This is a genomic window from Novosphingobium sp., assembly GCF_965228995.1.
GTDB lineage: Bacteria > Pseudomonadota > Alphaproteobacteria > Sphingomonadales > Sphingomonadaceae > Novosphingobium.
The window spans coordinates 171,264-399,514 of record NZ_OZ245852.1 but is presented as its reverse complement, the minus strand read 5'-3'; the positions used below and the strand labels follow the sequence as shown (position 1 = coordinate 399,514).

Below are 228,251 nucleotides of genomic sequence, written 5' to 3'. Positions count from 1 at the left end.
CCCGTCCCCGTGGTCGTCCAATGGGGCCTGTCATGGCGCAACATGGTAAAGATGTGCTTAAGTTGCGCCGCACCGCCAAGCGCATTCGTTCGATTGTGGTGTTACCTCACAGCGATGGCTGCCGCTTTTTCCAGCAGCCGCTCCGCCATGTCGCGGTGGAGCAGTTCGGCCATCTTCCCGTTCACCTTGAGCGCGCCCTTGCCGGCATTGGCGGGGTCGGCAAACGCGGTGACGATGGCCTGCGCTTCGGCCACTTCCGCCTCGCCGGGTGCGAACACCCGATTGGCCGTCTCGATCTGCGAGGGATGGATCAGCGTCTTGCCGTCAAAGCCGAGGTCGCGGGCCTGCGTGCATTCGGCCTCGAGCCGCGCGGGATCGTCGATGGCATTGCACACCCCGTCGAGCAGCACGAGGCCATAGGCCCGCGCCGCCATCAGCGCCTGGACCATGACCGGCACGAACCCGGCGCGGCCCGGCAGCTGCGCCATGCCGGTTTCCTTGGCAAGATCGTTGAGCCCGAGGACGAAGCCGGCCAGCCGCGAGATGCGGGCCGAGGCGGCGATCCGCTCCAGCGCCAGCACGGCATGCGGTGTCTCGATCATCACCCACAGCTTGACGGCGGGATCATAGCCCGCACCGTCCATGGCCAGCGAAAGCGCCACGACATCGGCGGCATCGTCCACTTTGGGGGCGAGGATTGCGTGCATCGGAACCTCTGCAAGCGCGGCCAGATCGGCCTTGCCCCAGGGCGAACCGAGCGGATTGATCCGCGCTATCATCAGGCGGTGCCCGAAACCGCCTGCCTGCAGTTCCTCGGTCAACGCGGTGCGCGCCTCGTCCTTCATGTCCGGCGCGACGGCATCCTCGAGATCGAGCGCAACCGCATCGCAGGGCAGCGCGCGCGCCTTGTCGACTGCGCGGCGATTGCTGGCGGGCATGTAGAGCAGCGAGCGCAGCGGCTGCGCTTGGGTCACGGCATCAGGCACACACTTCTCCGAAAAGGCATGGGGCGCTCGGCCTTTCGCCCTTTCTCCAAGCTGCAGCGCGGTGCAAGCAATTGTTACAGGATGTAGCGCACCTTGATGGCGGTCTTGAGTTGCGCCGCGCCGACCTGGAACGAGGCCGCGCCGAAACGGGGCGGGCCGAACTGCAGCGGCGCATCGCGCGAAAAGCCGAAGCCTTCGCGGGGCAGCATCATCATCTTGTCCATGCGGCCGTTGCCGTTCTCATCATGGAACAACGCAATCGCGTAGCGGCCCTGCGGCACATCCCTGAACTGCACGGTCTCGCCATTCAGCGCCGGCACGGTGAGGTGCCGCGCGTTCGGGTCCTTCTGGCAATCGGGGAAGGTCTTGGGATTGGCGGTCATGCAGGCCATGACCTGGCCGCGGTTCGAACGCAGACCTTCGATCTGGACGAGGATCGAACTGGGCAGCCCCGCGCCTGCCAGCACTGGCCCTTGCGGATGCGACTGGATCTGCGGCAGCGGTACTGCCGCGATGATCAGCGGGGCGGCGACAACGCTCACGCCCAGTGGCAGGCCCCAATGCTTCATCGCCCGCTTCATGGTGCAGAAAGTCCTTTGTCCGTTCCGCATACATGATCCCAAAAACGAAAGTAGAGGCCGAAATTGCATCGGTAGAGCTCGTGATGGCGGTGATGATGGCTCGCTGTTATCACCCATTGCCCTACAGTTGAGTGAACAAGGGCCTTTGGAAACATTTCCCAGCCCATATGATTGGTGACGCCCATCACGGTCATCACCAGCAGCACAGCGCCGAGCACGGCGGCGTGGATCGGCACCACGAACACCAGCGCGGGGATGAACAAGCCCACGATCGCGGCCTCGACGGGGTGAAAGTTCATCGCGGCCCACGCCGTCGGTGGACGGCTGGCGTGGTGCACCGCATGCACCGCACGAAACACCTGCGGGCGGTGCATCCAGCGATGCGTCCAGTAGAACCAGGTGTCATGCAGCGCGAGGTAGACTAATAGTGAAACCGGCAGCCACCACAGCGGGTAGGCGTTCACATCGGTATAGACCCGCGTCCAGCCATAGTGCTGCCACCCCCAGGCGATAATCCCGGCGGGCACGCCATAGATCGCGGCGGAGGCGAGGCTCCACGTGATCTCGCTGCGCATCTGGCGGGCGAGACCTTCATAGTGGCCGGGGCGAACCAGCTTGGTCAGCCAGGCGAACAGGCCGCTCACCGCCAGATAACGCACGGCGACGATCACCGTCATGACCAGCGCGGAAAGCCACAGCTCGGTCATGTGCCGTCGGGATGGTAAAACAGAGTCACCCTATCCCTATGCCAAGCCCGCGCGGCCGTGGACAGCCCGCATTCGGGGCAGTCCACAAGCCGGTGCGGGCTCAGTGCGGCCATCAGACGGCCCGGCGGACCTTGTTGCGGTGCTGGCCGACACCGGGCGCGCCGCCGCCACCACGCGGGCGGAAGCTGCGCGGCTTTTCGCCCTGCGGCGCATCACCGCGTTCGGCACGGGCCGGGTTGCCCACGGGGCCGCGCTCGCCGCCGCGATCATCGACCTTGCGCGGATTGGCATCGCGGGGACGTCCATCGACCCCCTGCGCGCGGCCACCGGGCGAACGGTCGTCGCGCCGATTCGGGTTGGCACTCCGGCCTTCTCCACCACGTCCCTGGCCGCCACGGCCCTGACCGCCGCCACGGTTGCCGCCGCGCCCACGCGCATCGCGGTCATCGCGGCGCGCATCGCGCTCGGCTTCTTCGGGCTTGCGGCTGACAGCGGGCAGGCGCGCGGCTTCGGCGAGGAAGCCTTCGGGCAGCGGCAGCGGCATGAGCTTGATGCCCGTCAGCTTCTCGATGTCCTTGAGGTAGGGCTTCTCGTCCGGCGCGCAGAAGCTGATCGCCTCGCCGTCTGCACCTGCACGCGCGGTGCGGCCGATGCGGTGGACGTATTGTTCAGCCACGTTCGGCAGCTCGAAGTTGAACACGTGGCTCACCCCGGTCACGTCAATCCCGCGCGCGGCGATATCGGTGGCAACGAGGATCGGGCACGAACCCTGGCGGAACGCATCCAGCGCGGCGGTGCGCTGCGCCTGGCTCTTGTTGCCGTGGATCGCGCGGGCGCTGATCGAGGCGGCGGAGAGATGGCGCACAACGCGGTCCGCGCCGTGCTTGGTGCGAGTGAACACCAGCGCGCGGTCGAGCTTGCCATCGGCCAGCAGCGCGCGAATGCGCAAGGTGAGCAGCGCCTGCTTCTCGGCCTGGTTGACGAAGGTGACGAACTGCTCGACGCGCTCGGCCGTGCTCGCTTGCGGGGTCACTTCCACGCGCACCGGATTGTTGATGAACTGCTTGCCCAGATCCGCGATCGCCTTGGGCATCGTGGCGGAGAAGAACAGGCTCTGGCGTTCCTTCGGCAGCAGGTTCGCGACGCGGCGCAGAGCGTGGATGAAGCCAAGGTCCATCATCTGGTCGGCCTCGTCGAGCACGAAGATCTCGACCCGGCTAAGCGTCAGCGCGCGCTGGTCGATCAGGTCGAGGAGGCGGCCCGGGGTGGCCACCAGAATGTCGCAGCCCGGCACGAGGCGGCGGGCCTGCTTGCCCACCGGCACGCCGCCGAACACGCAATCGACCGTGAGGCGCAGGTTCTTGGCATAAGCCGCGATGTTCTCGGCAATCTGTGCGGCCAGTTCGCGCGTGGGCGAAAGCACCAGCATGCGGCACGAGGCGGGCTTGCGCGGCTTCACATCTGCAGCAAGGCGGTGGAGCGAAGGCAGCGCAAAAGCGGCGGTCTTGCCGGTGCCGGTCTGCGCGATGCCGAGGAGGTCGCGGCCTTCGAGCAGCGCGGGGATGGACTGGCGCTGGATCGGCGTCGGGTCGGTGTAACCCTTGGTTTCAAGCGCGTGGAGAATCGGCTCGGCAAGGCCGAGATCGCGGAAGTAAGACATGTGGAATCCAATCGTTGGGTGGCGCACGGCACAATGCGGCGCGCAGGCAAAGGGTCGACCATGCGACCCATGCGTGAAGGGGAAGCCAAGCGAAGCAGCTGTTAAGCCGGGGCGGGTCTCACCCTGAAACGGCGGACCTCACGCTTGCCCGGGCCTGCGGCGGAAAGTCCGCTCGCCAGTCCTGCTGGAGGCGCGCCTAGGCGCAATTGCGCGGGAAAGCAAGGAAATTGCGCGGGGAGCGTGCGGGCTTCCCAAGCGCAGGCCAGTGGTTCTATCACACCGCCATGCACAACCGCCTTGCCTCCGCGCTGCTCGCCGCCTCGCTCCTGCTTCCCGCCAGCGCTCAAGCAGCGCCCACACTGACCGCACCGGAAAAGCGCATGGTCGCGGCCGTGGCGGCAAACGAAGCGCGCGATCTCGCGCTGCTCGAAAAGCTCGTCAACCAGAACTCCGGCTCGCACAATCTGGCCGGGGTCAAGGCCGTTGCCGAGATGCTGCGGCCCGAGTTCGAGGCGCTCGGCTTCACGGTGAAGTGGCTGCCGATGGAGCAGACCGGGCGGGCGGGGCATCTGGTCGCGATGCACACTGGCAAGCCGGGGGCCAAGCGCCTCCTGTTGATCGGCCACCTCGATACGGTTTTCGAAGCGGATTCGCCGTTCCAGACCTTTACGCGCAAAGGTCAGTTCGCCAGCGGTCCCGGCGTGGCGGACAACAAGGGCGGCGTGGTCGCCATGCTCGCCGCGCTGCGGGCGATGGCGGCGGGGGGTACGCTGAAGAACGCCAACGTGGTCGCCTTTCTGACGGGCGACGAGGAAGACGCGGGCGATCCGCAGTCGGCCGCACGCGCCGACCTCATCGCGGAAGGCAAGAAGGCGGACGTCGCGCTCGATTTCGAAGGCCTTGCGCGCGACGTGGGACCGGATGGCAAGCTCGTCGACATGGGCTCGATTGCCCGCCGTTCAGCCTATAGCTGGACCATCGAAGTCACCGCAAAGTCCGGCCATTCCAGCGGCGTGTTCGGCACTGATGGCGATGGCGCGATCTATGCCCTCGCGCGCATGCTCGCGGCGATCCGCGCCGAAGTGCCCGAACCCAATCTCACGCTCAATGTCGGATTGATCGCGGGCGGGGCCGAAGCTGCGCTTGCTGCCGATCAGGCCCACGTCAGCGCCACCGGCAAGACGAACATCATCCCCGCCAAGGCCATCGCGCGCGGCGATCTGCGCACGCTCTCGCCCGAGCAAAACACCCGCGCGCAAGCCAGGATGGCCGAAATCGTCGCGCGCGCCTTCCCGGGCGCTACGGCCAGGATCACGTTCGAAGATGGCTACCCGCCGATGGCACCGACCGACGCCAACCGCGCGCTGCTGGCGAGGCTCAACGAGGTGAACGCCGCGCTCGCCCTGCCCGCGATGGCGCCGCTCGATCCGCTCAAGCGCGGTGCCGGCGATATCAGCTTTGTCGCCGCCGATGTTCCCGGCCTTGTCGGCCTTGGCCCCGCGAGCAAGGGGGATCACACGCCGGCCGAGACGGTCGATCTCGCCAGCCTCAACCTTCAGGCCAAACGCGCCGCGCTCCTCATGAGCCGTCTGGCGGCAGACAAGCGATGACGGGCCATCCCGCCAGCCCCTGCACGGGCACTTGCACGCTCGATCCGCTTAGCGCGCTGTGCCGTGGCTGTGCGCGCACCATCGAGGAAATCATGGCCTGGCCCAACGCCAGCGCCGCGCAAAAGCACGCCATCCTCGGCGCCGTCGGCCAGCGCCTTCAAAGTGTCAGCGTCAGGTCGAAATAGCCGTAGACGCTGTTGCCGCTCTTGGGCGCATTGGGTGCATCGCGCAGGAACCCCTGCTTGAACAGCACCGCGCCGCCGGTTTCCGCCTGCAGAAAATCCGGCACCAGCCAGTGCCGCAGCCGCGCTTCCGCCTGATGCCCGGCAAACCGGCCCGAAGCGCCTTTCGCATCGCGCACCCCGGTCGTCGCAAAAGCATCGCGCGGGTTCTCCAGCCATTGCGCGCGGTAGGCGACCATCACGTCGGTGCGCTTGTCCGGCGCCGCTTCCAGCCTCAGCCCCGGTGAGATGATGTTGGCCCGCTGCAAGGCGCCATAAAGCGCGGTCGGCCCGAAATCGAAGCGCCGCGCCCCGTAGAGCGTATCGAACCGGCCATAGTGCCCGGCCCGGCCGCTATCGCCGCTGGCCGCATCGAACATTGCGGCAAAGTGCGGCTTCCATTTGGCTTTCAGACTGTAACCCGCTTCGGCATGGACGAACCACGCCGAGACATCGAGGTCGGTCAGGTCCGCTGCGCTGGTCGTGCGCCGCACGGTGCCGAACTGGTAGGCACCTTCGATATCATGGTCCCACTTGCCCGCCGCCGGCCGCGCAAACAGCCGCGCGCCGGTCGTCCACAGGCGGCGGTTGCGGGTCAGCCGGTTGTCGCCGTCCTGCTCGGCCAGTCGGAAGCCGTAACCCTCAAGCGTGCCGCCCAGAATGCCGGGCAGCGAAGCATAAGCGCCGAAGAACTGGACGCGCGTGGTCTCGAGATCGAACTTGACCTTGTTGTCCTGCAGGCTGGCCAAGTCGTCGGGCCGGCGGATCTGCGGCATAGTCCAGAATGCCTGCAGCCGCGTGCCGCCATGCGTCGTCCATTCAAGGTTCGCGCCGGTAAAGCCGTTGGTGGTCTGGCGAAAGCGGTTGCGCGCCACGAGCCGGCGCGAACCGATATCCATAGTCTGGCGGCCCAGCGTCAACAGACCGTGCCCACCCTTCGCCCCTTTTTTCCAGTCGCCCAGCTCGACCTTGGCATAGGCCTGCACCAGCTCCAGGGTGTTGACCTCAGAGGTCGTGATGCTCGAAGTCGGCGCCTCGCCATAGGCGCGCGCATCCCACAACTCGCCGCCGAAGCGCACGGGCCCTGCATCGTATTCGATCGCCAGTGTCGTGCGCAGCGAGACCATCGAATCGGCGGTGGCCGGACTGGGGCGGAACTGCCCGTCGATCCCCTCGACCCGCGCACGTATGGTGGCGCTGATCGAAAGATCATCGGGCACACCCAGCGCTTCGGCGAGGGGGCCGGGCTTGGCCACGGCAGGGGCGGCGATGGCCAGCGCCGCAAGGGCGGCCAGCGCAGGGAGTGCTCTTCGGGTCAAAGTCGCTTCCACAAGTCTGGTGCGCACCGCCTCCCGCTGCCGGGTCAGCTTGTTGGTGCTATGCATTGATGAATACAGCAATCGCAGTGCCCGTCCAGTCCTGTATTGCCCAGTCGCTTGTTGCCCAGTCGCTTGTTGCACTACCGTCACAAGCGGACTAGTGCGGCCGCAGTCACTTGGGGAGTAGCCGCTGCGCGTCTTGCGCGCAGTCCCCTGCCAGATTGTTCTGGCGCGTCAACATGCTTGGCCGAGAGGCCGTGGCGCAGGCGGCAGGCACGGAGCGCATGCGCTCCACCTGTCGGGCGAGACCAATGGCACCTGATTTCCCTGTCCGGCCGGGCGGGGGATATCCGGTGCCGTTGTCTCGATCGCTCGCCCGGCCCTGGAAATCGCCCATGCTCGAAACCCTGTTTACCTCCAGCGCGATCGTCGCGCTCGCCGAGATCGGCGACAAGACGCAGCTCCTCGCCATCGTGCTCGCCGCGCGGTTCAAGCGGCCCGTGCCGATTGTGCTGGGCATCCTCGTCGCCACGCTTGGCAACCATTTCCTCGCCGCGCTGGCCGGTTCGATGGCGGCCGGATGGTTCGATGGCCCGGCCTTTCGCTACGCCGTCGGCGTGGGCTTCCTCGCAATGGCCGCGTGGACGCTGGTGCCCGACAAGTTCGAGGAAGACGATGCCCCCGCGGTCTCGCGCGGCGGTGCCTTCCTCACCACACTCGTCGCATTCTTTTTCGTCGAGATGGGCGACAAGACGCAGGTCGCCACAATCGCGCTTGGCGCGCGTTTCCACGATGCGCTCGCGGTTACGGCTGGCACCACGCTCGGCATGATGCTGGCCAATGTGCCCGCGGTGCTCCTTGGCGGCGAACTGGTGAAGCGCGTTCCGCTCGGCGTGGTGCGCACGATCGCAGCGCTCTTCTTCGCGGTGCTCGGCGTGTTGCTGCTGCTGGCGACGGCGGGGTTGCTTTAGGCCTCTTCGCCCCAGCCGGCGCATTGCGGATCGCCAACTACTACCAGCCGCCGCAGCGCCGCGCGCGCCAGCCGCTCGGTCTCGGCCTTGCGGCGTGCGGCGGCGAGCGGGAGGCTGGGAGCAGGGCGCAGGATCTCCGCGTCATAGCCGTCCGCCACGATCACCCCGCACAAGTCCGGCCTGAATGCCGGGGTTTCGAGGCACGCCCGGTCGAGATGCGGGGCGAGGCCCCAATAGAACCTGTCGCAATATTCGAGGTAATCCGGCCACTTCGCGTCACCCAGCAGATCGGCGCGCGCCACCTTGATTTCCACGATAACGATCCGGCCCTTGCCGTCGATCCCCATGAGGTCGGCGCGGCGGCCCGAGCGGAGCGGCATTTCCGGCAGGCACCAGATCCCGTTTCGCGCAAACAGGCGGCCTATCCCCCGCGCAACGGCTTGCGCTTCCCGTTCGGTGGGCGTGGGCAGAGGAGCGGGAAGGGCCGAATCGCGCATCGCCCGAGTTTAAGAACAAAAATGGAACAACGCTAGTGGTCAGGTGCAGAACTTAGCGCTCGATTCCCAGCGGCTGGATCAGCGCCAGCAGTGCGGCCCGCGCCGTGTGGAATTCGCGCCACAACGCCAGCGCCGCCGCTCCCGCAGGCGCACCGCTGCCGTGCAGCGTCAGCAAGGCGGCAAGTCCGGGCTCGAGAATGGCGGCGAGATCGTCCACGCCCTGCTCGGCAAGCCGCAGCCGCCAGCCCCCGGTATCGCGCATGATCGCGGGGAAATTGCGTATCTCCGGCGCGCGATATTCGGGCGCGATCCCGGCCAGTTCCGCGATCGCCGCCGCCGCTTCGTGCACCGCCGCCCACTTCATCGCCATCTCGCTCGCACCCGAGCGGCTGCTCGCACGATTCGCGGGGGAAGAGGGCGGACGAAGGGCCATGTCACCCAGAATAAGCTGCAGCCCGCTACCAAATCGCTAAGCTACATAATCCACTGGAATGCCGCGCACAGCGCTGCTAGGCGGTTCACCCACGCACTCGTAGCTCAGCTGGATAGAGCGCTGCCCTCCGAAGGCAGAGGCCACAGGTTCGAATCCTGTCGGGTGCACCAGTTTTCAATGACTTAAGCGAGGTCGGTTCTCGTTTCCTGTAAAAATCCTGCAAATGGGGGTGTCGTTTTCGCCTGCGTTGCCGGACCTGTTGGCTTGCCCTGAAGACAAAAAAGGATGCTTTCAGGGAAAGTTGCGACCCCGGGGGGGTACCTTCGAAAGAGGCGTGGCAAAGCCAGTCCTTGGGCGCATTCACGACACACCCCATTTTTTCCGACCCGATGGCCTCGGGCCTCAGTGCTACAGATCGAAGGCTGCTGTGGGCCGTCGAAAAATGGTGGAGTAATCCTTCTCGTTCTGGGTCGCCTGTTTGCTCGACCAACCGGCCATTGAGGGATGATCTCGGGCTTTCAAAATCGCCTGCCGCAGGACTTCAGACGCCAAATCAATGTTGTGTGGGTTTCCGCACATGAGCAATATTCTCACGGCAACATAGTGGTAATCGACCGCTTTATCCGGAATATGCGATTGCAGGATCGCGATGAACCGGTCCAGCCAAATCCCCCCTTCCGAAACCGCAGCAAAAACTACGGTGGACACGCGAATTTCGGTCTCAACCGGCGGAGGGGCCATTTTGGGCAACTCGATCTTACGAATGTGATCGTCAATCAAGCTCCGGTGGCGTCTCGAAAGGTTTATCATCTTTTCAAGATCGCGCGGGTATTGATAGGCGAGGGCAATGGAGCGAGCACTCAATTTGGATTTGTGAATGTCAGAGCGGACCATTTGCCAGTATTTTGGCAATTGCGATTTACCGGTTCTCAAAACTCCGTCTTTTTCCATTCGGCGAAGTTTCTTGAGTGAGATGCCGTAAATATGATTCAAGTCGTAAATATCCATGAAATCCTCGGATTTGCTTGAAGCGGTGCCGTCCGGCTCTCCCAACGCGCGCGCACGTTTCATCTAAAGCTTCTAAAAGCATGATGAAGCATGGTTGGTTTGAGGCCATCAGGGCCGCTCATGTTGATTGGAACCGCTTCGGGGCATGTCGCTGCACACAATGGCGGCAGAAAAAATTCTTCAGCGATATTGGCTAAGCGGCGAAACGAGATAGGAGGGTAAGGCCAAAGGCCATTTGGGCTGGCTTGCAGGAGTTCACCCCCGCACCCCGCCCCCCGACCGGCCTCAGGCTTCCGCCCGATATATGGGAAGGCCAGCCATGTAGGCCTCAAGGTCGCCGAAACGGATCAATGTGCGCCGCCCGGCCTTGACTGCCGTCAGGTCACCCCTTCGCAGCGCCTCATAGATTGACGAGCGGCTCAGGCCTGACGCCTCTACCGCGTCGGGAATGCTCAAAGAGATCGGCGTTCGGGATTTACTGTTCTCGTGCTGCATCTGGCTGTCCTCACAAGGTCAAAGGCGGAAGCGCCCGGACGTTGCGAGATGAGCAGCTATGCCTGTCAAAAAAACGCGTCAAAATCCGCGTGTGCCTAGTTTTTTGCCTAATTCGGGCGCGACTTTTTCGGACGTCCCTGTGTCAAATGTCCTGAAGCAGCACGGCGGGCGTGCTCGTTGCCAACTCCTTCAAATCCGCGAATTTGGCGAATGATTTTTGCTGCCTTGTCTCGCTCGATGCCCATTTCTGCGAGCTCTTTCATCTTCGCTATGATCTCTTCATCGGTGGGTAGTGGCGCTTGAGCGGCAATCTCCTTGTAACTCGCCACCACAGATACGGATTCGGACGATTTTGCCGGGGTAAGCATCATCTCAATGCCGCGTCGTTCAAACCTCACGCCGAATGCTTGCCATCGATATTGGCCCGGACCGGAAAAATTGTCGCATACCTCCGTGGCGAAATCGCCCGTCGTCCAATCTTGCTCAAGTGCGGCTTCACCTTCCGCCCACCAAAATCCTTTGGGCAGTTCGACGCGCTTCTCCTCTACAATTTCCTTGCGACTGCGCGCCGTTCGCTGCTCCTTGATAACAATCTCAGCCAAAGTTCGAATTTGTCCGGCGTGGGCGCGCCTAGCAATCGATAAGTCGGCTTCGACGGAACCGTTGCGTTCGCAGACTAGCCGATATGCTTCGTACGCTGGCAGCCAATCCGAATCAGCCGGGGGGTTGTTTTGATCGTCGGACATACCGCCCTACTAGCGGTCCCAAGAGATGGTGGGGAGGTGCGTGGGACTCGCGCTCCTCCGCATGGAAGCCTAAAGTCGGCCTAGAATGTCCGCAACGCCGTCTTGGCCTGAGCGACTGCATTTTTTTCGCATGCCTCAATGCGGCCATGGCCTCACGTCCGAGACGCATTTTTTGGGCTCTCCCACCCCTAGTCAGCATTTCCTACCAGATCAGCGACCATCGATCTATTCGTCGAAGCCAGGCAGTTCTAACTGCTCGCCGAACCCAGAAAACTGGGTTGGCATCTTGTCTCCGAGTAGAGTGTCAGCGAGTTGTATCGGCCCACCAAACGCGCCGATTATGTCATTCGAATAGATCGTCCGCTCAGTAGCGACAATGCGATCGAAGGATTCTTCGTTCAGTTCGCGCTCGATGAATGCACGAAGCCCTGGACCTGGCCGGAAGTGCCAGAGCAATATACGCCGCGCTGCTCGCAAAAGATTACCGTCAATCGAGGGATTGGGCAGCAAGTTGACATCGATGGTGCGCTCGGCCAGCCGTTCGAGGTAACCGGGCAACGCATGCACCTTTCTCTTGCGCACCTCGTAGCAAATCGCGTCGCAGTCAAAAAAGGTAGTATTGACGAGATCTGCTAGCTTGGTCGTTTCCACTAACCCCACTGCCGAAGCCCAGGTATTTGGTAGAGACCAAAAATCTACCTTCCAATGCGGATGGATGGAGGCGAAGCCGCCGAAGCGGTTTGGTGTTGCACCCAACTCGGCAGCCAGCGCGGCAACGCGCGTTGGCTCTGCGTCGATCACCAGATCAATGTCGGATCGAAAGCCTACTTTTCCTTTGCGCGCGATATCGCGCACCAAACCGCCAATAATAGCCACGGGGCCCAGCGGCTCGAATTTGGTTGCCAGGATATCGCGCAGACGCTGGATCGGCAGCGCATCTTCCCGCCACAAATAGTCGTCTATGCGTCGCTTAAGCTTCGGCAGTGTTTCCGCCGGTGTCACCTTATTGCATGCCTTTGAGCTCTTCCCAGAGCTTGATTGCGAACGTATCCGTCATGCCCGAAAGCATGTCGGTCAACAGGCGTAGTTCGCGGTAGCGCACAGACGCCGCAATCCCACCTGCACTCGCAGCGCGTGATGCGTCCTCAAGATAATTCTGGCTGATCAACGCAAAGACATACTTGCTCTTCGCGCCGGAACGCCGGGCCAAGATGTCGTCAAAATCTTCTGGTGCGCGGTCGTGAATCGCATCCCAAAAGGCGGTCATAAGTCCTTCGATTGCCTCTGCGCCGCGAGCCTCCATTCGCAAAACGCCGGGGTTGCTAAAGGCATGCTGCTGGGCGAGCGATTTGAGTTTCTCGCACAAGGTGCTGTCATCCATCAGCGGCGTTCGGTGTGAGAACGATGAGATGGCCTCTCTGGCGGCGACGAAGCCGTCGCTCGCATGGTCAATCAGGGCTTCGATAAAGTAGGCGCGCAGATATCCGATCTTGATATCGCGTGCGAGCTCCGGGCGCCGTCCGGCGGCTTCGACCTCTCTGAATTTGGTCTGCGCCTTTGCGACTGCCACATGCGTGGATGTGGTCACATCGGCGAGCAGGCTCGCAAGCACATCGTCTGGCGAGATGACGCCCTTTTTCATGGCGTCATCAACGTCGAGCACAGAATAGGCGATGTCGTCGCAGGCTTCCATAATCCAAGTGAGCGTGTGGCGTTGCCCTTCTGCAAGCCCGGTTTCAATCCGCAGCTCATTTACGAGAGCACGTTCTGCTTCGAAGTATCCGCATTTCTTAGCTATCGGGTTCTGCTTGTCACGATTCCCCGCGCAGACTGGATATTTGATCGCTGCCGCCAGTGTCGCTGATGTAAGATCGAGCCCTAGATGAGCGATGTTTGTCTGCAGCTTGGTGACAAGCCTAAGTGTTTGAGGATTGCCGTCGAACTTAATGAATTCGGCGTGCAGATCATCGGGTATAGCGACAGGCAATTCGGGCCCGCCATTGTGGTGATTTGTGAAAATCCAGCTCTTGCGAAGTTCAAACCAGCGGCCGATTGCTGTCTCGCCTTGGTGTCCAAAGGGCGGATTGCCCAGATCGTGCGCTAGGCCGATTGCGGAGAGCATTGGCTGAATGACCTGATGAAGGTCAGCCCCCAAAAACAATTCTGGCTTTGACGAATGGACGCGAGTGCCGATTGAGCGCGCTAGATTAGCAACTTCGTGCGAGTGAGTAAGCCGGGTGCGTACGCCGTCATTGGCGTCCATCGGCCAAACTTGGGTCTTGTCAGACAGGCGCCGTACGGGTGTTGAGAACAACAGACGGTCATAATCCTGCTGGAAACGCGACCGGACTGGGTCAGGTGTCCTGCCTGTCGGGGTGTGGCTAAGCTCCCCAACTCTTCGATCAGACCAAATCGTTGCCATTCGAATCCACCCTCATCGTCATTTCCGAGACCGGATAGGCCGATTGGCGTGCGCTTCCAAGGCCCTGTCGACTGCTCGACCTGAGCACTCAACCGCAAGAACATAAATAGAACATATAACTGCTGGGATTCGCAGACGTCAAGTCCGCGTTGTCGGTCGAGGAGCTAAAGGCAGGCGTAGCTTCGCCGGTTATCACGCGGCACCTCCAAAAGGGGTGTGTGGTAAAACCCGCTTCAGACAGGAAACAAATGCCGCTGAAGCCCTTCAGCCTCGGGCGCAGTCAGACGGGTGACGACCTGCGGGGGATGAAAGCCCGGACGAAGTTCCCTTAACGCCTCCATCGAAGCTGGGGTGCCGATTTCCACATCTCGCAGGACGAGACCATATGCTTTAGCTGAACCGTGCAGATAACGGTTGAAGTCGGCCCGAGCTAGTCCAGTTCGCGAACCACAAGCATCCCACACAGCTTCGTGATCCCCCTCGATGATGTCAGCAATCCAGGCGATGCCTCGCACCTCGCCGACTGGTTTGGTGACATATATCCAAAGGCGGCTCCCAAGCTTCATCGGTGGGATCTTCCGTCGGATCTCGACCGTTTTAGCACCATTAAAGATGGCATCAGCAAAGCGAGGACGAATGGAAATTAAAACGTCGTCAACCGATATCACGAAGCCATCCTTGTGTGAGAATTTGCGTTATCTTCTCACTGGGAAGCGAGACTGCGGAGATGAGGTTTGCTTTTCCAGCGGCGCCTATCGACTTTAGATAGCGTAGCGGGACTGGCGTAGGTAGTGTGAGAAGGTTGTCGAAACTCGTGATCAGGACGTCGTCCGTGGCAGAAAAGGCGTCGACGTCGTCGACCACAAGTCTACGCTGGCTCTCGGTGGAGATTTCGGCCTTTGGTTGTAAAGTACGATCAACGATACGCCCAACTGCCACGACTGCGCCACGACCACCTGTCCGCCTAGACTCATAAAACAGGATTGGCCCATCTACCGGCATAAGCGTTACGTTGCGTGGGGCACTGACATAGCCGCGACGTGCAAGAAACGCTGCGTCCTTCGCCTCCATAAAGGCAAAGGTGTGCTGAGGCGCCGTCCCCAGCAGTTCGTCGGCATAGGTTTTGGCAATCGGAACGATTGCACCGCTAATGCCCGGCCACGTTACGATCGCAGGAGAAAGTAGATCAGTAAGCTGCGAAGCAGGGTATCCATGCACTTGCCCCCCTGGCGAGATCAGCGAGATTTCCGTATCGTCGAGCGGCGTCGTTGGCATTTTGGCTGGGAGAACAAACCCCGTCCTTCGTCGCGTCTCAGCGGCGCAATCGGCCCAATTAGCGATGGTTAGTGGCCGCCCAAGGGCGATCTTCTGGTAGACTGCGCCTGAACGCGCCCGGATGTACCCTCGGGATTGCGCTACGCTGTTAACGCTTGATTGGCCCGGAATGTGGATCAACTCGATTGCAGTTGGATGTGTGATAGCCGCATCGCGCGTCAGCCTGTCGATCAGGAAATCCGCAAACAACCCAGCGTCAGTCTGATCCTCGCGGGCATGCACCAGCATCCGCGCGACAGGCTGCATACCTTGCGGCACAAGAAGGATGCCAACCGCTACCAAGCGATTCCCAGCCCGGATCGCCCGAGCCAAACGCATGGTGCCAAAGGCGGCCGAGTTGCAGAATTCGTGTGGTAGGTCGGCTGGCGCCGACACGAGAGTCAAGTAGGTCTTGAGCTCGGCATCACTCGCTTCGCCAAAAGAGAAACCTTCCCCGGCTCGCACGGTAGACGCCACAGGGATCGTTTCATCAGGAAGAAGCGACGCAATTTCGTCCAATGAGATCACATCGATCCCGATGTGATCGAGCAGAATTCCGCTTGCGGCGAGCAATGTTCCATCGCGTGTGATGAAGGCAGAAGCACGAGATAATGCGGCATGTGCAACATGCGCTGCATCGCTTAACGACTGGGTGGTGCCCGCTGCGGCCAGGCCCGGATCGACGAACACTATCTGATGAATCCGTGCGGCTAGAGCATTGAATCTCTCACGGTCAACCGACGGCAGACGCGGCAAACGCAGTGCCATTTGTAGTATGGGGTCATTCGAGCGGTCATTTGAAGTCCGTTTGAGTTCGAGTGCAAACTCATCGGAAACGGTAAGGCGAATCTGGTGGGACAGCGCGGCACCAAATAGAGCCCGTGCTTTTTCCGACTGACGCCTATCTCTGACAAGGTCGAAGTAGACGTTGAGGTCAAACGCATAGAGCGGGTCTTCACCTGCACTGCGACGCTTAATGCCGAGATCGAAATCAGTGGTTCGTTGCCTATCCGCAAATGCAAAGAGATTGTCGGATTCCAGTTCGCGGATATGGACGAGAATGGAGCGGTTCCTAGTCGCCCCTCCTTTGCGGCTCATCACTTCAACGAAACCATTCCGCCGATAAAAGGCGAGAGACCCCGCAAGCGTTTCAGCAATTTCTGCCTTCAAGCTCAAAAAGCCGTGGTTCTCAAGTCTTGCAACGAGCGTGCGAATGAGCGTTGAGGCGACGCCCTGTCGGCGCCAGTCGGGGGAGGTCGCGATCTGCTGAACTTTGGCATGCGGGAATACCCCGCTGTAGTGGATATATCCCGCTAGGCAGCCATCGGCTGACAGAGCAATCAAACGTCCCCGGTCGATTGCTTCTCGAATTGAATTCTCGGGCCAAAAGCCCAGCGACTCTTTTTCGGAATCTGCCAGTGCGACAATCGCCGGCAGCAGCCGGAATAGGTTATCGCGCTCGACGATCGTCGATAGGACCGTTCGCCCACTAGTCACCTGCCGCCATTCCCTCCCATCTGATTCTCAAGGCTCGACTGCGGATAGAGCCCGCCGATACCAATGATTTTCGGTAGTAGCCCAACATACGAAGCCAGGTCCTTGCCACAATTCGCTTTCAGGATCGACCGAGCAGCTTTCCCGCACGGCGGCTGCAGTGCCGCTTCAAAGCTCAATGACCCCCACTCAGCACGGACCAACACAAAGATAGGTCGGATTCTGCATTTGGGGCTAAACAGTGCGACCAATCCCGGCGTCGCGGTTGCCGCAACTGTGTGAGGCCAGTTTGGCGAGCATCGACTGTTGGGGAATATGGCCTAGCTCAGAGCGCAAGTTCGCTGAGCGCCTTCACCGCTGCGTCGCTTGCAAGGTGCCCGTAATGGCGCTCGATCATTTCGGCGCTGGTGCCCGAGATTTGCGCGATGGTCAGCAAGGGCAGTCCGGCGCTCACGAGATCGGTGATTGTGCTATGGCGCAACGTGTAGGCCGTTGCATCGCCCGGAAGCCCCGCAGCGGCGACGGCAGCGGCAATTGGTTTTTTCCAGCTATCCTTGTTCCATGCATTGCCGTTGGCGCGCATGAACAGCGCCGCGCCCGGCAACTTGTTTTTCGCCTGCTCGGCAAACAGCGCCGCCGCGTCGGAAGGCAACTTAATGCGCCGGGGCTTCCCGGTCTTGTCCTTGCCGATGGTCAATTCAGAGGTGCGCTTGTCGAAATCGCCAGCGGTTAGCGCTGCCAAAGCGCCTGGGCGCAGCGGTAACAGGCAAAGCGCGCGAACGAATGGCGCAGCTTCAGCGTCAATCTTCTCGAGGAGCTTCCGCCGCTCACTGCGATCAAGGTACAGGGTGCGCCGCCCGTCTGCATTCGGCGTGGCTTTCAAGGCTTCCTGCCAAGCTGCCTCAGAGTTGGGAGCACCGGGCGCTAGCACTTTCGCAAGTGCCGCCCGGAAGACAGCAATATCCCGGTTCACTGTCGAAGCGGCGCGCTTCCGAAGGACCGGCTCGCCATTCTTACGGCGGCTCACCAGTGCGGGTTGTGCCTCAAGGCGCTCGCGCCATTCCTTCAAATGGCGACGGTGCAGCTTGTTTAGCTTCACATTGGCAATCGGATCGGAATCCACATAGCGCCGAAACCGATGCTCAGCCTCAGGTCGGCTCTTGGCGTATGCCTTGCAGGCGTCGGCAACGGTTTCCGGCTGAGCCTCATTGTGCCCGCCGGACTCCACCAAGCGCGCGAACTTCTCAGCCTCCTCTTTGGCGGCTGCAAACTTAGCGTTCCCCGCCAGCAATGGAAATGCGCCGAACGCCGTTCTGCGATAGCGCCGCGTGTCTGGATCGTAGGCCCGCGCGTGCCAAGTTCCCTCACCGGCTTTTGCTGAAGGGGCAAAGCCCACAAAGCACCCGGGCTTAATCCGCTGCCAATGCGGCTCACCCTTCGGCAAGCACCTCAGAGCTTCCCGGATATTCACGCGGCTAAGGTCCATACGATGCCCCTAATCTCGGCCCTGAAATTCTCCTATAAAAATCCTGTAAAACATAACCGGACAGAATGGAACGATCATGCACGCAAATCCGCCATTTTTCTCAGCCCTGGACGCCGTGGGATGGTCATTCCCTGCACTCCGAAGGCAGAGGCCACAGGTTCGAATCCTGTCGGGTGCACCAATCATTGCAAATCAGATCAATCGCCAGGCTTTTGAACCTGCGTCGCTAACATGCGCCAAATCCGAGCTGCTGATCATAAGCCGATCTGGCCCGGCGAATCCGCGATGCTCCGGCTGTTGCCCGGCTTTCAACCCCATATGTTCAGGAACATTCCAGCAGCGATTGCCCCAAAGCAAAGGCTGATGACGATGAGCTCGGCGCCGAGCGTGAAGATTTCTCCGGCGATGCCGGGAACCACAGCGTTTCGGCGTCTGGATGCGGGGCTGTGATCCGGGAGGGGTGTTCGGGCGCGCTCCAGGACTTCGCTCGCAAGCGCGGCTGCCGCCTCAATGCGGGCCCTGGCTATCCGCTGCGGAAGTCCAGAGACCATGTCCAACGTTGTCTCGCTCCCCGCGAGAGGATCAAACTGGTCGGTGAAATGAGAGACCATGCTGCATGTCCCAACCTGTTCCCGGAACACTTGCTTATCGGACCACCGGCTCTCTGCAATTAAAATGTCAGCCTGTCATGAAAACGTCATTCAAATATGGATCGGAGTGATTCGCTTGGAGCCGCCTCCGCAGTGCGGTGCGCGAGGGTGACTTGACAGCATCGGGCCATTCGCGATCATGCCGGGGTGTCGGGTGTTTCCGGAGACCGCGCAGATGAACGCATCATGTGGGGTTGTCTTCGTCGGACGAAGCAACCGCGCGAAGCAGTCTGACACGTTTCCGAGGCTTTCGAGGGCCCTGGCCTTGCGGGGCTACCCGGTTCGCTGGTTCGAATCCGGCCGGACGGCTGCGGTCTACCGGATGAATGCGCGCATGACCCGGGTTGCACCTGCCATCGCCGCGTCGACCGGGCGCAGGCATCGCTTGCACCGCCGCATCATCCGCATCCTTTTCAAGACGCTCATCGCCTTGGGCGAGAAGGAGCGCTGGGACTTTCTGCGGGCGGCCATTGTCTCGCCACCGGTCGCGGCGGCCCGGGAGCTTGAGCGCTTCATTGATGGGTTGCCCATGGAACGCGTGCATATCATCGCGCAGTCCGCCGGAGCGATCTCGGCCACCAAGATCGCATCGAACCCGAAGATCAGCACGATCTGCTGCTTTGGCTACCCCTTCAAGCATCCCGACAATCCTGCCGAGAGCTATCGCACCCGGCATCTCCCGGCGGTCACGAAGCCTCTCCTCATCATCCAGGGCACGGCGGATGAATATGGGCCTGCCTCGCCAGACCTGCGCTCGGTGCTGCCGCCCCACGCCCGGCTGATCGCGATCGATTGCGATCACGATTATGCGAACCTGAGCGATGCCATGGTCGAACAGGTGCTTGCGGCGCTGCGCGATCTTATCGAGGTGCCGTAAAGACGCCGATGCGGCAGATCGGGCTCTCAGTCCGCGATGCCGAGCGCCGCCTTCACGCTGGAGAGGGCCTGCCGGTTCAACGTGGCTGCACGTTCTTCGCTGTCCGCTTCGGTGTAGCAGCGCAGTTCCGGCGCATTGCCTGATCGGCGCAGGTGGATGATCTCGCCGTTTGCAAAGGTCGTCCGGATGCCGTCGGTCGCATCGATCGTGCGGGCCTCGCCGGCGCAGGCGCCGAACAGCTTCGTCTGCAATGCCAGTTGCTCCTCGGCCGAGCCTGCCTGCAGCATGCCGAACAACTGCTCGCCCAGTTCCAGCGGAAACGCCTTGATCCGGTCGCTGAAGGTGACGCGCTGCGGCAGACTGGCGAGCTGCGCGGAAACGGTGCCGGCCCCGGCGGTGAGCACGAGCAGGATCGGCAGCACCGCGTCGCGCGTTGGCAGCGCCGTGGTCTTGCTGCCGCCCGCGCCGGTGATGTCCGAGCCGAGCAGGAAGCCCCCGTTCGCTTCATAGCCGCACACCACATCGCCCGGCGTGCCTTGCTCCTCGGTCATTGCGGCGATCACGTAAGGCGAACCGATCCGGGTGCGCCGGCAGCGCGGGAAAAGCCCCGAAAGCTCGAGCGCCGTGTTGCTGCTGACCGGCGTCACGACTGCTGCGGCGCCGACGCGCGCGGCCGAAAGGATGCCCAGCACATCGCCGCGCATCCACGTGCCAGTTTCGTCGGCGAGCAGGGGACGATCCGAATCGCCGTCGGTGGAGATGATCGCATCGAGCGTGCCCTCGCTCGCCCAGTCCCGCGCGAGGACCACGTCCTCGTCGCGGATGGCCTCGGTATCGACGGGAATGAAAGTCTCGGAACGCCCGAGCAGCACCGCTTCCGCGCCGAGCTCGCGCACGATCTGCGCCAGAACATCGCGGCCCACTGCCGAGTGCTGATAGACCCCGATGCGCTTGCCGCTGAGCGCGCCAGCGCCGAAATGATCGATGTAGCGCCGGACATAGACCGTCTCGACATCGGTGACCGCGGGCAGTTCCTCGGCCTCGGTCAGCGCTCCATCCTGCGTAAATGCGCCGCCCGGCAGATCGACGAGCTGGGCGGACATGCCCGCCTCATCTTCCTTGAGCACTTCGCCGTTCGGCCGATAGAACTTGATGCCGTTACGGTCTGCCGGGATGTGGCTGCCGGTCACCATCAGGCTCGGCACTTTTTCGGCAAACCCGTAGAGCGCGAGCGCCGGGGTGGGCACATAGCCGCAGAAGACCGGTATGCCGCCCGAATCGCGAACCGCCCGCGCGCAGGCCGCAAGGATCCGCGGCGTGCTCGGGCGCAGGTCTCCGGCCAGCGCGACTCGGCCGCCGGCCTGGAACTCGCCCAGCTCGGCAAGGTAAGACAGGAAGCCGCGCGTGTAGCCGTAGCAGACCCGGTCGGTCATCGCCAAAACGGTGCCGCGCGCGCCGCTGGTGCCGAAGGCGACGCCGCTTTCGGCCATGAGGTCGCGTACAGTGATCTGCGCCATGCGGTTGTTCCGATCCATCTCGTTGCGGCAAGTCGGCGCAGGTGCCACCAGGCAGCCTGATCGCCCGCGCTGCCCATGACCAAGGCTCTTCGCCCGATACGCGATGCGGTTCAAGACCGAAGTCGGCAATTCGTCGCAGCCCTTATGCGGCCCGCCCCGACGGGCGTCAGAGCGCCTTGCCCATCCGGATGATCGGAACTTTCACGCCCTCGCGCGAGGTCGCCTCGATGGCTTCGATCTCTCCATAGCCGCAGGCCTTGTAGAGCGGCAGTCCGGCCAGCGTCGCCATCAGCTCCGCCCGTCTGAACCCGGCCCCGTGCGCGGCTTCCTCGCAGAGCGCCATGATCCGCTTGCCGATGCCGCGCCGGGCATGGCCGGGATCGACGTACATCGCGCGGATCTTGGCGGCATCCTTCGCGGGATCGAGCGGCAGCGGCTCGCGCGCGACAATGCTGTCGTCCCCGCCGAACAGGGTAGCGCGCCAGCTCCATCCCCCGCAGCCGACCAGCGCGCCGGAATCCAGGATCATGAAATAGGTCCGGTCCTTCACCAGTTGGGTATCAAGCCCCATGATCTGGTGGCTTGCCGTGACCTGCTCGGGGCTGAGGAAGCTCTGCTGCAGTTCCTCGATCGCCCGCGTCATCAGCGCGCGCAGGCGCGGGAGGTCGTCTTCGGTGGCAAGGGCGTGGGCGAACGCGGTCAAATCAGTACCCGGCAACGCTGCCCACCGGCCTGCGCGGGTCGATCGCGCCGTAGAGCCGGTCGCGGTCGCCCGAAAGCTTGCCTTGCGCCGGCTTGCCCAGCGCCGGCCCGCCGACGAGGATCGTCGCGACCTGATTCCAGTAGTCCATCGGCTCCAGTTTGTGCCCCTTGGCCTCCAGTGCGGCGCGGGTTTCGGCGCTGAGCGCATTGGGTTCCATGAAGATGACGTCGGGCAGCCACTGCGCATGGATGCGCGAGGCATCGGTCGCCTCGGTCACGGTCATGCCGTGGTCGATCACATTGAGCATGACCTGCAGCACGCCCGTCGGAATATGGCTCCCGCCGGGGGTGCCGATGACCATGACGAGCTTGCCGTCCTTGGTGACAATGGTCGGCGTCATCGAAGAGAGCGGCCGCTTGCCCGGGGCGATGGCATTGTTGCTACCCTCGACAAGGCCATACATGTTGGGCACGCCGGGCTTCGACGAGAAGTCGTCCATTTCGTCGTTGAGAAGGATGCCGGTGCCTTCCGCCGTCACTCGCGCGCCGAACCAGTCGTTGAGCGTGTAGGTTAGCGAGACGGCGTTACCCGCGGCATCGACAATCGAGAAATGCGTGGTGTTCGAGCCCTCGTGCAATTGCCCGGGAACGCCGAGCGAAACGGACGGGGTGGCCTTGTCCGGGTTGATCCCGGCGCGCAGCTGCGCGGCATATTCCGGCGAGATCAGCCTGGCGACATCGGCCTTCACGAAGCCGGGATCGCCGAGGTTCACGTTGCGATCGTGGAACGCGCGGCGTAGCGCTTCGGTGAGGTAGTGGATGTTCTGCGCCGAATGCCAGCCAAGCTCGCCCATCGGATAGGCCGAGAGGATATTCAGCGTCTCGCACACCACGACCCCGCCGGAGCTTGGCGGCGGGGCGGAGATCACGTGATAGCCGCGGTAATCGCATTCGAGCGGAGCGCGTTCGATGGCGTGGTAGGCAGCGAAATCGGCTCTGCTCAGGATGCCGCCGTGGGCCTTGCTCGAGGCCGCAATCTTCTCCGCGATCTCACCCTTGTAGAAAGCATCCGCGCCCTTGTCGGCAATCAGCTGGAGCATGCGGCCAAGGTCTGCCTGCACCAGCTTGTGGCCCTTTTCGAAAGGCTTGCCGCTATCGAGGAAGATCGCTGCGCTGGCCGGATCCTTCGCGAAATCCTCCGTGCCCTCGGCAAGGAAGGTGGCATCGCCCTGATCCATGACGAAGCCATCGCGGGCGAGGCTGATGGCCGTGGCCATGAGGCGCGCGCGGGGCAGGGTGCCGAATTTCTCGCGGGCTAGTTCAAGCCCTGCGACCGTTCCGGGTACGCCGACGGCCTTGTGGCCGCGCGTCGAAAGCAGCGGGATCACTTTGCCCGCCTTGTCGAGATACATCGTCGGCGTGGCGGCGCCGGGCGCGGTTTCGCGGAAGTCGATGAAGCTCTGGCGGCCATCGGCGAAGCGCACCGTCATGAAGCCGCCGCCGCCGATATTGCCGGCCTCGGGGAACGTGACGGCCAGCGCATAGGCCACCGCGATGGCCGCATCGACTGCGTTGCCGCCGTCCTTCAGCACCTCGACCCCGGCATCGCTCGCCAGCCGGTGCGCGGAAACGACCATGCCGTGCTCTGCGCCCACCGGCACCTGCGATGCCGCATTCGCGCTGGTGATCGCGATCAGGGAAAGCGCCGCGAGGGCGGCGATTGCAGTGTTACGCAGGGCCATTGTCAGTATCCTCTCGTGCGCACCTCTGCCCCCGCGCTAATCAAAAGAAAAGGGGCGGGGAAGCCGAAACTTCCCCGCCCCGATGTGTTTGGCCTGCCCGTCTGGACCAGACCCGAACTTAGTACTTGATGCGGACCTTGGCGTACCAGAAGCCGCCGTTGAAGCCGAAAGGTCCGCCGTTACGGGCATAGACCTGGCCGTCAGCCGAACCGCCGGTGACCGGGTAGATCGTCAGCGAGGCGTTGGTCAGCTTGTCCGGGAAGGTGTTGAACAGGTTGTTCGCACCCACGCTCAGCGCCAGTTCACTCGACATGTTGTAGGTCACGTCGAGGTCTGCGGTCGCCTTCGCACCGAACACCTGGCCAAAGCCGTAGTCGGTCGCGTTGATCCAGGAGCCGTAGTAGTTGCCGCGTGCGGTAAAGGCGATCTTGCCCTGCGAATAGCCCACCGTGAGGTGGCCGACATCGTGCGGGGCGAGGTTGCCGATATTGCCGATCTGCGCCGCGCTGATCACGTTCGCGTTGGCCGACAGGACCTTGTTGTTGTTGTGGTTGTAGGCGAGCGACACGTTGAGATCACCAGCATAGAGCTTGGTGAAGTACGTGGCGACGACGTCGACACCCTGCGTGCGGGTGGTGAGGCCGTTGGTGAAGTAGCTCACCTGGCCGCCCACGCCCACTGCGCCGAGCACGGGGAACTTGTCGATGTCAGCCTGGGTGATCGAACCATCCGGGTGAGTTGCATCGACAACCGGGAACGGCTGCGAGATGAAGATGCGGTTGCGCACCTTGATGTTGTAGTAGTCGACCGTCAGCGACAGACCCGACATCGGCTGGGCGGTGAGGCCGACGCCGAAGTTGGTCGACTTCTCAGGCGTGAGCGGCTTGGCGCCGAACACCTGCGAGATTGCGCTGCCGACCGGGAAGGTGCCGGTCTGGATCGAAACGCCCTGGTTGAAGTTCGTCGTCAGCGTCGAGTTGTTCTGCTGACCCGGCGAAGGCGCGTGGAAGCCCGTGCCCACGGTGGCGCGCAGTGCGTAACCGGGGATGAACTCGTAGCGCGTGTTGATCTTGCCGACCGTCGCCGAACCGAACGTGTTGTAGTGCTCGTAGCGACCGGCGATGCCGACAGTCCAGTTGCTGGTGATGTCGGTTTCCGCACCGCCATAGACCGCAATGTTCTTCTGGCTCCACTTGCCGGCCTGCTGCGGGCTCACGCCGCCGTAGCCCGAAGCGCCGCCCTGGGCGTAGGCCTGGAAGTCCGACGCGGTGAGCTGGTAGGTTTCGTTACGATACTCGAAGCCGCCCGACAGCACGACCGGCTTGGCGAAGCCGACTTCGAGCGGATAGGTCAGGTCGAGGTTGAAGTCGGTTTCCTTCTGCGCCTGGCGGCCGAAATCGAAGCTGGTCTGCGTCGCGACGTTGTACGGCGCGACAGCGAACCCGGGGGTCGGCGTGAAGGCGGTGTTCAGCGAGTTGGACATCGAAAGATCGAGCGTGTTGCGGCTGGTCGAGGCCGAGACGTCGTAATCGAGCTTGCCGAAGCTGCCCTTGATGCCGGCGGTGCCCCACAGTTCGTTCACAACGCCCACGAACAGCGGCGTGAAGCCGGCCGGGTAGAGGTTGTGGAAATAGGGATCCTGCGTGGTCGAGCAACCGAGCGCGTCCGGACCCGGGGTCGGGTTGTAGTTGAGGAACGTGCGGCCACACTGCACCTGGTCACCAGCGGCCGGGTTGTAGCTGGCAGGCGACTTCAGCGTCGAGCCGGTCTTGTCGAGCACGGCTGCGGTCGAGGCGCGGTAGTTGAAGCTCTGCTCGGCCTTGCTGTGCGCGGCGTTGCCCACGAAATAGAACTTCGCGGTGTCGGAAAGCTCAAGCTCCGAGTTCACGAGGATCTTCCAGCCGCGGCTGGGCGAGTTGCCCCAAACCTGCGCGGGCAGCGGGTAGAACGGCAGCAGGCCGACATCCCCGGGGTGCTGCGCGGCAAACGCCAGCGCCGTCGGGCGGGTCTTGCCGCGGCTGGTGCGGCCGTCGTCGTTGTATTCGCCCGAGATGTTGATGAACGCGCGATCGCCGAGCTTGAGGCCGGCATTGGCCGCGATCTGATAGCTCTTGCCGTCGCCGTTCTGGTAGTACTGGCCGTAGCGGCCCTGCACTTCGAGGCCTTCCTTGTTGTCGCGGATGACATAGTTCATCACGCCGGCGATCGCGTCCGAACCGTACTGAGCGGTTGCGCCATCGCGCAGGACCTGCAGGTTCTTGAGGGCGATTGCGGGAATCGAACCGATGTCGGCGCCCTGGGCGCCGTAGCTGAGGCCGGTGTCACCACCCGAATAGACCTGCACCAGCGCCGAACGGTTGAGGCGCTTGCCGTTGATCATGACCAGCGTTTCGTCGGCCGAGAGGCCGCGCAGCGAGGGCGAGTGAACGAAGGTCGAGGCGTCCGAGATCGAGTTCGACTGCACGCTGAACGAAGGCACCACGTTGCGCACGACGTCGAGCAGGTTCGACGACGCCTGGGTCGCGATTTCCTTGGAGCCGATAATGTCGATCGGCGAAGCCGAGCTCGTCACGGTGCGGTCGGTACGGCGCGTGCCGATGACGACGATGCTTTGTGCAGCTGCGGCATCATCGGTCGCGGCAGCAGTGTCCTGCGCGAAAGCGGTCTGCGGAGCAGCCACGCCGGCAAAGGCGGCCGCCGAAGCCAGCAGCGCGCCGCGCAGGGCGAGATTGGAAAGGTTTCGCACGATAGGGTACCCCCTGAATTGAGCAGCCGGACAAATTTGCCCCCCGGCCTGCCTTAGGTTGAAGCGGGCCGTGGATATTCTTTCGATTGAAAGTGTAAACTGGTTTGCAGGGCAATCCGCATGCCGCACGTGCGAAACCGCGCATTGTGTGACATTTTTGCTATTGTCGGTGCGGCACGGCCACAGACGTTTTTGCTAGGATTTTCATCACTCTCGCAGCGCTTCCTGCGAGATGCGGATGAGCGGGCCGAAGACGTAGCCCAGGATCGTCTGGCGCCCTGATCGGATCGCCACTTCGCCCGTCATTCCGGGGATCACCGGCATGCCCGCCCCGAAACTGGCCCGTCCGGCATCGAGCCGCACGCGGTAGTAGAGCCCGCCGCGCGGGTCCTGGATCGCATCGGGCGAGACATCGACCACTTTGGCCTCAAGTGAGCCGTAGACGGTGGAATCATAGGCCGAGATCTTGATCCGTGCGGGCAGGCCCGGCCAGATATTGCCGCGGTCCTTGGGCGCGATGCGCGCCTCGATGATGACTTGGGCAGCTGCCGGCACGATCTCCGCCACTGGTTCGCCGCCGCGGATCACCCCGCCCGCCGTGCGCACATTGAGCCGATTGATCACGCCATCGACCGGCGCGCGGATTTCCTCGCGCGCGACGCGGTCCTGCACCGCGCCGAACTGCTCGTCCGCCTTGGCAAGCTCCAATCGCAGCCCAGCCGCCTGCGCGCGGGTCTGCTCCATGTCACTCGCCCAGATTTCGCCGCGCCGTGCGGCGGATTCGCCAAGGCCTGCAGACGATTGCGGGATCTGGTTCGCCACATCGGCAATGCGCGTGCGCAGCGAAAGCAGCGCCGCGCGCTTGTCGAGCACATCGCGCTCGGAAACCGCATCCTCGGCATAGGCGCGCTCAAGCTTGGCCATCTGCTCCATCGCCAGCCGCTCCTCGCTGCGCAGATTGGCAAGCCGCGCCTGGAGCGAGCCAACCTCGGCGGATTTCGCGCGCGCCTGCTCGTTGATCACGCCCACCTGGCTCATGCGCTGCGCCCGGCGGCTGGCGAACAGGCCTGCCTCGCTCGCAGCGATTTCGGGTGCTTGCGCGGCGAGCTCGGGCGGCGGCACGAAGCTGCCCGCGCCCGAAATCTCGGCATCGAGCCGGGCCAGCATGATCCGCTTGGCGACGAGATCGGTCCGCGCGCTTTCGATGGCAGCGCCCGTCGAGGCATTGCTGATGCGCATCAGCACCTGCCCCTTGCGGACGCGCTGGCCTTCCGAGACGAGGATTTCCTTCACGATCCCGCCTTCGAGGTGCTGCACCAGCTGGTTCTGGGTCGAAGGCAGCACGCGCCCGGCCCCCCGCGTCACCTTGTCCACGGTGAACAGCGCCATCCACAGCACGACGAGTGCGAACGTGATCGCCAGCGCCCTCAGCAGGCGCGATGGCGCACCGATCCCGATCCGCGCGCTCCACGGCAGCGCTGCGCCGATGGGCTGGCTGGCGAGCGCAAGCTTGCCGCCGAGCACGGCCTCGGCCTCGCCAGGGTGCAAGTCGTCGAACAGGCTGGCCCCGCCGAGCGAGACGATGAGCGATTGGCGAAGGCGCGTGAAGCGCATGACAGGACCCCGTTAAACCAGAAGTGTTGCCCGGGATTTACCATTCATTATCCTTGTTTCGGCTTGCGCCTCCCTTACGCGCATTCCCGTAGGTCGCGCTTCACCCCCCATTTTCCATAAGCTGGCAGTCCCGGCTGGAAAGCAGGGTATTTGCCATGACCAGACCGCCTTCCGCCCGGCCGCACGCCTGCACTGCAGGCGGCCTCGGCCGGATCCTCCGCCGCACTTCGCCAAACCCGCCGCCCTCAGCGCAAGGCCAGCCAGTCATCACCCCGATGCCCGTGCTCGCGGCGCTCGAGGCGCTCGCGTCCGCCCGGGGCATCCGGCACGGCCGCGCCGTGCTTGGCGCAGCGCTGCCGATGGCGCAGGAAGGCCTTGCCGCGAAACTCGCCCCGCTGGCGCTGGCGCGCATAGGGCTGGAAGCATACTGGCGCCCGCTCGGCCACCGCGTGCCCGATGCGGCAGACCTGCCGCTCGTCCTGCTGTTCGCCAGCGGCGGCGCCGTCCTGATGACCGGGGCTTCCGGCGCCGGCCAGATCGCGGTGCGAGATGCGAACGGCGAACAGGTCATGCCCTTCGCCGCCCTGCGACCGCTCCTTGCGGGTGAGGCGCTCCACAGCGGCCCGGTCGATCCGGTCAACGGCGCCAGCGATGCGCACGAGCGCGATCTCATCCGCCGAAATCCCCGGGCTTGGCTGCTCGGCGCCTATCTCGCCGAACGGCGTCCGCTGGGCCAGATGCTGCTGGCGAGCGCGCTGCTCAATCTCTGTGCGCTCGCCATCCCGCTCTACATGCGCGCGATCTATGACCGGGTGGTCCCGAACCTTGCGATCGAGAGCCTCTGGGCACTCTCCATCGGCGTGACGCTCGTGCTGGTGTTCGAACTGCTCCTCAAGAAGATCAAGGCCCGCTTTGTCGAGGCTGTCGCCACCCGCGTCGGGCAGGCGGTGCAGCACCGCGCGGTCGTCACCGTGCTGCGCGCCCGCGCGCCGACACAAGACATGGGCTTCGGCGCGATGCTGACGGGTCTTCGCGATCTGGAGCAACTCTCGCTGCTCGTGCCGCATGCCATTGCCACGTTCTGCGTCGATCTGCCGTTTGTGGTCCTGCTTTTCGCGCTGATCGCGGCCATTGGCGGGTTCACCGTGCTGGGGCCCGTTCTCGGCGCTATCGGCCTGATCGGCATCGGCATGGTCTGCAACTATGCGCTGAAGCTTGCCAGCCGCCGCGCGTCGAAGCTCATCCAGGCGCGCAGCGATCTCACCGCCGAACTCACCAGCGGCTGGACCACGATCAAGGCCAACCATGCCGAAGGCCTGTTCGAAGGCCGCTGGGACCTGATTTCGGATCATCTCGCCATGGGCAACAAGCAGGTGCGGCACTGGTCCGAACTCCCGGCATCGTTCTCCGGCTTGCTCGTCCAGCTGGTCACGGTGATGGTCGTCGTTATCGGTGTCCTGCAGATCAAGGCTGGGCTGATGACCACCGGCGCGCTGATCGCCGTGGTCCTGCTGACGGGCCGCGCGATGGTTCCCGTTGCCGCTACCGTCGGCATGTTCGCCCGCGCTTACCAGAGCCTCGCGCAGTTCCAGGCTCTTGCGGGGCTGCTCCAGACCGAGCCCGAGCGCGATGTCTCCGATCCCGCCGTCAGCCTTGCGCCCGTTCGCGGGGCGCTCGCAGTGGCGGGCCTGTCGCACACCTTCAGCGGCAGCGCGGCGCCCAGCCTTTCGGGCCTCAGCTTCTCCATCCGCGAAGGCGAGCGCGTCGCGCTGATCGGCAAGTCGGGTTCTGGCAAGTCGACGTTGCTCCAGCTCCTTGCCGGTCTCCTGCCCGCCGAACACGGGCTCATCACGCTCGATGGCCACGCGCTGGACCGTTTCGCCATCCCGCACTTGCGCCAGAACGTGATCTACAGCGCGCAGGACGCGATGATTTTCGAAGGCTCGGTGTGGCACAACATCCTGCTCGGCATGCCCGAACCGGCAGTCGCGGTGGTCGAGCGCGCGATCCGCTGCTCGGGGCTCGACGGGTTCGTCGCGCGGACGGCGGAGGGCTACATGCGGCAGGTCGGCCCGCGCGGATCGGCCCTGTCGGGCGGCCAGCGCCAGTCGCTCCTGCTTGCCCGCGCGCTGGTGCGCGATCCCAAAGTGCTCCTGCTCGATGAGCCCACGGCCTCGCTCGATGTGGCAAGCGAGCAGGCGGTCATCGCCGGGCTGGCCGAGGCGACGCGCGGCAAGACGCTGATCGTTGCGACCCACCGCCTCGCCCTGCTCGAGATCGTCGACCGGGTGATCTGGCTCGAGCAAGGGCGCATCCTCGCCGATCGGCCCAAGGCCGAAGTGCTGGCCCAGCTCGCGGGTCAGCAGGCGCAGGCCAATGGTAAACGGCCCCCTAGGGAAGCTGCCTGAGCGCCCCCGCCCAGACCCCTTAAACGCCATGGCTTATGGCCGGTTAATCAAGGTGCTGCGCATGCCCGCGCTGGCACCTCAAGGAGCAAGACGTGGCAGGCGCATCCGCCGACGGCGAAGTCAATCACTGGCCGGCATTCGTGGACGTGCTCACCACCGTGATCATGGTGGTGACCTTTCTGCTCGTGATCATGAGCGCCGCCGTCATGCAGCTTTCGCAGCGGGTGATCGCCAATTTCAAGCAGCAGATGATCCAGCAGGAGCAGTTGCAGCACAAGACCGGCAAGGATGGCAAGCCGGTGGCCTGCGCGCCCGGCGCGGCCCCCGTGCTCTCTCCCCGCGATGCGGCAGCCGGCACGTCCGTCTCGGAACTTGGCGCCGTGCTGCGCTCCCCGACCTTGACCGACGGGGCCGAGCGCCTCTCCATCCGCACCCGCGAGACCCCCGAGACGCTGAAGCTCCAGGTCAAGGCCGAGGAGCAGCCGGACGATGCCAGCGGCGTCGAGGTCAAGACCGCCGATACCCTGCTCAAGATTGCCTTCGCGCCCAATGCGGCAACCTATGATGAAGCCAATTCCGCCCGCGTCATCGGCTTCATCAAGGCCAAGGCGCGTCCCGGCACGAAGTACGAGATCTGGTCCTTCGCCCCTCAGACGCGCTCGGTGTCCGAAGCGCAGCGGATCGCCTTCTACCGCGCCGCGATGACCCGCAATCTCCTCCTCAGAGCAGGGCTCGCGCCCACTGATGTCACGACCCAGATCCGCGTCACCGACGCGGACTCTCCCGATGGGCACATGGTGCGCGTGGTGATCAAGCCGTGATCGCCGCCACCCGTTCCGCCTCCCGTGCCGCCCCCGGATCAACCGCGATGGAAAGGAAGCTCCGCGCCGAACTCCTCAAGATGTCCGTCATCATGGCGGTCCTTGCGGGGCTTGGCATCTATGCTCACGAGTTCGTGATCGATGGCATAAAGGCCAAGCTGGCACTCAACCTGTCGATCTTCGCGATCTTCGGGGTCGCGGCGGGGATCGCCTTTCGCAACGTACTCTCGCTGCGCAACGAAGTCATCGCGCTGCACGCGCTGCAGGTCGATTATGGCGAGCGCGCCAGGCGCCCGCGCGATCCCTATGCGCAGCCTGCAGTGGTGTTCCACGAACCCGAACTGCTCGGGCAGGGCTACCGCCTGATTGCCGAGGAGCTGGGCAAGCAGGACAATCTCGAGATCGGCGCGGACACGGTGCAGACCCTGCTCCATGATGTCGATCAGCGCATCAACGATCGCAAGTCGACCATCCTCTACTTCTCCGGTCTGATGGTCTTCCTCGGCCTGCTCGGCGCCTTCATGGGCCTGATGAAGACCGTGCATTCGGTCTCCGACCTGATCGGCGCGATGGACGTCTCGGGCAGTGCCGGTCCGGACAGCTTCGGCAAGATGATCGAGGGCATGAAGGCACCGCTGAACGGCATGTCGGTGGGCTTCAGCTCGTCCCTGTTCGGCCTGATGACCTCGATGGTGCTCGGCGCGCTCGAACGCTGCATGACCAGCGCGATGAAGACGCTGCGGGGCGAGTTCGAACTCTGGCTGTCGAACCTCGCGCAGCTCGAAGCCGGGCAGGGTGAAGGCTCCGCCAGCCCCTCGCGCGATTTCGCTTCGGTGCGCCGCGCGATCGAGGCCGGCGCGGCAGAGCTTGCCGAACTGCGCGCTGCGATCATCGATCTGGCGCACGGCGCCAAGGCCGGTCAGGCCGAAATCGCCGGGCTGACCGGTGCAGTGGGCATTCTTGCCGATGGGATCGCTGGCCTCTCCGATCCGCGCCCGATCATGCGCCCCGTGGCCGATGCGGTGGCCGAACTGGCGCACAACCAGTCGGCCATGCTCGCGCAGCTCGCCGCGCTGCACGAAGATGCTGCGGCTGACCGTACGCATATCCGCGCCACGCTCGCCGCGCTCGGCGTGCTGGCGGAACGGTCCGCCACGCTCGATGGTGACGAGATCCACCGCCAGCTCGACAGCCTGATCACGCTTGCGGGCGAAGCGCAGCATGCGCCGCGCCATGCGGTGGAACCGGCAGCCCCCCGGCCACCCGCATCCTGGCTGGACCGCCTTGCCGCCCGGCTCGGGTTCTCGCCGCGCAGTGCCGCGCGCCGCCAGCTTGCCGAAGCGCGGCTGCTTCGCCGCAACATGCAGGGCAGCCTCGCCGCCAACCGCCGCGCGCTGCGCGAACTCGGCGCACGGATTGATCGGCGGCTGGAGCGGCTCGCGGTTGCCTCGGCGCATCACCGCGATGCCATCGCCCGCCTCGATCACCGCAGCGCCGAGCACCGCGCCGCGTTCGAAACCTTCGCCGCTGCGGTGGCGCGTGCGCCTGAGGACGACGCCATCCGGCTCGGCGATGCGCGCACCGAGATGGAGCGCCTGCGCCGCCGCCTTGGCATGCGCATCGAGCCTCCTGCGCCGGCACCATCTGCCGAAGCTCAGGCCGTTCCCACCACCCGGCGCGGAGCACTGTGATGGCGCAGAATTTCAACCCGTTTGGGCGCCGCCCGGTGTTCTCGCGCGCCGATGTGCGCCACGATTGCCGGATCGATGGCGAGATCGTCCTCACCGAAAAGATGGTGAGTTACGAGGGCCGGCTGATCAACCTCTCGCGCGGCGGTGCGATGTTCCGCCCGCGCCTTGCCTACCTGATGAACCGCCGCGGCGATGCGGTGCAGGTCCAGGTCGCCGGTCTCGTGCTGGTCGGCGAGATCGTCGCAACGACCCCGCTCGGGTTCGGCGTCCGCTTCGAGGTGCCCCTCGGCGACGCCGAACTGGTGCATCTGCTCACCCCCGCAGTCGCCGCCTGAGCCCGCACAAGCAGTCCCTGCAAGGGCTAGCGCGTAGGGCCTGCTTGCGCCGCAATTAACCATGTCGGCCGCACACCCACGCGGGATCGAAGCGATCATGAAGGAAGGCCGAGTGCCGCATCGTCTTGCCAGACTGCCGCTGACGGCGCTCGCGACCGGCCTTGCCGCCGGCGCAGCACTGGCGGGGTCTGCGGCCCTTGCGGCAGAGCCTGCGGCTAACACGGCAGTCACTCCGCGACTGGCCTATGTGCTGGAAGGGCTCGACGGACCGGATCTCGTCACGCATTCCGGCGTGGGCCGAGGATCTGTTGCGCCCCCGCCGTCACCTTCCCGCGAAACCCCGGCAATGATCCGGTTGGCTTCGGCGAGCCCGCTGCTCCCGGCCCCGTTCGCCCCCGCGATCCTCAAGGACCTCGTCCCTCCGCTTCCGGTTGCCGAGCAGGCCGCCGGGCCCGCGCCGGTCATGGCGCAAGGCCCGATGCCCGATGGCTCCGCGCTCGCTGCGAGCCTTGGCCCCGAAGACGAACTCCCCGCGCTAGATCCTGCGCAGCCAGCCGTGCTGTCCCGGCTCGATGGCCCCGGCCCGCTCCCCAAGCCGCGCGCGCAAACGCCAACGCCGGAGCCGCCCGATCAATCACCCACCGATGCGGAGGCACCCGCCGCGCCCGCCGCCCCCGGCAAGACCGAATCCCTCACCGATGCCATCGTCGCTTCGTTGCGCGGCAATCCGGAAATCCAGATCTCGCTCGCCCAGCAGGATGATGCCCGCTACGGCGTCGATGAAGCGCGCGCGAACTACCTGCCGCGCATCGACATAAGCGGCGCCTGGGGCCGCGAATTCGCGCGCACGATTCCCTCAGCCGCCTCGCAGCGCTACCGGAGCGAGGCGACGGTTGCGCTCAACCAGAACCTCTGGGATTTCGGCGTCACCATCAACGACATCAAGCGCGCCCGCGCCAGCTACCGCTCGGCGCAATGGGGCACGCGAGAGCGGATCGAGGCGATTTCCTACGATATCGCCAATGCCTATCTCGGCGTACTGCTCCAGCAGAACCTCGTGTCCCTCGCCGAGGGTGAGATCGCTTCGGTGCGCAAGATCCTGCGCATCGTCACCGTACAGAAGGACCTGGGGCTCACCACCCCCGCCGATGTCGAGCGTGCGCAGACCCGGCTCGACAACGTGCGCTCGCAGCTGCTCGACCGGCAGAGCGCGCTCGAACAGGCGCGCAATGCCTACAAGCGCCTCACCGATCACATGCCGCTGCGCGCCGCCGAAGTGCCCGCGGCCGGGTCCGCACTGCCCGAAAGCGCCGATGCGGCGGTCGATCTCATCGATACGCGCAGCCCGCGCCTTGCCCAGGCGGTCGAGGATCGCCGTTCGCTCGACAAGCAGTACGATAGTCAGGCCGATACCGCGCTGCCCCGCATCGGCCTGTCGATTGCGAGCGACTACCGGCAGGACGTGCTCGGCGCGACGGGCCGCGCGGTCGATGCGCGCGCAATGGTGACGTTCTCCTACCGGCTCTACAACGGCGGCGCCGCCACCGCGACCAGGCACCGCATTGCCGCGCGGCTGCGCCAGGCCGATTACGAGCTTGATCGCCGCCGCCGGGAAGTCGAGCAGGATATCCGCATCGATTACGCCAGCCTTGGCGCCGCGCGCGAGAAGATCGCCACGATCGAAGCGGAAATCGCCTCCGCCGAGCGCGTTGCGGATCTCTACAAACAGCAGTTCCGCGGCGGGCGGCGCACGGTGTTCGATCTGCTCGATGCCGAACAGCTGCTGTTCGCCGCAAAAGCCAAGCAGAACGCCAATCTGATTGCGCTGCGAGCGGCGGAATACCGCGTGCTCCAGAAGCTGGGCGGGCTGTTCGATCTCGTCAGCGGCGGCCAGAAGCTGCCCGATCTCGCCCGGCCCGCGCCCGGCGGCGAGGACTGAAGGCGCCGCATACGTGAATATCCGGAGCCCGCTCCGGCCCAAGCCCTAAGCTCGTGGCCGCTAGAACCGGGAACCCTGCAATCGAGGTCGTATGGTCAGGATCGTTCGCGCCAAATCGGGTTCCGCCGGCAAGCTGCGGGGTGGCAAGGCTGCCGCCGGCCTCGCGCCCGACGCCCCTGCGCCCACCGCGGGTGAAGGCGCGCAGGCCGCGGCCCACAAGGAGGACTACGGCGCCGCCAAAGTCGTCCAGCTCGATGCTGACGACAAGGCCCGGCTCGGCATCAAGTATGCGCCGTTCAAGGTCGAGATTGCCGACGTCGACGTCGTGCTTGTCTTCACCGATGGCTCGCGCATCATCATTCCGGGCATGGCGCTGGCCGCGTTTTCGGGCCGCAAGCCGGTCATCGTGTTTGCCGACAAGGAGTTCTCCGCGGATCAGGCTGTCGGCATGGTCGGCGAGATCAACCCGCAGAACCCCAGCCTCGAACTCCACCTCAGCAGCGCCGATGCGCAAAAGCCGGCCGAAGCGGCCAAGCCGCCCGCTGCGGTGCAGCCCGAGGATTCCGCCGCGGCCCAGGCCGAGGCCGCCGCCAAAGAGCAGCAGCAGCACAAGTCCGACGAGATCGGCAAGGCGCTGACCGAGAAGATCAGCAACGTCCAGCCGCAGGCCGCCGCCCCGCCAGGGGTCATGTCCCCCCGCTCCGCCACGCCCGCGCCCGAGGATGCGCTGGGGCCCGCCGGTATCGGCAAGCTGCTTCCCAAGCTGACGTTCGAGCTCTTCAATTCCGAAGGCGTGACCCGCAGCACCGAGAATGGCGAGACGGTGATCAAGGGCGATACCGGCGGCCCGGGATCGGCCAGGGACTCCGCGTTCAAGGCCCAGTCCGCGCCGGAAAGCATTGATGGCACAGCGGGCAACGACTTGATCTATGCCGACGATCCCGCCCACGCGCCGCAAGGCAACAGCTTGCGTGTGCTCGATGTCGTCGCCGAAGTTCCCGCCAAGGGCCTGAGCCTCCTGCAGGTGCTGATCCCCTCGCTTCCGGCGGGCTATGGCATCGTCAACGGCACGCTGACCGACAAGGGCTGGCTCGTTTCGATCGACCAGGGCAAGATCACCAAGCTGACGACGATGATCGACGCGGCGGGCAAGACCGTGCCCATTCCGGCCAGCGTGTCGCGCTTCTCCTTCGAACTCGAACTTACGTACAAGCTCCCTTCCACCAGCGCCAGGGCAGAGGCGGGCGGCTTCAAGGACGAGTTCTATCTCCCCGTGCTGCTCGGCCTCTCGGCGGACGGCAAGAGCTCGACGTATTCGGTGTCGGTCTCGACCCATTTCGGCATCAAGGACGTGACCGACGAAGCCGGCATGGCGGTGAAGGATCCTGTCACCGGTGATCCGGTCCAAGTGCTCTTCGCCAATCCGCCCGGCACCATCATCGCTGCGGGTGCGGGCGATGACCATATTCATGCAGGGGCCGGCGCGGACAAGATCGACGGCGGCAGCGGCACAGATGTCGTCGATTATCACCTCTCCGGCGAAGGCGTCGATGCGAACCTTGCCACTGGCACCGGAAAGGGCGGCGCGGCAGAGGGTGACACCTACGTCAGCATCGAAGGCCTGATCGGCTCGGATTTCAACGACCGCCTGACGGGTGATGCCGGCAACAATACGCTGATCGGCGGCAAGGGCGCCGATGTGCTCGATGGCGGCGCGGGCACGGATACGGCGGACTACACCCACGCGCTGGACGGCGCGCCCGCGGGCACCAAGGGCATCGAAGTGTTCCTCGATGGCAGCCCCTCGCACGGCGGCGAGGCGGAGGGCGATACGCTCATCAGCATCGAGCACATCATCGCAACCGACCGGGCCGACATCATCCACGGCGGCCCGGGCGACGAGTGGGTCGAGGGCGGGGCAGGCGATGACCGCATGACAGGCAGTGCCGGCGCCGACCATTTCGATGGCGGCGCGGGGAATGATACGCTCGATTACAGTGGCTCGGCGACGGGCGTCGATGCCCGGCTCGATGGCACCGCAGGCAAGGGCGGCGATGCCGAGGGCGATACCGCCACCGGGGTCGAGGTTCTGGTGGGCTCCGCGCACGACGATATCCTCACCGGCAGCAGCGGCGACGACCGCATTTCCGGCGGCGCGGGCGCGGACCGGATCGACGGCGCGGGCGGCATCGACACGGTCGATTTCAGCACCAGCGATACCGCGGTCGAAGTCTATCTCGATGGCCGCGCCAGCCACGGCGGCGAGGCTGAAGGCGATACCTACGCCAATATCGAAGTGCTCAAGGGCAGCGCCTTCAATGACCACCTGATTGGTGGCAGGGGCGAGGAGACCCTGTCCGGCGGCGCGGGCGACGACGTGCTCGAAGGCGGGTTCGGCGCCGATCTGCTCGATGGCGGCGCGGGCTTCGATATCGCAAGCTACGCGGGCTCTGCTGCAGCCGTGCAAGTCGCGCTCGATGGCTCGCTGCGCGATGGCGGCGATGCGGTGGGAGACCGCTTCGTCAGCATCGAAGGCCTCGAAGGCTCGGCGTTCAGCGATACGCTGGTCGGCTCGGCGGGGGGCGATGTGCTGCGCGGCCTTGCCGGCGACGATATCCTTGCCGGACTTGGCGGGGCCGACATGATCGACGGCGGCGACGGGTTCGACACGGCGGACTACAGCGCCTCGCGCTTCGGCGTGACGGTCAGGCTCGATGGCACAGCGTCCGAAGGCGGCGATGCCGATGGCGACCGCCTGACCAGCATCGAACGCGTGATCGGCAGCGCGCGCGACGACGTTCTGATCGGCTCAGGTGCGGATGAAACGCTGGTCGGCGGTGCAGGAAACGATCGGCTCTCCGGCGGCGCGGGCGCGGACACGCTGATCGGCGGCGACGGGATCGATACCGCCGATTACGCGGGCTCGGGCGCAGGCGTCACCATCGCGCTGGACGGCGCCCCCGGCCGCGGCGGCGATGCGGAAGGCGATGTGTTGCGCGGGATCGAAACGCTCAGCGGCTCCGCCTTTGCCGACCGGCTCGGCGGCGATGCGGGCGACAACACGCTGCAGGGCATGGCGGGCGACGATACGCTGACCGGCGATATCGGTGCCGATACGCTCATCGGCGGCGACGGGTTCGACACGGCCGACTATTCCACTGCAGGCGGCGCGGTCACCGTGCGGCTCGATGGCAATGCCTCCTCGGGTGATATCGCCGAGGGTGACCGGCTCTCGGGCATTGAGCGCGTGGTGGGCGGTGCCTATGCCGATACCCTGATCGGCGATAGCGGCGACAACACGCTGGATGGCGGCGCGGGCGATGATACCCTGCGCGGCGGGCTCGGGGCGGACAGGCTCATCGGCGGCAGCGGCGCGGATACCGCGGATTACGGCGATTCCGCGGCGGCCGTGCAAGTCGATCTCGCCGCCGGCACCGGCCTTGGCGGCAGTGCCGCAGGCGACACCTACAGCAGCATCGAGAACGTCACAGGCTCGGACCATGCTGATCGGCTGACCGGCGATGCCGGGGACAACCGCCTCTCCGGCGGCGGAGGCGACGATATCCTCTCCGGTGGCGGCGGCGCGGACTATCTGCGCGGCGGCGAAGGGTTCGATACTGCCGACTACAGCAACTCCGGCGCCGCGGTCACCGTCGCGCTCGATGGCTCGGCGGGGAGCGGCGGCGATGCCGAGGGTGACCAGCTCGACGGGATCGAGGCGCTCACCGGTTCGGCCTTCGACGATAACCTCTCGGGCAATGACAGCGCCAATACGCTGAGCGGCGGCGCGGGCGACGACGTGCTTGCCGGGCTTGGCGGTGCCGATCGGCTGATTGGCGGCGATGGCTTCGACACCGCCGACTACAGCCGCAGCGCGACTGGAGTGGTCGTCGGCAACGATGGCTCGGTCGGCCTCGCCGGCGATGCGCAAGGCGATACGCTCACCGGCATCGAACGCGTGGTCGGCTCCAGCTTCGACGATCGCCTGAGCGGCGGCGCGGGCGCGGACATGCTGGACGGCGGTGCGGGAGACGACCGGCTCGATGGCGGCGCAGGCGCGGATACGCTGATCGGCGGCCTCGGCACCGATATCGCCGATTATGCGCGTTCCGAAGCCGGGGTGAATGCAGGTCTGGATGGCGGGGACAACACTGGCGGCGATGCCGAAGGCGATCTCTACGCCGGGATTGAAGGCATCTCCGGCTCGGCCTTTGCCGATACCCTGCGCGGCTCGGCCGATGCCGATATCCTGCTCGGCCAGGGCGGCAACGACACGCTCTACGGCAGCGCCGGGGCCGATGTGCTCGATGGCGGCGCGGGTTCGGACGTGGTCGACTATAGCGCCAGCCTTGCCGGTGTGCGCGTCGATCTGGCGCTGGGAACCGCCAGCGGCGGAGACGCCGAGGGCGATACGCTGACCCGGATCGAAGGCCTTGTCGGCACCGCCTTTGCCGACGTGCTCGTTGGCTCGGCAGCAAATGACACCCTGATCGGCGGCGAGGGCGACGACGTCATCGAAGGGCGCGGCGGCGCAGATGTTCTCGATGGCGGCGCGGGCACCGATACCGCCAGCTACGAGAACAGCCGCAGCGGCATCACGCTGACGCTCGATGGCTCGGCGGGCAAGGGCGGCGATGCCGAAGGCGATGCGGTCACGGGCTTCGAACACATCCTCGGCTCGGCATACAACGACACCATCACCGGCGTCGGCGCCGCGGAAATTCTCGAAGGCGGCGGCGGTGACGACCGGCTGTCCGGCGCGGGCGGTGACGATACGCTGCTCGGCGATGCGGGCGACGATATCCTGAACGGCGGCGCGGGGGCGGATACGCTCGATGGCGGTTCGGGCTTCGATACTGCGGACTACGCAGGCTCGGCCGCCGGGGTCACTGTCGATCTCGGCTCCGGTATCGGCGCGGGCGGCGATGCCGAGGGCGACCGGCTCACCGGCATCGAAAGCGTTGTCGGCTCCAGCTTCGACGACAGGCTGACCGGCGGCGCTGCGGCCGAACGGCTTGCTGGCGGCGATGGCAACGATGTGCTCAGCGGCGGGGCAGGCGACGATACCCTGCTCGGCGGCACGGGCGACGATGTGATCGACGGCGGCTTGGGGGCCGATACGATCGACGGCGGAGCAGGCTACGACCGCGCCGACTACAGCCTCTCCGGCTCGGGCGTCAGCGTCTACCTCGATGGCACCACCGGCTTTGGCGGCACCGCGACGGGCGATACGCTCGCGGGTATCGAGGAAGTGACCGGCAGCGGCTACGACGACACGCTGGTCGGCGCGCGCGCAGACGAAACACTACGCGGCGGCGGCGGCGATGACATGCTCGCCGGGCGCGGCGGCGCGGACGTCCTCGATGGCGGCGCGGGCTTCGATACGGCCGATTATCGCACCTCGGCGCTCGGTGTCACCGTCGATCTCGCCGCCGGGACCGGCACGGGCGGCGATGCGCAGGGCGATACCCTTATCTCGATCGAGCGCCTGCTCGGCTCCTCGGGCGCCGATATCCTGAGCGGCGCGGCGGGCGATGAATCCCTCGAAGGCGGCGCGGGCGATGACATGCTCGTGGGCCGCGACGGGGCAGACACCCTGCTCGGCGGCGCGGGCAACGACATCCTTGCAGGCGGCGCGGGCGCGGACGTTCTCGATGGCGGTGCCGGGTTTGATACCGCCGATTATTCGGCGTCCGGCGAAGGGATCGTCGCGGGCCTCGGCGGCAGCATCGGCATCGGCGGCGATGCCGCGGGCGATACGCTCACCGGAATCGAGCGCCTCGTCGGCTCGGCCTTCGGCGATCGCCTGCTCGGCAGCCTCAACGACGATACGCTCGAAGGCGGGGCGGGCGATGACGTGCTCATCGGCGGCGATGGCAACGACACGCTGCTCGGCGGAGCGGGCGACGACCGGCTCGACGGCGGCGCGGGCGCGGACCGGATCGACGGCGGCGCGGGCACTGACACGGTCGACTATGGCAGTTCCGCGCAGGCGGTCACCGTGCGGCTTGATGGCACCGTCAGCAGCGGCGGCGATGCCGAGGGCGACCAACTGATCGGGATCGAGAACCTCACCGGCTCGGCTTATGACGACACCCTGATCGGCAGCGCGGCAGCCGAGACGATTTCGGGCGGCGCGGGCGACGATACGATCCAGGGCGGCGCGGGCGATGACCGGTTGCTCGGCGGCAGCGGCGATGACGTGCTCGTCGGCGGGCTCGGCGCGGACGTGATCGACGGCGGCTCGGGCTTCAACACGGCGAGCTACGCCAATGCTGCTTCCGGTGTCATCGTCGACCTGTCCGGCGCTCCGGGCAGCGGCGGTGAGGCCGCGGGTGACATGCTGTCCAATATCCAGCGGCTGGTCGGTTCGGACTTTGCCGATACGCTCGGCGGCGGGGTGGGCAATGAGACCATCCTCGGCGGCGCGGGTGATGATACCTTGCGCGGCAGCGCGGGGGTCGATGTGCTCGATGGCGGCAGCGGCAACGATGTGGCGGATTACAGCACCAGCGACGGCGCGGTCACGGTCGTGCTCGATGGTTCGATCGGGATCGGCGGCGATGCGGCAGGAGACCAGCTTGTCAGCATCGAAGGCGTGATCGGCTCCTCGCTCGACGACCGGCTGACCGGCAACAGCGCAGCCAACCTGCTCGATGGCGGCGCGGGCAACGATACGCTCTCCGGCGGCGGAGGCGACGATATCCTGCGCGGCGGGGCGGGTAACGATCTCCTCGATGGCGGCGCGGGCTCCGATCTCATCGATGGCGGCGATGGAACCGACACTGTCGATTATTCCGGTTCGACCTCGGGTGTCTCGGTCTCCGTCGATGGCTCGGTGTCCACGGGCGGCGCGGCAGAAGGCGACCGTCTGCTCAATGTCGAGAACCTCATCGGCTCGGCCTTTGCCGATACGCTGCGCGGCACGGCAGCGGATGACAGCCTTGTCGGCGGCGCTGGCGATGACGTGCTGACCGGGCGCGGCGGCGCGGACCAGCTTGTCGGCGGGGCCGGTTTCGATACCGCGGACTACGGCGATGCCGCATCGGGCGTCGCGGTCTCGCTCGCCACCGGGCGCGGCACCGTGGGCGATGCGGCGGGCGACCGACTCGACAGCATCGAACGCCTCGTCGGCTCGGCCTTCGACGACCAGCTGACCGGCTCCTCGCAAGCCGATACGCTCGAAGGCGGCGCGGGCAACGACGTTCTGATCGGCCTCGGCGGCGATGATACCATCCTCGGCGGGGCGGGCGACGACGTGATCGACGGCGGCTCCGGGGCTGATACGATCGACGGCGGGCTCGGCCACGATACCATCGATTATTCAGCCTCGCTCGTGGGCGTCAATGTCACGCTCGCCGGGGGTCCCAGCGCAAACGGCCTTGCCGAAGGCGACGTGCTTACCAGCATCGAGGAAGTGATCGGCTCGGCCGATGCCGACATCATCACCGGCAGCGCGGCGGACGAGACGTTGCGTGGCGGCGGCGGCGATGACGTGTTGCGCGGCGGCGGCGGCGCGGACGTGCTCGATGGCGGAGCGGGCACCGATACGGCAGACTATTCGCGCGCCGCAGCCGGCGTCGCGCTCAGCCTCGTCACCGGCGGCAGCGGCGGTGAAGCGGCAGGCGACAGCTTCGTCTCCATCGAGATCGTCGAGGGCAGCGAATTTGCCGATACCATCGTGGGTTCGGCTGCCGACGATATCCTGCGCGGGCGCGGCGGCGATGATCTGCTCGATGGCGGTGCGGGAGCCGATGTGCTTGATGGCGGCTCCGGCAACGATGTGCTGCGCGGCGGCGCGGGCGCGGATATCCTGCTCGGCGGCGCCGGGTCCGATACCGCCGATTACTCGACCTCCTCCGCCGGCATCGCGATCAATCTCGATGGCTCGCTTTCGGCGGGCGGCGATGCGCAGGGCGATACGCTGTCCTCGATCGAGAACGCGATCGGTTCGGCATTCGACGACGTGATTACCGGCACTTCGCAAGGCGAGCGGCTCGACGGCGGCGCGGGCAATGATGTGCTTTCGGGCCAGGGCGGCAGCGATACGCTTATCGGCGGCGCGGGCGACGATGTCCTCATCGGCGGCATCGGGGCGGACTTGCTCGACGGCGGCGCAGGCTTCGATACCGCAAGCTACGCCGAATCCGCCGCCGGGGTTACCGTGCGGCTCGATGGCGGCCCGGCGTCGGGCGGCGATGCCGAAGGCGATGTGCTAGTCGGGATCGAAGGCGTCATCGGCTCGGCGCAGAACGACACGATCATCGGCGGCGCGGCGGACGACCGGCTCGAAGGCGGCGCCGGTGACGATACGCTCACCGGCGGTGCGGGCAATGATACCCTGCTCGGCGGCAGCGGCGACGACGTCCTTGTCGGTGGGCTAGGCGCAGACGTGATCGATGGCGGCACCGGCACCAACACCGCGAGCTATGCGGGCGCGGCGGCGGGCGTTGCGGTTGATCTTTCGGGCGCTGCGGGCACCGGTGGTGAGGCGGCCGGCGATATGCTGACCGGCATTTCCCGCCTGATCGGCTCCGCCTTTGCCGATACGCTTGGCGGAGGGAGCGGCACGGAAACCATCGAGGCGGGCGCTGGCGATGACACCTTGCTCGGCAGCGCGGGCAATGATCTGCTCGATGGCGGCAGCGGCTTCGATACCGTCAGCTACGCGGGCTCGGGCGCTGCGGTCACTGCCTATCTCGATGGCCGCGGAGGCAGCGGCGGCGATGCTGCAGGCGATGTTCTCCAGAACATCGAGGGCCTTGTCGGCTCGGCTTTCGACGACCAGCTGTTTGGCAGCGACAATGCCGACCGCATCGACGGCGGGGCGGGCAACGATACCCTCCAGGGCGGCGGCGGGAACGATACGCTGAGCGGCGGCGCGGGCAACGATGTGATCGTCGGCGGTGATGGCGCCGATGCGATCGATGGCGGGCTCGGCACTGACACCGTCACGTATGCCGATTCGACCAGCGGCGTGATCGTGGCGCTCGATGGCACGGCGGGCAGCGGCGGCGCGGCGGGTGATACGCTGACCAGCGTCGAGATTCTCATCGGCTCCGCATTCGATGACTGGCTCGGCGGCGGCAGCGGGGCCGAGACGATCCGCGCCGGAGACGGCGATGATACGCTGCTCGGCAGCCTCGGCGCCGATACGCTGGTGGGCGGCGACGGCATCGACACTGCGGATTATTCGGGCTCCACCACGGCGATCAATGCCGGGCTCGACGGGCGCACCGGGCGCGGCGGATTTGCCGAGGGCGACGTGCTCTCCGGCATCGAAAGCATCGTCGGTTCGGCCTTCGGCGATACGCTCGCGGGCAGCACCGACAGCGAGACGCTTGATGGCGGCGCAGGGGACGACATCCTCACCGGCTCGGTCGGCACCGACGTGCTGATTGGCGGCAGCGGCTTCGATACCGCAGACTATTCGGCCTCCGCCGCCGGTGTTGCAATTGCCACCGATGGCACTGTCGGCAGCAGCGGCGATGCCTCGGGCGACAAGCTGATCGGGATCGAGCGCGTGATCGGCTCTGCGCTGGCCGATACGATCGGCGGCAGCGCGGGCGCGGATACGCTCGAAGGCGGCGCGGGGGATGACACGCTGTCCGGCGGAGCAGGTGACGACACGCTGCTCGGCGGGGCGGGCGATGATGTGATCACCGGCGGCACCGGCGCGGATGTCATCGATGGCGGCACCGGGTTCGACCGGCTGAGCTACGCCGATTCGGCGGCTGGCATCCAGCTCGATCTCGCCAGCGGCGTGGGGCTTGGCGGCGATGCTGCGGGCGACCGCGTCAGCGGGATCGAGCAGGTCGAGGGCTCTGGTTACGACGACACGATCATTGGCGCAGCGGCGGACGAGATCCTTTCGGGCGGCGCTGGGAACGATACGCTTTCCGGCGGTGCAGGGAGCGATGTGCTCCTTGGCGGCCTTGGCGATGACGTGCTCAGCGGCGGCGCCGGGGCCGATCAGATCGACGGCGGCGCAGGCTTCGATACCGCCGACTACAGCACGAGCACCGGCGCGGTGCAGATCACGCTCGATGGCTCGACCGCGACCGGCGGCGATGCCGAGGGCGACAGCCTGACCGGGATCGAGCGCGTCATCGGCTCGGCCTACGGCGATACGATCACCGGCGGTTCGGCCGCCGAAACGCTCGAGGGCGGCGGCGGGAACGACACGCTCAATGGCGGCGGCGGCGGGGATATCCTGCTGGGCGGCGCGGGCGACGACGTCCTGCGCGGCGGCGCAGGCGCGGATGTCCTCTCTGGCGGCGACGGGTTCGATACTGCCGACTACACCGCATCCGATGCGGCGGTGCAGATCGTGCTCGATGGCTCCCCGGCGCTGGGCGGCGATGCCGCGGGCGATGTGCTGACCGGGATCGAGCGCGTCAATGGTTCTGCCTTCGATGACACGATCACTGGCAGCGCGGGGGCGGAAGCGCTGTCCGGCGGGGCGGGGGACGATACGCTGACCGGGCTTGCCGGCGACGATGTGCTGCTGGGCGGTTCGGGCGACGACACGCTGGACGGCGGTGCCGGGGCCGATCGCATCGATGGCGGCAGCGGCATCGACACGGTGACGTACGCGGCGTCCTCGGCTGGCGTGACAGCTTCGCTCGGCGGCACGGTCGGCAGCGGCGGCGATGCGGCGGGCGATACGATCACCAATGTCGAAGGGCTGATGGGTTCGGCCTTCGGCGATACGCTCACCGGACGCAGCGGCGCGGACACGCTCTATGGTGATGCGGGCGACGATACGCTCGTCGGCACGGCAGGGTCCGATCTGCTGGACGGCGGTGACGGCTTCGACACCGCGGACTATTCCGCCTCCGCCGCAGGGGTCAGCGTCAATCTCGATGGCACGGTCTCTTCGGGCGGCGATGCCTCTGGCGACACCCTCGTCTCGATCGAGCGCGTGATCGGCTCCTCCCAGGCCGACAGCCTGCGCGGCACGGACGGCAGCGACACGCTCGAAGGTGGCGGCGGCAACGATACGCTACTCGGCGGCGCGGGCGCGGATACGCTGCTTGGCCAGGCGGGCGACGATACCCTCGTCGGCGGGCTGGGCGCCGATGTGCTCGACGGCGGGTCCGGTATCGATACGATCGATTATTCGGCCTCGGCCGCAGGCGTGAACGCCGGGTTTGATGGCGCGGCCAACACCGGCGGTGATGCCGAAGGCGATGCCATCGCCAATGCCGAAGTGCTGATCGGCACCGCATTCGGCGATACGCTGCGCGGCGGTGCGAGCGCCGCTACGCTCATCGGCGGGGCGGGTGACGATATCTTCAAGGCCGGCGCGGGCGCCGAGGCGCTCGATGGCGGCTCCGGCTTCGATACCGCCGACTATTCGGCGAGCAGCGCGGGGATCACGCTCAGTCTGGCGAGCGGCGCGGGCACGGGCGGCTGTGCCCAGGGCGATACGCTGACGGGGATCGAGCAGGTCATCGGTTCCGCCTTTGCCGACCGGCTCACCGGTTCGGGCAATGCCGACGTGCTGCTCGGCGGAGACGGGGACGATGTGCTTTCCGGCGGGATCGGCGATGATACGCTGATCGGGGGCACCGGCAACGATACGCTCGTTGGCGGCGCGGGCAGCGATGTGCTCGATGGCGGTGCGGGCATCGATACTGCGGATTATTCGAGCTCGTTCCAGGCCGTGCGCGTCGCGCTCGATGGCACAGCGGGCGCGGGCGGCGATGCTGCAGGCGATACGCTTGCGGGCATCGAGATCGTGATCGGCTCGGCGCTGGGCGATACCCTGATCGGCGCCGCCGCGAACGAGACGCTGCAAGGCGGCGCGGGCGACGATACGCTGATCGGCGGCGGCGGGGCCGATATGCTCATTGGCGGCGACGGCTTCGACACGGCGGACTATTCCGCCGCGAGTGCGCGCGTCGTCATCGCGCTCGATGGCAGCGCGGGCAGCGCGGGCGAGGCCACCGGCGATACGCTCACCGGAATCGAGCAGCTGATCGGCTCTGCGTTCGATGACGTGCTGGGCGGCTCGGCTGGGGACGACACCATCCTTGGCGGCGCCGGCGCGGATACCCTGAGCGGCGCGGCGGGCAATAATACGCTGCTGGGCGGCGCGGGCGACGATACGCTCATCGGTGGTGCCGGGGCCGATGCGATGGACGGCGGGGCCGGCTTCGATACCGCGAGCTATGCCGCTTCCGCCGGCGGGGTCACCGTCACGCTTGGCGGTGCGGCGGGCAGCCGCGGCGATGCGGCGGGCGATACGCTCGTCAATATCGAACAGCTGATCGGCTCGGCCTTCGACGACCGCCTGACCGGAGCCGCCGCGAACGAGATATTGCGCGCAGGAGCCGGCAACGATGTTGTGACCGGCGGCGACGGGGACGACCAGCTGTTCGGTGAAGCGGGCGACGATACGCTTGTCGGCGGCACCGGCGCGGACCTGCTCGATGGCGGCACCGGCTTCGATACCGTGTCCTATGCCACTTCGCTCGGCGCGGTCACGATCAACCTCGATGGCAGCACCTCGGTCGGCGGCGATGCCGATGGCGATATCATCATCAATGTCGAGCGGGTGATCGGCTCGGACTTCAACGACGTGTTCAATGGCTCCGCCGGTGCCGACCAGATCGAAGGCGGCGGGGGCGACGACCTGTTCAATGCCAGCGCCGGGGCCGATGTGCTGACCGGCGGCGGCGGGTTCGATATTGCCGATTACAGCGCAAGCAGCGCCGCCATAACCGTGCGCATGGATGGCGCGGCTTCCTCGGGCGGGCTCGCCGAGGGCGATGTGCTTTCGGGCATCGAGCAGGTCATTGGCACCGCCTTTGGCGATACGATCACCGGTTCCGCCGGGGCCGACACGATCCTCGGGCAGGACGGCAACGATCTTCTGTCCGGCGGGGCGGGGGCAGACAGCCTCTCGGGCGGCGACGGCGACGATATCCTGATCGGAGGCGCCGGAGCAGATGTGCTCGATGGCGGCGCGGGCTTCGATACCGCCGACTATTCCGGCGCGACCTCCGCCGTCGCCGCGCGGCTCGATGGCGTTTCCGGCTCGCTCGGTGATGGCCTCGGCGATGTGCTCACCGGCATCGAGCGGCTTGTCGGTTCGGCCTTTGCCGATAGCCTGCTGGGCTCGGCCGGCGCCGATACCATCGAGGGCGGCGCGGGTGACGACCTGATCCAGGGCGCTGCGGGCGACGACACGCTATCCGGCGGCAGCGGCAACGACGTGATCGAGGGCGGCCTCGGCGCAGACCGCATCGACGGCGGCACCGGCATCGACATCGCGGACTATGCAAACTCGGCCTCCGGCGTGACGATCGCCACTGATGGCAGCGCGGGCAGCGGAGGCGAAGCGGCGGGCGATGTGCTCACCGAGATCGAGACGATCCGCGGCTCGGCCTTCGCCGATACGCTAGGCGGCAGCGCGGGCGCGGATACGCTGCTCGGCCAGTCGGGCGATGACGTGCTCGCCGGACTGGGCGGGGCGGACGTCCTCTCCGGCGGCGAAGGCTTCGACACGGCCGAATATTCGGCTTCGGCGAGCGCCGTCGTCGTCGATCTTGCTGCGGGAACCGGTAGCGCGGGCGATGCAGCGGGCGATGTGCTCACCGGGATCGAGCGCGTGCTCGGCTCGGCGCTGGCCGACCGCCTGACCGGCTCGGCCAATGCCGACGTCCTCGAAGGGGGCGCGGGCGATGATTGGCTGAGCGGCGGCGCGGGGGCGGACACGCTGCTCGGCGGCGCGGGCAACGATACGCTCATCGGCGGCAGCGGCAGCGACACGCTCGATGGTGGTGACGGCTTCGATACCGCAGACTACTCCGCCAATACGCAGGGCGTCACTGTCTACACCAACGGTGTGGATGCGGGCTCTGGCGGCGCGGCCACCGGCGATATGCTCATCGGCATCGAGCGCGTGCTCGGCTCCGCTTTCGCCGATACTCTGGTCGGAGGGACTGCGGACGAAACGCTTGTCGGCAACGATGGCAACGATGTGATCGAAGGCGGCACGGGCGCCGATATCATCGATGGCGGCGCAGGCTTCGATACGGCGTCCTACGCCCACGCCGCGGCCGCAGTCACTGTCAGCATCGGGTCGGGCGGCGCCAGCGGCAACGGCAGCGCGGGCGAGGCGGCGGGCGATGTCCTCATCGGCATCGAACGGCTGGTCGGTTCTGACTATGCCGATACGCTGATCGGCGGCGCAGCCGTCGATACGATCGAAGGCGGGGCGGGCGATGATACGCTCGTCGCGGGCGCGGGCATCGATACCTTGATCGGCGGCACCGGCAACGACACGGCCGACTATTCGGGCGCGGGCGGCGGGATCACCATCGCGCTCGATGGCAGCGCCGGCAGCGGCGATATCGCTGCGGGAGACCGGCTGACCGAGATCGAAGGCGTGATCGGCTCGGCCTTTGCCGATACGATCACCGGCGCGTTCTCCAACGATACGCTGAGCGGCGGCGGCGGTGACGATATCCTCTCCGGCGGCAACGGGGCCGACCTTCTGCTCGGCGGTGCGGGCAACGACCTGCTCTCGGGCGATGGCGGCGCAGATGTTCTCGATGGCGGCGCGGGCATCGATACTGTCAGCTACGCCGGTTCGGTCGGCGCCGTCACCGTCGATCTGTCCAGCGGCACTGCCACCGGCGGTGATGCGGCGGGCGATACGTTCATCGCGGTCGAGCGCTTTGTCGGTTCGCGCGGCAGCGATACCTTCATCGGTGCCGGCGGCGACGACTGGTTCGACGGCTTCGACGGCAACGACACGCTATCCGGCGGCGCGGGCAATGATACGCTGCTTGGCGGGATTGGCGACGATATCCTCGCAGGCGGCGCCGGGGCCGACACCATCGATGGCGGTGCAGGCTACGATACGGCCGACTACTCCGCCGCGTCCGCCGGGGTCACCATCCGCACCGGCGGTACATCGAGCGGCGGCGATGCGGAGGGTGATACCCTCGCCAATATCGAGCGCGTGGTCGGCTCGGCCTTTGCCGATCGCTTCGAGGGCCGCGCCGCCGACGAGGAGTTCGTCGGCGGCGCGGGCGATGATGTCTTCGTCGCTTCGGGCGGGGCCGATATCTATCGCGGCGATGCGGGCAATGACGTGGCCGATTATTCCGCCTCCGCCAGTAGCGGCATGGTGATCTACATGGACGGCGGCTTCGGCGCGACCGGCGATGCAGCGGGCGACCGCCTGTTCGATATCGAGACCGTGATCGGTTCTGCGCAGAACGACACGATCTATGCGGCCGCGTCCGGTTCGACGATCCTCGCAGGGGGCGGCAACGACACGCTGACTGGCGCTGCCGGGTCCGACGTGCTCGATGGCGGCAGCGGCGACGACACCATCGTCACCGGGCTCGGCGCCGATCAGGTCATCGGCGGCCTTGGCACAGACATTGTCGATTACCGCAATTCGAACGCGGCGATCATCCTTGCCAACAACGGCACCGCGGGCGTGGGCGGCTGGGCCGACGGCGACGTCCTGACGGGCATCGAGGTGATCTACGGCTCGGCCAACTATGGCGACACACTGCGCGGCGGCACCGCGGCGGCGTCATCGCTTTACGGCTGGGGCGGCAACGATACCTTTGTCTCGTTCAGCCAGGCCGATGCCATCGATGGCGGCACCGGCGCGGACACGGTCGATTATTCGGCGAGCCTTGCGGGCGTGACCGTTCGGCTCGACGGGACGGTCTCCAGCGGCGGCGACGCGGAAGGCGATACGATCACCGGCGTCGAATCGGTCATCGGCTCGGCGCTGGCCGATACGCTGATCGGTGCGGGCTTCAACGAGACGCTGATCGGCGGCGATGGCGATGATACGCTGATCGGTGGCGGCGGGGCGGATACGCTTGATGGCGGCGCGGGGTTCGACACGGCGGACTATTCTTCTGCCGGCGGCGTCATCGTGCGGATGGATGGCACGCCCGGAAGCGCGGGCGAGGCCAACGGCGATGTCCTGATCGGCATCGAGCGGGTAATCGGCTCGGCGCTCGCCGACGTGATCTACGGCTCCGCAAATGCCGACACCATCTTCGGCGGCGGCGGCGATGATGTGATCGCCCCCGGGCTCGGCGCGGATACCCTGGATGGCGGTGCCGGCAGCGATATGGTCGACTATACCGGCTCGGTTGCCGCGCTCGCTGTCAACCTGATCGATGCCTCGCTCTCAACGGGGCTCGCCCAGGGCGATACTTACGCCAATATCGAAGTCTGGTCGCTCTCCGCCTTCAATGACACCTTCACCGGATCGGACGGGGCCGAAACCGTCTACGGGAACGATGGCAACGATACGCTTGATACCGGTGCAGGGAACGACAGCCTCTTTGGCGGCAATGGCAACGACCTGCTGATCGGCGGCGCGGGGGCTGATACCATCGACGGCGGCGCCGGCACCGACACGATCGACTATTCGGCTTCGTCAGCGGGCATCAGCATCAACCTCCTCACCGGCACCGGCAACACCGGCGGCGATGCCGAAGGGGATCTCTTTGCGCCCGGGTCGATCGAGAACGCGGTCGGTTCGGCCTTTGATGATACGATCGTCGGCACCTCCGGCGTGAACAACCTCAAAGGCGGCGCGGGGAACGACGTGATCCTCGGCGCCGCCGGGGCGGACGTGATGGACGGCGGCGCGGGCAGCGATACCGTGAGCTATCTCGGGGCCACTGTCGCCGTCACCGTCAGCCTCCTGTCCGGCACTGGCAGCGGAGGCGATGCGGCGGGCGATACGCTCACCGGCTTCGAGAACATCCAGGGCGGTAGCGGCGCCGACAAGCTGACCGGCGATGGCAATGCCAACACGATCTGGGGCAGCTTCGGCAACGATAGCATTCTCGGCGGTGCGGGGAACGACACGCTTTACGGCGACGACGGCGACGACACTGTCGAAGGCGGCGCTGGCGCCGACGTCATGAACGGCGGGGCAGGGATCAACACGCTGAGCTACGCAGCGGCCGGATCGGCCGTGGCAGTCAGCCTCCTGACCGGCACCGGCACACTCGGCGATGCGCTTGGCGATACTTTCACCGGCTTCGCCAATCTCACCGGCTCCGGCTTCAATGACGTCCTGGTCGGCGGTACCGGCCAAAACCTCATCCGCGGCGGGAATGGAGACGACGTGATCGACGGCGATGCCGGCGCCGACACGCTCTACGGCGAAGCCGGCAACGACACGATCCTTGGCGGCGGCGGTGCCGATTACATGGATGGCGGCGCGGGCACCGATACGGTCGACTATTCCACAGCCAGCGTTGCCGTGATCGCCGACCTCACTGCCGGCATCGGTTCGGCGGGCGACGCGCTGGGCGACACTTACGTCAATATCGAGAACCTCACCGGCTCTGCCTTCAATGATAACCTGCAAGGCAACAGCGGCAACAATGTGCTCTCCGGCGGCGACGGCAACGATTTCCTGATCGGGCTCGCCGGCAACGACACGCTGCTCGGCGGCAATGGTGATGATCGCATCTCGGGCGGCGCGGGGGCTGATGCGCTCGATGGCGGTGCAGGCACCAACATCCTGTTCTTTGGCGTCAACGCCAGTCAGCCGGACGCTGTCACGCTCTCCACCGGGGTCACCATCAATCTCGATGGCGTCACGCTTGGCATCGGCGGCGATGCGGCGGGCGATACCTACAAGAACTTCCAGATCATCTATCTCACCAATCAGAACGACAGCGTGATCGGCTCGGCCGCCGCCGAATGGTTCCGCGGCCTTGGCGGGGCGGATACCATCAACGGAGGCGGCGGGATCGATACGGTGAGCTATTATGGCTCGGTCGCGGTCACCATCGCGCTCGATGGCAGCACCGGCAGCGGCGGTGAAGCGCAGGGCGATGTCCTCACCAATGTCGAGATCCTGCAAGGTACGCTCTACGACGATACGCTCGGGGGCAGCAGCGGCAACGACACGCTCTATGGCATGGAAGGCAATGACACCCTGCGCGGCGATCCCGGCAGCGATGTGCTCGATGGCGGCAGCGGTTCGGACACCGTCAGCTATGCATCCTCCGCGACGGGCGTAACCGCCAGCCTGCTCGCGGGGGGCGGCAGCGCGGGCGATGCGGCGGGCGATACTTATGTCAGCATCGAGAACCTGACCGGCTCGGCCAGCGCCGATACGCTGATCGGCGATGCCAATGCCAATAGCCTCTCGGGCGGTGCGGGCGATGATCTCCTGCGCGGCGGCGCGGGTGCCGATGCGCTCAACGGCGGCACCGGCTTCGATACGGCGGACTATTCGGATTCCACAGCGGCGGTCTCGGTGGCGCTCGATGGCTCCGCGGCCACCGGCGGCTTTGCCCAGGGCGATGTGCTCACCTCCATCGAAGGCCTGATCGGCTCGGCCTTTGGCGACACGCTGACCGGCTCGAGCTCGAACGATGCGATCAGCGGCGGTGATGGCAACGATACGATCAGCGGCCTTACGGGTGACGACACGCTGAGCGGCGGCAACGGCAACGACCTCATCGATGGTGGCACAGGGGCCGATACCATCGATGGCGGCGCCGGCACCGATACCGTCACGTACGCCAATTCGGCCGCAGCCGTGACCGCCTGGCTCGATGGCACCGCCGGTTCGGGCGGGGAGGCGAGCGGCGACCGCATCACCGGCGTCGAGATCCTCATCGGCTCCGCCTTCGACGATACGCTTTGGGGCACCGCCGGCGCCGATACGCTGCAGGGCGGCAGCGGCAATGATGTGCTGGTCGGCGGTGCGGGCGCGGACGTGCTCGATGGCGGCGCGGGGACGGACAGCGTGTCCTTCGCCAATTCCGCCACGGCGATCACCGCGAGCTTCGCCACCGGGAGCCTCATCGTCACCGCCGCCGATGCGGTGGGGGATAGTTACACCTCGATCGAAGGCGTGGTCGGCTCGGCGTTTGCCGATACCTTGCGCGGCGGCGCCGGGGCCGAACTCCTCGATGGCGGCCTTGGCGACGACATGCTCTACGGCAGCGCGGGCGCCGATACGATCACCGGCGGCGGCGGGTTCGACACGATCGACTACTCCGCTTCGGCCAGCGCAATCACGGCCCGGCTCGATGGCACGGCCTCCAGCGGAGGCGATGCTGCGGGCGACGTGCTGACCGGCATCGAGCAAGTCATCGGCACCGCGTTTGCCGATAGTTTCTTCGGCACAGGCGCAGACGAAACCTTCCGCGCTGGCGACGGCGACGACACGATCAGCGGCGGCGCGGGCAGTGACATGCTGTATGGCGAGGCGGGCAACGACATTCTGAACGGCGGTCTCGGCAGCGACGTGCTCGATGGCGGCGCCGGGATCGATACGGTTACGTACGCCAATTCCACGCTCGGCGTCGCCGCCAACCTTGCCGACAATTCGTTCAACACCAACGAGGCGGCGGGCGACACTTACACAAGCATCGAAAACATGATCGGCTCGGCCTTCAACGATCGCCTGACCGGGGATGCCGGGGCCAACACGCTCGATGGCGGCGCGGGCAACGACCGGCTCACAGGCGGCGCGGGTGCGGATACCCTGATCGGCGGTGCGGGCACCGATACCGCCGACTACTCGCAGGCGGGCGCGGCTGTTGCGCTCTCGCTCGGCACCGGAGGTGTCGGCACCGGGACCGGCACCGGCGGCGAAGCTGCGGGGGACACACTGTCGGGCATCGAAAGCCTGCTCGGCTCGAACTTCGGCGATAGTTTCACGCTCGCGCTTGGTGCAGGCTTCAGCATCGATGGCGGCGGCGGGACGGATACCGTGGCGATTGCCGCGAACGCCGGCACCGTTTCATCAGCGCAGCTCGCCAGCGTGCTCAGCCGGGTCGAGACGATCGACTTCAACGCCAGCGGCACCAACGCGAACCTCACCGTCGATGCCGCCTTCATCCAGGGCGTGACCGGCGCGGGCAACGCCTCGCACCTCACGGTCGATTTCAATGCGGGCGATACGCTGCAGATCGCAAACGGTTCGTTCTACAGCCAGAGCGCCGGCAACTACACGTTCTACAGCGATAGCAGCATGACGACGACCGTGGCGCAGCTGACAGTGCTCTGACGAAAGACGCGGGGGCGGGCGGCATGCCATCCATTTGGCGCAAGGGTGCCTTGCGCAGCCCGCGGCTGGTCGGAAACCGGCAGCGCGCTACATCAGGGGCCGACCCCGCAGGAAGGTTTTGCCCCTCATGTCCGATGCCACCGATCCCACCGATCACGCCTTTTCGGCTTCGGTAAAGGCCGCACAAATCCGCAAGGGTTCCCGGCAGCACTATGCCGGGATGATCATGGCCGACCGGGTCGATGCCCGCCTTGCCGCCTTCATCGGCGAAGTGCGCAGCTTCTATCTCGGCACTGCCAGCGCCGATGGGCAGCCTTATATCCAGCATCGCGGCGGGCCCAAGGGCTTCCTCAGGATCCTTGACGACAAGCGCCTCGCCTTCGCCGATCTTACCGGCAACCGGCAGTACATCACCACCGGCAACGCGGCGGAGAACCGCAAGGCTTTCATTTTCCTGATGGATTACGCCAATCGCCGCCGCATCAAGCTCTGGGGCGAGCTCGAGGTGATCGAGGGCGATGCCGATCTCACTGCCGCCCTCGCCGTGCCCGGCTATCGCGGCAAGCCCGAGCAGGCGATGGTGTTCACGATCACCGCGTGGGACATCAACTGCCCGCAGCACATCCCCCACCTCCTGCCGGCGGAGGACGTCGCCGAAGCGCTCTCGGCGCGCGATGCGCGGATTGCCGCGCTTGAAGCACAGCTCGCCGCCCTTTCAAAAAGTGGAACCTAACGTTGCAGTTTATCCCTCTACAAAAGCTAGGCTGGCAAACCTACATAGAGACAGCAGCCGCCGGTTCCCCCCTCCCTTCCCGGCGGCCCTAGCGCTCTGGCGGCACATCCCTGGCCGCCCGGAGCCCCAGCACCCGGGCAGGACCCATCCCCCCCGCACCCTGCCCGGGTGCCACCCTTTCCTGACGTAACCCGTCTCCTCACGCCTCGATGAAAGGCCCTCTGATGTCGCGTCCCCCGCTTCCGCCCTTCACCGCCGAAACCGCCGCCGAGAAGGTGCGCCTCGCCGAAGACGCGTGGAACACCCGCGATCCGCAGCGCGTTGCGCTCGCCTATACCGAGGACACCCAGTGGCGGAACCGCGCCGAGTTCGTGCAGGGCCGCGCCGCGGTGGAGGCCCTGCTCACCCGCAAGTGGACGCGTGAGCTCGATTACCGGCTCGTCAAGGAACTCTGGGCGCACGACGGCAACCGCATCGCGGTGCGCTTCGCCTACGAATACCACGACGACAGCGGCCAGTGGTTCCGCGCCTATGGTAACGAGAACTGGGAATTCGACGAACACGGCCTCATGCGCCGCCGCATCGCCAGCATCAACGAACACCCCATCCGCGCCGACGAGCGCAAGCTCGATTGGCCGCTCAGCCGCCGCCCCGACGATTATCCCAGCCTCACCGCGCTGGGCTTCTGAAAGCCAGACCGATGAAATCCGCCCGCACCACTTTTTCGCGCCTGCCCGTCCTGCACCTGTGCTTCGAACGCCTCCGCGCCCGCCCCGATTGGCTGGAAAGCTGGCTGATCGGCTGGGCCCTGCTCCTCGCATGGGGCCTGTTCGCGTTCCTCGTGGTCCCCGCAGGCCTTGCCGCCACCGCCGCGCAGACGGTGTTCTTCGCAGGCCTGTTCCCTTGGATCCTGCTGCCGGTCGTTGCGGCCTCCGGCTCGAAACCCTGCTGAAGTAACTGATGAGGTGCGCGTTTGCTGAAAGCGCTGACGATTGTGCGATTGACGACCGTCGCCGGGCAACACCCTGATTAAAATTAGGACTACTCAGGCCGATGCGGCCCTGTAGCGGCGGCCCTTCGGTTCATCAGAAGGGCGATTCAGAGCGGCAATTTTGCTGCAGGAATGTTAGCGCACGCAGAGAGCGATCTCTCATGCCTTTCGTTGAGAACTTCAACAAAACAGAATGACTAGTTAAAGGGTTTTTGCTTGATCCATAAACGACATCTCCTGTGACTAGTATGCTAGCCGAAAACGGTTCGACGTCCTCACCGACTTGGTAGAACTGTATTTTTTCGACATTCTTGAAATCAAAACCTAATATAAATCTGTTGTTTGAGTTACTGGTGACAAATGCAGAAAATATGCAGGGATATTCTTCCTTCATTTGAATTTTTGCAAAGTATAGTTTATCTGATATATAGTCATTATCAAGTATGGTCATTCTCGCGTTCGGCGCCATTACATCCATTAGAAAACTTTGGGCATCGTTAACACTTGGATTATCTGCGTCCTGCGCCAAACATGACGAATAAGCGTTGAGAAATATTCCATAAGCAATCGCTATGAATTTAAAATATTTCACAAATTGGTCCCTCCGAAGCCGGGAAATTGCTAAAGTTATGCGCGATATAGTAGATTAAGTGATAGTCTGGGGGTATTCCAGGGTCGATCTTGAGCACGATACATTCACAAGCAAAAATATCAACGCGCTGCCGCTTATCACTTTGTCGCGAGTCGTATTTTCAGAGCTGCTGCATGGATCGGCCGCTCGGAAGGTGCTGATTTGACATGATCTTCTAACGAGGGCGCCGCGGCACAATGATCTGCCGCCGCAGACGACAAGCAGGTTTGACCTGACTACTGTTGCTCGGCGGGTCGGAAATGAAACCTTAGCGCTTGACCGAGATAATTGCTTCGATCAGACTGCGTATATAGACTTTTTTGCTTGCGAACGAATTGGCACAGCGGTTCGTTTTTTGGCTGACTAGTTTGCGTTATTTATCAGAAGTTTGGCTTATTTTGGCATGGCCGAAGATCAGTGAGGACCATATGACGCCAAGTCGGGTCACCTTCCTGCTTTGCGCAGGGCTTGTGTTCGTTCCGGTTGCTGCTGTTGCTAGCACAATATCGATCGAAGGCACGGCAGCGTTATCGGGAGGATCGATTAATCCGCCCGATCCGGTCGAAGGCTGCAATAAAGCGAAGATGAATGCCGAAGAAAAGGCCTCACAGGCTGGAACAGTTCGCCTGATCTCTTGGGATCGTCTAAGTAATGACAGTGACTGTTCATTGTCGACTCAAAGAGTTGGCAGTATTGGCTATTATTTTATTTTTAAGGCGAGAGGTCAGTTTGAACAATAATAATTAGACGGCTCAAAATGCGTTTGGCCGATTATAATAAGACGGGTGCTCTACTGATCAATCGACTGCCCGCGCGATTGGCGGTTCCAACAACTTCCACTTGCGAGTAGCCGACGAAGTCGCCTTGAGCACCTGATTCAACGAAGCCCCAGTCCTGCTAAGCGCTTTGCTGCTCTGGAGCAGGCAAGTTCCGATGCTGGCGCGCTGGGAACTCCGCCTCTGGTCTTCAATTTCAACTCCGCTGACACGCTCAAGTCAAACCCCGCACGCCCCGGATCGGATCAAAAACCGCTGCTCGCGCCCGTTATCAAGGCTGAACATCCCCCCGCGCCCCGGCACCGCATCTAGCAGCAGGTCCACCGCCTCGCCTGCCGCGGTCCATGCCTCGAACTGGCGCACACCGATATAGAACGGCGCCTCGCCCACCTGCCCCAGCAGTACGTCGCTTTCGCCCACGCGAAACTCGCCCGCCGGATAGCACATGGGGGAGGAGCCATCGCAGCACCCGCCCGATTGGTGAAACAGCACCGGCCCGTGCTCGGCGATGATCTCGCCAAGCAGGGCCAATGCCGCCGGGGTGGCTGCAACCTTATGCATCGGCCTCAGAAGAAGCCCAGCGCCTTGGGGCTGTAGCTCACCAGCAGGTTCTTGGTCTGCTGGTAGTGGTCCAACATCATCTTGTGGTTCTCGCGCCCGATGCCCGATTGCTTGTAGCCGCCGAAGGCCGCGTGCGCGGGATAGGCGTGGTAGCAATTGGTCCACACGCGCCCGGCCTGCACCGCGCGGCCGGTGCGATAAGCCTGCGTGCCATTGCGCGTCCACACGCCCGCGCCAAGGCCATAGAGCGTGTCGTTGGCGATGGCATGCGCGTCGTCGGCATCCTTGAATGTCGTCACCGCCACCACGGGGCCGAAGATTTCCTCCTGGAACACGCGCATCTTGTTGTGGCCTTCAAGGATCGTCGGCTTGACGTAGAAGCCGCCCGCCATGTCGCCCGGCATCACCGCGCGCTCGCCGCCCGTCAGCACCTTGGCGCCTTCGCCCCGGCCGATCTCGAAGTAGGAGAGGATCTTCTCCAGCTGCTCCGAAGAAGCCTGCGCGCCGATCATCGTCGCGGCATCGAGCGGGCTGCCCTGCACGATCTTTTCGACGCGGGCCACCGCGCGCTCCATGAACTTGTCGTAGATCGATTCCTGGATCAGCGCGCGGCTCGGGCAGGTGCAGACCTCGCCCTGGTTGAGCGCGAACATGGCAAAGCCTTCGAGCGCCTTGTCGAAGAAGTCGTCATCCGCGTCCATCACGTCGGCAAAGAAGATGTTGGGCGATTTGCCGCCGAGTTCCAGCGTGACCGGGATCAGGTTTTCGCTGGCATACTGCATGATGAGGCGGCCGGTCGTCGTTTCACCGGTGAAGGCGATCTTGGCGATGCGGCGGCTCTGCGCGAGCGGTTTGCCCGCTTCAAGGCCGAAGCCGTTGACCACGTTGAGCACGCCCGGCGGCAGCAGATCGCCGACGAGTTCGAGCAGTACGTGGATCGAGGCCGGGGTCTGCTCGGCGGGCTTGAGCACCACGCAGTTGCCCGCCGCGAGCGCCGGGGCGAGCTTCCACACCGCCATCAGGATCGGGAAGTTCCACGGGATGATCTGCCCGACGACGCCCAGCGGTTCGTGGAAATGGTAGGCCACGGTATCGTGGTCGATCTCGGAAATGCCGCCTTCCTGCGCGCGGATACAGCCCGCGAAATAGCGGAAGTGATCGATCGCCAGCGGCATATCCGCCGCCATGGTCTCGCGGATCGGCTTGCCGTTGTCCCAGGTCTCTGCCGTAGCCAGCAGGGCGAGGTTCTCTTCCATCCGGTCGGCAATGCGGTTCAGGATCAGCGCGCGCTCACCGGCGCTGGTGCGTCCCCACGCGTCCTTGGCGGCATGCGCGGCATCGAGCGCGGCTTCGACATCGGCAGCGGAAGAGCGCGCGAGCGAGGTGATCGTCTGCCCGGTGATCGGCGATGGATTGTCGAACCGCCGCCCGTCCGCGGCATCGACCCAGCGTCCGCCGATATAGTTGCCGTAATAGTCCTTGAAGGGATGCGGGGGCAGTGCGCCGGTCATGCTCGTTCCTCTCGTGTGTCCCGCCGGGTCTCGCGCCCGGGCGTGGGTTTGCAGTGCGGCCAACAGGGCCCTCGCCACCGGCGAAGTCTATCGCTGGCGGGCGCAGAAACAAGGGCTTGCTTGCCTTCCCCCTGTCCTACAGCGCGGGCTCTGCGGTAAACCGGCGCCATGCTCCTTGACCCGCATCAATTCGAGAAACCGCGCCGCAAAACCGGCCCGCGCGAGCCCTCGGCGAGTTTCGCTTCAGGACTGTGTCAACTGTGTCAACTTGACCTAAATTGGGAGGCGCCGACGCGAATCGCCACAGGCGGGCGCTGGGGGCGGCAGGTGCGAAAATGCTGATGCTTTGCAAGGAAACTGGAGCGGGCGAAGGGATTCGACCCCCCCCCGCGGAGCGCAACAAAGAGTCAGAGGGTTCCCCGCAGACACGCGGAACCGACGCCGGAATGCACAGGATGAAGGGAGGAAACTGGAGCGGGCGAAGGGATTCGAACCCTCGACCCCAACCTTGGCAAGGTTGTGCTCTACCCCTGAGCTACGCCCGCTCGTGCGTTTCGGATCGGGCTCCCCGAGGGGCCCCGACCGGGGTGAAGCGCGCCCTTAGCTGCCCCACGTGGCCCGCGCAACAGCAAAAATGCGCGCAGGCCGCCCAAAGCCGCTTCCTCGCGCCTCTTGCCCGCAAATGCCCTTGCCGAACCGCCTCCGCTTCCCACATGGGGAGCAACACACAGATTCACGTTCCAGCGCGGAGACCGTCCAGTGGCAAGCCTTGGCCTCAATCTCGAAGAGCAGAAAGCGGTAGACCGCTTCCGCAAGGCTGTGGTCGAACCGTCGATGACCAAGCTGGTGGTGCTCGATTTCTGGGCCGAATGGTGCGGGCCGTGCAAGGCGCTTACCCCGCTGCTCGAGAAAGTCTGCGGCGAATATGCCGATAAGGGCGTCGTACTCGCCAAGGTCAATGTCGATGAAGAACAGTTCATCGCCGCGCAGTTCCAGGTGCGCTCGATCCCCACGGTCTACGCCATGTTCCAGGGCCAGCCGGTGGCAGACCTGACTCCGGCGCGCAGCGAATCGCAGCTGCGCCAGATGCTCGACCAGATGCTCGCGCGCCTTCCCATCCAGGCAGGCGATGAACCGGTGCAGGATATCGCCCCGCTCCTCGCCATGGGCGAGGAAGTGCTTGCGCTCGGCGATGGCGAACGTGCAGTCGGCATCTTCTCCCAGATCGCCGAAATCGCGCCCGATAGCGCCGCTGCCCATTCCGGCCTGATCCGCGCCCTGCTCGCGGCGGGGGACAAGGCCGCGGCGGAGGAAGTGCTTGCCGCGCTCGATCCCAAGCGGGCGGAAGATCCGGCGCTGGCGCAGGCGCGCTCCGCCCTCGCACTCGCCGCCGATGCGCCGGAGCCGAGCGAACTCGATGGCCTGCGCGCTGCAGTGGCTGCCAATCCCGGCGATATGGACGCTGAACTCGCGCTCGCCAACGGGCTCTATGCCGCTGGCGACCGCGATGGGGCTGCCGGCCTCCTCCTCGGCATGGTCGCACGCGACCGGACATGGAACGAAGGCGCCGCGCGCACCCGCCTGCTCCAGATCTTCGAAGCCATCGGCCTTGAAGACCCGTGGGTCGCGGCCACCCGCCGCAAGCTCTCCACCGTGCTGTTCGGCTAGGCCATGGCGCAGGAAAACCGGCCGGTGCGCCTCTCCATCTTCCCGCTCACGGGCGCGCTGCTCTTCCCCGGGCTGCAGCTGCCCTTGCACATCTTCGAGCCGCGCTACCGCTCGATGATCTCGGATTCGTTGGCGCGCGACCGGCGCATCGCGATGATCCAGCCGCAGGGCCAGTACGATGGCGCGCCGCTGTTCCAGATCGGCTGTGTCGGCAAGATCGGCGAAGTCGAGGCGATGGAGGACGGGCGCTACAACGTGATCCTCGAAGGGATTTCCCGCTTCCGCCTGCTGCGCGAACTCGATGTGACGACGCCTTTCCGCCAGGTCGAGGGCGAACTGATCGAGGACGATGCGGGCGCCAGCCTCAGCGCGGTCGAGCGCGCCTCGTTCGAGCGCGAGGCGCGCCGCTTTGCCGATGCGCAGGGCTATTCGGTCGATTGGGATTCGGTCGGCCGGCTCGATGATGTCTCGCTGATCAACGGCGTCTCGCAAATCGCCCCGTTCGACGCTGCCGCCAAGCAGGCGCTGCTCGAAGCGGACAGCCTTGCCGCGCGCTGCGAACTGCTCGTCCAGCTGATGCAGTTCTTCGGACGCCGCGATTCGGATGATGGGCGGGTGACGCTGCAGTAGGTCAGAACTGCGCCCTGATCCCGTCGATCACGAACTGCGCGGCGAGCGCCGCCAGCAGCACGCCGAGGAGGCGGGTAATCACCGCCTCGACCTGTGAACCCAGCGCCCGGATGATCGGCCGCGCGGCAACCAGCGCAATGAAGCTCAGCAGCATGACCGCCGCCAGCGCCGCGAGGATCACCAGCGTTTCTTCATAGCCCTTGGCCCGCGCGGTGAGCAGCATGACCGATGCGATCGAGCCCGGCCCCGCCAGCATCGGCATGGCCATCGGGAACACCGAGACATCTTCCACATGCGGCTGGGCGGTGCGGACCTTTTCCGCCCGCTCCTCGCGCCGCTCGGTCCGCTTTTCGAACACCATGTCGATGGCGATCATGAACAGCATGATTCCGCCGGCGATGCGGAAGCTGTCGAGTTCGATATGCAAGGCACCGAGCAGGTCCTCGCCGAATAGCGCGAAGACGACGAGAATGCCGCTCGCGATCAGGCACGCGCGCACCGCCATCATGAAGGCCTGCCGCGGCGTGGCCGAAGCCGTCAGCCCGGCATAGATCGGTGCGCAGCCGGGCGGATCGATCACCACGAATAGCGTCGTGAAGGCAGAGAGGAACAGGGCCAGCATCGGGATCAGCCCTCGTTCTTCGCGACTTCGCTGCGCTTCAGCACCTCGTTCATCTTGCCGTCCTGCCACAGCCAGACCGTCCATTCACGCGTCCCACCGGGCAGCACGGTGGAACGCCACGCCAGCGTGCCGTCGATCGAGCGACCGTCCTTGCTGTCAGCCCCGGCGGGGGCGGTTAGCGGCGGGATCGGCCCGGCCAGCGGGCGGGGCGGCGGGGGCGGATCACCGCGCTTTGGCTTGGGCGGAGCGTCCGCCAGAGGATTGCGGTGCGGGCGCGGCGGGCAGTCGGCAACTTTGCCGGTGATGAAATCAGCGCCAGCCAGCGGCGCGGCGAGATCGCCGCCCTGATCGAGCGCCCACTTGTAGTCACCCTTCTTGCGCTGGCGCTCCCACGCGGTCGAGAACCAGCCATTTGCGCTGCCCGCCTGATAGCCGCCAAACGTCACGCCCGCGCTGCCATCGCAGCTCATCCACACCTGGCTTGGCTGCCACTGCACCGCTTGCGGCGGATTGGCGCGGCCCTTGAGCCAGGCCTTGGCGAGCACCCGCTGCGGCACGAACATTTCTGCTGCATCGGTGGATGTCGCGGCAAAGGCGGTCCACTGCCCCTTCTCCCGCGCCAGCCGCGCAAAGGCGCTTTCCGCGGCGATCAGCGCGCTGGGATTGCCGATGGGGGTGATCCCGCTGCCGAAGCCGGGCGGCCCGCCGCGCCGATCCTGTGCGGAGGCGGGGAGGGCAAGGGCCAGCAAGGCAAGGAGGATCAAGCGCTTCATGGAGCCAAGCCTAGAGCAGGCAGGCGGCGAGGGGAAGCGCTGTGGGGGAACTCAGCGCCTCAGATCGCGTCCGCAGCCAGCTCGAGCCCGGCGTTGCGATGCGCCGCGACGAGCGTATTGCGCAGCAGCACCGCGATGGTCATCGGGCCGACACCGCCGGGCACCGGGGTGACCGCGCCAGCAACCGCCATCGCGCCCGCATAGTCTACATCGCCGACCAGCCGCGTCTTGCCTTCCTCGGCAGCGGGCACGCGGTTGATGCCGACGTCGATCACCGTAGCGCCCGGCTTGATCCAGTCTGCCTTGACCATTTCCGCCCGACCGACCGCCGCCACCACGATATCGGCGCGGCGCACCACAGCGGGGAGGTCCTTCGTGCGACTGTGCGCGATCGTCACCGTGCAGCTTTCCGCCAGCAGCAGTTGCGCCATCGGCTTGCCGACAATGTTGGAGCGGCCGATCACCACGGCATCAAGGCCCGAAAGCGAGCCCAGCCGGTCCTTCAGCAGCATCAGGCAGCCAAGCGGCGTGCAGGGAACGAAGCCCGGCTGGCCCACCGCGAGGCGGCCCGCGCTGATCACGTGGAAGCCGTCCACGTCCTTGTCCGGGTTGATCGCGGAAATGACCTTCTGCTCGTCCATGTGGCCGGGCAGCGGCAACTGCACGAGAATGCCGTCGACGGCCGGATCGGTATTGAGCTGCTCCACCAGCGCGAGGAGATCGGCCTCAGGCGTCTCTGCCGGCAGGCGATGCTCGAAGCTGGCCATGCCGGCCTCGATGGTCTGCTTGCCCTTGGAGCGGACATAGACCTGGCTGGCCGGATCCTCACCCACCAGCACCACGGCAAGGCCCGCCTTGCGCCCGGCTTTCGCTTCGAATGCGGCGGCAAGCTCTCCCACCTTCGCGCGCAAGGTCGCGGCAAAAGCCTTCCCATCGATAATCGCGGCAGTCATGTCGGCAGTTCCAGTTTTGGGTTGGATCAGATCGAAGTGGCCGTCGCCGCGAGAAAGAAGAGGAGCTGGACGAGGAGGCGCAGGCCGAAGATCAGGATCATCGGCGAGAAGTCGACCCCCCCGGTGTTCGGCATGACCCGGCGGATCGGGTTCAGCAGAGGATCGAGAATGGCGTTCAGCGCAGTCCACACGGCGGAAACCGCCTTGTTGTGCGTGTTCACCACATTGAATGCGATCAGCAGGCTCAGCACGAATTGCACGATCACAACCATCACGACAATGTCGATCAGCTGCGAGATGGCAGAGATCAGCGTGAACAACAGCATTGCGCATTCCCTATGTCAGCGAGGAAAGCACGCTCCTAGCCGACCCTCTCCCGAAGCCACAAGAGGCCCCTCGCCGAACGGCTGACGGCGACGGACAAACTTGTATGTGTTGCATACAAATTTGTCCAGAGGCTCGCGCACGGGACTGCCGATTTTCAGGGCTTCAGCGTTGTACTTTCGATGTGCCAGCGCAATTGCTCCGGTGTGGCGCCATCGACGTCGTTAACCCGGCGCAACACGACCTCGCCAGCAATCACCCGCGAACCATCCGTGATCGTGACGGGCGCTGTGTAGTAGATCGAGCCCGCGGCGCCTTCGCTGTCGCCCTTGCCAAAGGTCACTTTCGGATAGTGCAGTCCGGCCCACTGTGCCGCGAAATCGGTTTCCGAAACACCGCTGCGCGCGCCGTGATCGCCCCAGAAGGCGCGGACCATGGTCCAGTCACGCGCCTCGATGGCGGCGCCCCACGCGCGCAGAACCTCGTCGGGATCGCGCGAGCTTGGAGGACGGGCTGGCGCAGGCTGCGGCGGCGCGGCGGGCGGTGAAGGCGCCGCCACTGTTGGCGACTCCGCTGGGGAGGCCGTCGGCGCAGGCGCAGGCGAAGGGGCCGGGGCTGAACAAGCAGCGAGGGTGAGCAGCGCAGCAGCGCCGATAAAGCGGTGGATCATCCAAGGCCAATGCCCCACCTGCGCGCCGGTTCCCTCCATCGCGGTGCGATCCGCGATCAGCCTCACGCGCGGATCAGCGTGCCCGCGCCGCGTGCGGTGAAGATCTCGATCAGCATGGCATGCGGCACGCGCCCGTCGAGCACGACCGCTGCCTCACACCCGGCCTCGACCGCATGGACGCAGGTTTCGAGCTTGGGGATCATCCCGCCACTGATCGTGCCGTCCTCGGCGAGGCGAGTGATGTCCGCCGGGGTGAGATCGGTGAGCAGGCGGCGCTCCTTGTCGAGTACGCCCGGCACGTCCGTCAGCAGAAACAGTCGCGCGGCGCCCAGCGCTGCGGCGATCGCGCCGGCCATGGTGTCGGCGTTGATGTTGTAGGTCTCGCCATCCTCGCCCACGCCGATCGGGGCGATCACCGGGATCATGTTGGCGCCGGTGATGGTGTCGATCACCGTGGTATCGATCTTTGCCGGTTCGCCGACGAAGCCGAGGTCGACTACGATCGCTTCGCCGCTGTCCGCATCGTTGATCGCCTTGGGCGCCTTCTTCGCTTTGACCTTGCGGGCGATGACCATGCCGCCGTCCTTGCCGGAAATGCCGATGGCCTTGCCCCCGGCACGTGCGATCCAGCTGACGAGTTCCTTGTTGATCGCGCCGGCGAGGACCATTTCGGCGACTTCGGCGGTCTGCTTGTCGGTCACGCGCAGGCCGTCAACGAAACGCGATTCGATGCCGAGCGCTTTCAGCATGCGGCCGATCTGCGGCCCGCCGCCGTGAACAACCACCGGATTGATGCCGACGGCTTTCAGCAGCACGATATCCTCGGCAAAGTCCTGCGCGAGATCGGGATCGCCCATCGCGTGGCCGCCGTACTTCACCACGAAGGTCTTGCCCGCATAGCGCTGCAGGTAGGGGAGCGCTTCGGTCAGCGTCTCGGCCTTGGCGAGCATGGCCTGGTGGTGGGCTGCGTCGTCGGCGGCGGGATCGTGTGCGGTGCTCATGATGCGCCGCGCTTTGGACCAAGCGGCCTCAAGGTGCAATATTTGCCGGACCGTCTAGCGATTTCCATCCAGCCATTGGCCAAGCTTGACGAAGGCCCAGATCAGCGGCGGGACCATGATCGTTGAGAGCAGGAGCTTGGAGGCGATCTGGCCCGTCATGATTTCCGTGATCGGCAGCGGAACCCCTGCGGTATCCTTCACGCCGGCAAACGAGATCGTGATGAAAATCAGCGTATCGACCATCTGGCTGAGCAGGCTCGCGATCCATGCGCGCAGGATCAGCAGCTTTCCGCGCCCACCGGCAAGGCGCGAGAAGACGTAGACATTGAGCGTCTGCGAAGTGCCGTAGGAAATGAGCCCCGCAAACTGCATCCGCGCGCCTTGGCCAAGGAGGCGGGCATAGGCCTCCTGATCGCCCCAGAACGGTGCGGGCGGCACGACATTGATCACAAAGGTAAGCAGCAGCATCGAGACGATCAGCGGCACGAAGCCGAAGCGCACCAGCCGGTTCGCCACATCCTGTCCGTAGAGTTCGGCCACCGCGCTTGCCATCACGACGAGCAGCAGGAATGCGAAGATCCCGCTTTCGACCGCAAGATCACCGAGCAGCGGCCAATGGCCCAGCGCCGCGATCTTGGTGCCGAGCACGCCCGCAAGAACGACAAGGCCGCCGTAAAGCAGCGAAAAGGCAAAGAGCGCGGTGGGAATGCCGGATGTCGAAAGCGTTGGCGATGCGGGGGCGGCGGGCGGTTGATCTTGCATCGGAAACGGTTAGCGGGATTTTGACCCTGCGCCAAATCCCGTTTAAGCCATACCGAACAGGGTTGTTCAAGGGAGCGGCAGGCCCGCGATGCGCGTTTTGATGAGCCTCGCCGGCATGGCGCTGATTCTTGCCTTGGCAGTCCTCCTTTCCTCCAATCGCCGGGCGATCCGGTTGCGCGTGGTCGTCCCTGCCTTTGCGCTTCAGGCGGGATTCGCTGCGCTGGTGCTCTATTTTCCTCCGGGCAACGCCGCGCTGCAAGGCGCAGCGGCGGGGGTCGAAGGGCTGCTTGGCTATGCCAAGGCGGGCGTCGCCTTCCTGTTCGGGCCGCTCGCCGATCCCGCCATCGGTGGACGCAGCTTCGCAATTGCCGCGCTGCCGACGATCGTGTTCTTCGCGGCGCTGATCTCGATTCTCTACTACCTCGGCATCATGCAGCTGGTGATCCGCTGGATCGGCGGGGCGCTGGAAATGGTGACCGGGATCAGCCGGGTCGAGGCGCTGTGCGCTGCTTCCAATATTTTCGTCGGCCAGAGCGAATCGCCGCTCGTCATCCGGCCCTATCTCGCCGCGCTGAACCCGTCGCAGATCTTCACGGTGATGAGCGTGGGCATGGCCGGTGTCGCGGGCACGATTCTCGCGGCCTATGCCGCGATGGGAATCCGGGTGGACTATCTCGTAGCCGCCGCGTTCATGTCGGCGCCCGGCGGGGTGTTGATGGCGAAGCTGATCATGCCGGACGTCCCGCCGATGCCCGATGCGCCCGCGGACGAGGATCTGCCCAATCCGCATATCGCCATTTCCGCCCCGGATGAGGAGCGGCCTGCCAACCTCATCATGGCGGCAAGCCAGGGTGCGCAGACCGGCGTGCGGCTGGCGGTCGCGGTTGGCGCGATGGTGCTGGCCTTCGTGGCGCTGGTGGCGATGGCCAATGGCCTGCTTGGCTGGGTTGGCGCGCATGTCGGCTTCCCCGGGCTTTCGTTCCAGCAAGTGCTTGGCGCGGTGTTCGCGCCGGTGTTCCTCCTCCTCGGCGCGCCCAATTGGGCCGAGGCAGCGCAGGCGGGCGGCCTGTTCGGCACCAAGATCGTGCTCAACGAATTCGTCGCTTTCATCGATCTCGGCGCGGCGAAGGACCTTTCTGCCCACACCGTCGCGATCGTCACCTTCGCGCTGTGCGGCTTTGCCAATTTCAGCTCGATCGCAATCCAGATGGCGGTTTCGGGCAGCCTCGCGCCCAATCAGCGCCCGGTGATCGCGCGGCTGGGCATGAAAGCACTGGCGGCAGGCGCGCTCAGCAACCTGATGAGCGCGGCGCTGGCGGGGATATTTCTCTCGGTCTAGGGCCCGGGAAAGTAGACCAGAATGGCATCGGCCACGCCGAGCCACCACGGAGTGTAGTAGAGCTCGGTCACCACGATCTCGGCCACCAGCGTCACCGCGATGCCCACGGCCGATACGGTCTGCAGCCGGCCCTTCGTGCGCCAGTCGAGCATGGCCAGCATCACGAGGAAAACGTTGGTCATGATGAAGCGGCGGGTGAAGAAGCCCATGCCGTGGCCGTCCATCAGCGGCTTGAGCAGCGGACCGCTCACACGCGACCATGCCGCGCCGAACAGCAGCGCCGTTCCGAGGAACACGAGCCGCTTGTGGATCGCCGTCCGCTTGCGCAGCAGCATGCCAAGGGTCGTGAAGATGAGGAACAGCCCGAGCGAGAAGATCGGAACGATCAGAAAGCGCTGTCCGCCCGGACGGTGGATCGCCTCGAAATGCTCGCTGTAGGTTTCGGCGAACACGCTGCTGATCGCCATGGCCGGGATCATCAGGGCGCTGACAAGGCCCAGCCGCTTGTGAAGCTCTGGATGGCCTTGCCGGATGAACACGATCTGCGCGGCAAGCAGCGCCACCCAGCCGAGAAACAGGCCCGCGTGGATCTGTAGCGCGATTGGAGCGGGGTAGTCGGCGAGGCCGTTGAAACGGGTCCAGCTTGGCGGCACGAAGCCGAGCACGACGCCTGCCACGCCAAGGACGAGGAAGGCCAGAAAATAGTCCCGCTCGATCTGCGGAACCCTGCGCGCGCCAGAAACAGTAGCCAATGTGTTACCCCCCATTACCCCGACCTTTGTGTCGAGGTGTGAGGCGTGCCCGTCAAGACCCGTTGCATCCATACCGGTAGCGGCCCCGGGGCAGACTTAGCGGGACGCGGCCCGTGCCCGGCCGGCGGCAAGTCCCCGCCGCACCAGCAGCGGCAAACCAAGCAGCACGAAGGGCGCCGCCATGAAGCCCCAGTAGCCATTGTCGGGCCGCCCGAACACGGTGAGCGCGGCAAGGAAGCCGGCGCTGCCGATGGCAGCGGTGCGCTCCATCTCGCGGCCCCAGCGCAGCATGGCGGCGAGCGAGGCGGCGACGAGCGCCAGGATCAGCGGGCCGGGCAGGCCGGTCAGCACCAGATTGCGGCGCAGCGCGTCGATCACCAGCGGCAGCCCGCCAAAGCGCACCCAGCCGGGGGAGGTGAGATCACCAGGTTGGACCTGCGCCGCAACAAAATGCGCGTGGATCAGCCACAGCCCGGCCGCCAGCGCCATCGCGCCGAGCGCCATGAGCACGCGCTTCCCATCGCGCTGCCACAGCGCCATCAGCAGGATCGCCGCAAGCCAGGCCAGCGCCGTCTCGCGCACCAGCACGGCGAGCAGCGCGAGGCCGATCATCAGCCATGGCCGCCGATGCGCGGCGAGCGAGAGCATGATCAGCAGCACGCTCCACTGTTCGTGGAGATAGACGTTGTCCGGAAAGAACGCGCCGAACAGCCCCGCCACGGCGAGTGCGACCATGCCCAGCGCCTCGGCAGGCGGGCGGTCCGCAAGGCTCTGCCGCATTGCGATCAGCGCGCCGAACAGCAGCGCGATCAGCGCGGCGGTGCGGGCCATGGTGCTGGGGAGGAGCGCGAGAAAATACGTCATCGTTGGCGGACGGACGGCAAGCGCGGGCTGCACCGGGTAGGATCGTTCCCGCTGCGCATCCATCGTTGCCGGGTAGAAATTCTCCCCGCCGCGCACGCGCTCTACCACGGTGCGGTAAAGTTCCTGATCGAGCTGAACGGGTTTTGCGGGAGCCTTCGCGGCGAGCGGCACGGCCAGGCAGGCCAGCAGGGCCAGCAGGGCCAGCAGCAGGGCGCGGATTGCCTTCATCCCCAACTCCCGTTCGTGTCGAGCCCCTCGACAAGCTCGGGATAAACTGCGGGGCGAAGCCCCGAAGTCGAGACACCAAGCGCGGCGTATGGTGTCTCCACTTCCGGCCCTGATGGCCGGAAGTTTATCCCGAGCGAAGACGAGGGGCTCGACACGAACGGGCTGAGGGCCAGGGTTAAATGCATCACAGTTCGCGCTTCAGATCATAGAGCAGATCAAGCGCCGCGCGCGGGCTCAGCGAATCGATGTCGATGGCGGAGAGCTTCTCGCGCAGGGCATCCACTTTCTCCTCTGCTGCCTCGATGGCTGCTGCAAACAGGGGCAAGTCATCCAATCCCGCGGCTAGCCCGCCGGTCGCGGCGCGGCCCTTTTCCAGCCGGTCGAGCACTGATTTGGCGCGCTTCACCACCGGCGCAGGCACCCCGGCAAGCCGCGCGACGGCGAGGCCGTAGCTCTTGTCCGCCGGCCCTTCGGCCAGCTCGTGCAGCAGCACCAGATCGCCTTTCCACTCGCGCGCGCGGACGTGATGGAGCGAGAGCGCCTCACAGGTTTCGGCCAGCCGCGCGAGCTCATGGTAGTGCGTCGCGAAGAGGCAACGCGAACGGTTCACTTCGTGCACCGCCTCGGCCACGGCCCAGGCGAGCGCGAGGCCGTCATAAGTCGAGGTGCCGCGCCCCACTTCGTCGAGAATCACGAAGCTGCGCTCGCCTGCCTGCGCGAGGATCGCGGCGGTCTCGACCATTTCGACCATGAAGGTGGACCGCCCGCGCGCCAGATTGTCTGCTGCACCGACGCGGCTGAACAAGCGGTCGACGATCCCGATGTCCGCCGCCTCCGCCGGCACGAAACCGCCCGCCTGCGCGAGGATCACGATCAGCGCATTCTGGCGCAGGAAGGTGGACTTGCCGCCCATGTTCGGCCCGCCGATTAGCCACAGCCGGTCGCGCAGAGTGAGCGAGCAATCATTGGCGACGAAACGCTCGCCGCGCGCAGCAAGCGCGGCTTCGACCACCGGATGCCGCCCGCCGCGGATGGTGAGCGCTGTGTCTTGCGACAAGTGCGGCAGGCACCAGCCGCCCTCCGCCGCGCGCTCGGCCTGCCCGGCGGCCACGTCGATCCGGGCAAGCGCTGCCGCAGTTGCGGCTATCGCCTCACGCGCGGCGATGGCGCGGGCGGTCAGGTCCTCGAAGTGGGCTTCCTCGGCGGCCAGCGCGTGCCCGCCCGCCTCGGCGATCCGGCTCGCTTCCTCATGCAGCGCCAGCGCGTTGAAGCGCACCGCGCCTGCCATGGTCTGGCGGTGGGTAAAGCCGCTGTCCGGCGCCATCAGCCTGTCGGCATGGCGCGCGGGGACTTCGATGAAATAGCCCAGTACGCCGTTGTGCCGGATCTTGAGCGCGGGCGTGCCGGTTTCCTCGCGGTAGCGTGCCTCTAGCGCAGCGATGGCGCGGCGCGAATTGCCCGCCGCATCGCGCAAGGCATCGAGCGCGGCGTCATAGCCCGCCGCGATGAAGCCACCGCTCGCCCGCTCGGTCGGCGGCGCGGGGACGAGCGCGCGGGCGAAAAGATCGATCAGCGCCCCGTGCCCGCCCAGTGCGGGGATCAGGCTAGCGGCCAGCGCAGGCCGATCAGCGCGCGCGGCGAGCAGCGCCTGCAGCCGCTGCGCTTCGCTCAGGCCATCGCGCAGCTGGCCAAGATCGCGAGGGGATCCCCGGCCTGCCACGATCCGCCCCAGCGCGCGGCCCACATCCGGCGCAGCCCGCAGCACCGCGCGCAGATCGCCGCGCAGCAGCGGATCATCGTGCAACCAGCTGACCAGTTCGAGCCGCGCGCGGATCGCGGCAAGATCGGTGAGCGGCGCGGCGAGATCTTCCGCGAGCAGCCGCGCGCCTGCGCTCGTCACGCAGCGGTCGATTGCCTCGATCAGGCTGCCCTTGCGCCCGCCGCTGCTGGCCGAAAGGATTTCAAGGCTGGCGCGCGTTGCCTCGTCCATGGCCATGAACGCGGCCGCCTCGCGCACCACCGGCGGGAGCAGCAGCGGCAGGCTGCCTCGTCCGACATGCTCGAGGTAGTCGATCAGCCCCGCCCCTGCCGCCAGCATCGCGCGGCTGAACGCGCCGAAGCCATCGAGCGTGGCGACGCCGTGCAGCGCCATGAGCCGATCCGCGCCGCGCTGCGAATCGAAGGCGCGGGCAGGGCGCACGGCGGCCTCGGGCAGATCGAGCCCCGAATCCTCCGCCACCACGAGCTCTGTTGCGCCGAGCCGGGCAAGCGCTGCAGCGAGCGCCTCGGGCGCGCATTCCTCCAGCTCCATCCGCCCGGTCGAGATATCGCAGGCGGCAATGCCCACGCGCTCCCGAACCAGGCAGACCGCCGCCAGCACATTGGCGCGGCGCGGCTCGAGCAGGGCGTCCTCGGTCAGCGTTCCCGCCGTCACGAAGCGCACGATGTCGCGCGCCACGAGAGCCTTGGAACCGGCGCGTTTGCGGGCTTCTTCGGGCGTTTCGGTCTGCTCGGCGATGGCGACGCGGCACCCGGCGCGGATCAGGCGGGCAAGGTAGGTCTCCGCCGAATGGACCGGCACACCGCACATCGGGATCGGCGCGCCGCCATGTTCGCCCCGGCTGGTCAGCGCAATATCGAGCACGCTCGCCGCGATCTTCGCGTCCTCGAAGAACAGCTCGAAAAAATCGCCCATGCGGTAGAACAGCAGGCAGCCCTCGGCCTGCGCCTTCAGCGCAAGATATTGCGCCATCATCGGAGTTGGGGCATGGGAGCTCACAGCGGCTGTGGCTAGACTAGCGCTGCAGGTTTCTCAAATGATCGACACCGGATATCGACATTTCCGGGCATGGGCTGGGCGGATGCTTCAAGGGTTCTTGGGAAGCGAGTGCTTCCAGGGGTCTCGGGGGATGATCAATCCGATCTCTCCGACCGGCGCCAATGCGAAAGTGAACTGGGGTTGATGCAGGTCCGCGAGAAAACTTTGGCCATGAGCCTGCGGGGGCTGTGGGAACGGGCGGCAGCCTTGCCGTGGCTCAGCGCGCCCGGGATCGTCATCATCGTCATGCTGGTTTGCCTGCCCTTCGCGCTGGTCGAAGTGCCGCCGCTGATCGACGTGCCCGGCCACATGGGTGCCGCCGCGATCGAGGCGGCGCGTCCGGGTAATCCGCTGCTCAAGTACTTCTCGTGGAAGTGGGTCTTCACGCTCAACATTGGCGGTGACGTGCTTGCAAAGCTCATCGGCGCGCAGTTCGGCATTCTCGCTGCGGGCTGGTGGAGCACGGTGCTTGCCACTGGCCTGTTCGCCGGCGGCTGCCTGGCCACCATCCGCGTGCTCAATCCCAAGGGTGGGCACGGCGCGCCCTGGGCGCTAATGTTCGTGTTCAGCTTCCCGCTGCTCACGGGCTTCCTCAACTACATCCTCGCGACCGGCCTTTCGCTGATGGCCTTCGCCGCTGCCGTCTGGCTGGAGGACAAGCCGAAGCAGCGTGCCGCGTTGCTGATTGCCGCGCAGCCGCTTGCCATGCTGTGCCATGCCATCGGCGGTCTGCTGCTGGGCCTGCTGATCGGCGCGAATGCGCTGGGCCGCGAGATCGACCGCTTGCCTGCCGGCTGGTGGCGCCCTGCCGAATGGCGGCGCCTGCGGGATGAGCAGGACTGGCGCGCGATTGCCAAGCGGCTGTTCATCCTGTGCTGGCCGCTGGTGGCCACGCTCGTCACGATCATCCTGTGGAAGTTCCTCTCGCCCGATCCCGTGCGCAGCCTTAATCGCTGGCGCTGGGACCAGAAGGCCTGGTATTTCGTTCTGACGCTGCGCGACCAGTCGCTGCTGCTCGATGGCGCGACGACCGTTGCCTGCTTTGCGCTGATCCTGTTCGGCTGGCTGCTCGGCGCGCGCTGGAAGTGGCAGCTCGGCCTGCCCGGCCTCCTCGTGTTCCTTCTGTTCATCGCGATCCCGAGCGACATCAACGGCAGCGCCTTCGTTGACGTGCGGCTGCTGCCGGTGGCCTGCATGCTGGCGCTGGGCCTGCAGGACTGGAGCCAGGTTCCGCTCGAGCGCGCGCAGAAGGTTGCGCTGGCGGGCGCGCTGCTGCTTGGCACGCGGCTGGTCGTCACCGCCGCCAGCTTCGCCGATTATGCCGACGATTACCGCAAGCAGCTTTCCGCGCTCCATCATGTCGAGCCGGGCAGCCGAGTGCTCGCCTTTGTCGAGCATTCCTGTGTCGAGGAATCGTGGCGAAACACGCGGCGCGATCATCTCGCCAGCCTTGCCAGCCTCTATCGGCAGGCCTGGGTCAACGACAACTGGGCGGTGCCGGGTCTGCACATGGTGATCCCGCGTTTCCGTCCGGGCCGCAACTTCACGGCGGATCCATCCGAGTTCGTGTGGTCGCGCGCTTGCCAGAGCGGGCGTATGCGCAGTGTCGATACCGCGCTGAAGTATGCTCCGATCGAGCGGGTTGATTATGTGTGGTTGATCGATACCGGCATGCCGCTCCACCCGGATTCGCGGCTCCAGCTGGTCTGGCAGGAAGGCCGCAGTCTGCTTTTCGCCGTCCGGCCCTTGGGTTTTCCGAACTGGCGTTCTAAAGACTTGTGATCAGTCTGTGCCCGCGGCGCGCGCCTCATGCGATCGGGGTGCAGGCGGGCCGATCAAGCTCGCGCGCCGAGGGGGAATAACATGACCGACGAGAGCAATGTCCGCTTCACCGAACGTGAAGCGCTGTTCTACCACAACACCATTCGCCCCGGTAAGATCGAGATCATCGCCTCGAAACCGATGGCGACGCAGCGCGACCTCAGCCTTGCCTATTCGCCCGGTGTCGCTGTCCCGGTCCGCGCCATCGCCGAGGACCCGGCCACCGCTTACGATTATACCGCCAAGGGCAACCTCGTTGCGGTGATCTCCAACGGCACCGCGATCCTCGGCCTCGGCAACCTCGGCGCGCTGGCATCGAAGCCGGTGATGGAAGGCAAGGCGGTGCTGTTCAAGCGCTTTGCCGACGTCGATTCGATCGACATCGAACTCGCTACCGAAGATCCGCAGGCGATTATCGACGCCGTCACGCTGATGGAGCCGAGCTTCGGCGGCATCAACCTCGAGGACATCAAGGCGCCCGAGTGCTTCATCATCGAGCAGGCGCTCAAGGAACGTCTCAAGATCCCGGTGATGCACGATGACCAGCACGGCACCGCGATCATTTCCGCTGCGGGTCTGCTCAATGCCTGTTTCCTCACCGGCCGCAACCTGGCCGACGTCAAGGTCGTGGTAAACGGCGCGGGCGCCGCCGCCATCGCCTGCACCGCACTGATCAAGGCGATGGGCGTGCGTCACAACAACGTGACGATGTGCGACAGCAAGGGCGTGATCTACATCGGCCGCGCCGGCATTGATCAGTTCAAGTCCGCCCACGCCATCGATACGCCCAAGCGCACGCTGGAAGAGGCGATGGAAGGGGCGGACATCTTCCTCGGCCTTTCGGTGCAGGGCGCAGTCACGCCCGAGATGGTCAAGAAGATGGCGCCGCAGCCGATCATCTTCGCGATGGCCAATCCCGATCCGGAAATCACCCCGCCCGAAGCCAAGGCAGCGCGGCCCGATTGCATCGTCGCCACCGGCCGTTCGGACTATCCGAACCAGGTCAACAACGTGCTGGGCTTCCCCTTCATCTTCCGCGGCGCGCTCGATGTGCGGGCCACCGCGATCAACGAGGAAATGAAGATTGCCGCCGCTCGCGCCATCGCCGAACTGGCGCGCGAGCCGGTGCCCGAGGAAGTGGCCGCCGCCTATGGCCAGAACCACACCTTCGGGCTGGACTACATCATCCCCGCGCCGTTCGATCCGCGCCTGATGGAAGTCGTCTCCTCCGCCGTCGCCAAGGCGGCGATGGAGTCGGGCGTCGCGCAAAAGCCGATCGAGGATTTCGACGCCTATCGCACCGAACTGAAGGCGCGCCTCAATCCGACGACCGGCGCGCTCACCAGCGTCTACCAGCAGGTCAAGGAGAACCCCAAGCGCGTCGTCTTCGCCGAGGCGGAGAACGAAGTCGTGCTGCGTGCGGCGATCCAGTACCGCGATTTCGGCTACGGCACCCCTGTGCTCGTCGGCCGCACCAAGGCCGTCTGCGATCTGCTGACCGAATTGGGCGTGGGCGATCCCTCCAGCTTCGAGATTCACAACTCGGCGGTTTCGCCGCTCGTGCCGGAAATGGTCGCGTACCTCTACGAGCGGCTCCAGCGGCGCGGCTTCATGGAGCGCGACGTGCGGCGCATGGTCAACCAGGACCGCAACGTCTTCGCCTCGCTGCTCGTCGCCTTGGGCCACGGTGATGCGATGATTTCGGGCATGACCCGCACCTTCGCGCAGACGATCAAGGAAGTGCGCCAGGTACTCGATCCCAAGCCCGGCCATCTCCCGTTCGGCATCCACATGATGGTCGCCAAGAACTACACTGTCTTCCTTGCCGATACGACGGTGAACGAGCGTCCGAACGCGGCCGAACTCGCGCATATCGCTACCGAGACCGCTGCCGTCGCGCGCCGCATGGGGCACGAACCGCGCGTGGCCTTCCTGTCCTATTCCACGTTCGGCAACCCCAGCGGCCGCTGGCTCGACGAGATTCGCGGTGCCGTCGCGATCCTCGATGAGCAGCAGCCGAACTTCGAGTACGAGGGCGAAATGGCGCCCGATGCCGCGCTCAATCCCAAGGTCATGGCGAACTATCCGTTCAGCCGCCTTTCGGGCCCGGCCAACGTGCTCATCATGCCCGGCCTGCAATCAGCCAATATCTCCGCCAAGCTGCTGCGCGAACTGGCGGGCAACGCGGTGATCGGCCCGATGCTGATCGGCATGGAAAAGCCCGTCCAGATCGCCGCGATGACCTCGATCGCCCCGGATATCCTGACGTTGGCGGTGCTGGCAGCAGCCGGGGTTGCGGGGTAGGACGAGCCGTGTCGAGCAGAACCTGATCGGCCGGTTTCACCGCCACATTGCGCCTGACAGGCGAAAGGGGCGGCCCCATCAGCGATCCTGCGGCCAGTCTTGCTCCCGCCAATCACGTGCGGCGTGGATCACGCGCAGGATGACAACTGTCTCGTCGTCGGCAGTCAGCGCGTAGGCGATGATGTAGGGCAAGGTGCGGACCGATTTCTCATAAGTTCCCGCAACACGACCGGGATGCCCGGTGGCAAACTTACCAAGCGCGTCACCGGTCGCCTCGATCCGGTCGATCACTTGATGGGCCGCGTTCGCGTCATCGGTGGCGATATGGCGAAGCATGTCTGCGGCATCCGACAGCGCCTCACGCGACCAGATGACCTGCCTCATTGCGGCGTGACTTTGGCCTGTCTGGCTTCATCAACGACTGCGCGCAATTCCGCCATTGCTTGCTCGTGCGGAACAGTCTGTCCGGCGGCCATGTCCGCCAGCCCTTGCTGGATACCCTCGATGATCGCGAGTTCGCGCTCAACGTAGGCGGCCACCGCTTCCGCTGCCAGCCACGACTTGCTGCGCCGGGTGCCGTCAGCGATTCGGGCGAGTTTGTCGCGGACTTCTATCGGGACCCGGATTGTCAGGGTGGTGCTTTCCATCGCTCTACCTCATTCAGCAAGCACACAAACTAGCACAATTGCTCGCAATGTACACAAACGAGGCAAATGCCCGGTCCGAGCTTTCCACCTGAGCGAAGAAGAGTAGAATTCAGATCAACCCTGCCAGCGGACTGCTCGGATCGGCATACTTGCGCGTGCCCATGCGCCCCGCCAGATACGCATCGCGCCCCGCTTCCACGGCGGCTTTCATCGCGCGGGCCATGCGGATCGGGTCCTTGGCCTCGGCAATGGCGGTGTTCATCAGCACGCCGTCGCAGCCCAGTTCCAGCGCAACGGCAGCATCGCTCGCGGTACCCACGCCTGCATCGACCAGCACCGGCACTTTCGCGCCTTCCACGATCAGGCGGATCGTCACGCGGTTCTGGATGCCGAGCCCCGAGCCGATCGGCGCGCCCAGTGGCATGACCGCGACCGCGCCTGCGTCTTCGAGTTGCTTCGCCGCGATGGGATCGTCCACGCAGTAGACCATCGGCAGGAAGCCTTCCTTGGCCAGCACTTCGGTCGCGCGGATGGTCTCGATCATGTTCGGATAGAGCGTGCGCGCCTCGCCCAGCACTTCCAGCTTGACCAGATCCCAGCCGCCCGCCTCGCGCGCAAGGCGCAGCGTGCGGATCGCATCTTCGGCGGTGAAGCACCCGGCGGTGTTGGGAAGGTATGTGATCTTCCTGGGGTCGATGAAGTCGGTCAGCATCGGCGCCTTGGGGTCGCTGACGTTGACCCGGCGCACCGCTACAGTGACGATTTCCGCGCCCGAAGCTTTGACGGCCGCCGCGTTCTGCGCAAAGTCCTTGTACTTGCCGGTGCCGACGATCAGCCGCGACCGGAAGGTTCGGCCCGCCACGGTCCATGTGTCTATTGGCAATGTGTCATCGACCTCACCACCGCCGACGAAGTGCACGATTTCCAGCACATCACCATCCGCGATCAGCACCGCCGCAAGCGTCGAGCGCGGGACGATCTCGCCATTGCGCTCCACTGCGACCTTGGCGGGATCGAGCTCGAGGCTGCGCACGAGATCGGCGATCGAGCCGGGCGCGGCGCGGCGCAGTTCGCCATTGATGGTGAGGGTGAGGGTGGCAGCGGTTTCAGTGGACATGCGGCGGGCTTTAACGACCGCTACGGAGGGTGCAAGCCGTCAGCAGGTGTTGCGGCGCATGTTGACGATGTGCGCGGAAGCTACGAGCACCACGCCGCTGATCGTCAGCAGTGCTTCGCCGGTCCCGTGATCGCTCGCAATCGCGGCGGCCATCAGGGCAAGGCCGGTGGTTCCGAGTGCCAGCGGCAAGCGGTGTCCGTGGCGCAGCGCGCCCGCGCCGATGGTGAACATGCCGACGACGAAGGCGGCTACCAGCCCGAAGCGGTGGATCGCGGGGTTAAGCAGCACGCCGCCGCCAAGCCCCAGCACCCCGATAAGGAACAGCCCGGCCACGCAGTGTACCATGCAGAGGCCGCTGATCAGCACGCCCAGCCGGTCAAACCGGCCGCGCAGCATTTCAGCGGAAGAGTCGGGACGGTCGGTCATGATGATGGCTATATGTAATAGTATCACATAACGCAATGCTCAAGCTGAGCTCCGGCGCTTCCCCTATTGGCTTGCCCCCATTGGCGCTTGCGTTTCAGCGGCCTCGCGAGCAGAGGCGCGGCCATGGATGCTGTTGCTATGGCCCCGGCCCGTTCCCGTGAGCACGCCCCCGCGCCGCTCGCGCTTTCCCGCTGGCTGCTCGTCGTCGCGCTGATGATCATCGCCATCGTGGTGGTCGGCGGCATTACGCGGCTGACCGAATCGGGGGTCTCGATCACCGAATGGAAGCCCGTCTCGGGCGCGCTGCCACCGCTGACCGAGGCGGACTGGCAGGCCGAGTTCGCCAAGTACCAGCAGACCCCGCAATATGTGCTGGTCAACGGCCCCGCGGGCATGACGCTGTCCACCTACAAGTTCATCTTCTTCTGGGAATGGGTGCATCGCCTGCTGGCGCGCGCCATCGGCATGGCCTTTGCGCTGCCGCTCGCGTGGTTCTGGCTGCGCGGGCAGGTTCCGGCGGGCTACAAGCCTCGCCTGCTGGCGCTCCTCGCGCTTGGCGCGCTGCAGGGCGCGGTCGGCTGGTGGATGGTGAAGTCCGGCATCGTGCACGACGTGAAGGTGAGCCACTTCCGCCTCGCCGCGCATTTGCTGGTCGCGCTGACCACGCTGGCGGGTGTGATCTGGACCGCACTCGATCTGCGCGCACTGGCCCGAGGTGAGCCGCGCGCGCGGCTGACGGGCTTCGCCGCGCTGGCGCTCGCCATGCTGCTGGTGCAGCTGTTCTACGGCGCGCTGCTGGCAGGGATGCGCGCAGGCACGGTGGCGGGGGGCGGCTGGTTCAACTGGGACGTCTGGCCGCTGATGCAGGGGTCCTTCTTCCCCGCTGGCATCGAATGGTCGCTGGGTGCGGCGCATGCCTTCTTTTCAGACCCCTATCTCGTGCACTTCATCCATCGCTGGTGGGCCTGGGCGGTCGTAGTCGTCCTCGTCGTCATGGGCCGCAAGCTGCGCCGCGCGGGCGCGAGGCGAGTTTCGGTCGCAATCCATACCGCGTTCGGCACCCAGATCGCGCTTGGCATCGCCACGGTGATGAGCGGCGTGACGATCTGGATCGCCGTCCTCCACCAGCTGACGGGGGCGCTTTTGGTCGTCTGCACGGCATGGGGCGCGCACCGTTTGGGGCAGTCCAAAGCGTAAGGTATCATTTTACCTCTCTGGAAACCCCCGGTTTGCTTGACTCTGGCGCCATTTGTGAGCAATGGCGCGCTTCCTCGCCGCCAGTTGTGCTTTTGCGCAGCGGCGGCGTACCACTATCCTAGGATGGGTTTCAGCCATGAAGGCGCTCACGAAAGTCACCCGGTCGATCAAACCGGCCGAGGTGGAGAAGAAGTGGCATCTTATTGATGCCGATGGCCTCGTTGTCGGCCGTCTCGCGGTGATCATCGCCAATCACCTGCGCGGCAAGCACAAGCCGAGCTACACCCCGCACGTCGATTGCGGCGATCACGTTGTCGTGATCAACGCCGACAAGGTGAAGCTGACGGGCAACAAGCTCAAGGACAAGATCTACTACAAGCACACCGGTTATGCCGGCGGCATCAAGGAAGTCACTGCGGACAAGGTCCTCAACGGTCGCTTCCCCGAGCGCGTGCTGGAAAAGGCTGTCGAGCGCATGATCCCGCGCGGCCCGCTCGGCCGTGCGCAGATGCGCGCGCTGCATCTCTATGCCGGCAGCGAACATCCGCACGCCGGTACCCAGCCCGAAGCGCTCGATGTCGCCTCGATGAACCGCAAGAACAAGGTGGGTGCGTAAGACATGTCTGAAACCGATACCGTCTCCAGCCTCGCGGATCTCAAGGATCTGACTTCGGCTGCTCCCGCCGCTCCTGCCGCTGCCTCGGACACGCCTGAAGCGCCCCGTGCGCCCACCGGCCCCGCCGCGCCGCTGCGTGAGCGTGAAGTCGATGCGCAGGGTCGTTCCTACGCCACCGGCCGCCGCAAGGACGCCGTTGCCCGCGTGTGGATCAAGCCCGGCTCGGGCAAGATCACCGTCAACGGCCGCGATCAGGAAGTGTACTTCGCACGCCCGACCCTGCGTCTCGTCATCAACCAGCCGTTCGAAGTCGCTGACCGTTCGGGTCAATACGACGTGATTGCCACCGTCAAGGGCGGCGGGCTTTCGGGCCAGGCCGGTGCGGTCAAGCACGGCATCTCGACGGCACTGACCAAGTTCGAGCCTGCGCTGCGCAGCGCCGTCAAGGCCGCCGGGTTCCTGACCCGCGACCCGCGCGTTGTCGAACGCAAGAAGTACGGCAAGGCCAAGGCGCGCAAGAGCTTCCAGTTCTCGAAGCGCTAAGTTCTTCTGCCAGAACAAGAAAAGGGGCGTCGGGATCATCCCGGCGCCCTTTTTCGTTGGTATCGCGTGCTCAGTGCCCGGGCGCGTTGCGCTTCACGCTTTCCGACATGCGGGCCAGTTGCTCGGGCGTCGCTTCGGTCTGGTAGCGCTCCTTCCATTCGGCGGCGGGCAGCCCGTGGATCACCTCGCGCGCGGCAGTCTTGTCCAGCGGCGCGCCCGCATCGATGATCCAGTCCGCCAGGCAGTTCCGGCAAAAGCCGGCAAGGCCCATCAACTCGATGTTCTGCGCGTCGTGCCGGTGCCGCAAATGCCTGACAAGGCGGCGGAACGCGGCGGCAGCCACCGCATCGGGCAGTTCGTCAAGCGCATCGGGCGATGTGGTTTCTGCATTCGTATCCATAGCGTTCGTCCTTGGGTTTTGCAGGTAGGTAGGCCATAGGGCCAGCGCATTCAATTCGAGGTGATGGACGTGGCAAAACTGGATCCCCGTGGCCGCAAGGTGAAAATCCTCGCCACCGTCGGGCCGGCGAGCCGGTCCCCCGAAATGCTGGAAAAGCTGTTTCGCGCCGGCGCCGATGCTTTCCGCGTCAACATGAGCCACGGCGAACATGCGGTCCACGCCGAAACGATCGCCGCGATCCGGGCGCTGGAGCGCAAGGTCAACCGGCCGATCACCGTGCTGTGCGATCTGCAGGGCCCCAAGCTGCGTGTCGGCAAGTTCAAGGATGGCCGCGCAGTCATCCGCCATTCGGGCCACTTCACGCTCGATCGCAATCCCGAGCCGGGCGATGAAAACCGCGTCCAGCTGCCGCATCCCGAGCTCTTCGGCATCCTGCGCCCCGGCCAGCGCCTGCTGATCGACGATGGCAAGCTGCGGCTGCGCGTGATCCGCGCTGACGAGAACGAAATCCTCTGCTCGGCCGAAGTCGGCGGGGTCATTTCCGATCGCAAGGGCGTCAATGTGCCCGATGCGGTGATCCCGGTCCCGGCAATGACCGACAAGGACCGCCGCGACCTCGCCTTTGCCGTCGCGCAAGGGGCGGACTGGATCGCGCTGTCCTTTGTGCAGCGGCCCGAGGACGTGGCCGAGGCGCGCCGCCTGATGGGCGGCTACGGCGCGCTCATGGCCAAGATCGAAAAGCCCGCGGCCATCTCGCGGCTCGATGAAATCCTCGAACTCGCTGACGGCCTGATGGTCGCGCGCGGCGATCTTGGCGTTGAACTCAATCCCGAACAGGTTCCCCCGCTGCAGAAGCGCATCGTCGAAAAGGCGCGGCGCGAGGGCAAGCCGGTCGTCGTTGCGACGCAGATGCTCGAATCGATGATCGAAAGCCCGACGCCGACCCGCGCCGAAGTCTCCGACGTCGCCAACGCGGTCTATGACGGCGCCGACGCAGTGATGCTTTCGGCCGAGACGGCTGCCGGCGCATGGCCGGAGGAAGCGGTCACGATCATGGACCGCATCGCCAGCGAAGTGGAAAACGATCCCGGCTATGCTGCGCGCGTCCACTTCATCGAGACGCGGCCCGATCCCACCACAGCTGATGCGCTCGCCGAAGCCTGCGCCAGCATTGCCAAGGCCCTGCCGATCGCGGGGATCATCGTGTTCACCGGTTCGGGCTCCACCGCGCGGCGCGTGGCGCGTGAGCGGCCCGGCGTGCCGATGCTCGTGCTCACCCCGTCCAACGTCACCGCGCGCAAGCTCGGCCTGCTCTGGGGCGCGCATGCAGTCGCCACCAAGGATATCGGCAGCTTCGAGGAAATGATCGCCAAGGGGAAGCGCATGGCCCTGCGCCACGCTTTCGGCACGGCGGGCTCGCGGTTGATCACGCTGGCGGGTGTGCCTTTCGGCACTCCGGGCTCCACCAACCTGCTTCACATGGTGACGCTGAGCGGCGACGAACTCGCCAAACATCACGACTAATTTGTCAGACTGAACTTCGCGAAGACGGTCGCCCCGATCGGGTTCTTGCCATAGGCCGCGCTGAGCGCTGCAGGCTTGGCAAACAGCGCGCCGGTGCCGCCCACGGCCACTTGCAGTGGTCCGGCGATGCGCAGGCGGTACGCATAGCCCACTTCGAACTTGGTCACGCGGAAGGGCACGTCGTGCAGCGGATCGGCATGGTCGGGGAAGAGCTCGTCGTTGCTCACGTTCTCGATCCGGCCAAACAGCGTGTCGTGCGTGTTGGCATCCCAGTTCACTTCGCCGAGCCAGGCTGTGCGCGTCTCTCCCGGCACGCGCTGCTTGGCGCTGAATGCCGCCATCGCCGATAGCCCGCGCCCGTTGTTGTAATGCGCCGAAGCGGTCGTCCGGCGCTCGTTCTCGCCCGGGTGCGAGGCTTCGGGCTGCTTGAGTTTGCCGTAGCTCACCTGCAGCGCCCACGCGGGAGATGGCATGTAGCTGGCGCGCACGCTCCAGCTGTCGAGCTTTGGCCGTTCGATATTCCAGCGGTTTTCGTCAGGCTCCTGCCCGCGGAAGGCGCTGGCCTCGATCTGCCAGGTCTTGCCGACCAGCCCCGCCGTCACCACGCCGTAGGTTATATGCGTCGAATCGAACCAGTGATGGGTGATCGGCGCCTCGGGGTTATACTGCGCCGAAGCGCGGTGCATGAACGCCGAAGGGCCGAGCGCCGGCTCGCCAACCGGCCCGCCATAGACGAACGCCCTGAGCCCCGGCGCGACCGGCACATCAAGCCGCGCCGAAAGCTCCATGAACAAGTCGTGCGGGTGCTGCCGGTCGACCAGTGGGCGGCCATAGGCTTCCTCGCCCGTTGCGAAGAGCAGCGGATAGCCATCGTGGCGCATCGCAGGCTCGAGGCTCAGCATCGCCTGGCCCGTCAACTTCGCGCCGCCGCCGAGATCGTGGAGCCACATCACCATGGCCATCGACTGCGAATAAAACTTGGTGCCGCCGCGCGGCCCGCCCTGATCGGTATAGACCGGCCACACGCTGGCCTGCACCATCACCATGTCGCGCGCGCTCGGCATGAGGTGCACGCCGCGCATCGCCTCGTTCATCGGCAGGCGCGAAGTGCCCGAACCCATGCCGTTCATCGACATCCACGACATGTCCATGCTGCCGTGATCCATCGCGCCATGGTCCATGGCGCCATGATCCATCTGGCTCATGTCCATCTGGGCAAGCGCCGTCCCCGGCACCAGCACCAGGGCGAAAGGCAGCAGGCGCTTCATCTCAGACCCGCGCGCCGAACAGCGCCGAGCCGACGCGCACATGCGTCGCGCCCAGCATGAACGCAGTCTCGAAATCGTCGCTCATGCCCATCGAACGGGAAGGCAGGCCTTGATCATCCGCCAGCTTGGCGAGCAGCGCAAAGAACGGCGCGGCCTCGATCCCGGCAGGCGGCACGCACATCAGGCCGATCACCGGCAAGTCGGCGCCGCGGGCTTCGCTCAGCAGCGCGGGAAGGTCGGCAATCGCGCAGCCGCCTTTCTGCGGTTCGTCGCCAATGTTGACCTGCACAAACAGCGGCACGCGGCGGCCGGTCTTGTCCATCGCTCTTGCCAGCGCGGTCAGCAGCGAGGGCCGGTCGAGCGAATGGATGCAGTCGAAGCGGCGCACGGCCTCCTCGGCCTTGTTCGACTGGAGCTGGCCGACAAGGTGCAGCCGGATGTCGGGATGCGCTTCGAGCAAGGCGGGCCACTTTGCCTCCGCTTCCTGCACCCGGTTTTCGCCGAACACGCGCTGACCTTGCGCGATCAGCGGCAGGACCGCCTCGGCCGGCTGGGTTTTGGAGATGGCGATCAGGGTCACGTCCCCGGCTTTGCGCCGGGCGATGGTGGCGGTGCGGGAAATGCGCTCGCGGATCGCGGCGAGCGGGGACAGCGTAGCCAATGCGGCCTCTGGATCGGTCATGGGGCCGTGCTATAGGCCGGGGATGCACCGGTGTCATCCTGTCCCGCGGGTCGTCCTGCTGAGCGATGCGCGCAACGATGACCGGCTCGAATCCGCCATTTCCCGCCTGCAGCCGGGGAGCGCGCTGGTGTTCCGCCACTACCACTTGCCCGCCGCCGCCCGGCGCGCACGGTTCGAGGCACTGCGCCGCCTCTGCATCCGCCGCGGCGTGCTGATCCTGACCGCGGGCGAGGCGCGCGGCTGGTTCGCGGACGGGCGCTACGGTGCGCCCCGCGATCTGGGCCGCGCAACGGGCCTGCGCCTCGCCACGGCCCATTCGCTCGCCGAAATCGGCGCGGCGGTCCGCGCGCGGGCCAGCGCGATCCTGCTCTCGCCGGTCTATCCCACCCGCTCGCACCCCGGCGCGTGCGCGCTGGGGCCGGTCCGGTTCATGGCACTGGCCCGCCGCTCGCCGTTGCCGGTGATCGCGCTTGGCGGCATGACGAAGCGCCGCGCCGCGCGGCTTGCCGTATGGGGCTGGGCTGCCATCGACGGCCTTGCATAAACCCCGCAGAAACCCGCGACTCGCCGGGATTCCTTGGCTTCTGCGCACCATGGATTCTTGACGCCATCCCCCCAACGGGCGCATGAAGGGGGCAAGAAGGGACAAGTTGGATGGCATCTCGCGCACTCGTTTCGCCCACCGCAGGGCGCTCAGCTGGAGGCAGGGCCAAGGGCGCGGACTGGCGCGCGATCCTCAAGCGCAGCTTCCGGCGTAGCGCGGAGCTGATTGGCGCGGCCTTGCTGTTTGCGGCGATGATCGCGCTGGCCCTCGCGCTGGCGACCTATACCCAGACCGATCCTTCGGGCAGCACCGCTTCGGGCAGCCCGGTCGAAAACTGGATGGGTCTGCCCGGTGCCTGGGCGGCCGAACGCGTGCTGCTGTTTTTCGGCTTGCCCGGCGCGCTGCTCCTGCCGCTGCTCTACGTTTTCGCGCGCCGGCTGTGGGATGCCGCCGGCGATCTGATCGATATGGACGAGGCAGATGAGGGCATTGCACCGCTCCCCGCGTGGTGGCGGCTTGCCCTCATGCTGGCACTTGCGATGGCGCTGATCGGCACGGCCTTCGCGCTCATGCTCACCGGGCCGGGCGGCACGCTGCCGGCAGGTGCTGGCGGGCTTGGCGGTCTGCTGGGCGCGGCGCTGATTCGCGGTGCGGCGCACCTGCTGCCCGGTGCCGAGCTGTGGATCGTGCGCGGCGCGGCGCTCGTCACTGCCATTGCCGGCCTTGTCGTGACCGCACAGGTCTTCGCGTTCGATTGGCACCGCCTGCCGCGCATGCCCGCGTTCCTGCGGCGCGGCGCGCGTGCGGGGCTTCCGGCGGCGGCTGGCGTTACCGCGCTGCTGCCGAAGCGCCAGCCCAAGCCGCGCTCCGAAGCGGGTGAGGACGCCGCTGTCGTCCCGTCCGATGCGCCCCAACTACGCCGCCGGCCGACCGAAATCACCGATCCCTCGCGCCCGCCCGCACCGGCTCAGGTGGCTGGCAGGGCGCGGCAGGGCGATCTGTTCGACCAGTATGAGCTGCCGGGGCTTGATATTCTGGAGCCGCTGCCCGCCGCCACCGGGCCCAAGATCGACAAGCTCGCCCTCGAACGCAATGCGCGCCTGCTGGAAAACGTGCTCGACGATTTCAACGTGAAGGGTGAAATCACCGCAGTGCGCACCGGCCCGGTCGTCACGATGTACGAGCTGGAACCGGCCCCTGGTATCAAGGCCAGCCGCGTGATCGGCCTGGCTGACGATATCGCCCGCAACATGAGCGCGATTTCGGCGCGCGTCTCGTCGATCCCGGGCCGCACCGTGATGGGCATCGAACTGCCCAATGCGGTGCGCGATATGGTCTCGTTTCGCGAGCTCGTCAGTTGCGACAAGTTCGTCAATTCCAAGGGCATGCTGCCGATCATCCTCGGCAAAGACATCGCGGGCGAGCCGATCGTGGCCGATCTTGCGACCATGCCGCACCTGCTTGTTGCGGGCACTACCGGCTCGGGCAAGTCGGTCGGGCTCAACTGCATCCTGCTTTCGCTGCTCTACCGGCTCACGCCGCAGCAGTGCCGCCTGATCCTCGTCGATCCCAAGGTGCTCGAGCTCAAGTCCTACGACGACATTCCGCACCTCCTTTCGCCGGTGGTGACCGAGCCTTCGAAGGCGGTCCGCGCGCTCAAATGGGCGGTCGAGGAAATGGAGCGGCGCTACCGCATGATGTCCTCGGTCGGCGTGCGCAACATTTCGGGCTTCAACGAGAAAGTCCGCGCCGCCGCCAGCAAGGGCAAGCCACTGGGCCGCCGCATCCAGGTCGGCTTCGATCCCGATACGGGCGAGGAACTGTTCGAGGAACAGCAGCTCGATTATCAGGTCCTGCCGCAGATCGTGGTGATCGTTGACGAGCTGGCGGACCTCATGGTCACCGTCGGCAAGGAAATCGAAGTCCTCATCCAGCGCCTCTCGCAGAAGAGCCGCGCGGCGGGCATCCACCTCATCATGGCCACGCAGCGTCCTTCGGTCGACGTCATCACCGGCGTGATCAAGGCGAACCTGCCCACCCGCATCAGCTTCGCCGTGACGAGCCGCATCGACAGCCGCACGATCCTTGGCGAACAGGGCGCCGAACAGCTGCTCGGCAAGGGCGATATGCTCTACAAGCCGAGCACCGGCGCAATCGCCCGTGTGCACGGTCCGTTTGTCAGCGACGAGGAAGTCGAGCGGGTGGCCGATCACTGGCGCGGGCAGGGTGCGCCGGACTACGTCGATTCGGTCACCGAGGAGCCCGAGGACGGCAGCTTCGGCTTCGACGATCTGGATGCGACCGCCTCGGACAACCCCGAAGAGCGCAAGTACCGCCAGGTCTGCCAGCTGGTGTTCGAAAGCCAGAAGGCCTCGGCCAGCTGGGTCCAGCGCCAGATGGGCGTGGGCTACAACACCGCCTCCAAATGGATCGAGCGCATGGAAGCAGACGGCTTCGTCGGCCCCGCCAACCATGTCGGGCGGCGCGATATTTACCGCGACAAGGACGGCAATCCGCTGTGATCAGCGGGGTCCGGCCCCGCCACGCTTAACAATCTTCGCGCGCCGCCGTTCTCCCTTGATGACCGGTGGCGGCATGCTCTGCCCTTCGGCGCTGCCGCCGGTTCCGGGCTCACGCCCGGAATGGCGAGCATCGAGCGTGAAAGGTCGCGGCATGCCCTACGTAGCCCTGTCCCAGTGCTGGTTCACACGGCAGCATCAGCCCACGCCGTGGCGCGTGCATGAGAACGATGGCGGGATCTACAGCGTCTGTCGCCATTGCGGCCGCCGCATCGTGACCTGGGGCCGGCATCGCTGGTCGATTGCAGACGGGCTCGATGTCACGCATCTCGCCGAAATGGTGACGGGCCGCTTCCTCACGGTGCTCGATAGCGCGGATGAATTCGTGGTGCGCCGCTTCACCGTCGATCACTTGCCGAATGAAGACGCGATCGAGGCGTTCAAGCTCGAACTGCGCGAGCGCTACGGCATGGACGAGCCGGGCAGCGACCTGACCCTGCTCGACAGCGCCGATACCAGGCCCGCTCGCCCGCGCAAGCCGCCGCCTATGGCCTTGCGCGCGGCACCGGATAGCCGGCGAACCGCTTGATCCGGCGTAGCGAAAAGCTTGACCGCATCGACGAGACTCCCGGCAGCCGCGCCAGGCAATCGCGGTGGATGTGGTCGTACTGATCGAGGTCCGCTGCTGCCACCCGCAGCAGGTAGTCCGCTCCGCCTGACATGAGGTGGCATTCCAGAATGTCATCGAAATCCCCCACCGCGCGCTCGAACCGATCCATCGCCTCGCGGCTCTGGCTGGTGAGCGTAATTTCGACGAAGACTTCGACCGCCAGCCCGATCCGGCGCGGGTCGATCCGCGCGGCATAGCCACTGATCACGCCGGCCTCCTCCAGCGCGCGGATGCGCCGGTGGCAGGCCGAAGGCGAGAGTGCGACCGCTTCGGCGAGGATCGCGATAGGGCGTGACGAATCATGCTGCAGTGCATCAATCAGCGCGGCGTCGATGCGATCCATGCAAGAATATCCCGATCCAAAGCGGCATCGCAGGAAATATCACCAAACCAAGCGCCTGCAATGCCCAAATCAGGTGAAACAAGGCGCGCCGCCGGGTGTATCCTCTCGCCAACGGAGAGCGAGAAGGATCCTGCCATGCGTGTCGGTACCGTTCGGGAAATCAAGAACCACGAATACCGCGTCGGCCTGACGCCCGAGAGCGCGCGCGAGCTTGCCGCGCATGGGCACGAAGTCTGGGTCGAAAGCGGTGCCGGTCTCGGCATCGGCGCGGCGGATCGCGACTACGAGGCCGCCGGTGCGACGATCAAGCCCGACGCCGCAACGATCTTCGCCGGGTGCGAGATGGTCGTGAAGGTCAAGGAACCGCAGGCCGCCGAGCGCGCGCAGCTGCGCGAAGGCCAGATCCTCTTCACCTATCTGCACCTCGCCCCGGACCCCGAGCAGACCGCCGATCTCGTCAAATCCGGCGTCACCGCGATTGCCTATGAAACCGTGACCGGCCCGGGCAATCAGCTCCCTCTGCTCAAGCCCATGAGCCAGGTCGCGGGCCGCATGTCGATCCAGGCCGGCGCGACCGCGCTTGAGAAAGCGCATGGCGGACGCGGTGTGCTGCTCGGCGGCGTGCCCGGTGTGCTTCCCGCCAAGGTCGCGGTGATCGGCGGCGGCGTCGTCGGCTTCAACGCGGCGCAGATGGCCGCCGGCCTCGGCGCGGATGTCACCATTCTCGACCGCGATCCCGAAGTGCTCGAACGGCTCGGCACCCATTTCGAGAGCCGCGCCAAGACGCGCTTTTCCAACCGCGCCAACCTTGCCGACTGCGTCGCCGAGGCGGATCTCGTGATCGGCGCCGTGCTGATCCCCGGCGCTGCCGCGCCCAAGCTCGTTACGCGCGATATGCTCGGCACGATGAAGCCCGGCGCGGTGCTCGTCGACGTTGCGATCGATCAGGGCGGCTGCTTCGAGACTAGCCGCGCGACCACCCATGCCGAACCGACGTTCGTGGTCGATGGCATCGTGCACTACTGTGTTGCCAACATGCCCGGCGGCGTCGCGCGCACCAGCACCTATGCGCTCAACAACGTGACCCTGCCGCATGCGCTGAAGATCGCCGATCTCGGCTGGAAGGCGGCGCTTGCCGCCAATCCGCACCTTGCCGAGGGGCTCAACGTGCATGCCGGCGAAGTGACGTACGAAGCCGTCGCGCGCGAGCTGGGTTATGCCTGGCGTCCGGTGAGCGAATTACTCGCCTGAACCCCGCTCGGAGTTAACTCCCCCATAAGGCCATTCCGCTAGAAACAGTCGCATGGACTGGATCTGGCGCAGGGTTGTGCTGTTCGGGCTGGTGGCGCTGCTATCCGGCCTATTCGGCATGCCCGCCGCCGCCGCGCCGATTCGCGCGAGCCAATCCTGCCACGCCTCCGGTGCTGCCGGAGAGCGACTCGCTGATCTGGACCGCGCGCCGCAGCGCTGGATCTGCTCCGATGTGTCCTACGAGACCGGGCCGGACAGCCTGTTCCTGCGCTTCCGCCTCGATGATCCTGCCGCGCCGCGCGCGCAAAGCCTCGTCACGCATGCCTCGCCCTTTGCCGCGATCACCATCCGCGTGATCGATGAAGGCGGCGCGCTTGGTATTGCTCGCTACACCAAGGCCGATGCGCGCCACCTCGTGACAGGTCCGATGATGGTGCTGCCCCTGCCGCAGACCCGCTACGCCCCGCGCGAAGTCGCCGTGCGGATCGACAAGCCCTGGAACAAGGTCATCGGCAGCGAGGCCCGGCTTGACAGTACGGCCGAAGGTACAGGCTGGGATATGAGCGTGGTGGTGGCCATGGCCGCCATCTGCGGCATGCTGATCGTGCCGCTCCTGCTCAATTTCGGGTTCTACATCGTGCTGCGGCGCGAATTTGTGCTGTGGCACATCGTGATGGTCGGCCTGATGCTGGTCCAATCCGTGTTCGGGACCGGCTTCATCCACATCCTCGCGAATCCGGATGCGGCGACCGAAATCTCGATCAACAGCCTGTGCTACGGCGCCGTTGCGGGTTCCGGGCTGATGTTCGTCGTCACGTTCCTCGAACCTACGGCCTTGCCCCGGTCGCTGCGCCGCCTGTTTATCGCCTGTGCGCCGCTGGTCTTTGCAGGCGGCGTGTTCACTGCGCTGCAGTTCGATGTGCTGCGGCCCTGGAGCGCGCTCGGCATCTATATCGCGATCTCGTTTGCGATCTGCCTCATCTTCGGCGCACTCGTTACGGCGTGGCGGCGCGGCAGCAAGCTCGTGATCTTTCTCATGATCGGCTGGGCGCCCACGCTGCTGGTCGGGGTCTACCGCATCGGCAGTTATCTCCTGCCGGGCACCCGGCCGACCGAATCGGTGATCCTGTTCCAGCTCGCGCTCGCCGCCGAAGTGCTCGCCAATTCGCTCGGCATCGTGATCCGCTTCCTTGAGCTCAGGCGCGAGCGCGATCTTGCCCATGCGCGCGCGACCGAGCTGGAAGGCGTCGCCGGCCGCGATGCGCTCACCGGTTTGTGGAACCGCCATTCGATCGAGCGGCGGTTCAACGATCTGTTCTGCCTCGGCTATCGCACCATGGCGGTGATCGATCTCGATCACTTCAAGCGGATCAACGATCGTCATGGCCACGCGGTGGGCGATGCGGTGCTCAAGGTCGTGGCCGCCACCCTGGCCGAAGATCCCGAAGCCTGCGCGATCCGCATGGGCGGCGAGGAATTCCTCATGCTCCTGCGCGGCCCCGGCAGCGCCGACCGCGCCGACCGCTGCCGCCGCGCGCTCAGCACCCGGATTGCCGCAGTGGTTCCGGGCCTCGGCCATGTCGTCACCGCCAGCATGGGGCTTGTCGAGCACGATCTATCCGGCACGCTCGATGTCGAGTTCGCCGTGCTCTACAGCCACTGCGATGGCTTGCTTTATGAAGCCAAGCGCCTCGGCCGCAATCGCACGATGCGCGAGCGGCTGACCGGGTTTACGCCCGAGCCGCTGGCCCGCTCCGCCTAGCCGGTAAACTGCGCCGACATCTCCGGCGGCACCCGCTGGATGCGTCCGCTGGCCTTGTCGATCAGCACCCATTGCGTCCGCGCGCTGACGATTACCTTGCCTGCCGAATTGCGGAAATCGACCCGCCGGTCAAAACGTGCCCCGCGCGGGGGATCGGGCACGAAGGTCTCCGCCGTCACGCTTTCACCCAGTGCGATATTGCCGCGGTAGTCGATCTCGTGCCGCGTCACGACCCAGACATAGGCCGCCTGCCACTCCGCCGAAGCCAGTGCCTCCCAATGCGAGGTGGCAACCGCTTCCATCCATTGCACCCAGACCGCATTGTTCACGTGGCCCAGCACATCGATATGCTCGTGGCCTGCGGTGAAGGTTCTGGTGTGCATGGTCAGGCGTCCCGAATCATGCGGGCACCCCCAACTGCGCAAGGATGAAGGCAAACTCCTCCGCCGTTTCGCGCAGTCCCTCGAACCGGCCAGATTTGCCGCCATGGCCTGCGCCCATGTTGGTCTTGAGCAGCAGTTCGTTGTCGTCGGTCTTGAGCTCGCGCAGCTTGGCGACCCATTTGGCGGGCTCCCAATATGTCACGCGCGGATCGTTGAGGCCTGCCGTCACGAGCATCGGCGGGTAGGCCTGTGCGCGCACCTGATCGTAGGGCGAATAGGACCGGATCAGCTCGAACGCTGCCTTGTCCTCGATGGGATTGCCCCATTCGGGCCACTCGCCCGGGGTCAGCGGCAGCTCCTCATCGAGCATGGTGGCGAGCACGTCGACGAACGGCACATGCGCCGCTACCGCGCCCCACAGCTCGGGATCGGAATTGATCACCGCGCCCATCAGCTCGCCGCCCGCCGATCCGCCTGCAATCGCGATCCTGCCTGCCTCGGTGAACCCTTCCGCGATCAGCCCCTTCGCCACATCCACGAAATCGTTGAAGGTGTTGGTGCGCTGCTCCAGCTTGCCCGCCTTGTACCAGCGCCGCCCCAGATCATCGCCGCCGCGGATGTGCGCGATGGCATAGGCAAAGCCGCGGTCGACAAGGCTCAGCCGCGTGGTTGAAAAGCCCGGCCCGATGGCAATGCCATAAGCGCCGTAGCCATAGAGATAGAGCGGTCCGTTCTGCGGCCGGCCCTTGCGCCAGACGATGGAAACCGGAACTGCGGTGCCATCGCGCGCGGTCACTTCCAGCCGCGCGGTTTCATAAAGCGAGGCATCGTAGCCGCTTGGGATTTCCTGCGTCTTGAGCAGTTCCAGCCGCTGCTCGCCCACGTGATAATCATAGACCGAGGCCGGGCTGGTCATCGATTCGTAGCTGATCCGCAGCTTGTCCATCGCCCATTCCGGATTGTCGCCGAGCGAGGCCTCGTAGCTTGCCTCGGGGAACACGATCGGCTCGATCCGCGCCGGATCGTCGTAATAGCGCACCTCGATCCGGTCGAGCCCGCGCACCCGGCCTTCGACCACGTAGAAATCGCGGAACAGGTCGAAGCCGGTCAGATAGAATTCGTCCGTCCCCTCGATCAGCGTGGTCCACTCGCCGGGGCTTGCCAGCGGCGCAGTGGCCAGCCGGAAGTTCTCATGGGTGTCGTTGGTGTGGATGAACAGCGTCTCACCGCGCAGATCGACGTCGTATTCCACCCCGGTCTGGCGCGCCTTCACCAGCAGCGGCGCCTTGAGTGGATCGGCGGCGGGCACCAGCCGCACTTCGCTCGTCTCGTGATCGCCGGTGGCAATCACCAGCCATTCGTCATTCGCCGAAAGCCCGGCGGAAACCCGGAAACCCTCGTCGTCCTCGTGATAGAGCTCGACATCGCTCTCCACCGGCGTTCCCAGCCAGTGCAGCCGCGCGTTGTCCGTGCGCCATTGCGCATTGGCGAGGCTGTAGACCAGCGCCTTGTCACACGCGGCCCAGACCAGCGCGGAGAGCGTCCCCGGGATCACATCGGGCAGCACTTCACCTGTTGCGATCACCTTGATGCGTGCGGTGAAGCGCTCCGATCCATTGTCGTCGACTGCCCAGGCCAGCAGCCGCCCGTCGCTGGAAACCGAAAGCGCGCCCAGCCGGAAATAGTCTTTCCCCTCGGCCAGCGCGACTTCGTCGAGGATCAGCTGGTCCGGCCCCCCGGCCACGGGCCGCCGCCACCACTTCTTGTACTCGGCGCCTTCCTCGTATTCGATCCAGTAGAGCCAGTTGCCGTCCTTCTGCGGCACCGACTTGTCCGCTTCCTTGATCCGCCCGCGCATCTCCGCGAGGAGCATGTCGACCGTCGGCTCAAGCGGCTTCATCCGCGCTTCGAACCACGCGTTCTCGGCCTCCAGATGGGCGAGCACTGCCTGGTCTGTCACCTCGGGATAACCGGGATCGCGCAGCCAGTGATACGGGTCCTCGATCGTGACGCCGTGGTGGGTGAAGCTGTGGGGTTTCCTGGCTGCGACCGGAGGCGCGGCGTCCAGGACCTTGGGGGTGGTTTCCGTCATCCCCCGCATCTATGGTGTGCAGCATGAGCCTGCAAGGCGGGCGACACGCTTCAGGACAAGACCCATGCTGATGAACACCCACGAAGCCCGGCTCGATGCGCTGCGCAAGGAACTGGCGCGGCAAGAGCTCGATGGTTTCGTCATCCCGATTTCCGATGAACACATGAGCGAATATGTCGGCGCCTATGCCCAGCGCCTCGGTTGGCTGACCGGCTTCGGCGGCTCGGCCGGTACAGCCGTGGTGCTGAAGGACAAGGCCGCGATGTTCGTCGACGGACGCTACACGCTGCAAGTGCGCGAACAAGTCGATGGCCGGCTCTATGAATACCAGTCCGTGCCGCAAACGTCGGTTGCCGCCTGGCTCGGCGAGAACGCCTCCGCAGGCAGTCGCATCGGCTATGACGCCTGGCTTCACGGCAAAGGCTGGGCAGATGGCGTCGCCGCAGCACTGAAGCGCCGGGGCGCCGCGCTGGTCGCCGTCCAGCAGAACCCCATCGACGCGATCTGGCAGGATCGCCCCGCGCCTTCCGCCGCCCCCGCGCTTGTCCATGTGGACGAATATGCCGGTGTCTCCGCTCACGAAAAGCGCGCCGAAGTCGCCGCCTGGCTCACCGAGCGCGGGCTCGATGCGGCGGTGATTTCCGCGCTCGATTCGGTTGCATGGCTGCTCAACATGCGCGGTTCGGACGTTGACTGCACGCCGGTCGCGCTCTCGTTCGTGCTCGCCCATGCCGATGGCACGGCGGACTTGTTCATCGCGCCCGAAAAGGTCACGCCCGAACTGGCCCAGCACCTCGGCAATGCCGTGCGCGTGCAGGACCGCGCCGCATTCACGCCTGCGCTTGCCGCGCTGGCGGGCAAGAAAGTTGCGGTCGATCCCGAACGCGCGGTCGCGGCGATCTATGCCGAGCTTGCGGCGGCGGGTGCCGAAGCTGTCTCGCTCACCGATCCCACCGTGCTCCCCAAGGCCCGCAAGAACCCGGTCGAACAAGCCGGCCATCGCGCCGCGCAGGCGCGCGATGGCGCGGCGATCACGCGCTTCCTCCACTGGCTTTCGCAGGCCGCACCCAAGGGCACCGAGACCGAACTCTCCGCCGCTGCCGCGCTCCGGGCCGAGCGCGAGAAGACCGGCCTTCTGCGCGACTTGTCGTTCGACACGATCTCCGCTGCCGGCCCCAATGGTGCTAGCCCGCACTACAAGGTGGACGAACACACCAACCGCCCAATCGAGCCGAACAGCGTCTATCTCGTCGATTCGGGCGGCCAGTATCTCGATGGCACCACCGATATCACTCGCACCGTGTGGATCGGCCCCGATGCGCCTCCCGCTGAGGTCAAGGACCGCTTCACCCGCGTGCTCAAGGGCCACATCGCGCTCGATCTCGCGGTGTTCCCGGAAGGCACCAACGGCAGCCAGCTCGATAGCTTCGCGCGCCAGTTCCTGTGGTCCGCCGGGCTCGACTATGCGCACGGCACCGGCCACGGTGTCGGCAGTTTCCTCGCCGTCCATGAAGGCCCGCAGCGCATCGCCAAGGCGGCGGGCGGGCAGGCCGGCACTGGCCAGCCGCTGCTTCCCGGCATGATCCTCTCGAACGAACCCGGCTACTACAAGGCCGGCGAATACGGCATCCGGATCGAGAACCTCGTGCTCGTCGAGGAGCGCACGATCCCGGGCGCTGAGGGCAAGTTCATGGGCTTCGAAACGCTGACTTTCGCGCCTATCGATCGCACGCTGGTCGAGCCTGCGCTGCTCTTCCCGCACGAGCGGGACTGGTGGAACGCGTACCACGCGAAAGTGCGGGCACTCCTCGCGCCGCAGCTTGCGGGTGCGGACCTCGCCTGGCTGGAGGCTGCCTGCGCCCCGTTGTAAGCAATTCTGTTCGTGTTATGTTCTCGTAATCGCGACTCGGCGAAGAGGAGGCATGAATGATCGGCTACGTAACTTTGGGGACCAATGATCTCGCGCGCGGCGCCGCATTCTATGATGCGCTGGCGGCCGAATTGGGCACCAAGCGCATGTACGAATGGGATGGCGCAATCGCCTGGGGCGAAGCGGGCGGCGCAGCCGGCATCGGCCTGATGAAGCCCTACAACGGGGAGCCCGCCACAGTCGGCAACGGCGTGATGGTCGCGCTGGAAGCCAAGGAGCCGGCGCAGGTCGATCGGCTCTACGCCGCCGCGCTCGCCAACGGCGGTACTTGCGAAGGCCCTCCCGGCCCGCGCGGTGAGGGCGGGTTCTATGCCGCCTATTTCCGCGATCCCGATGGCAACAAGCTCAATGCTTTCGTGATGGGGAGCTGAACGATCATGGTACACCGCCTCGATACCCACCCGATCCACATCGGTCTCGGCGCGAAGGCGGTGCCCCAGCCGCCGTTCACCGGGATGGAATGGTACGGCGGCTATATCGCCCGCCATGGCGCTGACGGGGCGGAAGGCCGCCTCGTCAGCCAGCATTCTTTCACCGAAAGCTGGGACAGTTGGGAAATGCACCCAGCCGGCGATGAGGTCGTGTTGATGCTTAGCGGCGAAGGCGTGCTGCATCAGGAACTGGCGGACGGCTCCAGGACCGAGGTGCGGCTCGCCGCCGGCGAATATGCGGTCAACCCGCCCGGCGCATGGCACACGATGGACCTGATTTCAGCGCAGGCCACCGCGCTGTTCATCACGTCAGGCCTCGGAACCGAACACCGCCCGCGTTAGTTTGATCCATGGATGCGGCGGGCGCCGCGCTGTTTCAGGCAAGCGGAACACATCACAACGCGACAAAGTGCGACAAAACTCCGCGCTTGCGGGATAACCCTGCGACAACCCCGGTCTAGAAAGCCGACAGCGGAAATGCCCCCCGTTCCGCCCGCAACAAGGACCGAGATTCATGAAAAAGACCACGCTCGCCGCCTCCGCGGCCGTTCTGCTCACCGCCTCCACGGCGCTCTATGCCGTCTATCCCGCCTTCGCCGAGCCCGGCCGCGATCCGATGGGCGACAAGGAACTGACCTGGGCCGATGCCAAGGCCAAGGCCGACATGATGTGGACGAAGCTGGACGTGAACAAGGATGGTGTGCTCAATGAAGCGGACAGAGAGGCCAAGATGGCCGAGATGTTCGACATGATCGACACCAACCACGATGGCGCGATCAGCAAGGCCGAATTCATGGAGCATCACAAGAAGATGATGGAAGGCGGCTGGAAGGGCGGCAAGGGCCGCGATGGCGCGCCAGGTGACATGCCGCCGCCGCCCCGCGCTGCCGGTATGGGCATGATGATGGGCCCCGGCGCACACATGCTTCATGAAATGGCCGAGAAGGCCGATACCAACCACGATGGCACGATCACCCGCGCCGAATTCGATGCCGCCACCAAGGCGCGCTTCGATGCCGCCGATACCAACCATGACGGCAAGCTGACCGCCGCCGAGCGCCGCGCTGCCTGGATGGCGATGCGGGGCGAACACGGCGGCTGGGGCCATGGCCGCGGCATGCATCACATGGGCGGCGGTGACATGGGCGGCGGTGACATGGGCGATATGCCGCCCCCGCCCCCCGGCGCCTGAGCATGGCAGCAGCCCCCGCTCCGCTACCTGCGGCGACCACCCGCGTACTGGTGGTCGATGACGAGGCTGCCTTGCGCGAACCCTTGGCGGACTATCTCGTCCGCCAGGGGTTTGCCGCTGCTCAGGCTGCCAGCGCCGCCGAAGCCCGCGCCCGTCTTGCCGCAGAATCCTTCGATATCGTCCTGCTCGACATCATGATGCCGGGCGAGGATGGCCTCTCGCTGTGCCGCCACCTGATCGAGGCGCGGCACCTGCCGGTCATCTTCCTCACCGCGCGCGGCGAGGCGACCGACCGCATCGTCGGGCTGGAGATCGGCGCCGATGACTACGTGGTGAAGCCCTTCGATCCGCGCGAACTCGTCGCCCGCATCCGCTCGGTGCTGCGCCGCGCCGCCCGCGTGCCTGAAGCGGCAGAAGGCGCCGCCGCCGATCAGTTCCATTACACCTTCGATGGCTGGCGGCTCGATCCGCTGCGCCGCCGGCTGATCGACAGCGAAGGCGCCGTCGTGGCGATTTCATCTGCCGAGTTCCGCCTCCTCGTCGCCTTCCTCGATCACCCCCGGCAGGTGCTTGATCGGGACCGCCTGCTCGATATGGTGCAGGGCCGCGAGGCGCATCTGTTCGACCGCGCGGTCGATAACCAGATCAGCCGCCTGCGCCGCAAGATCGAGCGTGACAGCCGCAATCCGGAACTGATCCAGACGGTCTGGGGCGGCGGCTACATGCTTGCCGCCGAAGTGCGCCGGGTCCCTGCCGATGGCTGAGTCCGGGCGGCGTTCGCGCCTCTGGCCACGCAGCCTGCAAGGGCAGATGCTGCTCGCCATCGCGCTCGCGCTGATGGTCGCGCAGGGGCTCTCGGCTGCGCTGATGTGGCGCATGCAGCACGAGCGGCACTTCGCCGGTCTGGTCAACTATGCCGCGTTCAGCCTGCTTGGCCGCTCGCCGCGCACGCAGTTCGGGCCGCCGCCGCCTCCGAACGGCGAGGCGCCGGAAATCGGCCTGCGCATGCCCCGCCCGCTGCGCGTACAGGAAGAAGCGCGCGCGCCCGAGATGGCCGGTGATCGCCGCCGCCCGGACATCGAGCAGGCGCTGCGTCAGGTGCTCGAGGCGCAGGGTGTCGATGCCGCGCGCCTGTTCGTGGCCGAGCGCGATCCCGCCCGCGATCCGGTCATCACCGCCTGGCTCGCGCAGCCGCGCATGCGCATGGCGCGGTCTCCCGGCGCGCAGCGTCCGCGCCTCATCATTGCCGCGATTGGCCGCGCGGATGGCACCTGGCTCACCGCGCGCCTGCTCGCCCCGCGCACCGAACGCGCGATGGTGACCACACTCATCCTGCAGACGATCTTCATCTACCTCGTGCTGGTCGGCGCAGTGGCGCTGATCCTGCGGCGCATCGCAAGGCCGCTCAAAGCGCTGACCTCGCAAGTCGAGGCCTTCGCCCGTTCACGCGCGCTGGCCGGGCAACTGGAGCCCGAAGGGCCTGACGACATCCGCCGCCTGATCATCGCGCACAACGCGATGGAGCGCCGGGTGGGCGCCCTGCTCGATGAGAAGGACGTCATGCTCGGCGCCATCGGCCACGATCTCAAGACGCCGCTTGCCGCGCTGCGCGTGCGGATCGAGGCGGTGGAGGACGATACCGAACGCGGCCGCATGGCGGCAGGGATCGAGGACATCAACCGCTCGCTCGACGATATCCTGAGCCTGGCGCGGGTCGGCCGTCCGTCCGATCCGCTCGAGCAGACCGAACTTTCCGCGCTCGTTGCCGATGTCGTCGGCGAATACGAAGATATGGGCGAGGATGTCACCCTGGGCGATGCCGAGCGTATGGTCATGCCGCTGCGCGCGACCTGGCTGCGGCGCGCTTTGCGCAATCTCGTCTCGAACGCCCTGCGCTATGGCGTCCGCGCCCGCGTGGAACTGCGGCGCGAGGGCGGCGAGGCTGTGCTGGTGGTCGATGATGATGGCCCCGGCATACCGGCGCACGAGATCACCCGCATGCTGGAGCCGTTCACCCGCCTCGAAGCCTCGCGCAATTCATCTACCGGCGGTGCGGGCCTAGGCCTGACGCTCGCGCGCGCCATAGCCGACCAGCACGGCGGCTCGCTCCATCTCGCTAACCGGCAGGAAGGCGGCGAGACCAAAGGCCTCACCGCCACGCTCCGTCTCCCGCTTACTTGAGCTTCGCGATCGCCGCGGTCAGCTCGGCCCCGCGCGCCTCCTTGAGCTTTCCGCACGCGCGCACGCGCTCGATCGTCCGCTCAAGCTCCAGCGCGCCCGACTTGCCCGCGAATTTCGCGCGGAGGCTGTCAAACTCGTCGGCCGAGGCGACCGAGCAGAAGTTGCCGAGGATCTGCGGCAAGCGGGCACCGAAGAAGATCCCCGCGCCGCCGCCCAGCAACTCGTCGAGGTGCGCCTTCATCCAGTTGTAGCCCCACTCGCGCGTCTCGGGGGTGTAGACCACATAGCGCACGAAATTGAGCTTCTCGGACTGACGCAGGCGCTTGTCCTGAAACTCGTCGAGCAGCCACTTGGCCGTTGCCGCATCGCCGCTCGATCCGATCGCGCCCAAGGCACTAGGGCGGAACAGCGGATCTTCCGAAGCAAGCGCCTTGTCCATCAGCGTCTTCGCGCCATCGAGCTTGTGCTCGCCCAGCCAGGCATCGAACGCGGCGCCGAACAACGCGGGATCGAGCGCGGACTGGTCGCCGCCAAGGTAGGCGTCGACGGCTGTCGCCAGCCGCGTCCGCAGCGCCGCATCGCGCGCAGTGCCGGCGAGCAGCTCGACGAGCTGGACGCGGCGCTGCTGCTTCTCCGGATCATCCCCGGCATGCGCGCCCGCACGCGGATCAAGCCCGAGCGCCTTGAGTTGCGGCGCGTAGAGCGAATCGACGAAGGCGCGGAACTTCGGCTTTGCGCTTTCGGCGATCACGCCGCGATCGGCCATCGCCTGGAGCAGGCCTACCGCATCGCCGCTGGCATAGCTGTCGGGATTGGCGGCCAGCGCGCGCGATCCGGCGATCAGCTGGTCAGCCGTCACCCGGCCGGCATAGAAGCTGGCATTGAGGCTGTCTTCCACCGCCAGCGCTTCGCCGCCGCTCAGGCTCGGCGTCGCCGCGATCAGCGCGTCCCAGTCCTTGGCGGGGAGCTCGAAGCGGTAGTAGCCGGTACCGCCCGCGTTGGGCATGATCGGCCCAGCGCTCTTCAGCGTCACCGTCGTGGTGGTGTCGGTCATCAGTGTGCACTGGCGCAGATCGGCCTGGCGCAGGCAGAGCGGGATGCCCCACTTCACGTCCGGGCCCTTCATGCCGTAGCGGACATAGCGGCTCTGCGTCACCTTCCAGCTCTGCGGGCCGGCTCGCTCCAGCGTCACCAGCGGCACGCCCTGCTGATCGGTAAAGCTCTGCATCGCGGGAAGGATGCGCGGATCGCCTGCAGCTTCGGCCATCGCCTTGAAGAACTCGGCGCTCGTCGCGTTGCCATACTTGTGCGACGCCATGTAGCCGCGCACGCCGTCGCGGAACTTGGTGTCGCCCATGAACGCCGCGATCATCGCGACAACGTGGCCGCCCTTGCCATAAGTGATCGTATCGAAGGCCGCGTCGATCTGTGCGTTCCGCTCGATCTTCTGATGGATCGGCCGGCCCGCGATCAGCGCATCGATCCCCATCGCGCTGAACCCTTCGGCCAAAGCGCCCGCGCCGATGTTGAGATCGGGGCGCCATTCGTTGCCGATGCGGAAGCCCATCCAGTTGGCGAAACTTTCGTTGAGCCAGATGTCGTCCCACCACGCCGGGGTGACGAGATCGCCGAACCACTGGTGCGACAATTCATGGCTCACCACCATGCCGAACGTGCGCTTCTGCGCGGTCGAGGCCTTGTCGTCCATGACGAGGATGCTGTCGCCATAGAGGTCCGCGCCCGCGTTCTCCATCGCGCCGGGCAGGATCGGCGTCGTGATCTGGTCGAGCTTGGGATAGGGAAAGCTCTGGCCGAAATAGGCCTCCAGGTGTTCGACCACGCCCTTGGTGCCTTCCAGCGCGAAATCGAGCTTGCCCGCGTTTTCCTTGGTCGAAACGATGCGGATCGGCAGCGGCGACTGGCGCTGCGGGGTGGGCGGCACTACGCCTTCCACGGTCACGAACGGGCCCACCATCAGCGCCACCAGATAACTCGGCAGCGGCAGCGTCTGCGCGAAGGTGTGGACGGTCATGCCGTTCGCGGTTTCGGTCTTGATCTCGGGCGCGTTGCTCACGGCCTTGAGGCCCGCAGGCGTGCGCAGGGTCACGTTCCACGGCACCTTGAAGCCGGGCTCGTCGAACGAGGGGAAGCTGGCGCGCGCATCGATCGATTCGTGCTGGGTCCAGCTGTACCAGTCGTCGCCCACCTTGAGGTGGAACATGCCCGCCGGCCCCTCGCCGAACGGCGCGTCGTAGTCGAACGCGAAAGTGGTCTTGCCCGCCGGCAGCGGCGCATCGAACGTGACGAGCGCGACGCCGGTCGGATCGACCTGGCGGAACGTGCCCGAAACCGGCAGGCCACCGACCATGGCGGTCACCTTGCCGACCTTGAGGTCGCGGCCGTGCATCCAGACGGTGCGGCCGGCCTTCTTCACATCGACGTCGATCTCGACATGGCCGGAGAAGCGGTCCTTGGTGGGGTCAACCGTCAGGTCGAGCCGGTAGCCCTGCGGCACCACTGTGCCGTCGAGCTTGCCTGCGGGCATCGGGCCGGCTTCCGCGGGGATCGGGGCCGCGGCCGCCGCTTGCTGCGCCAGCGCGGGCGTGCCGAGGATTGTACCAGCGAGCAGTGTCGCGGCCAGAAGAGCCGCTTTGGGCATGATCGAGCGCATGAAAGCCTTTCAGGTCAAACAGAAGTCCCGCGAGGGAATGCCGCTTGCCTGCCCCGATCCTGTTGCATCCGCAACCGGATTCGACGAACCGCATCCAGCGGTCGTTGAACGACAAGTCCTCTAGCGTAGCAGTCCGCCCAGCAATCCGCGCGCAAACCGTCCGAAGGCCGCGCCGCCGATCTGCGTCGCAATCGTGCCGACAACCGCGCTTGCGCCGGAAGCGACCGGAGAGGAACGCGATTTCTTGCCCATCATCTCCGCCGCGATCATCGATCCGGCCGATGCGGCGATTGCGCCGACCGCAGCCTGGCCCGCCTTGCCCCACAGCGAAGGTGTCTGGCGGGCAGAGGCCTGCTGGGCGGCAGCGCCCTCGGTCTCCACCTGCTGCGCGGCGGCGGCGGCATCGGCGGCTTTCTTGGCCAGCACTTCGGCGGCGGATTCGCGGTTTACCGCAGTCTCGTACTTACCCTCGAACGGGCTCGTCTGCTGGATCACGGCGCGCTCCTTGGGATCGAGCGGCCCGAGCCGCGAGCGCGGCGGCGCCACCAGCGTGCGCTGCACGATCCCCGGGGCGCCATCGGCATCGAGCATGGAAACCAGCGCTTCGCCGACCTTGAGTTCGGTGATCACCTTTTCGACATCGAGATCGGGATTGATCCGGAAGGTATCCGCCGCAGCCTTGATCGCCTTCTGGTCGCGCGGGGTGAACGCGCGCAGCGCGTGCTGCACCCGGTTGCCGAGCTGGCCGGCGATCTTTTCCGGAATGTCGATCGGGTTCTGCGAAACGAAGTAGACGCCCACGCCCTTCGAGCGGATCAGGCGCACGACTTGCTCCACCTTGTCGAACAGCGCTTGCGGCGCATCGTCGAACAGCAGGTGCGCCTCGTCGAAGAAGAACACCAGCTTGGGCTTTTCGGGATCGCCCACTTCGGGCAGCGCCTCGAACAGCTCGCTCAGCAGCCAGAGCAGGAACGTGGCGTAGAGCTTGGGGCTCTGCATCAGCTTTTCGGCGCTGAGCACGTTGACGTAACCGCGCCCCTGATCGTCGGTCTTGATGAAGTCGTTGATCTCGAACGCAGGCTCGCCGAAAAAGCGGTCCGCGCCCTGGCTTTCGAACGCCAGCAGCTGGCGCTGGATCGTGCCGACGCTGGCTTTTGAAACATTGCCGTACTTGCCCGCCAGCTCGCTCGCATTTTCGGCGCAGGCCATCAGCGTCGCCTGCAGGTCGGCGAGATCGAGCAGCAGCAGGCCGTTGTCATCGGCATAGCGGAACGCGATGTTGAGCACGCCTTCCTGCGTTTCGTTGAGGCCCATCAGCCGCGCCAGCAGCAGCGGGCCCATTTCCGAGATCGTGGTGCGGATCGGGTGCCCGGCCTCGCCGTAGAGGTCCCAGAACACGGCCGGATTATCGGCATAGACAAAGGGGTCGACGCCCACTTCCTTTGCCCGCGCCTCCACCACGTCGGCGTGCTTGAACATCGGGCTGCCTGGCATCGCGATGCCCGCAAGATCGCCTTTCACGTCTGCGAGGAACACCGGGACCCCTTGCGCGGAAAACTGCTCGGCCATGCCCTGAAGGGTCACTGTCTTGCCGGTACCTGTCGCGCCCGCCACGAGTCCGTGGCGATTGGCGCGGTCCAGCCGCAGCACCTGTCGTTCGCCCGTCGCACCAAGGCCAATGTAGATCTCGTCCATATGCAGTAATTCCGCCCCTGTTCTGGTTTGATCCTGTTCCCCCTTTGCTTGTCCCCCGGAATGAAACAGTAGGAAAGCGCTTTTTGCATCCGGTGCGGACCCCCGCTAAAGCCCGCCGGCAAGCATGACCCAGGCGCCCTTCATCCTGCTCGACGACGCCCGTATCGAAGGCGCCGGCCCGGCGCGGCTTTATACCGCGCCGGAAGAGATCGTCGCTGCGCGCCAGCCCGAAGAGGTAGCGGCCGCGCTCGCCCGCATCGGCAGCGCGCCGGGCCGCTGGGCGGGCATGATCGCCTACGAAGCCGGCCTTGCGCTCGAGGAACGTCTGGCGACCCGGCTCCCCGCCCGCACCGGCGCGGCAGGGCCGCTCGTGTGGTTCGCGCGCTTCGCCGAAATGCGCGAGATGACCGAGGCCGATGTGGAAGCCTGGCTCGATGCCTCTAGCGAAGGCCGTGGGCGGCTCGGCCCGCTCGATCCGCAAATCTCGCCGGGCGGCTATGCGCTGGGGTTCGACCGGCTGAAGTCCGCCATTTCGGCCGGCGATATCTATCAGGCCAACTACACCTTCGAGCTGGGCGGCGCATGGTCGGGCGATCCGCTTGCCATCTATCGCGCCCTGCGCGGTGATGCCCGCTCCGGCTACGGCGCGGTCATCTGGGACGGCGCGCACTGGCACCTCTCGGTTTCGCCCGAACTGTTCTTCACGCTGAACGAGGGCCGCGCCGAAGTCCGCCCGATGAAGGGCACGGCCCCGCGTGGCCGAACCGCTGCGGAAGACACCGCCTTCAAGGCCGCGCTCGAAGCGAGCATCAAGGACCGCGCCGAAAATCTGATGATCGTCGATCTGATGCGCAACGATCTGTCGCGCGTCGCAAAACCGGGCAGCGTGCGCGTGACCGAGCCTTTCGCGGTGGAGACCTATCCCACTGTCCATCAGATGGTTACGACCGTCCACGCGCAGCTCACGCCCGGTGCGGACGCGCGCGATCTGGTTCGTGCGATCTTCCCTTGCGGTTCGATCACCGGCGCGCCCAAGATTCGCGCGATGGAACTCATCGACGAAGTCGAGCGTGACGCGCGCGGGCTCTATTGCGGCGCGATCGGGCGGATCGACGCCCCAGGCAAGGCGGGCCCCGTGCAAGGTACTGGTGACGCTGCCTTCAATGTGGCAATCCGCACGGTGCGGCTGCTTCCCGATTATCCGGGAGCGGGCCGGGGGCGCGCCACGATGGGGGTCGGCTCCGCAGTCGTTGCGGATTCGGCAGCCCTTTCGGAATGGCGCGAATGCCTGGTGAAAGGGGATGTCTTGCGTCTGGAGGCCAGCAGTGCCGATCTGATCGAGACGATGGCGTTCGATCCCGCGCAGGGCATTGCGCTGCTCGAACAGCACCTCGAACGCATGAAGGAGAGCGCGGCCGAGCTCGGCTTCGAATTCGATCGTCATGCGCTGCGCAATGCGATCCACGTCCTCTGCTTCGATCTCGATGTGCCCTCGCGGGTGCGCCTGCTGGTATCCAGGAGCGGCGCCCATGCGCTCGATGCCGCGCCGATGCCGCCCGCCTTGCCCGATCCCGCCGTCTGCGCCGTGCTGCCCCTGCCTGTAGCGGAGGGCGATTGGCGCCTGCGCCACAAGACCACCGACCGCCATTTCTACGAAGACGCGCTGCGCGCCGCCAAGGCCGCCAGTGCGCACGAGGCGCTGCTGCTGCGCGATGATGGCCGGCTCACGGAGGGCAGCTTCACCAATATCTTCGTGCCCCGCAGCGATGTGCTGGTCACCCCGCCCGCCGCGCTCGGCTTGCTCCCGGGCGTGCTGCGCCGCAGCCTCATCGAAAGCGGCCGCGCGGTCGAAGGCGACGTGACCATGGCCGATCTCGAACGCGGCTTCTTCATCGGCAACGCCTTGCGCGGTCTGATCCCGGCAAAGCTGCTCGGCGCATGAGCGAACCGCATTACAGCGCGGCGCTGCAGCGCATTGCCGCCTCGCGCACCACCGCGATGACCGATCGCGCCATCGCGCTGCGCGCCGAGGGGCGCGACATCATCTCGCTTTCGGTGGGTGAGCCTGATTTCCCCACCCCGCCGCACGTGATCGAAGCCGCCAAGGCCGCGCTCGATGCGGGCGACACGCGCTACACCGCCGTGCCCGGCACTGCCGCGCTGCGTAAGGCGGCGGCGCTCCACTTCGCGCGCGATCTCGGCATCGAAGTGCCCGCCTCGCAAGTGATCGTCAGTGCGGGCGGCAAGCAGGCGATCTTCCTCGCCATCGCCGCCACGGCGGGTCCGGGTGACGAAGTGCTCATCCCCGCGCCCTGGTGGGTCAGCTACCCCGAGATCGTCCGCTTCGCCGGGGCCGAGCCTGTCGCCATGCCGACCACGCCCGCCACCGGCTACCGCATCCGCGCGAATGAACTCGCCGCAGCGATAACCCCGCGCACGCGCTGGCTTTTGCTCAACAGCCCAGGCAATCCCACCGGCGCCGTCTATTCGGCGGAGGACCTCGCCGCGCTCGGCGAAGTGCTGCGCCGTCACCCGCAAGTCCTCGTCCTCAGCGACGATATCTACGCCCCGCTCCGTTACGGAGCAGGCGCGCACGCCACACTAGCGGTCGTCTGCCCCGATCTGGAGCCCCGCGTGCTCACCGTGTCCGGCGTCTCCAAGAGCCACGCGATGACTGGCTTCCGCATCGGCGTTTCTGCCGGGCCGCTCTGGTTGATCGGCGCCATGGCCAAGCTCCAGTCGCATGCCTCGGGCAACCCCTGTTCGATCAGCCAGGCCGCCGCGGTCGCCGCTTTCACCGGTCCCCAGGATTTCCTGCTCGATTGGCGCGAGCGCTTCCGCGTGCGGCGCGATGCCGCCGTTGCCGCGCTCAATGCCGTGCCCGGCCTTTCCACCCCCGTGCCCGATGGCGCGTTCTACTGCCTCGTCGATGCCGGTCCGCTCATGGCGCGCTTCGGGGATGATGAGGCGCTCGCCTTGCACCTCCTCGACCACGGCGTCGCGGTCGTTGCGGCCTCCGCCTTTGGCGGCAGCCAGGGTTTCCGGATCAGCTTTGCGGCAGACGATGCCCGCCTTGCCGAAGCGCTTTCCCGCATCGCCAAGGCTCTTGCATGACCACGCTGCCCATTCTGTTTGAAGACGCCGAAGCGCTTGTCATCGACAAGCCCGCCGGACTGCCGATCGACCGCCCGCGCGCCGGGGGCACCAGCCTCGAGAATTATCTCGACACCCTGCGCCTCGGCTTCCAGCGCCTGCCACTGGCGGTCCACCGGCTCGATCAGGATACCTCGGGCTGCCTGCTGCTTGCGCGCAATGCGAAGGCGCACAGGCGCTTCGCCGCCGCGTTCGAAGCGCGGCTGGTGGAGAAAGTCTATCTTGGCGTGGTCGCCGGACCGGTCGCGGACGATGCGGGCACGATTGCGCTCAATCTCTCCAAGATCAGCAGCGCCGAAAAGGGCTGGCGGATGATCCCCGCGCGCGCTGGCAAACCGGCCGTGACGCATTGGCGCGTGCTCGACCGCAAGGAGGGGCTCACCCTCGTCGAGTTTCGCCCCGAAACCGGCCGCACCCATCAGATCCGCATCCACGCGCTTGCCGGCCTCGGCGCGGCGCTGCTGGGCGATCCGGTCTACGGCAGCGGTGTCGATGCAATGAGGGGCGCGCGGCGCACCATGCTCCACGCTGCCGCGCTCACCGTGCCGCGCGAAGGCAAGGCGCCGATCACCGCCAACGCGCCGCTTCCCGCCGATTTCACCGCGCTGGGTTTTGCGGAGGTCCTGCCCGAAGCCCCACTCGAAGCCCCGCCGGAAGCCCAGCACGAAGCCACGCCCGAAGGACCACCATGTCCGCCGACGAGTTGATCGCGCGCGCCCAGGGTCTGATCGAGGAAAGCTTCATCGCCTCGGCCGGGCCCGGCGGCCAGAACGTCAACAAGGTGGCGACTGCGGTGCAGATCCGCCTCGATGTCTTCGCGCTGCGTCTTTCGCCCGAAGTGTTCCACCGCCTCAAGGAACTCGCGGGCAGCAAGATGACCGCGCGCGGCGAGATCGTGCTGACGGCGCGCAGCTACCGCACGCAGGAGCAGAACCGCGAGGACGCGCGCAGCCGCATAGCTGAGCTCTTGCGCGAGGCCGCGACATTGCCCGCCCGCCGCGCGAAATCGCGCCTCAACCGCGTGGGCAAGACCGAACGTCTCGCCGGCAAGAAGAACCGCAGCACCATCAAGGCCGGGCGCGGGAAAGTCCGGCTGGACTAGGGCTTTTCGCTGGTGCCGTCGGCCGCCTCGGAGGCGGGAATGGTCGCCAGATCCGCCGGAACGGTCGCATCGGCCAGTGGCGGGGCAGGGCGCTTCTGAAGCATTTCGGCTGCCTCGTCGAGCGCGCGGGCCTCGCCCACGGTCACGCCGCCCGGCCCCGGATCGCTGTCCTTCTGGCAGCCGCCGAGGCAAAGTGCTGCGGGGAGCAGCGTGGCAGCGGCCAGCGCCGCGCGCATGCTCCCCGTCCGGATCACTGCTGCGGCTTCTCGGTCTGCGCCTCGGCAGCGGCAGCCTTGGCGGCTTCGGCGGCCGAGACGGCGCTGTCAGCGGCGCTCTTGGCGGCATCTTCTGCGCTCATCGCAGCCTGCGAGGCATCGGCGGCAGGGGCGGGAGCCGCAGCCGAAGGCTCGGCCGAGGGCAGTTCATCCGCAGGCATTTCCACGTTGTCGGCGGTAGCGCCAGCCGAGGCGTCGTCGCTCTTGCCGCAGGCGCTCAGCGCAAAGGCGGCTGCGCAAGCCAGCACGGTGGCGAGGCGCTTGATCTGGGTGGTCTTGGTCATGTTGGTCCCTCGCAAAAGGTCGAGATGGTACATCGGGGCGGCTTGCTGCCGCTGCGCCGGGGCGTTCTAAAGCGCGCTCTTCGCCATGGCAAACGTGAAACCGCCAATGCGGATCGTTATACCAAGACTGTTATACCATATAAGGAAATCCTTATATCACTTGCTTGATATAAAGAATGCTTTATATGCTATGGCCTATGTCCGTTCTCGAAGCCCTTCGCGCACTGGCCGACCCGACCCGGCTGAGGATCATGCGGCTGCTCGCGAGCATGGAACTGGCCGTGGGCGAACTAGCGCAAGTGCTCGGCCAGAGCCAGCCACGCGTCTCGCGCCACATCAAGATCCTCTGCGATGCCGGGCTTGCCGAGCGCCGCCGCGAGGGCGGGTGGGTCTTCCTGCGTACCGCGGTGAACGAGAGTGGTACGCCCGCTGCGCCCCTCTCCGATCTGGGCACCGCGCTGGCCCGCGTGCTGGTAAGCGCCGAAGTGGCCGATGTCGCCTTCGGTGCCCAGTGTGCCGAGGACCGGCAGCACCTCAATGTCATCCGTTCGGCCCGCGAAGCCAGCGCGGCTGAGTATTTCGCCCGTCACGCAGCGGAGTGGGACGAACTGCGCAGCCTCCACATCGCCGATGGCCCGGTCGAAGCGGCGCTGGGCGAGATGCTCTCCGGCGAGATCGGCCGCCTGCTCGATGTCGGCACCGGCACGGGCCGGATTGCCGAACTGTTCGCCGCGCGTGCCGACCACCTGACCGGACTCGACAAGAGCCCGGAAATGCTGCGCCTCGCGCGGACCCGGCTGCAGCACCTGCCGGCCGGCCAGGTCACGCTGGTCCAGGGCGATTTCGCGCAGCTGCCGTTCCCCGATGCCGGGTTTGATACCGTGCTGTTCCACCAGGTCCTGCACTATGCCTTCGCGCCGCAGGCCGTGCTGGCCGAAGCCGCACGCGTCACTGCGCCGGGTGGGCGCCTGGTGATCGTCGATTTCGCCCCGCATGAGCGCGAGGAGCTGCGCACCGCGCATGCCCACGCGCGCCTTGGCTTTTCCGATTCGCAGATCACGGCGCTGCTCACCGCCGCCGGGTTCGATCCCGCGGGTGATCGCGCGCTTCCGGGGCACGAACTGATCGTCAAGATCTGGACCGGCGTGCGGCGGGCAGACCGCACCGCTGTCAGCAAGTTTCCCGGCACCGAATTTCCAAGACTGGCAAGCCAATGACCACCACACCGAACACGACCACCTTCGACCAACTGCGCGAAGCACGCACTGCCCTCGATACGCCGCTTTTCGCGGGGCTCCCGGGCGATATCAGCGTCAGCTTCGAATTCTTCCCGCCGCGCACCGATCCGCTGATGGAACAGCTGTGGGAAGTCGTCACCACGCTCGCCCCGCTGCGCCCCAGCTTCGTGTCGGTCACGTATGGCGCAGGCGGCTCGACGCGGGATCGCACGCACGGCACCGTTTCGCGCATCATCAAGGAAGCGCGCCTCCCCGCCGCTGCGCACCTCACCTGCGTCGATGCGACCAAGGCCGAAATCCGCGAGGTGGCCGAGGGCTACTGGGAAGCCGGAGTGCGCCACATCGTCGCGCTGCGCGGTGACATGGGCGCTCCGGGCGTGCCGTTCACCCCGCATCCTGATGGCTACGCCAATGCGGCAGACCTCGTCGCGGGGCTCAAGCAGATCGCCCCGTTCGAAATCTCGGTCGCGGCCTATCCCGAATGCCACCCGGATTCGCCCAGCGCCCAGGCGGATATCGACAACCTCAAGCGCAAGCTCGATGCCGGAGCGAGCCGCGCAATCAGCCAGTTCTTCTTCGAGCCGGAAACCTTCTTCCGCTTCCGCGACAAGCTCGCCGCCGCCGGGATCACCGCGCCGGTGCTGCCGGGTATCCTGCCTGTCTCCAACGTGGCGCAGACGCGCAAGTTCGCTGCGGCCTGCGGTGCGCAGATCCCGGCGTGGATGGATGGCCTGTTCGAAGGGCTCGATCACCATCCCGCCTCGCGCCAGCTGGTCGCCGCGACGGTCTGCGCTGAATTCTGCCGCCGTCTCTATGCCGGCGGCGTGCGCGATTTCCACTTCTACACCCTCAACCGCGCCGAGCTCTCCTACGCGATCTGCCACCTGCTTGGCCTGCGCCCCGCCCCTGCATCACTGGAAAAAGCGGCATGACTCTGAACCCCTCCGCCGCCCGCGCCGCCCTGCTCGAACAGGCCAGCAAGCGCATCCTCATCACCGACGGCGCCTTCGGTACCGAGATCCAGAACTGGAAGCTCACCGAGGCCGACTATGCCGGCAAGCTCGGCCTTTCGCGCGATCAGAAGGGCAACAACGATATCCTCGCGCTGACGGCACCGCATGTGCCGGAATCGATCCACCGTGCCTATTTTGCGGCCGGCGCGGATATCGCCGAAACCAACACCTTCTCCGCCAACCGCATCAGCCAGGCCGATTACGGCGCCGAACATCTCGTGCGCGAGATCAACCTTGAAAGCGCGAAGCTTGCCCGCCGCGTGGCCGACGAGTTCCAGTCGGATGACGGCCGTCCCCGCTTCGTGGCGGGCGCGATCGGGCCGACCAACAAGACGCTCTCGCTCTCACCCGACGTCAACGATCCCGGCTTCCGCGAGATCGACTGGGACTTCCTCGTCGAAGTCTACCGCGAACAGGCCGAGGCTCTTGTCGAAGGCGGCGCGGACTTCATCCTTGTCGAAACGGTGTTCGATACGCTCAACGCCAAGGCCGCGATCATGGCCGTGCGCAAGCTTGAAGACCAGCTCGGCCGCGAAGTGCCGATCATGCTTTCGATGACGCTCACGGATCTTTCGGGCCGCAATCTCTCGGGCCACACGGTCGAAGCCTTCTGGTACGCGGTGCGCCATGCGCGCCCCGTTACCATCGGGCTCAATTGCTCGTTCGGTGCCGCGCAGCTGCGCCCCCATGTCCGCGTGCTTTCGCAGATCGCGGATACGCTGATCATGGTCTACCCGAACGCGGGCCTGCCCAACGAACTCGGCGCCTACGACGAGCTTCCTGCCACCACCGCCGGCCTCGTCCACGAATGGGCCGAGCACGGACAAGTCAACGTGCTCGGCGGCTGCTGCGGCTCGACGCCCGAGCACATCGCCGCGATTGCCCGCGCGGTGCAGGGCCTCCCGCCGCGCGTGCTGCCGGGGCACCAGACCGCCACCGCGCTGGCAGGGCTCGAACCTTTCGTGATGGCCTGACGCCTTGACCCTCTCCCCTCCAGGGGAGAGGGTTGGGAGAGGGGCCTGACCTTTAACGCAACCCTATGGCCGGCGGGAGGTTCCCCTCTCCCCGGCCCTCTCCCCTGAAGGGGAGAGGGAGATAAAAATGACCACTGATACCGTACTCGAATCCCGCCCCACCGGTTCCTCCTTCGTCAACGTCGGCGAACGCACCAACGTCACCGGTTCCGCCGCGTTCAAGAAGCTGATCCTCGCGGGCGACTACACCCGGGCCGTCGAAGTCGCGCGCCAGCAGGTCGAGAACGGCGCGCAGATCATCGACGTCAACATGGACGAGGGCCTGCTCGATGCAGTCCACGCCATGACGACTTTCCTCAAGCTGATCGCCGCAGAGCCCGATATCGCCCGCGTGCCGGTAATGATCGACAGTTCGAAGTGGGAGGTGATCGAGGCGGGCCTCAAGTGCGTTTCGGGCAAGCCCATCGTCAATTCGATCTCGATGAAGGAAGGCGAGGAAGCCTTCCTCGCCGCCGCGCGCAAGTGCATGGACTACGGCGCCGCGGTCGTCGTCATGGCCTTCGACGAGAAGGGCCAGGCCGATACCAAGGCGCGCAAGGTCGAAATCTGCGCGCGCGCCTACGATCTCCTGCTGGGCATCGGCTTCCCCGCCGAGGACATCATCTTCGATCCCAACGTGTTTGCCGTCGCCACCGGGATCGAGGAGCATGACCGCTACGCGCTCGATTTCATCGAAGCCGCGCGCGAAATTCGCGCCCGCTGCCCGCATGTCCACATCTCGGGCGGCCTCTCCAACCTCTCGTTTTCGTTCCGCGGCAACGAAACGGTGCGCCGCGCGATGCATTCGGTATTCCTCTACCACGCGATCCCGGCGGGCATGGACATGGCCATCGTCAACGCCGGCCAGCTCGATATCTACGACCAGATCGATCCGGTGCTGCGTGAGGCCTGCGAGGACGTGGTGCTCAACCGCGTGCCGGCTGCAGCAGACGGTCAGACCGCCACGGAGCGGCTGATCACGCTTGCTGAAAGCTACAAGGGCAAGGATGCCGTCGCCGAGAAGGCCGCCGAAGAATGGCGCGGCTGGGACGTCGTCCGCCGCCTTGAACACGCCCTCGTCAAGGGCATCGACATGTATGTGGTCGAAGACACCGAGGAAGCCCGCGCCGAAATCTTCGCGCGCGGCGGCCGTCCGATCGAGGTGATCGAAGGCCCGCTGATGCAGGGCATGAACACGGTCGGTGACCTGTTCGGCTCTGGCAAGATGTTCCTCCCGCAGGTCGTGAAGTCCGCCCGCGTGATGAAGAAGGCGGTCGCGCACCTGATCCCGTTCATCGAGGCGGAAAAGCTCCCCGGCGCGCGCCCCAAGGGCCGGATGATCATGGCCACCGTCAAGGGCGACGTCCACGATATCGGCAAGAACATCGTCGGCGTCGTGCTCCAGTGCAACGGCTACGAGGTGATCGATCTCGGCGTCATGGTGCCGTGGTCCAGGATCCTTGAAGTGGCCAAGGCCGAGGATGTCGACATGATCGGCCTCTCCGGCCTGATTACGCCCTCGCTCGACGAGATGGTGACGGTTGCCGAGGAAATGCAGCGCGCCGGTTTCACCATTCCGCTGCTCATTGGCGGCGCGACCACCAGCAAGGTCCACACTGCACTGCGCATCGATCCGGCCTACGAGGGCCCCGTTGTCCACGTGCTCGATGCCAGCCGTGCGGTCGGCGTTGCCAGCCAGCTGCTGTCGGACACCCAGCGCGATGGCTTTGTCGAGGCGACGGCGCACGAATACCAGCATGTGCGCGATCTGCGTGCCGGCAAGGAGCCTTCCGTGCTCCTCAGCCTCGCCGATGCGCGTGCCAATGCCTATGCGCCCGATCTTTCGGAAAAGGCCCCGCCGCCCGAGCAGCCGGGCCTCCACGTCTTCCCCGAGTGGGATCTCGCGGACCTTGCCGAATGCATCGACTGGACGCCGTTCTTCCGCGCGTGGGAACTTGCGGGCAATTACCCTGCCATCCTCGTTGACGAAGTGGTCGGCGAAAGCGCCAGCAGCCTCTATGCCGATGCGAAGCAAATGCTCGAGCGGATCATCGCGGAGAAGTGGTTCACCGCGAAGGGCGTTGCGGGCTTCTGGCCCTGCCACCGCGAGGAAGACGATGTCGTGCTCTACCTGCCCGACGAAGAACGCCACGTGCGCATCCCCTTCCTGCGCCAGCAGATCCGCAAGAGCCGCGACCGCGCCAACATGTGCCTTGCCGATTTCATCGATCCGCAGGGCGATTGGCTCGGCGGCTTCGCGGTCGGCATCCATGGGATCGAGCCGCACCTCGCCCGCTTCCAGGTCGCGCATGATGATTACAACGACATCCTGCTCAAGGCGCTGGCCGACCGCTTCGCCGAAGCTTACGCCGAGCGCCTCCACCAGCATGTGCGCACCACGCTCTGGGCCTATGCGCCGGGCGAACAGCTCACCAACGAGGCGCTGATCCGCGAGCAGTACCGCGGCATCCGCCCCGCGCCCGGCTACCCGGCGTGCCCCGATCACAGCCTCAAGCCGATCCTGTTCGATCTGCTGAAAGCGCCGGCCAACGCCGGGATCGTGCTGACCGAATCGCAGGCCATGCTCCCCACCGCCGCCGTCTCCGGCTTCTATTTCGCGCACCCCGAAAGCCAGTATTTCGGCGTCGCCCGCATCGGCCGCGATCAGGTGGAAGACTATGCGGTGCGCCGCGGCTTCGATCTCGCCACCACGGAGCGCTGGCTGCGGCCCAATCTGGATTGATCGCGCAACCCCCGGCCTCCCGGTCCATGGAATCCAACGGCAATAGCCCTTGCCTGCCGGAGCCACTAGACACCGCATGACCATGCCCACGATGAGCGCCTCCGAAATCGTCCTGATCGCGCTGACGGTCATCCTCGCCGTGCTTTGTGCCACCCGCCGCCTGCTGCGGACCGATCACCTTGCGCCGCGTTTCGTCCTGCGCTTTGTCGCCGCGTTCATGGTGCTCGCCGCCGCGGCGGTTCATGCAGAGGTCCCCGGGGGCGTTCCCGCCACGGTCGCGGTGACATTCGATCGCCATGCCATCCGCCCGGCTGTTGCCGAGGGCTTGGCGGATCGCACGACCGGCCGCACAGTCACCGCCGATGATCCGGTGCGCATTGCCTCGATCTCCAAGCTCGTCACCGCGCTCGGGGTGATGCGGCTGGTCGATGCCGGAACGCTCGATCTGGACCGCGACGTTTCCGAATATCTTGGCTGGCGCCTTCGCCATCCGGCCTTCCCGGACCGGCCGATCACCTTGCGCCAGCTGCTCTCGCACCGTTCCGGCCTTACCGACGGTGCGGACTACATCATCCCGCTCGGCGAAACCCTGCGCCAGCGCCTCGCCGATCCGCGTGCATGGGACCCGGCGCACGGCCCCGGCGATGACTGGTTCCATTACACCAACCTCAATTTCCCGGTGGTCGCCTCGGTTATGGAAGCCGCCACGGCCACGCGCTTCGACCGCCTGATGCAGCGCCTTGTCCTGAGGCCGCTGCGGCTTTCGGCCTGCTACAACTGGTCCGGCTGCAATGCGGCGGAAGCTGCCCGCGCAGTGGTGCTCTACCGCGCCGACGGCAGCGTGGCGAAGGATGATCTGCGCGGTGTTTTGCCCACTTGCCCCGTCGTGGTGGCAGAGGGCAAGCCTTGCGATCTCGAAGCCTATACGCCCGGCTGGAACGGCGCGCTGTTCTCGCCCCAGGGCGGGCTGCGCATTTCGATGAACGACCTCGCACGCGTCGGCCAGATGTTCGCCCGCGGCGGGCGCGGCTTCCTCTCGCCCGCCAGCTTTGCTGCGCTCACCACCCCGCAATGGCGCTTCAACGGGCAGAATGGCGTTGGAGAAAATGGCGAGCCCGACGGGTTCTTCTGTGCTTATGGCCTCGGCGTCCAACTGATCGGCAACGCCGATCCCGGCTGCAACGACGACCCCTTCAGAGACGGCATCCCGCGCCTCGGCCACCCCGGCGAGGCCTATGGCCTGCGTTCAGGCCTCTGGCTCGATGCCAGGACCGGGCGCGGCGCCGCCTTCTTCACCACCGCCGTGCCCGACGATACCGCCAAGGGCGCCAGCGCCTTCACTGCCGCCGAGGAAGCGGTGCTGAAAAGGGTCCGTTAAGCGCTGTCTGCTAAGTTTCCGGCATGGCGGAACTGCTGCTCATCGGAGCGCTTGGGGCATACCTGGCGCTGGTCTATTGCCTGTTCCGGGCCCTGCAGCTGTTTGGCAGCTGGCGGCCGGCGGCCGCGATAGTCTGGCGCAGCGACTATACCGAGGCGCAGCGCAGCGACGATTTCTGGTCGTTTGGCTTCACCATTGGCACGCTGCGCGGCTTCAACTGGCGCGATGGCGATCATGCCCGGCTGATCGAGGACGAGATCCGCTTCACCGCCACCGATGGCCGCGAGCATCGCGCCATGGTCCAGCGTCGGGTCCGCCGCGGCTGGACGCCATCGTCCAGCTATGTCGTCTGGTATGATCCTGCCGATCCCGTCCGGGTCACCGCGCAGGGCCCCTCGTTCTGGCTGCTGCACGCGTTGCTGCTGCTCGTCCTGATCGGGCTGCTGATCCAGATCTGGAACCGCATCGGCATCGCGTTCTGAGCCCGGGCTGCGCGGTGCTGTCCACGGCTAAAGCGGATTTGGGCCTATCAGCACTTTTCCTGAGGGCACCGGCTCTGCCATAGCGGCAGGGTGAACGCTGTCTCCTCCGCTCCTGTTTCTGGCCCTGCTTCTGCAAATGCGCTCTCCACCCTGTCCCGCGTGTTCGGGTTTTCGAGCTTTCGCGGCGTGCAGGATCAAGTGGTCAGCCGCGTGCTGGCGGGCCAATCCACGTTGGCGGTGATGCCCACCGGCGCGGGCAAGTCGCTCACCTATCAGCTGCCCGCCGCCATGCTTCCGGGCACTTGCGTCGTCGTCTCTCCGCTTATCGCGCTGATGCACGATCAGCTGCGCGCGGCCAACGCCAATGGCCTTTCTGCCGCCGCGCTCACCAGCGTCGATCAGGACCGTGAACAAACGATCGAGCGCTTCCGCAATGGCGAGCTTGATCTGCTCTATGTCGCCCCCGAACGCGCCAGCCAGTCCTATTTCCGCGAACTGCTCACCCGCGCGCCCATTGCGCTTTTCGCGATCGACGAAGCGCACTGCGTTTCCGAATGGGGCCACGATTTCCGGCCTGACTACCGCCTGCTGCGCCCGCTGCTCGATAGCTTCGATCACGTCCCGCGCCTCGCGCTCACCGCCACGGCAGATCGGCACACCCGCGCCGATATCATGGCCCAGCTTGGCATTCCCGATGATGGCCTGATCATCGCCGGGTTCGACCGGCCCAATATCCGCTACCGCATCACCCCGCGTGACAATCCGCTGCGCCAGCTGAAGGCCCTGCTGGCCGAACAGCCGGGCCCGGGCATCGTTTATGCGCCCACGCGCAACGGGGTGGAAAAGCTCGCCGCCCAGCTGGCGGAAGGGGGGCGCCGCGTCCTGCCCTATCACGCCGGGTTGCCGCCCGAACAGCGCTCCGCCAATCAGGCCGCCTTCGTCGCCAGTGAAGACATGGTCATGGTCGCGACGATCGCCTTCGGCATGGGGATCGACAAGCCCGACGTCCGCTTCGTCGCCCATGCGGGCCTGCCCAAATCGATCGAGGGCTACTACCAGGAAACCGGCCGCGCGGGCCGCGACGGCGATGATGCCGTCGCGCTCATGCTCTGGGGTGCCGACGATTTCGCCCGCGCCCGCCAACGCATCGGCGAGGTCGAGGAGCACCGCCGCGCCAGCGAGCGGCAGCGGCTTGATGCGCTCGCCGGACTGGTCGAAACGCATACCTGCCGCCGCGCCGTCCTGCTTCGCCACTTTGGAGAGAACCCGCCCGAAACCTGCGGCAATTGCGACAACTGCCTCCATGCGCCGGGTGTGACGGACGCGACGCAACTTGCGCGCAAGCTGCTCTCCGCGGTCTACCGCACCGGGCAGATGTTTGGCCTCGGCTACCTCGAGAAAGTCCTCACCGGCACGGCCGACGAGCGCGTCACTGAACGCGGGCACGATCAGCTGTCCGTCTTCGGCATCGTGCCCGGCGATGAGGCACCGCTCCTGCGCCCGGTTGCGCGGGCACTGCAGGCGCGCGGTACGCTCGTCACCAACGAACACGGCGGTTTCATGCTCGGCGGCGATGCCCGCGTGTTGCTCAAGGGCGAAGGCCGGCTCGATCTCGTCGTCGCGCCCAAGGCCGAACGCACCAGCCGCCGCCGGCGCGGGGCGGAGATCGAAGCCAACCCGATCGGTAATCCATTGTTCGAGGCCTTGCGCGCGCTGCGCCGCGAACTCGCGCTGGAAGCTGGCGTCCCGCCCTACGTGATCTTCCACGATTCGGTGCTGCGCGACATGGCGGCCCGTCGGCCTGCGACACTGCAGGAGCTCGGCCAGATCGGCGGCGTCGGCGCGCGCAAGCTGGAGGCTTACGGGGACCGGTTCCTTGAGGTGATCCGCAGCTTCTGAGCCGTCCAGACCTTCGCGGGAATGACGAAGGGGTGGTTTAGTAGGGGATTCGCGCCCCGTCCCAAGCATAAAGCCCCCCGCTGTCCGCAGGTGTCAGCCCATCCAGCACGCCCAGCAGCGCGTCTGCCGAAAACGCCGGGGTGAACAGCTTCTCCGCCGCCACCCCGCGCTGGAAGGGCGCGGAAAGCCCGGTGTCCACCGTGCCCGGATGCAGCGTCACCGCGATGGCCTGCGGGTGCGTGCGTGCGAGTTCGAGGGCGAGGTTCCTGACAAGCATGTTGAGCGCCGCCTTGCCCATGCGGTAGGCATGCCAGCCGCCCAGCCGGTTATCCGAAATCGAACCGACGCGGGCGGACAGCGCCGCAAACACCGCGCGCCCGTCTCGCCGCAGCAGTGGCAACGCGTGCTTGGCGATCAGGGCCGGGCCGATGGTGTTCACCGCGAAAAGCTCGGCCATGCCCTCGGCGTTCAGCGCGCGATATGATTTTTCGGGGCCAGTGCCGTCCGCGCGGGTGAGGCGCCCGGTCGCGATCAGCACCATGTCGAGCGGCCCGCCGATCGCGGCGCAAGCGGCCGCGATGCTGGCCTCGTCCTGCAAATCGAAGGCGAACGGCCGCAGCTTGCCCCCGCTCGGCGCTTGGCCGCGGCGTGATCCGGCGTGGACTTCGGCGACATCGGCGCGGCCCGCCAGCGCGGCGGCAAGCGCGCCGCCGATGCCGCCCGAGGCACCGAAGACCGCGCAGCGTAGAGCAGGGGGCAGGGCAGGGGAGGGGCTGGTCATGGCGCGGGATTGGGCGTTTACGTCTGCGCTGTCGAGCAGGTCGGAAGGGCAGGCGCTGTATTATCTTGCCAATACAGCTTGCGAACCGGCCATCGGCACGCCACATTGCCGGAACAAGCGCCCCGGCAAGGTGTAAGGGGTGGGAGTGAGACGTTACGCCATGGCCAGCAACTCGACCGATACCGTATCTCCGATCACCCTGACCCCGCCCGATCCGGTGCCGGTGGTCGCGCCAACCCAGGCGGCGGGGCTGGTGCCCGTGGCGGATGACAAGAAGTCGAAGCTCGAGGCGCAAGCGGAAGCGTTCGTGGCGGACCTCATCGCGCAGGATGCGGCAAGTCCGGAGTTCGGCAAGCGGGTCGATCAGCTGTCCAACATGGGCCGCAAGGAAATCGCGGCGGCAGCGGGCATGTCGAACCGCTTCCTTGATCGGCCGGTCCGCGCGATTGACAAGGATTCGGGCGTCGGAGCCGATCTCGCCGCACTGCGCCGCACGGTGGAAGAGCTCGATCCTGGCCGGCAGGGCAAGCTTTCGGGCCCGCGCAAGATCCTCGGCATCATTCCCTTCGGCAGCAAGCTGAAGACCTATTTTGACAGCTACCAGTCCTCGCAAGGCCACATCAAGGCGATCCTTGATCGGCTCGCCTCGGGCAAGGACGAGCTCCTCATGGACAACGCCGCAATCGACGTGGAGCGTTCCAAGCTGTGGGAAGCGATGGGCAATCTCGAGCAGATGATCCACATTTCCAAGGTGCTCGATCAGAAGCTGGAAGACGCCGCGAACGATCTCGATCACAGCGATCCCGCCAAGTCCAAGGCCATCCGCGAGACCGCGCTGTTCTACACCCGCCAGCGCACGCAGGACCTGCTCACGCAGATGGCGGTCACGGTGCAGGGCTACCTCGCGCTCGATCTGGTCAAGAAGAACAATGTCGAGCTGGTAAAGGGCGTCGACCGCGCCGGTACCACCACCGTGGCCGCGCTGCGCACCGCCGTCACCGTCGCGCAGGCGATGACCAACCAGCGCCTTGTGCTCTCGCAGATCACCGCGCTCAACACCACGACCGCGAACATCATCGATTCGACCGGCAAGCTGCTGCGCGAGCAGACCGGCAAGATCCACGAGATGGCCGCCTCGTCCACGATCCCGCTCGAGACGCTCCAGCGCGCCTTCCAGAACATCTACGAGACGATGGACACCATCGACAGCTTCAAGCTGAAGGCGCTGGATGCGATGAAGCAGACGGTCGACACGCTCTCGGGCGAGGTCGAGAAGTCCAAGGGCTATATCGCGCGCGCCGAGGGGGCGGCACAGGCCAAGCTGGCCGGACCCGAAACCTCGCCGCTGCTGAGCCTGGAGGGCTGATCACCACATGGCTGAAGGCGCGAGCGAAAGCACCCTCATCCTTGCCGAAGCGCGCGCCAGCCTGCAGCGGCAGCAGGCGGGTGGGCGGCGCGTTGGCGGTCGTTCGATCGGGCGGCGCTCGGCCGAACTGAAGCGCCTGCACGTGATGCGCAAGGCCGCGCGCATGGCCTTCGCGGTCATGGCGATCCTGCTCGGCGCGCTCGTCACCGGGCTGGTGATCGATGGCATCGGCTTCACCGGGATTGTCGTGACGTTCCTCGCCATCGTCGCGGCGCTCACCGTGCTCGGCACCTTTCCCAAGCTCAAGGTGCCCGATCTCGCCGCGCTCAACCGGGGCGACGTGCGCTCGATGGTAGCGCGCACCGAGCTCTGGCTCGAAGCCCAGCGCCCCGCGCTGCCTGCGCCTGCGGTGAACCTGATCGACCAGATCGGCGTCCAATTGGATGGCCTCGGCGTCCAGCTCGAAGGTGTCGATCCCGCCGAGCCAGCGGTTGCCGAAGTGCGCAAGCTGGTGGGCGAGCACTTGCCCGGCATGGTCGAAAGCTATCGCCGCATCCCGGCAAACCTGCGCCGCGAACAGCGGGAAGGCCGCAATGCGGATCAGCAGCTGACCGACGGACTCGGCAAGATCAGCCAGGAGATCGACGCAGTCACGCGCCAGCTCGCTGCCGGTGATCTCGATGCCCTCGCCGTGCGTGGGCGCTTCCTCGATTACAAATACGGGGACGGGCTGGAGCAATCAGCCCCGCAGCTGGCGGCGCCCCGACTTTCAGTATCAAAGCCGGAAAGCTGATGCGCGTCTCGATCCCCCACACCCTCGGCAAGGACGAACTGCGCCGCCGCATCACCGCGCGGCTTGGCAGTGCGGAAGACAAGGCCAAGGGCATGCTCGGCAGCCTCGCGACCGTGGAGACCAGCTGGGCCGACGAGGACACGCTGGACGTGGTCGTCAGCGCGATGGGTTATACGATCCCGTGCAGCGCCACGGTCGCCGAAACCAGCCTCGATTTCGAGGTCGAGATTCCGGCCGGCGCCGGTTTTGCGCGGCGCATGATCGAAAGCGCGGTGCGCGAAAAGGGCGAGAAGCTGGTGGGGTGATTACCCAACGGCAAGACGTCCCACATCCGCTCATGCTCAGCTTGTCGAAGCATCACACGCAACGCTTGCGCCAGCACCCTTCGACAGGCTCAGGGTGAGCGGGTCGGGGGGAGGCCGGCGTCAAATCCGGCGTCCCTCAAGCTGCGAGGCTGTACGGCTCGATCTCGCCCGTCAGGTACAGTTTCTTCGCCTTGGCGCGGCTCAGCTTGCCCGAACTGGTGCGCGGCAGCGTGCGTGGGGGTACGAGTTCGATCACGCAGTTCATGCCGGTGATCGCGCGCACCTTTTCGCGGATTGCATCGCGCAGCTTCACGCGTTCCTCGGGATCGGAAACGCGGCAGTGGACGAGCACGGCCGGGGTTTCCTCGCCGTTTTCCGTTTCCACCGAGAAGGCGGCGATATCGCCCTGGTGGAAACCGGGCAGCTGCTCCACCGCCCATTCGATATCCTGCGGCCAGTGGTTCTTGCCGTTGATGATGATCATGTCCTTGGCGCGGCCGACGATGAACAGGTAGCCCTCTTCATTGAGGTAGCCCATGTCCCCGGTATCGAGCCAGCCGCCGACCATGCAGGCCTCGGTCGCTTCCGGATCGCGGAAATAGGAGTGCATGACCGACGAGCCGCGGCACCACACTTTGCCGATATGGTGGTGGGCCAGCGCCTCGCCACGTTCGCCGCGCACTTCGACTTCCATGCCGCGCACCGCCTTGCCGCAATTGACGATGGCGCGGTAGCGGGCCGGGCGCGAAAGATCGCGCGGGGTGCCGGAAAGGCGCTCTTCCTCGACGAGTTCGACACGGATGCCCTCGCCCGGAGGCATCAGGGTGACCGCCAGCGTCGCCTCGGCCAGGCCGTAGCTCGGCAGGAAGGCGCTCGCCTTGAAGCCGGCGCCGGCAAAGGCGTTGACGAAGCTCTGCATCACGTCGGGCCGGATCATGTCCGCCCCGTTGCCGGCCACGCGCCAGCGCGAAAGGTCGAAGCGTTCGGCCACGCTGCTCTGGCTCGAAATGCGGCGCGCGCAGATGTCGTAGCCGAAGGTCGGCGAATAGGAGAGCGAGGTGCCCTCGTTGCGGCTGATCAGATCGAGCCACGCCAGCGGGCGGCGCGCGAAATCCTCGGTCTTGAGGTAATCGGCGGAAACCTGATTGGCGATCAACGAGAGGAAGCAGCCGACAAGGCCCATGTCATGGTACCAGGGCAGCCAGCTGATCGCACGGTCACCCGGCTGGAACTTCATGCCCGTCGAGTGGCCGGCAAGGTTCGCCAGCAGCGCACGGTGCGTGACAGCGACGCCGTGGGGGAAGCGGGTCGAGCCGCTCGAATACTGGAGGTAGGAAATCGCGTCCGGATCGGGTGTCGGCAGCGCGGTATCCGCAGGCTGGGCGGCGGCGGCGAATTCCTGCCAGGTCAGGCCCTTGCAGCCGCAGCGTTCCGCCGCAGCGGCGCAGATGGCGGCGATCTCGTCCGGGTAGAGCAGCATCGCGGGATCGGAGCTGGTGATCTGCACCGAGAGCTGGTCGATGTAGTTCTCCTTGCCGCCGAAACTGGTCGGCAGCGGCAGCGGCACCGGCCAGGCACCGGCGTACATCGCGCCGCAGAACAGCGCCGCGAAATCGGCGCCGGTTTCGGCGATCAGGGCAATCCGGTCGCCCGGCTGGACGCCCAAGGCGATCAGGCGGCGTGCAGCCACCAGCGCGTCGGTGCGCAGCTCGGCGTAAGGGTAGACGCGAACCAGTGTCCCGCGCGCGTCATGGAAGTTGAGCCCGCAGGCGCCCTCTGCGGCGAAATCCAGCGCCTCGCAGAAGGTGCTGAAATCGGCGAATCGACGCGGACGCCCATCGTCGTTGGGCGTGGGAACCAGCGCGGCCGTGGCGGCGGCGTCCAGGACAGTCATGCGTTACCCCGTTTATGGTTCTGGGTTGATTTCGGTTCGGGCCGAAATGGGCTGTTCTGTGCCCGCGAACAAATGCGGGATGTTCCCATTTACGCGGGACTGTGGCACGAATGTGGCATGGCGTTTACCAGTTCCGGGCGCGCGTCGGGCCGATCCGGGGGCGCCCGGCAAAAAACCCCGCCTCCTCCGTTGGATAGGCCTGCGCTCGATGCGCTGGCGCTTGCCTATGTTGCCCGGTTCGCCACGAGCTCGGGGCGGCTGGCGGCCTATCTCAAGCGCAAATTGCGCGAACGCGGCTGGGCGGAAGATGCCCCGCCGGACATTCCCGCACTGATCGCGCGGATGGCGGAGCGCCGGTATCTTGATGATGCGGCCTTTTCCGCCGCGAAGGGCGAAAGCCTCAGGCGGCGCGGCTTTGGCGCGCGGCGGATCGATACCGCGCTCAGCCATGATGGCATTGCCGAGCCGCTGCGCAGCGCTGCGCGCGGCAACGAGACGGAGCGCCGCCATGCCGCGCTGGCCTTTGCCCGGCGCAAGCGGTTCTGGCCTTATTCAGGTGAACGCTGTCTTGATCCTGTGATGCGCCGCAAGCAGCTCGCGGCCTATCTCCGCGCAGGGCATGGGCTTGACCATGTGCGCCGGGTGATGGATGCCGCGAGCCTTAGCGAACTGGAAGAATGGGCCGATGAATATGCCGAAGATGCTTTGGAATAGAGCCGCCAGCCTTGTGCTGCTGATTGCCGCAGTCGGCTGTTCGCCGCTCGCTGCGGGATCGACCAGCGCGCAGGGTGCGGCCACCACTGCGCCTGCGGCCGAGCTTGCGGTCCACCCCATCTCGGGCCTCACGGTCGTGCCGCTCACGGTAACGACCGCCAGCGGGCCGCATGCTTTCAAGGTTGAAGTCGCCGCGACTGCGGGCGAACAGGAGCGCGGCCTCATGTTCCGCACCGCGATGGGCGCGGATGAAGGCATGATCTTCCCGATGGATCCGCCCCGGCCCGCCGCGTTCTGGATGAAGAACACGGTCATCCCGCTCGACATCATCTTCATCGGTGCGAACCACAAGGTGCTCAATATCGCCGCCAATGCGGTGCCCTATGATCTTTCGCCGCTCCCTTCGGACGGCGATGCGGCGGGCGTGCTGGAGCTGAATGGCGGGCGCGCCGCGCAAATCGGGCTGAAGCCGGGCGATACCGTTAGCTGGTAACGCGCGCGCCGCTCACCACGGCAGCAGCACGACCTTCCCGCCAAGCCCGCCCTTGTCGATTCGCCGGTGGACTTCGCCAGCGGCGGCAAGCGGCAGGCGGTCTGCCACGACGGGCCGGATCCGGCCATCCTTGAGGCAGCCCAGCAGCTTCGTCAGGTCATCGGCAAACTGCTCTGGGTGCGCCTTGCGCCGGTCGGTGATCGAATACCACACCGCCCGCCGGCCGCCGAGCAGCGGGCTCAGCAGTGACCACAGCTTGAGCCGCGCCAGGCCAAGCCCCGCCGCGATCAGGCTTTCCCCGCCCGTCGCCATGGTCTGCGAGCCATAGCCGACCAGCACGCCGCCGGGCGCCAGCGCGGCAAATGTGCGGCTGAAATGTGCGCCGCCGATCGCATCGAACGCCGCGTCCACCCCGCGCCCGCCAGTCGCGCGCTTCACAGCCTCGGTAAAATCGCCCGCGCGGTAGTCGATCGCCTGCGCGCCGTAGCTTGTCACGACGCCCATGTTCGCGGCGGAGCACGTGCCGATCACATGGAGCCCCATCGCCCGCGCCAGATCGAGCAGCGCGGTGCCGACCGATCCCGAAGCACCGACGACAAGGATAGTCGCTCCGGCCTCGATCGCGGCAGCGCGCGCCAGCATCTGATACGCGGTCATGTAGGCCAGCGGGAGGCAGACCGCCTCGGCCGGATCGATCCCCTCCGGCACCGGCACCAGCGCGGAGGCAGGCCGCACGGCATATTGCGTGTAGCCGCCGACCACACACATATCTGCCACCATCGTGCCCACGGCCGGGCCGCTCACGCCTTCGCCCAGCGCATCGACCGTGCCGACCAGATCATAGCCCGGCGTGAAGGGCAGCGGCCCCTTGAAATCGGGGTAGCGGCCCATGCGGATGAACGTGTCGGTAAAGCCGGTCCCCGCCGCGAGTACCTTGATGCGCACTTCGCCCGGCCCGGGCGCAGGCAGCGCATCCTCGCTCACCAGTTCGAGGACCTCCGGCCCGCCGAACCGGGCAATCTCGATATGCTGCCAGGCCACACTCAAATCCTGCTGCAAGAGGCTGCTTTCAGGCAGACTATGGGGCCTGCGCGCCAATGCCAACCACTTATGGACGCGCATCGTGCCGGAACGATGCATCCGCCGCTTGCATGGCCCCCCTGTCAGACGCTAAGCGCGCTTCCCATGAGCATCCTCGGCAAGATCTTCACCTGGTGGGACGGCGCCACCTTCGGCACCATGCTCGACAGCGCGCGCAATGGCGTGAAAGTCGGCCAGGACGCGCAGGGCAACACCTACTTCCACGCGCGCAAGCCCTACCCCAAGGGTCATCCCTTCGCCGGGCGCGAGCGCCGCTGGGTGATCTACAACGGTGCCAACGATGCCAGCCGCGTGCCGGCGGAATGGCACGGCTGGCTTCACGGCAGCATTGACGGAGTGCCCGAAAGCAATCTGCCGCCGCCGCGGATCTGGGAAGTGGAGTTCACTCCCAACGCCACCGGCACCTCCGCCGCCTATCGCCCGCAAGGCGCGCTTGAGCGCGGCGGCAAGCGGGCCCGGGCCACGGGTGACTACGAAGCCTGGTCGCCCGAGGGCTGATGCGCCGCTTCGCACCGCTGCTGCTGGCGCCTGCACTGCTGGCGCTCTCCGCATGCGGCGGCAACAAGAACGCTGAGGCCCCGCCGCCGAGCGAGGCGACGCAAGGGGCGGGCCCCGCCGCCGATGCGTCCGGCGTGGTCGAAAGCGAGTTCGGCACCCCGGTCAAGGACCGCGTCGCCACGCTCGGCTTCCTCAACAAGCGCAACAACATCACGCAGATCGTCCAGCTGAAGAGCGGCGAATCGCGGCGCATCGGCAATGCGATCATCAAGCTCGCCACGTGCGAGCGGACGGCGCCGTGGGAAGATCCGCCCGAAACCGGCGCTTTCGTCCAGCTGTTCGTCGAGGAGCGCGCGACGACGAAGGAAAAGCTCTCCTGGCACAAGGTGTTCTCGGGCTGGCTGTTCAAGAATTCGCCCGCGCTCAATGTGGTCGAGCACCCGGTCTATGACGTGTGGGTCAAGGACTGCGCGATGAAGTTCCCCGGCGAGGAGGAAAGCCCGGCCGCCGCCGCATCGACAAGCAGCGCAGCAAAGCCGGCCGGCAAGCAGCCTGCCCCTGCCGCCGCGCCCGCCGCACCGGTTGACGCGCCGGCTGAAGATACGCCGCCAGCCTGAGCCTCCGAACCCGGCGCCAGCGCGGCTTGCAACAGATCGAGGTAGCGCGCCTGCGTGATCTCCACCGCGCCCAGTGAGGCAAGGTGCGGCGTGGTGAACTGGCAATCGAGCAGTTCCGCACCCGCCCGTCGTAGCGCCGCGACCAGCCAGGCGAGGGCTACCTTGGACGCATCGCTGGCGCGGCTGAACATGCTTTCGCCGCAGAACACCCGGCCAAAACCCACGCCATAGAGCCCGCCGACGAGGACTTCGGGCGCGCTCGGGCCTTCCTGACCCGGCATAGTTTGCCAGACCTCGATCGAATGCGCGTGCCCATGGCGGTGCAATTCGCGGTAGCTGTGGGCGATGCGCAGGCTGATCCAGCTGTCTTCGGCATCGACACGCGGCGCAGCGCAGGCATCGATCACTGCGTCGAACGCTTCGTTGCAGGTCACCCGGAAGCGCCCCCGGCGCAAGGTCCGCGCGAGGCTGTGCGACATGTGGAACCTGTCCAGCGGCAGGATCGCGCGCATCCGCGGTTCGACCCAGTAGACCTCGGGATCGTCACGGCTGTCCGACATCGGAAAAATGCCGGCGCGATAGGCCTGCAGCAGAAGCTCGGGCGGAATGATCGAGGTGTCGTGACGGGACATCTTCAGCGGAATCTTCTTTGGTTGCGCTGGCCGCGTCAACCCACTAAGGGCGCTTTCTCCGGCACAGGAGTGTAGCTCAGCTGGTAGAGCATCGGTCTCCAAAACCGAGGGCCGGGGGTTCGAATCCCTCCACTCCTGCCACGTTCCGCCAAGGAACGCTGCGCCCTTTTCCCAATTTCGTGAGTTCCTCTGTCCTCCTGCCACCTGCATGGTGCGGCGGCAAGCGACTCCTCCTGCTGAAAGCCTCATGCCATGAACGTCAAAGCCTATGCCGCAGAGGCCGCCGACAAGCCGCTCGCACCCTTCGCGATCGAGCGCCGCGAAGCCGGCCCGAACGATGTGGTGATCGAGATCGCCTTTTGCGGGGTCTGCCATTCTGACCTCCACACCGTGCGCAGCGAATGGGGCGGCACGCTCTACCCCTGCGTTCCGGGGCACGAAATCGTCGGCACGGTCAGCGCCGCCGGCAGCGCCGTGACACGATTCGCGGTCGGCGATACGGTCGGCGTCGGCTGCATTGTCGATAGCTGCCGCACCTGCGCTTCGTGCGGAGAGGGGCTGGAGCAGTTCTGCGCGAGCGGGATGACCGGCACCTACAATTCGCCCACGCCCGATGCGCCCGGCCACACGCTGGGCGGCTACTCGCAGGTGATCGTGGTCGATCAGGCTTATGTGCTGGCGATCCGCCACCCGAAGGAGCAGCTGGCCGCCGTCGCGCCGCTGCTGTGCGCCGGCATCACCACCTGGTCCCCGCTGCGCCACTGGAAGGCCGGGCCGGGCAAGCGCGTCGGCGTGGTCGGCATTGGCGGCCTTGGCCACATGGGCATCAAGCTTGCCCGCGCGCTTGGCGCTGAAGTCACCGGCTTCACCACCAATCCCGCCAAGGAGGCCGCGATCCGCGATCTTGGTGCGCACCATGTCGTCGTCTCGACCGACAAGGCCGCGATGAAGGCCGCGCGCGAGAGCCTTGATCTCATCATCAACACCGTGTCGCACAGCCACGATCTCGATCCCTACCTGCTGTGCCTCGCGCGGGATGGGGTGATGGTGATGGTCGGCGGGCCGGAAAAGCCGCACCCGATGCCCACGCTGTTCCACTTCCTCACGCGGCGTCGCAGCCTCGCCGGTTCGCTGATCGGCGGCATCGCGGAAACGCAGGAAATGCTCGATTTCTGCGCTGAACACGGCGTGGTTTCGGACATCGAGCTGATTCGCATGGAGGAAATCGAGGCGGCCTATGCGCGCATGCTGAGGAGCGACGTGCGCTACCGTTTCGTGATCGATACGGCCACGATCTAGTCGCGTCCTGCGGCGAATCCGGCGTTGGCGCCTGGTTTCCTGCCATGCCCTTGCCAAGTTCCGGCCTTGGCCCTAAATGCGATGCTCTTCCGACATCGGAAACTTCGCCTGCCCCTCCCGGACCTGTCCGGGGCGGCGATGAGGCCTAGCCGGAAGCCGTGGAAGCTGCGCGATAAACGCGCGGCCCCAAGTCGAAGCGATTGGCAGGAACACGTGATGGCAAAGTTGAGCCCCGGCGAATTCATCAATCAGGTCCGCGCCGAAGCGCGCAAGGTGATCTGGCCGACCCGCGCCGAGACGACCTCGACGGCGATTTTCGTCGGCATCATGATGCTCATCCTCGCGGTGTTCTTCCTCGGTATCGATTCGATCTTCAGCCTGATCGTGCGCTCGCTGCTGTCGCTCGCCTGATCAGTTAACTCCCAGATTCACGCTAAGGACTGCACATGGCCCGCTGGTACATCATCCACGCCTATTCCGGCTTCGAGAACAAGGTGAAGGAAGCCATCCTCGCCGAAGCCGAGCGTATCGGCCTTTCGCAGCTGGTCGAGTCGGTCGAAGTGCCCACCGAAACCGTGACCGAGGTGAAGCGCGGCAAGAAGGTCCAGGTCGAGCGCAAGTTCATGCCGGGCTACGTCCTCGCCAAGCTGGCGATGAACGACGACATCTACCACCTTGTGAAGAACACCCCCAAGGTCACCGGGTTCCTCGGCAACAACAACAAGCCGCAGCCGATTTCCGACAAGGAAGCCGCCCGCTACTTCGGCGCGCGCGAAGCCGCTGCCGCCGAACCGCGCAAGCAGGTGCTGGTCGATTACGAGATCGGCGATTCGGTCAAGGTCAACGCCGGCCCGTTCGCCTCGTTCAACGGCACCGTCGAAGAGCTCGATTTCGAGAAGCAGCGCGTCAAGGTCGCCGTCTCGATCTTCGGCCGCGCTACCCCGGTCGAACTGAGCTTCGAGGAAGTCGAACTGGTCAAGTAAGCGCGGGGGCAGCGCGCCCGCGCTCTCCGCGCCCCGGCTTCGGCCCGCGCTTATGCGGCGCGAGCGGGCGGCCGAGCCGCACCTCCATATCCGCCAGCCACTCGGGCGAGCCTACCGGCCGCCCCACGCTTTCGGCCTTGCGCAGCGCGGCATAGGTCAGCGCCTCGTCAAAGGGTTCGTCCAGAAAAGCCGCAAAGTCCCCCACCCGCTCCAGCGCAGGCGCCACGGTGACGACGTGATCGTCCTGCCCCGCCAGCAGCGCCCGCGTGCTGGACCACGGCCAATCCTCCGCGCGCGCCACAAGCCGCGCCCGCACCGGATTGAGCGCGATATAGCGCAGCGCCGCCACGAAATGCGCCTCGTCCATGGCGACCGAGCCATAGCGGCCCTGCCAGAGGTGGCCGGTTATCCGGCGGCGCGCATTGATAAAGCCGGTATAGCGCCGATGCAGATCGCCGAAGGTGCGCCACAGCCCGTCCTGATCCGATGGCACCAGCACGACATGGACGTGGTTCGGCATCAGGCAATAGGACCAGACCTCCACCTGAGCCCGCTCCGCCGCTGCCGCCAGCAGATCGAGATAGAGCGCGTAGTCGCCGTCCTCAAAGAAGGTACGTTGCCGCCCGTTGCCGCGCTGGGTCACGTGGTGCGGAATGCCCGGAATCACGACGCGGGAGAGTCTGGCCATGGACGTACCTTGGGCGAATTTGGGGATTTAGTAAAGTGTCACCGTAATTCGTACACCGTAATTCTGAGTGCCTCGACGGCCACCCACCCTTCTTGGTCCAGTTCAAGCTCATACAACCACGGTTCGTGGCGGAGCGCATTAGATACTGCTCGACTCAAGTTAGATAAGTCGCCCACGGCACTACTGGTCATCAGCCTGCGCCTGAAAACTCACCGACTGTTCCTGCGCCGCCTTTATCCACTCGTCGAAGCTTGGCACATTGCCTCGATCTTCCCAGCCTGCCGAAGCATAGGCATGAACGTAGTGCACAACAGGATCGTCTGATCGGCCGTCCCCATCGAAGCACGCAACGTCATCCGAACCGGCCCAAAGAGCAAATGGTACGAGCTTCCTTGACGGATAGAGCCTCTGAACGGCCAGCATCCATCCATCGGCGTCCTTTTGCGATTGGCAGAGAAAGCGCCAAGGCTGAAGGTCGGGCAAGGCATTTCGGTCAACTAAATCGATAAAAGAACGGGGGAATCGGAACCCCTCCGGCAACGATTTTGGATCGAACAAATAGCAAGTCATGATTACGGCCTACCGGTGATACGTGGTGGTGAGTATGTTCCATAAGGATTGGTGGTTCTAAACATCGAACTCTGACCATTAACACGTTGAGTCAACGCGTCGGATTACGGTGACACTTTACTAAATCCCCAATTATCGCACCCCGTCAGTCACCCACACAAAGACGCACCCTCACGGCTTGATCCCATAGTGCGCGTAGAAATGCCCTACATCCGGAAACACCGTCTTCGCCGCCTTGCTCAGCGCCGCCGCCCTGGCCTTGTCGCCCATCCGCGCCGCGACGATTCCGGCCATATAGAGCGAGGCCGTCTGCTCCGGCTCCGCCGCCAGCGCCGCCTCGTAATCGGCCATGGCTTCCTTCAGCCGGCCGGCGCGGAAGTGTACCAGCGCGCGGCTGTCCATGTACATCGCCGGATCGGCTTCGAGCTCGATCGCCTTGTTGCAATCGCTGAGCGCGGTATCGAGCGCGGTGTTCCTGAGGCCCAGATACCAGCACCGCGCATTGCGCAGCTTGGCCGATGATCCGCGCTTTTCCAGCGCTCCGTCGAGCATGGAAAGTGCCTCGTCATGCCGGTCGGCCTGTTCGAGCCGGTCGATCTTCTCGAGGAAGTTCGAGAGCCCGTCGTCGGTGGCAATGTCGAGGTCGGTGGGCAGCAGGTCAAGGCCTTCGTCCGCCTTGCCCGCCTCGATCAGCTCGTAAGCGAGGCTGCTGCGCGCCTCGGAATTGCCTTGCTCAAGATCGTAGGCTGCCTGCGTATCGGCCAGCGAGCCTGCCCGGTCGCCGAGCTTGGCGCGCAAGGCCGAGCGCTTGAGATAGCGGTCTGCCGAGGCATCGAGCGCGATGGCGCGGGTGTAATCGGCTTCGGATGCGGCCCACTCGAACAGCGTCCGCTCGAACCATGCGCGGTCGGTCAGGCGCGTTGCATCATCAGGCTTGTCGGCAATGCGCGCATCGAAGATCGCGCGCACTTTGGCGAGCGCCGGGCTGCCCTTGCGCCGCGCCACATCGTCCCACCACTTGGGGTAGGCGGAATCGAGCGAGAGGCGGGCGGTGCGGTCCATCGCATCCGAAATCGCCTTGGCCGTGCTGCTGGCCTTGTCGGGCGCGATTTCAGCGCCGGTCTCGCGCGAGACAATGTCTTCGGTCAGCTCGCCCCCGGCCAGCGCGATCCGCCGCTGCCAGTTGATTGCGGGGAGGTCGAGGCTGCCTGCATCGGCGCTCGTCAGCGTCACCCCCTTGCCATCGTCGGGCAGGCGCCAGCTGGTGTGAAGCCGCGCATGCCACGGCTCGCTGATCAGCGCGGGGATTGCCCGCCAGGCGGCGCGGTCACGCGGGGCGTCATAAGTCACCTTTAGTCCGGGCGGCACCGCAAGCGCATAGTGCCCGTCGCGGTAGTTCCAATCGGGATAAGCGATGCCGTCGAACTCCAGCGTCCACACGGCCGCCTCGGCGTTCCAGGCGGAGCGGGCCTTGCCGACAAAGGTATTGCCGACCCAGTTGCTCGCCGCCTTCTCGGCAAAGGCGGTCAGCTTCTCGTCGTAGCTCGGGCCCTGATCCACCTTGTAAGCGGCGCCATAGGTGCCGTTGTAGAGCATCGTCATGTGATAGGGCGTGGCGAGATGCGGCCCGGCGGTCATGTCGTAGGCGACGTCCGCCTCGATATCGGGGCGGCTATGCGCGCGCAGCGGCAAGGCGAACAGCGCCGGCTTGCTGCCTTCGATCGTGCCGCCCATCGGCAGCACCGTGCCGTAGCGCGGCACGTCGCGAATATCGGCAAGGCGCGAACCCAGCATCGTGCCGTCGAGCCAGAAGTCTTCCTCACCCACCCGCGCGTGGACGAACACATGATCGAACGCGAGCGCCGAGGGCACCATGTCGGCCACGGCATCGCCGCGCTTGCTGCTCGCCATCACCGGCTCGGCCTTGATCCCCAGCCGGTCGAGCACGGCGAGCAGCAGCCGGGTCTTGGCCTTGCAGTCGCCATAGCGTTTGGCCCAGGTATCCGCCGGGGCCTGCGGCACATAGTTGCCGTTGCCCATCGCGATCAGCTCGTAGCGCACTTCGTCCTGCACCAGCTGCAGCGCATCGGCCATCCGCCGCACCGGATCGGGCGAACGCGCGGCAATCGCATCGACCCGCTTGGCCAGCTCTGAACCCGCCGGGATCGTGTCCTTCACCGTGTAGAGCGGCGCCATGACCTTCGCGACCGACGCCCAGTCGGGAAAGCTCGAGAACTGGATCAGCGGCAGAGGGGCAAACCGGCTGGGCGCGTTCTTCGCCGTGTCGGGCAGCTTCGCCACGGGGAGCGGCACGACGATCTCGGTCCACGTCGCGTCGATGGGTTTGGGCACGGGCACGACCCCGGGCGCGAGCGATTTGACTGTCAGCGGGCTTGCCGTGCGCCACACCAGCCGCGCGCGGCCGAAGCCGACCTTGAGCGGCGCGGGCAGCAGCACCAGCCCGTCCTGCACGTGCCCTGCCAGCGCGCTGTCCCGCTCTGAAATGGTGAACACCATGCGCAGCACGTCGCCCACGCGCAGGCCTTCGATGTGCTTGACCGCGGTGAGCTGGCCATCGACCATCAGCCGTTCGAGCCCGGCCTCGCGCTGGATCACCGTGATCCCCTCGCCCTTGCCCAGCGCATCGATCACCTGCTCGCCGCGGATGATCTCCAGCTTGTGCAGCGTCAGGTCGCCATGGTCGGGCTGCCAGCCAAGCGTGAGCGTGCCCATCTGCTGCAGCGCCTCGGGGCTGGAGGCCTGGCGCATCGTATCGATGTAGACGGTGGTGGTATCACCATCGACCTGCACCTGCTCGTCAAAGCGCACCGCGCTGTCCGCCTTCAGCACGGGCGGGGCCTGGGTCACCCACGCGGGCACCGGCGCGATCAGCACTTTGTCGGCTGCGCGCGCAGAGGTGGAGGCGAGCGCCGAAAGGAGGACTGCGCCGATAAGCTTTCTGTGCAAGGTAGGCCCCGGAAAAAGACTGAAGGCATAAGGGATAACCGAAAGGGGCCAAAGCGCAACGACTGGTCTGCCCGATCTGGACGTGCGGCCTGGCAGGGCGTGCTGCGCGCGGCCCATTGCCAAACCGGCGCTCCCCCGCTATGCGCGCCCACTTCCGGTGGGGCGTGCCCTGCCTGATTCCGTGCGGGAGGGTGCCGAGTTCTGTCGGACTGCACCTGTCTGACCGCTCACTCTGCGGGGTCTTCTGGCCCCAACAGGACGAAAGGAGGCCCCCGTGGCCAAGAAAATTGATGGTTACATCAAGCTGCAGGTTGCAGCTGGTGAAGCGAAGCCCTCGCCGCCGATCGGGCCTGCGCTCGGTCAGCGTGGTGTCAACATCATGGGTTTCTGCAAGGAATTCAACGCCGCGACTCAGGAAGTCGAAAAGGGCACCCCGCTGCCCACGATCATCACGGTCTATTCGGACAAGTCGTTCACCTTCGTCACCAAGACCCCGCCGGCAACCTTCCTGATCAAGAAGGTGCTCGGCCTCAAGTCTGGCTCGAAGGAGCCCGGCAAGGTTTCTGCCGGGAAGATCACCCGTGAGCAGCTCGGTGAAGTTGCCCAGATCAAGATGAAGGATCTCAACGCCAACGACATGGATGCTGCGATCAAGATCATCGAAGGCTCGGCGCGCGCCATGGGCCTGCAGGTGGAGGGCTGATTCGATGAAGACGACCAAGAACCAGAAGTCGCTCACCGAGAAGCTCGGCGACAACCAGAAGCTCTACAAGGTTGATGAGGCGATCCAGCTTCTCAAGGACCTCAAGCGCACCAAGTTCGATGAAACCATCGAAGTCGCGCTGAACCTCGGCGTCGATCCGCGCCACGCCGACCAGATGGTCCGCGGCATGGTCACGCTGCCCTCGGGCACCGGCAAGGATGTCAAGGTTGCCGTGTTCGCTCGCGGCGACAAGGCCGAAGCCGCGCTCGCGGCTGGTGCTGACAAGGTTGGCGCCGAAGACCTGCTCGAGGACATGCAGAACGGCAACCTCGACTACGGCCGCGTGATCGCGACGCCCGACATGATGGGCATCGTCGGTCGCCTCGGCAAGGTGCTGGGTCCCAAGGGCCTGATGCCGAACCCGAAGCTCGGCACCGTCACCCCGAACGTTGCGGATGCGGTCAAGGCAGCGAAGGCCGGCCAGATCGAGTTCCGCGTCGAAAAGGCGGGCATCATCCACGGCGGCATCGGCAAGATGAGCTTCTCGAACGAGGCGCTGCGCGCCAACTTCGATGCGTTCGTCGATGCGATCGTCAAGGCGAAACCCGCTGGCGCCAAGGGCAAGTACCTGCGCAAGGTCGGTCTGTCCTCGTCGATGGGCCCGGGCCTCAAGGTCGACGTGGCGGAAGTCCACGGCGGCTGATCCAGCCGTACGGCTGCAATACAAAAGGCCGGGAGGGGAAACCCTCCCGGCCTTTTGCGTTTCAGAACGCGACCCAGGTAAACAGCCGCAGCGCATTGTTGTCGGCGGCGTTGGCTCCGGCGCCGTCGTAGTTGCGGCGCGCGCCATCGAAGCGCCCATAGGCCGTGAACTGCGCACCCACACGCAGTGCGGCGCGCGGCCCCAGCGGCGAAGTGCCCGCACCCCACGGGGTATAGTCAAGCTGGGCCATCACCCCGTTGCTGTCGGGCCGTCCGGTTCCGCCATAGAGGAAGCCGTTCGGTGTGCCGCCGGCGGCGAACACGCTGACCGTTGCCCCCACTTTGCCGCGCCAGTTGTATCCGACTGTGCCGCGCCATTCGTTCAGCGTCACTTCGGCGCAATTCACCGGAGCGAGCGCGAGCAGACAGCTCGCCCGAAGCCCCGCCTTTTCATGAACATAGCGCATGTCGACGGTGAAGGTATCGCCGCTGGCATCGGGCTTCAGCCATGAAAGATCGAGCCCCACGTCGGAATAGTGGTCGGTCTGCCCGGTCGTGCGGTCGCGCCCCGGATTGAGCGCGGCCTTGAGCGCGAAGGCGCCCACTTCCAACGTGCCGCCACCGATATCCTTCTGATAGGCCACCCGGCCATAGGGCGCGAGGCCGGAGATATCGCCCGGCGAGGCAGGATCGGCGCCCAGCCAGCGCAAGGTGCCCGCGCCCGGCGTAGTATAGGCCCCCGCTTCGAGGTAGAGCTTGTGGTCGATCCAGCTGTAGGCCGAAAGTCCCAGCGTGTTCTGCGCAAGGCCCCCGTCGATCAGCGCCGCGGCCCCCGGCGTGCCCGAAACGGCAGTATCGGTATAGGGAAAGCCCCAGGCAGGCGTGGTGTTCCATACGTCCTGCGTGGTCGGGCTGTTGTTGAGCGTGAGGCCGAACACGGCGTCCTTGCCGAACACCTTGCCCTGCGTCACCGCGCGCAGATCGACGTTGTCCCAGGACCAGGCGCGCCCCACCCCGTCGTAGGTGACCTGCACGAAGCCGCCGAAATGCTGGCCTACCCCGCCCGCCAGAAACACGCTGCCCTGATCGAACGCCACGTTGTCGTTGACCTGCAGGTGATCGGGCGCGGGCACCTGATCCTTTCTGGTGTGCGTGTACGAAGCCACCGCCATCGCGGCGATCGGCACATTGAACGGCTTGGTCCGCAGGGTATAGCCGCCCAGCTTGAATTCGCGGCCAAACGGCGTGAGCTGCGGCCCGAACCCGCCGACATGGCAGGCCTGGCAAGGCTGTCCGGTCTGCTCGGCATAGCTCGGCACAGCCTGCGCGGGCCGCGCCACGACGAGCGCGGTAAGCGCTGCTGCCAGCGGGAGCGCAGCAGGCAGCGCGCGGCGCCAGATCATGTGAGCGCGGCGCGGCGGCGGATTGAGATGATCGCTTGGCATGATGGCTGTGCTCCTTGCCGGTCTTGGCAGGGGCATAGTGCCGATCCACGAGCCACGAATTGGCGGGGGTCAAATTGGCCGGAATTTTTGGTGGTTTAGCCCTTGGCGGCCGCGCGGAGGTCAGCGGTCCCTGGTGAGCGGCGAGGTGTAGGCGGGATCGTGCGCGAAGGGAAGCGGCGCGCCGTCCCGCAGCGCCTGCAGCACGGCGGCGAAATCGGTCTGCGCGCGCCAGCCCAGCTCTCGCTCGGCAAGGCCGGGATCGTAGACCCGCCCCAGGCTCCTCGGCAGCTCCCATCCCCGCGCGGCAAACAGCGCTTCCGCATCGGGGAAGCGTTCGCGGATCAGCCCTGCGGCATCGCGCTTCAGCGCCCCGGCATCGGCGCGCGCGAACGGTGTCGGCGCGCTCACGAGATAGAGCCCGAACCCCACCTCGCGTGCTTTCTCCAGCGCCATGACATGCGCGGCTGCCGCATCCTCCACGGTCAGCCGCCGGTGCAGCAGTTCGATCGACTTGAGGTTCTCGCCCGATGGCCGGGCGTGCGTATCGTCATCTTCGGGAAAGAACCGCGACGTGCGCAGCACCACACAGGCGAGGCCATGCTCCGCTGCAAAGAGCCGGCACAGCCCCTCTGCCGCCAGCTTGGTCACCCCATAGATATTCCGCGGCGCCAGCGGCCCGGTGCTCTCGTCGAGCCAGACAGCGTGCGTCCCTTCCTCGCGCCGGATCGCCTCGCTGATCATCAACGAGGTGGTCGAAGTCATCACGAACCGGTCGTGCCCCGCCGCCTGCGCCGCTTCGAGCAGATTGAGCGTGCCGGTGACGTTCACGTCGATGAACGTCTGCGCAGGGTAACGCACGATGTCCGGCTTGTGCAGCGCCGCCGCGTGCACCACCGCGTCGATCCCCAGCCCCATCGCCCGGTCCACCACCGCGCGGCTGGCAATCGTGCCCACGACATGCGTCTCCGGGCCGGGAGCCGCATCGAGGCCCGTCACCGTGTGCCCCGCAGCACGCAGCGCAGGCGCAAGGAAACGGCCGAGCCAGCCGGACGAGCCGGTGAGAAGAACGCGCATCAGAAAGCCCCTTTCGCCAGATTCGCCCGCGTGTAGCACTCGATCACCAGGCTGATTGCCTTGCTATCGGCCAGCCGCAGCACGGCCTTGTGTGAAAGGACCGTCCCTGCCGGGCAGCCCTCCGTGCGCCCCCGCTGGCTTTCCAGCCGCTCGCGCCGGAAGCCAAGCGGACGCACGACCGTGCCGAAGGGTGTCCGCGTGGTTTCCAGCGCGGAGTTCATCGCCGGGGTCAACCGGGCAGGCACATACCAGTTCTTCGCATCGGATAGCACCGCTCCGCCGCAGCGCAGCCGGACATGACGGAAGGCCAGCGGCTCGCCTGCCGTCACGCCCAGCGCCGTGCGGATCGCTGGCGTGGCGGCCTCGTTTGCCCCCTGCTCGGTATCCGCCACGATTTGGGCCGATGCGGCAATTCGCTGCGCCGCGCACCATTCACCCAGCGCCGCCGTGGCGCTATCATGGCTGGCGAGGGTGCGCTCAAAGCGGCTCAGCGTCGGCGCGCAAGCGGTACTCACGAGCGCAAGCCCCGCCGCCGCTGCGAAGCGCAGGGTCAGATGCCCCCCGGCACCGAAGCGCGGCCCAGCGCGGCCAGCCCATCCACCAGCACTTGCGCGCAGGCATCAAGCTCGGCCTGATCGACCGAGCGGATCACGAAGTTCGCGCCCACCTTGCCTTCGCGGAAGAAGGGATAGCTGCCGATCTGGCAGCCTTCGTGCGCCTTCTCCGTCTCGCGCAGCAGGTCCGCCACTTCGCTTTCGGCCACCCAGCAGCCGATCGTGGCGGAGAGCAGTGGCAAGCCGCCTTCCAGCGTGCCGGTCAGCCCATCGAGCATCTGCGCGGTAATGCCCGGCACGCCCGCCATGAGAAACACATTGCCGATCTGGATCCCCGGCGCGCCCGAAAGCCGGTTGGGAATGAGATCCGCGCCTTCGGGCACTCGCGCCATGCGCAGCCGCGCCGGATTGATACCGCCGCGCGTCTCGTAATAGCGGGTCAGCATCGCCTCCGCCTCGGGATGGATGACCACCGGCACGCCCAGCGCTTCGGCCACGGCGTCCACCGTGATGTCATCATGCGTTGGCCCGATGCCGCCTGTGGTGAAGAGGTAATCATTGCGCGCGCGCAGTGCGTTCACTGCCTCGATGATCGCCGCCATGTCATCCGGCACCACCCGCACTTCGCGCAGGCGAATGCCCTGCACCCCCAGCCATGTCGCGACTTGCGCGATGTTCTTGTCATGCGTGCGGCCGGAAAGGATCTCATCGCCCACGACAATGAGCGCGGCGGTCCAGATGCGTGCAGGTTGGGTCATGGACGAGAGCGATAGCGCAAACCGGATGGCGTGCAATGGCCCTTTCGCGCGGGCGAAGTCGTCAGAGCTCAGCTTCTGGTTGATAGGCGCCGAGAACGTCCGCAGCGTCCTTGCTTCCGGCCAGATTGCGGGCTGGAATTCCCACGAGCACAGCCCCATCGGGAAACGAGCGATTCACCAGTGAATTGGCGCCGATGCGCACATTATTCCCCAGTTTGACGCCGCCGATGATCGAGGCATTTGCCCCGATGAAGCAGTTGTCGCCGATGATCGGAGACTTGCCGCCGCTGCTTCCGATCGTGACGCCCTGATGAATGCGGCAATTTCCACCAATTCTGGCATCACCATTGACAACGATCGTGCCCCAATGTGCGATCGAAAGTCCCGGGCCAAATGTGTGCAAGGGAATAGTATAGCCGAGGCGAATACTCTTCCGCCTGTGCAGAAATATGCCGACGTAAAACACGGCGTTCAAGAACGGATTTTTCCGGCGTGCCTGATCAAGGTTTTCGAGCCAGCGGAGCGATCTCAGCCAATCGAGGACCGGATGCTTGACACGGTAGATCGCCTTCCAGTGGGTGTACTGCGGGAAACAGGCCTTCATGTCTGCGGCAAACAGCTGGTGCCAATGCGTCATCTTGGGGTCATCGCCTTCCGAGGTGCCTGCTTGGTCAAATAATCCGCGCTGTGATGAAAAGTTCCGCGCACCGGAAGAGCGCCCGATTTCGCTGATGCGCCAAATCTCTTGCGCACCTCATCTTGAGGCTTGATCGATCTGATCGAAGACCATCGCTTGAAGCCTTGCCCGATCCTCACCATGGTGCATGCACCCTTACAAAAGTGTAAGGCTGAAACCTTCACTAATGCCTAGGCGATGTCAACGAAAGATAGTAGGGGCTGAGGTAAATATTACCAGTAAAAGCCAGTAAAAGATGCACCAGATCTCGGCTTCAAGAAATACTGGTGTAGTTAGGACGATCTTTAATCTGGTGCTTACGCCAATTTGTTGCCTTGCCTGTCAGCAGGCTTGACTACGCTGTGCTCTCCAGCTCGTCCCGGCACGCCAACCGGCGCTGCACCTTTGCCCTATCGGCCCGGATCCGTATCCACGCGGTCATAGGCCTTGCGGATATCCTCCGGTGGGTCCTCGTTTCCGGTATCGGGCAAGTCCTTGTGGAGCGAGAGTGACCAGCGCTCCAGCCAGTTGATGCCGTCCTTGCCGTCATAGGTATCCGGGATGCGGTAGGCTCGGTCGCGCATGGCGCGTGACAGACGCACCGGATGCAGGTGCAGGCGGCCGAGCAGGGCGGCGAGATCATCGATGGTGTCGGCGTTCAGCCGCGTGCAGTGCAGCAACATCACTTGCGCGATGCCGCGTCCGAACAGGTTGCGCGAGCTCGCCAACGACCAGCGGATCAGCTTCTCGGTATAGGCGAGGTACTCGCCCTTGATGTGGCGCTGCGCCTCGGTATCGCCGCGCGCGATGGCATCGTCGTAAGGCTCGGCAAATTCCCAATCGTCTGCATCGATGGTGACCGGCGCGATGCGATAACCGTGGGCCGATAGCCAGTTGTTGATCCTGGTCTTGACCGGTGCCGGATAGCCGGTTTCGAGATAAGGGTGTCTGAACCAGCTCAGGCGCTGATGATATTGCGCCATGAGCGAGCGGAGGACGGGCTCGCCGCGCGCGATGTCGGCGATATAGCCTTCAGCACCAAGCGTATTGGGCGATTCATGCGAGAGAGTGTGGTTGCCCAGATCCATCCCGGCATTGAGCCAGCGCTTCAGGTTCGCGATCTGCGCCGCCCGCTCGCCTTCATCCAGTTTGCCCTCGTTGACAAACCCGATCGCCGGAAAGTGATGCCGCTTCAGTCCGCTGAGGAGCCTGACGTTCGATGTGTCGATATAGGCCTGCTGGTTCACGATGCTGAGCGCGGGCAGATCATCGAAGGTCAGCGCAACCTTGATATCGCGGGCGTGGGCCGCCGGTGTCAGCAGCCCAAGCGCGGCGGCACAGATAAGGCCAGGCTTGCGAAGCATTTTGGGGCACACTGCCGGATACGCCAATCTCCCCCTCTGCATCCCCTCACTCCATCCTGCCAGCCGCGGCTCATGCCACAAATCGTTTTCCTACACGCCGCAATCGCGCGCATTGTCCGCGCCGCTTTTTGAACCGTTGTTTATGCCAGGCCGCACCCTCTGACGGCCCCGCCCCTCGGCTTGCGGGTTGAGAGAAGGGCGCGGCGTGACCCGACCGCCGTTTCCAACACACACCTGTCTGCTGCGTCTACACGCGCAGCGAGCAGCCCTGTGGATTATCCTTGGAGATCAGCAGGAAAGCGCCGGCCGCCGGGACTGACGGTTTTCGCTCTGGACCGTGTCAACTGTGTCAACTTCGCGAGAAGTTACTCCGCCGGTTCGACCACCTCGCCCGCCTTCGCCGCCGCCGCGGTGGCCGCCTTGCCGAAGCGCAGGATGCCGTCGTCGATGGGGTTTTCCTTGAGGTACTTGCGGTCGAACAGATAGTCCTGGTTGAGCCGCCAGGGCATGGTCTTCGCGTTCTTCGGCTGGATCGCAAGGCCGCGCTGGATGTAGCCGGAGGACAGATCGAGCGGGGTGTCCGCCTCGAGCGCGCTTTCGTCAGTGAGCACCGGGGTCGCGCTGTCGGCGCCAACCTTCTTCATGTGGTTGAGCAGGCGGCAGACAAAGTCCGCGTCGATGTCCGCGCGCAAGGTCCACGAAGCGTTGAGGTAGCCGAAGACCTGCGCAAGGTTGGGCAGGTTCGAGTACATACAGCCCTTGTAATACCAGCGCTCGTTCATTCGCACCGGCTGGCCGTCGATGCCGAGCGCGATCTTGCCTGCCATGGCGAGCGCGAGGCCGGTCGCGGTGACGATCACGTCGCAATCGAGCCGCTTGCCCGATTTGAGCTCGATGCCTTCCGCATCGATGCGCTCGATATGGTCGGTGACGATATCGGCCTTGCCGGCCTTCATCGCATCGAACAGATCGCCATCGGGCACGAGGCACAGGCGCTGCTCCCACGGATTGTAGGGCGGGGTGAACGTGGCGGGATCGTATTTGGGGCCGAGCGCTTCCTGCAGCTTCCTGGTGAGGAAGTCCTTGACCTTCTGCGGCTCGTTGCGGGCGCGCTTGAACACGATGTTCTGCATCGTGACGTTCTTGAACCGCGTGATCCGGTAGGCGAGCTTTTCGGGCAGGAACTTGCGCAGCGTGTTGGCAATCGCATCGCGCGCAGGCCGGATCGCGTACCATGTCGGCGTGCGCTGGAGCATGGTGACGTGAGCGGCCTGCTTTGCCATCGCGGGTACGATGGTGACGGCCGTCGCGCCCGAGCCGATCACGACGACGCGCTTGCCGGTGTAGTCGATGTCTTCGGGCCAGAACTGCGGGTGAATGATCGTGCCGGCAAAGTCTTCGCGGCCCGGGATGGCAGGGTCATAGGGCGTGTCGTAATCGTAGTAGCCCGAGCCGAGATAGAGGAACCGCGCGGTGGTGCGGCTGCGCTGCCCATCTTCGGCTTCGGTGGTGATCACCCACCAGGCCGAGGCGCTTTCCCAATTGGCCGAGACGACCTTGGTCTCGAAGCGGATGTGCTCGCGGATGCGGCGCTCATCGACGATGCGGTTAAGGTAATCGAGGATCGCGGGGCCGTCGGCGATGGATTTCTCGTGCTTCCACGGCTCGAAGATGAAGCCCAGCGTGTGCATGTCGCTATCAGAACGGACGCCGGGATAGCGGAACAAGTCCCAGGTACCGCCAAGTTGCGGGCGGCGCTCGAACAGGGCGTAGCTGCGGTCCGGGCAGAGCATCTGCATGTGCGCGGCCATGCCGATGCCGGAAAGTCCGGCGCCGATGATCGCGACGTCGATATCCGGCTGACCGGTGCGCCGCGTGCCCTCGAAACCCATGCTATCCTCCGATGTTATTGACACGCATGATAACAGCCGGGGCAATGATTGCCAGCCTGTTTCAACGGGCGATTAAACGCGGCGATTGCGCTTTCCCGGGCGGGACGACAGAAGGGATCCCATGCCGATCATCGCCGCGCGCCGCTATACCGAAGGGAAAGCCCATCCCGGCGAACTGGCCGTGACTGGCGTGCCTGCGCATCACGAGGCCTTGCCGCGCGGTTGCTTCGACTGGATTGGCCTGTGTGATCCGACTCCCGACGAGATGGAGCGCGCTGCCCGGCAGTTCGGGCTCCATCCGCTGGCGGTCGAGGATGCGCTCAACCCGCGCCAGCTGCCCAAGGTCGATATCTACGGCAAGCAGCTCTTCGTCGTGGCGCGCACCGCGATGATGGGGGCGACGGAGGATTCGATCACCTATGGCCAGACGGCGGTGTTCCTCGGGCCGCAGTTCATCGTGACTGTGCGGCTGGGCTCTGCACGTGCCCATGCCGATCTGCGCCGCGCGCTGGAGGCGGACAGCGATCACCTTTCCGAAGGGGCGGACTATGTCCTCCACGCGGTGCTCGATTTCATCGTCGATGGCTATCTGCCGATCGCGGACCGCTTTGAAGACGTCGCGCACAGCATCGAGGAAGCTGCGGTCGACCAGTTCCCCGATCCCGCAACGATACGCCGCATTTTCCGCCTGCGCCGCGAACTCAGGCGATTCGAGAGGATCATCGGGCCGATGGAGGAGCTGACGCTGCGGCTCGCAGAGGCGGACCTACCGGTGATTGATCCTTCGGCGCGCATCTGGTTCCGCGATGTGCTCGATCATGTCCGGCGCGCGATGGCGCGGATGCAGGGCCTCAAGGAAACCCTCGCCGCGACGGTCGAGACGGCAGGCCTGCTCGAACAGCACCGGCAGGGCGTGATCACGCGCCAGCTCGCCGCCTGGGCCGCGATCCTTGCAGTGCCGACGGCAATCGCCGGCATCTATGGCATGAACTTCGACTACCTCCCGGAACTCCACTGGCGCTGGGGCTATCCGATGGTGTGGGCACTGATCATCGTGATCTGCGGCGGGCTGCTGTGGCGGTTCCGGCGCATCGGGTGGCTTTAGGGTCTAATCAGGCAGGCGCCAGTCGATCGCGCCGCTGCCATGTTCTTCGAGGAATGCATTTGCCTGGCTGAAATGCCGGCATCCCAGGAAGCCGCGATGGGCCGAGAGCGGGCTGGGATGCGGGGCTTCGAGAAGGAGGTGCGGCCCGGCACTGGCCTCCCGAATCAGCGCGGCCTTGGAACGCGCATGGCTGCCCCAGAGGAGGTAGACGCAGGGCGAGGTGCGCTGGGCGACGGCGCGGATGGCTGCATCGGTGAACAGTTCCCAGCCTTTGCCCTGATGCGAGCCGGCCTGTCCCGCCTCGACCGTGAGCACCGTATTGAGGAGCAGCACGCCGCGGTTCGCCCAGGCTTCGAGATGGCCGTGCGCGGGCCGTGCCAGGCCGAGATCGGCTTCCTGCTCCTTGAAGATGTTGAGCAAGCTGGGCGGGATCGCCACGCCGCGCTGCACCGAAAACGCAAGGCCATGTGCCTGTCCGGGACCATGATAGGGATCCTGTCCGAGAATCACGGCGCGAACCGATGGCAGCGGGGTGTGCGCAAGTGCGGCAAGCCGTGTTCCGGCCGGCGGATAGATCGGCTTGCCAGCAGCTTCCTCGGCGCGGAGGAAACCGCCCAGCGCACGCATCGGGCGGCCCGTCAGAACGGATTCCAGCGCGGTGCGCCAGGTTTCAGGGATTGCGGTGGTTGTCATGGCCAGCCCGGCCTAGAACGTTTGCTGCAGTGCGGGAATACCATTTGCATGGGGACGCTTCCCCTTGCTATCCGCAGCACCGTATCGTTCGTTGTGCGCGTGGGGATTCCGGTATGAAGATCGCAATGGTGGGCTCCGGCTATGTCGGGCTGGTATCGGGTGCCTGCTTCGCCGATTTCGGCCATGATGTGGTCTGCATCGACAAGGACGCGAGCAAGATCGACCGGCTGCTTGCAGGCGTCATGCCGATCTACGAGCCCGGGCTCGCCGAGCTGGTGGCAACCAATGCGCAGGCGGGCCGCCTTTCGTTTTCAACCGACCTTGCTGCCTCGATCGATGGCGCGCAGGCGATTTTCATCGCGGTTGGAACGCCTTCGCGGCGCGGTGACGGCCATGCCGACCTTTCCTACGTCTATGCCGTTGCGCAGGAAATTGCCGACGGACTGACCGGTCCGGCGGTCATCGTTACCAAGTCGACGGTTCCGGTCGGCACCGGTGACGAAGTGGAGCGGATTATCCGCGCAAGCCGTCCGGATGCCAAGTTTGCGGTTGTCTCCAACCCCGAGTTCCTGCGCGAGGGCGCAGCGATCGGGGACTTCAAGCGGCCCGACCGTATTGTGGTGGGCGCCGAGGAGGAATGGGAGCGCGGCGTGATGACCGAGGTCTATCGCCCGCTCTTCCTCAACAAGGCTCCGCTGCTTTTCACCGGACGCCGGAGCTCCGAGCTCATCAAGTACGCCGCCAATGCGTTCCTCGCGACCAAGATCACGTTCATCAACGAAATGGCGGATCTCTGCGAGAAAGTCGGCGCAGACGTGCAGGATGTGGCGCGCGGTATCGGACTGGATAACCGCATTGGTGCCAAGTTCCTCCATGCCGGACCCGGCTATGGCGGCAGCTGCTTCCCCAAGGATACGCTCGCGCTGCTCAAGACCGCCGAGGACTATGCAAGCCCGGTGCGGCTGGTCGAAGCTGTGGTGCGCGTCAACGACAGCCGCAAGCGCGCGATGGGCCGCAAGGTGATCGAGGCCATGGCGGAAGCCGGTGTCGGCGAGCCGCGCGGGCGGCGGATTGCCCTGCTTGGCCTCACCTTCAAGCCCAACACCGATGATATGCGCGATGCGCCCTCGATCGCGATCGTGCAGGCGCTGCAAGATGTGGGAGCGCAGATCGTCGCCTATGATCCGGAAGGCATGGAAGCGGCTGGCCCGCTGTTGCCCGACGTGACCATGGCAAGCAGCGCTTACGAGGCTGTGACTGGCGCCGATGCCGTGGTGCTCGTGACCGAATGGGACGCCTTCCGCGGCATCGACCTCGATCGGGTGGCGCAGCTTGTGAGCAGCCGCGTGCTGGTCGACTTGCGCAACGTCTACAACCCCGATCAGGTGCGTGCCGCCGGATGGCACTACAGCAGCGTCGGACGGAAGTAACTCCACGCATCGGCCCGATTCCCGCGCTTGCCGCCACCGCCCCGAACGCCTAAGCGGGGCGAATGGCTGTTTATCTTCATGAAGAAGACCTGCCCGAGGGCGTGCTTGCGCCGGGCCCGGTCGCTGTCGATACCGAAACGATGGGGCTCATCACCACGCGGGATCGGCTCTGTTTGCTGCAGATTTCCGATGGGCATGGCGACGAGCATCTCGTGCGGTTTGCTGCGGGGAGCGACTATGCTGCGCCCAACCTCAGGGCGGTGCTCGCGGATCCATCGCGGCTCAAGCTGTTTCACTTTGCCCGCTTCGATCTGGCTGCCATCCACTACTACCTGAAGGTGATGGCAGAGCCGGTGTTCTGCACCAAGATCGCGTCCAAGCTGGTGCGGACCTACACGGACCGCCACGGCCTCAAGGAACTGGTGCGTGAACTGCTCGGCAAGGAGATTTCCAAGCAGCAGCAGTCCAGCGACTGGGGCGCGCCGACGCTGAGCGATGCACAGCAGGACTATGCCGCGTCCGACGTGCGCTATCTCCATGCGATGCATGCCATTTTCGTCGAGAGGCTGGCGCGCGAGGGACGTACCGATATAGCGCAGGCCTGTTTCGAGTTCCTGCCGACGCGGTCGCTGCTCGACATCGCCGGCTGGGCCGATCGCGACATCTTCAGCCACGAGTGAGGGCTTGCAGGTGACGTTCGCCAGACAGCCAGCGCGATGACCCAGAAGGCCGATAGCCTGCGCGGTCGCCGGCAGCATTTCGCTGCGCCAGGCGGCTTCCACGACCGTATGGTGAAGCTCGTGGCAGTGGGCCTGCCCGCGGCGATTGGTGCGCTGCTGGCGGTTCTCGTGATTGCCCCGTTCTCGCCGCGCGGGGACATCAGCTTCCTGCTCGATCGCAACAAGGTGGCAATGGTCAACGACCGGCTGCGTGTGGTGAGCGCGATGTACCGCGGACAGGACGATTCCGGCAGAAGCTTCTCGGTCACGGCGGGCAGTGCAGTCCAGCATTCCGAGACACGGGACGAGGTCGAGATGCGGGACATCACCGCGCGGGTCATGTTGAACGACGGACCGGCCAGTCTGACGACCGGTGCGGGGCTCTATGACTTTGCCAGGCAGAAGATCGATGTGCCGACTCCGGTCAATTTCGAGACTTCGGACGGCTACCGCATGGTGACGGAAGGTGCCGATATCGACATCGGCAAGCGCCGCCTCGTCAGCCAAGGACGGGCGGAAGGGCGCATTCCTGCTGGCACTTTTTCGGCCGACAGGATAAGCGCCGATCTCGAAGCGCGGACCGTCACACTTGATGGCCATGCGCGCCTGGTGATGGAGCCCGGCAAGCTGAAGATGCCATGACGACATTGATCGAAGCCTTGAAGGCCAGTCGGCCCATGCGATCTCTTGCACTCGGCTTTGCGGCGAGCGCAGCGCTGGTCGCCGGCGCGCAGCATCTGGGTGCGCAGGCCATTGCAGCGCACAACAGCAAGGCCCCGGTCAATTTCGGGGCCGACCGTATCGAGCTCATGGATAAGCAGAACCGCGCGGTTCTGTCCGGCAATGTCGAGATTACGCAGGCTGATCTCACGATGCGCGCTGCGCGGACCACGATGGCTTATACCGACGCCGGTACGTTGCAGATCCAGCGGATCGACGCGACCGGCGGCGTGGTGGTGACACGCGGCAACGAGCGGGCGACCGGCGATGCTGCGGTCTACGACTTCAACGCAAAGATCATCACGATGGTCGGCAACGTCGCACTGCGCCGGGGTTCCGACACGTTGAACGGCGGGCGGCTGGTGATCGATCTCAACACTGGCGTTTCGAACATCGATGGCCGGTCCAGCGGCGGTGCGGCAAGCCTTGGGGCAGCGACTGGCCAGGGCGGAACCGTGCGGAGCGGCGGCCGGGTCAGCGGCAGCTTCAACCCGCCCAAGAACTGACATCGACAGCTTCGCACAGGGCCTGAGAGCGGACCTTGCGGGGCGGGCCGGCGCAGGCTGCGCAACGTGTGCCCCTCGGTTCTGTGAAAGGTCAACTCGCCGCGGGTCAGAATGAGGCGACCACGCGCTCGGTAACGTTTGGGAGCGTTGCAATTGCAACATTTATTGTGCAAAGCAGCATTCAATATGAATGCATCGGCGATCCGCGGGATGGGCGTCGGGGCATTTCGGGCTGGCGTGCCTCTGGTCCACAGCTGGTGTCAGCGACTTTGCTTAGGTTGGAGGTGACCCATGAATGTCGAAGCGAAGTTGACGCCGAGCCAAGAGGCTGAGCAGCAGATCAAATCGGCGTTCTTCCCTGAAAGTGAGATCGACAATTTCAGCCGTCTTGACGGGACGCTGATGATGTACGCCAAGGTCAACGCGTTGCTGCGGGATGATTCCGTAGTGCTCGATTTCGGTGCCGGTCGCGGCGCGAACATTTCTGAATGCCCTTCGGTGTTCCTGCAGAAGCTCCAGATCTTCAAAGGCCGCTGCGCTGAATCGCATGGCTGCGATATCGACCCGGCGGTTCTGGAAAACCCCTACATCGACGAGGCGCGCGTTCTTGGTCCGGACTTCAAGCTGCCCTACGAGGACAACAAGTTCGATCTCATCACGTCGAGCTGGGTGTTTGAACATGTCGAGGATCCGCAGATCGTCGCATCGGAATTGCTGCGCGTGCTGAAGCCAGGTGGCTATATCTGCGCCCGGACCCCCAACAAGAACGGCTACATTTCAATGGCGTCCCGCATGGTGGATAACACCAAGCACGCTACGTTCCTGAAAAAGATCCAGCCCTTCCGCAAGGAGGAGGATGTATTCAGGACATTCTATCGGATGAACACGACCCGGCAGCTTGAAGATGTTTTCGGTGATCGGGCTGATGTGCTGACGTTTATGGACTCGGCCGATCCGTCATATCACTTCAACAAGAAGTTTATGTACCGCATGTTCCTCGGCCTGCATAAATTTCTGCCGTCTTATCTTGCGGCGACGCTGTTCATCTTTATCCGTAAAAAGTAATAATCAAACGATTTTTCTTTTGATAAATTTACAAAGTTCGACCTTTTAAACATTTGGAGTTTTAACAGGCGGTAATAAATTTATGCATCCTTCGGGCGATAAATAAAAAACGTTTCTATCAAAACTTAAGTGCCTACATCCTCTAGAGTGAAGGACTTATGTATGAGAAGAATCGGTATCGCCGAAAGAGTGCGGATCCACGCACGCAGCATCTGGTTCCATAAAGTTGTTGCGCCACGTTATTACTCTAAAATTCGTCCAGGTGATATTGTGATCGATTGTGGCGCTCATATCGGGGACATTACCCAATGTTTCTTTGATCGAGGCGCGATCGTTCATGCGTTTGAACCGCATCCCGAGGCGTTTGCACGGCTTTCCAGCCGCTTTGCCAATGAGCCGAAGGTTCACTGCTACAACCAGGCAGTGAGCAAGGAGGCTGGTCGACTGAAGCTATATCTGGCCCCCGATGACGATTCGATGGGCGCCGTGCAGGCTTCCTCGCTCATGGCCGAGAAAGACAATGTCTCGACGGATCGATTCGTTGAAGTCGAGGTGATTCGTTTGACGGATTTCCTGACCGGCCTCGGGCACGTGCGCTTCCTGAAGATGGATATCGAAGGCGCCGAGTATGATGTGCTCCCGGACATGATCGACGCGGGCGTTCACAAGAACGTTGATTTCATCGTCGTTGAGACGCACGAACGCAGCATGGGTCTGAAGCCGAAGCATGCAGCCCTGCAGGCCAAGATTGCCAAGAACCGAATTTCTAATATCGATCTGAATTGGCTTTGATTCCCAATTGCGTGAGAACATCTCGATGCTTCCGCGATGTTTTGATGCAATGTTTCATTCTTGTTTCGCAGTGCGGTAGCTTCTTGTGCGACTGCTAAAGAGCGAGTAGGCTTTCAAGGTACACGATGTCGAAGAACGGATCAGGCATTCTGCCCTTTTACCGAGTGTCTTGCTCTGTGCCGGAATCGGGCCGCGCATCGGGAAAGTCCGGTCGGCATTCCGCATCCGTGTTCAAGTTCGCTGCGCGGATTGCGCCCAACGCGGGTCTGGTTCCTGTTGCCCAGGAGCGTGCATGATGAAGGCTCCACATGTCGTTGCCGTGGGCCAGTTGCCACCTCCCGTCAGCGGATTCTCTTACATTACGGAGCAGACGATTGCTGCAGCCAGGGCGGCGGCGGCCGAGCTCGTCGTGAATAACATCGCCTCGCGACGAGGAGCGTCAGGCATTGCAAAGCATCTCTCCCGCATTGGCGAGAGCTTGAAGGCCTGCTTCTCGATCGCCCGCCATGCGCGGTCGCCCGGCCGGGTCTGCTATGTTGCCTGCGAGGGCGGGCTGGGGCTTGTCTACACGCTGGCGATTATCGGCACTGCCCGGCTCTCGGGCTACCGTATACTGCTCCACCACCACAGCTTTGGTTATATCACGCAGCGCAACGCGCTGATGAGCACCATCCAGAGCGTTGGCGGTACGGCGCTTTGCAATGTCTTTCTTGGCGAGGCGATGGAGCGCGGCTTCAGGGCTGCGTATTCCAGCCGGGCACTTGCTGGCATGGTTCTCAGCAACGCTGCATTCGTTCCCCCGGTCGAGGCGGCGGAGACGGGCAGGCAGGGGCCGCTCGTTCTCGGGCACCTGAGCAATTTGACCCGGGAAAAGGGCCTGCATATCTTTCTGGATGTGCTGCGCGCAGCAGTCGCGGCGGGCGAACCCGTCCGCGCGGTGTTGGCCGGCCCGGTTGCGGACCCTTCCGATCGTGCGCTGATCGAGAGCGCGAGTGAGGAGTTCGGAGCGCGGTTGGACTATCGCGGGCCGCTTTACGGCGAGCAGAAGGATGCGTTTTACCGGGATATCGATGTCTTCGTGTTTCCGACGGAGTACCGGCACGAAGCGCAGCCGACCGTCCTGTTTGAAGCCCAGGCCGCCGGCTGCAAGATTGTCAGCTTTGAGCGCGGCTGCATCGCCGAACAGGTAGAGCAGGACGGGCTGGTCATCGCGCAGAATGGTGACTTCATTGCCGAGTGCCTGGGCTGGCTGCGCGCCAATCGGGACGAGGTCCGCGCGGATCGCGCCGCGACCCGTGCGCGCTATGCCGAAAAGTATTGTGCCGCGCGCACGACGGCCGAGAACCTTTTCAGTTTGCCGGGCACAGTGGCGGCGCCCTCCCTCAAGGCGGCGGCGATGCAACAGTGAGCAGCACCAGGCTCAACGCGCTGGCGCTCTATGCCAATTTCATCGTGCTCGGCGTTATCGGGATCGCGATCAACCCGTTGATGGTACGCGCGCTGGGCATCGAGCAGTTCGGCATCTGGAAATCCTGCCTGCGCCTCCTCGATCTGACAACGGTGGCCGACGGGCGTGCCTCGCAGGCCCTGAAGTGGATCGTGGCGCACCGGGACCACGAGGAGGATCCGGTCGAACGACAGCGCGACATCGGTGCCGCGATCGTCATCTGGATGTTGTGGATTCCGATCCTCTTCATCGCGGTCGGATCGATCATCCTGTTCCTGCCAAACCTCGTGTCGGGCGTTCCCGCAGCCAGTCTGCCAGGCGCCCGCTGGCTTTCAGCGCTGCTTGGTTTCAACATCGTGCTCGGCGGTGTGCTCGGAATTTCGGATGCTGCTCTGGTGGGAACCAATCAGGGCTACCGGTCCTATGTTCTGACCACCGCGTTTCTCGTGTTCTCCAACTTTGCAATGCTGCTGGCGGCGTGGGGCAAGTTCGGCCTGATCGGTGTGGGCGCGGCCACCGTGCTGGGGTCGTTCCTCAACGGTGCCATCACCTGGATCGTGGCGAGACGGTTCATCAAGTGGTGGGGCATCGCCTTCCCCCGGCGAAGCGACGTGATGCGCGTGCTGTCGTTCAGCAACTGGACGATGGTCGGATCGCTGATCCAGTCCCTGATGCTTTCGACCGAAGTTCTGGCGATCGGCTACGTTGTCGGTCCGGCCGCGGTCAGTCGCTACACCTTCACCTCGTATATCTCGACGTTTGTCATGTCGATGTGCCTCATGACGGGTTCTGCGGTGACACCCAAACTGGGCGCGATGGTCGGTCGCGGCGATTCTGCAGGCGCAGCGGCCCTGCAAGATCGGACGCGGGAAATCCTGCTCGCGCTGCTAACCGTGGGGGCGACGGGCCTGATTCTTTGCAACAGGCCGTTCGTGGAGAGCTGGGCCGGCAAGGATTTCTACCTCGGCGATCTGGTCAACCTGGGGGTCGTGGCCGTTCTGGTGCAGCTTTCCCTGATCCGGTTCGATTTCCAGATACAGGACATCGGCCTGCGCATCGGCCCCAAGGTTGTCTGGTCGGGCGTGACCTCCGTGCTTGCGCTTGCGATCGGGGCGGGGCTGTTCCGCATGACCGGCTCGCTACCGTTTCTGTTCGTCGGCATCCTGCTTGGCCGGGTCCCACTGCACTTGATTTTCCCGCGTCTGGTGTCCAACGTCATCCCTGGCCACAACCGGCACTTGGGTGGAACGATCGCAATGCTGGCAACGGTAGCGGGGGCCTTTGCCCTGTCGCAGGTCTGGCACGTTGAAGGATGGTTGGGCTTTGCCGAAGCGGCAACGGCGGCCCTCGTACTTGGCGGTCTGGCCGCATTCCGGCTCGTTCTAACCCCAGGCATGCGCCGCGCGATCGGCATGATGGCCTTGGCACGCTTCAAGCAAAGGGCTGCACAATGACGAAGCGGATCGTAGACAGGCAGCGGCTGTGGCTGTTCGTGGATCCGGTCGTCATTCTCCTGTCGCTGGCGTTTTTCCTGATTATCCGGCCCGGGTTCGATCTCATTGTCGCCTTGCCGTGCCTGATCGGGATTTATGGCTACATTGCCTATTATGTCCTGTCGTCGGTTGAGGTGGTGCAGGGCATCAAGATCAGACTGACGGTCGAATTCGGGTTTGTAGCGTTCTACTACATCCTCTTTTTCCTGCCGTATCAGCAGGAGCTGTTGGGCATCGGCGCGCACTACTACGAGAGCGCGCTGGTTGCGGACGGGTATGCCGAAGGTGCCAACAAGGCCATGCTGCTGGCGCTTGCGGGGATCGCGGCCTTTCACCTTGGCAGCATTCTGGTGCCGCGCAGTCGACCTAACACTCAGACCATCGTAGAGTCGAATAGCGCTTACATACCCTTCGATCTGGTGCTGGCTGCAGTCCTGGTGGTGTCGTTTGCGGCTTTCATCTTCTTCGGCCTCGAACCGGACGATCTTGCTCGATATCAGCAGGCGGTTAACCGTGTGACCGAGGACGCGTCCCCGGTGGTCAACGGTCTCTACGCGCTGACCATTCTGCTTTGCCTGATTGGTGTGTCGCGCATCATCGTGCAGCTCTATTTCCGCCGACGCCTGCAACTACGGCATTGGGTCATCATAGCGGCAGTCAGTTTCTGGATGCTGTACATCCTCATTCACGGGGATCGTAACAACTTCCTGGTCGTCGCCCTCGGCGCTGTAGGTGGATACGCGGCCTTTTTGCGTGAAGTCCGGTGGCCGATCCTTCTGGCAGCGGTCATCCCGGCGCTCATCGTTTACAACACCATCGAGATTTATCGGCAGGCAAGTGACCAGGGTTGGTCAGGCCTCGAGCAGGCCTTCACAGATGCAAGCCACCGGGACGACGACGAGAGCAGCTTTGCGCTGACCACGATGACCGTCCGTGCCACTTTCGATTTCGCACCGGACCCGGAGCCCTATGCCGGCGGCTACTACAAGCTCGTCGGTTTTGGAGGGATCGTGCCGCTGGTGCGCGGTATCATCATCGGGAAGAGCGAACGGTTCACCGACACGTCGCAGGTCATTGCCTACTATGTGCTTGGACCCGATGCGAATTGGAGCTTGGGCTCGAATCCCCTTTCCGATCTCTACCTTGATTTTGGCCCGGCTGGTGTTGCGATCGGGTTGGCATTGCTGGGCTATGTCTCGGCGCAAACCCGAAACTACATCGCCAAGAATGGACCATCTTCGCCGCGCATATTCCTCTATGTCGCTTTGCTTGCGATGATGAGCGAAGTGCCCCGTTACACCATCGACTTCCCGGTTCGCATCGTGGTGTGGGGCAGTCTGGTCTACTGGCTTTATGGAGTGATCAATCCGGCGGCCCGTATCGCCACGCACCGGCGAAGACGCGCCGCGGTCGGCATCCCGGCCGGCCTCGTCAGCAATCGATGAGAAGCGAGCAGCATGTTCAGCGTCATTAACCGTTTGCGGGCGGTATTGAAAAAGAACCTCCATCCCGAGCGCTATGCGCGCGATATTGGTGTGACGTTGGGCAAGGGTTGTCGGCTGATCAAAGTCGATTTCTCGACCGAGCCCTATCTCGTGACGCTGGGAGATCACGTCAGCGCGACGCAAACCCGATTTGAAACCCATGACGGCGCGGTATGGGTATTCAGGGATCAGTTTCCCGAGATTGACCTGGTTCGGCCTATCACCGTCGGCAACAATGTGTTCATCGGGTATGGAAGCATCATTCTGCCCGGCGTCACCATCGGCGACAATGTCGTGATTGGCGCAGGCTCGGTCGTTGCCCGCGACATTCCGTCAGATTGCGTGGCCGCCGGGGTTCCTGCGCGCGTCATCAAGTCAATCACCGAGTATCGTGACAAGGTGGTTCCAGAAGGTTCCCCCACCAAGAGCCTCTCGGATGCCGAGAAGCGCGCCTACTACCTGAAAAAGTTCAGGGGTCGATAACCCATGGCGCTCAAGGTTGCGTTCCTGATTCCCGGATTTTCTGATGGCGGGGCGCAGCGGCAGTGCGTGCTGCTGCTGAACGCATTGCAGGCGGATCCCGATCTCGATCTGCGACTCATCCATTTTTACGATGGCGTGCATTTTGATTTGCTGCGCCATGATCGGTTGTCCGTTCAGCGCTTTGACAGCGGATCGAACTATGATCCGAGGAAAGTGTGGCGCGTCTGGCGCGCGCTACGGCGTGATCCACCTGAGGTTCTGATGACCTGGCTGCATGCTTGCGATGTTTATGGCTATGCGCTGCATCGCCTCATGCCCGACATGGCTTGGGTGATGACGGAACGCGATTCCGCCTATCCGAACGAGATGCGATACAATCTGCGCCGAAAGCTTGGCCGATATGCCGATGTTATCGTGGCAAACTCGGTCAAGGGCGCCGCCTATTGGCAGGCTGCCGGAGCGACATGCCCGATCGAGACGGTGCCGAATATCGTCCTTGTTGGCGGATCGGAGGCGCCAGCGCTTCCGCCCGTCCCACGGGTCGTCACGATCGGCCGCCTCGAGCCCCAGAAGAACCCGCGGACTGTCGTCGAGGCATTCGCCATGCTCGCTACAGAGCACACGGCCCTCGATCTTGCGGTGATCGGCGGAGGCGCCGAAGAGCCCTCGCTAAAGGCGCTGGCTGCCGCCGAGGGAGCAGGCGAGCGGATCGAGTTCATGGGGTTCCGCAAGGATGTCCCCGACCAGCTTGCGAACTCGACGATCGTGGTGAGCATGAGCCACAACGAGGGTCTGCCGAACGTCCTGCTTGAAACCGTGGCTGCTGGCCGACTTGTCGTCGTGTCCGATATTCCCGAGCACCGCGAGCTTTTTGGTCCCGACTACCCGCATTATGTGGCTCAGCGTACAGATCCGTCCGCTGTTGCTGCCGCGGTAAACCGTGCCCTGCGCGCGCCGGGAGAGGCCCGGCATCTGGCCTATGCCCGTGCTCGGCTTGACATGATGAAGCCTGAAATTGTCGCCGATCGATATCGCTCGATCATAACGAGCGTGGCGGAGCACAAGAAATGAGAATGATCTTTCGCCTGATTGAACGGCTGACGTTCTACACCGTCAAGATGCTGATCGTCCCCTTGGATTTCTTTTTGCCGCGTGCCTACATGGCGATCTATATCGTTATGTTGAAGCGGTTGGGTTTGAAGATAAACGGCACACCGCGATACATTTCCAGCTGGGCACGGTTTGATGATTTCGGCCTGATCACCATTGGCGATCGTACCGTCATTTCGATGTTCGTGAACTTCCTGACCCATGACTATTCGCTCACCACGGCCTTGATCGCCAATGGCAAGGCCCCGCCCACGGACGTTGCGATCAGGCAGCCGATAACGGTCGGCGACAATGTCTTCATCGGCATCAGCGCACTGATCATGCCCGGCACCACGATCGGCGATAATGTCATCATTGGCGGAGGGAGCGTTGTCCGCGGTGACGTCCCGTCCAATTCGATCATGATTGGTAATCCGGCAGTCCGCGTTGGCAGCCTGACCGATAATCCCGAGCGCTGGCTGCGCCGCCTTGAAGGCGGCGGGGTGAGTTTCGACAAGTTCTGAGGGCGGTGCGCTGGTTGTGGCGTAGCATCCTGCACGACAATCACTTAAACGGAGTGAAGCGCATGCGTTCCCTGCTTCTGATCATGACCGGAGCTGCAGCATGTGTCCTCCCGGGACCGGCCCAGCCTCAGGCAGTGCAATTCAGGGCGCCGATCAAGATCATACTTGTCGGCGACTCCACCACGGCGGTCCAAACCGGTTGGGGCGGAGCCTTTTGTGGTCAGCATGTGACGCAGTACGTGTCGTGCGTCGACATGGGACGCGGCGGCCGAAGCACGAAGACCTACCGCAACGAAGGGCACTGGGCGCTGGCCCTCAACGAAGCGGGCACTAATGGCTATGCCGCGCGCTATGTGCTCATCGAGATGGGCCACAACGACAAATCGACCAACCCTGCCATCGGCACCGACCTGCAGGCTGAATTCCCGGCCAATCTCGTCCAGATGATCCGTGAGGTGCGGGATCGCGGGGCCATCCCGGTGCTGGTGACGCCGCTTGCCCGGCGCTATTTTGCGAACGGCAAGCTCTCGGATTCATTGACGCCTTGGGCCGACGCTGTGCGCCAGGTGGCAAGCCAGACCAACAGCCCGGTGATCGATCTCAACTCCAAAAGCGCACAGCTCTTTGCGCAAATGGGGCCGGTGAAGAGTCTGGAATTCGAGAACCGTGCGCCGACCGCTGCCGAAAGGGCGGCCGCCGCGAAGGGAACAACTCTGCCCGCGCGGGTTGGTGACAGCAAGGCGGGCAACCAGGCGGATTATATCCATCTTAACGAAGCGGGCGCTGGGCAAGTTTCATCGCTGGTCGCGAAGCTCCTTGGTGAGCGGGTGCCAGCCCTCCAAAGCTATGTTTTCCCATGACCGCCATGCGCATCGGCTTGCCCAAAGTGAGGGCGGTGCTCACGACTGTCACGGGCCTTGCGGTCGGGATTTCAGGCGCGGGATGCTCGTTGCCGCAGGTCCACGCTGAGACCGTCTACGTATCGCCTACGGGAAGCGACACCAATGATGGGTCTAAGCCCCAGAGCGGTCAGGGCGGGGCCGGGCCGGTTCGCACGGTGGCGCGAGCGCAGGCTTTGGCAGAAGCAGAACAAGCGAACCCTGCAGCGCGTCCCGTTGCCATAGAGCTTGCCGGCGGGACCTATCGGTTGGACCGGCCGCTGGTGCTGCGCAGCGCGGATTCGGGCACCCCTGATGCGCCTCTGCGCATCTATGGTGCCCCCGGCGCCCGGGTTGCAGTCAGTGGCGGCGTACCTATCGGCGGATGGCATCCGGGACGCGGCGGCGAGCTTGCCGCGACGATCAATCTTGCCGCCTTCGGAGGCACGTGCCCGAGCCAGTTGTTCGTGAACGGCGTGCGCCGGTATCGTCCGCGCTTTCCCAAGAGCGGAACCTTGACAGTCGCGAAGGGCGATATCACCGATCAGCGCGGACCTGGCGAACCGCTGCAGCTTGCCGCCGCGTCCGGCGCTTTGCCCGGTGACTTCAAGGTTTCGCCCGAGACCGAAGTCGTTGTAATTGACGCGTGGACAGCTGCCCGCCTGCGGGTGGCCGGCTATTCGAATACGACAGGAAGGCTCACCGTCACCGGAGACTACCGCGGGCGCAAGGGCCGGCAGACCTTCGAGCCCGGCTTGCCGTATTACATTGAAAACCAGCCGGTTGCGCAGCTCGACCCCGGTGAATGGCAATGTTCGTCCGCCACGTCCGAAGTGCGCTATCGCCCGGCACCGGGGGAGAGCGCTGGGACATTGGCGGTCGTTGCACCCGTGCTGACCAATCTCCTGATCCTGCAAGGCACTCCGGCCGAGCCGGTACATGACGTCGCAATCGAGAACATTGAGTTCGAGCATGCGGCTTGGGAATTCCCAGTCAATGGGTGGTCGGCCATGCAGTCCGAGATCGGGCTCCCCGCTGCCGTCAGGGCTGAAAACTGCCGGTCCATTGTTTTTCACTCGATCGGCATCGCGCGCTCGGGCGCGCAAGGGATCGCGATCGGCAAAAACTGCGCGGACGTCGAACTTGCTGACAGCCAGCTCACGGATCTGGGCGGCGGCGGCGTTCTCATCGGATCGCCGCAACGCAAACCGCAGCCTGGATCGGACTGGGAGGGTGGCGCGACTTCCCGGACCCCGACAACAGACATTCGCATCCTGCGCAATACGCTGCGTTCGCTTGGGCGCATCCATCTGGCGGGCACGGGTATCTGGGTGGGACAGGCCGACCACGTCGCCATCGTCGGCAATCGCATTTCGGATCTCTACTACACCGGTATCTCGGTGGGCTGGGTATGGAGCGACGAGCTCAGCCCGATCCACGACAACCTGATCGCGGACAACCGGATCGAGAATTTCGGCCAGGGTGTGCTTTCTGACATGGGCGGGATCTACACGTTGGGGCGGCAGTTCGGGACGGTCGTCCGCGGGAACCAGATCGCTAACGGGACAGCACGGACCTATGGCGGCTGGGGACTCTACGCCGATCAGGGCAGCACCGGCATTGCCTTTATCAACAACGCTGTCGGCAAGACTTCAGCGGAGCCGATGTTCGTGCACCAAGCCGGCAACCTGCGGATTGTGGGCAATCACCGGATTGGCGATACGTCAGACGCCCTTGTTTGCCCCGCGACCCCTCCTGCCTCGACAGGCGGCGCACCGGGCGTGACATATAGTTGCAACTTCCGCAGCTCAGCGTCCCAAATCAAACCACCAAAATGAACTTTTTCAAAAACCCATCGCAAACCTGCGATTCGAGCTTGCCTTGCTCCGAGCCATCAACCAAGTAGTGCAAGTTCTTGAGGTGGGCTGTGGAAATCATGAACGAATCCGGTTCGGTAAAGTCGCGGTTAAGATCGCGAGAAATACTTTCACGCTTTATCACAGAATTTACTCGTGGTTATGCTGCGTTTGATGGTGAATTTGCAGTCGAGAAGCGCGGCCATATGAGCAGGTACTCCGCTGCATGACGCGGATTGCGCTGGTCAGCCTCAACTACGCCCCCGAAGAGATCGGGATCGGTCCCTACTCGACCGGTCTGGCCGAAGGGCTCGTCGCCCGAGGGTCTGCGGTCGAGGCCATAAGCGGCCATGCATACTATCCGAGGTGGAAGGTGTTCCCGCAGTTCGCCGGCAAGGGTTGGCTGCAGACAAGCGAGAACGGCGTGCAGGTTTGGCGCTGTCCGCATTATGTGCCGGCGCAGCCGAGCGGATTGAAGCGCACCTTGCACTTGCTCAGCTTCGGTCTCGCGGCTTTTCGCCCCGCTCTGCGCGCCGCATTTCGCAGTCGCGGTGAGCGCCCGGACCTCGTGATCTGCGTCGTCCCGGCCTTGTTCAGCGTTCCAAGCGCGTGGCTGCTCGCCCGTCTTTCCGGCGCGAGGCTGTGGATCCATGTGCAGGATTTCGAGATCGAGGCTGCTTTCGCGACCGGTCTCCTGAAGGATGGCGTGCTTGGTCGGTTCGCGCGCTGGGTCGAGAAGCGCCTGCTGCGATCAGCGGACGTTGTTTCCTCGATCAGTCCGCAGATGTGCAGGCGCCTGGGGGCGCTGGGCTGCGATCCTGACCGCGTTGTCGAATTGCGCAACTGGGCCAACGCGCCGGGGCGTGATCCCGACGCCGGCGCCTACTATCGCCAGCTCTGGGGCCTCGAAGGCAAAAAGGTTGCCCTCTACTCGGGTAATATCGCCAACAAGCAGGGGATAGAGATCATCGTCGATGTCGCGCGGCACCTCGCCGGGCGGGACGACATTGTCTTTGTGGTCTGTGGTGAGGGCCCCAACCGAGCGAATCTCGAGCAGCGCGCGAAGGGGCTGACGAACATCAGGTTCAACGATCTGCAGCCGGCCGAGCGGCTCGGGCAATTGCTGGGCCTCGCCTCTGTCCATCTGCTGCCCCAGTTGCAGGGGGCAGCCGACCTCGTTCTGCCGTCGAAGCTTGCCAACATGCTGGCCTCGGCTCGCCCGGTGGTGGCAACTGCGGAGCAGGGGACTGCACTTTACGACGAAGTCGATGGCTGCGGCATCAATACGCCTCCCGGCGATTCCGTGGCCATGGCGGCGGCCATCGAGAAGCTGCTGGATGACAGCGTGCTCTATGCACAAAGCTGTGAGACCGCAGTGGCGCGCAGTGTTTCGCGCTGGTCCTACGGTGGCGTGATGGACCAGCTGGAGTATCAACTCAGCCAGCGCTTGCTTGGGCCCACGCCATGATGCAATCCTGCAATCCTTGGCGGCCGCGGGCCGGTTTTAAAGTCTTCGATGCGAACCTCTCACATCGAAGGTGCGGAGTGGAATTAGTCCACATTCAAGGAATGCCGCCGTGGCAACGGGAGGCCAAGTGAGCGTATTGGAAGCCGCCAAAAGCAAGCCTCTTGAGGGAGGTGCCAGCTTTTCGCTGGCCAACCGCCTGACAAGGGTTGTCTGGGGACTGGCTTGGCTGCTTCTCGCCCGTTGGACACCCCCACCATTTCATCGCTGGCGGGGCCTTGTTCTGCGCATGTTTGGGGCGCGTGTTGATCCAACAGCGCGTATCCACGCGAGTGTCTCCGTCTGGCTGCCTGCCAACCTTTCAGTTGGGGCTAACGCGTTAGTAGGGCCAGGCGCACGGCTGTACAATCAGGGAAAAATCTCGATTGCTGAGCGGGCAGTGATTTCGCAGGGCGCTTACTTGTGTGCCAGCTCGCATGACGTAAATGATCCGGATTTCCAGCTTTTGCTGCGGCCTATCGTGATCGGGCGGCAATGTTGGGTTGCCGCAGATGCCTTTGTCGGCCCCGGCGTTACCATGCACGACCATGCAGTGCTCGCCGCAAGGGGAGCTTTGTTTACCGATGCGGCCCAGGACGGAATCTACCGCGGCAACCCTGCAGTGTGGATCAAAGACCGTAAATTGCGCCGATGAGCATCGCTATCCTATACGTTTCCGCGACCGTATCATCAAAACGGCGAAGCAGGAGCTACTGGCTGTTACCTCGTGAAGCGTTGCTTCGGCCTCACCGCATCGAGGCTTGCCCGAAGCAACGCCGGGCAGCGGAGGCGGGAATTGGGCTTTGCATTGCTGCCATTGGTGGCTAAGGTTTTTCGCAGTTGCACAAAAATTGCAGTTGGGGCCAGATATGACTGATAACGCTGGAAAAGTTGCACTTATTACTGGGGTCACCGGCCAGGATGGTGCCTATCTGGTGCGATTGCTGCTTGAAAAGGGTTACGTCGTCCACGGCATGAAGCGGCGCTCCTCGTCGTTCAATACCGGGCGCATCGAGGACATCTATGAGGATCCTCATGTCGAGCATCAGCGCTTCCATCTGCATTACGGCGACCTGACCGATTCCACGAACCTCATCCGCATCGTGCAGGAGGTTCAGCCGGACGAAATCTACAACCTTGCTGCGCAAAGCCACGTCCAGGTCTCGTTCGAGACGCCGGAGTATACGGCCAATGCCGATGCGATCGGCACCTTGCGGCTGCTCGAGGCGATCCGCATCCTGAAGCTGGAGCGCAAGACCCGGTTCTATCAGGCCTCGACTTCCGAACTCTACGGTCTGGTTCAGGAAGTGCCGCAGCGGGAGACGACGCCGTTCTATCCGCGCTCGCCCTACGGTGTTGCGAAACTCTATGGCTACTGGATCGTGGTGAACTACCGCGAAGCTTATGGCATCCACGCCTCGAACGGCATTCTGTTCAACCACGAAAGCCCGCTGCGCGGCGAAACCTTCGTGACGCGCAAGATCACGCGCGCAGCAGCCGCGATCGCTCTCGGGCGTCAGGAGCGGCTCTATCTCGGCAACCTCGATGCCAAGCGCGATTGGGGCCATGCGCGGGAATACGTTCGCGGCATGTGGATGATGATGCAGCAGGACGAGCCCGACGATTACGTGCTCGCAACCGGTGAAACCACCGAGGTGCGTGAATTCGTGCGGTGGGCATTCGAGGATGCCGGTATCCAGCTGGACTTTGAAGGCACCGGCGTTGAAGAGCGCGGAATCTGCCGCAAGACCGGCAAGGTGCTGGTCGAAATCGATCCTCGCTATTTCCGGCCGACCGAAGTTGATCTCCTGATCGGCGATCCGGCCAAGGCGCGGCAGAAACTCGGTTGGTCGCATGAAACTTCGGCGCGCGAGCTCGCCCGCGAGATGGTCCTCGCCGACCTCGAAGTGATGCGTGACGCGCCGATCAGCAAGGGCGCCTGATCGGATACCGAGCTGGCTGGAGATGTGATCCCGTGACCCTCAAATCCTACGCCCTCGCAGGCAAGCGCGTCTATGTTGCCGGTCATAAGGGTATGGTCGGCTCTGCCATCGTGCGCCGCCTGGCGCAGGAGAACTGCGAGATCCTGACGGCTGACCGATCGGTCGATCTGCGCGAGCAATCGGCGGTGCGCACCTGGATCGCAGACAATCGGCCCGATGTAGTGGTAGTCGCGGCGGCGAAAGTGGGCGGCATCCTGGCCAACGACAGGTACCCGGCGCAATTCCTCTACGATAACCTGATGATCGAGGCGAACCTCATCGAAGCTTCCTACCGCGCCAGCACGGAGAAGCTTCTGTTCCTCGGTTCGTCGTGCATCTATCCCAAGTTCGCTGAACAGCCGATCCGGGAAGATGCCTTGCTGACCGGCCCTCTCGAGCCCACGAACGAATGGTACGCGATTGCGAAGATCGCCGGGATCAAGCTGTGTCAGGCCTATCGCAAGGAATATGGCGCCGACTTCATCTCGGCCATGCCCACCAATCTCTACGGACCCGGCGACAACTACGATCTGAATTCCAGCCACGTCCTGCCCGCGCTGATCCGCAAGGCGCATGAGGCGCACAAGGCGGGGCTTGCCAGTATCGAGATCTGGGGCACCGGCAGTCCGCGGCGCGAGTTCCTTCATGCAGATGATCTGGCCGATGGCTGCGTCTTCCTGCTGAAGAACTATTCCGGCGATGAGCACGTCAATCTCGGCTCGGGGACGGACATCACGATCGCAGAGCTTGCCGCGCTGGTCTGCGAGATCGTGGGCTTCACCGGCACGATTACGCACGACACATCCAAGCCAGATGGCACGCCGCGCAAGCTTATGAGCGGCGAGAAAATCGCGGCGATGGGCTGGTCGCCGCGATTGTCCCTGCGCGAAGGCATCGCCGATGCCTACCGCGCATTTCTTGAGGGCCAGATCAAGGAAGGCAGCGCCTGAGCGCTGACTGCCATCCGGCCATATCGGCGCCGCGCACTCATCCGACGTGGTAGGCGAACCGATAGGTGGTGCTCGCTGCCAGCGCGGTTCCGGCCCGAATGCGCCAAGTCGTCGTGGTAACGTCGGCCGGATCGACAAACACGCCTGATCCGCCAGCATTGGCAGTGGCAGGCCCGATCACCGGGGTGAGCGGGGCGGTGCCCCAGGCATTGCCGAAGGTAATCGTCGCGAGAATCCCGGTCGCTGGAGCGGTCCCTATAACAACGGTGATCACGCCTTGCTGGTCATTGCCCGTGATCGATACCGTTGGCGCCGTGCCTGCAGCGGCACCAGCAGCAACGGTCGGTATGGCCAGCGCGGAAAGCGTGACATGTCCGTCCACCACGAGCGTTCCGGGCGGGCTGCTGGCGGATGGCGTATAACCTGCAGTCGCGCCTCCTCCATCGTAGAAGAACGGCGAAGTCAGGCCGGTTGCGGCAGAGGTCGTGGTGTTGCCCTTGAGCAGGTCATAAGTCACCGCTCCATCGACCGGCATCCCTGTGACGAGGTTCCGCGCTGAACCTGCGAGTGACGCCGGACCATTCGCGATCGTCGTCGCCGGACTGGGCGGCGATCGATTGCCATCCTTGTCCACCGCCACCCAATAGTAGGTGTAGGTTGTCGTCCCTGTCCCACCTCGCGTGATGGTCGGCGCGTTCGGCGTGCCCAGGGCGCGGATGCGCTGGGCGCCGTATGGTGAGACCTGATCGATACCGGCCCGGCCTGCTATGAGGACAGGAACGTTGTTCTTGTCCTGATAGCAAAGGCGGCCGGTATTGGTGTCGCGGGAGAAGTGCCCCACATCCATCTTGCCCTGGCCCGGGGTCGTGTCAGGATAGAGCCCGGTCAGATAGGCGTAGTTCGTCACCCCGTTGACGAAGGTGCGTGTGCCAAGGTCATTGATGGCATAGAGGCTGCTCGCATTCGGGGTGACGTTGACATAAGTGTCGCTGACGTTCGAGTTAATCAGAATTTGGTTGGTCAGGTAGCCTCGGCGATTGCCAGTGAAGGTATTGCTGTTGGTCAGGCCGAACGTTCCGGACGTGTTGCTGAACACGACCGCCGCCTTTCCGGCAGTCGTATCGATAACGACATTCTCGATCCGGTTGTAGCGATTGAGGCCCGTCTGTCCCGGAGGGGTGTCAATCAGAACCGCGCGGTTCGTGTTGACGGTTTCGACGCCGGTATGCGATTCGAAATAGATGTTCCGGCAGACGTGCTGCCCGGTGTCGCCGGTTGAGCCGTTCACCACGCTGTTGGTGATCAGCACAGTGCCATAAGCACCGGTCTTGCTGCTCCCGTCGATCGTGTTGGAGGACGTGGAATTGCAGCCAACCGCGACCTGATCCACGGTGAAACGTGCGCAGCCGTCCAGCACGACGCCGGTGTCCCAGCAGTTGACGAACAGGGCATTGCGGATCGAGCACTCGGTCCACGAACCGGCAGTGCCGGCCCGAAAGCGCACCCCATATTGGGTGAAGCACGAATTGGTGCCGCTGCTGCTGATGTGGTCGATGCGGTTGATATGGATGTTTTCGCCGAACGGCGTCTGGTTGTTGCAGGCGTCCAGCAGGCCTGAGAATACGTCCAGCGCAGCGATGTCTTCCATGCGCCAGAAGCGCCACGAATCGAGGAAAACGCACCACTGCAGCTGCGAATTCCCATCGAAGCGCAAGTTGCGGATGCCGCCGCCCTGCCCGCGGTTCCCTGCTTCCGACCAGGTGAAGAAACGGGCGTGCTGCGATCCCGCCGGCAGTCCGGAAAGGTCCACGCGCAGCACAGTCGCACGACCTTCGCCTTCGATAGTCACGTTTTCATACGGCACGGAGATGGTGCTCAAACCTGAAGTGCCCGCGGCGAACTTGAAGCGGTAATACCCGGCCGGGATGAACAGGACACCGCCACCGTTCGGATTGAAGGCACCGGTGCCGATGAAATCGACCGCGTTTTGCAGGGCTCTGGTGTTGTCGGTATTGAGCGGGCTCACACCGAACCACGCCGCGTTGATGGGGCCGTTGAAGACGCGCTTCCAGCGGCCAGCGCCGCCTCCGGCCGGTGCGAGCACGGTTCCGGTGTTGTCCAGCGAGGTGCTGTCGGCCGCATCCCACCGCCAGGTGCCGCCCCCTTTGGTATCGAGCGCATTTGTCGCGCCTTCCGTGCTGACGATGTCGCCATCCTTGAAGGGTGCGGTCGAAGCGCTCCGCAGTGCCGAAATCGTGGCATATCCCTTCAGAGATGCGGGAACATCTTCGACTGTACCGCCGCCGGAGACGCCGATCATCGACGCCCCCTTGCCCGACAGATTGGAAGCGATGTCACTGCAGAAACGCTGTCCCTGAAGCGCCAGGGTGCGCGCAAAGTTGTCGATTGGCATGGTTCAGTTCCCCGCGCGGATGATCAGGGTGGAGCCAGAACCCTGGCGGGCGCGCAGGAAGGCGCTGCCGGGCAGCCGGTACCGGCCGGCAGCGGTTGCCTGTGCCAGCAAAGCCCCGTTCCTGTCCCACAGGCTGCAATCGTTGAAATTGATCCCGTCGAAGCTGTCCTGAAAGATATAGGCCGTCGAGGGTGTGCCGATGAGCTGCACTTCGACATCCGGGTAAAGGCGTGCATTGAATGCCGTGGTCGGTACCCAGGCAGTGGGGATCACGGCGGGCAACGCAGTGACTTCCGCGAAAGTGTCATCGCCCATGTCGACGAGACGTTTCTGGCGATTGCCAATGGTCGTGTAAGTATAGTCAGGCATCGGAGGCTCCTGTCGGAACGGGGCGTGACAGTGCGCGGATGGATCGGCGCGCAGCGGCAGGAGAGGCGCGGTGCGACGGCCTCGACCTGCTCTGTTCATGAAATGTTCCAACAAGTCAATTTAAAAACCATATAGGTTATTCAGCGAGCTGCTTCTGGCCGCATTGAGTGGGAAGTATGGCGGGCCAGAGGAAGGGGTGGTCCGATGTCTGAGATCAAAGATGCATAATGAAATCATTATCATAGACAGATTTCGCCGCACGCAGCACGCCGAGTGCATCGAAGTGGTGGGTTGGAAAGTGCGGCGAATCGCTATGTCACGCCTGCTGCTGTCCCATTTGAGCTTCCAGCACAAAAAACCGCAACGGCAAAACCAAGAACGGGCTGGCAGACAGTTCCATGAGGAAACGTCAACGGACAAAGCTACGCGCTTGCTGCCTGCCGCAGAGCGCTGCAGTGCCACTCCTGCAGGCCGTTCAGGCGCCTGCAGGTATATTCTGGGCGCCCTGACTAGCGCATCCGCCTAGTGCGCTTCGGCGTTCCCGGCAGCAACTAGGCTCACGTCATCGATGTGAATCGGCGCATGAGGCGCAAGCCAGAATATGAGTTGGTGGCCCCGGCACTCGTTGTCGATGACGAAGTCCTGCCTCCACTCATCTGGCTTGCCGGCAACTGCGCGGCCGGTCATCGCCCGGGAGAAATCAGGCCTGCAGGTGAGCGACACCTGGAGAGCATTGGCCTGCGCGGTCGCCGTATCGGGTGTCCGCCACGAGAGCGTGTAGCGACCAGGCTTGAGGACGACGAACTGCCACAGGATCGGAACAGTCGTCGTCCCGGTAACTTCGAGCGAGAGGCTGCGCCTGCCACCCGTATCCTGCGAGATCGAAATCTCGGTGTCGCTGCGGTTGGACAATTGCCAGTCGAATGCCGTTGTCGCCTTGAGTATGTCCATATGCTCAAAGCCGCCGTCGTAGACCAGGGAAGCCGAGCTTTCGCAGTTCAACTGCCAGACGGACTGTGCCTCATCGAGCTGGTCGAGATCGATCAGCCTTTGCGAGATCTTCTCGGAATCGGCGCAAGACCACACCCCCTTGCCCGTGAGCCGCATCAGATCGACCCGTTGCAACACTTGATCGACCGGCAAGTCCCAGACGTCGCTGACCAGAGGATTCGCCCAGGTTGGCGCCAGCTTGAGCCGTTCAGCCAGAGCTTGGCGTCCTTGGGGAGTTTCGGCTACTGCGGCGATGAGGCGGTCGCGGTCTTCATACAAAGGCGACTGCCGAAGAATGGCATCAAGCCGCTCCGCGCCGACTTTGTAGTCCCCGCCCTGCAGGGCCTGATCCAGCCAGTAGATTTGGGTCATCGTGTCCCGCCAGCCCAGCTGCCCGGAAACCTCGAACGTTCGGTGCGCCTGCGGCAATTGCTGCGCATAAAGCTGCGAGCGGCCAAGAATCGAAACGGCTTGTGCCGACAGCGGATCCGAAAGAACCGAGCGGCGAGCGTAGGGTATTGCGCTGGCCGGGCCAGTTCTCACAAACGCAAGCAAGGCCTGTGCGCGCGCCGCGCCGCTGTCGTAGGGCCACCCGACGTAGCTCGGGGAATTGGGAAAATCCCTCGCTTGCCTGTCTGAGCCGCTGAGCAGTGCTGCAATGGCCAGTCCGATGAGACCGACCACTGCCGCTATCCTGCCAATGCGGTCGAGAGCCCCCGAGACCCGCGCGCCCGGCATGGGTTAGCCAGCCGAGTTGCTGGAGTACTGATAGTAGTTGTAACCGTAGTACTCGGAGTAGCGATTGCCCTTTTCGGTCGGATCGAACTTCGTCAGCACGCCGCCAAGGATGTTCGAGCGCATGTTCCGCAGGCGCCGCAACGATGCCTTGAGCGATCCGCGGCGACCGCGGTCCGACTGGATGACGATGATGACGCTGTCCACGAGAGCGGCGAGCACCGGTGCGTCGGCAAGGCCGAGGACAGGAGGGCTGTCGATCAGTACCAGATCAAACCGCTGCGAAAGCTCGTCGATCAGCTGATGCATGCCAATCGAGCTAAGCAATTCGGTGGGGCTCGGCGGAATGGGGCCCGAGGTGATGACAGAGAGGTTGTCGACGTCCGTCGAACGGAGCGCTTCATCAATCGAGCACTGCGAGGTCAGGATGCTGGAAACGCCCTTGCTATTGTCGCCGTTCAGTGCGGCAATCGAGCGGTGCAGGGCGGGGCGCCGCAAGTTGACGTCCAGCAGGACCACGCGGCGGCCAAGTCGTGCAATACCCGCAGCGATCGCAAAGCTGGTGGTGGACTTGCCTTCCGACGGCTGCGAACTGGTGATCAGCATGGTCTTCGGCAGACCCGCCGGGGTCGAGTAGAGCAGGGCGCTTCGCAGCGAGTTGTAGCCTTCGCTGATCGGCGACTTCGGATCGACCATCGCCGTATCGAGGTCAAGATCCTGCACGAGCGGGATGACCCCCAGCAGCGGCATCTGGAGCTTGCCCTCGATATCCTCAGGCACCTTCACCGTATCGTCGAGCTGCGTGCGGAGATAGACGAACGCGGCCGAAATGGTGAGGCCTGCAAGCAATGCCAGGAGCAGATTGCGGAACAGGTTGGGCGAAGTGGGGCGGATCGGCGGCACAGCGGTATCAATGATCGCGATATTGCTCACGCTGATACCGGCGGCCGCGTTGAGTTCCTTGTAGCGCTGCAGCAGGCCTTCGTAGACTGTCCGGTTGGTATCGGCCTCGCGCTCGAGGATGCGATACCGCACCAGCCGGTCCTGCTCTTCCAGCGACGAACTCTTGAGCCGCACGACTTCAGACTTGAGGCTATCCTCAAGCTGTTTGGCGGCGTCGTACTGCTGCTTCACCGAAAGACTGATGCTGTGCGCAAGTGACTTGATCTGCGCGTCGATCACGCCGACCTGAGCCTTCAGCTGCAGGACAGCGGGGTAGTCCTCAAGGTGATTGGAACGCTGCTTTTCCAGTTCGGCAACAATGCGTGCGCGATCGGAATAGAGAGAGGTGATCGCCTGGTTCGCCAGCACGTCAGGCGAGTTGAGCGGCGAAGATTCCGAAATCAGGCGCCAGCGACCTTCTGCAACGATGCGGGCCGCTTCGGCCTGGTTGGCCGCCGTGTTGATCTCGAGGAGGCTGGTCGTCGTGACCGAATTTCCCGGCCGGCTGCCGCCAGAGTCATCGGGTGAATTATCGCGATCGCGGATAATTCCCGCTTCTCGGGCATAGGCATTGAGCTCGCGCTCCGATTGCTCGAGCTTGGCGCGTGCTTCGTAGAGCTGCCCTGAAATGAAGTCCCGGGCATAGGCCGAGCTGTCGAACCGGCGCTGCAGATTGGTCTGAATGAACTCGGTCGCGAACGCATTGGCGATCTTGGCGGCAAGTTCGGGCTGGGTGCTGTTGAAGCTGACGGTCGCGAGACGCGTCTTGCGGGGCAGATCCACGCCGCGCGCCGCGTCGATGGCACTGATCGTGAGATCCTCGAGCTTCTCCTTCGAAAGGTCGCCGCTCGGCTGCCGCATGCCCATCGCGTCATAGAACTTCGGGTTGCCGATCAGCCGCAGCTTCTGGGCAACGCGTTCGGCCAGCGCGCGGCTCTTCAGGATATCAACCTGCGTCTGGAGGAAGCGCTCGGTGTCCGAGGCTGCCACGACAGGGTCCTGCATCGTGTCGTTCTGCTTGCCGAGAACCTGCGCCGACTGATCGTTGATCTGGATGGTGGTTTCTGCGGTGTAACGCGGCGTCTGCAGCATGGTCGTCACAGTGGCAATCACGAGCGAAACCGCGACGATGATGCTTATGACAACCAGGTTGGCCCGAATGATCGCAATGATCTCGCGGATGTCGAACGAAAGCTCGCCGTCCACATAAGGGTTTGTATCGCCGTAGCTGCCATAGCCTGCAACAGGCGCGACCTGTTCGGGCACTGGAACCTTGTCGGCGTGGCCGGGAGACTGGGAGATCTGCTGCACAATACCGCCGTAGTTAGAAGCGAGTGAAAACGTTGAACAAAGGCGCCGCGGTCAGGACATCGCGGTAGATCGACTTCGCCTGCGAGAAGCCGACGACCACAACGTCGCCGCCAAGAATCTGGGGATCGGGATCACGACCCGCACGGATGCGCCCCAGATCGAAGCGAGCCGCCATTCGCTGATTGTTGATCGTGCGAAAGATGATCACTTCGTTGAGCTTGGCGATCCGCGTCGGGCTCTGTGCAAGCGCAATGGCGCCCAGCAGCGTCGTCTGACCATCGACCGGGTAGGACCCGGCCTTCGAAACCTGACCTTCGACGGTCACGACCTGCCCGGTCTGCTCGATCACGTTGAGCGTGACTTGCGGATTACGAAGATAGCGAGCGCCGAGCTTCGCTGCGATCAAGGTCGAAGCTTGCGCAGGGGTCTGCTTTGCGACCTCGACCGCGCCGACCAAGGGAACCTGAATGAACCCGGCGTCATCGACCGGGAGCTTGTCGAGCGTTAGTTCCGGTTCGCCGAACACGGCGAGGGAAACCACGTCTCCGGGTGAAATCAGGTACTGATCAGGAACGGATGCCTTGTCGATCGGCGGCATGAGTGCGTACGCCGCATCCCGAACCGGCAAGTCACCATAAAGCTGATTGGAGCACCCAGCGAGTGCCGTGCTGACAATAAACAGGACAGGGGCCGCGATTTTCTTCACTTTTTAAAATGCCCTCCAAAGCGGTTACCTGCCCTGACAATCGAACGATGCCAGCTTCTTTGGCTTAGCGCAACATCGGATCGCGCACCGGAAATCATGCACATCATACCTTGTTCTGTTGCGGTGCGGCAGGCTCCAGAAGGAACGCTACCGCAACTGCGGTAAGAATGGCCAACGACATGCTGCGCATGGGATAGTCGACGCAAGCGTGGAGTCCCTCGACCAGAAGAACGCCGCAGCCGAAGATGACCTGCGCGCGCCGCGCAGGGGCCGTCCCGGATCGGCTCGCTGAAATCAGGGCGCGCAGCGCAAGCCAGCCGACTACGAGGAGGATGAGGCCGAGGACGGCGAGGCCGGGAAGGCCGGCTTCAAGCGTCCACTCAAGCCAATCATTGTGCGCGCGCACAGGGCGCGTCGTGTCGACCACATCAAGCCGCTCTGCTGCTTCCAGCATTGGCACAATGGTACCGATGCCGCTGCCAAACGGCCAGACCCTGCCGATCGCGTACCAGGTGTCGGTCCAGAGGTCCCAGCGAGCTTCCGTCTTGATCGAGAACCGGTCAACGACCTTCTGGACCGCTTGCAACTGGGCGAGCAGCGCTGCCGCAAGGCCCAGGCCCACGATACCGCCTCCGACCCATCGCAGGGTGTGCGTGCCCTGGCGCAATATTGGCCAGAACATCGCTGCGAGCACCACCAGCGTCGGCAGCAGGATCGCAATGCCGGTGCGCGATCCGGTCATGAACACGCCAACGACCAGGACCAGCAGCGCAATGCCGACGATCGACCAGGTGAGAACGTGGTGCCGCCCATCTCTCAGGCGAATGGTGCCCAGCACGCCGACCGCCAGCAGCGCAATCAGCAGAACGTCCACTTCTGCATTGCGGTTTGCCTGAAAGCCGACAAGGAACCCTTCGCTGTATTCGCTATAGAGCGACCACGTCCAACCGCCGGTCTGCGAAAGTTGCAGCACACCGAGTATCAGCGAGAGGACAGCGCCCACGACGATCGCGCCGGTCACCCAGTTGCGACCGCGCAGAGACAGCCTGGACACCGCCAGCAATACCAGCACCGGGGACGCCATCGCCAGAAGCGACGCGAACGTCCGGGCAGGCGCCATGGTAAGGGGCATCCACATGTGATCGGCATCGGCCGCCGCCAGCGCCTGCACCTCAAGCGAGCGGCCCGGCAGGCTCTGCCAGATCGACGGCGGAAGCGGGATGAGCTGGATGATCGGGATAAACATGATCAGCACGGCAAGCAGCCATGCGCCCCGATCAACAGGACCAATGCCAACCTGCCACTTCGCCGAAATAACCAGGGGAATGATCAGCGCCACCACGAGCACCTGCAGGACCATCTCGGCCTGCGGATTTACCGTTCCGCCCCCGCCCAGCACGATGGCGAGCAGGACCATGAGCATGCACAGAATAGTTCCGGGCAGTGGGCGCTTGCTGAGTGCCGCCAGGCTGGTTGACGCCCGGTCCGAATGCGACCGTTTGCCGGATTGACGTCTGCCGCCCATCGCTGTGCTGGTCTGCGCCGCCGGCATGTCAGTACTTCCCCCGCAGTCGGCACAGGGTTGGCGCCATTCCAGCGCAACCCTGAAAGCCGGATCGTGTGGCCATCTTCTCTAACGGCACGCCGCAAGAGTTCCAGTCACCGCAGACGGCGCGTACAAAAAGAGCCCGCAAGCGAACGTTGCGAGCTCTTTAAGATAACCGTTCAAAAGAGATGCGATCAGCCGCCGGTGCTGTCGCTCTTGGTGGCTTCGTAGATCCCGAAGCCGGCAGCGCCGGCAGCGAGAAGGCCGAGACCAATGTCTTCACCGGAAACTTCGCGCGATTCACGCTTCGACGGCGAGGTCGTGCGAAGGATCTTGATCTTCTTGACCGAAACAACGCCCGGGGTTGCCGCAGCAGCGCGGACGGGTTCGGCGTTTGCGGCCGTGCTAGCGAGAACTACGCCAAGCGTAGCGGCACCAGCCATAGCGATCTTGAACATGCTCATCGTCCCACACTCCATAACTTACGGAAAACTGCTTAGTGCTCTTTGGCGATTCGTTCAACCCGAATGTTGCGCCGCGCGCTAACGAATGCTGCATTAGCGAAGGGCAAAAAATCATGCAAGTTGAAATACATCAACGTTATTCATCCCATACGTTCGCATTTGCATTCGGTTCGGCGCTGTATGGAAACGCTTCACCTTAGAAAGCCCGGTCGTGAACCAGAACGGTTACAGTGGCGAAAATGATCCGGATATCGCGGATAGCAGTCCAGCCATCGAGATACTCCAGATCCGCCTGCAAACGGCTGGTCAGGTCCGCCTCCGAGTCGGTCGCACCGCGTAGACCGCGAATCTGCGCAAGACCGGTGAGGCCGGGCTTGAGCGAATGGCGCAGCAGATAGCGGGGATCAACTTCCCAAAAGCGCCGCTGTCCGGCCAGGGACCCGATGGCATGCGGGCGCGGCCCGACAATGCTCATGTCTCCGCGCAGTACGTTAAGCAGCTGCGGCAATTCGTCGATGCTGGTCTTGCGGATGAACCGCCCGATACGGGTGATCCGGTCATCGTCCTTGCTCGCCGAGCGCGCGCCCATCGCATCGAGCTTCTCGGCACGCATCGAACGGAACTTGTAAATCCAGAACAGACGGTTGTTCCGGCCCTGGCGCTGCTGGAGGAAGAACACGGGGCCGCGGTCCTCAAGCCAGATCATCAGTGCGACGATCAGCAGCAGCGGCGCGAGCAGAACTGTCGCACTTCCAGCGATCAAAAGATCCATCGCGCGCTTGACCGCTCTCGCTCTCAGGCCGAGCGGCCCCACGGAGACGACAAGGGATCCGAACCCGTGCCCGCGATTGGCGCCCAGAACGCCGAGCTCCTGCACTTCAGGGTCAACGATTTCGCCGCTGATATTGGAGCCCTTGAACACGAGGGCCCAATCCTTGCGTCGATCCGGCGGGCAGGTCACGATGACCCGATCCATATTCGTCATGAACATGCCCAGCCGATCGAGCATGTGCGGATCACTGCGATCTGGGCGCAGGCGGTGTTCGCGCGAATCGATGTGCCAGGCGTGCGGGATCCGCACTGGGCTTCCGCCGTCGTCGATTACCAGGACATTCTGCGCAGTCGCGCCGCAGCCGGAGCGGATGATCGGCTGGACGACCGCCCTGGCCCAAGCCATGCCGCCAGCGATGATGAACAGGCTTGCGACCGTGGATACGCGGGAGAACTGTTCGCTCGATTTCGTGAAGAACGCGACGAAAATCATGAGCACAACCGCGATTGCCATCGCCATCATCGAGCGGGATTGACTGAACCGCAATGAAGTCAACGCATGGATCGAATAGGTCCGCGTCATCAGCGCCGCACCCCAGTAGAGCGGCACGTAAAGGTTGATTTGCTGAAGCGTTTGCGGGTCGTACGCGTGCCCCATGTAAAGCAGGCTGACCAGCAGTGAGGCGCCAACGATGACAAGGCCATCGGTCAACATCAGAAGCGCGTAAGCCTGAAGCCGGCGCTTCTCGAGCGAGGGCGCCAAGGGCAGCTTGAGCTGGCGCTTCACGCCAGATGGCCCGTCGCCCCCGTTTCCGGTGAGCGCCGTGACAGAGTCTCTGTCTCGCTGCAACGTCGTCATCGCTAATGCACCTTCTTGAACCGCTAGAAATCAGCGCTCCGGTTGTGCGACCCGGACGACAAAAGTTCTTATGCGCAATTTCCTCGATATCGGGGGGAATGCTGCGGTGCAATACGTACAAGGTTGCGCGGGAAAAACAAGCGAGTCGATGAAGTGATGGAAACAGCCGGTCCGAATTGGGCGGCGTCTCGTCGGAAATCAACGCGCCGCCGCACGCGCGATTTCTGCAAGTCCTTGAGAAAGAAGGAGCTCCCCATTGCGACTGTCTGCTAGCAGTTGCCGATGCAGAGTCATGAGGCGTTCGACGAGTCGCCCCAGTTTGCGCCCACGCCACCGACGGAGTTGCTGGGCAATATCAGGTTTGTCCCGAAAGAAGACGCGTCGCGCTGCCATTTCCTGCTCAAGAAATGCGTTAATATCGCTTCTCCCGCGCATGCGGCCTGCGAGCTGCGCAAGTTGCGCAGCGCGTCGCTCGAACGCCAGCAAGAGCCCGACAGCGTTGAGTTCAAGTTCATGCATTCGCGCCAATTCGGAGGGAAGTCTTGCAGTGTCGCCCGCCAGTACGGCGTTCACTAGCGGCATGAAGCTATCGTCCTCGCTAACCGCCGCGATCGCATCAAGTGCGGCCGCATCCGCTCGGCGCGGCGACTCGGGGCTCGCATCGAGATAGAGCGCCAGCTTCTCGATCTCGCTGCGCGCCATTCGGGTATCGAGCGCCGCGCCGCGGGCGATCCGCTCTGCCAGTTCATCCGTCAGGTGCAGGCCGATCGGATCGGCCATTTCGCGCACTGCGAGCGTGACGGACCGGATGTCCGGCGGATGGAACATGGTGACGAGAGCGTCGGAGCGATAGGCCAGCAATTTGGCGATCCGGGATTTGTCCGTGGCGGAACTGGCAATGATGAAGACCGGCCAGCCTACGACCGGACTGGCCAGCAGCGTTTCGACCGCGTCGTAGGCCTCGTCTCCCGCACAGCGGACGTGGATCTGGCGTTTGTCGCCGAACAAGGAAACCGACCGAGCTTCGTCTGCGAGCCGCACCGGATCCTTGCGCAAATCGGCCCCCGCCAATTCGACGCGCTCGTACTGCCCCTGCCGAGCGGCAATATGGGCGGAGAGGCGCGCTGCGGCATCCGCGGCTCCAGCTTCATCAGGACCGCAGAAATAGAACACTGAAGCGTCGGCCGCGGCGCGCGCCATCTGAGCTGCAAAATTCTTCTGGGTCGCCTTCACGGCGCGATCAGCCCGCCCTGCGCAGTTTTGTGGCGACGCGGGTCACGATCTGGTCGGCGACCTCATGGCTGAGATTCTCGAGGGCGGTCTGTTCCGCCGCGATCACCGCGTATTCGCTCGAGACGATGTCGATGCCCGCGTCAGCGCCTGCGGTTGCATCCAGCACGATCTCGCCGCTCGACAGGTCAACAAGCTGATAGCGCGCCCGCAATGTCCGCCGCTCGCGGGTGACTGCGTCGTTGGATAGCAGGCCGAGGCCCTGAAGCTGCTCATCAAGGCGCACGTCGAGCCGATAGCGCGGCGCGCTTTGCGCACCGGCCCTGAGGCGATCGACAAGAGCTGCGCGAACCAGCCATCCGGCCTTGCCCTCGATGGACGACACGTCGACGCCCGAGAGCGCCCGCGCCACGGGGCCGCTACCGCCGCCGGCATACATAGGCTGTAATCCGCAGCCTGCCAGCAGTGCCAGGGGAGCCAGCGCGACAAGAAGGGCTTTACGCGACAAGATTCACCAGCCGATCGGGCACAACGATCACCTTCTTCACTTCCGCCCCGTCCAGCGCACGCTGCACCTTGTCCGAGGCGAGAGCAAGTCGTTCGAGTTCTTCCCGCGGCGTTCCCTTGGCCACTGTCAGCGTATCGCGCAGCTTGCCCTTGACCTGCACCGCGACCGTCACTTCATCATCGACCAGCAGCGCCGGATCGACTTCGGGCCAGGCTGCATCAGCCACCAGCCCCTCACCGAACGCGGCGTAGGCCTCCTCGGCGAGGTGCGGCATCATCGGTGCGACCAGCAACAGCAGCGAGCGGATCGCGGCCGTACGGTCGGCCGAGGGCCCGGCTTTCTCGGTCGCACCGGTCAGTTCGTAGATGCGGGCAACGGCCTTGTTGAAGCCGAGCGCCTCGATGTCCAGCGCCACGGCATGCACGGTCTGGTGCGTCTTGCGCCGAAGCGCGAGGTCTTCGCCCACCGCTGTCGCATCCGCAGCGCCGAACAGCCGCCACAGCCTCTGGACAAAGCGCCAGCAGCCTTCGATCCCGGCCTCGGACCACGGCAGATCGCGTTCGGGCGGGCTGTCGGACAGCATGAACCAGCGGATCGCATCGGCCCCGTATTTGGCAACGATCTCGTCGGGGTCGACAACGTTCTTCTTGGACTTCGACATCTTGATGACGCGGCCGATCTCGACCGGCGCGCCATCGGCCCTGAGCGTCGCGCCATCCGCGGTACGCTCGACTTCGCCGGGCGAGAAGAACACCGGCTGGCCATTCTCCGGGTTGCGCCGTTCGTAGGTCTCGTGTGTCACCATGCCCTGTGTAAACAGGCTGGCGAAGGGCTCCTTCACTTCGAGCTTGCCGATCCGCGCCAGGGCGCGGGTCCAGAAGCGGGCATAAAGCAAGTGCAGGATCGCATGCTCAATCCCGCCGATATACTGCTCCACCGGCAGCCACTTGCGGATCGTCTCGGCATCGAACGGTGCATCGCCCGGCTGGCTCGCAAAGCGCAGGAAGTACCACGAGGAATCGACGAAAGTGTCGAGCGTGTCGGTCTCGCGCCGCGCGGCGTGGCCGCACTGGGGGCAATCGACATGCTTCCATGTCGGATGCCGGTCGAGCGGATTGCCGGGAACGTCGAAAGTCACGTCTTCGGGCAGCACGACCGGCAGGTGCTTCTTGGGCACCGGCACCACGCCGCAGATTTCGCAGTGGATGAACGGGATCGGCGTACCCCAATAGCGCTGGCGCGAGACGCCCCAATCGCGCAGGCGCCACACGGTCTTGCCTTCGCCCCAGCCTTCCGCTTCGGCGCGGGCGATCACGGCGGCCTTGGCGGCGGTCACGTCCAGGCCGTCGAGGAACCGGGAATTCACCAGCTTGCCTGGGCCGGTATAGGCCTCGTTACCTTCGAAAACGGAATCGGTCCTGTCGCCATCAGCGACGACGCGCGTGACCGGCAGGCCATACTTGCGGGCGAAGTCGATATCGCGCTGATCGTGCGCGGGGCAGCCGAACACTGCTCCCGTGCCGTAGTCCATCAGCACGAAGTTCGCGATATAGACCGGCAGGCTCCAGCTTTCATCTAGCGGATGCAGCACCTTGAGGCCGGTGTCGAAGCCCAGCTTCTCTGCCGTTTCAAGCTCTGCGGCCGTGGTGCCGCCCTGCTTGCACTTCGCGATGAACGCTTCTGCCTCGGGCGAATCCTTGGCAATCGCCTGCGCGATCGGGTGATCTGCAGCGATGGCGACGAAGCTTGCACCGAACAGCGTATCGGGCCGGGTTGAATAGACCTCGATGTCATCCTGCAGCGGAGCGACTGACTTGAAGCGGAACTGCAGGCCTTGCGACTTGCCGATCCAGTTCTCCTGCATCGTGCGTACTTTTTCCGGCCACTTGTCGAGGGCGGACAAGCCCTCCAACAGTTCGTCGGCGAACTCGGTGATCTTGAGGAACCACTGGCTCAGCTTGCGCTTCTCGACCAGCGCGCCGGAGCGCCAGCCGCGTCCGTCGATCACTTGCTCGTTGGCGAGCACGGTCATGTCGACCGGATCCCAGTTCACGGTCGATTCCTTGCGAGTAACAAGGCCCGCCGCATAAAGATCGAGGAACAGCGCCTGTTCGTGGCCGTAGTATTCAGGCTCACACGTTGCCAGCTCACGGCTCCAGTCGAGCGCGAAGCCGAGGCGCTTCAATTGGGCCTTCATGTTGGCGATGTTGGCCCGGGTCCAGCCGCCGGGGTGGACGCCCTTTTCCATCGCGGCGTTCTCGGCCGGCATGCCGAAGGCGTCCCAGCCCATCGGATGCAGCACCTCGAAGCCGCGCATGCGCTTGTAGCGCGCCAGCACGTCGCCCATCGTGTAGTTGCGCACGTGGCCGATATGGATGCGCCCCGAAGGATAGGGGAACATCTCCAGCACATAGCTGCGCGGCTTGGGCGAAGCGTCGTCAGCCCGGAAGGTCTGGCGCTCGTCCCACGCGTGCTGCCAGCGCAGATCGGCGGTGGCAGGATCGAAGCGGACGGGTTCTGGTCGGTCGGCAGTCATGCCGCCCCCTCTAGGGAGCGGTGCGAAACCGCGCAACTGTCAGGCGAGGGTGAACCCGCCCGGAATGCAGCCTTTGACCTTGGGAGTCAGCCTTTGACCCCGGAATTCAGCCCTTGACCAACGTCTGGCGCCGAAGATCGCGCGCCTTGGTCAGGATGATGTCTTCCAGCTTCTGCACAGTGGCTGCCTGGACCGGGGCATCGACCCAGTTGCCGCCCTGGCTCACCTGCCGGCTGGCGGCGATCCGCAACGCATCGGCACGCAGATCCTGATCGAGGATCGACACGGTCAGCTTCATCCGCTCGCCGGGATTGCGCGGATTGGCGTACCAGTCGGTCACGACCACGCCGCCGTTGCTGTCGGTCTGCACCAGCGGCATGAACGAAAGCGATTCCAGCGTGGCGCGCCAGAGATAGGCGTTGACGCCGATCGTCGTGACCTTGCTGGCCGCGAGATCGAGCTTGGGCCTTGCCTTGTGCGCGCATCCCGCAACCATCCCGGTGGCGGCGATGACGAGCAGGCCGGTTGCGATACCCCGGACGAAAGTGGAGGAAGTGCGGGGGCGTGTCGTCACGTGCATACTGTCCTTGCTGGCGAGGTCCTGCGCAGCGTTGCCGTGCGTCCTGCCCTGATGAAATCCGCGCCGATCGGGCGCCTTGCCGGTGGCGCTCTATCACCCCGGCGCCGCGCGCCGCAAGGGCCATGCAAGGAATGGCGGATTGCGGCTTGCGGCGGCGTGAACAGCCACGACTTATCGGAGGCCTGACTGGCGTGCTGTGGGCTGGGTGCAACAGGTTTGCCCAGACAAGCGTTCAATCGCTCAGAAAATCGTTGTGCTACTGGAAATTATCCTCAGGGCACCGTATGTCCCACCTACGGAGTCGTGGAACAGATTCGCTGAAGCAACGATTTGGCGCGGCTCGACAAAGGAAAGTTCAGGTAGGCCATGAGTGGCAAGACGATCAAGGGAGCCAAAACGCGCGGTTTTGTCCGTGCGCGCGTGCTGCCGTTGGTCGGTTGCGCGCTGCTCGGTATGTTCGCCGCACCTGCCCTTGGCAGCGTCCTGACGGGGGGCTTTGTATCCGCACCGGTGAGCCTCTCGGCCCGCGGCGGCATCGGCTCCTTCACACCCGCATCGGTCGATCCGAAGCTGGTTTCCGAAATCACTGCACAGATCCAGGGGCGGACCGCCGGTCATGGCCGCCTGTTCCGTTTCACGCCCGCCGGGATGGACAACCGTCCCGATCGCGCCGTGACTGTTGCTGTCCGCGTGAGCGGCATTGGTGCGCAGGAACTCGTTGTCCGCGCGGCGCTCCCGGCCGGGATGAGCGCGCCGGGCGCGGCTCCGATCCGGATTGCTCCGATGGTCTACAACCTCGGCGTTGCCCGCGGGTACCAGAGCTTTGCCGCTACTCCGGGTGTCGCACGCGAAACCGGGCGTCTCGACATTCAGCGGCTGGATATGCCGGATCTGCGCGCCATCGGCCACAAGGACAGCTTCACTGCGGCGCCTTCCAGCGTTCCTTCGCGCCTCGCTCCGCGTATCGAACTCGATACGCGTGACCACGTTGGCCACTCGCCGCGCACTTTCGAGGGCCAGAATGACTATCAGGTCGATCTGGGCGGAAGCTATCGTCTGACGCGGAACCTTGATGTGACGGCAGGCGTCCGTTACTCGCCCGAGCGTGACCGGCTCCGCCCGCTGACCGATGGCAAGAAGGACAGCCAGGCTGTCTATGTCGGGACCCAGTTCCGGTTCTAACCTGTAATTACCGCGAACCAACCCGGCGCAGTCGTATGTCTGCGTCCTAAGCGCTTGTCCGCCAGCAACCTTGCGATTACGCTCCCCTCAATGGTTCGGTGAGGAGAGGTCAATGACGCGCGTTGCAGTGGTTACCGGGGGGACCCGGGGTATCGGTGAAGCCATTTCGCTCGCGCTTCAGGCGCAAGGCCGCACCGTCGTCGCCAACTATGCTGGGAACGAGGAAAAGGCCCGCGCCTTTACCGAACGGACCGGCATCAAGGCTTATCGCTGGGATGTGGGTGACCACGAAGCGAGCCTCGAGATGTGCACTCAGATCGCCGAGGAAGTCGGCCCGATCGACATCGTCGTCAACAATGCGGGCATCACGCGCGACGGCGTGCTCCACCGGATGACCTTCGACGACTGGAACGAGGTGATGCGCATCAATCTCGGCGGTTGTTTCAACATGGCCAAGGCCACCTTCCCCGGCATGCGTGAGCGCGGCTGGGGCCGCATCGTCAACATCGGCTCGATCAACGGACAGGCCGGCCAGTACGGCCAGGTCAACTACGCCGCCGCCAAGTCCGGCATCCATGGTTTCACCAAGGCCCTCGCGCAGGAAGGCGCCAAGTACGGCGTGACCGTGAACGCCATCGCGCCGGGCTATATCGATACTGACATGGTCGCCGCAGTACCCGCGCCGGTGCTGGAGAAGATCGTCGCCAAAATCCCGGTCGGCCGCCTCGGCCAGGCTGACGAGATCGCCCGCGGCGTCGCTTTCCTGACCTCGGAAGACGGCGCGTTCGTTACCGGCTCGACGATGAGCATCAACGGTGGTCAACATATGTACTGATCGGTGTTTGCCCCGCCGGTTTCACGGCGGGGCAACCCATGCGGCTCACTCGACCGTGATCGCAGCGACTTTCCAGCTACCCTCTTCGGACGCCATCTGAAGCGTTTCCGTGACGCTCTTGTTGCTGTAGCGGGCCTTGAACCGGATAACCCAGTAGCCATTGGGCGGTGCTGCCGTGAAATCCACGGCGGCGAGTTCGCGCGAAAGTGGATTGCCGATCCGGGCACGAACGGACTGCGAAGCCTGAGCCCACCAATCGACCGTGTTGAGCAGCTGAAACGACTTGTGGGTTGCCTGCCAGGTCGCGGCCCAATCATCGTGATCGAGCATGGCAAGGAAGCGCCGCGCAGCATCCGTCGCAGCTGCCTCGCTGGCCGAGCTCGGCGTGACCACGACGGATGGATTTGCAGGTGCCGCAGCCATCTGGACACCTCCGGTTGGAACGGTTGAGCCCGACTGGGCCAGCACGGCGAGCAGGGCAAGGCTGATGGTCATCGCAAGTCCTCCGACGATCCACCCGGCGCGGCGCCAATCGCCAGCGCTTCGGGTCGTCTGCCGGGCGGGATGCGCCGATAGGGAGGGTGCGGCAGCCCCGATTGGTTTGTCCCCATGCAATTCGGGGGCCTCCGCTTCGACGCGGTTCAGAAGTCGCGCTGCCTCCCGGCTACTCGATACGGACATCTTGCGCCGGGCGTCGCGCAACCTCTCGTGCACGGTATGGACTGAAAGGCCGAGGTGGCGCGCGATGGACTTTGCGTCGTGGCCGCCAAGCAGGAGGCGCAGCGTCTCCTTTTCTTTCTCGGTCAGCGACTGGTAGCCTGCGGTCATAGCAGGGATGTAGGAAGGGAGGCACTTGTGGGCCACCCCCAATAATTTGTATCGCCTGCACTATGCCTGCGTCCTACCACCCCCCGATCAAGCGATCGGTCGAGATCGCCGGCCACAAGACGTCGATCAGCCTCGAGCCTTTGTTCTGGGATCTGCTGCGCGACGCCGCTGCGGAAGAGGGCGTGCCGATCAATGCCATCGTCGCCCGGATCGATGTCGAGCGGATCGCTGCAGAAGTACCACCGGGGCTCGCCGGCGCAGTGCGGATCTGGCTAACTTCGCGTCTCGTCGCAGCTGGCGGGCGGACTGACGCAGTCTGATACACCTGCTATCCTCGTTCATCCCCCATTGTGGGAAGCTGGCGCTTACCGCGTTGAACACGCTTATTTCTATTTCAGGAGTACCTTCGATGCGCCGTAGCTTCCTTGCCGTCGCCATGTTGGCCACACTCGCTACGACCACGTTGCCTGAGACCGCCAACGCGCGCCGTCACTACAGCCACTCCTTTCGTAGCTGCCGCCATTCCAGCGGCACCGCTGGTCTGATCGCTGGCGGGGCCGGTGGCGCGCTGGTGGGCCACGCGGTACTCGGCGGTGCCGGCGGCATCCTGGCAGGGGCCGTTGGCGGTGCCTTCGCCGGTCGCGCCATTGACCGGACAATCACTGCGAAGAAACGCTGCCACTAAGCGGTATTGACCGCGCGTCGAGGTGCGTCAGCTGCCCGGTATCAACGATAGTGCAAGGCCGGTGGCTGCGCAGATCGCGATGGTCACTGCAATTCCACGTTTCAGGCCAAACACCAGCACGGTTGCCTGAGCTGCGATCAAGGCTGCCCGCCAATCCAGACTGGCGGTGTCCGGCAATCCGCTCCCGGAAACGCGCCGAAACAGCACATGCAGGGCGAACCACAGCGCAAGGTTGGCAATCACGCCGACGACCGCCGCCGTGATTGCTGCGAGCGCGCCCTGCAACCGCTCGGCGCGCTCGAGCCGCTCCATCCACGGAGCACACGCGAAAATCCACAGGAAGCACGGCGCAAAGGTAACCCATGTGGTGAGGCCGGCGCCGAGGAGCCCTGCAACGAGCGGCGACAGGCTGCCAGGATGGCGCCACGCTGCAATGAAGCCGACGAACTGCGTAACCATGATCAGCGGGCCGGGCGTCGTTTCGGCAAGACCCAGGCCGTCCGCCATTTCGCCGGGCGAAAGCCAGTCAAACCCGCTCACGGCCGCCTGCGCCATATAGGCGAGCACCGCATAGGCGCCGCCGAAGGTGACCACGGCAAGTCGGGAGAAGAACAGTCCGACCTGCCACAGCACGTGATCCGGGCCGAGTGTGAAGTACACGAGTGCCAGCGGCAGCCCCCAGATGGCGAGCCATAAGACGACCGTCCGGATGGTGAGCGCCACCAGCGCACGCGGGGCCTCAAGCGGGCCGTCGCCGACGTCGCTGTGATGCGGGCCTAGCCATTGCGGCGACCACTTTGCGGCGGCTGCACCGATCACACCGGCCGTCAGGATCACCAGCGGGAAAGGCGCATGCAGCACGGTCAGTGCGATCGCGGCAAGCACCGCCAGCGCCAACTTGAAGCGGGTGCCGAGTGCCCGCCGTGCGACCCGCATCAGCGCCTGCAGCACCACCGCCAGCACCGCGGCCTTGACCCCGAGGAACAGCGCGGCAAACCATTGAAGCCCGGCCGCCGCCGCATAAAGCAGCGACAGCCCGAGCATGAACGCCGCGCCGGGTAGCACAAACAGCAGCCCTGCGATCAGCCCGCCCCGCACACCGTGCAGCCGCCAGCCGATCCAGGTGGCGAGTTGCTGCGCTTCCGGGCCCGGCAGCAAGTGACATAGATTGAGGGCGCGCAGGAATGCGCCTTGTTCGACCCAGCCGCGCTCATCGACGATTTCGCGCTGCATCAGTGCAATTTGACCAGCCGGTCCGCCGAAACTGAGACAACCGATCCGCGTGAAGGCCCGCGTCAGTTCTGCCAGCGACGGCGCCGCCATCAGTCGCCGCCGACGCGCTCCACATCCGCACCGATCAGCGCGAATTTTTCCTCAAGCCGCTCATAGCCGCGATCGAGGTGATAGAGGCGGTGGACCTGCGATTCGCCCTCGGCCGCGAGGCCGGCGATCACGAGGCTCATCGAAGCGCGCAGGTCGGTCGCCATCACTTCGGCCCCGTTCAGCTTGCTCACGCCGTGGACGATGGCCGTGCGGCCCTTGGTCTCGATATGTGCGCCCATGCGGTTGAGTTCGGGAACGTGCATGTAGCGGTTTTCGAAGATCGTTTCGGTGAGCACGCTCGAACCATTGGCGAGGCACAGCATCGCCATGAGCTGCGCCTGCATGTCGGTGGCAAGGCCGGGATAAGGCGCGGTTGAAAGCGTGACAGGGCGCAGTTTGCCGTCGCTGGCGATGCGCAGGCCGCCGCGGACCTGCTCGACCAGCACGTTCGCGTCTCGCAGCGCCTGGATGGTGGCCGCCATATCTTCCGCGCGCGCGCCGGCCAGCGTGATATCGCCGCCGGTGATTGCCGCAGCGCAGGCATAGCTGCCTGCCTCGATGCGGTCCGGCATGACCATGTAGGTCGCACCGTGGAGCCGGTTCACCCCGTGGATGGTGAGGTCGGATGTACCGATACCCTCGATCTGCGCGCCCATCGCGACGAGCAGGTTGCACAAGTCGACGATTTCCGGCTCGCGCGCAGCGTTGTGCAGCGTGCTGGTGCCGCGCGCGAGAACCGCCGCCATCAGCGCGTTCTCGGTCGCGCCGACCGACACGATCGGGAAGCTGTAGTCGCCGCCCGGCAATCCGCCATCGGGGGCAATCGCGCGGACATAGCCGGCCGCGAGTTCGATCTGTGCGCCGAAGGCCTCAAGCGCCTTGAGGTGCAGGTCGATCGGGCGGTTGCCGATGGCGCAGCCGCCGGGGAGCGAAACCGTGGCCTCGCCCGCGCGCGCAAGCAGCGGGCCGAGCACGAGGATCGATGCGCGCATCTTGCGCACGAGATCATAAGGCGCGACCGTCGAGGTGAGCCGCGTTGCCTGCAAGGTCATGACCCGGCCGAAATCCTCAGGCCGTGCCCCGGCGATCGAGGTTGAAACGCCAAACTGGTTGAGCAGATGCTGGAAGCCGTCGATATCCGCGAGGCGCGGCAGGTTGCGCAGCGTCACGGGCTCTTCAGTAAGCAGGGCGCAGGGCAGCAGGGTCAGCGCTGCATTCTTCGCGCCCGAGACCGGAACCGTGCCGGAAAGGCGATTACCGCCGCGAATTATGATCTTGTCCATCGCGGTCGTTTACCTCTTTTGAGGGTCTGCGCAACAGGATCGAAATGATGGCGCGTTAGCGCAGCATTATGCCAGAGTGAGGGCGAGGCCGTTGCCGGCCGAACAGCAAGGGGATCAGACACGATATGACCGGTAACAATGCATCGAAGCCCGTTCGCAAGCCTGTCCGCAAAGCGGTGTTCCCGGTGGCAGGCATGGGTACGCGGTTTCTTCCTGCAACCAAGGCGATCCCCAAGGAAATGCTCCCCATCATCGACCGGCCGCTGATCCAGTATGCGGTGGACGAGGCGCGCGAGGCAGGCATCGAGCAGCTGATTTTCGTGACCGGCAGGGGCAAGACCGCGATTGTCGAGCACTTCGATACCGCCTTCGAGCTTGAGCGGACGATGGCGGATCGCGGCAAGGACCTGTCGATCCTTGATGCCACCCGCATTCTGCCAGGCAATCTCGTGACTGTTCGCCAGCAAGTGCCGATGGGCCTTGGCCACGCGATCTGGTGCGCGCGCGCCATTGTTGGCGACGAGCCTTTCGCGATCTTCCTGCCCGACGAACTGATGATCGGTTCGCCCGGCTGCATGAAAGAGATGGTCGAGGCCTACAATGAAGTCGGCGGCAATCTCATCAGCGTGCTTGAAGTGCCGGAAGAGGAAGTCTCCAGCTACGGCGTGATCGCACCGGGCGCGCGCATTTCCGACAAGCTCACCGAAGTGACCGGACTGGTCGAGAAACCAAAGCGCGAGGAGGCACCCTCGAACCTCATCATTTCGGGCCGCTATATCCTCCAGCCCGAAGTCATGCGCACGCTGGAAGGCCAGGAGAAGGGTGCGGGCGGCGAGATCCAGCTGACCGATGCAATGGCGCGGATGATCGGCGACCAGCCGTTCCACGCCGTCACTTTCACCGGGCGGCGGTTCGACTGCGGCAGCAAGGCCGGTTTTGTTGAGGCGACGCTTTCACTGGCGCTCGAACGGCCCGACATGGCAGACGACGTCCGCGCGATCATGCAGCGCTTGCTAGCGCAGTGATGTGGCGGCTCAGGCCGCCTTCCACCGCAGGGGAAGGCGCTTGAGCCCGCCGACAAAAGTGGACTTGGCGCGCGCAGGTTCGCCCGCCAGTTCCACACTGTCCAGCCGGTCGAGCAGCACTTCGAACAGGATGCGCATCTCTAGCCGCGCCAGATGGAGCCCGAGGCACTGGTGCGCGCCGGCCCCGAAGGCAAGGTGCCGATTCCCTTCGCGCGCCGCGTCAAACCGGCGCGGATCGGGGAACTGCGCGGGATCGTGGTTGGCCGCCACGTAGTTGAGCATCAGCCAGTCGTCCTTGGCGATTTTCTGCCCGCCAAGTTCGGTATCGGCCGAGGCGGTGCGCATGAAGTGCTGCACCGGCGTCGTCCAGCGGATCGCTTCTTCGACGATCCCGGCCAGCAAGCTGCGGTCTGCCTTGACCCGGGCAAATTGCTCCGGATCGCGCGCCAGGGCCAGCATCGCGCCGGCGGTCGAAGCGCTGGTCGTATCGTGGCCCGCGCTGGCGGTGATGATGTAGTAGCCTGCGGTGACCACATCATCGAGTGGTGCCCCGTCGATCGTCCCATTGGCGATGATCGTGGCGACATCGTCCGACGGGTTCTTGCGGCGGTCGGCGGCGAGTGCGGCGAAATAGGCCTCGAAATCCTTGACTGCTCCCGCCACGATCTGCGTGATCATTTCGGGCGGCAGGTCCTTGATGCCGGACTGGTTGAGCTCCTCGTCCTGCCCGCCGAACATCTGCTGCGTGAGGACGAGCATGCGCTGCTCGTCCTCTTCGGGCACGCCGAGGATCTGCATGACGACATGCAGCGGATAGGGCGAGGAGACCAGCTTGGTGAAATCCCCTTCGCCGCCGGCACCCAGCAGCCGGTCGACGGTCGCCACCGCGATCTTGCGGATACGCTCCTCGATGGTACGCAAGTTCTTGGGCATGAACCAGTCCTGCGTCAGCCGGCGCAGCTTGGGGTGAAGCGGCGCATCGAGCTGGACCAGCGACTGCACGAGGTGCGGGCTGCCCCCGGTGATCGCACGGGCAAGCATATCGGTGCTACGCAGGGTGAACACGGTCGGCTTGGGATGGTTGAGGAAGGTCGTGTTGTCCTTGCTCACCGCCATGACCTCATCGAATCCGCTGACCAGCCAGAACGGCTCGTGCAGATCGGCTGACGAGACCACGCGGCCCACCTGCAGGCCTTCTTCGCGCAGCGCGTCGAACTGGTCGAGGAGCGGATCCCACGCGGCATAGGCGGCCGGATCGATGACGGCGCGGCCGATCTCCTCGGGAACGATGCGATCGGCGGTTGTGGCCATGGAATGCGTCCTTGAATGAGGGGTCAGGCGGCGGATGCAGCGGCCGCCTTGTATTCGTCGCGCAGTAGCCGCTTGAACAGCTTGCCGGTCGGCTCGCGTGGCAGTTCGGCGCGGAAGTCGATCTGGCGCGGGAGCTTCACCCTGCTCAGTTGCGGGGCGAGCCAGGCGGTCAGCTCCTCGGCCAGCGCGTCGCCCGCGTCGGCAATCTCGTGCGGCTGCACAATGGCAACGACACGCTCGCCCATGTCGGGATCCGGGGCGCCGATCACGGCAACGTCGGCAACCTTTGGATGTGTGATCAGGAGGTTCTCGATCTCCTGCGGATAGATGTTCACTCCGCCCGAGATGATCATGAAGCTCTTGCGATCGGTGAGGAAGAGATAGCCGTCCTCATCCTCCCAGCCCACGTCGCCAAGGCTGGTCCAGCCATGCTTGTTGGTGGCATCGCGCGTCTTATCGGGATCATTGTGGTAGGCGAAGGGATTGCCGCCCTCAAAGAAGACCTGACCTTCGGTGCCGCGTGGCACTTCATCGCCGCTTTCGTCGCAGATGCGGATCGTGCCGAGCAGCGCGCGGCCGACCGAACCGGGGCGCTCCAGCCATTCGGGGCTGGAGATGAAAGTGAAGCCGTTGCCTTCGGTTCCGGCGTAATACTCGTTGAGCACCGGGCCCCACCATTCGATCATCGCGCGCTTGACCGGTACGGGGCAGGGCGCAGCGGCATGGATTGCGCCGCGCAACGACGAGAGATCATAGCGGGTGCGGACGTCCTCCGGCAGCTTGAGCATGCGCACGAAATGGGTGGGCACCCACTGGCTGTCCGTCACCTTGTAGCGCTCGATGGCCTCGAGCGCCTTCTCGGCATCGAACTTCTCCATGCAGACCACGGTGCCGCCGAAGCGGTGGACCGTCATCGACCAGCGCAGGGGCGCTGCGTGGTAGAGCGGAGCGGGCGAGAGATAGACCGCATCAGGGCGGATGCCGAAAGGGCCCCCTGCCAGCAGGATCAGCGAATTGGCACCGCCGATTGCCGGATCCTCGGGAAGCGGCACTCGCACACCTTTGGGCTTGCCGGTGGTGCCAGACGAATAGAGCATGTCACAGCCCGCGCGCTCATCGGTGATCGGCTCGATCGGCATGGCGGCAAGAGCGGCCGCGAGATCGTGCTCGCCCGCACCGCCAAGGCGCAATTGCGGAACTTCGGGCGCGGCGGCGGCCACCGCATCGAGCAGCGGCGTGAGCGCGCCTGAGCCCACCAGAAGCTTCGCGCCGCTATCGCGTGCGATGTAAGCCACTTCCGGCGGGGCGAGGCGGGAGGATATCGCCACATAGACGATCCCGGCACGCTGGGCGCCCCAGCAGAGAGAAAAGAACACCGGATGGTTTTCGAAGCAGAGCGCGATGGTATCGCCAATGCCGATGCCGCGCGATCGCAGTAGCTGGGCAAAGCGGTTGCTCTGCGCCTCGAGTTCGCCGTAGGTCACCACCTCGCCGCTGCCGGACATGATCACGGCGGGTTTTTCGGGATTGGTCCTGGCGTGGAAACTCGGGTGGTATTGCATGCGCATCCTCTCAGGATCGGCGGCTCGATCGGTCCGCTTTGCCGGAGAGTTTAACCGCTCGATTAAGGCGCGCAACGGGATTCGTCAGCCAAAATCACATCGGGATACGTGAGGACGCCAAAAAAGAAGAAGGCGGCGTTTCCGCCGCCTTCATCCCATCCTCTCCAAGATGACTTTTCGTCGCGGCGATCAGCGCGCCATCGAGGCGGGCGCGTCGCTCTGCGCAAGAACGGTGTCAGTCGCCACACCGGGGGCAACCGTTTGCATGTAAGGAATGGGGTTAACAGCTTCGCCGGCAATGCGCACTTCGTAGTGCAGATGCGAGCCGGTCGAGCGGCCAGTCGAGCCGACATAACCGATCACATCACCCTTGCGGACGCGCTGGCCTTCGGCAACCGCGATGCGGGACATGTGGCCATAACGGGTTTCCATGGCGCCGCCGTGCTCCAGTTCAACGAACAGACCGTAGCCGCCGAACCAGTCAGCCTTGCCGACGACGCCATCAGCCGAGGCGTGGATCGGGGTGCCGGTGGGGGCGGGAAGATCGATGCCCTTGTGTGCGCGCAGGCCGCCAAGGACGGGGTGAACGCGCATGCCGAAGCCGCTGCTCATGGCGCGGTTCGACGAAACGGGAACGAGCGAGGGGATCGAAACGCCGCTATTGCGCGGGGCGGAGGTTGAAGCTCCAAGCGAGGCACCCGTTTCCAGGGCCTTCCAGCTTGCGAACAACTTGTGGAATTCATCGTCGGCGGGGGTGGCGGTGGTGCCGTTGCGAGCTGCTTCGGCTGCGCGGAGGGGGGCTGCGATATCGGCCGAAGCGGCGCTGTTCGCCATGGCAGGAGCCGAGAAGAAACAGGCGGTCGCACCAATCGAGACAAGCACCAGCTTCATAATTTTATTGTTAAGCATTACGACCCGCTAACCCTTAACCGCCCGGACATCGCAGCATCACTGGCGCTGCTTGAAAGCCCGAGCTTACCGATCCGGATTTTGCCAACAACCCACCGGATTATCCCGGCCTGCCTGACAACTTCCGTGAGGCCATTGCGGAAACCCCTCCCGCTACCTCGATGAAAACGGGTTAGGGTGAAGAGTCTTGATCAGACAACCCCTGTCATCAATTCGTACGATAAACCGGCTGCACGACGCGCCGAGTCGTTGAACGGTGGCTTAACGGCCCCGCGAAAATGCCGCGCAACAAGGGCTTTCCAAAAGGCTGGCGGCGATTCACCGCGTTCATCACACAGTTTCAGGAAGTGCGTTGTGCCGTAGCGCACATGCCTGATCTCATCATTCAGGATACGCTCGAGGATCCGCGCCGAGCGCTGATCCCCGGCTGCGGTGAAGCGCTCGATGGTTACCGGAGTCACGTCCAGCCCGCGCGCCTCTAGCACCATCGGCACCACGGCCAGGCGCGCCGCCAGATCATGCGCGGTTTCCCGCGCGGCATCCCACAGTCCATCGTGCGCGGGGAGAGCGCCGTAATCCGAGCCGAGCGTGCGCAAACGTCGCGCGAGAAGAGAGAAGTGCATTGCCTCGTCCGCCGCCACATCGAGCCAGTCGCTGACGAACTCCGGTCCGCGTTCCCCGCCAAACCGTCCTGCCGCATCGAGCGCGAGGTCGATCGCGACGAATTCGATATGGGCAAGAGCATGGAGCAGCGCGAGGCGGCCACGTTCCGAACCGCCTCGCCCGCGTTTGGGCATGGCATTGGGTGCCAGCAGCTCGGGCCGTGCCGGGCGCGCAGGTTGGTCCGGCATCGCTGCATCGAACGCGAACGCCAGCCGCCCCGCCGCCCAGTCACGCCGCACCGCGCGGGTAGCCATCGCCTTGGCCGCAGGATCCGCCGTGAGCATCGCCCCCCGGATCGCTGCAGCCACACTGGTTTTCGTCATTCCCGCACCGATCAAAGCGCCTTGGCGGCGGCGAGCACTTCTTCGGCGTGACCTTTGACCTTCACCTTGGACCAGACCTGCTCGATCACGCCATCCGCGCCGACGAGATACGTCGTGCGTTCCATGCCCATGTAGGTGCGGCCGTACATGGACTTCTCGGTCCAGATGCCGAGCGCGTCGGAGAGGCCGCCTTCTTCTGCGTCGGTTGCAAGCGGGGCGGCGAGGCCGTGCTTTTCGATGAACTTGAGATGCTTCTTCGGCGGATCCTTGCTGACACCGAGCAGCGCCGCGCCGGCAGCCTCGAACTCGGCCGCAAGCGCGGAGAAGTCCTTGTTTTCCGTGGTGCATCCGGGGGTGTCGTCCTTCGGGTAGAAGAACAGCACCAGCTTGCGGCCCAGAAAATCGGACGGCTTAACCGTGCCGCCTTCGGGAGTGGTCATGGCAACATCAGGCAGCTTGCTGCCCGCGCCGAAGGTCTCGCTCATTCGTGGATCTCCAGTTCCTGATCAAAAACGGTGTGCCAGCAGGCCGCGATGTCGCGGCGCGCTGCCAGCACGGCGCTCAGCATTCCGGGCCAATCGGCCAGACCGCATGCTTTTGCGACGATAGCGCGGCTCGCCTCGGGCGGATAGCGTCCGTCTGGGGCAACGAGGCGCACGACAATGAGGAGCCGCGCGAGCAGATCGTGCGCGGCGCGCAAGCGGGGCGAGAGCAGGTCGGCGCCAATCAGCCCATCGACTGCTCGCCCCAGATCCGGATCGAGTGCGGTGCGTTCGCGCAGTTGCCGATAGTGGACCATGAACTCCAGATCGACGAGCCCGCCGCGCGCGAGCTTCACGTCCAGAGGACCCGCGGGCGGCTTGTGCAGCGCCATTTCCGCACGCATCGCGAGCACGTCGGTGCGCAGCTTGTCCGGATCGCGCGGGCGGTGCAGCACATCGTCGATGATCGCTGCAAGCTCGGCGCAGTCCGCCGCTGTGCCGAACAGCGGCCGGGCCCGGCACAGCGCCATATGTTCCCACGTCCAGGCATCCTCGCGCTGATACCTGGCGAAGCTCTCGAGGCTGACTGCGATCGGTCCCTGCGCGCCGCTGGGGCGCAGGCGGACATCGACTTCATAGAGCGCACCGGCGGCCGTCGGGGCGGACAGCGCCGCGATGACGCGCTGGGTTAGCCGGTTGTAATAGAGCGTGCTGCCCAGCGGACGGGCCCCGTCCGATTCGCCGGTGTGATCCCCGCTGAACAGGAACACGAGATCGAGGTCCGAGGCATGGGTCAGCGCCGCCCCGCCCAGCCTGCCAAGCCCGAGGATGACAAGCTCGCTCCCCGAAATCCGGCCATGCGCACGGAGGAACTCGCCGCGCGCCGCTTCGGTGAGCACCAGGATTGCCGCTTCGGCAATGCGCGATAGCGCCGCGGCCACGTCGAGCGGATCGCGCCAGGTCTCGCTCGCATGGCTTTCGATCAATTGCACACCAAGCGCAAATCGCCATTCGCCCACCTTGCGGCGCACTGCATCGAGCAGGCACTGGTAATCATCACCCGCCTCGCAGCGGCGAAATTCGGTGGCGAGGCTTTCGACGTTGCCGGGCAGATCGAAGGCGCTGCGGTCAATGAGGGTATCGAGCAGGTCCGAGCGGCGGGCAAGTTCGTCTGCCAGCGTAGGGGCATGGGCGAGCACGCGCATGACGACGCCGAGCAGGGCAGGGCGTGCCTCCAGCAGCTGGAAGATGTTAATCGCACTGGGTAGCCCGGCGAGCAGCCCTTCCCAGCGCAGCAGCGCGCGTTCAGGATCAGGCGCTGCGGCCAGCGCGCCGAGCAGGGTATCGCGCAGGCGTGCGAACGCTGCGCGGGCTTCAGCGCTGCGCAGCGCGCGGTACTGGCCGTTCTCCCAGCTCTCGATCCGTGCGGCCAGCACGCCGGGATCTGCAAAGCCAAGCGCCTGCAGATCCTGTTCGAGCGGGCGCATGGTGACGGGCACCGCCCCGGTCGGCGCATAAGTGGCGATCAGGTTGTCGAAACGGCTGCCCACGGCTTCGGATATCCGGGCCAGTTCTTCCACCAGCGCCGCGCCGGACGGGAGGCCGTCGAGCCGCGCCACGGCATCAAGCTGTGCGGGATCGGTCGGCAAGCTGTGAGTCTGCTGATCGGCGATCATCTGCAGGCGGTGTTCGAGTGTGCGCAGGCGGTCATAGCTTGCGCCAAGCAGCTCGGCGTCTTCCGCCGCGACGATCCCAGCAACCGCCAGCGCATCGAGCGCCGCGCGGGTGCCGCGCAGGCGCAGCGCCGGATTGCGGCCGCCGTGGATCAGCTGATGGGTCTGGGCAAAGAACTCGACTTCACGAATACCGCCTCGCCCGCGCTTGAGGTCATAACCGGGGCCAACCGCTTGCCCGCCGGCGTAGTGGTCGCGAATGCGTGTGGTGAGCCGGCCGATCTCGGCAATAGCCCCGAAATCGAGACTGCGTCGCCAGACGAAGGGGCGGATCGCGTCGAGGAAGGCCTGCCCGGCTTCCAAGTCGCCAGCCGCCGGACGGGCACGGATATAGGCAGCCCGCTCCCACGCCAGCGCGCTCGATTCGTAGTGTGTGATGGCCGCGACAAAGGGCAGCGCAAGCGGGGTAATCTCTGCCGCCGGGCGCAGGCGGAGGTCGACGCGGAAAACGTAACCCTCGCTGGTAACCGCGCTCAGCAGCTCGACGACGGTGCGCGCGATGCGCTGTGCAGCTTCGGCAGGATCGTCGCGCTCGCGGCGCGGCAGGAGGTCGGGATCATAGAGCAGGATCGGGTCGATGTCGGACGAGTAGTTAAGCTCGCCCGCGCCGTGCTTGCCCAGCGCTATGGCCGAGAAGCCCTGCGGCTCGGCATCGGGCACGCGGCGGCGCATGGCGGCAACGATCGCGCCGTCGAGCGCATGATCGGCAAATGTGGAGAGCTCGGCCATGACGCGGGACAGCGGCAACGCCCCGGCCAGATCCCCGATGGCGAGCGCAATCGCAAGCGCAAGCCGCTTGCGGCGCAGGACTATGCCGGTATCGGTCTCGTCGGACCCGGCCTGGTGCGCGGCGGTGAGCGCGTCCTCGATGCGACCGGCCCTGAGCAGTGCCTCGAGTTCGGGCAGCCGATCAAGTCCGCGGGCGAGGAACGGCGCTTCGGTGCGGGCGCGGCCCAGGGCGTGCGCCCAGTCCGGTATCTGGCTGGTGCCGATCATGATGCTGCGATGCCCGGTCGGCGGCGTGCGATCAAGCGCGCGCGTGCGGCTTGCCAGCAAGCGGGGGCTCTGCCACCTGTGCACCCCATGCCGGAAACGGTGGTTTGAATGCGATAAGGGATATGAGGATGAAGATCAGCAAGTCGTTTGGCCGCAAGGTCTTGGGCCTGATGTGCGGTGCTGCACTGGCGATGCCGCTGGCAGCCAGCCATGCCGCGCCAGCAGTCCCTCCGGTCGACGAGGCGCTGATGCGCGATACGATCCGCACCCTCTCCTCTGACGCGTTCCAGGGCCGCGGTCCTGGTACGGCAGCCGAACCCAAGACGCTCGATGCGATCATTGCGCGGTTCAAGGCGGCTGGGCTTCAGCCGGGCAACAAAGGGCCGGATGGCAAGCCGTCGTGGCTGCAGGATGTGCCGACCGCGACAATCACGGGAACCAACCGCAGCCCGCTCACCATCACCGACGGAACGCAGACGCTGACCTTCAAGCCTTCAAGCGATTTCGTGGCAGGAAGCTATCGCATCACACCGCACACCGAAGTGAAGGACAGCGAGCTGGTCTTCGTCGGCTACGGCATCAACGCGCCGGAACTCGGCTGGAACGACTATGCCGGGATCGACATGCACGGGAAGACCGCGGTCATCCTCGTCAACGATCCGGACTATGCGATGGATAGCGAGAACGGCCTCTTCCGCGGTCGGCGCATGACGTACTACGGGCGCTGGACCTACAAGTTCGAGGAAGCCGCGCGGCAGGGCGCCACCGCTGCGCTGATCATCCACGATACCTTCCCGGCAGCCTATGGCTGGCAGGTGGTCGAATCGAGCTGGTCGGGCGCGCAGCATTTCGTGCAGACCGCCAACGACGGTGCCGACCAGACCGCGGCGAACGGTTGGATCCAGAAGCCGGTGGCCGAAGCGATCCTTAAGGCTGCGGGCAAGGATCTTGCCGCGCTGACCGCCGCTGCGCAGACGAAGGGCTTCAAGCCGGTGCCGCTGGGGCTCAAGGCTAGCCTTTCGTTCGACAACACGATCGAGAAGGCCAATTCCCATAACGTGGTCGGCATCCTGCCCGGCAAGACACGTCCCGATGAATATGTGCTCTACAGCGCGCACTGGGATCACCTGGGCCATTGCAAGCCTGATGCAACCGGCGATGACATCTGCAACGGCGCTGTCGACAATGGGACCGGAATTGCCGCCTTGGTCGCGCTTGCCAGAATGAACCAGATTGCCGGTCCGACAGCCCGCAGCCAGGTGTTTCTGGCCGTCACGCTGGAGGAATCGGGCCTGCTCGGTTCGGAGTATTATGCGCAGAACCCGGTCTACCCGTTGGCCAGGACGGTCGGTGGGGTGAACATGGACGCGCTCTATGTCGGCGGGCCTGCCAGGGACGTCACGGTTACCGGCGGGGACAAGTCCGAACTCACCGCTGTGTTGCGGCGCGCGGAGCAGGCCATGGGGCTTGCGGAATCACCGGAAGAAGGTCCAGAAAAGGGGTTCTATTACCGCTCCGATCATTTCAGCCTGGCCAAGCGCGGCGTCCCGATGTTCGATCTGAAGCGTGGCACAAATCTGGTGGTCGGGGGCGTGGCCGCCGGCAAGGCGATCACCGAGGACTACGAGAACAATCGCTACCACCAGCCGAGCGACCAGTATGAAGTAAGCTGGGACATGTCCGGGATGAAGCAGGATGTGACGCTGTTCTATCGGCTGGGCCGCGATCTGGCTCAGAGCAATGCCTGGCCCAACTGGCATCCCGGCGACGAGTTCCGCGCCATCCGCGACAAGAGCCTCGCCGAAGCGAAGGGCAAGTGACCCCATGACCGACACGACGCTGCGGATGCCGCCCGAATGGCATCCGCAGGATTGGCTCTGGATCGGCTTTCCGCATCTGGCGGAAGAATGGTCCGGCGTGATCGACGCCGCGCAAGAGCAGATCGCGGCCTTTGCCAGCGCTGTCGCCGATAGCGGTCAGCAAGTGCGCCTGATCGTGCGCGACGGGGCTAACGAGGCGCGCGCGCGCAGTCTGGTGTCGAGCGCGGTCACGCTGGAGCGCCGGGTCTATGGCGACGTCTGGTTGCGCGATACCGGGCCGCTGGTGGTGTGCGGAGCCGAAGGGCGCCGGGCGCGCCTGTTCGGCTTCAACGGCTGGGGCGGCAAGTATCTGATGGCGGGGGATGAGGCGATCGGCGCTGATCTCGCCGCCAGTGCCGGCCTCCAGGCCGACCGTTGCGACTGGATCCTCGAAGGCGGCGCACTCGATGGTGACGGGACCGGTCTCGTCGCGACAACGGCGCAGTGCCTGCTCAACCCGAACCGAAACCCTGCGCTGACGCAGGCGGAGCTCGAAGCGCGGCTGGCGAGTGACCTGGGGTATGAGCGCGTGTTGTGGCTCGGTGATGGCCTCATCAATGACCATACCGATGGCCACGTCGATAATCTGGCCCGTTTCGTGGCGCCGAACCGTCTGGCGCTCCCCCGCGCGACGGGGCCGGGCGATCCCAATGCCGCCATCTATGCCGATGCAGCGGCGCGGGCGCGCGATTTCGGCGTGGACTTGGTAGAAGTGCCGTCGCCGGGGCTCGTCGAGTGGGGCGGAATGATCCAGCCGGCGAGTTACATGAATTTCGTGATCGCCAATGACGTCGTGATCGTCCCGGTGTTCGGCACGCAGCATGACGACGATGGCGTCGCCGCGATTGCCGAACTCTTCCCCGGGCGCGCGGTGATCGGGCTGATGGCGGATGCCGTGCTCGCCGGCGGCGGCGGCTTCCATTGTTCCAGCCAGCAGATGCCTTCGGCCTGACCTCGCGCAGCCGGATTATGTGCCCCTTAACCCGCTGCTGCTAAGGGGCGGAGCATGACACAGACAATTCTCGTGGTCTTCGGCACGCGGCCGGAAGCGATCAAGATGTTTCCGGTGGTGCATGCGCTCGCCGCCGATCAGCGCTTTCGCGTGGTGACCTGCGTATCGGCACAGCACCGCGGCATGCTTGATCAGGTGCTGGCGATTGCCGGGATCGTGCCGGATCACGATCTCGATCTGATGAAGCCCGACCAGACGCTCGATGGCCTCACCGCGGCGCTGCTGACCGGCCTTGGCGGGGTGATGGACGCAGAAAAGCCGGACTGGGTCGTCGTGCAAGGCGATACCGCGACGGCCATGTCAGGGGCGCTGGCGGCTTATTATCGCAAGATTCCGGTAGCGCATGTCGAGGCGGGGCTGCGCAGCCACAATATCTATCACCCCTGGCCAGAAGAGGTGAACCGCAAGATCATCGGCACCATCGCCGCGCTCCATTTTGCGCCGACCGAGACATCGGCGGCCGCGCTGCGGGCGGAGAATGTGGCGGCGGATGCTATCCACGTGACCGGCAACACGGTGATCGACGCGCTGCAGTGGGTTTCCGGCCGGATCCAATCCGAACCTGCGCTTGCGTGCGGTCTCGCCGATCTCGAAGCGCGCTTCGCCGGCAAGCGGATCATCGGTGTGACGAGCCACCGGCGCGAGAATTTCGGCGGAGGGCTGGAGGCCATCGCCGAGGCGATCCGGCAGATCGCGGCACGCCCCGATGTGGCCCTGATCTTCCCGGTCCACCCCAATCCCAACGTCCGCAAGGTGATGGAAGGCGTGCTGGGTGATCTTCCCAACGTCGCGCTGATCGAGCCGCTCGACTATCCGCACTTCGCCCGCTTGCTGGGCCTTGCCGAGATCATGCTCACCGATAGCGGCGGCGTGCAGGAAGAAGCGCCGGCGCTCGGCAAGCCGGTCCTCGTGATGCGCGAGACGACTGAGCGTCCTGAAGGCGTCGAGGCTGGCACGGCGCGGCTCGTCGGCACCGACACAGCGCGGATAGTTTCCGAAATCTTTACTCTGCTCGACGATAAGGCTGCCTATTCGGCCATGGCGCGCGCGCACAATCCCTTTGGGGATGGGCACGCTGCGCGGCGTATCGTGGAGCTCTTGGGGAATGTCCGCTAAAATCGGAAACGGCGATCAGAAGCCGCAGGTCTGCGTTGTCGGTCTCGGCTACATCGGACTTCCCACTGCTGCGATCATTGCCCGATCCGGCTGTCCGGTGCTCGGTCTTGATGTGACGCAGAGCGTGGTCGACACGATCAACCGCGGCGAAATCCACATCGAGGAAGTCGATCTCGACGGACTGGTGCAGGGTGTGGTCCAGCGCGGCCTGCTGCGCGCCTCGACTCAGATAGAACCTGCCGACGTCTTCGTTATCGCTGTGCCGACGCCGTTCGCGAAGGACGGTCACCACACGCCGGACGTGTCTTATGTGCAGGCTGCCGCCAGCGAAGTGGCCGGTGTGCTGAAGCCGGGCGACGTGGTGATCCTCGAATCGACCAGCCCCGTCGGCACTACCGACGCCATGCGCGACCTGATGGCGGGCCTGCGCCCCGACCTCAAGTTCCCCGGCCTGACCCGCGAGACGCCCGACGTTTCGATCGCCTATTGCCCCGAACGCGTGCTCCCGGGCCGTATTCTGGAAGAACTGACCAACAATGACCGCTCGATCGGCGGGATCACGCCGCGCTGTGCGCGCAAGGCGCTTGCCTTCTACAAGCGCTTCGTGCGCGGGACCTGCGTCACCACCGATGCGCGCTCGGCGGAAATGACCAAGCTGGTCGAGAACGCCTACCGCGACGTGAACATTGCCTTTGCCAACGAGCTCTCGATCGTGGCGGACCGCATGGGACTCGACGTTTGGGAAGTGATCCGGCTCGCCAACCGCCATCCGCGTGTCAACATCTTGCAGCCAGGCCCGGGTGTCGGCGGCCACTGCATCGCGGTCGATCCGTGGTTCATAGTGGCGAGCGCGCCCGACGACACCCCGCTGATCCGGACCGCGCGCGGGGTGAACGACCAGAAGATGCACCACGTGATCGCGCGGGCGACCGAACTGATCGAAGCGCATCCCGAAGCGCGAATCGCGTGCCTCGGCCTCGCCTTCAAGGCCAACATCGACGACTTCCGCGAAAGCCCGGCGCGCTTCGTGGCGGCGCGGATCGCGCGCAAATACGGTGACCGCGTGAGCGTCGTGGAGCCTTATGCAAACGCCCTGCCAGTCGAGTTTACCGACACCGGTGCCAGCCTGATCGACCTCGATGATGCGCTGGAGACCTGCGATCTGCTGGTCGTCCTGGTCGATCACGACGTGTTCAAGGTTGTCCCGCTGGCCGAGCGCAGCGGCAAGGTCGTCTACGATACGCGCGGCATCTGGCCGGATCAGCCGGATGCTGAAACTGCCGGCACCGGTCTGCGGCTCGCCAGCTGAGCCGGTGCGGGCAGGCCTGCCCGCGCGCCATCGGAATGGAGTGCTGCCCGTGGCACATGGACTCGCAAGGCCGGCACTGACGCTGACGCTGCGGCTTGCAGCGGGTTTCGCCGTTCTCGGGGTGATCGGCTGCAGCGGCCTCGGCAGCGAATCGAGCGCGCAGACCGCATCCCGCAGCAATCCGGCCGAACCGGTTACCCCGCCGCTCCAACCGGTGGTTCCGCCGGACCTTCCTGCACCGCGAACGCCGGCCGAATATGCCGCACATGATGCGGCCTATCCCTTCTACATGCCGATGCAGGGACTGCGCCGACCGGCCAACCGCTTCTTCGTGAAATGCGATGCCTCGCAAGCGGCTGGGCACGAGGTCTATCAGGGGAATGATGCCGCCTCGCTCTACGGGCGCGCCGAAGGCGGTCTGGAATACGTCTACGAAGCGCGTGACAGGGCCGGGCGACCTTGTGTCTACCCCTTTGCGCCTAGCCTGCCGGACATCACGGGCAACCTCGACGGCACGCAGTACATTTTCCGCTCCTCGGTGCCCGGCGAACGGGTGACGTTCCGCAGCGGCGACCAGTGGGCGACCTTGCGGATGCGCGCGCTCGATATGGGCCGCAGCCGCATTCATTTCGAAATGCGCGACATCGCGCTCGATTTTCCTGGCGCAATCCAGCCGATGGGGGCGCTGCACCTGGAAACCTATGGCGGGACGCCGCCCGGCCTGTTCACGGCCGTCATCCGGCGCTCGCAGATATTCGGCGGCAAGAACGCGATCTTCGTGCCGGGCGGCGAAACCATGCTCTACGCCGAGGACAGCGCGATCGATGGCAACGTCGGCACCAACACCGATCAGGAGCACGGCACCTATATCAACGGCACGCTGGTCTCGCACTTCCGCAACGTGCGCTGGCACGGTCAATTGGGCTGGAGTAACGTCGCGAGTGGGCATCAGCTCAAGGACAAGGCCTACCTGCGCATCTACGAAAACGTCTCGGTCTCGAACGCGCCGGGGCGGGGTTCGCCATCGGCAATGCCGTTGATCGATGCGACTTCGTTCGGGTTCACCTGGGCGAACAAGCTCAGGATCGAGCGGGTTTCGCCGCTGCAGGAGCCGCGCGATGCGCTTGTCGATCTACGCAGCGAGATTCTCTACGGCAATCCGCAGCATTATCCCTGGCCGGTGATCGCCTCATCCGATTGGCGCATGCCGCCTGCGGCGCTTGGCGCGCTCGATCAGGTTTATCTCTCGGTATTCTTCAACACCGAAGTGCACAGCTTCCGCAACGAACCCTATGTCTTCGCGCTGCGTTCATGGGGGCGGGGCTTCACACCCGGGACCGCGACGGTGGCGGGCGAAGGCCTCACAACACGCGCCGAGCAGCGGGCAGTCTCGCTGGCGTTCGGCACGCATGGCACGTTCGGCAAGGTCTACTCCGGAGACGGCTGGACCTTTGTAAACCCGCGGCTTGCGGACGGAATGCTATGGGTGGCTGATCGCGACGCTTTCATCCGCCATGCGCTGGGGCTCATCCGGCGCTAGGTAGCCGGTGCGCTCCAGCCAGCGGGCGCGGATCGCATCGCTTGTGTCGCGGCTGCCATCGTGGCTCCAGCCGGGTTCGCGGATCAGGTAGTCCAGCTTGTAGCGCCACGGCGCCATGGCAAGGTCCTTCAAGATGCCCTTCCACTCATGGAACACGCTGTGAAGCAGATTGAAGGTCCCGAGCTGGCGGACCACCCCGTAGCGCGCCGGTTCCTCATCAAGCTCGGGCTGGAACGTGCCGAACATACGGTCCCAGAACATGAATACGCCGGCATAGTTGCGGTCGAGGTAGAGCGGATTGGTCGCATGGTGGACGCGGTGGTGAGAAGGAGTGTTGAACACCCACTCGAACCACGCCGGCATGCGGCGGACGGCCTCGGTGTGGATCCAGAACTGGCCCACCGTGTTGGCCGCGCCCACCGTCAGCAGCATTTCAGGCGGGACGCCGACAAAGGCCGGCCAGATGCGGAACACGAAGGACAGTGCGATGAAGCCCGTCCAGGTTTGCCGCAGCGCTGTGCTGAGGTTGTAATGCTGGCTGGTGTGATGGTTGACATGCGCGGCCCAGAACCAGCGTACGCGGTGGCCCGTGCGGTGCGCCCAGTAGTAGTTGAAATCATCGAGCAGCAGCACCGCGATCCACGACCACCAGGCATAGGGCACTGTGGCGAGCCGATGAGCATAGAGCCAGGTTGCCGCCGTATAGATCAAGCCGGTCACAAGCGCTCCGGCGATCGTGCTGCCAAGGCCCATCAGCAGCGAGGTCAGCATGTCGCGCGCTTCGTAGGCTTCCGGCGCATGGCGGCGGGCCCAGACAATCTCGATCAGGATCATCGCGACGAATACCGGCACGGCATAAGCGATAACGTCGATCGGCTGAGTGATCGGATGGCTCAATGCGGCCACCACGGACGCCAGAAAATCGGTCATGCGTGGGCTCCCAGCCGGCGCATGCTCGCGGCCCAGACTTGCGCTTTTTCGCCCAGATCGAGCGTGATCGTGCCGAAATTTGGATCGTCGGTCGAAAGCGTGAGGAAGCCGCGATCGAGCCGCGCACCGGCGTGCGAGGACAGCACGCGCGCCGCGAAGCGGGCGCCGTGGCGGCGAATCAGCATGACTTCGCCGGCCCGGTTGCGCAGCAGCGCGCCGATCCGTGCCCGGTCGAGCGCGACCTCGACAGGATCGAACCCGCAATGCGCCGCTTCGGCCAGTGCCCGCGCCTCTGATTCATCGGCGATTCGCACGTCATCACCCAAGCCGAGCGCGCGCACGACCAGAAATACAAGCAGCACCGCGATCAGTGAGCCGACCGCTTGCAGGGCTATCGCTGCTCCGGGCATGGCAAGCAGGGCGTCAAACGAGGGCATGAGCGCGCCGATCTCAGCGCGCCTGCGCTGCCAGGAAATCGAGCTGCGGCAGGATGGGGCTCACGTCGTAGCCCGCGCCTGCCGCATGGGACGCTATGTCGGCCGGCGCCATGCCCATGCGTGCCTGGGCTAGCGCCCAGAGCAGCGTGGAGCGGGTGCCCGAGCGGCAGTAAGCCAGCACAGGCTTGTCGCCAGCCTCGGCCAGCGCGGCCTGCATCGCCTCGACTTGCGGCATCGAGAAGCCTGCGTGGGTCACGGGAATCGCGACATAAGCGATGCCGGCGCCAGTGGCGGCGGCTTGGATTTCCGCACCGGGCGTCTGGTCCGGCGATTCGTCTTCGGGCCGGTTGTTGATAATGAGGCCCACACCCAGCGCCGCAGCCTCCGTAATATCGGCGACTTCAATCTGCGGGCTTGCATACGTCTTGTCGTCGATCTTGCGGAACATGTGGCAACCTCTCTCTTTCGCCGTTTGCGGGTCGTACTGGTTATGCGGCAGCCGCTTGCCTGGCGCAGTGCGCCCGCCTGTGCGAATGATCTGTGTGACTGGAAAGCAAAAGCATCGGGCGATGCTTTGCCCAAAGCGCCTGCCAAGGGCAAGACCCGCAGGCGCATGGCACAAAGGCCACACTGATCGCAGGCCATGTAACCCGGATCAACGAATCCGTTCGCTCTGGAAGCGTTTGTTGGTTATAGTCTTCAGTGCAGAGGATCAGGCGAGCGGAGTCTCGCGCATTTCCCTTGTTGTGCCGTCGGCAGCCGCGTCCGGCTTGCGGCACCCAGGAAAGCAGGGGCGGAACGAAGGTTTATTGGTTTTTATGGGTTTTGACAGAGGGCGGCGGGGTCGCGGACGCGACAAGCGCGATGGGTTCGGTGACGAGGGCGGCTTCGACCCTTACGGCGGCGGCGGTGGTTTCGGCGGCGGCGGTTTTGATCGCGGTGGTTTCGGTGGCGGTGGCGGTCGCGGTGGTTTCGGCGGCGGTGATCGCGGCGGTTTCGGAGGCGGTGATCGTGGCGGCTTCGGCGGTGGCGACCGCGGTGGCTTCAGCGGCGGTCCGCGCGGCGGCGGCGGTGGTGGTGGTGGCTTCGGCGGCCCCCGCGGCGGCGCAGGCGGCGGCATGCCGGCACAGGTTGTCGGCACCGGCAAGGGCGTCGTGAAGTTCTTCAATTCCCAGAAGGGTTTCGGATTCATCCAGCGCGAAGACGGTGGTGAGGACGTGTTCGTCCACATCAGCGCGGTTGAGCGTGCGGGCCTTGAAGGGCTTGCGGAAGGCCAGCAGCTGGAATTCAACCTCGTTGATCGCGGCGGCAAGATCTCGGCGGCCGATCTGCAGGTCGTTGGTGACGTGATTGCTGTCGCTGCCAAGCCTGCTGCGCCGCAGCGCCAGTTGACTGGCGAAAAGGCCACCGGCACCGTGAAGTTCTTCAACGCCATGAAGGGCTTTGGCTTCATCACGCGTGATGATGGCCAGCCGGATGCCTTCGTGCACATCAGCGCGGTTGAACGCTCGGGCATGCGTGAACTGAACGAGGGCGACAAGCTCGAGTTCGATCTCGAGGTCGATCGGCGGGGCAAGTACTCGGCGGTCAACCTGACGCCCCGACAAGACTGAGATTGGCGCGTGGTCCTTCGGCCCATGGCCGAAGGCCTGTGCCCCCGACATTTTCAGATGGCGGCCCTCCGGGGTCGCCATTTGTCGTTTACGACAACACTCCCGAAGGAACGGGAGCCGAAGCAGGAAGGAACTGTGTCATGTCGATCACTCCGTTGATGCCCGTCTATCCCCGGTGCGGCGTGCGTCCGGTGCGCGGAGAGCATTGCCATCTGATCAGCGAAGACGGCACGCGCTATCTCGATTTTGCCAGCGGCATTGCGGTCAACCTGCTCGGCCACAGCAATGAGCATCTGATCGGTGCGATCCAGCGGCAGGCCGCAACGCTGATGCACGTTTCCAACCTCTACGGCAGCCCGCAGGGTGAACACCTGGCGCAGCGGCTGGTCGATCTGACTTTCGCTGATACCGTGTTCTTCACGAACTCCGGTGCCGAGGCAGTGGAGTGCGCGATCAAGACCGCGCGCGCTTATCATCAGCATGCCGGCAACACCGAGCGCTATGAGCTGATTACCTTCAAGAACGCTTTTCATGGCCGCACGATCGCCACGATCAGTGCTTCAAATCAGGAGAAGATGCACAAGGGCTTCCTGCCGCTGCTCGAAGGCTTCCGCTATGTCGATTTCGACGATCTCGAAGGCGTACGCGCGGCCATCGGCCCGAACACGGCGGGCTTCCTTGTTGAGCCGATCCAGGGCGAAGGCGGCATCCGCGATGCCTCGCCCGAATTCCTGCAGGGCCTGCGCGCGCTCGCTGACGAGCACGATCTCATGCTCATCTTCGATGAAGTCCAGTGCGGCGTCGCCCGCACCGGTGATCTCTATGCCTATGAACAGTACGGCGTCACGCCCGACATCATGGCGAGCGCCAAGGGCATTGGCGGCGGCTTCCCGCTTGGTGCCTGCCTCGCCACCGAACGCGCGGCGCGCGGCATGGTGATCGGCACGCACGGCAGCACTTATGGCGGCAATCCGCTTGCCATGGCTGCTGCCGAAGCTGTGCTCGATGTCGTCGCTGAGCCTGCCTTCCTTGCCGAAGTCAAGGCAAAGGGCGAACGCCTGCGCGGCCGGCTTGAACAGTTTATCGGCAACTATCCGGACATGTTCGAACTCGTCCGCGGACGTGGCCTGATGCTCGGCGTGAAGATGAAGATCGAGCCGCGCGCGTTTGTTGCCCATATGCGCGACAACCACCAGCTGCTCACCGTCGCGGCGGGCGACATGACCTTCCGCGTCCTGCCGCCACTGGTGATCGACGACAGCCACATCGACGAATTCATGGAGAAGCTCTCAGCCGCCACCGCCAGTTATGCGGCCGAAGCAGTGCCAGCATGACCCGGCATTTCCTCAGCCTTAGCGATGCGGGCGGCGACGCAATAGCCGCCATTCTGGGGGATGCCATGGACCGGAAAGCCGCACGGCGCGGGCGTCCCAAGGGACAGCCCGATGCCGATGCGCCGCTGGCCGGCCATGTCCTCGCCATGGTGTTCGAGAAGAACTCGACCCGCACGCGGGTTTCGTTCGATATCGCCATCCGCCAGCTGGGCGGTAGCGGGATCGTGCTCGATTCCGGAACAACGCAGCTGGGCCGCGGCGAAACGATCGCCGATACCGCCCGCGTGCTCAGCCGGATGGCCGATGCCATCATGCTGCGCACCGACGATCATGCGAAGCTGGAAGAGCTGGCCCAATTTGCCAGCGTTCCGGTGATTAACGGGCTGACCGATCTTTCGCATCCCTGCCAGATCCTGGCCGACCTGCAGACCTTGCTCGAACACGGCAAGGCGCTGCCGGGCCTTGAAGTGGCGTGGCTGGGTGATGGCAACAATGTGCTCAACTCGCTCGTCGAGGCGGCTGGGCTGATGAAGTTCAACGTCCGCATCGGCGTGCCTGAGGGCTATGATAGTGATCCGGCATTCATCGCCGCAGCCCGCGCCGGCGGTGCACGCATTGATGTGTGCCGCGATGTAGCAGCTGCCGTGCGCGGGGCCGACGTCGTCGTCACCGACACCTGGATTTCGATGGGTCAGGCCCACGCCGAAGCCAAGCTGGCCGCAATGACACCGTTTCAGGTGAACGCTGCGCTCATGGCTCAGGCAAAGCCCGATGCCGTGCTGCTGCATTGCCTCCCGGCGCATCGCGGCGAGGAAGTGACGGACGCGGTGATCGATGGCCCGCAGTCGGTGGTGTGGGACGAGGCGGAAAACCGCATTCATGCCCAGAAGTCCATTCTGCGCTGGGCGTTCGGGCAGATCTGAGCATGGCAGAAAACAGCGGATACCCGGGTGCCACTGGTTTTGACCAGGTGTTGGCCTTCACCGTGCCAGAGCGCAATGCGCGCGGCCGCGTCGTACGCCTTGGCCCCGTGCTCGATGATGTGATTGCGGCGCATTCCTACCCGGCCCCGATCCGCCATCTGTTGGCCGAAGCGCTGGTTCTGGCTGCGCTGCTGGGTTCGCTGCTCAAGGACGAGCAGGGGCAACTCACCATGCAGGCGCAGACGCAAAGCGGCGTGGTCGATCTGCTGGTGTGCGATTTCCGGGCCGGTGAGCTGCGCGGCTATGCCCGCTTTGATCGGGCGCGTCTGGATGAACTTGGGCCTGCGCCCACGCTGCACGCCTTGTTCGGTGACGGCTACCTCGCCATCACTTTCGACCTCGCCGCGACTGGTCAGCGTTATCAGGGGATCGTTCCACTCGAAGGTGATACGCTGGCGGCAGCTTGCGAGAGCTACTTCTTCCAGTCGGAGCAGATCCCGACTTTGATCCGGCTCGGTGTCCAAAGCGATGTGAACGGGTGCGTGGCGGGCGGCTTGCTCATCCAGCACTTGCCGGACGGCGAGGAAGGCCGCGAGCGGCTCCATGTCCAGCATGATCATCCTGAGTGGGAGCACATGCGGATCATGGGCGGCGCGATTTCATCGGCCGAACTGGTCGATCCCGCACTCGATCTTGAAACCCTGCTGTGGCGGCTGTTTCACGAGGAGCGCGAAGTGCGCGTGGAACCCGGGTTGAAGATCGTCAAAGGGTGTCGCTGCACCAGCGACTACTACCGGTCTGTGCTGTCGCGCTTCGGTCCGGACGAGCGTGAGGAGATGCGCAACGAGGACGGCGTTATCCTCGTTGATTGTGCGTTTTGCTCGCGGGTCTTCGAGATCGATCTCGACTGATTAGACCGGTTCGGTTTGTCGCTGCAGAAGAACACTTTAACGCAGCGCGATTCAGCGTATATTGCAATGCGGCGGCCCTGCATGGTGCCGGGACGCCCGATGGACGCGCTTGCACGATGTACCGCCTGCGTCGCCCGATTTTCCGTGGCTTTCCCCGCCTGCTTTCCCGGATGGCTGGCGGCAGCATTGTGGCGCTTGCCGCGTTCATGGCGCCTGCACTTACGGCGCAGCGCCCTTCGCTTGCCATGCTCGACCAGCTCCAGCCGGGGCAATGGGAAGTGCGTGATCGTGATCTGGCGGGCGGCCGGAGCAGACTGTGCCTCGAGAATGGCCGCCGTCTGATCCAGATCCGGCACATGCGCGAAGTCTGCCGCAGCTTCACGGTTCAGGATACCGCGGACACCGTGACCGTCCACTATACCTGTCCAGGCAATGGCTATGGGCAGACGTCGGTGCGTTTCGAGAGCGCGCAGCTCGTGCAGCTCGAGACGCAGGGTATCGCGCAGGGGTTGCCGTTCAACATTCGCGCGGAAGTGCGGCGCGTGGGTGCCTGCACCTCCTGATTGCGCGCCAAGGATTGCCACGGGCGATCCATCCCTTTAGCTCTGCAACATGGTTGCAGATGCCGTTCCCCAACAAGCTCCCCTCGCCGTTGTCCTGCTTTCGGGCGGACTTGATTCAATGGTCTGCGCAGCCCTCGCACGGGAGCAGGGCTTTCGTGTTCTCGCCCTGACGATCGACTACAACCAGCGCCACCGCGTTGAGATCGACGCGGCGCGCAACATCGCTTCCGCGCTGCATGTCGAACGCCATGTGGTCCTGCCACTCGATCTTCGCCAGTTTGGCGGTTCGGCGCTGACAGCGGATATCGCCGTACCCAAGGACGGGGTCGGCGACGACATTCCGGTCACTTACGTGCCCGCTCGCAACCTTGTCTTCCTTTCGCTCGCGCTTGCCTGGGCCGAAGCAGCCGGCTCGTCCGACTTGTTCATCGGGGTCAACGCACTCGACTATTCGGGGTATCCCGATTGTCGGCCGGAATTCATCGGCGGGTTCGAAAGTCTCGCCCGGGTCGCCACCAAGCTGGGGGACCAAGGCGGCACCGTGCGGGTCCACGCCCCGCTCCAATACCTTAAAAAAAGCGAAATCGCGCAAGAAGCGGCCCGTCTCGGGCTCGATCCGTCAGCCAGCTGGTCGTGCTACGACCCGCTGGCTGACGGCCGGGCCTGCGGTGTGTGTGACAGCTGCCGTCTGCGGCGCGCGGGATTCGATGCAGCCGGGATAGAGGATGGCACCAAGTATGGAGATGACGGATAGGCCGAAGCAATGGTTCGGCGTTGACCGCTACAGTTGGTACGCGCTGTTTGTCCTCGTTTTAGTCTACATCATCAACTTCGTGGATCGCCAGCTGCTGACGATCCTCGCGGTGGATATCAAGCATGACCTCGGCATCTCGGATGCCCAGTTCGGCTTTCTTTATGGCACTGCATTCGGCGTCTTTTACGCTCTCTTTGGCATACCTCTCGGCAAGCTGGCGGATCGTGCCATGCGCACCCGCGTGCTCGCAACGGGTCTTGCGCTTTGGTCGGCGATGACTGCGTTCTCCGGTCTCTCCCGCAGCTTCCTCCAGCTGGGCACCGCGCGAATTGGGGTCGGGGTGGGCGAGGCGACTGCCGGCCCTTGTTCTTATTCGCTGCTGGCGGATTACTTTCCGGCGCATCGCCGCGCGACGGCCGTGGCCATCTTCTCGTCGGGTATCTACCTCGGCGGCGGCTTCTCGCTCTATATAGGTACGGCGATCGCAGGTGGGTGGAACCATGCCTTTCCGCTCGGTGCTCGCCCCTTTGGCCTCGCTGGATGGCAGGCGGCGTTCCTTGCTGTCGGGCTTCCGGGCCTGGCTCTTGCCTTCTGGGTGCGCAGCCTCCGAGAGCCGATTCGCGGAAGATTCGAGACGCCTCCGGCTGATGGCCTACCACGACCGGCACCCCAGCCCGCCACGCTTGCCGCATTTGTGCGCGATCTGGCTGCGATCGTTCCGCCCTTCACGCTCTTTGCCGCCGCTCGGCGCGGTCGGACGGCTCTGCTTGGCAATCTTGCGATCGCGACCGGCCTTGCTGTCTTTGGAACAGTGCTGTCGTTCCTGATCGGCGATCCCGTGCAATGGGTCGCGCTTGGCATCGGGACCTATGCAATCGCGTCGTGGGCCGTCGCCCTGCGGTACGATGATCCCGAAGCCTTCCGCGTCATCTGGGCGTCGCGATCGGTTGTTGGCCTCAATCTCGGCTACGGCCTCATGTGTGTGATCACCTACGCGAACTCTGCCTTCGGGCCGTCGCTCGTGATTCGCGAGTTCGGCGCGAGCGCTGGTGCGGTCGCTTTGATCGTTGGCGGATCTGCGGCGATCGGCGGGGCTCTGGGGGTCATTGCGGGCGGTGCTCTGGGAGATCGCCTCGCAGGCGACCGGCACCACTCCCGGCGCATTCTTGTGGTGATCGTAGCGCTGCTTACATCGCTCGTGCCGAACTGCATCATGCTCGCGACTCATTCGCTGACGGTCGTTTACATCTGCGTGTTCCCGATGTGGTTCCTGGCAAGCTGCGCGCTCGGCGGTGCAGCCGGTACGATCGTCAATATCGTTCCTGCGACAACCCGCGCCACTGCTACAGCGGCATTCTTCCTCTTTGCAACGATGATCGGCCTGGCGCTCGGGCCCTATGCTGCGGGCAAGATCTCCGGTGCGTTCGGAGCCAATCTGCGAATCGGGCTGGCCGGCATTCTTGTCGTGGTGCCGTTCGCACTGGTCGCGCTTGAGGTGTGCCGCCGGGATCTGGTCAGGCGCGAGCGCTCGAAAGCCACTGCAGCGCCTGCGCACACAGGCCCAACCCGGTCGCGCGCCATTTGATCGGTTGGGATGTACACGCTCCTGTACGGAGCTTCCGCTCCATTCAATTGCGGGTAAGTCGCCAACGAAAAAGGGGGCCGGATTGCTCCGGCCCCCCAATTCCATTCGGCTGATGGCCGAAGCTTACATGCCCGAACCCGGACCGTACGTGATCTCCACGCGGCGGTTCTGAAGTTCGCGCACGCCGTCCGCAGTCGGAACACGCGGGTTGGCTTCGCCGAACGCCTGGCTGGTGATCGAACCATCCGGAATGCCGTGCGAAGTCAGGTAGCCGCGAACCGAGTCGTTGCGACGCTGCGACAGGCCAAGGTTGTACTTCGGCGTGCCCGAACGGTCGGTGTAACCGGCCAGCATGATCGGCACGCTGGCGCAGTTGCCATAGGCCGTAACGGCGTTGTCCAGAATGGTCGCCGCTTCAGGCGTGATGTTCGACTTATCCCAGTCGAAGAACACGATGTACGGACCCTTGTTGCACACCGGAGCCGGCGGAGGCGGCGGAGGCGGCGGGGGCGGCGGGGGCGGCGGCGGCGGCGGCGGAGCGGGCGGTTCCGGCATCGGTGCCGGTTCGGCGCCACCGAAGTTGTAAGCCAGGGTGCCCATGATCGAGTGCGAGCGCCAACGGCCGTTGATTGCCTGACCGTTCAGCGCGCCGTTGCCGACGAAGTTCAGCTTGTCGACGCTGAAATAGCGGTACTTCAGGCCCACGTCCCAGTGCTTCGTGAGCGGCGCGCGCACGCCAGCGAGTGCCTGCCACGCGAAGTTGGTGTCCGAATCATCGGCGCCACCGAAGCCTGTCGTCGAGACCACGTACTTGACATTGGCAACGCCGACGCCGCCGCCGACAAAGCCCTGAAGGCCGTCGTCACCGCCGAAATCAAGCAGGCCGTTGACCATGTAGCTGAGGGCCTGCGTGCGGCCGGTCAGCGTACCGGAAGCGCGATCGACAAAGGCGCCCACGCTGTCGGTGATGCGGTCGGCGCGAGCGCGACGATAGCCAACTTCGCTCTCGAGGCGGAAGCCGCCGAAATCATAACCGACGATGCCGCCAATATCATAGCCGGTGTCGTTCTTGAGTGTGGCTGCCTTAGCGACACCAGCGATTGCCAGATCGGTCTTTTCGACGATCATCGCGCCGGCATCGACCTCGACGTACCAGGAATCCTTCTTTGCGAGCGCCGGCGTTGCAAGCGCCGTTGACGCCAGGGCCAAGCCCAGGAGCAGTTTTCGCATTCTCATTTCCCCTTTATTCGAAGTCATGCCTCGGGTGTTTCGCCATTAGCGGCTCTCGATTTTGCTTGCAAGCAAACGTGAGGGTCGGATGTTGCCAAAAGGCAACTAAAACCAGACCTCTAAGCAACAATCTCAAGCCGAGTCAGGGGTCAATCGCCACCGTTACCGAAGTCTGACCGCGGGGGAATGGGGTCAGGAAAGTACTCCGGCAGTGCGCAGGGAGGAAATGATGGCAGCAATGGCCGTCCGCGCCTGGCTATCCACGACACTGCCGCCCGATGGTGCAACAGGGGCAGCAACAAGCCGCCACGAACCCCCGGTATACAGGCGATGAGCGGCAGCTGCGATGTCATAGGCGCGCATTCCCTCGCGCGGTGCAATGAAACGCCAACCTCCCTCGGTCCACGCGGCGATCCGATCGGTCTGCCCGGCGAAATCCCCTGTTCCACCGGTGCCCACCAGCCAGCATTGTCCATTTACGGGCGCGACAGGCGGTGTTGCCAGAACGTCCTCGAGGGCGGGATGAAGAATCAAATCAGCGGCGAGCAAGGCCTCATTGACGGTCGCTTCCTTCTGGCTTTGCCCTGCAAAAAGCAGGGGAAGCGCAAACCGCGGAGAAACCGATGAAAAGCTTACTGGGTCAGTCATGGTCGTGTCCTGTCGCTGGTGTCAGGCCGGAAAGTCGATGCGCAGAGGCATGGAAGCGGCATGCTGGCCGATCTGGCGCACGGAAAAGTAGTGTGGAGCGCCGGCTGGAAGTCCTGCAATCTGCGCTGCCGTGACCCGAAGCGTGGGTACCGCGGTCTGCCAGCGCAGCGCAGGAGCCACCGGATCGCCGATCGTGACCTCCCAAAGCTCCGTTTCCTCGCTCAGCGGTGTATCGACGCCATCAAGCCAAAGCCATGCGCCCCGCGCCCGTCGCACCCACGCCAGCGTTACCGAGCCATCTGCTTCGAGCGTCGAGGTTCCGTGTGCCGGCATAAGCGGGCGCAGCGTTGCGCCGGGGTCGGCGATCGGCACGCTGACTGCGGCCGTATCGCCTAGTCCGACTGCGACGATATGGGTCGTGGCCGGATCGCCGATCATTGATGGATCGAGGCTCACCAAGGCATCGTCGATCAGGACGAAGGGCTCGTCTGCTACGTGTGTCCCGATCGCCCACTCCGTCCCTCCGCGGCCGCGCAGCCAGCCGCGCAGGCGCCAAATGCCGCCACCGATTGGCTCAGCGGTAGCAAACTGGGCGATTTCGCTGCCAATGCGAGCCCGATTCGCGCCCTGTAGTAGATGCGCAAGGCTTGCATCAGCGAGGACCTGATCCGTGCCAACCAGCACCACGTCCAGCGTCGATTGACGATCCACGAGAAGCGGCGATGCCGCTGGCAATGCGCCAATCGTGCGGCCCAATCGGGCCCTGTTTCGGCCCGTGGACCCGATCGACGTCAGCGCGCCGCCGTCGCCGCCCAGATCTGCCAGCAGCGCTGCGCCAGTCCATCCGGCGCTTGCCCCCGATGCCGCGGTGAAAACCGCTGAAGTCGTCCCGCTGCCCGTCCCGTCCCACGGGAGCGCAAACGCGCTGAGCACGGTGGGCGTGCGCATGAGGTCGGATGCAGGATTGTATCGCCCCGCATCCGCTGGCGGAGCCGAACCCGCTGTGGCAACGCCGATTGAAGGGCTGGCGGTCAGCGAAAGAAGCACGCCGTCCTGCTGCCACTCCCAATGCGCCACGCGCCACAGGCCCGATGTGATGGGAATGGTCACGATCGCACCGGGTGCAATCGCCGGATCGATCTCCGTCACTCGGTAGCTGATTGTGTCAGCCGGGCGGGCTGCACGGCGACTCGCATTGCCAGCCAGCACCTGCGCCTCCGCGGCGGTTAGGGCAGCAGGCAGTTCAATCACCTCGAGATCGCCTTGCTCGCTGCGGCCAACACCGCGCTGCAGCCCCGGTTGGTAATCGCGGGCCACATCGTAATATCGCACCCCGCACTGCCTGACCCGCGGCATCGGCTCGCGCTTGCGTGACCAGCCGCTGGCCTTGACCTCGGACGACTGGCTATTCGCTGGCGAGAGCAGTGCCGATGGCGGTGAATAGCCCGTTCTCGCCGGCGCGCCATCGGCCGTTCGCTGCTGCCAGCCAGCCGGGCAATGTTGCGCCAGGAGTTCGAAGGATTGCGACAGGATAACGGTATACCCCATCGCCTTCGCGCCGGCGAGGAACGCACTATGCCAGCGCTCCGCCGCAGGATTGAATGCGGGCAGCGCCGGGTCGACCACGAAACCGCCCGCACCATCGCCCGCCAGCGGAAAGAAGTGGCTCATCCCCACGTAATGATTGATGCTGCCGCGATAGCCGAGCCCCCGAATGGTGCGCAGCAGCCTCGCCGGGGTCTGGTTGTAGCCGTCGTCATAGCCTGTTGCCATGCTCAGGCCGTGCGGCGGCACCATCACATCACCGATCGTGAGCATGGGCTTTTGCCCGCCGCAGCGTATCGCGGAGAGTTCCGCCCAGCCCGTCACCGCCGGGGAGAACGGCGTCGTCGCTGTCGCCGAATAGTCCGGTGCGACCAGCGAAATGAACATCCGGTCGATGTCCGAGGGATGGACCGGATCGGCCTCCCCCGGCAGGAGGTAACCACCCGCGAGTTCCGAGAACGGCAGTGTCACCACCGCATCGGTCGGGGTGCCAAGCGCATAATTCCACAGCCGGACATACCAGGCGCGCGGATTGCCTGCCGCATCGCGCCCCTCGATGGTCATTGTCGGCCCGTTCACGGCATCGAGCGGCAATATCCCGCTCGAACGCCAGCGAAACGACAGGGTCAGCCGCGCATAGTCGCGGTCGGCATCATAGGCGAGCAGCGGGTGGTCCCACCGGTCCTCGCTTTCCCAGATCAGCCCGATCAGGTCGTTCGCCTTCTGGAACACTGCATCCACCCGCAGCGCGTCGGGCGCGGTGGTCACCACCGATGCCATCGCCGGACGCGGGAAATCGACTGTCCAGAAGCGGGGATCGAAACGCTGGATCGTGTCAGTCGCCTGCACCGTGCGGCGGCTAGCCAGCCAGAAGCTCATGGCCCTTCGTTCCTTGTTCAATAGTCGCTGAGGGCGCGGCGCACTGCTTGCGCCACCTGGCGGCTGGAGCGGCGCAGGCTTTCCGGGCTGCTGCTGCCCTCGGGTGCGACCACCCGGATCGAGACATTGACTGCCCGTCCGCTGCCGCCGCCGCTGCCCGCATCGATCTGGCCGGCCGATGTCGGCACGAACAGCTCCGGCCCGCGCTCGCCGACGAGATAGGGACGCCCCGGCGCGACAGGCCCGCCGGTCGCACGGCCCGGCAGCCCGAAAATCGAGCCGATCAGGCTGCCCAGACCCAGGATACCGCCGCCGAGGCCGCCGCCCCCCGATCCACCGATCCCGATCGAGGCCAGACCGCCGCGCAGCGCCTGCGCCGCGATGTCGTCGATCACTCTCAGCCCGGTACGGCGCAAGTCTTCAAAGCCAAGACTCCCGCGCCGTACCGCACCCAGCAGGCCGCGCTCGAGCACATCGTTGCCCCGGCTGAAGCCATCGACCACGATCGAATCGAAACTGCTGCGCATCTGGCCGATATCCGCGGCAAACCCGTCGGTGCTGGCCCGTACGTCGACGACCAGCGTAGAAAGACTATCCATGCGCGTCGCGCTCCATCATCGCAGTCAGGGTGGTTCGGTCGATGCCGTCTCCCGGGGGCGGCGCGGCCGCGGCCACGATCGCGGCCAGCTCGGCGGGCGTCGCCGCCCAGAACGTCTCCGGTGTCCAGCCTATCAACAGCGCGGCCTGGCCCGAAAGGCGCGCTGCCGCCTCGCCGAAGCTGGCTTCGGCCTTGCCGCTCATCCGCCGCCCTTCAGCACTTGCACGAGCAGGTTGCGCAGCACCGGCGCACAAGCGGCCAGCCCCGCGCGGGTCACGGCGTCGGCAAACTGCTCGCGGCTCTGGTCCGAAGGATGCGCGAGGCAATGCCAGAACAGCGTCACCATCTCGCCCAGCTTAAGTTCGCCGCCACTGGCGCGCTCGACGAGCGCAAACAGCGGCCCGAGTTCCTCCTCAGCTGCCACCAGCGACCCGAAAGTCGGGCGCAGCACGTGCATCACGCCGTCAAGCAGCAGGCCGGCCTCACCGCGGTGCGGATTGGCCGGAGCGGGCGTCACGGTCACGGCGCTCATACCTGCGCCACCATGCCCGAGCTTTCGAGCGCAAGCGTGTAATTGCGCTCGCCGTTGAAATCGCCGGCGTAGTCCAGCCGCTGGACAAGGAACTTGCCGCGCATTTTCTCGCCGCCTTCGAACGAAAGCTCATAGTCGGTGATCGTGCCGGTCAGGGCATTGCCGCGGATCTGGCTCTCGGCAGCGCTGCCGAGGAAGATCCCGGCGGCGCTCACGCTCACCGAGCGCGTACCAGCGCCCGAAAGCAGCTCGCGCCAGCCACCCGAATCCTTGCTGGTCACGACCACGAGTTCGCCATTGATCGCCATCTGCGTCGTGCGCAGCCCGGCTACGGTGTTGTAGGTCGGCGTCGCGGCGCCATCGCTGATCTTCAGCAGAAAGGCGCTTCCCTTCTGTGCGGGCATTTTGGTTCTCCTGATTGGACGGGCAAAATCACATCGGGGCGCTGAAGCTGGCGATCAGATCGCCAGTACCCGCGCCCGGTATTCGAGCACGAGGACCCGCAGCGCCTCGCCGCGCTGTTCCGCACGGGCTTTGAGGAACGTCATGCTGGCAATCTGGAAGCCGGCCTCACTCTGGTCGGCTGGCAGGCTTTCCATCCGCGCCTCGATGGCGCTGATCAGCCCTGCCTCGGCCAGTTGCTCGTAGCCGCGGTAATTGAGCTCGAGCGCCACGCGAATCTCGCGGCCACGGCTGCTCTTGGTGCTCCAGTCGGTGCTCGCGCTGGCCGTCAGTGCGAGCCACGGCAGGGCCGTCCTGATCGGCGCTTCCTCGACAATCGCGTTCAGACCGTCGGCCAGCGTCGGATCTGCAGCAAGCCAGGCTACCACCACGGCGCGAAAAGCCAGTTCCATCGCTTACTCCTGTCACTGCAAGGGCCAGAGCCACCGCGCCGAGCGCCAGTTGCTGGTGTTGTCCTCGGCCTCGATCACCGGATAGCCGAGCAGCAGGCTCGGCTGGCCGTCGACAATCCCGCGCTGCCACAGGAACGAGCCGTCAGCCGCCTTGAACTTGCGCACCGCAGCCAGCGTCGCCGAGTTCATCATCCACACCGCACCCTGGCGCAGCGCGGCCTTCATCGAAAAGACCATGTCGATGAGCTTGGATTCAGGCGCCGCGTCAAATCCGGTGGCATTGGCCGAAGCGATGAACTGCAGCGTGCCGAATGCCCGCGCAGCATCGCTCTGGGCAGCCGTCGGGCCGGTGAGGAAGCCCTTGGGCTGGTTTGTGCCGGTGCCGTTGATGAAGGCAGCGCCTTCGGCACGGGCGAACTCGGTCGCGATTTCATTCGCCAGCCACGCACCGACATCGAACGCCGCATCGTCGAGCATCTGCTGCGTGGCCGAAGGGCTGGCATAGAGCTCGCCCAGCGGCGGCACGATTTCGGCGAGCTTGGGGCTCGCGGTTTCGATGCGCGCACCGGTCTCGCTTGCCCAGCCCGATGCGGTGCCGCCGATCGAGATCAGGCGGCGGAAGCCGCTGGTGCTGGTCTGCACCACGTTGGCCACGCTGCGCACCGGGCTGATCTTGATGAGCCGGCGGGCGATCTCGGTATCGATCGGACGCGGTACGGCAAAGCCGCCGTCAGCCGAGGAGCCGATCGAGAGCGACTTGAGCTCGGTCTCGCGGCCCATCCGCAAATAGCCGTCAACAAAGCCCTTGAGTTCGGGCGAAACCTCAAGGGCGCCATCAGCTACGCCGCCGATGACCGGACGGACCGCAGCGCGGTTCACCTTGTCGAGCCGGCCCTTCACTTCGGCAATGTCGCCGCGCAGTGCGGCGATTGCGGCGGTGGTCTCATCCTGGCGCGCCACGATGTCGAACGACGCGTCGAACGCGTCGGCCTTGGTCTCGATTGCGCCGTTCACTGCGCTTTCGGGGGTGTTGATTTCCATGGAACCGAACGTCCTTTCTTGGTGGCAGCCGTCATTGCGGAGCTTTCGCTCCGGTGCGGCCTTTTCGGGGGGTAACGAAAACGTGAGAGTTCAAGCCGGCGCCAAGCGGCCGCCGTTGGTGTCGACGTAGTGGACCCGGGCGAGCTGCTGCATGGGCCGGGTCACCAGGCTGACTTCGATCAGGTCGACACTGCGCAGTTCGCGCCCGCCGCCCTGCGGTGCGGCAGCGCGCACCCGATATCCGAACGAGAGGCCGTTCACCGCTCCGGCGGCAAGGGCTTTTGCGGCGGGTCCGGCATCCGGCGAAAGCGAAGCGACCACGCGTAGCCCGTGCCGGTCCTCCTCCGCCAGATCGACCCAGCCGATCCGCTGGCCGGTGCGGTGCTGCCACAGTAGCGGAATGCGCACACCTGCCTGCTTGCGCGCAGCCAGAGTCTCGGCAAACGCGCCAGGCACGATCACGTCGCCGCCGCTATCGCGCTTGCCGAACACCGCCGCATAGCCAGCAAAGCGCAGCGCCGCCGGGGTGGATGCGGTATCCGCGCTCATCGCAGCACATCCTGAGAGCCGAACCGCACCGCCATGCCGAGCAGGAGCAGCGCCAGCACGCCGCGCACCACCCAGCCGACAACCGCCTTCCACGCGCTCGCCTTGGCATCGCGCCACGCCCTGAGCAGTTCGCGCAGCTCGGCCAGATCCTCGTGCGCGGTTTCGTCGGCCAGGCCCATCTGCTCCAGCGCCCGCGCCGCGCCCAGTTCGCTCGCTTCCTCGACAACCGCCCGCAAAGTGATCAGTTCGGAGCCTTCGTTACCGGCCTGTGCCAGCAGTCCGGCCAGCATGTCCTCGCGTCTCATGCGCCGAACTCCGAAGGTGTCGCCGCAATGCCCAGCATCTGCCGCTTCTCAGCCGGGGTCAGAAAATCGGCCGCCGAAACCTGCGACCACAGCGTCTGCCGGTCCTCGGCCAGCGCCGGCACTCCGTCGAGCTTGACCGTCAGCGATGCCCCCTCGAACCAGGCGCTCAGCCCCTCGGCGAGCGCATCGAGGATCTTGCCTGCCAGCGGCAGCAGCGTAAGCCGCCACAGCGCCCGGTTCGCCTCGCGGTAGTTGGCATACGTATTGTCGCCCGGCAGCCCGAGCAGCATCGGCGGCACCCCGAAGGCGAGCGCGATGTCCCGCGCTGCAGCGGCCTTCAGCGTCGCGAAGTCCATATCCGCCGGGCTCAGCGCCAGCGTCTGCCACTTGAGCCCGCCTTCGAGCAGCATCGGCCGCCCGGCGTTGGTCTCGCCCGAAAAGGCGGCGGCCAGCTCGGTCTTGATCCGCTCGAACTGGTCGGCGCTCAGCGCTGCGCCCGGCTCGCCGGGGTCATAGACCAGCGCGCCCGAAGGCCGCGCCGCGTTCTCCAGCAGCGCGCGGTTCCACCGCGCGGCGGCATTGTGGATCGCCACGGCCTCTTCCGCCGCCTCGAGGCAGCCTGCACCATAGTGGTCGTCGGAGGGATGAAACGCGCGGATGTGGATGAGATTGGGCCGTCCAAACTCGTCGACCGCATCGATCTGCAGCGTGGTCTCGCCCAGCGTGTAGGTGAACGCTGCAGGCCAGCCCTTGCCGTCGGGCAAGATCCGCACCCGCTCCGGTCGCAATGCGAACAGTTCGGCCGGCTGGCCATCGGCGTCGCGCAGCACCTGCACATAGCCATTGCCATGCAGCAGCAGCTGGCTGGCCAGCGTCTCGAGCAGCGCCTGCCCGGCGCTGGTTGCGCTTACCAGCCTAACCAGTTCGGGATCCGACGCAGCAATCGGCGCGCTCCCCACACCTTCGGCCACCAGCCGCACCGCGCGCTGCGCCACCGGGTTCTTGAGGTAGGCCTCACGGATCGCCGCCGGGTAGTTCAGCGGCCCGCGCGCATCACCGCCGCGCCACTGGAACGCCTCGGCCCAGGGTGAAATGAACCCGCGCGCCAATGGCGCACGGTCGGATACCGCGGCGCCCTTGAAGGCCGCCGCGAGGCTTTGCAAAATCGACATGTCCAGCCTTTCAAGTCGCGTGAAGCGGTTTCCACCTTTCCCGTTTGCGGGAAGGGTGGGGGAGGGCCTGTTCCAATCCCCCTCAGTCAATCCAGATGCGCGGCTCCCCGGAGCGCCCGAGCATCAGTTCGGTCAGCGCCCAGACGCAGGCATCGGCCCGGTCCGGCGATCTGCCGGGCCCTTGATAGGTTCCGCCCGGCAGGAGTCCGCACAGTTCATCTTCCAGCCGAGCGAACAGCCCGGCGTGGCGAACCCGTCCCGCCTCATAGAGAGCCGCCACCGGCTCGGCCCTTGCCACCTTGCCGCGTGCCGCGTGGACCAGCCGCAATGGCAGCGCGGCATTGGCAGCGCGCAGCACCGCCTCCACCATCGCCCCGCCCTGATTGGCCTCGACCACCACGCGGTCGGCTGACCACGCTCGCGCTGCCTCGGCCACTGCACGCGCCCAGCGTTCCGGGCTCGCCTTTTCGACCGAGGCATCTGCCAGCACCCGTGCCACACCGTCTTCGCCCAGTCCGCAGGCGATGATCCCGCAGGCGTCCCCATCGGCGCTTGCCGGTGGATCCACCCCCACGATCACGCGTGTCATCGCCGAGCCTGCCCCGGTTTCGCGGCACGTCTCGATCAGCCCCCGCGTCCACAGCGCACCGGGCAAATCGTCGATCAGCTCGCCATCCAGCTCCTGCCGCCCCAGCACTGTTCCGCCGAACTCGCGCGCCACATCGGCAAGGAACCGCGTCGGCAGATTGGCTTCGTTCTCCGTCGTCGAGCCGCGGGTCAGCACGACAGCGTCGTCCGCGCCCACTTGCGCCATCAGCCGACGGACAAGCGGCACCGCGCGCGGGGTCGTCGTCGCAACGATCTGCGGGGCATCCCCCAGTCGCAGTCCCAGCATCAGGTTGTCCCAGCACCGGCGCGCCTGGCCTTGGTTGTCATCCCACTTGGCAATCTCGTCGCACCAGGCATGGCTGTGCTGCGGTCCGCGCAGAGTCTCGGCTTCCGCTGCCGAATAGAGCAGCGCCTGCGCCCCGCCGGGCCAGACGATCCGGCGCAGCGAAGGTTCATAGCGCGGCCGCAAGTGGGGAGGGCTCACCGCCATCAGCCCACTTTCACCTTCCACCATCACGCTGCGCGCTTCGTGCAGCGATGAAGCCACCAGCGCGATCCGCGCGGAGTGGTCGCGCTCGGCCACCATCCGCACCCATTCGGCTCCGGCCCGGGTCTTGCCGAAGCCGCGTCCTGCCATGATCAGCCAGACCCGCCAGTTGCCCGGCGGCGGTAGCTGGGATGCGCGCGCCCAGAGCGGCCAGTTGGTGAGCACGGCGTCCCGCTCGGCCTCGGTCAGCAGCTCGGGCAGCGCATGAGCCAGCCGGTGCTCATCGTGGCGCAGGAAGTCCAGCCGGTCGCCGCTCACGCCGGCTCCTGCGGCTTCGGCAGAATCGCGGCGGCGCGCGTGGAGGCCTCATGCTGAGCCTTCGCCTCTGTGACCCGACGCCGCAGCTCGTCGACCTTGCGATCGATTGCCGCCCGGATTTCCTCCGCCGTCGTGTGGTTGCGCTGCGCTCTCTCCCGCGTCGTGGCGTCGCGATGCACCGCGAGCAGGCGGAACGCGGTGGCATTGTCGAAGCTGCGGGTGCCCTTCTTGGCGCCGGCTGCAGGCTTCACTTCGCCGGTGCGGAGCCGGCAGAGCAATTCCATCTCGAGGTTGTCGTACCCTTCGCAGAGGGCGGTCTGCCACGCGCGATAGAATTCGTGATCCTGGCGTCGGCGGCTATAGGCGGTCGAAACGTCGATCAAGGCGGCGCGTGCGGCCGCAGCCACGTTCGATGTATCCGAAAGCGCAGCGAGAAAGACGTCTGCCCACTTGGGCCTGCCATTCGATTTGCCGCGCCGGACAGAGGCGGCGGCGCGCAAGCGCGTCGCTTTGGGTCGCTGAGCCATGAGGTATCCGTCGCTAAGGGAAACGGGAGTGCGGAGCGCTTCGCAGCCGGGTCGGCGGCGACTCGGTCTATCGCGATGTTCCTGTTATGTACTCAAACAGCGTGACGATGTCAAGCTTTTTGTACCTATATGGTTATCCGCCACGCCCCCTAGCGCTTTGGCGCCCGCTCGCTTAGGGAATGTTTGGATTGCGTTGCTAGGGAGCACTGGCGGGCCTCGTCCCGATTCTGCCCGCAGGCGCACGTTTGATCAGTCGAGTACCCAGCCCAATGCTTCGCAGCCTCTACAATTGGACCATGGCCAAGGCCACGCACCCGCTCGCCGAAGTGTGGCTGGCGCTCTTCTCGGCCATGGAGGCCAGTTTCTTCCCTGTGCCGCCACACCCGCTGCTCGGGGTCATGTGTCTGGCCGAGCCGAAGAAGGCGGTGCGTTTCTCGGCAGTTGCCACGGCAGGCTCGGTACTCGGTGGCCTGCTGGGCTATGCGATCGGCTATTTCCTGTTCGCGAGCGTGGGCAAGCAGCTGCTCACGCTGCTCCATCTGGCTGATAGCTTCCCGCAGGCCGCCTGCTATCTGCGTGCCCATGGTTGGGAAATCATCATCGTCAAGGGTGTCTTGCCGATACCGTTCAAGCTAATCACCATCAGCGCCGGCTTCATCAAGATGTCGCTGGTGACGTTCCTCTTCGCCAGCATCATCAGCCGTTCGATCAGCTTCATGATTGTCGGCGGGCTGTTCCAGGTGTTCGGAGCACCGATCAAGCGCGTGATCGACAAGTACCTCGGGTTGGTCACGATCGGCTTCGTGATTTTCGTTGTCGGCGGGTTCGTGCTTGCTGGCATGCTCACCGGCGGTGGCGGCACTGATCCAGAGGCGATCCGCTGCGCCAAGGCATCGCTCGCCAACTTCTGATCGCTTTTCGCTAGAAGGCCCTCGCTCTCAGGTGAGAGGGGGGCTCATCAGGCCCTGCTCGGCAACTTGGCCGATCAGTGGCCGGGAAATTCCATCAGCGCTTCCACGGTAACGCCCGCTCCGCGCAGCCGCTCCGCGCCGTGCAGGTCCGGCAGGTCGATCACGAACAGGGCATGGTCCACCCTCGCTCCGGCTCCGCGCAGCAGTTCAGCCGCTGCAAGCGCCGTACCCCCGGTTGCGATCAGGTCGTCCACGATCATCACCTTGGCGCCCTTGGTGATCGCACCGGGATCGATCTCCAGCCGGTCGCGTCCATATTCCAGCGCGTAATCGATACCCACGGTGCGAACCGGCAGCTTGCCCGGCTTGCGCACCGGTACGAAGCCCAGCCGCATGTGCGCTGCCACTGCCGCCCCGAAGATGAAGCCGCGCGCTTCCATCCCTGCGATAACCTCTGCACCGGCGGCTTCGGCCAACCGCGCCAGATGCGCGATGCAGGCGGCAAAGCCTTCGCCGTGGCTGATCAGCGTCGTAACGTCGCGAAACAGGATTCCCTTGGCGGGGAAGTCGGGCACAGTGCGCACAAGCGCCTTGATCTCGTCCTTGGTCATGGCGTGCCCTCCATAGCCCCGCCAACAAAAAAGGCCACCGTTGCCGGTGGCCTTTGTTTGTCGCTTGCGCCGGGGCGCTAAGTGCAGGGGCCTCAGTGCTTGTCGGCCCACACATTCCGCTTGGCGAGGTACGCAAGCACCGTCGCGGCGAGCAGGAATCCGAGCACCGGCCAGCCCGTCTGCTTGCGCTTGTCGAGCTTGGGTTCTGCGGTCCAGGTCAGGAACGCGGCAACGTCCGTCGCCATCTGGTCAACCGTCGCCTTGGTGCCATCGCTGTAGGTCACCTGGCCATCGCTGGTCAGCGGCTGCGGCATGGCGAGGTTCAGGTTGGCGAAGTAGGGGTTGAAGTACAGCCCATCGGGCGTCTTCGCATCCGGGAACATCTTGAGCAGTTCCTGGCCCGCTTCGTTCTTGTAGCCCACCTGGTCGGTGTAGCCGGTCAGCAGCGAGCGGATGTACTGCGCACCGCCGTGACGCGCCTTGGCAATCAGCGAGAGATCCGGCGGATTGCCCTGGCCGGCGTAGTAGACCGGCGGGAAGTGGTCCGAAGGCAGGTTCGCACGGTCGCCGCGGTCACCGGTCTTGGGGTCGAAGGTCTGGGCCTTGTTGCCCCAGTTCTTCGCGATCGCCTTGACCTCGGCTTCCTTGTAGCCAAGCTGGGTCAGATCGCGGAACGCCACCTGCTTCAGGCTGTGGCAGTTCGAGCAGACTTCCTGGTAGATCTTGAAGCCGCGCTGCAGCTGCGCCTTGTCAAACGTGCCGAACGGCCCGTCGAACGAGTACGCAATTTCCTTGGGATGCTTGTGGAACAAGCTTTCCACGGTCGGCGGAGTAGGCTGCGTCACCGCATTGTAGGCGCCGTTTCCGAACGACCAGAGCAGTGCGACTGCGAAGAAGAGGCCAACGAGCGGGCCAAATAGACGGACCATGAGGTTTCCCTTTGGATGTGCCGGGTTGGCAGGCTCAGGCGACAGCCGGGGTTGCGGGAGAGAGGGTGGCGTGCTCGTCCTTGCCCAGCACGGCCTCGGTGATCGAGAACGGCAGCGGGGCCGGGGTCTCGATCGAAGAGACGATCGGCAGGATCACGAGGAAGTGCAGGAAGTAGTACATCGATGCGATCTGCGAGATCATCACGTAGGGCTCGGCCGCCGGTGCACCGCCGCAGTAACCCAGCACCAGCACGTCAACGACGAGCAGGTAGAAGAACTTGCGGAACAGCGGACGGTAGTGGCCCGAACGGACCGGGCTCGTGTCGAGCCAGGGCAGGAAGAACCACACGAGGATCGCGCTGAACATCGCGAGCACGCCCATGAGCTTCGCCGGGATGAACATGAAGTCCGAAGTGAAGGCGCGCAGGATCGCGTAGAACGGCCAGAAGTACCATTCGGGAACGATGTGCGCCGGGGTCGAAAGCGGGTTCGCCGGGATGTAGTTGTCCGGGTGGCCCAGCAGGTTCGGCGCGAAGAACACCAGCGCGCAGTAGACCATGAGGAAGATGCCGAGCCCGAAGCCGTCCTTCGCCGTGTAGTACGGGTGGAACGGCACGGTGTCCGATTCCTGCTTCACTTCCACGCCCGTCGGGTTCGAAGAGCCCGGGATGTGCAGCGCCCAGACGTGCAGGACGATCACGCCCAGGATCACGAAGGGCAGCAGGAAGTGCAGCGAGAAGAAGCGGTTGAGCGCGGCGTTGTCCGGCGCGAAGCCGCCCAGCAGCCACTGTTGCAGCGGCGTGCCGACCAGCGGGATCGCCGAGAACAGGCCGGTGATCACCTTGGCGCCCCAGAAGCTCATCTGGCCCCAGGGAAGCACGTAGCCCATGAAGGCGGTCGCCATCATGAGCAGGAAGATGACCACGCCCAGCAGCCAGATCATCTCGCGCGGGGCCTTGTACGACGAGTAGAAGAAGCCGCGGAAGATGTGGGTGTAGACCACGATGAAGAACATGCTGGCGCCGTTCGCGTGCGCATAACGCAGCATCCAGCCCCAGTTCACGTCGCGCATGATGTGTTCGACGCTATCGAACGCCACGCCGGAATTGGCGGCGTAGTGCATCGCTAGAACCAAGCCGGTCACGATCTGCAGCACGAGCGCGAAGCCCGCGAGCACACCGAAGTTCCACATGTAGTTCAGGTTGCGCGGCACCGGATAGCCAGCGCCCACCGCGTTATAGACGAAGCGGGGCAGGGGCAGGCGCTCGTCGAGGTAGCGCATGAAGGGGTGGACAGGCTTGTATTCGTTCGCCCAGGGAAAGCTCATCGTGTCAGTCCTCAGCCGATCTTCACGACAGTGTCGGAAGAGAATTCATGGGGGGGCACCTCAAGGTTCTTGGGTGCCGGGCCTTTGCGGATGCGTGCGGCGGTATCGTAGACCGAGCCGTGGCAGGGGCAGAAGTAGCCGCCGAACTCGCCGCGAACTTCGCCTTCGCCTGCGCCCA

198 protein-coding genes, 3 tRNA genes and 1 pseudogene (1 of these 202 only partly in view) are annotated in these 228,251 nt (G+C 65.0%); 96 read left to right on the top strand and 106 right to left on the bottom strand.

Going from position 1 to position 228,251, the window contains the following annotated elements:
- Positions 1 to 101 precede the first annotated feature (101 nt).
- The 4 genes from ACO056_RS01765 to ACO056_RS01750 form a co-directional block, all read right to left on the bottom strand.
- Entirely contained in the window at positions 102 to 974 is an 873-nt protein-coding gene (locus ACO056_RS01765; RefSeq protein ID WP_421850930.1) for an HpcH/HpaI aldolase/citrate lyase family protein, read from the bottom strand.
- An 86-nt stretch (positions 975 to 1,060) separates the two neighbouring features.
- Positions 1,061 to 1,567 carry a DUF2141 domain-containing protein gene (locus tag ACO056_RS01760; protein ID WP_421850927.1) on the bottom strand — a complete coding sequence of 169 codons (507 nt, stop codon included), beginning with the start codon at positions 1,565 to 1,567 and terminating at the stop codon, positions 1,061 to 1,063.
- On the bottom strand, positions 1,564 to 2,274 hold the full coding sequence (locus ACO056_RS01755) for a sterol desaturase family protein (protein WP_421850924.1): 711 nt from the start codon (positions 2,272 to 2,274) through the stop codon (positions 1,564 to 1,566). The genes ACO056_RS01760 and ACO056_RS01755 overlap by 4 nt, the downstream gene beginning before the upstream one ends.
- Positions 2,275 to 2,386: 112 nt before the next feature.
- Positions 2,387 to 3,934, bottom strand: coding sequence for a DEAD/DEAH box helicase (locus tag ACO056_RS01750; protein ID WP_421850921.1), 1,548 nt, complete (start codon positions 3,932 to 3,934; stop codon positions 2,387 to 2,389).
- Between the two features lie 284 nt (positions 3,935 to 4,218).
- Between ACO056_RS01750 and ACO056_RS01745 the strand changes: the two genes are divergently transcribed.
- Entirely contained in the window at positions 4,219 to 5,544 is a 1,326-nt protein-coding gene (locus tag ACO056_RS01745) for a M20/M25/M40 family metallo-hydrolase (protein WP_421850918.1), read from the top strand.
- Positions 5,541 to 5,729 carry a DUF1289 domain-containing protein gene (locus ACO056_RS01740; RefSeq protein ID WP_421850914.1) on the top strand — a complete coding sequence of 63 codons (189 nt, stop codon included), beginning with the start codon at positions 5,541 to 5,543 and terminating at the stop codon, positions 5,727 to 5,729. Before ACO056_RS01745 ends, ACO056_RS01740 begins: the two co-directional genes overlap by 4 nt.
- Here the strand turns inward: ACO056_RS01740 and ACO056_RS01735 are convergent.
- On the bottom strand, positions 5,702 to 7,084 hold the full coding sequence (locus ACO056_RS01735; RefSeq protein ID WP_421850911.1) for an alginate export family protein: 1,383 nt from the start codon (positions 7,082 to 7,084) through the stop codon (positions 5,702 to 5,704). The two genes, ACO056_RS01740 and ACO056_RS01735, sit on opposite strands and share 28 nt — an antisense overlap.
- Positions 7,085 to 7,479: 395 nt before the next feature.
- Between ACO056_RS01735 and ACO056_RS01730 the strand changes: the two genes are divergently transcribed.
- Positions 7,480 to 8,055, top strand: coding sequence for a TMEM165/GDT1 family protein (locus tag ACO056_RS01730; RefSeq protein ID WP_421850907.1), 576 nt, complete (start codon positions 7,480 to 7,482; stop codon positions 8,053 to 8,055).
- On the opposite strand, the gene ACO056_RS01725 is transcribed toward ACO056_RS01730, so the two are convergent.
- Positions 8,052 to 8,552, bottom strand: coding sequence for an MmcB family DNA repair protein (locus tag ACO056_RS01725; RefSeq protein ID WP_421850904.1), 501 nt, complete (start codon positions 8,550 to 8,552; stop codon positions 8,052 to 8,054). The two genes, ACO056_RS01730 and ACO056_RS01725, sit on opposite strands and share 4 nt — an antisense overlap.
- Positions 8,553 to 8,604: 52 nt before the next feature.
- Positions 8,605 to 8,922: a hypothetical protein gene (locus tag ACO056_RS01720; RefSeq protein ID WP_421850901.1), complete on the bottom strand. Its 318-nt coding sequence runs from the start codon at positions 8,920 to 8,922 to the stop codon at positions 8,605 to 8,607.
- A 156-nt stretch (positions 8,923 to 9,078) separates the two neighbouring features.
- Between ACO056_RS01720 and ACO056_RS01715 the strand changes: the two genes are divergently transcribed.
- Positions 9,079 to 9,155 (top strand) — tRNA-Arg (locus ACO056_RS01715).
- A gap of 238 nt (positions 9,156 to 9,393) precedes the next feature.
- Here ACO056_RS01715 and ACO056_RS01710 read toward each other — a convergent pair.
- The 9 genes from ACO056_RS01710 to ACO056_RS01670 all read right to left on the bottom strand — a co-directional run bounded on the left by ACO056_RS01710 (position 9,394) and on the right by ACO056_RS01670 (position 18,561).
- Positions 9,394 to 10,056, bottom strand: a complete 663-nt coding sequence (locus ACO056_RS01710; protein WP_421850898.1) for a hypothetical protein — start codon at positions 10,054 to 10,056, stop codon at positions 9,394 to 9,396.
- A gap of 222 nt (positions 10,057 to 10,278) precedes the next feature.
- A complete protein-coding gene (locus tag ACO056_RS01705; RefSeq protein WP_421850895.1) occupies positions 10,279 to 10,488 on the bottom strand; it encodes a helix-turn-helix domain-containing protein in 210 nt (69 codons plus the stop codon).
- 107 nt (positions 10,489 to 10,595) lie between these two features.
- Positions 10,596 to 11,234 carry a hypothetical protein gene (locus ACO056_RS01700; RefSeq protein WP_421850892.1) on the bottom strand — a complete coding sequence of 213 codons (639 nt, stop codon included), beginning with the start codon at positions 11,232 to 11,234 and terminating at the stop codon, positions 10,596 to 10,598.
- Positions 11,235 to 11,459: 225 nt separating this feature from the next.
- A complete protein-coding gene (locus ACO056_RS01695; protein ID WP_421850889.1) occupies positions 11,460 to 12,236 on the bottom strand; it encodes a hypothetical protein in 777 nt (258 codons plus the stop codon).
- Between the two features lies 1 nt (position 12,237).
- The gene (locus ACO056_RS01690; protein WP_421850886.1) at positions 12,238 to 13,656 is read right to left on the bottom strand and encodes a deoxyguanosinetriphosphate triphosphohydrolase family protein; all 1,419 of its coding nucleotides are present in this window, start codon (positions 13,654 to 13,656) and stop codon (positions 12,238 to 12,240) included.
- A 233-nt stretch (positions 13,657 to 13,889) separates the two neighbouring features.
- Entirely contained in the window at positions 13,890 to 14,324 is a 435-nt protein-coding gene (locus ACO056_RS01685) for an ASCH domain-containing protein (protein WP_421850883.1), read from the bottom strand.
- Positions 14,311 to 16,467 (bottom strand): GNAT family N-acetyltransferase, encoded by a 2,157-nt coding sequence (locus ACO056_RS01680; protein WP_421850880.1) that lies wholly within the window; start codon positions 16,465 to 16,467, stop codon positions 14,311 to 14,313. Before ACO056_RS01680 ends, ACO056_RS01685 begins: the two co-directional genes overlap by 14 nt.
- Positions 16,468 to 16,789: 322 nt before the next feature.
- Positions 16,790 to 17,950, bottom strand: coding sequence for a tyrosine-type recombinase/integrase (locus ACO056_RS01675; protein ID WP_421850877.1), 1,161 nt, complete (start codon positions 17,948 to 17,950; stop codon positions 16,790 to 16,792).
- Between the two features lie 308 nt (positions 17,951 to 18,258).
- A complete protein-coding gene (locus ACO056_RS01670) occupies positions 18,259 to 18,561 on the bottom strand; it encodes a hypothetical protein (protein WP_421850873.1) in 303 nt (100 codons plus the stop codon).
- 193 nt (positions 18,562 to 18,754) lie between these two features.
- Between ACO056_RS01670 and ACO056_RS01665 the strand changes: the two genes are divergently transcribed.
- Complete coding sequence (locus ACO056_RS01665) at positions 18,755 to 19,477, top strand: alpha/beta family hydrolase (protein ID WP_421850870.1); 723 nt, start codon at positions 18,755 to 18,757, stop codon at positions 19,475 to 19,477.
- A gap of 26 nt (positions 19,478 to 19,503) precedes the next feature.
- Here ACO056_RS01665 and ACO056_RS01660 read toward each other — a convergent pair whose 3' ends face one another.
- The 5 genes from ACO056_RS01660 to ACO056_RS01640 all read right to left on the bottom strand — a co-directional run bounded on the left by ACO056_RS01660 (position 19,504) and on the right by ACO056_RS01640 (position 27,798).
- Positions 19,504 to 20,994, bottom strand: coding sequence for a phosphomannomutase (locus tag ACO056_RS01660; protein ID WP_421850867.1), 1,491 nt, complete (start codon positions 20,992 to 20,994; stop codon positions 19,504 to 19,506).
- A gap of 166 nt (positions 20,995 to 21,160) precedes the next feature.
- A complete protein-coding gene (locus ACO056_RS01655; protein ID WP_421850857.1) occupies positions 21,161 to 21,697 on the bottom strand; it encodes a GNAT family N-acetyltransferase in 537 nt (178 codons plus the stop codon).
- 1 nt (position 21,698) lies between these two features.
- On the bottom strand, positions 21,699 to 23,438 hold the full coding sequence (gene ggt, locus ACO056_RS01650) for a gamma-glutamyltransferase (RefSeq protein WP_421850854.1): 1,740 nt from the start codon (positions 23,436 to 23,438) through the stop codon (positions 21,699 to 21,701).
- A 118-nt stretch (positions 23,439 to 23,556) separates the two neighbouring features.
- On the bottom strand, positions 23,557 to 26,184 hold the full coding sequence (locus tag ACO056_RS01645) for a TonB-dependent receptor plug domain-containing protein (RefSeq protein ID WP_421850851.1): 2,628 nt from the start codon (positions 26,182 to 26,184) through the stop codon (positions 23,557 to 23,559).
- A 207-nt stretch (positions 26,185 to 26,391) separates the two neighbouring features.
- On the bottom strand, positions 26,392 to 27,798 hold the full coding sequence (locus ACO056_RS01640; RefSeq protein WP_421850848.1) for an HlyD family type I secretion periplasmic adaptor subunit: 1,407 nt from the start codon (positions 27,796 to 27,798) through the stop codon (positions 26,392 to 26,394).
- A gap of 155 nt (positions 27,799 to 27,953) precedes the next feature.
- Between ACO056_RS01640 and ACO056_RS01635 the strand changes: the two genes are divergently transcribed.
- The 9 genes from ACO056_RS01635 (at position 27,954) to ACO056_RS01595 (ending at position 56,715) form a co-directional block, all read left to right on the top strand.
- Positions 27,954 to 30,206, top strand: a complete 2,253-nt coding sequence (locus ACO056_RS01635) for an ATP-binding cassette domain-containing protein (protein ID WP_421850845.1) — start codon at positions 27,954 to 27,956, stop codon at positions 30,204 to 30,206.
- A 92-nt stretch (positions 30,207 to 30,298) separates the two neighbouring features.
- Positions 30,299 to 31,027, top strand: a complete 729-nt coding sequence (locus tag ACO056_RS01630) for a hypothetical protein (RefSeq protein WP_421850842.1) — start codon at positions 30,299 to 30,301, stop codon at positions 31,025 to 31,027.
- Between the two features lie 47 nt (positions 31,028 to 31,074).
- Positions 31,075 to 32,718, top strand: coding sequence for a hypothetical protein (locus tag ACO056_RS01625; RefSeq protein WP_421850839.1), 1,644 nt, complete (start codon positions 31,075 to 31,077; stop codon positions 32,716 to 32,718).
- Positions 32,718 to 33,053, top strand: a complete 336-nt coding sequence (locus ACO056_RS01620) for a PilZ domain-containing protein (RefSeq protein ID WP_421850836.1) — start codon at positions 32,718 to 32,720, stop codon at positions 33,051 to 33,053. The genes ACO056_RS01625 and ACO056_RS01620 overlap by 1 nt, the downstream gene beginning before the upstream one ends.
- A gap of 61 nt (positions 33,054 to 33,114) precedes the next feature.
- The gene (locus tag ACO056_RS01615; protein WP_421850833.1) at positions 33,115 to 34,992 is read left to right on the top strand and encodes a TolC family outer membrane protein; all 1,878 of its coding nucleotides are present in this window, start codon (positions 33,115 to 33,117) and stop codon (positions 34,990 to 34,992) included.
- Between the two features lie 91 nt (positions 34,993 to 35,083).
- The gene (locus ACO056_RS01610) at positions 35,084 to 55,030 is read left to right on the top strand and encodes a beta strand repeat-containing protein (protein WP_421850830.1); all 19,947 of its coding nucleotides are present in this window, start codon (positions 35,084 to 35,086) and stop codon (positions 55,028 to 55,030) included.
- Positions 55,031 to 55,157: 127 nt separating this feature from the next.
- Positions 55,158 to 55,763 (top strand): pyridoxamine 5'-phosphate oxidase family protein, encoded by a 606-nt coding sequence (locus ACO056_RS01605; RefSeq protein ID WP_421850827.1) that lies wholly within the window; start codon positions 55,158 to 55,160, stop codon positions 55,761 to 55,763.
- A gap of 224 nt (positions 55,764 to 55,987) precedes the next feature.
- Entirely contained in the window at positions 55,988 to 56,452 is a 465-nt protein-coding gene (locus tag ACO056_RS01600; RefSeq protein WP_421850824.1) for a DUF1348 family protein, read from the top strand.
- Positions 56,453 to 56,463: 11 nt separating this feature from the next.
- Complete coding sequence (locus ACO056_RS01595) at positions 56,464 to 56,715, top strand: hypothetical protein (protein ID WP_421850821.1); 252 nt, start codon at positions 56,464 to 56,466, stop codon at positions 56,713 to 56,715.
- Between the two features lie 133 nt (positions 56,716 to 56,848).
- Here the strand turns inward: ACO056_RS01595 and ACO056_RS01590 are convergent, their stop codons facing one another.
- Entirely contained in the window at positions 56,849 to 57,346 is a 498-nt protein-coding gene (locus ACO056_RS01590; protein WP_421850818.1) for a hypothetical protein, read from the bottom strand.
- A 374-nt stretch (positions 57,347 to 57,720) separates the two neighbouring features.
- On the opposite strand from ACO056_RS01590, the gene ACO056_RS01585 reads away from it, so the two are divergent.
- Complete coding sequence (locus ACO056_RS01585) at positions 57,721 to 58,125, top strand: hypothetical protein (RefSeq protein WP_421850815.1); 405 nt, start codon at positions 57,721 to 57,723, stop codon at positions 58,123 to 58,125.
- 255 nt (positions 58,126 to 58,380) lie between these two features.
- Here the strand turns inward: ACO056_RS01585 and ACO056_RS01580 are convergent, their stop codons facing one another.
- The 3 genes from ACO056_RS01580 to ACO056_RS01570 all read right to left on the bottom strand — a co-directional run bounded on the left by ACO056_RS01580 (position 58,381) and on the right by ACO056_RS01570 (position 60,778).
- Positions 58,381 to 58,722, bottom strand: coding sequence for a DUF779 domain-containing protein (locus ACO056_RS01580; protein ID WP_421850812.1), 342 nt, complete (start codon positions 58,720 to 58,722; stop codon positions 58,381 to 58,383).
- A 5-nt stretch (positions 58,723 to 58,727) separates the two neighbouring features.
- Positions 58,728 to 60,233, bottom strand: a complete 1,506-nt coding sequence (adh, locus tag ACO056_RS01575) for an aldehyde dehydrogenase (protein ID WP_421850809.1) — start codon at positions 60,231 to 60,233, stop codon at positions 58,728 to 58,730.
- Between the two features lie 470 nt (positions 60,234 to 60,703).
- Positions 60,704 to 60,778: transfer RNA gene (locus tag ACO056_RS01570), tRNA-Gly, on the bottom strand.
- 214 nt (positions 60,779 to 60,992) lie between these two features.
- Here ACO056_RS01570 and ACO056_RS01565 point away from each other — a divergent pair.
- Both ACO056_RS01565 and ACO056_RS01560 read left to right on the top strand, forming a co-directional pair.
- Positions 60,993 to 61,901 (top strand): tetratricopeptide repeat protein, encoded by a 909-nt coding sequence (locus tag ACO056_RS01565; protein WP_421850806.1) that lies wholly within the window; start codon positions 60,993 to 60,995, stop codon positions 61,899 to 61,901.
- A 3-nt stretch (positions 61,902 to 61,904) separates the two neighbouring features.
- A complete protein-coding gene (locus tag ACO056_RS01560; RefSeq protein ID WP_421850803.1) occupies positions 61,905 to 62,531 on the top strand; it encodes an LON peptidase substrate-binding domain-containing protein in 627 nt (208 codons plus the stop codon).
- A gap of 1 nt (position 62,532) precedes the next feature.
- Here ACO056_RS01560 and ACO056_RS01555 read toward each other — a convergent pair whose 3' ends face one another.
- From ACO056_RS01555 to ACO056_RS01525, 7 genes are all read right to left on the bottom strand, one after another.
- Positions 62,533 to 63,153 carry a MarC family protein gene (locus ACO056_RS01555; RefSeq protein WP_421850800.1) on the bottom strand — a complete coding sequence of 207 codons (621 nt, stop codon included), beginning with the start codon at positions 63,151 to 63,153 and terminating at the stop codon, positions 62,533 to 62,535.
- A gap of 5 nt (positions 63,154 to 63,158) precedes the next feature.
- The gene (locus ACO056_RS01550; RefSeq protein ID WP_421850797.1) at positions 63,159 to 63,926 is read right to left on the bottom strand and encodes a hypothetical protein; all 768 of its coding nucleotides are present in this window, start codon (positions 63,924 to 63,926) and stop codon (positions 63,159 to 63,161) included.
- Between the two features lie 59 nt (positions 63,927 to 63,985).
- Positions 63,986 to 64,879 carry a bifunctional methylenetetrahydrofolate dehydrogenase/methenyltetrahydrofolate cyclohydrolase FolD gene (gene folD / locus ACO056_RS01545; RefSeq protein WP_421850794.1) on the bottom strand — a complete coding sequence of 298 codons (894 nt, stop codon included), beginning with the start codon at positions 64,877 to 64,879 and terminating at the stop codon, positions 63,986 to 63,988.
- Positions 64,880 to 64,905: 26 nt separating this feature from the next.
- Positions 64,906 to 65,205: a YggT family protein gene (locus ACO056_RS01540; protein WP_421850791.1), complete on the bottom strand. Its 300-nt coding sequence runs from the start codon at positions 65,203 to 65,205 to the stop codon at positions 64,906 to 64,908.
- A gap of 155 nt (positions 65,206 to 65,360) precedes the next feature.
- On the bottom strand, positions 65,361 to 65,762 hold the full coding sequence (locus tag ACO056_RS01535; RefSeq protein WP_421850788.1) for a hypothetical protein: 402 nt from the start codon (positions 65,760 to 65,762) through the stop codon (positions 65,361 to 65,363).
- 173 nt (positions 65,763 to 65,935) lie between these two features.
- Entirely contained in the window at positions 65,936 to 66,874 is a 939-nt protein-coding gene (gene argB / locus ACO056_RS01530; protein ID WP_421850785.1) for an acetylglutamate kinase, read from the bottom strand.
- A gap of 54 nt (positions 66,875 to 66,928) precedes the next feature.
- Complete coding sequence (locus tag ACO056_RS01525; protein ID WP_421850782.1) at positions 66,929 to 67,636, bottom strand: queuosine precursor transporter; 708 nt, start codon at positions 67,634 to 67,636, stop codon at positions 66,929 to 66,931.
- Between the two features lie 88 nt (positions 67,637 to 67,724).
- Between ACO056_RS01525 and ACO056_RS01520 the strand changes: the two genes are divergently transcribed.
- Entirely contained in the window at positions 67,725 to 68,975 is a 1,251-nt protein-coding gene (locus ACO056_RS01520) for a NupC/NupG family nucleoside CNT transporter (RefSeq protein WP_421850779.1), read from the top strand.
- Here the strand turns inward: ACO056_RS01520 and ACO056_RS01515 are convergent.
- The 3 genes from ACO056_RS01515 to mutS all read right to left on the bottom strand — a co-directional run bounded on the left by ACO056_RS01515 (position 68,972) and on the right by mutS (position 73,574).
- Complete coding sequence (locus ACO056_RS01515; protein ID WP_421850776.1) at positions 68,972 to 69,727, bottom strand: hypothetical protein; 756 nt, start codon at positions 69,725 to 69,727, stop codon at positions 68,972 to 68,974. The genes ACO056_RS01520 and ACO056_RS01515 overlap by 4 nt on opposite strands.
- A 96-nt stretch (positions 69,728 to 69,823) precedes the next feature.
- Complete coding sequence (locus ACO056_RS01510; protein ID WP_421850773.1) at positions 69,824 to 70,819, bottom strand: hypothetical protein; 996 nt, start codon at positions 70,817 to 70,819, stop codon at positions 69,824 to 69,826.
- 184 nt (positions 70,820 to 71,003) lie between these two features.
- The gene (gene mutS, locus ACO056_RS01505) at positions 71,004 to 73,574 is read right to left on the bottom strand and encodes a DNA mismatch repair protein MutS (protein WP_421850770.1); all 2,571 of its coding nucleotides are present in this window, start codon (positions 73,572 to 73,574) and stop codon (positions 71,004 to 71,006) included.
- Positions 73,575 to 73,808: 234 nt separating this feature from the next.
- Here mutS and ACO056_RS01500 point away from each other — a divergent pair, with 234 nt between their 5' ends.
- The gene (locus tag ACO056_RS01500) at positions 73,809 to 75,419 is read left to right on the top strand and encodes a hypothetical protein (protein WP_421850766.1); all 1,611 of its coding nucleotides are present in this window, start codon (positions 73,809 to 73,811) and stop codon (positions 75,417 to 75,419) included.
- A gap of 81 nt (positions 75,420 to 75,500) precedes the next feature.
- Complete coding sequence (locus ACO056_RS01495; protein ID WP_421850763.1) at positions 75,501 to 77,762, top strand: NADP-dependent malic enzyme; 2,262 nt, start codon at positions 75,501 to 75,503, stop codon at positions 77,760 to 77,762.
- 78 nt (positions 77,763 to 77,840) lie between these two features.
- Here ACO056_RS01495 and ACO056_RS01490 read toward each other — a convergent pair whose 3' ends face one another.
- The 4 genes from ACO056_RS01490 to ACO056_RS01475 all read right to left on the bottom strand — a co-directional run bounded on the left by ACO056_RS01490 (position 77,841) and on the right by ACO056_RS01475 (position 79,952).
- Positions 77,841 to 78,146 (bottom strand): type II toxin-antitoxin system RelE/ParE family toxin, encoded by a 306-nt coding sequence (locus ACO056_RS01490; RefSeq protein WP_421850760.1) that lies wholly within the window; start codon positions 78,144 to 78,146, stop codon positions 77,841 to 77,843.
- Positions 78,143 to 78,409, bottom strand: a complete 267-nt coding sequence (locus ACO056_RS01485; RefSeq protein ID WP_421850757.1) for a CopG family ribbon-helix-helix protein — start codon at positions 78,407 to 78,409, stop codon at positions 78,143 to 78,145. Before ACO056_RS01485 ends, ACO056_RS01490 begins: the two co-directional genes overlap by 4 nt.
- 109 nt (positions 78,410 to 78,518) lie before the next feature.
- Positions 78,519 to 79,526, bottom strand: coding sequence for a sulfur carrier protein ThiS (gene thiS, locus ACO056_RS01480; protein WP_421850754.1), 1,008 nt, complete (start codon positions 79,524 to 79,526; stop codon positions 78,519 to 78,521).
- 39 nt (positions 79,527 to 79,565) lie between these two features.
- Complete coding sequence (locus ACO056_RS01475) at positions 79,566 to 79,952, bottom strand: MerC domain-containing protein (RefSeq protein WP_421850750.1); 387 nt, start codon at positions 79,950 to 79,952, stop codon at positions 79,566 to 79,568.
- Positions 79,953 to 80,090: 138 nt separating this feature from the next.
- Between ACO056_RS01475 and ACO056_RS01470 the strand changes: the two genes are divergently transcribed.
- From ACO056_RS01470 to rpsI, 3 genes are all read left to right on the top strand, one after another.
- The gene (locus ACO056_RS01470; protein WP_421855249.1) at positions 80,091 to 81,149 is read left to right on the top strand and encodes a COX15/CtaA family protein; all 1,059 of its coding nucleotides are present in this window, start codon (positions 80,091 to 80,093) and stop codon (positions 81,147 to 81,149) included.
- 136 nt (positions 81,150 to 81,285) lie between these two features.
- A complete protein-coding gene (gene rplM, locus ACO056_RS01465; protein WP_298168970.1) occupies positions 81,286 to 81,765 on the top strand; it encodes a 50S ribosomal protein L13 in 480 nt (159 codons plus the stop codon).
- Positions 81,766 to 81,768: 3 nt separating this feature from the next.
- Positions 81,769 to 82,308: a 30S ribosomal protein S9 gene (gene rpsI, locus ACO056_RS01460; protein ID WP_421850747.1), complete on the top strand. Its 540-nt coding sequence runs from the start codon at positions 81,769 to 81,771 to the stop codon at positions 82,306 to 82,308.
- A 70-nt stretch (positions 82,309 to 82,378) separates the two neighbouring features.
- Here rpsI and ACO056_RS01455 read toward each other — a convergent pair whose 3' ends face one another.
- A complete protein-coding gene (locus ACO056_RS01455; RefSeq protein WP_421850744.1) occupies positions 82,379 to 82,708 on the bottom strand; it encodes a DUF1244 domain-containing protein in 330 nt (109 codons plus the stop codon).
- A 63-nt stretch (positions 82,709 to 82,771) separates the two neighbouring features.
- Here ACO056_RS01455 and pyk point away from each other — a divergent pair, with 63 nt between their 5' ends.
- Complete coding sequence (pyk, locus tag ACO056_RS01450) at positions 82,772 to 84,232, top strand: pyruvate kinase (protein WP_421850741.1); 1,461 nt, start codon at positions 82,772 to 82,774, stop codon at positions 84,230 to 84,232.
- Here the strand turns inward: pyk and ACO056_RS01445 are convergent.
- Together ACO056_RS01445 and ACO056_RS01440 are read right to left on the bottom strand one after the other, a co-directional pair.
- Positions 84,229 to 85,500, bottom strand: coding sequence for a hypothetical protein (locus ACO056_RS01445; RefSeq protein WP_421850738.1), 1,272 nt, complete (start codon positions 85,498 to 85,500; stop codon positions 84,229 to 84,231). The two genes, pyk and ACO056_RS01445, sit on opposite strands and share 4 nt — an antisense overlap.
- 1 nt (position 85,501) lies before the next feature.
- Complete coding sequence (locus ACO056_RS01440) at positions 85,502 to 86,182, bottom strand: YggS family pyridoxal phosphate-dependent enzyme (RefSeq protein WP_421850735.1); 681 nt, start codon at positions 86,180 to 86,182, stop codon at positions 85,502 to 85,504.
- Positions 86,183 to 86,204: 22 nt separating this feature from the next.
- Here ACO056_RS01440 and ACO056_RS01435 point away from each other — a divergent pair, with 22 nt between their 5' ends.
- The 3 genes from ACO056_RS01435 (at position 86,205) to ACO056_RS01425 (ending at position 89,834) form a co-directional block, all read left to right on the top strand.
- Positions 86,205 to 86,726 carry a thiamine phosphate synthase gene (locus ACO056_RS01435; protein ID WP_421850732.1) on the top strand — a complete coding sequence of 174 codons (522 nt, stop codon included), beginning with the start codon at positions 86,205 to 86,207 and terminating at the stop codon, positions 86,724 to 86,726.
- 110 nt (positions 86,727 to 86,836) lie between these two features.
- Positions 86,837 to 89,248, top strand: coding sequence for a DNA translocase FtsK (locus ACO056_RS01430; RefSeq protein ID WP_421850729.1), 2,412 nt, complete (start codon positions 86,837 to 86,839; stop codon positions 89,246 to 89,248).
- Between the two features lie 151 nt (positions 89,249 to 89,399).
- Positions 89,400 to 89,834 (top strand): hypothetical protein, encoded by a 435-nt coding sequence (locus ACO056_RS01425; RefSeq protein ID WP_421850726.1) that lies wholly within the window; start codon positions 89,400 to 89,402, stop codon positions 89,832 to 89,834.
- On the opposite strand, the gene ACO056_RS01420 is transcribed toward ACO056_RS01425, so the two are convergent.
- The gene (locus ACO056_RS01420) at positions 89,791 to 90,258 is read right to left on the bottom strand and encodes an Lrp/AsnC family transcriptional regulator (protein WP_421850723.1); all 468 of its coding nucleotides are present in this window, start codon (positions 90,256 to 90,258) and stop codon (positions 89,791 to 89,793) included. The two genes, ACO056_RS01425 and ACO056_RS01420, sit on opposite strands and share 44 nt — an antisense overlap.
- 135 nt (positions 90,259 to 90,393) lie before the next feature.
- On the opposite strand from ACO056_RS01420, the gene ald reads away from it, so the two are divergent.
- The gene (gene ald / locus ACO056_RS01415; RefSeq protein WP_421850720.1) at positions 90,394 to 91,509 is read left to right on the top strand and encodes an alanine dehydrogenase; all 1,116 of its coding nucleotides are present in this window, start codon (positions 90,394 to 90,396) and stop codon (positions 91,507 to 91,509) included.
- 52 nt (positions 91,510 to 91,561) lie between these two features.
- Entirely contained in the window at positions 91,562 to 93,271 is a 1,710-nt protein-coding gene (locus ACO056_RS01410; protein WP_421850717.1) for a sensor domain-containing diguanylate cyclase, read from the top strand.
- Here ACO056_RS01410 and ACO056_RS01405 read toward each other — a convergent pair.
- Together ACO056_RS01405 and ACO056_RS01400 are read right to left on the bottom strand one after the other, a co-directional pair.
- Positions 93,268 to 93,654: an acyl-CoA thioesterase gene (locus ACO056_RS01405; protein WP_421850715.1), complete on the bottom strand. Its 387-nt coding sequence runs from the start codon at positions 93,652 to 93,654 to the stop codon at positions 93,268 to 93,270. The genes ACO056_RS01410 and ACO056_RS01405 overlap by 4 nt on opposite strands.
- Before the next feature lie 16 nt (positions 93,655 to 93,670).
- On the bottom strand, positions 93,671 to 95,746 hold the full coding sequence (locus ACO056_RS01400; protein WP_421850713.1) for a S9 family peptidase: 2,076 nt from the start codon (positions 95,744 to 95,746) through the stop codon (positions 93,671 to 93,673).
- A 70-nt stretch (positions 95,747 to 95,816) separates the two neighbouring features.
- Between ACO056_RS01400 and ACO056_RS01395 the strand changes: the two genes are divergently transcribed.
- The 6 genes from ACO056_RS01395 to ACO056_RS01370 all read left to right on the top strand — a co-directional run bounded on the left by ACO056_RS01395 (position 95,817) and on the right by ACO056_RS01370 (position 101,480).
- Entirely contained in the window at positions 95,817 to 97,616 is a 1,800-nt protein-coding gene (locus ACO056_RS01395) for an aminopeptidase P family protein (protein ID WP_421855246.1), read from the top strand.
- A 56-nt stretch (positions 97,617 to 97,672) separates the two neighbouring features.
- Positions 97,673 to 98,047, top strand: a complete 375-nt coding sequence (locus ACO056_RS01390; RefSeq protein ID WP_421850710.1) for a VOC family protein — start codon at positions 97,673 to 97,675, stop codon at positions 98,045 to 98,047.
- 6 nt (positions 98,048 to 98,053) lie between these two features.
- A complete protein-coding gene (locus ACO056_RS01385) occupies positions 98,054 to 98,449 on the top strand; it encodes a cupin domain-containing protein (RefSeq protein WP_421850707.1) in 396 nt (131 codons plus the stop codon).
- Between the two features lie 172 nt (positions 98,450 to 98,621).
- A complete protein-coding gene (locus ACO056_RS01380) occupies positions 98,622 to 99,299 on the top strand; it encodes an EF-hand domain-containing protein (protein ID WP_421850705.1) in 678 nt (225 codons plus the stop codon).
- Between the two features lie 2 nt (positions 99,300 to 99,301).
- Positions 99,302 to 100,063 (top strand): response regulator, encoded by a 762-nt coding sequence (locus ACO056_RS01375; RefSeq protein WP_421850702.1) that lies wholly within the window; start codon positions 99,302 to 99,304, stop codon positions 100,061 to 100,063.
- Positions 100,056 to 101,480 carry a sensor histidine kinase gene (locus ACO056_RS01370; protein ID WP_421850700.1) on the top strand — a complete coding sequence of 475 codons (1,425 nt, stop codon included), beginning with the start codon at positions 100,056 to 100,058 and terminating at the stop codon, positions 101,478 to 101,480. The genes ACO056_RS01375 and ACO056_RS01370 overlap by 8 nt, the downstream gene beginning before the upstream one ends.
- Here ACO056_RS01370 and ACO056_RS01365 read toward each other — a convergent pair.
- Positions 101,473 to 104,139, bottom strand: a complete 2,667-nt coding sequence (locus ACO056_RS01365; RefSeq protein WP_421850697.1) for a M1 family metallopeptidase — start codon at positions 104,137 to 104,139, stop codon at positions 101,473 to 101,475. The genes ACO056_RS01370 and ACO056_RS01365 overlap by 8 nt on opposite strands.
- Here ACO056_RS01365 and ACO056_RS01360 point away from each other — a divergent pair.
- Positions 104,138 to 104,275 carry a hypothetical protein gene (locus tag ACO056_RS01360; protein WP_421850694.1) on the top strand — a complete coding sequence of 46 codons (138 nt, stop codon included), beginning with the start codon at positions 104,138 to 104,140 and terminating at the stop codon, positions 104,273 to 104,275. The genes ACO056_RS01365 and ACO056_RS01360 overlap by 2 nt on opposite strands.
- Here the strand turns inward: ACO056_RS01360 and ACO056_RS01355 are convergent.
- Positions 104,272 to 105,846, bottom strand: a complete 1,575-nt coding sequence (locus ACO056_RS01355) for a helicase HerA-like domain-containing protein (RefSeq protein WP_421850690.1) — start codon at positions 105,844 to 105,846, stop codon at positions 104,272 to 104,274. The genes ACO056_RS01360 and ACO056_RS01355 overlap by 4 nt on opposite strands.
- Positions 105,847 to 105,970: 124 nt before the next feature.
- Between ACO056_RS01355 and pabB the strand changes: the two genes are divergently transcribed.
- Genes pabB through arfB form a run of 4 tightly spaced genes read left to right on the top strand, consistent with a single transcriptional unit; the run spans position 105,971 to position 110,101 of the window.
- The gene (gene pabB, locus ACO056_RS01350; RefSeq protein WP_421850687.1) at positions 105,971 to 107,788 is read left to right on the top strand and encodes an aminodeoxychorismate synthase component I; all 1,818 of its coding nucleotides are present in this window, start codon (positions 105,971 to 105,973) and stop codon (positions 107,786 to 107,788) included.
- Positions 107,785 to 108,960 carry a pyridoxal phosphate-dependent aminotransferase gene (locus ACO056_RS01345; RefSeq protein ID WP_421850684.1) on the top strand — a complete coding sequence of 392 codons (1,176 nt, stop codon included), beginning with the start codon at positions 107,785 to 107,787 and terminating at the stop codon, positions 108,958 to 108,960. The genes pabB and ACO056_RS01345 overlap by 4 nt, the downstream gene beginning before the upstream one ends.
- Positions 108,957 to 109,706, top strand: coding sequence for an RluA family pseudouridine synthase (locus tag ACO056_RS01340; RefSeq protein ID WP_421850680.1), 750 nt, complete (start codon positions 108,957 to 108,959; stop codon positions 109,704 to 109,706). The genes ACO056_RS01345 and ACO056_RS01340 overlap by 4 nt, the downstream gene beginning before the upstream one ends.
- Positions 109,688 to 110,101, top strand: a complete 414-nt coding sequence (arfB, locus tag ACO056_RS01335; protein ID WP_421850677.1) for an alternative ribosome rescue aminoacyl-tRNA hydrolase ArfB — start codon at positions 109,688 to 109,690, stop codon at positions 110,099 to 110,101. The genes ACO056_RS01340 and arfB overlap by 19 nt, the downstream gene beginning before the upstream one ends.
- On the opposite strand, the gene ACO056_RS01330 is transcribed toward arfB, so the two are convergent.
- Both ACO056_RS01330 and ACO056_RS01325 read right to left on the bottom strand, forming a co-directional pair.
- A complete protein-coding gene (locus ACO056_RS01330) occupies positions 110,098 to 110,355 on the bottom strand; it encodes a hypothetical protein (protein ID WP_421850674.1) in 258 nt (85 codons plus the stop codon). The two genes, arfB and ACO056_RS01330, sit on opposite strands and share 4 nt — an antisense overlap.
- Entirely contained in the window at positions 110,352 to 110,660 is a 309-nt protein-coding gene (locus ACO056_RS01325) for a hypothetical protein (protein ID WP_421850671.1), read from the bottom strand. The genes ACO056_RS01330 and ACO056_RS01325 overlap by 4 nt, the downstream gene beginning before the upstream one ends.
- 197 nt (positions 110,661 to 110,857) lie before the next feature.
- Between ACO056_RS01325 and ACO056_RS01320 the strand changes: the two genes are divergently transcribed.
- From ACO056_RS01320 to recQ, 7 genes are all read left to right on the top strand, one after another.
- Positions 110,858 to 111,877, top strand: a complete 1,020-nt coding sequence (locus tag ACO056_RS01320) for an ArsR/SmtB family transcription factor (protein WP_421850668.1) — start codon at positions 110,858 to 110,860, stop codon at positions 111,875 to 111,877.
- Positions 111,874 to 112,830 carry a methylenetetrahydrofolate reductase [NAD(P)H] gene (gene metF, locus ACO056_RS01315; protein ID WP_421850665.1) on the top strand — a complete coding sequence of 319 codons (957 nt, stop codon included), beginning with the start codon at positions 111,874 to 111,876 and terminating at the stop codon, positions 112,828 to 112,830. The genes ACO056_RS01320 and metF overlap by 4 nt, the downstream gene beginning before the upstream one ends.
- The gene (locus tag ACO056_RS01310; RefSeq protein ID WP_421850663.1) at positions 112,827 to 113,885 is read left to right on the top strand and encodes a homocysteine S-methyltransferase family protein; all 1,059 of its coding nucleotides are present in this window, start codon (positions 112,827 to 112,829) and stop codon (positions 113,883 to 113,885) included. The genes metF and ACO056_RS01310 overlap by 4 nt, the downstream gene beginning before the upstream one ends.
- A 127-nt stretch (positions 113,886 to 114,012) precedes the next feature.
- Positions 114,013 to 116,667 carry a methionine synthase gene (gene metH, locus ACO056_RS01305; protein WP_421850660.1) on the top strand — a complete coding sequence of 885 codons (2,655 nt, stop codon included), beginning with the start codon at positions 114,013 to 114,015 and terminating at the stop codon, positions 116,665 to 116,667.
- 76 nt (positions 116,668 to 116,743) lie between these two features.
- Positions 116,744 to 118,045, top strand: coding sequence for a serine hydrolase domain-containing protein (locus ACO056_RS01300; RefSeq protein WP_421850657.1), 1,302 nt, complete (start codon positions 116,744 to 116,746; stop codon positions 118,043 to 118,045).
- Between the two features lie 23 nt (positions 118,046 to 118,068).
- Positions 118,069 to 118,527 (top strand): hypothetical protein, encoded by a 459-nt coding sequence (locus tag ACO056_RS01295; protein WP_421850654.1) that lies wholly within the window; start codon positions 118,069 to 118,071, stop codon positions 118,525 to 118,527.
- 90 nt (positions 118,528 to 118,617) lie between these two features.
- On the top strand, positions 118,618 to 120,426 hold the full coding sequence (gene recQ, locus ACO056_RS01290; RefSeq protein WP_421850651.1) for a DNA helicase RecQ: 1,809 nt from the start codon (positions 118,618 to 118,620) through the stop codon (positions 120,424 to 120,426).
- Positions 120,427 to 120,463: 37 nt separating this feature from the next.
- Here recQ and ACO056_RS01285 read toward each other — a convergent pair whose 3' ends face one another.
- Entirely contained in the window at positions 120,464 to 121,207 is a 744-nt protein-coding gene (locus tag ACO056_RS01285) for an SDR family NAD(P)-dependent oxidoreductase (protein ID WP_421850648.1), read from the bottom strand.
- Between the two features lie 160 nt (positions 121,208 to 121,367).
- Here ACO056_RS01285 and ACO056_RS01280 point away from each other — a divergent pair, with 160 nt between their 5' ends.
- The 3 genes from ACO056_RS01280 to ACO056_RS01270 are packed head-to-tail and all read left to right on the top strand — an operon-like array spanning position 121,368 to position 123,671.
- Complete coding sequence (locus tag ACO056_RS01280) at positions 121,368 to 122,573, top strand: toxic anion resistance protein (RefSeq protein ID WP_421850645.1); 1,206 nt, start codon at positions 121,368 to 121,370, stop codon at positions 122,571 to 122,573.
- A 7-nt stretch (positions 122,574 to 122,580) separates the two neighbouring features.
- On the top strand, positions 122,581 to 123,366 hold the full coding sequence (locus tag ACO056_RS01275; RefSeq protein ID WP_421850642.1) for a hypothetical protein: 786 nt from the start codon (positions 122,581 to 122,583) through the stop codon (positions 123,364 to 123,366).
- Positions 123,366 to 123,671 carry a hypothetical protein gene (locus ACO056_RS01270; protein ID WP_421850639.1) on the top strand — a complete coding sequence of 102 codons (306 nt, stop codon included), beginning with the start codon at positions 123,366 to 123,368 and terminating at the stop codon, positions 123,669 to 123,671. The genes ACO056_RS01275 and ACO056_RS01270 overlap by 1 nt, the downstream gene beginning before the upstream one ends.
- 136 nt (positions 123,672 to 123,807) lie before the next feature.
- On the opposite strand, the gene ACO056_RS01265 is transcribed toward ACO056_RS01270, so the two are convergent.
- Positions 123,808 to 125,565, bottom strand: coding sequence for a fatty acyl-AMP ligase (locus tag ACO056_RS01265; RefSeq protein WP_421850637.1), 1,758 nt, complete (start codon positions 125,563 to 125,565; stop codon positions 123,808 to 123,810).
- Positions 125,566 to 125,754: 189 nt separating this feature from the next.
- On the opposite strand from ACO056_RS01265, the gene ACO056_RS01260 reads away from it, so the two are divergent.
- Entirely contained in the window at positions 125,755 to 126,279 is a 525-nt protein-coding gene (locus ACO056_RS01260) for a regulatory protein RecX (RefSeq protein WP_421850634.1), read from the top strand.
- Positions 126,266 to 126,772, top strand: coding sequence for a DUF192 domain-containing protein (locus ACO056_RS01255; RefSeq protein ID WP_421855243.1), 507 nt, complete (start codon positions 126,266 to 126,268; stop codon positions 126,770 to 126,772). Before ACO056_RS01260 ends, ACO056_RS01255 begins: the two co-directional genes overlap by 14 nt.
- A gap of 12 nt (positions 126,773 to 126,784) precedes the next feature.
- Here the strand turns inward: ACO056_RS01255 and ACO056_RS01250 are convergent, their stop codons facing one another.
- Positions 126,785 to 127,813, bottom strand: coding sequence for a medium chain dehydrogenase/reductase family protein (locus tag ACO056_RS01250; RefSeq protein ID WP_421850631.1), 1,029 nt, complete (start codon positions 127,811 to 127,813; stop codon positions 126,785 to 126,787).
- A gap of 144 nt (positions 127,814 to 127,957) precedes the next feature.
- Between ACO056_RS01250 and ACO056_RS01245 the strand changes: the two genes are divergently transcribed.
- Positions 127,958 to 128,371 carry an NADH:ubiquinone oxidoreductase subunit NDUFA12 gene (locus ACO056_RS01245; RefSeq protein ID WP_421850628.1) on the top strand — a complete coding sequence of 138 codons (414 nt, stop codon included), beginning with the start codon at positions 127,958 to 127,960 and terminating at the stop codon, positions 128,369 to 128,371.
- A pseudogene (locus ACO056_RS01240) lies at positions 128,371 to 128,781 on the top strand (DUF2155 domain-containing protein); the annotation flags it as partial. The gene ACO056_RS01245 and the pseudogene ACO056_RS01240, both read left to right, overlap by 1 nt.
- A gap of 35 nt (positions 128,782 to 128,816) precedes the next feature.
- On the opposite strand, the gene aat reads toward ACO056_RS01240, so the two are convergent.
- Complete coding sequence (gene aat / locus ACO056_RS01235; RefSeq protein WP_421850625.1) at positions 128,817 to 129,620, bottom strand: leucyl/phenylalanyl-tRNA--protein transferase; 804 nt, start codon at positions 129,618 to 129,620, stop codon at positions 128,817 to 128,819.
- 65 nt (positions 129,621 to 129,685) lie between these two features.
- Here aat and ACO056_RS01230 point away from each other — a divergent pair.
- The 4 genes from ACO056_RS01230 to nusG all read left to right on the top strand — a co-directional run bounded on the left by ACO056_RS01230 (position 129,686) and on the right by nusG (position 131,902).
- Positions 129,686 to 129,761, top strand: a tRNA-Trp gene (locus ACO056_RS01230).
- A 111-nt stretch (positions 129,762 to 129,872) separates the two neighbouring features.
- Positions 129,873 to 130,919 (top strand): NAD(P)-dependent alcohol dehydrogenase, encoded by a 1,047-nt coding sequence (locus ACO056_RS01225; RefSeq protein WP_421850623.1) that lies wholly within the window; start codon positions 129,873 to 129,875, stop codon positions 130,917 to 130,919.
- 216 nt (positions 130,920 to 131,135) lie between these two features.
- Positions 131,136 to 131,330, top strand: coding sequence for a preprotein translocase subunit SecE (gene secE, locus ACO056_RS01220; RefSeq protein ID WP_054122555.1), 195 nt, complete (start codon positions 131,136 to 131,138; stop codon positions 131,328 to 131,330).
- Between the two features lie 35 nt (positions 131,331 to 131,365).
- Positions 131,366 to 131,902, top strand: a complete 537-nt coding sequence (gene nusG / locus ACO056_RS01215) for a transcription termination/antitermination protein NusG (RefSeq protein WP_336896580.1) — start codon at positions 131,366 to 131,368, stop codon at positions 131,900 to 131,902.
- On the opposite strand, the gene ACO056_RS01210 is transcribed toward nusG, so the two are convergent.
- The 3 genes from ACO056_RS01210 to ACO056_RS01200 all read right to left on the bottom strand — a co-directional run bounded on the left by ACO056_RS01210 (position 131,895) and on the right by ACO056_RS01200 (position 136,127).
- Entirely contained in the window at positions 131,895 to 132,590 is a 696-nt protein-coding gene (locus ACO056_RS01210; RefSeq protein ID WP_421850620.1) for a transposase, read from the bottom strand. The two genes, nusG and ACO056_RS01210, sit on opposite strands and share 8 nt — an antisense overlap.
- Positions 132,591 to 132,770: 180 nt before the next feature.
- Positions 132,771 to 133,148 carry a hypothetical protein gene (locus tag ACO056_RS01205; protein ID WP_421850617.1) on the bottom strand — a complete coding sequence of 126 codons (378 nt, stop codon included), beginning with the start codon at positions 133,146 to 133,148 and terminating at the stop codon, positions 132,771 to 132,773.
- Between the two features lie 183 nt (positions 133,149 to 133,331).
- Entirely contained in the window at positions 133,332 to 136,127 is a 2,796-nt protein-coding gene (locus ACO056_RS01200; protein ID WP_421850613.1) for a DUF3857 domain-containing protein, read from the bottom strand.
- A gap of 274 nt (positions 136,128 to 136,401) precedes the next feature.
- Here ACO056_RS01200 and rplK point away from each other — a divergent pair, with 274 nt between their 5' ends.
- Positions 136,402 to 136,830, top strand: a complete 429-nt coding sequence (gene rplK / locus ACO056_RS01195) for a 50S ribosomal protein L11 (RefSeq protein WP_421850610.1) — start codon at positions 136,402 to 136,404, stop codon at positions 136,828 to 136,830.
- Between the two features lie 4 nt (positions 136,831 to 136,834).
- Positions 136,835 to 137,533 carry a 50S ribosomal protein L1 gene (gene rplA / locus ACO056_RS01190; RefSeq protein WP_421850607.1) on the top strand — a complete coding sequence of 233 codons (699 nt, stop codon included), beginning with the start codon at positions 136,835 to 136,837 and terminating at the stop codon, positions 137,531 to 137,533.
- Positions 137,534 to 137,594: 61 nt separating this feature from the next.
- Here rplA and ACO056_RS01185 read toward each other — a convergent pair whose 3' ends face one another.
- From ACO056_RS01185 to ACO056_RS01155, 7 genes are all read right to left on the bottom strand, one after another.
- Complete coding sequence (locus ACO056_RS01185) at positions 137,595 to 138,977, bottom strand: hypothetical protein (protein ID WP_421850604.1); 1,383 nt, start codon at positions 138,975 to 138,977, stop codon at positions 137,595 to 137,597.
- 120 nt (positions 138,978 to 139,097) lie between these two features.
- A complete protein-coding gene (locus ACO056_RS01180; RefSeq protein ID WP_421850601.1) occupies positions 139,098 to 140,051 on the bottom strand; it encodes an NAD-dependent epimerase/dehydratase family protein in 954 nt (317 codons plus the stop codon).
- Positions 140,051 to 140,566 (bottom strand): hypothetical protein, encoded by a 516-nt coding sequence (locus tag ACO056_RS01175; protein WP_421850599.1) that lies wholly within the window; start codon positions 140,564 to 140,566, stop codon positions 140,051 to 140,053. The genes ACO056_RS01180 and ACO056_RS01175 overlap by 1 nt, the downstream gene beginning before the upstream one ends.
- A 35-nt stretch (positions 140,567 to 140,601) precedes the next feature.
- Positions 140,602 to 141,363, bottom strand: coding sequence for a competence/damage-inducible protein A (locus tag ACO056_RS01170; RefSeq protein ID WP_421850596.1), 762 nt, complete (start codon positions 141,361 to 141,363; stop codon positions 140,602 to 140,604).
- 61 nt (positions 141,364 to 141,424) lie between these two features.
- Positions 141,425 to 142,000: a serine acetyltransferase gene (locus tag ACO056_RS01165; protein ID WP_421850593.1), complete on the bottom strand. Its 576-nt coding sequence runs from the start codon at positions 141,998 to 142,000 to the stop codon at positions 141,425 to 141,427.
- Between the two features lie 449 nt (positions 142,001 to 142,449).
- Positions 142,450 to 143,403, bottom strand: coding sequence for a polysaccharide deacetylase family protein (locus ACO056_RS01160; RefSeq protein WP_421850591.1), 954 nt, complete (start codon positions 143,401 to 143,403; stop codon positions 142,450 to 142,452).
- Between the two features lie 365 nt (positions 143,404 to 143,768).
- Positions 143,769 to 145,295 (bottom strand): flavin-containing monooxygenase, encoded by a 1,527-nt coding sequence (locus tag ACO056_RS01155; protein WP_421850588.1) that lies wholly within the window; start codon positions 145,293 to 145,295, stop codon positions 143,769 to 143,771.
- 121 nt (positions 145,296 to 145,416) lie between these two features.
- Here ACO056_RS01155 and ACO056_RS01150 point away from each other — a divergent pair, with 121 nt between their 5' ends.
- The gene (locus ACO056_RS01150; protein WP_421850585.1) at positions 145,417 to 146,400 is read left to right on the top strand and encodes a magnesium and cobalt transport protein CorA; all 984 of its coding nucleotides are present in this window, start codon (positions 145,417 to 145,419) and stop codon (positions 146,398 to 146,400) included.
- 3 nt (positions 146,401 to 146,403) lie between these two features.
- Here ACO056_RS01150 and ung read toward each other — a convergent pair whose 3' ends face one another.
- Positions 146,404 to 147,093, bottom strand: coding sequence for a uracil-DNA glycosylase (gene ung, locus ACO056_RS01145; RefSeq protein WP_421850582.1), 690 nt, complete (start codon positions 147,091 to 147,093; stop codon positions 146,404 to 146,406).
- A gap of 113 nt (positions 147,094 to 147,206) precedes the next feature.
- On the opposite strand from ung, the gene ACO056_RS01140 reads away from it, so the two are divergent.
- The 18 genes from ACO056_RS01140 (at position 147,207) to fcl (ending at position 166,015) form a co-directional block, all read left to right on the top strand.
- Entirely contained in the window at positions 147,207 to 148,523 is a 1,317-nt protein-coding gene (locus tag ACO056_RS01140) for a UDP-glucose dehydrogenase family protein (protein WP_421850579.1), read from the top strand.
- 62 nt (positions 148,524 to 148,585) lie between these two features.
- Positions 148,586 to 149,203, top strand: coding sequence for a ribonuclease D (locus tag ACO056_RS01135; protein ID WP_421850577.1), 618 nt, complete (start codon positions 148,586 to 148,588; stop codon positions 149,201 to 149,203).
- A 36-nt stretch (positions 149,204 to 149,239) separates the two neighbouring features.
- Positions 149,240 to 149,884, top strand: a complete 645-nt coding sequence (locus tag ACO056_RS01130; protein WP_421850574.1) for an LPS export ABC transporter periplasmic protein LptC — start codon at positions 149,240 to 149,242, stop codon at positions 149,882 to 149,884.
- A 35-nt stretch (positions 149,885 to 149,919) separates the two neighbouring features.
- Positions 149,920 to 150,468 carry an LptA/OstA family protein gene (locus tag ACO056_RS01125; protein ID WP_421850571.1) on the top strand — a complete coding sequence of 183 codons (549 nt, stop codon included), beginning with the start codon at positions 149,920 to 149,922 and terminating at the stop codon, positions 150,466 to 150,468.
- 291 nt (positions 150,469 to 150,759) lie between these two features.
- Entirely contained in the window at positions 150,760 to 151,533 is a 774-nt protein-coding gene (locus ACO056_RS01120) for a class I SAM-dependent methyltransferase (protein ID WP_421850568.1), read from the top strand.
- 162 nt (positions 151,534 to 151,695) lie between these two features.
- Positions 151,696 to 152,325 carry an FkbM family methyltransferase gene (locus tag ACO056_RS01115; protein ID WP_421850565.1) on the top strand — a complete coding sequence of 210 codons (630 nt, stop codon included), beginning with the start codon at positions 151,696 to 151,698 and terminating at the stop codon, positions 152,323 to 152,325.
- A gap of 292 nt (positions 152,326 to 152,617) precedes the next feature.
- A complete protein-coding gene (locus ACO056_RS01110) occupies positions 152,618 to 153,733 on the top strand; it encodes a glycosyltransferase family 4 protein (protein ID WP_421850562.1) in 1,116 nt (371 codons plus the stop codon).
- Positions 153,730 to 155,226, top strand: coding sequence for a hypothetical protein (locus ACO056_RS01105; protein WP_421850559.1), 1,497 nt, complete (start codon positions 153,730 to 153,732; stop codon positions 155,224 to 155,226). The genes ACO056_RS01110 and ACO056_RS01105 overlap by 4 nt, the downstream gene beginning before the upstream one ends.
- The gene (locus ACO056_RS01100) at positions 155,223 to 156,710 is read left to right on the top strand and encodes an O-antigen polymerase (protein ID WP_421850556.1); all 1,488 of its coding nucleotides are present in this window, start codon (positions 155,223 to 155,225) and stop codon (positions 156,708 to 156,710) included. The genes ACO056_RS01105 and ACO056_RS01100 overlap by 4 nt, the downstream gene beginning before the upstream one ends.
- Before the next feature lie 12 nt (positions 156,711 to 156,722).
- The gene (locus ACO056_RS01095) at positions 156,723 to 157,232 is read left to right on the top strand and encodes a DapH/DapD/GlmU-related protein (RefSeq protein ID WP_421850554.1); all 510 of its coding nucleotides are present in this window, start codon (positions 156,723 to 156,725) and stop codon (positions 157,230 to 157,232) included.
- Between the two features lie 3 nt (positions 157,233 to 157,235).
- Positions 157,236 to 158,303 (top strand): glycosyltransferase, encoded by a 1,068-nt coding sequence (locus tag ACO056_RS01090; protein ID WP_421850550.1) that lies wholly within the window; start codon positions 157,236 to 157,238, stop codon positions 158,301 to 158,303.
- Positions 158,304 to 158,305: 2 nt separating this feature from the next.
- Positions 158,306 to 158,845 carry an acyltransferase gene (locus ACO056_RS01085; RefSeq protein ID WP_421850546.1) on the top strand — a complete coding sequence of 180 codons (540 nt, stop codon included), beginning with the start codon at positions 158,306 to 158,308 and terminating at the stop codon, positions 158,843 to 158,845.
- Positions 158,846 to 158,907: 62 nt separating this feature from the next.
- A complete protein-coding gene (locus ACO056_RS01080) occupies positions 158,908 to 159,705 on the top strand; it encodes a rhamnogalacturonan acetylesterase (RefSeq protein WP_421850543.1) in 798 nt (265 codons plus the stop codon).
- Positions 159,702 to 161,561: a hypothetical protein gene (locus ACO056_RS01075; RefSeq protein ID WP_421850541.1), complete on the top strand. Its 1,860-nt coding sequence runs from the start codon at positions 159,702 to 159,704 to the stop codon at positions 161,559 to 161,561. The genes ACO056_RS01080 and ACO056_RS01075 overlap by 4 nt, the downstream gene beginning before the upstream one ends.
- Before the next feature lie 244 nt (positions 161,562 to 161,805).
- Positions 161,806 to 163,047, top strand: a complete 1,242-nt coding sequence (locus ACO056_RS01070; protein WP_421850538.1) for a WcaI family glycosyltransferase — start codon at positions 161,806 to 161,808, stop codon at positions 163,045 to 163,047.
- A gap of 127 nt (positions 163,048 to 163,174) precedes the next feature.
- Positions 163,175 to 163,738, top strand: coding sequence for a putative colanic acid biosynthesis acetyltransferase (locus ACO056_RS01065; RefSeq protein WP_421850535.1), 564 nt, complete (start codon positions 163,175 to 163,177; stop codon positions 163,736 to 163,738).
- Between the two features lie 214 nt (positions 163,739 to 163,952).
- Positions 163,953 to 165,026, top strand: coding sequence for a GDP-mannose 4,6-dehydratase (gene gmd / locus ACO056_RS01060; protein ID WP_421850532.1), 1,074 nt, complete (start codon positions 163,953 to 163,955; stop codon positions 165,024 to 165,026).
- A gap of 32 nt (positions 165,027 to 165,058) precedes the next feature.
- Entirely contained in the window at positions 165,059 to 166,015 is a 957-nt protein-coding gene (fcl, locus tag ACO056_RS01055) for a GDP-L-fucose synthase (protein ID WP_421850529.1), read from the top strand.
- Positions 166,016 to 166,052: 37 nt separating this feature from the next.
- Here fcl and ACO056_RS01050 read toward each other — a convergent pair whose 3' ends face one another.
- The 12 genes from ACO056_RS01050 to ACO056_RS00995 form a co-directional block, all read right to left on the bottom strand.
- Complete coding sequence (locus tag ACO056_RS01050) at positions 166,053 to 168,428, bottom strand: hypothetical protein (protein ID WP_421850526.1); 2,376 nt, start codon at positions 168,426 to 168,428, stop codon at positions 166,053 to 166,055.
- A gap of 3 nt (positions 168,429 to 168,431) precedes the next feature.
- Positions 168,432 to 168,797, bottom strand: coding sequence for a hypothetical protein (locus tag ACO056_RS01045; protein ID WP_421850523.1), 366 nt, complete (start codon positions 168,795 to 168,797; stop codon positions 168,432 to 168,434).
- 522 nt (positions 168,798 to 169,319) lie between these two features.
- A complete protein-coding gene (locus ACO056_RS01040) occupies positions 169,320 to 170,471 on the bottom strand; it encodes a hypothetical protein (RefSeq protein WP_421850520.1) in 1,152 nt (383 codons plus the stop codon).
- A gap of 57 nt (positions 170,472 to 170,528) precedes the next feature.
- Entirely contained in the window at positions 170,529 to 172,775 is a 2,247-nt protein-coding gene (locus ACO056_RS01035) for a GumC family protein (protein ID WP_421850517.1), read from the bottom strand.
- Between the two features lie 13 nt (positions 172,776 to 172,788).
- Positions 172,789 to 173,373: a polysaccharide biosynthesis/export family protein gene (locus ACO056_RS01030; protein ID WP_421850514.1), complete on the bottom strand. Its 585-nt coding sequence runs from the start codon at positions 173,371 to 173,373 to the stop codon at positions 172,789 to 172,791.
- 211 nt (positions 173,374 to 173,584) lie between these two features.
- Positions 173,585 to 175,033, bottom strand: coding sequence for an O-antigen ligase family protein (locus ACO056_RS01025; protein ID WP_421850511.1), 1,449 nt, complete (start codon positions 175,031 to 175,033; stop codon positions 173,585 to 173,587).
- 188 nt (positions 175,034 to 175,221) lie between these two features.
- Positions 175,222 to 175,485 (bottom strand): hypothetical protein, encoded by a 264-nt coding sequence (locus tag ACO056_RS01020; RefSeq protein WP_421850507.1) that lies wholly within the window; start codon positions 175,483 to 175,485, stop codon positions 175,222 to 175,224.
- 202 nt (positions 175,486 to 175,687) lie between these two features.
- Positions 175,688 to 177,049, bottom strand: coding sequence for a sugar transferase (locus tag ACO056_RS01015; RefSeq protein ID WP_421850504.1), 1,362 nt, complete (start codon positions 177,047 to 177,049; stop codon positions 175,688 to 175,690).
- 270 nt (positions 177,050 to 177,319) lie between these two features.
- Positions 177,320 to 178,354 (bottom strand): DNA polymerase III subunit delta, encoded by a 1,035-nt coding sequence (gene holA, locus ACO056_RS01010; RefSeq protein WP_421850500.1) that lies wholly within the window; start codon positions 178,352 to 178,354, stop codon positions 177,320 to 177,322.
- A gap of 7 nt (positions 178,355 to 178,361) precedes the next feature.
- A complete protein-coding gene (gene lptE / locus ACO056_RS01005) occupies positions 178,362 to 178,862 on the bottom strand; it encodes an LPS assembly lipoprotein LptE (protein ID WP_421855240.1) in 501 nt (166 codons plus the stop codon).
- Positions 178,849 to 181,395, bottom strand: coding sequence for a leucine--tRNA ligase (gene leuS, locus ACO056_RS01000; RefSeq protein ID WP_421850497.1), 2,547 nt, complete (start codon positions 181,393 to 181,395; stop codon positions 178,849 to 178,851). The genes lptE and leuS overlap by 14 nt, the downstream gene beginning before the upstream one ends.
- A 106-nt stretch (positions 181,396 to 181,501) precedes the next feature.
- Positions 181,502 to 181,891 (bottom strand): DUF3576 domain-containing protein, encoded by a 390-nt coding sequence (locus ACO056_RS00995; RefSeq protein WP_421855236.1) that lies wholly within the window; start codon positions 181,889 to 181,891, stop codon positions 181,502 to 181,504.
- A gap of 450 nt (positions 181,892 to 182,341) precedes the next feature.
- On the opposite strand from ACO056_RS00995, the gene ACO056_RS00990 reads away from it, so the two are divergent.
- Together ACO056_RS00990 and phbB are read left to right on the top strand one after the other, a co-directional pair.
- Positions 182,342 to 183,157 carry a hypothetical protein gene (locus ACO056_RS00990; protein WP_421850494.1) on the top strand — a complete coding sequence of 272 codons (816 nt, stop codon included), beginning with the start codon at positions 182,342 to 182,344 and terminating at the stop codon, positions 183,155 to 183,157.
- 112 nt (positions 183,158 to 183,269) lie between these two features.
- The gene (phbB, locus tag ACO056_RS00985; protein ID WP_421850492.1) at positions 183,270 to 183,992 is read left to right on the top strand and encodes an acetoacetyl-CoA reductase; all 723 of its coding nucleotides are present in this window, start codon (positions 183,270 to 183,272) and stop codon (positions 183,990 to 183,992) included.
- 45 nt (positions 183,993 to 184,037) lie between these two features.
- Here the strand turns inward: phbB and ACO056_RS00980 are convergent, their stop codons facing one another.
- Positions 184,038 to 184,820: a DUF4019 domain-containing protein gene (locus ACO056_RS00980; RefSeq protein ID WP_421850489.1), complete on the bottom strand. Its 783-nt coding sequence runs from the start codon at positions 184,818 to 184,820 to the stop codon at positions 184,038 to 184,040.
- 62 nt (positions 184,821 to 184,882) lie between these two features.
- Here ACO056_RS00980 and ACO056_RS00975 point away from each other — a divergent pair, with 62 nt between their 5' ends.
- The gene (locus ACO056_RS00975; RefSeq protein ID WP_421850486.1) at positions 184,883 to 185,140 is read left to right on the top strand and encodes a ribbon-helix-helix domain-containing protein; all 258 of its coding nucleotides are present in this window, start codon (positions 184,883 to 184,885) and stop codon (positions 185,138 to 185,140) included.
- Positions 185,141 to 185,532: 392 nt separating this feature from the next.
- On the opposite strand, the gene chrA is transcribed toward ACO056_RS00975, so the two are convergent.
- Both chrA and murA read right to left on the bottom strand, forming a co-directional pair.
- Positions 185,533 to 186,828 (bottom strand): chromate efflux transporter, encoded by a 1,296-nt coding sequence (chrA, locus tag ACO056_RS00970; protein WP_421850482.1) that lies wholly within the window; start codon positions 186,826 to 186,828, stop codon positions 185,533 to 185,535.
- On the bottom strand, positions 186,828 to 188,111 hold the full coding sequence (gene murA / locus ACO056_RS00965) for a UDP-N-acetylglucosamine 1-carboxyvinyltransferase (protein ID WP_421850479.1): 1,284 nt from the start codon (positions 188,109 to 188,111) through the stop codon (positions 186,828 to 186,830). The genes chrA and murA overlap by 1 nt, the downstream gene beginning before the upstream one ends.
- 125 nt (positions 188,112 to 188,236) lie before the next feature.
- Here murA and galU point away from each other — a divergent pair, with 125 nt between their 5' ends.
- Positions 188,237 to 189,136 (top strand): UTP--glucose-1-phosphate uridylyltransferase GalU, encoded by a 900-nt coding sequence (gene galU, locus ACO056_RS00960; RefSeq protein ID WP_421850476.1) that lies wholly within the window; start codon positions 188,237 to 188,239, stop codon positions 189,134 to 189,136.
- Between the two features lie 9 nt (positions 189,137 to 189,145).
- Here galU and ACO056_RS00955 read toward each other — a convergent pair whose 3' ends face one another.
- The 6 genes from ACO056_RS00955 to glnE all read right to left on the bottom strand — a co-directional run bounded on the left by ACO056_RS00955 (position 189,146) and on the right by glnE (position 197,115).
- Complete coding sequence (locus ACO056_RS00955; RefSeq protein WP_421850473.1) at positions 189,146 to 190,447, bottom strand: cytochrome P450; 1,302 nt, start codon at positions 190,445 to 190,447, stop codon at positions 189,146 to 189,148.
- A gap of 23 nt (positions 190,448 to 190,470) precedes the next feature.
- A complete protein-coding gene (locus ACO056_RS00950) occupies positions 190,471 to 192,009 on the bottom strand; it encodes an acyl-CoA synthetase (RefSeq protein WP_421850470.1) in 1,539 nt (512 codons plus the stop codon).
- Between the two features lie 189 nt (positions 192,010 to 192,198).
- Positions 192,199 to 192,900: a M23 family metallopeptidase gene (locus tag ACO056_RS00945; protein ID WP_421850466.1), complete on the bottom strand. Its 702-nt coding sequence runs from the start codon at positions 192,898 to 192,900 to the stop codon at positions 192,199 to 192,201.
- A gap of 209 nt (positions 192,901 to 193,109) precedes the next feature.
- Positions 193,110 to 193,904: a ferritin-like domain-containing protein gene (locus ACO056_RS00940; protein ID WP_421850463.1), complete on the bottom strand. Its 795-nt coding sequence runs from the start codon at positions 193,902 to 193,904 to the stop codon at positions 193,110 to 193,112.
- Between the two features lie 11 nt (positions 193,905 to 193,915).
- Positions 193,916 to 194,389: a peroxiredoxin gene (locus ACO056_RS00935; RefSeq protein WP_421850460.1), complete on the bottom strand. Its 474-nt coding sequence runs from the start codon at positions 194,387 to 194,389 to the stop codon at positions 193,916 to 193,918.
- A complete protein-coding gene (glnE, locus tag ACO056_RS00930; protein ID WP_421855233.1) occupies positions 194,386 to 197,115 on the bottom strand; it encodes a bifunctional [glutamate--ammonia ligase]-adenylyl-L-tyrosine phosphorylase/[glutamate--ammonia-ligase] adenylyltransferase in 2,730 nt (909 codons plus the stop codon). The genes ACO056_RS00935 and glnE overlap by 4 nt, the downstream gene beginning before the upstream one ends.
- Before the next feature lie 122 nt (positions 197,116 to 197,237).
- Here glnE and ACO056_RS00925 point away from each other — a divergent pair, with 122 nt between their 5' ends.
- From ACO056_RS00925 to ACO056_RS00905, 5 genes are read left to right on the top strand one after another with little or no spacing between them, the layout of a single operon-like run.
- Positions 197,238 to 198,935: a M28 family metallopeptidase gene (locus ACO056_RS00925; protein WP_421850456.1), complete on the top strand. Its 1,698-nt coding sequence runs from the start codon at positions 197,238 to 197,240 to the stop codon at positions 198,933 to 198,935.
- 4 nt (positions 198,936 to 198,939) lie between these two features.
- Positions 198,940 to 199,926, top strand: coding sequence for an agmatine deiminase family protein (locus ACO056_RS00920; protein ID WP_421850453.1), 987 nt, complete (start codon positions 198,940 to 198,942; stop codon positions 199,924 to 199,926).
- Between the two features lie 54 nt (positions 199,927 to 199,980).
- Positions 199,981 to 201,102 (top strand): non-hydrolyzing UDP-N-acetylglucosamine 2-epimerase, encoded by a 1,122-nt coding sequence (gene wecB, locus ACO056_RS00915; RefSeq protein WP_421850450.1) that lies wholly within the window; start codon positions 199,981 to 199,983, stop codon positions 201,100 to 201,102.
- Positions 201,092 to 202,411: a UDP-N-acetyl-D-mannosamine dehydrogenase gene (gene wecC, locus ACO056_RS00910; protein ID WP_421850447.1), complete on the top strand. Its 1,320-nt coding sequence runs from the start codon at positions 201,092 to 201,094 to the stop codon at positions 202,409 to 202,411. The genes wecB and wecC overlap by 11 nt, the downstream gene beginning before the upstream one ends.
- Before the next feature lie 49 nt (positions 202,412 to 202,460).
- Positions 202,461 to 203,951 (top strand): hypothetical protein, encoded by a 1,491-nt coding sequence (locus tag ACO056_RS00905; RefSeq protein WP_421850444.1) that lies wholly within the window; start codon positions 202,461 to 202,463, stop codon positions 203,949 to 203,951.
- Here ACO056_RS00905 and ACO056_RS00900 read toward each other — a convergent pair.
- The 3 genes from ACO056_RS00900 to ACO056_RS00890 are packed head-to-tail and all read right to left on the bottom strand — an operon-like array spanning position 203,892 to position 205,766.
- Complete coding sequence (locus ACO056_RS00900; RefSeq protein WP_421850441.1) at positions 203,892 to 204,881, bottom strand: sterol desaturase family protein; 990 nt, start codon at positions 204,879 to 204,881, stop codon at positions 203,892 to 203,894. The two genes, ACO056_RS00905 and ACO056_RS00900, sit on opposite strands and share 60 nt — an antisense overlap.
- On the bottom strand, positions 204,878 to 205,318 hold the full coding sequence (locus tag ACO056_RS00895) for a hypothetical protein (protein WP_421850439.1): 441 nt from the start codon (positions 205,316 to 205,318) through the stop codon (positions 204,878 to 204,880). Before ACO056_RS00895 ends, ACO056_RS00900 begins: the two co-directional genes overlap by 4 nt.
- Before the next feature lie 13 nt (positions 205,319 to 205,331).
- Positions 205,332 to 205,766, bottom strand: coding sequence for a TIGR01244 family sulfur transferase (locus tag ACO056_RS00890; protein ID WP_421850436.1), 435 nt, complete (start codon positions 205,764 to 205,766; stop codon positions 205,332 to 205,334).
- A gap of 370 nt (positions 205,767 to 206,136) precedes the next feature.
- On the opposite strand from ACO056_RS00890, the gene ACO056_RS00885 reads away from it, so the two are divergent.
- The 7 genes from ACO056_RS00885 (at position 206,137) to ACO056_RS00855 (ending at position 213,001) form a co-directional block, all read left to right on the top strand.
- A complete protein-coding gene (locus ACO056_RS00885) occupies positions 206,137 to 206,931 on the top strand; it encodes a cold-shock protein (protein ID WP_421855230.1) in 795 nt (264 codons plus the stop codon).
- Positions 206,932 to 207,071: 140 nt separating this feature from the next.
- Complete coding sequence (locus tag ACO056_RS00880; RefSeq protein WP_421850433.1) at positions 207,072 to 208,265, top strand: aspartate aminotransferase family protein; 1,194 nt, start codon at positions 207,072 to 207,074, stop codon at positions 208,263 to 208,265.
- Complete coding sequence (argF, locus tag ACO056_RS00875; RefSeq protein WP_421850429.1) at positions 208,262 to 209,188, top strand: ornithine carbamoyltransferase; 927 nt, start codon at positions 208,262 to 208,264, stop codon at positions 209,186 to 209,188. The genes ACO056_RS00880 and argF overlap by 4 nt, the downstream gene beginning before the upstream one ends.
- Positions 209,189 to 209,190: 2 nt before the next feature.
- Positions 209,191 to 210,099 carry an Hsp33 family molecular chaperone HslO gene (locus ACO056_RS00870; RefSeq protein WP_421850426.1) on the top strand — a complete coding sequence of 303 codons (909 nt, stop codon included), beginning with the start codon at positions 209,191 to 209,193 and terminating at the stop codon, positions 210,097 to 210,099.
- Positions 210,100 to 210,215: 116 nt separating this feature from the next.
- On the top strand, positions 210,216 to 210,662 hold the full coding sequence (locus ACO056_RS00865; protein ID WP_421850422.1) for a DUF3617 domain-containing protein: 447 nt from the start codon (positions 210,216 to 210,218) through the stop codon (positions 210,660 to 210,662).
- Positions 210,663 to 210,711: 49 nt separating this feature from the next.
- The gene (gene queC / locus ACO056_RS00860; RefSeq protein WP_421850419.1) at positions 210,712 to 211,416 is read left to right on the top strand and encodes a 7-cyano-7-deazaguanine synthase QueC; all 705 of its coding nucleotides are present in this window, start codon (positions 210,712 to 210,714) and stop codon (positions 211,414 to 211,416) included.
- A complete protein-coding gene (locus ACO056_RS00855; RefSeq protein ID WP_421850416.1) occupies positions 211,400 to 213,001 on the top strand; it encodes an MFS transporter in 1,602 nt (533 codons plus the stop codon). The genes queC and ACO056_RS00855 overlap by 17 nt, the downstream gene beginning before the upstream one ends.
- 123 nt (positions 213,002 to 213,124) lie before the next feature.
- Here ACO056_RS00855 and ACO056_RS00850 read toward each other — a convergent pair whose 3' ends face one another.
- From ACO056_RS00850 to ACO056_RS00785, 14 genes are all read right to left on the bottom strand, one after another.
- Positions 213,125 to 214,231 carry an OmpA family protein gene (locus ACO056_RS00850; RefSeq protein ID WP_421850413.1) on the bottom strand — a complete coding sequence of 369 codons (1,107 nt, stop codon included), beginning with the start codon at positions 214,229 to 214,231 and terminating at the stop codon, positions 213,125 to 213,127.
- Between the two features lie 192 nt (positions 214,232 to 214,423).
- The gene (locus ACO056_RS00845) at positions 214,424 to 214,879 is read right to left on the bottom strand and encodes a DUF2793 domain-containing protein (RefSeq protein WP_421850410.1); all 456 of its coding nucleotides are present in this window, start codon (positions 214,877 to 214,879) and stop codon (positions 214,424 to 214,426) included.
- 21 nt (positions 214,880 to 214,900) lie between these two features.
- Entirely contained in the window at positions 214,901 to 217,303 is a 2,403-nt protein-coding gene (locus ACO056_RS00840; protein ID WP_421850407.1) for a phage tail protein, read from the bottom strand.
- A gap of 17 nt (positions 217,304 to 217,320) precedes the next feature.
- Positions 217,321 to 217,902, bottom strand: coding sequence for a tail tape measure protein (locus ACO056_RS00835; RefSeq protein ID WP_421850405.1), 582 nt, complete (start codon positions 217,900 to 217,902; stop codon positions 217,321 to 217,323).
- Positions 217,895 to 218,104 carry a phage tail assembly chaperone gene (locus ACO056_RS00830; protein ID WP_421850402.1) on the bottom strand — a complete coding sequence of 70 codons (210 nt, stop codon included), beginning with the start codon at positions 218,102 to 218,104 and terminating at the stop codon, positions 217,895 to 217,897. The genes ACO056_RS00835 and ACO056_RS00830 overlap by 8 nt, the downstream gene beginning before the upstream one ends.
- Positions 218,101 to 218,433 (bottom strand): gene transfer agent family protein, encoded by a 333-nt coding sequence (locus tag ACO056_RS00825; RefSeq protein WP_421850399.1) that lies wholly within the window; start codon positions 218,431 to 218,433, stop codon positions 218,101 to 218,103. The genes ACO056_RS00830 and ACO056_RS00825 overlap by 4 nt, the downstream gene beginning before the upstream one ends.
- Complete coding sequence (locus ACO056_RS00820) at positions 218,430 to 218,837, bottom strand: phage major tail protein, TP901-1 family (protein WP_421850396.1); 408 nt, start codon at positions 218,835 to 218,837, stop codon at positions 218,430 to 218,432. The genes ACO056_RS00825 and ACO056_RS00820 overlap by 4 nt, the downstream gene beginning before the upstream one ends.
- A 54-nt stretch (positions 218,838 to 218,891) precedes the next feature.
- On the bottom strand, positions 218,892 to 219,287 hold the full coding sequence (locus tag ACO056_RS00815) for a DUF3168 domain-containing protein (RefSeq protein WP_421850393.1): 396 nt from the start codon (positions 219,285 to 219,287) through the stop codon (positions 218,892 to 218,894).
- Positions 219,288 to 219,299: 12 nt separating this feature from the next.
- On the bottom strand, positions 219,300 to 220,328 hold the full coding sequence (locus ACO056_RS00810; protein WP_421850390.1) for a phage major capsid protein: 1,029 nt from the start codon (positions 220,326 to 220,328) through the stop codon (positions 219,300 to 219,302).
- A 90-nt stretch (positions 220,329 to 220,418) separates the two neighbouring features.
- Positions 220,419 to 220,877 carry an HK97 family phage prohead protease gene (locus ACO056_RS00805; RefSeq protein ID WP_421850387.1) on the bottom strand — a complete coding sequence of 153 codons (459 nt, stop codon included), beginning with the start codon at positions 220,875 to 220,877 and terminating at the stop codon, positions 220,419 to 220,421.
- Positions 220,874 to 221,182 carry a DUF6127 family protein gene (locus ACO056_RS00800; protein WP_421850384.1) on the bottom strand — a complete coding sequence of 103 codons (309 nt, stop codon included), beginning with the start codon at positions 221,180 to 221,182 and terminating at the stop codon, positions 220,874 to 220,876. The genes ACO056_RS00805 and ACO056_RS00800 overlap by 4 nt, the downstream gene beginning before the upstream one ends.
- Positions 221,179 to 222,354, bottom strand: coding sequence for a phage portal protein (locus ACO056_RS00795; RefSeq protein ID WP_421850381.1), 1,176 nt, complete (start codon positions 222,352 to 222,354; stop codon positions 221,179 to 221,181). The genes ACO056_RS00800 and ACO056_RS00795 overlap by 4 nt, the downstream gene beginning before the upstream one ends.
- A gap of 82 nt (positions 222,355 to 222,436) precedes the next feature.
- Entirely contained in the window at positions 222,437 to 223,768 is a 1,332-nt protein-coding gene (locus tag ACO056_RS00790) for a DNA-packaging protein (protein WP_421850378.1), read from the bottom strand.
- Positions 223,765 to 224,268: a hypothetical protein gene (locus ACO056_RS00785; protein ID WP_421850375.1), complete on the bottom strand. Its 504-nt coding sequence runs from the start codon at positions 224,266 to 224,268 to the stop codon at positions 223,765 to 223,767. Before ACO056_RS00785 ends, ACO056_RS00790 begins: the two co-directional genes overlap by 4 nt.
- A gap of 296 nt (positions 224,269 to 224,564) precedes the next feature.
- Here ACO056_RS00785 and ACO056_RS00780 point away from each other — a divergent pair, with 296 nt between their 5' ends.
- A complete protein-coding gene (locus ACO056_RS00780; RefSeq protein WP_421850372.1) occupies positions 224,565 to 225,206 on the top strand; it encodes a YqaA family protein in 642 nt (213 codons plus the stop codon).
- A gap of 74 nt (positions 225,207 to 225,280) precedes the next feature.
- Here the strand turns inward: ACO056_RS00780 and ACO056_RS00775 are convergent, their stop codons facing one another.
- The 4 genes from ACO056_RS00775 to petA form a co-directional block, all read right to left on the bottom strand.
- A complete protein-coding gene (locus tag ACO056_RS00775) occupies positions 225,281 to 225,817 on the bottom strand; it encodes an adenine phosphoribosyltransferase (protein ID WP_421850369.1) in 537 nt (178 codons plus the stop codon).
- 92 nt (positions 225,818 to 225,909) lie between these two features.
- On the bottom strand, positions 225,910 to 226,746 hold the full coding sequence (locus tag ACO056_RS00770) for a cytochrome c1 (RefSeq protein WP_421850366.1): 837 nt from the start codon (positions 226,744 to 226,746) through the stop codon (positions 225,910 to 225,912).
- Between the two features lie 34 nt (positions 226,747 to 226,780).
- Positions 226,781 to 228,073 carry a cytochrome b gene (locus ACO056_RS00765; protein WP_421850363.1) on the bottom strand — a complete coding sequence of 431 codons (1,293 nt, stop codon included), beginning with the start codon at positions 228,071 to 228,073 and terminating at the stop codon, positions 226,781 to 226,783.
- Between the two features lie 11 nt (positions 228,074 to 228,084).
- On the bottom strand, positions 228,085 to 228,251 hold the end of the coding sequence (petA, locus tag ACO056_RS00760; RefSeq protein ID WP_421850360.1) for a ubiquinol-cytochrome c reductase iron-sulfur subunit. The gene runs 397 nt beyond the window's last position; the window shows 167 of its 564 coding nt (coding positions 398-564); its start codon lies off the right edge, out of view; the stop codon is at positions 228,085 to 228,087.

What these genes read in the sequence shown, in the direction of transcription:
- ACO056_RS01310 (WP_421850663.1), top strand. Translation starts at nt 112,827, where the DNA reads ATGACTCTGAACCCCTCCGCCGCCCGCGCCGCCCTGCTCGAACAGGCC.
- ald (WP_421850720.1), top strand. Translation starts at nt 90,394, where the DNA reads ATGCGTGTCGGTACCGTTCGGGAAATCAAGAACCACGAATACCGCGTC.
- ACO056_RS00990 (WP_421850494.1), top strand. Translation starts at nt 182,342, where the DNA reads ATGAGTGGCAAGACGATCAAGGGAGCCAAAACGCGCGGTTTTGTCCGT.
- ACO056_RS01620 (WP_421850836.1), top strand. Translation starts at nt 32,718, where the DNA reads ATGGCGCAGAATTTCAACCCGTTTGGGCGCCGCCCGGTGTTCTCGCGC.
- ACO056_RS01485 (WP_421850757.1), bottom strand. Translation starts at nt 78,409, where the DNA reads ATGGAAAGCACCACCCTGACAATCCGGGTCCCGATAGAAGTCCGCGAC.
- ACO056_RS01180 (WP_421850601.1), bottom strand. Translation starts at nt 140,051, where the DNA reads ATGCGCGTTCTTCTCACCGGCTCGTCCGGCTGGCTCGGCCGTTTCCTT.
- ACO056_RS01045 (WP_421850523.1), bottom strand. Translation starts at nt 168,797, where the DNA reads ATGCCTGACTATACTTACACGACCATTGGCAATCGCCAGAAACGTCTC.
- ggt (WP_421850854.1), bottom strand. Translation starts at nt 23,438, where the DNA reads ATGGCCCTGCGTAACACTGCAATCGCCGCCCTCGCGGCGCTTTCCCTG.
- ACO056_RS00880 (WP_421850433.1), top strand. Translation starts at nt 207,072, where the DNA reads ATGTCGATCACTCCGTTGATGCCCGTCTATCCCCGGTGCGGCGTGCGT.
- ACO056_RS01760 (WP_421850927.1), bottom strand. Translation starts at nt 1,567, where the DNA reads ATGAAGCGGGCGATGAAGCATTGGGGCCTGCCACTGGGCGTGAGCGTT.
- ACO056_RS01740 (WP_421850914.1), top strand. Translation starts at nt 5,541, where the DNA reads ATGACGGGCCATCCCGCCAGCCCCTGCACGGGCACTTGCACGCTCGAT.
- secE (WP_054122555.1), top strand. Translation starts at nt 131,136, where the DNA reads ATGGCAAAGTTGAGCCCCGGCGAATTCATCAATCAGGTCCGCGCCGAA.
- gmd (WP_421850532.1), top strand. Translation starts at nt 163,953, where the DNA reads ATGACTGATAACGCTGGAAAAGTTGCACTTATTACTGGGGTCACCGGC.
- ACO056_RS01640 (WP_421850848.1), bottom strand. Translation starts at nt 27,798, where the DNA reads ATGCGCTTCACGCGCCTTCGCCAATCGCTCATCGTCTCGCTCGGCGGG.
- argF (WP_421850429.1), top strand. Translation starts at nt 208,262, where the DNA reads ATGACCCGGCATTTCCTCAGCCTTAGCGATGCGGGCGGCGACGCAATA.
- ACO056_RS00805 (WP_421850387.1), bottom strand. Translation starts at nt 220,877, where the DNA reads ATGAGCGCGGATACCGCATCCACCCCGGCGGCGCTGCGCTTTGCTGGC.
- ACO056_RS00935 (WP_421850460.1), bottom strand. Translation starts at nt 194,389, where the DNA reads ATGAGCGAGACCTTCGGCGCGGGCAGCAAGCTGCCTGATGTTGCCATG.
- ACO056_RS01525 (WP_421850782.1), bottom strand. Translation starts at nt 67,636, where the DNA reads ATGCAAGATCAACCGCCCGCCGCCCCCGCATCGCCAACGCTTTCGACA.
- ACO056_RS01600 (WP_421850824.1), top strand. Translation starts at nt 55,988, where the DNA reads ATGTCGCGTCCCCCGCTTCCGCCCTTCACCGCCGAAACCGCCGCCGAG.
- ACO056_RS01380 (WP_421850705.1), top strand. Translation starts at nt 98,622, where the DNA reads ATGAAAAAGACCACGCTCGCCGCCTCCGCGGCCGTTCTGCTCACCGCC.
- ung (WP_421850582.1), bottom strand. Translation starts at nt 147,093, where the DNA reads ATGACAACCACCGCAATCCCTGAAACCTGGCGCACCGCGCTGGAATCC.
- ACO056_RS01495 (WP_421850763.1), top strand. Translation starts at nt 75,501, where the DNA reads ATGACCGACGAGAGCAATGTCCGCTTCACCGAACGTGAAGCGCTGTTC.
- ACO056_RS01085 (WP_421850546.1), top strand. Translation starts at nt 158,306, where the DNA reads ATGATCTTTCGCCTGATTGAACGGCTGACGTTCTACACCGTCAAGATG.
- murA (WP_421850479.1), bottom strand. Translation starts at nt 188,111, where the DNA reads ATGGACAAGATCATAATTCGCGGCGGTAATCGCCTTTCCGGCACGGTT.
- galU (WP_421850476.1), top strand. Translation starts at nt 188,237, where the DNA reads ATGACCGGTAACAATGCATCGAAGCCCGTTCGCAAGCCTGTCCGCAAA.
- ACO056_RS00830 (WP_421850402.1), bottom strand. Translation starts at nt 218,104, where the DNA reads ATGAGCGGCAAGGCCGAAGCCAGCTTCGGCGAGGCGGCAGCGCGCCTT.
- ACO056_RS01435 (WP_421850732.1), top strand. Translation starts at nt 86,205, where the DNA reads ATGCACCGGTGTCATCCTGTCCCGCGGGTCGTCCTGCTGAGCGATGCG.
- ACO056_RS00815 (WP_421850393.1), bottom strand. Translation starts at nt 219,287, where the DNA reads ATGGAACTGGCTTTTCGCGCCGTGGTGGTAGCCTGGCTTGCTGCAGAT.
- rplM (WP_298168970.1), top strand. Translation starts at nt 81,286, where the DNA reads ATGAAGGCGCTCACGAAAGTCACCCGGTCGATCAAACCGGCCGAGGTG.
- ACO056_RS01730 (WP_421850907.1), top strand. Translation starts at nt 7,480, where the DNA reads ATGCTCGAAACCCTGTTTACCTCCAGCGCGATCGTCGCGCTCGCCGAG.
- ACO056_RS00885 (WP_421855230.1), top strand. Translation starts at nt 206,137, where the DNA reads ATGGGTTTTGACAGAGGGCGGCGGGGTCGCGGACGCGACAAGCGCGAT.
- ACO056_RS00980 (WP_421850489.1), bottom strand. Translation starts at nt 184,820, where the DNA reads ATGACCGCAGGCTACCAGTCGCTGACCGAGAAAGAAAAGGAGACGCTG.
- ACO056_RS00895 (WP_421850439.1), bottom strand. Translation starts at nt 205,318, where the DNA reads ATGCCCTCGTTTGACGCCCTGCTTGCCATGCCCGGAGCAGCGATAGCC.
- ACO056_RS01125 (WP_421850571.1), top strand. Translation starts at nt 149,920, where the DNA reads ATGCGATCTCTTGCACTCGGCTTTGCGGCGAGCGCAGCGCTGGTCGCC.
- ACO056_RS01255 (WP_421855243.1), top strand. Translation starts at nt 126,266, where the DNA reads ATGCTTTGGAATAGAGCCGCCAGCCTTGTGCTGCTGATTGCCGCAGTC.
- phbB (WP_421850492.1), top strand. Translation starts at nt 183,270, where the DNA reads ATGACGCGCGTTGCAGTGGTTACCGGGGGGACCCGGGGTATCGGTGAA.
- ACO056_RS00865 (WP_421850422.1), top strand. Translation starts at nt 210,216, where the DNA reads ATGTACCGCCTGCGTCGCCCGATTTTCCGTGGCTTTCCCCGCCTGCTT.
- ACO056_RS00940 (WP_421850463.1), bottom strand. Translation starts at nt 193,904, where the DNA reads ATGACGAAAACCAGTGTGGCTGCAGCGATCCGGGGGGCGATGCTCACG.
- ACO056_RS01280 (WP_421850645.1), top strand. Translation starts at nt 121,368, where the DNA reads ATGGCCAGCAACTCGACCGATACCGTATCTCCGATCACCCTGACCCCG.
- pabB (WP_421850687.1), top strand. Translation starts at nt 105,971, where the DNA reads ATGACCCAGGCGCCCTTCATCCTGCTCGACGACGCCCGTATCGAAGGC.
- ACO056_RS01400 (WP_421850713.1), bottom strand. Translation starts at nt 95,746, where the DNA reads ATGACGGAAACCACCCCCAAGGTCCTGGACGCCGCGCCTCCGGTCGCA.
- ACO056_RS01430 (WP_421850729.1), top strand. Translation starts at nt 86,837, where the DNA reads ATGGCATCTCGCGCACTCGTTTCGCCCACCGCAGGGCGCTCAGCTGGA.
- ACO056_RS01320 (WP_421850668.1), top strand. Translation starts at nt 110,858, where the DNA reads ATGTCCGTTCTCGAAGCCCTTCGCGCACTGGCCGACCCGACCCGGCTG.
- ACO056_RS01520 (WP_421850779.1), top strand. Translation starts at nt 67,725, where the DNA reads ATGCGCGTTTTGATGAGCCTCGCCGGCATGGCGCTGATTCTTGCCTTG.
- metH (WP_421850660.1), top strand. Translation starts at nt 114,013, where the DNA reads ATGACCACTGATACCGTACTCGAATCCCGCCCCACCGGTTCCTCCTTC.
- ACO056_RS01425 (WP_421850726.1), top strand. Translation starts at nt 89,400, where the DNA reads ATGCCCTACGTAGCCCTGTCCCAGTGCTGGTTCACACGGCAGCATCAG.
- ACO056_RS01020 (WP_421850507.1), bottom strand. Translation starts at nt 175,485, where the DNA reads ATGTTCAAGATCGCTATGGCTGGTGCCGCTACGCTTGGCGTAGTTCTC.
- ACO056_RS01660 (WP_421850867.1), bottom strand. Translation starts at nt 20,994, where the DNA reads ATGGCGCAGATCACTGTACGCGACCTCATGGCCGAAAGCGGCGTCGCC.
- ACO056_RS01500 (WP_421850766.1), top strand. Translation starts at nt 73,809, where the DNA reads ATGAGCCTGCGGGGGCTGTGGGAACGGGCGGCAGCCTTGCCGTGGCTC.
- ACO056_RS00955 (WP_421850473.1), bottom strand. Translation starts at nt 190,447, where the DNA reads ATGGCCACAACCGCCGATCGCATCGTTCCCGAGGAGATCGGCCGCGCC.
- ACO056_RS01720 (WP_421850901.1), bottom strand. Translation starts at nt 8,922, where the DNA reads ATGGCGATGAAGTGGGCGGCGGTGCACGAAGCGGCGGCGGCGATCGCG.
- ACO056_RS00850 (WP_421850413.1), bottom strand. Translation starts at nt 214,231, where the DNA reads ATGCGAAAACTGCTCCTGGGCTTGGCCCTGGCGTCAACGGCGCTTGCA.
- ACO056_RS01510 (WP_421850773.1), bottom strand. Translation starts at nt 70,819, where the DNA reads ATGAAGGCAATCCGCGCCCTGCTGCTGGCCCTGCTGGCCCTGCTGGCC.
- ACO056_RS01420 (WP_421850723.1), bottom strand. Translation starts at nt 90,258, where the DNA reads ATGGATCGCATCGACGCCGCGCTGATTGATGCACTGCAGCATGATTCG.
- folD (WP_421850794.1), bottom strand. Translation starts at nt 64,879, where the DNA reads ATGACTGCCGCGATTATCGATGGGAAGGCTTTTGCCGCGACCTTGCGC.
- ACO056_RS01345 (WP_421850684.1), top strand. Translation starts at nt 107,785, where the DNA reads ATGAGCGAACCGCATTACAGCGCGGCGCTGCAGCGCATTGCCGCCTCG.
- ACO056_RS01365 (WP_421850697.1), bottom strand. Translation starts at nt 104,139, where the DNA reads ATGCCCAAAGCGGCTCTTCTGGCCGCGACACTGCTCGCTGGTACAATC.
- ACO056_RS01470 (WP_421855249.1), top strand. Translation starts at nt 80,091, where the DNA reads ATGGCCCCGGCCCGTTCCCGTGAGCACGCCCCCGCGCCGCTCGCGCTT.
- ACO056_RS01095 (WP_421850554.1), top strand. Translation starts at nt 156,723, where the DNA reads ATGTTCAGCGTCATTAACCGTTTGCGGGCGGTATTGAAAAAGAACCTC.
- ACO056_RS01165 (WP_421850593.1), bottom strand. Translation starts at nt 142,000, where the DNA reads ATGACGCATTGGCACCAGCTGTTTGCCGCAGACATGAAGGCCTGTTTC.
- mutS (WP_421850770.1), bottom strand. Translation starts at nt 73,574, where the DNA reads ATGATGGCGCAATATCTTGCGCTGAAGGCGCAGGCCGAGGGCTGCCTG.
- ACO056_RS01555 (WP_421850800.1), bottom strand. Translation starts at nt 63,153, where the DNA reads ATGCTGGCCCTGTTCCTCTCTGCCTTCACGACGCTATTCGTGGTGATC.
- ACO056_RS01395 (WP_421855246.1), top strand. Translation starts at nt 95,817, where the DNA reads ATGAACACCCACGAAGCCCGGCTCGATGCGCTGCGCAAGGAACTGGCG.
- ACO056_RS01140 (WP_421850579.1), top strand. Translation starts at nt 147,207, where the DNA reads ATGAAGATCGCAATGGTGGGCTCCGGCTATGTCGGGCTGGTATCGGGT.
- ACO056_RS00840 (WP_421850407.1), bottom strand. Translation starts at nt 217,303, where the DNA reads ATGAGCTTCTGGCTGGCTAGCCGCCGCACGGTGCAGGCGACTGACACG.
- ACO056_RS00795 (WP_421850381.1), bottom strand. Translation starts at nt 222,354, where the DNA reads ATGTCGATTTTGCAAAGCCTCGCGGCGGCCTTCAAGGGCGCCGCGGTA.
- ACO056_RS01170 (WP_421850596.1), bottom strand. Translation starts at nt 141,363, where the DNA reads ATGACCCAACCTGCACGCATCTGGACCGCCGCGCTCATTGTCGTGGGC.
- ACO056_RS01360 (WP_421850694.1), top strand. Translation starts at nt 104,138, where the DNA reads ATGATCGAGCGCATGAAAGCCTTTCAGGTCAAACAGAAGTCCCGCGAG.
- ACO056_RS01550 (WP_421850797.1), bottom strand. Translation starts at nt 63,926, where the DNA reads ATGAAGCGCTTGATCCTCCTTGCCTTGCTGGCCCTTGCCCTCCCCGCC.
- ACO056_RS01405 (WP_421850715.1), bottom strand. Translation starts at nt 93,654, where the DNA reads ATGCACACCAGAACCTTCACCGCAGGCCACGAGCATATCGATGTGCTG.
- ACO056_RS01135 (WP_421850577.1), top strand. Translation starts at nt 148,586, where the DNA reads ATGGCTGTTTATCTTCATGAAGAAGACCTGCCCGAGGGCGTGCTTGCG.
- ACO056_RS01610 (WP_421850830.1), top strand. Translation starts at nt 35,084, where the DNA reads ATGGTCAGGATCGTTCGCGCCAAATCGGGTTCCGCCGGCAAGCTGCGG.
- thiS (WP_421850754.1), bottom strand. Translation starts at nt 79,526, where the DNA reads ATGTCCACTGAAACCGCTGCCACCCTCACCCTCACCATCAATGGCGAA.
- ACO056_RS01210 (WP_421850620.1), bottom strand. Translation starts at nt 132,590, where the DNA reads ATGGCCAGACTCTCCCGCGTCGTGATTCCGGGCATTCCGCACCACGTG.
- ACO056_RS01225 (WP_421850623.1), top strand. Translation starts at nt 129,873, where the DNA reads ATGAACGTCAAAGCCTATGCCGCAGAGGCCGCCGACAAGCCGCTCGCA.
- rplA (WP_421850607.1), top strand. Translation starts at nt 136,835, where the DNA reads ATGAAGACGACCAAGAACCAGAAGTCGCTCACCGAGAAGCTCGGCGAC.
- ACO056_RS00945 (WP_421850466.1), bottom strand. Translation starts at nt 192,900, where the DNA reads ATGAAGCTGGTGCTTGTCTCGATTGGTGCGACCGCCTGTTTCTTCTCG.
- nusG (WP_336896580.1), top strand. Translation starts at nt 131,366, where the DNA reads ATGGCCCGCTGGTACATCATCCACGCCTATTCCGGCTTCGAGAACAAG.
- ACO056_RS01455 (WP_421850744.1), bottom strand. Translation starts at nt 82,708, where the DNA reads ATGGATACGAATGCAGAAACCACATCGCCCGATGCGCTTGACGAACTG.
- ACO056_RS01265 (WP_421850637.1), bottom strand. Translation starts at nt 125,565, where the DNA reads ATGACTGTCCTGGACGCCGCCGCCACGGCCGCGCTGGTTCCCACGCCC.
- ACO056_RS01050 (WP_421850526.1), bottom strand. Translation starts at nt 168,428, where the DNA reads ATGCCAATCGACAACTTTGCGCGCACCCTGGCGCTTCAGGGACAGCGT.
- ACO056_RS01150 (WP_421850585.1), top strand. Translation starts at nt 145,417, where the DNA reads ATGCCGATCATCGCCGCGCGCCGCTATACCGAAGGGAAAGCCCATCCC.
- pyk (WP_421850741.1), top strand. Translation starts at nt 82,772, where the DNA reads ATGGACGTGGCAAAACTGGATCCCCGTGGCCGCAAGGTGAAAATCCTC.
- ACO056_RS01120 (WP_421850568.1), top strand. Translation starts at nt 150,760, where the DNA reads ATGAATGTCGAAGCGAAGTTGACGCCGAGCCAAGAGGCTGAGCAGCAG.
- ACO056_RS00995 (WP_421855236.1), bottom strand. Translation starts at nt 181,891, where the DNA reads ATGGTTGCGGGATGCGCGCACAAGGCAAGGCCCAAGCTCGATCTCGCG.
- ACO056_RS01755 (WP_421850924.1), bottom strand. Translation starts at nt 2,274, where the DNA reads ATGACCGAGCTGTGGCTTTCCGCGCTGGTCATGACGGTGATCGTCGCC.
- ACO056_RS01410 (WP_421850717.1), top strand. Translation starts at nt 91,562, where the DNA reads ATGGACTGGATCTGGCGCAGGGTTGTGCTGTTCGGGCTGGTGGCGCTG.
- ACO056_RS01070 (WP_421850538.1), top strand. Translation starts at nt 161,806, where the DNA reads ATGACGCGGATTGCGCTGGTCAGCCTCAACTACGCCCCCGAAGAGATC.
- ACO056_RS01445 (WP_421850738.1), bottom strand. Translation starts at nt 85,500, where the DNA reads ATGAAGCGCCTGCTGCCTTTCGCCCTGGTGCTGGTGCCGGGGACGGCG.
- ACO056_RS01090 (WP_421850550.1), top strand. Translation starts at nt 157,236, where the DNA reads ATGGCGCTCAAGGTTGCGTTCCTGATTCCCGGATTTTCTGATGGCGGG.
- ACO056_RS01385 (WP_421850707.1), top strand. Translation starts at nt 98,054, where the DNA reads ATGGTACACCGCCTCGATACCCACCCGATCCACATCGGTCTCGGCGCG.
- ACO056_RS01100 (WP_421850556.1), top strand. Translation starts at nt 155,223, where the DNA reads ATGACGAAGCGGATCGTAGACAGGCAGCGGCTGTGGCTGTTCGTGGAT.
- ACO056_RS00870 (WP_421850426.1), top strand. Translation starts at nt 209,191, where the DNA reads ATGGCAGAAAACAGCGGATACCCGGGTGCCACTGGTTTTGACCAGGTG.
- ACO056_RS01390 (WP_421850710.1), top strand. Translation starts at nt 97,673, where the DNA reads ATGATCGGCTACGTAACTTTGGGGACCAATGATCTCGCGCGCGGCGCC.
- ACO056_RS01075 (WP_421850541.1), top strand. Translation starts at nt 159,702, where the DNA reads ATGACCGCCATGCGCATCGGCTTGCCCAAAGTGAGGGCGGTGCTCACG.
- ACO056_RS01580 (WP_421850812.1), bottom strand. Translation starts at nt 58,722, where the DNA reads ATGCATAAGGTTGCAGCCACCCCGGCGGCATTGGCCCTGCTTGGCGAG.
- ACO056_RS01375 (WP_421850702.1), top strand. Translation starts at nt 99,302, where the DNA reads ATGGCAGCAGCCCCCGCTCCGCTACCTGCGGCGACCACCCGCGTACTG.
- rpsI (WP_421850747.1), top strand. Translation starts at nt 81,769, where the DNA reads ATGTCTGAAACCGATACCGTCTCCAGCCTCGCGGATCTCAAGGATCTG.
- ACO056_RS00900 (WP_421850441.1), bottom strand. Translation starts at nt 204,881, where the DNA reads ATGACCGATTTTCTGGCGTCCGTGGTGGCCGCATTGAGCCATCCGATC.
- ACO056_RS01285 (WP_421850648.1), bottom strand. Translation starts at nt 121,207, where the DNA reads ATGACCAGCCCCTCCCCTGCCCTGCCCCCTGCTCTACGCTGCGCGGTC.
- ACO056_RS00765 (WP_421850363.1), bottom strand. Translation starts at nt 228,073, where the DNA reads ATGAGCTTTCCCTGGGCGAACGAATACAAGCCTGTCCACCCCTTCATG.
- ACO056_RS00920 (WP_421850453.1), top strand. Translation starts at nt 198,940, where the DNA reads ATGACCGACACGACGCTGCGGATGCCGCCCGAATGGCATCCGCAGGAT.
- ACO056_RS01710 (WP_421850898.1), bottom strand. Translation starts at nt 10,056, where the DNA reads ATGAAACGTGCGCGCGCGTTGGGAGAGCCGGACGGCACCGCTTCAAGC.
- ACO056_RS00770 (WP_421850366.1), bottom strand. Translation starts at nt 226,746, where the DNA reads ATGGTCCGTCTATTTGGCCCGCTCGTTGGCCTCTTCTTCGCAGTCGCA.
- ACO056_RS01440 (WP_421850735.1), bottom strand. Translation starts at nt 86,182, where the DNA reads ATGACCGATCCAGAGGCCGCATTGGCTACGCTGTCCCCGCTCGCCGCG.
- ACO056_RS01370 (WP_421850700.1), top strand. Translation starts at nt 100,056, where the DNA reads ATGGCTGAGTCCGGGCGGCGTTCGCGCCTCTGGCCACGCAGCCTGCAA.
- ACO056_RS01750 (WP_421850921.1), bottom strand. Translation starts at nt 3,934, where the DNA reads ATGTCTTACTTCCGCGATCTCGGCCTTGCCGAGCCGATTCTCCACGCG.
- ACO056_RS00925 (WP_421850456.1), top strand. Translation starts at nt 197,238, where the DNA reads ATGAGGATGAAGATCAGCAAGTCGTTTGGCCGCAAGGTCTTGGGCCTG.
- ACO056_RS01185 (WP_421850604.1), bottom strand. Translation starts at nt 138,977, where the DNA reads ATGCCAAGCGATCATCTCAATCCGCCGCCGCGCCGCGCTCACATGATC.
- ACO056_RS00845 (WP_421850410.1), bottom strand. Translation starts at nt 214,879, where the DNA reads ATGACTGACCCAGTAAGCTTTTCATCGGTTTCTCCGCGGTTTGCGCTT.
- argB (WP_421850785.1), bottom strand. Translation starts at nt 66,874, where the DNA reads ATGAGCACCGCACACGATCCCGCCGCCGACGACGCAGCCCACCACCAG.
- ACO056_RS01625 (WP_421850839.1), top strand. Translation starts at nt 31,075, where the DNA reads ATGGAAAGGAAGCTCCGCGCCGAACTCCTCAAGATGTCCGTCATCATG.
- ACO056_RS00855 (WP_421850416.1), top strand. Translation starts at nt 211,400, where the DNA reads ATGGAGATGACGGATAGGCCGAAGCAATGGTTCGGCGTTGACCGCTAC.
- ACO056_RS00835 (WP_421850405.1), bottom strand. Translation starts at nt 217,902, where the DNA reads ATGGATAGTCTTTCTACGCTGGTCGTCGACGTACGGGCCAGCACCGAC.
- ACO056_RS01110 (WP_421850562.1), top strand. Translation starts at nt 152,618, where the DNA reads ATGATGAAGGCTCCACATGTCGTTGCCGTGGGCCAGTTGCCACCTCCC.
- aat (WP_421850625.1), bottom strand. Translation starts at nt 129,620, where the DNA reads ATGTCCCGTCACGACACCTCGATCATTCCGCCCGAGCTTCTGCTGCAG.
- ACO056_RS01490 (WP_421850760.1), bottom strand. Translation starts at nt 78,146, where the DNA reads ATGAGGCAGGTCATCTGGTCGCGTGAGGCGCTGTCGGATGCCGCAGAC.
- ACO056_RS01690 (WP_421850886.1), bottom strand. Translation starts at nt 13,656, where the DNA reads ATGGCAACGATTTGGTCTGATCGAAGAGTTGGGGAGCTTAGCCACACC.
- metF (WP_421850665.1), top strand. Translation starts at nt 111,874, where the DNA reads ATGACCACCACACCGAACACGACCACCTTCGACCAACTGCGCGAAGCA.
- ACO056_RS01675 (WP_421850877.1), bottom strand. Translation starts at nt 17,950, where the DNA reads ATGGACCTTAGCCGCGTGAATATCCGGGAAGCTCTGAGGTGCTTGCCG.
- adh (WP_421850809.1), bottom strand. Translation starts at nt 60,233, where the DNA reads ATGACCGGCGCACTGCCCCCGCATCCCTTCAAGGACTATTACGGCAAC.
- ACO056_RS01025 (WP_421850511.1), bottom strand. Translation starts at nt 175,033, where the DNA reads ATGCCGGCGGCGCAGACCAGCACAGCGATGGGCGGCAGACGTCAATCC.
- ACO056_RS00800 (WP_421850384.1), bottom strand. Translation starts at nt 221,182, where the DNA reads ATGAGACGCGAGGACATGCTGGCCGGACTGCTGGCACAGGCCGGTAAC.
- ACO056_RS00775 (WP_421850369.1), bottom strand. Translation starts at nt 225,817, where the DNA reads ATGACCAAGGACGAGATCAAGGCGCTTGTGCGCACTGTGCCCGACTTC.
- ACO056_RS00950 (WP_421850470.1), bottom strand. Translation starts at nt 192,009, where the DNA reads ATGCAATACCACCCGAGTTTCCACGCCAGGACCAATCCCGAAAAACCC.
- ACO056_RS00975 (WP_421850486.1), top strand. Translation starts at nt 184,883, where the DNA reads ATGCCTGCGTCCTACCACCCCCCGATCAAGCGATCGGTCGAGATCGCC.
- ACO056_RS01615 (WP_421850833.1), top strand. Translation starts at nt 33,115, where the DNA reads ATGTCGGCCGCACACCCACGCGGGATCGAAGCGATCATGAAGGAAGGC.
- ACO056_RS01295 (WP_421850654.1), top strand. Translation starts at nt 118,069, where the DNA reads ATGGCGGAACTGCTGCTCATCGGAGCGCTTGGGGCATACCTGGCGCTG.
- ACO056_RS01340 (WP_421850680.1), top strand. Translation starts at nt 108,957, where the DNA reads ATGACCACGCTGCCCATTCTGTTTGAAGACGCCGAAGCGCTTGTCATC.
- ACO056_RS01030 (WP_421850514.1), bottom strand. Translation starts at nt 173,373, where the DNA reads ATGCCGCCGATCGACAAGGCATCCGTTCCTGATCAGTACCTGATTTCA.
- ACO056_RS01300 (WP_421850657.1), top strand. Translation starts at nt 116,744, where the DNA reads ATGACCATGCCCACGATGAGCGCCTCCGAAATCGTCCTGATCGCGCTG.
- ACO056_RS01080 (WP_421850543.1), top strand. Translation starts at nt 158,908, where the DNA reads ATGCGTTCCCTGCTTCTGATCATGACCGGAGCTGCAGCATGTGTCCTC.
- ACO056_RS01275 (WP_421850642.1), top strand. Translation starts at nt 122,581, where the DNA reads ATGGCTGAAGGCGCGAGCGAAAGCACCCTCATCCTTGCCGAAGCGCGC.
- ACO056_RS00810 (WP_421850390.1), bottom strand. Translation starts at nt 220,328, where the DNA reads ATGGAAATCAACACCCCCGAAAGCGCAGTGAACGGCGCAATCGAGACC.
- arfB (WP_421850677.1), top strand. Translation starts at nt 109,688, where the DNA reads ATGTCCGCCGACGAGTTGATCGCGCGCGCCCAGGGTCTGATCGAGGAA.
- ACO056_RS01160 (WP_421850591.1), bottom strand. Translation starts at nt 143,403, where the DNA reads ATGCTTCGCAAGCCTGGCCTTATCTGTGCCGCCGCGCTTGGGCTGCTG.
- ACO056_RS00820 (WP_421850396.1), bottom strand. Translation starts at nt 218,837, where the DNA reads ATGCCCGCACAGAAGGGAAGCGCCTTTCTGCTGAAGATCAGCGATGGC.
- ACO056_RS01325 (WP_421850671.1), bottom strand. Translation starts at nt 110,660, where the DNA reads ATGACCAAGACCACCCAGATCAAGCGCCTCGCCACCGTGCTGGCTTGC.
- glnE (WP_421855233.1), bottom strand. Translation starts at nt 197,115, where the DNA reads ATGATCGGCACCAGCCAGATACCGGACTGGGCGCACGCCCTGGGCCGC.
- ACO056_RS01355 (WP_421850690.1), bottom strand. Translation starts at nt 105,846, where the DNA reads ATGGACGAGATCTACATTGGCCTTGGTGCGACGGGCGAACGACAGGTG.
- chrA (WP_421850482.1), bottom strand. Translation starts at nt 186,828, where the DNA reads ATGGCGGCGCCGTCGCTGGCAGAACTGACGCGGGCCTTCACGCGGATC.
- ACO056_RS01560 (WP_421850803.1), top strand. Translation starts at nt 61,905, where the DNA reads ATGGCGCAGGAAAACCGGCCGGTGCGCCTCTCCATCTTCCCGCTCACG.
- ACO056_RS01700 (WP_421850892.1), bottom strand. Translation starts at nt 11,234, where the DNA reads ATGTCCGACGATCAAAACAACCCCCCGGCTGATTCGGATTGGCTGCCA.
- ACO056_RS01670 (WP_421850873.1), bottom strand. Translation starts at nt 18,561, where the DNA reads ATGGTCTCTCATTTCACCGACCAGTTTGATCCTCTCGCGGGGAGCGAG.
- ACO056_RS01115 (WP_421850565.1), top strand. Translation starts at nt 151,696, where the DNA reads ATGAGAAGAATCGGTATCGCCGAAAGAGTGCGGATCCACGCACGCAGC.
- ACO056_RS01705 (WP_421850895.1), bottom strand. Translation starts at nt 10,488, where the DNA reads ATGCAGCACGAGAACAGTAAATCCCGAACGCCGATCTCTTTGAGCATT.
- queC (WP_421850419.1), top strand. Translation starts at nt 210,712, where the DNA reads ATGGTTGCAGATGCCGTTCCCCAACAAGCTCCCCTCGCCGTTGTCCTG.
- ACO056_RS00825 (WP_421850399.1), bottom strand. Translation starts at nt 218,433, where the DNA reads ATGAGCGCCGTGACCGTGACGCCCGCTCCGGCCAATCCGCACCGCGGT.
- ACO056_RS01155 (WP_421850588.1), bottom strand. Translation starts at nt 145,295, where the DNA reads ATGGGTTTCGAGGGCACGCGGCGCACCGGTCAGCCGGATATCGACGTC.
- ACO056_RS01635 (WP_421850845.1), top strand. Translation starts at nt 27,954, where the DNA reads ATGACCAGACCGCCTTCCGCCCGGCCGCACGCCTGCACTGCAGGCGGC.
- wecB (WP_421850450.1), top strand. Translation starts at nt 199,981, where the DNA reads ATGACACAGACAATTCTCGTGGTCTTCGGCACGCGGCCGGAAGCGATC.
- ACO056_RS01475 (WP_421850750.1), bottom strand. Translation starts at nt 79,952, where the DNA reads ATGACCGACCGTCCCGACTCTTCCGCTGAAATGCTGCGCGGCCGGTTT.
- ACO056_RS01540 (WP_421850791.1), bottom strand. Translation starts at nt 65,205, where the DNA reads ATGCTGTTGTTCACGCTGATCTCTGCCATCTCGCAGCTGATCGACATT.
- ACO056_RS01130 (WP_421850574.1), top strand. Translation starts at nt 149,240, where the DNA reads ATGACCCAGAAGGCCGATAGCCTGCGCGGTCGCCGGCAGCATTTCGCT.
- ACO056_RS01595 (WP_421850821.1), top strand. Translation starts at nt 56,464, where the DNA reads ATGAAATCCGCCCGCACCACTTTTTCGCGCCTGCCCGTCCTGCACCTG.
- ACO056_RS00890 (WP_421850436.1), bottom strand. Translation starts at nt 205,766, where the DNA reads ATGTTCCGCAAGATCGACGACAAGACGTATGCAAGCCCGCAGATTGAA.
- ACO056_RS01270 (WP_421850639.1), top strand. Translation starts at nt 123,366, where the DNA reads ATGCGCGTCTCGATCCCCCACACCCTCGGCAAGGACGAACTGCGCCGC.
- wecC (WP_421850447.1), top strand. Translation starts at nt 201,092, where the DNA reads ATGTCCGCTAAAATCGGAAACGGCGATCAGAAGCCGCAGGTCTGCGTT.
- ACO056_RS01745 (WP_421850918.1), top strand. Translation starts at nt 4,219, where the DNA reads ATGCACAACCGCCTTGCCTCCGCGCTGCTCGCCGCCTCGCTCCTGCTT.
- ACO056_RS01245 (WP_421850628.1), top strand. Translation starts at nt 127,958, where the DNA reads ATGAGCATCCTCGGCAAGATCTTCACCTGGTGGGACGGCGCCACCTTC.
- ACO056_RS01725 (WP_421850904.1), bottom strand. Translation starts at nt 8,552, where the DNA reads ATGCGCGATTCGGCCCTTCCCGCTCCTCTGCCCACGCCCACCGAACGG.
- ACO056_RS00780 (WP_421850372.1), top strand. Translation starts at nt 224,565, where the DNA reads ATGCTTCGCAGCCTCTACAATTGGACCATGGCCAAGGCCACGCACCCG.
- ACO056_RS01605 (WP_421850827.1), top strand. Translation starts at nt 55,158, where the DNA reads ATGTCCGATGCCACCGATCCCACCGATCACGCCTTTTCGGCTTCGGTA.
- leuS (WP_421850497.1), bottom strand. Translation starts at nt 181,395, where the DNA reads ATGACTGCCGACCGACCAGAACCCGTCCGCTTCGATCCTGCCACCGCC.